The 230,686-nt window shown below is 43.8% G+C and carries 211 protein-coding genes and 3 pseudogenes (1 of these 214 cut by a window edge); 118 read left to right on the forward strand and 96 right to left on the reverse strand.

Annotated elements, in window-relative coordinates; translation table 11 throughout:
• Positions 1–211: 211 nt before the first annotated feature.
• Positions 212–355, reverse strand: a complete 144-nt coding sequence (locus MMA19_RS11610) for a hypothetical protein (RefSeq protein ID WP_006070328.1) — start codon at positions 353–355, stop codon at positions 212–214.
• 255 nt (positions 356–610) lie between these two features.
• On the opposite strand from MMA19_RS11610, the gene MMA19_RS11615 reads away from it, so the two are divergent.
• Complete coding sequence (locus tag MMA19_RS11615) at positions 611–1,267, forward strand: cupin domain-containing protein (protein WP_006070329.1); 657 nt, start codon at positions 611–613, stop codon at positions 1,265–1,267.
• Positions 1,268–1,312: 45 nt separating this feature from the next.
• Here the strand turns inward: MMA19_RS11615 and MMA19_RS11620 are convergent, their stop codons facing one another.
• A complete protein-coding gene (locus MMA19_RS11620; RefSeq protein WP_062456181.1) occupies positions 1,313–2,032 on the reverse strand; it encodes an SDR family oxidoreductase in 720 nt (239 codons plus the stop codon).
• 233 nt (positions 2,033–2,265) lie between these two features.
• On the opposite strand from MMA19_RS11620, the gene MMA19_RS11625 reads away from it, so the two are divergent.
• Positions 2,266–2,769 (forward strand): L,D-transpeptidase family protein, encoded by a 504-nt coding sequence (locus MMA19_RS11625; RefSeq protein ID WP_006070331.1) that lies wholly within the window; start codon positions 2,266–2,268, stop codon positions 2,767–2,769.
• An 87-nt stretch (positions 2,770–2,856) separates the two neighbouring features.
• On the opposite strand, the gene MMA19_RS11630 is transcribed toward MMA19_RS11625, so the two are convergent.
• On the reverse strand, positions 2,857–3,000 hold the full coding sequence (locus MMA19_RS11630; protein ID WP_240206272.1) for a hypothetical protein: 144 nt from the start codon (positions 2,998–3,000) through the stop codon (positions 2,857–2,859).
• Positions 3,001–3,182: 182 nt separating this feature from the next.
• On the opposite strand from MMA19_RS11630, the gene MMA19_RS11635 reads away from it, so the two are divergent.
• Positions 3,183–4,961 (forward strand): SgrR family transcriptional regulator, encoded by a 1,779-nt coding sequence (locus tag MMA19_RS11635; RefSeq protein WP_240206273.1) that lies wholly within the window; start codon positions 3,183–3,185, stop codon positions 4,959–4,961.
• Here the strand turns inward: MMA19_RS11635 and MMA19_RS11640 are convergent.
• Both MMA19_RS11640 and MMA19_RS11645 read right to left on the reverse strand, forming a co-directional pair.
• Positions 4,931–5,557: a hypothetical protein gene (locus MMA19_RS11640; RefSeq protein WP_240206274.1), complete on the reverse strand. Its 627-nt coding sequence runs from the start codon at positions 5,555–5,557 to the stop codon at positions 4,931–4,933. The genes MMA19_RS11635 and MMA19_RS11640 overlap by 31 nt on opposite strands.
• 98 nt (positions 5,558–5,655) lie before the next feature.
• Positions 5,656–6,531 carry a DMT family transporter gene (locus MMA19_RS11645; protein WP_240206275.1) on the reverse strand — a complete coding sequence of 292 codons (876 nt, stop codon included), beginning with the start codon at positions 6,529–6,531 and terminating at the stop codon, positions 5,656–5,658.
• 226 nt (positions 6,532–6,757) lie between these two features.
• Between MMA19_RS11645 and MMA19_RS11650 the strand changes: the two genes are divergently transcribed.
• Together MMA19_RS11650 and MMA19_RS11655 are read left to right on the forward strand one after the other, a co-directional pair.
• Positions 6,758–7,243: a GNAT family N-acetyltransferase gene (locus MMA19_RS11650; RefSeq protein ID WP_240206276.1), complete on the forward strand. Its 486-nt coding sequence runs from the start codon at positions 6,758–6,760 to the stop codon at positions 7,241–7,243.
• Between the two features lie 20 nt (positions 7,244–7,263).
• Positions 7,264–8,148 (forward strand): LysR family transcriptional regulator, encoded by an 885-nt coding sequence (locus MMA19_RS11655; protein ID WP_240206277.1) that lies wholly within the window; start codon positions 7,264–7,266, stop codon positions 8,146–8,148.
• Between the two features lie 25 nt (positions 8,149–8,173).
• On the opposite strand, the gene MMA19_RS11660 is transcribed toward MMA19_RS11655, so the two are convergent.
• Positions 8,174–8,650, reverse strand: a complete 477-nt coding sequence (locus MMA19_RS11660) for an SRPBCC domain-containing protein (protein WP_031493465.1) — start codon at positions 8,648–8,650, stop codon at positions 8,174–8,176.
• A gap of 280 nt (positions 8,651–8,930) precedes the next feature.
• Between MMA19_RS11660 and MMA19_RS11665 the strand changes: the two genes are divergently transcribed.
• Both MMA19_RS11665 and MMA19_RS11670 read left to right on the forward strand, forming a co-directional pair.
• The gene (locus MMA19_RS11665) at positions 8,931–9,809 is read left to right on the forward strand and encodes an NAD(P)-dependent oxidoreductase (RefSeq protein ID WP_240206278.1); all 879 of its coding nucleotides are present in this window, start codon (positions 8,931–8,933) and stop codon (positions 9,807–9,809) included.
• Between the two features lie 201 nt (positions 9,810–10,010).
• Entirely contained in the window at positions 10,011–11,033 is a 1,023-nt protein-coding gene (locus MMA19_RS11670) for an MBL fold metallo-hydrolase (protein ID WP_240206279.1), read from the forward strand.
• A 50-nt stretch (positions 11,034–11,083) separates the two neighbouring features.
• Here MMA19_RS11670 and MMA19_RS11675 read toward each other — a convergent pair whose 3' ends face one another.
• Entirely contained in the window at positions 11,084–11,740 is a 657-nt protein-coding gene (locus MMA19_RS11675) for an HAD family phosphatase (protein WP_240206280.1), read from the reverse strand.
• A 469-nt stretch (positions 11,741–12,209) separates the two neighbouring features.
• Here MMA19_RS11675 and MMA19_RS11680 point away from each other — a divergent pair, with 469 nt between their 5' ends.
• The 7 genes from MMA19_RS11680 (at position 12,210) to MMA19_RS11710 (ending at position 23,809) form a co-directional block, all read left to right on the forward strand.
• On the forward strand, positions 12,210–14,102 hold the full coding sequence (locus MMA19_RS11680) for a PTS mannitol transporter subunit IICBA (protein ID WP_006070342.1): 1,893 nt from the start codon (positions 12,210–12,212) through the stop codon (positions 14,100–14,102).
• Between the two features lie 131 nt (positions 14,103–14,233).
• A complete protein-coding gene (locus tag MMA19_RS11685; RefSeq protein WP_198559213.1) occupies positions 14,234–15,382 on the forward strand; it encodes a mannitol-1-phosphate 5-dehydrogenase in 1,149 nt (382 codons plus the stop codon).
• Positions 15,383–15,432: 50 nt separating this feature from the next.
• Positions 15,433–15,966 carry an MltR family transcriptional regulator gene (locus MMA19_RS11690; protein WP_240206281.1) on the forward strand — a complete coding sequence of 178 codons (534 nt, stop codon included), beginning with the start codon at positions 15,433–15,435 and terminating at the stop codon, positions 15,964–15,966.
• Positions 15,967–16,236: 270 nt separating this feature from the next.
• Positions 16,237–17,004: a DeoR family transcriptional regulator gene (locus MMA19_RS11695; protein WP_006070345.1), complete on the forward strand. Its 768-nt coding sequence runs from the start codon at positions 16,237–16,239 to the stop codon at positions 17,002–17,004.
• 73 nt (positions 17,005–17,077) lie between these two features.
• On the forward strand, positions 17,078–18,910 hold the full coding sequence (glmS, locus tag MMA19_RS11700; RefSeq protein ID WP_240206282.1) for a glutamine--fructose-6-phosphate transaminase (isomerizing): 1,833 nt from the start codon (positions 17,078–17,080) through the stop codon (positions 18,908–18,910).
• A 446-nt stretch (positions 18,911–19,356) separates the two neighbouring features.
• Positions 19,357–21,714, forward strand: a complete 2,358-nt coding sequence (locus tag MMA19_RS11705; protein ID WP_240206283.1) for an AAA family ATPase — start codon at positions 19,357–19,359, stop codon at positions 21,712–21,714.
• Positions 21,701–23,809: a UvrD-helicase domain-containing protein gene (locus MMA19_RS11710; RefSeq protein WP_240206284.1), complete on the forward strand. Its 2,109-nt coding sequence runs from the start codon at positions 21,701–21,703 to the stop codon at positions 23,807–23,809. The genes MMA19_RS11705 and MMA19_RS11710 overlap by 14 nt, the downstream gene beginning before the upstream one ends.
• 487 nt (positions 23,810–24,296) lie before the next feature.
• Here MMA19_RS11710 and MMA19_RS11715 read toward each other — a convergent pair whose 3' ends face one another.
• On the reverse strand, positions 24,297–25,850 hold the full coding sequence (locus MMA19_RS11715; RefSeq protein ID WP_240206285.1) for an alpha-glucoside-specific PTS transporter subunit IIBC: 1,554 nt from the start codon (positions 25,848–25,850) through the stop codon (positions 24,297–24,299).
• Between the two features lie 57 nt (positions 25,851–25,907).
• Positions 25,908–27,236 carry a 6-phospho-alpha-glucosidase gene (locus MMA19_RS11720; protein WP_038227418.1) on the reverse strand — a complete coding sequence of 443 codons (1,329 nt, stop codon included), beginning with the start codon at positions 27,234–27,236 and terminating at the stop codon, positions 25,908–25,910.
• Between the two features lie 184 nt (positions 27,237–27,420).
• Between MMA19_RS11720 and MMA19_RS11725 the strand changes: the two genes are divergently transcribed.
• Both MMA19_RS11725 and MMA19_RS11730 read left to right on the forward strand, forming a co-directional pair.
• A complete protein-coding gene (locus MMA19_RS11725) occupies positions 27,421–28,128 on the forward strand; it encodes a GntR family transcriptional regulator (RefSeq protein ID WP_038227417.1) in 708 nt (235 codons plus the stop codon).
• 163 nt (positions 28,129–28,291) lie between these two features.
• Positions 28,292–29,551, forward strand: a complete 1,260-nt coding sequence (locus MMA19_RS11730; protein WP_236109330.1) for an amidohydrolase family protein — start codon at positions 28,292–28,294, stop codon at positions 29,549–29,551.
• 106 nt (positions 29,552–29,657) lie between these two features.
• Here MMA19_RS11730 and ykgO read toward each other — a convergent pair whose 3' ends face one another.
• Both ykgO and MMA19_RS11740 read right to left on the reverse strand, forming a co-directional pair.
• Positions 29,658–29,801, reverse strand: a complete 144-nt coding sequence (gene ykgO, locus MMA19_RS11735) for a type B 50S ribosomal protein L36 (RefSeq protein WP_006070348.1) — start codon at positions 29,799–29,801, stop codon at positions 29,658–29,660.
• Positions 29,802–29,810: 9 nt separating this feature from the next.
• Positions 29,811–30,068 (reverse strand): type B 50S ribosomal protein L31, encoded by a 258-nt coding sequence (locus MMA19_RS11740; protein ID WP_038227414.1) that lies wholly within the window; start codon positions 30,066–30,068, stop codon positions 29,811–29,813.
• 179 nt (positions 30,069–30,247) lie between these two features.
• Between MMA19_RS11740 and MMA19_RS11745 the strand changes: the two genes are divergently transcribed.
• Together MMA19_RS11745 and MMA19_RS11750 are read left to right on the forward strand one after the other, a co-directional pair.
• Entirely contained in the window at positions 30,248–30,691 is a 444-nt protein-coding gene (locus MMA19_RS11745; RefSeq protein WP_006070350.1) for a DUF2753 family protein, read from the forward strand.
• A gap of 234 nt (positions 30,692–30,925) precedes the next feature.
• Complete coding sequence (locus MMA19_RS11750; protein WP_006070351.1) at positions 30,926–31,216, forward strand: hypothetical protein; 291 nt, start codon at positions 30,926–30,928, stop codon at positions 31,214–31,216.
• An 81-nt stretch (positions 31,217–31,297) separates the two neighbouring features.
• On the opposite strand, the gene MMA19_RS11755 is transcribed toward MMA19_RS11750, so the two are convergent.
• Both MMA19_RS11755 and MMA19_RS11760 read right to left on the reverse strand, forming a co-directional pair.
• Positions 31,298–31,864: a hypothetical protein gene (locus tag MMA19_RS11755; protein ID WP_240206286.1), complete on the reverse strand. Its 567-nt coding sequence runs from the start codon at positions 31,862–31,864 to the stop codon at positions 31,298–31,300.
• A gap of 139 nt (positions 31,865–32,003) precedes the next feature.
• Entirely contained in the window at positions 32,004–33,602 is a 1,599-nt protein-coding gene (locus tag MMA19_RS11760) for an isocitrate lyase (protein ID WP_006070353.1), read from the reverse strand.
• A gap of 173 nt (positions 33,603–33,775) precedes the next feature.
• Between MMA19_RS11760 and MMA19_RS11765 the strand changes: the two genes are divergently transcribed.
• The 4 genes from MMA19_RS11765 to MMA19_RS11780 all read left to right on the forward strand — a co-directional run bounded on the left by MMA19_RS11765 (position 33,776) and on the right by MMA19_RS11780 (position 40,094).
• Positions 33,776–34,729, forward strand: coding sequence for a LysR family transcriptional regulator (locus MMA19_RS11765; RefSeq protein ID WP_240206287.1), 954 nt, complete (start codon positions 33,776–33,778; stop codon positions 34,727–34,729).
• Between the two features lie 113 nt (positions 34,730–34,842).
• Entirely contained in the window at positions 34,843–37,029 is a 2,187-nt protein-coding gene (locus MMA19_RS11770) for a malate synthase G (protein WP_240206288.1), read from the forward strand.
• Between the two features lie 519 nt (positions 37,030–37,548).
• Positions 37,549–39,003 carry a DUF1254 domain-containing protein gene (locus MMA19_RS11775; protein ID WP_240206289.1) on the forward strand — a complete coding sequence of 485 codons (1,455 nt, stop codon included), beginning with the start codon at positions 37,549–37,551 and terminating at the stop codon, positions 39,001–39,003.
• A gap of 155 nt (positions 39,004–39,158) precedes the next feature.
• Positions 39,159–40,094 carry a LysR family transcriptional regulator gene (locus tag MMA19_RS11780; protein WP_240206290.1) on the forward strand — a complete coding sequence of 312 codons (936 nt, stop codon included), beginning with the start codon at positions 39,159–39,161 and terminating at the stop codon, positions 40,092–40,094.
• A gap of 260 nt (positions 40,095–40,354) precedes the next feature.
• On the opposite strand, the gene recQ is transcribed toward MMA19_RS11780, so the two are convergent.
• From recQ to MMA19_RS11795, 3 genes are all read right to left on the reverse strand, one after another.
• The gene (recQ, locus tag MMA19_RS11785) at positions 40,355–42,487 is read right to left on the reverse strand and encodes a DNA helicase RecQ (protein WP_240206291.1); all 2,133 of its coding nucleotides are present in this window, start codon (positions 42,485–42,487) and stop codon (positions 40,355–40,357) included.
• A gap of 332 nt (positions 42,488–42,819) precedes the next feature.
• Positions 42,820–43,620, reverse strand: coding sequence for a glucosamine-6-phosphate deaminase (nagB, locus tag MMA19_RS11790; RefSeq protein ID WP_031493925.1), 801 nt, complete (start codon positions 43,618–43,620; stop codon positions 42,820–42,822).
• Positions 43,621–43,890: 270 nt separating this feature from the next.
• Positions 43,891–44,313 carry an organic hydroperoxide resistance protein gene (locus tag MMA19_RS11795; protein WP_031493924.1) on the reverse strand — a complete coding sequence of 141 codons (423 nt, stop codon included), beginning with the start codon at positions 44,311–44,313 and terminating at the stop codon, positions 43,891–43,893.
• Positions 44,314–44,418: 105 nt separating this feature from the next.
• On the opposite strand from MMA19_RS11795, the gene MMA19_RS11800 reads away from it, so the two are divergent.
• From MMA19_RS11800 to MMA19_RS11810, 3 genes are all read left to right on the forward strand, one after another.
• The gene (locus MMA19_RS11800; protein ID WP_239921482.1) at positions 44,419–44,874 is read left to right on the forward strand and encodes a MarR family transcriptional regulator; all 456 of its coding nucleotides are present in this window, start codon (positions 44,419–44,421) and stop codon (positions 44,872–44,874) included.
• A gap of 6 nt (positions 44,875–44,880) precedes the next feature.
• Positions 44,881–45,795: a LysR family transcriptional regulator gene (locus MMA19_RS11805; RefSeq protein ID WP_062456139.1), complete on the forward strand. Its 915-nt coding sequence runs from the start codon at positions 44,881–44,883 to the stop codon at positions 45,793–45,795.
• 229 nt (positions 45,796–46,024) lie between these two features.
• Positions 46,025–46,942, forward strand: a complete 918-nt coding sequence (locus MMA19_RS11810) for a DMT family transporter (RefSeq protein WP_240206292.1) — start codon at positions 46,025–46,027, stop codon at positions 46,940–46,942.
• A 61-nt stretch (positions 46,943–47,003) separates the two neighbouring features.
• Here MMA19_RS11810 and MMA19_RS11815 read toward each other — a convergent pair whose 3' ends face one another.
• Entirely contained in the window at positions 47,004–48,140 is a 1,137-nt protein-coding gene (locus tag MMA19_RS11815) for a glyceraldehyde-3-phosphate dehydrogenase (protein ID WP_240206293.1), read from the reverse strand.
• Between the two features lie 387 nt (positions 48,141–48,527).
• Between MMA19_RS11815 and rarD the strand changes: the two genes are divergently transcribed.
• A complete protein-coding gene (rarD, locus tag MMA19_RS11820; RefSeq protein ID WP_006070363.1) occupies positions 48,528–49,454 on the forward strand; it encodes an EamA family transporter RarD in 927 nt (308 codons plus the stop codon).
• A gap of 34 nt (positions 49,455–49,488) precedes the next feature.
• Positions 49,489–50,028 (forward strand): RNA polymerase sigma factor SigZ, encoded by a 540-nt coding sequence (gene sigZ / locus MMA19_RS11825; protein ID WP_240206433.1) that lies wholly within the window; start codon positions 49,489–49,491, stop codon positions 50,026–50,028.
• A 71-nt stretch (positions 50,029–50,099) separates the two neighbouring features.
• Here the strand turns inward: sigZ (MMA19_RS11825) and MMA19_RS11830 are convergent, their stop codons facing one another.
• The 4 genes and pseudogenes from MMA19_RS11830 to MMA19_RS11845 form a co-directional block, all read right to left on the reverse strand.
• Positions 50,100–50,408: a DUF6482 family protein gene (locus MMA19_RS11830; RefSeq protein ID WP_038227394.1), complete on the reverse strand. Its 309-nt coding sequence runs from the start codon at positions 50,406–50,408 to the stop codon at positions 50,100–50,102.
• 197 nt (positions 50,409–50,605) lie between these two features.
• Positions 50,606–51,754, reverse strand: a pseudogene (locus tag MMA19_RS11835) (iron-containing alcohol dehydrogenase).
• Positions 51,755–51,972: 218 nt separating this feature from the next.
• Positions 51,973–52,311, reverse strand: a complete 339-nt coding sequence (locus MMA19_RS11840; protein ID WP_240206294.1) for a hypothetical protein — start codon at positions 52,309–52,311, stop codon at positions 51,973–51,975.
• 95 nt (positions 52,312–52,406) lie between these two features.
• Positions 52,407–52,946 carry an NUDIX hydrolase gene (locus MMA19_RS11845; RefSeq protein WP_240206295.1) on the reverse strand — a complete coding sequence of 180 codons (540 nt, stop codon included), beginning with the start codon at positions 52,944–52,946 and terminating at the stop codon, positions 52,407–52,409.
• Positions 52,947–53,084: 138 nt separating this feature from the next.
• Here MMA19_RS11845 and MMA19_RS11850 point away from each other — a divergent pair, with 138 nt between their 5' ends.
• On the forward strand, positions 53,085–54,719 hold the full coding sequence (locus tag MMA19_RS11850) for a mechanosensitive ion channel family protein (protein WP_240206296.1): 1,635 nt from the start codon (positions 53,085–53,087) through the stop codon (positions 54,717–54,719).
• Between the two features lie 149 nt (positions 54,720–54,868).
• Positions 54,869–55,729, forward strand: coding sequence for an SMP-30/gluconolactonase/LRE family protein (locus tag MMA19_RS11855; protein WP_216610642.1), 861 nt, complete (start codon positions 54,869–54,871; stop codon positions 55,727–55,729).
• Positions 55,730–55,785: 56 nt separating this feature from the next.
• On the opposite strand, the gene MMA19_RS11860 is transcribed toward MMA19_RS11855, so the two are convergent.
• The 3 genes from MMA19_RS11860 to MMA19_RS11870 form a co-directional block, all read right to left on the reverse strand.
• Positions 55,786–56,037, reverse strand: a complete 252-nt coding sequence (locus tag MMA19_RS11860) for a hypothetical protein (RefSeq protein WP_062456117.1) — start codon at positions 56,035–56,037, stop codon at positions 55,786–55,788.
• A gap of 298 nt (positions 56,038–56,335) precedes the next feature.
• The gene (locus MMA19_RS11865; RefSeq protein WP_171392650.1) at positions 56,336–57,067 is read right to left on the reverse strand and encodes a carbonic anhydrase family protein; all 732 of its coding nucleotides are present in this window, start codon (positions 57,065–57,067) and stop codon (positions 56,336–56,338) included.
• A gap of 124 nt (positions 57,068–57,191) precedes the next feature.
• Complete coding sequence (locus tag MMA19_RS11870) at positions 57,192–58,382, reverse strand: MFS transporter (RefSeq protein ID WP_240206297.1); 1,191 nt, start codon at positions 58,380–58,382, stop codon at positions 57,192–57,194.
• Positions 58,383–58,499: 117 nt separating this feature from the next.
• Here MMA19_RS11870 and MMA19_RS11875 point away from each other — a divergent pair, with 117 nt between their 5' ends.
• From MMA19_RS11875 to MMA19_RS11910, 8 genes are all read left to right on the forward strand, one after another.
• Positions 58,500–59,267 (forward strand): ATP-binding cassette domain-containing protein, encoded by a 768-nt coding sequence (locus tag MMA19_RS11875; protein ID WP_088877980.1) that lies wholly within the window; start codon positions 58,500–58,502, stop codon positions 59,265–59,267.
• Between the two features lie 63 nt (positions 59,268–59,330).
• Positions 59,331–60,215, forward strand: a complete 885-nt coding sequence (locus tag MMA19_RS11880; RefSeq protein ID WP_240206434.1) for an iron-siderophore ABC transporter substrate-binding protein — start codon at positions 59,331–59,333, stop codon at positions 60,213–60,215.
• A gap of 11 nt (positions 60,216–60,226) precedes the next feature.
• A complete protein-coding gene (fhuB, locus tag MMA19_RS11885; protein ID WP_107306047.1) occupies positions 60,227–62,218 on the forward strand; it encodes a Fe(3+)-hydroxamate ABC transporter permease FhuB in 1,992 nt (663 codons plus the stop codon).
• A gap of 270 nt (positions 62,219–62,488) precedes the next feature.
• Entirely contained in the window at positions 62,489–64,231 is a 1,743-nt protein-coding gene (locus MMA19_RS11890; RefSeq protein ID WP_240206298.1) for an IucA/IucC family protein, read from the forward strand.
• A 15-nt stretch (positions 64,232–64,246) separates the two neighbouring features.
• Positions 64,247–65,092, forward strand: a complete 846-nt coding sequence (locus MMA19_RS11895; RefSeq protein WP_240206299.1) for a GNAT family N-acetyltransferase — start codon at positions 64,247–64,249, stop codon at positions 65,090–65,092.
• A 3-nt stretch (positions 65,093–65,095) separates the two neighbouring features.
• Entirely contained in the window at positions 65,096–66,874 is a 1,779-nt protein-coding gene (locus MMA19_RS11900) for an IucA/IucC family protein (protein ID WP_240206300.1), read from the forward strand.
• Positions 66,875–66,885: 11 nt separating this feature from the next.
• On the forward strand, positions 66,886–68,223 hold the full coding sequence (locus MMA19_RS11905; RefSeq protein WP_240206301.1) for a SidA/IucD/PvdA family monooxygenase: 1,338 nt from the start codon (positions 66,886–66,888) through the stop codon (positions 68,221–68,223).
• Between the two features lie 185 nt (positions 68,224–68,408).
• Positions 68,409–70,544: a TonB-dependent receptor gene (locus tag MMA19_RS11910; protein WP_038227377.1), complete on the forward strand. Its 2,136-nt coding sequence runs from the start codon at positions 68,409–68,411 to the stop codon at positions 70,542–70,544.
• A 64-nt stretch (positions 70,545–70,608) separates the two neighbouring features.
• Here MMA19_RS11910 and MMA19_RS11915 read toward each other — a convergent pair whose 3' ends face one another.
• Positions 70,609–70,854: a hypothetical protein gene (locus tag MMA19_RS11915; RefSeq protein ID WP_006070382.1), complete on the reverse strand. Its 246-nt coding sequence runs from the start codon at positions 70,852–70,854 to the stop codon at positions 70,609–70,611.
• 83 nt (positions 70,855–70,937) lie between these two features.
• On the opposite strand from MMA19_RS11915, the gene pcp reads away from it, so the two are divergent.
• Positions 70,938–71,576: a pyroglutamyl-peptidase I gene (gene pcp / locus MMA19_RS11920; RefSeq protein WP_240206302.1), complete on the forward strand. Its 639-nt coding sequence runs from the start codon at positions 70,938–70,940 to the stop codon at positions 71,574–71,576.
• Positions 71,577–71,637: 61 nt separating this feature from the next.
• Here pcp and MMA19_RS11925 read toward each other — a convergent pair whose 3' ends face one another.
• Positions 71,638–72,135, reverse strand: coding sequence for a GNAT family N-acetyltransferase (locus MMA19_RS11925; protein ID WP_038227375.1), 498 nt, complete (start codon positions 72,133–72,135; stop codon positions 71,638–71,640).
• A gap of 88 nt (positions 72,136–72,223) precedes the next feature.
• Entirely contained in the window at positions 72,224–73,228 is a 1,005-nt protein-coding gene (locus tag MMA19_RS11930; protein ID WP_240206303.1) for an endonuclease/exonuclease/phosphatase family protein, read from the reverse strand.
• A gap of 68 nt (positions 73,229–73,296) precedes the next feature.
• Between MMA19_RS11930 and MMA19_RS11935 the strand changes: the two genes are divergently transcribed.
• Positions 73,297–74,484: an MFS transporter gene (locus MMA19_RS11935; RefSeq protein ID WP_006070386.1), complete on the forward strand. Its 1,188-nt coding sequence runs from the start codon at positions 73,297–73,299 to the stop codon at positions 74,482–74,484.
• A gap of 117 nt (positions 74,485–74,601) precedes the next feature.
• Here MMA19_RS11935 and MMA19_RS11940 read toward each other — a convergent pair whose 3' ends face one another.
• The gene (locus MMA19_RS11940; protein ID WP_006070388.1) at positions 74,602–76,077 is read right to left on the reverse strand and encodes a Na+/H+ antiporter NhaC family protein; all 1,476 of its coding nucleotides are present in this window, start codon (positions 76,075–76,077) and stop codon (positions 74,602–74,604) included.
• A gap of 17 nt (positions 76,078–76,094) precedes the next feature.
• Entirely contained in the window at positions 76,095–77,441 is a 1,347-nt protein-coding gene (locus MMA19_RS11945) for a glutamine synthetase family protein (RefSeq protein ID WP_088877990.1), read from the reverse strand.
• 347 nt (positions 77,442–77,788) lie between these two features.
• On the opposite strand from MMA19_RS11945, the gene MMA19_RS11950 reads away from it, so the two are divergent.
• From MMA19_RS11950 to MMA19_RS11995, 10 genes are all read left to right on the forward strand, one after another.
• Positions 77,789–78,535 carry a gamma-glutamyl-gamma-aminobutyrate hydrolase family protein gene (locus tag MMA19_RS11950; protein ID WP_088877991.1) on the forward strand — a complete coding sequence of 249 codons (747 nt, stop codon included), beginning with the start codon at positions 77,789–77,791 and terminating at the stop codon, positions 78,533–78,535.
• 16 nt (positions 78,536–78,551) lie between these two features.
• On the forward strand, positions 78,552–79,109 hold the full coding sequence (gene puuR, locus MMA19_RS11955; RefSeq protein ID WP_006070391.1) for an HTH-type transcriptional regulator PuuR: 558 nt from the start codon (positions 78,552–78,554) through the stop codon (positions 79,107–79,109).
• A 26-nt stretch (positions 79,110–79,135) separates the two neighbouring features.
• Complete coding sequence (locus tag MMA19_RS11960) at positions 79,136–80,620, forward strand: aldehyde dehydrogenase (RefSeq protein ID WP_240206304.1); 1,485 nt, start codon at positions 79,136–79,138, stop codon at positions 80,618–80,620.
• A 31-nt stretch (positions 80,621–80,651) separates the two neighbouring features.
• Positions 80,652–81,929, forward strand: a complete 1,278-nt coding sequence (locus MMA19_RS11965) for an FAD-binding oxidoreductase (RefSeq protein WP_240206305.1) — start codon at positions 80,652–80,654, stop codon at positions 81,927–81,929.
• Positions 81,930–82,007: 78 nt separating this feature from the next.
• Positions 82,008–82,874 carry an N-carbamoylputrescine amidase gene (gene aguB, locus MMA19_RS11970; protein ID WP_031493990.1) on the forward strand — a complete coding sequence of 289 codons (867 nt, stop codon included), beginning with the start codon at positions 82,008–82,010 and terminating at the stop codon, positions 82,872–82,874.
• Between the two features lie 11 nt (positions 82,875–82,885).
• Positions 82,886–83,968 carry an agmatine deiminase gene (aguA, locus tag MMA19_RS11975; protein WP_240206306.1) on the forward strand — a complete coding sequence of 361 codons (1,083 nt, stop codon included), beginning with the start codon at positions 82,886–82,888 and terminating at the stop codon, positions 83,966–83,968.
• A gap of 66 nt (positions 83,969–84,034) precedes the next feature.
• Positions 84,035–85,462 carry an NAD-dependent succinate-semialdehyde dehydrogenase gene (locus MMA19_RS11980; protein WP_240206307.1) on the forward strand — a complete coding sequence of 476 codons (1,428 nt, stop codon included), beginning with the start codon at positions 84,035–84,037 and terminating at the stop codon, positions 85,460–85,462.
• Positions 85,463–85,494: 32 nt separating this feature from the next.
• Positions 85,495–86,769 carry a 4-aminobutyrate--2-oxoglutarate transaminase gene (gene gabT, locus MMA19_RS11985; RefSeq protein WP_006070397.1) on the forward strand — a complete coding sequence of 425 codons (1,275 nt, stop codon included), beginning with the start codon at positions 85,495–85,497 and terminating at the stop codon, positions 86,767–86,769.
• 390 nt (positions 86,770–87,159) lie between these two features.
• On the forward strand, positions 87,160–88,350 hold the full coding sequence (manA, locus tag MMA19_RS11990; RefSeq protein ID WP_240206308.1) for a mannose-6-phosphate isomerase, class I: 1,191 nt from the start codon (positions 87,160–87,162) through the stop codon (positions 88,348–88,350).
• A 173-nt stretch (positions 88,351–88,523) separates the two neighbouring features.
• Positions 88,524–89,063 carry a GNAT family N-acetyltransferase gene (locus MMA19_RS11995; RefSeq protein WP_006070399.1) on the forward strand — a complete coding sequence of 180 codons (540 nt, stop codon included), beginning with the start codon at positions 88,524–88,526 and terminating at the stop codon, positions 89,061–89,063.
• 76 nt (positions 89,064–89,139) lie between these two features.
• Here the strand turns inward: MMA19_RS11995 and MMA19_RS12000 are convergent, their stop codons facing one another.
• The gene (locus MMA19_RS12000; protein ID WP_240206309.1) at positions 89,140–90,060 is read right to left on the reverse strand and encodes an aminoimidazole riboside kinase; all 921 of its coding nucleotides are present in this window, start codon (positions 90,058–90,060) and stop codon (positions 89,140–89,142) included.
• Between the two features lie 165 nt (positions 90,061–90,225).
• Between MMA19_RS12000 and MMA19_RS12005 the strand changes: the two genes are divergently transcribed.
• From MMA19_RS12005 to MMA19_RS12020, 4 genes are all read left to right on the forward strand, one after another.
• On the forward strand, positions 90,226–91,233 hold the full coding sequence (locus MMA19_RS12005) for a LacI family DNA-binding transcriptional regulator (protein WP_038227360.1): 1,008 nt from the start codon (positions 90,226–90,228) through the stop codon (positions 91,231–91,233).
• A gap of 6 nt (positions 91,234–91,239) precedes the next feature.
• Positions 91,240–91,956 (forward strand): GntR family transcriptional regulator, encoded by a 717-nt coding sequence (locus MMA19_RS12010; RefSeq protein ID WP_096442154.1) that lies wholly within the window; start codon positions 91,240–91,242, stop codon positions 91,954–91,956.
• Between the two features lie 199 nt (positions 91,957–92,155).
• Positions 92,156–93,517 (forward strand): PTS transporter subunit EIIC, encoded by a 1,362-nt coding sequence (locus MMA19_RS12015; RefSeq protein WP_006070403.1) that lies wholly within the window; start codon positions 92,156–92,158, stop codon positions 93,515–93,517.
• An 80-nt stretch (positions 93,518–93,597) separates the two neighbouring features.
• On the forward strand, positions 93,598–95,025 hold the full coding sequence (locus tag MMA19_RS12020; protein ID WP_240206310.1) for a sucrose-6-phosphate hydrolase: 1,428 nt from the start codon (positions 93,598–93,600) through the stop codon (positions 95,023–95,025).
• A gap of 62 nt (positions 95,026–95,087) precedes the next feature.
• Here the strand turns inward: MMA19_RS12020 and MMA19_RS12025 are convergent, their stop codons facing one another.
• On the reverse strand, positions 95,088–95,270 hold the full coding sequence (locus tag MMA19_RS12025; RefSeq protein WP_038227355.1) for a hypothetical protein: 183 nt from the start codon (positions 95,268–95,270) through the stop codon (positions 95,088–95,090).
• A gap of 612 nt (positions 95,271–95,882) precedes the next feature.
• Between MMA19_RS12025 and MMA19_RS12030 the strand changes: the two genes are divergently transcribed.
• Positions 95,883–96,983: a carbohydrate porin gene (locus tag MMA19_RS12030; protein WP_240206311.1), complete on the forward strand. Its 1,101-nt coding sequence runs from the start codon at positions 95,883–95,885 to the stop codon at positions 96,981–96,983.
• Positions 96,984–97,438: 455 nt separating this feature from the next.
• Here the strand turns inward: MMA19_RS12030 and MMA19_RS12035 are convergent, their stop codons facing one another.
• Complete coding sequence (locus tag MMA19_RS12035; protein ID WP_240206312.1) at positions 97,439–98,809, reverse strand: YjiH family protein; 1,371 nt, start codon at positions 98,807–98,809, stop codon at positions 97,439–97,441.
• A gap of 236 nt (positions 98,810–99,045) precedes the next feature.
• Between MMA19_RS12035 and MMA19_RS12040 the strand changes: the two genes are divergently transcribed.
• The 7 genes from MMA19_RS12040 to sigZ (MMA19_RS12070) all read left to right on the forward strand — a co-directional run bounded on the left by MMA19_RS12040 (position 99,046) and on the right by sigZ (MMA19_RS12070) (position 105,258).
• Positions 99,046–99,735, forward strand: coding sequence for a hypothetical protein (locus MMA19_RS12040; RefSeq protein ID WP_240206313.1), 690 nt, complete (start codon positions 99,046–99,048; stop codon positions 99,733–99,735).
• A 123-nt stretch (positions 99,736–99,858) separates the two neighbouring features.
• Positions 99,859–100,167, forward strand: a complete 309-nt coding sequence (locus MMA19_RS12045) for an isoamylase early set domain-containing protein (RefSeq protein WP_107306030.1) — start codon at positions 99,859–99,861, stop codon at positions 100,165–100,167.
• A gap of 138 nt (positions 100,168–100,305) precedes the next feature.
• The gene (locus MMA19_RS12050) at positions 100,306–101,622 is read left to right on the forward strand and encodes a peptidoglycan DD-metalloendopeptidase family protein (protein WP_240206314.1); all 1,317 of its coding nucleotides are present in this window, start codon (positions 100,306–100,308) and stop codon (positions 101,620–101,622) included.
• Positions 101,623–101,649: 27 nt separating this feature from the next.
• Positions 101,650–102,000: a hypothetical protein gene (locus MMA19_RS12055; RefSeq protein WP_240206315.1), complete on the forward strand. Its 351-nt coding sequence runs from the start codon at positions 101,650–101,652 to the stop codon at positions 101,998–102,000.
• 125 nt (positions 102,001–102,125) lie between these two features.
• Complete coding sequence (locus MMA19_RS12060) at positions 102,126–103,487, forward strand: DUF1800 domain-containing protein (RefSeq protein ID WP_240206316.1); 1,362 nt, start codon at positions 102,126–102,128, stop codon at positions 103,485–103,487.
• A 6-nt stretch (positions 103,488–103,493) separates the two neighbouring features.
• Positions 103,494–104,627: a DUF1501 domain-containing protein gene (locus tag MMA19_RS12065; protein WP_240206317.1), complete on the forward strand. Its 1,134-nt coding sequence runs from the start codon at positions 103,494–103,496 to the stop codon at positions 104,625–104,627.
• 94 nt (positions 104,628–104,721) lie between these two features.
• Positions 104,722–105,258, forward strand: a complete 537-nt coding sequence (gene sigZ / locus MMA19_RS12070; protein WP_198559185.1) for an RNA polymerase sigma factor SigZ — start codon at positions 104,722–104,724, stop codon at positions 105,256–105,258.
• A gap of 31 nt (positions 105,259–105,289) precedes the next feature.
• On the opposite strand, the gene MMA19_RS12075 is transcribed toward sigZ (MMA19_RS12070), so the two are convergent.
• Positions 105,290–106,462, reverse strand: coding sequence for a PatB family C-S lyase (locus MMA19_RS12075; protein ID WP_240206318.1), 1,173 nt, complete (start codon positions 106,460–106,462; stop codon positions 105,290–105,292).
• Between the two features lie 316 nt (positions 106,463–106,778).
• Here MMA19_RS12075 and MMA19_RS12080 point away from each other — a divergent pair, with 316 nt between their 5' ends.
• Positions 106,779–108,371: an ATP-binding cassette domain-containing protein gene (locus MMA19_RS12080; RefSeq protein WP_240206319.1), complete on the forward strand. Its 1,593-nt coding sequence runs from the start codon at positions 106,779–106,781 to the stop codon at positions 108,369–108,371.
• A 33-nt stretch (positions 108,372–108,404) separates the two neighbouring features.
• On the opposite strand, the gene MMA19_RS12085 is transcribed toward MMA19_RS12080, so the two are convergent.
• From MMA19_RS12085 to MMA19_RS12095, 3 genes are all read right to left on the reverse strand, one after another.
• Positions 108,405–108,734, reverse strand: coding sequence for a hypothetical protein (locus MMA19_RS12085; protein WP_240206320.1), 330 nt, complete (start codon positions 108,732–108,734; stop codon positions 108,405–108,407).
• A 139-nt stretch (positions 108,735–108,873) separates the two neighbouring features.
• Positions 108,874–110,034, reverse strand: a complete 1,161-nt coding sequence (locus MMA19_RS12090) for an MFS transporter (RefSeq protein WP_006070420.1) — start codon at positions 110,032–110,034, stop codon at positions 108,874–108,876.
• A gap of 306 nt (positions 110,035–110,340) precedes the next feature.
• On the reverse strand, positions 110,341–111,105 hold the full coding sequence (locus tag MMA19_RS12095) for a helix-turn-helix transcriptional regulator (protein ID WP_031493562.1): 765 nt from the start codon (positions 111,103–111,105) through the stop codon (positions 110,341–110,343).
• 97 nt (positions 111,106–111,202) lie between these two features.
• On the opposite strand from MMA19_RS12095, the gene MMA19_RS12100 reads away from it, so the two are divergent.
• Positions 111,203–112,360, forward strand: coding sequence for a multidrug effflux MFS transporter (locus MMA19_RS12100; RefSeq protein ID WP_240206321.1), 1,158 nt, complete (start codon positions 111,203–111,205; stop codon positions 112,358–112,360).
• Here the strand turns inward: MMA19_RS12100 and MMA19_RS12105 are convergent.
• A complete protein-coding gene (locus tag MMA19_RS12105) occupies positions 112,357–113,229 on the reverse strand; it encodes a LysR family transcriptional regulator (protein WP_240206322.1) in 873 nt (290 codons plus the stop codon). The two genes, MMA19_RS12100 and MMA19_RS12105, sit on opposite strands and share 4 nt — an antisense overlap.
• Before the next feature lie 101 nt (positions 113,230–113,330).
• On the opposite strand from MMA19_RS12105, the gene MMA19_RS12110 reads away from it, so the two are divergent.
• On the forward strand, positions 113,331–114,296 hold the full coding sequence (locus MMA19_RS12110) for a nitrilase family protein (protein ID WP_107306020.1): 966 nt from the start codon (positions 113,331–113,333) through the stop codon (positions 114,294–114,296).
• Between the two features lie 102 nt (positions 114,297–114,398).
• The gene (locus tag MMA19_RS12115) at positions 114,399–114,728 is read left to right on the forward strand and encodes a 2Fe-2S iron-sulfur cluster-binding protein (RefSeq protein ID WP_240206323.1); all 330 of its coding nucleotides are present in this window, start codon (positions 114,399–114,401) and stop codon (positions 114,726–114,728) included.
• Positions 114,729–114,751: 23 nt separating this feature from the next.
• Here MMA19_RS12115 and MMA19_RS12120 read toward each other — a convergent pair whose 3' ends face one another.
• Together MMA19_RS12120 and MMA19_RS12125 are read right to left on the reverse strand one after the other, a co-directional pair.
• Positions 114,752–115,663, reverse strand: a complete 912-nt coding sequence (locus MMA19_RS12120; protein WP_006070427.1) for a DUF808 domain-containing protein — start codon at positions 115,661–115,663, stop codon at positions 114,752–114,754.
• Between the two features lie 107 nt (positions 115,664–115,770).
• On the reverse strand, positions 115,771–116,487 hold the full coding sequence (locus tag MMA19_RS12125) for a GntR family transcriptional regulator (RefSeq protein WP_006070428.1): 717 nt from the start codon (positions 116,485–116,487) through the stop codon (positions 115,771–115,773).
• A gap of 304 nt (positions 116,488–116,791) precedes the next feature.
• Here MMA19_RS12125 and MMA19_RS12130 point away from each other — a divergent pair, with 304 nt between their 5' ends.
• The 5 genes from MMA19_RS12130 (at position 116,792) to MMA19_RS12150 (ending at position 121,372) form a co-directional block, all read left to right on the forward strand.
• Positions 116,792–117,712, forward strand: a complete 921-nt coding sequence (locus MMA19_RS12130; protein WP_006070429.1) for an ABC transporter substrate-binding protein — start codon at positions 116,792–116,794, stop codon at positions 117,710–117,712.
• 84 nt (positions 117,713–117,796) lie between these two features.
• Positions 117,797–118,756 (forward strand): iron chelate uptake ABC transporter family permease subunit, encoded by a 960-nt coding sequence (locus MMA19_RS12135; protein WP_240206324.1) that lies wholly within the window; start codon positions 117,797–117,799, stop codon positions 118,754–118,756.
• On the forward strand, positions 118,749–119,699 hold the full coding sequence (locus MMA19_RS12140; RefSeq protein ID WP_038227327.1) for an iron chelate uptake ABC transporter family permease subunit: 951 nt from the start codon (positions 118,749–118,751) through the stop codon (positions 119,697–119,699). The genes MMA19_RS12135 and MMA19_RS12140 overlap by 8 nt, the downstream gene beginning before the upstream one ends.
• 10 nt (positions 119,700–119,709) lie before the next feature.
• Positions 119,710–120,471, forward strand: coding sequence for an ATP-binding cassette domain-containing protein (locus tag MMA19_RS12145; RefSeq protein WP_062456003.1), 762 nt, complete (start codon positions 119,710–119,712; stop codon positions 120,469–120,471).
• A gap of 217 nt (positions 120,472–120,688) precedes the next feature.
• Positions 120,689–121,372 carry a DUF1868 domain-containing protein gene (locus MMA19_RS12150; RefSeq protein ID WP_124941433.1) on the forward strand — a complete coding sequence of 228 codons (684 nt, stop codon included), beginning with the start codon at positions 120,689–120,691 and terminating at the stop codon, positions 121,370–121,372.
• Between the two features lie 60 nt (positions 121,373–121,432).
• Here the strand turns inward: MMA19_RS12150 and MMA19_RS12155 are convergent, their stop codons facing one another.
• From MMA19_RS12155 to MMA19_RS12195, 9 genes are all read right to left on the reverse strand, one after another.
• Entirely contained in the window at positions 121,433–122,770 is a 1,338-nt protein-coding gene (locus MMA19_RS12155; RefSeq protein WP_240206325.1) for a glycosyltransferase family 4 protein, read from the reverse strand.
• Entirely contained in the window at positions 122,767–124,368 is a 1,602-nt protein-coding gene (locus tag MMA19_RS12160) for a hypothetical protein (protein ID WP_240206326.1), read from the reverse strand. The genes MMA19_RS12155 and MMA19_RS12160 overlap by 4 nt, the downstream gene beginning before the upstream one ends.
• A gap of 30 nt (positions 124,369–124,398) precedes the next feature.
• On the reverse strand, positions 124,399–125,499 hold the full coding sequence (locus MMA19_RS12165; RefSeq protein WP_124941431.1) for an ROK family transcriptional regulator: 1,101 nt from the start codon (positions 125,497–125,499) through the stop codon (positions 124,399–124,401).
• A gap of 78 nt (positions 125,500–125,577) precedes the next feature.
• Positions 125,578–126,693 carry an extracellular solute-binding protein gene (locus MMA19_RS12170; protein ID WP_006070807.1) on the reverse strand — a complete coding sequence of 372 codons (1,116 nt, stop codon included), beginning with the start codon at positions 126,691–126,693 and terminating at the stop codon, positions 125,578–125,580.
• A 39-nt stretch (positions 126,694–126,732) separates the two neighbouring features.
• A complete protein-coding gene (locus tag MMA19_RS12175; RefSeq protein WP_006070810.1) occupies positions 126,733–127,617 on the reverse strand; it encodes an ABC transporter permease in 885 nt (294 codons plus the stop codon).
• Positions 127,617–128,483 (reverse strand): ABC transporter permease, encoded by an 867-nt coding sequence (locus tag MMA19_RS12180; RefSeq protein ID WP_038227318.1) that lies wholly within the window; start codon positions 128,481–128,483, stop codon positions 127,617–127,619. Before MMA19_RS12180 ends, MMA19_RS12175 begins: the two co-directional genes overlap by 1 nt.
• Entirely contained in the window at positions 128,476–129,546 is a 1,071-nt protein-coding gene (locus MMA19_RS12185) for an ABC transporter ATP-binding protein (RefSeq protein ID WP_006070814.1), read from the reverse strand. The genes MMA19_RS12180 and MMA19_RS12185 overlap by 8 nt, the downstream gene beginning before the upstream one ends.
• 263 nt (positions 129,547–129,809) lie before the next feature.
• Positions 129,810–131,171, reverse strand: a complete 1,362-nt coding sequence (gene cpsG, locus MMA19_RS12190; RefSeq protein WP_198559175.1) for a phosphomannomutase CpsG — start codon at positions 131,169–131,171, stop codon at positions 129,810–129,812.
• 9 nt (positions 131,172–131,180) lie between these two features.
• Positions 131,181–132,521 carry a glycosyltransferase family 4 protein gene (locus MMA19_RS12195; protein WP_240206327.1) on the reverse strand — a complete coding sequence of 447 codons (1,341 nt, stop codon included), beginning with the start codon at positions 132,519–132,521 and terminating at the stop codon, positions 131,181–131,183.
• A 282-nt stretch (positions 132,522–132,803) separates the two neighbouring features.
• Here MMA19_RS12195 and MMA19_RS12200 point away from each other — a divergent pair, with 282 nt between their 5' ends.
• From MMA19_RS12200 to MMA19_RS12245, 10 genes are all read left to right on the forward strand, one after another.
• Positions 132,804–134,501, forward strand: a complete 1,698-nt coding sequence (locus MMA19_RS12200) for an alpha-amylase family glycosyl hydrolase (RefSeq protein ID WP_240206328.1) — start codon at positions 132,804–132,806, stop codon at positions 134,499–134,501.
• 66 nt (positions 134,502–134,567) lie between these two features.
• A complete protein-coding gene (locus MMA19_RS12205) occupies positions 134,568–135,917 on the forward strand; it encodes an extracellular solute-binding protein (protein ID WP_006070820.1) in 1,350 nt (449 codons plus the stop codon).
• Positions 135,918–136,020: 103 nt separating this feature from the next.
• Positions 136,021–136,884, forward strand: coding sequence for a sugar ABC transporter permease (locus MMA19_RS12210; RefSeq protein WP_006070822.1), 864 nt, complete (start codon positions 136,021–136,023; stop codon positions 136,882–136,884).
• 6 nt (positions 136,885–136,890) lie between these two features.
• A complete protein-coding gene (locus tag MMA19_RS12215; RefSeq protein ID WP_006070823.1) occupies positions 136,891–137,853 on the forward strand; it encodes a carbohydrate ABC transporter permease in 963 nt (320 codons plus the stop codon).
• 5 nt (positions 137,854–137,858) lie between these two features.
• On the forward strand, positions 137,859–138,956 hold the full coding sequence (gene ugpC, locus MMA19_RS12220; RefSeq protein ID WP_006070825.1) for a sn-glycerol-3-phosphate ABC transporter ATP-binding protein UgpC: 1,098 nt from the start codon (positions 137,859–137,861) through the stop codon (positions 138,954–138,956).
• A gap of 39 nt (positions 138,957–138,995) precedes the next feature.
• The gene (locus tag MMA19_RS12225) at positions 138,996–140,846 is read left to right on the forward strand and encodes a hypothetical protein (protein ID WP_240206329.1); all 1,851 of its coding nucleotides are present in this window, start codon (positions 138,996–138,998) and stop codon (positions 140,844–140,846) included.
• Between the two features lie 7 nt (positions 140,847–140,853).
• Positions 140,854–141,873 (forward strand): LacI family DNA-binding transcriptional regulator, encoded by a 1,020-nt coding sequence (locus tag MMA19_RS12230; RefSeq protein WP_240206330.1) that lies wholly within the window; start codon positions 140,854–140,856, stop codon positions 141,871–141,873.
• 171 nt (positions 141,874–142,044) lie between these two features.
• Positions 142,045–142,401, forward strand: a complete 357-nt coding sequence (locus tag MMA19_RS12235) for a hypothetical protein (RefSeq protein ID WP_006070829.1) — start codon at positions 142,045–142,047, stop codon at positions 142,399–142,401.
• Between the two features lie 3 nt (positions 142,402–142,404).
• Positions 142,405–142,755, forward strand: a complete 351-nt coding sequence (locus tag MMA19_RS12240) for a GlpM family protein (protein WP_006070831.1) — start codon at positions 142,405–142,407, stop codon at positions 142,753–142,755.
• A gap of 100 nt (positions 142,756–142,855) precedes the next feature.
• Positions 142,856–143,548, forward strand: a complete 693-nt coding sequence (locus MMA19_RS12245) for a DNA alkylation repair protein (RefSeq protein ID WP_240206331.1) — start codon at positions 142,856–142,858, stop codon at positions 143,546–143,548.
• Between the two features lie 24 nt (positions 143,549–143,572).
• On the opposite strand, the gene MMA19_RS12250 is transcribed toward MMA19_RS12245, so the two are convergent.
• The 6 genes from MMA19_RS12250 to phnW form a co-directional block, all read right to left on the reverse strand.
• The gene (locus MMA19_RS12250) at positions 143,573–144,157 is read right to left on the reverse strand and encodes a GNAT family protein (protein ID WP_240206332.1); all 585 of its coding nucleotides are present in this window, start codon (positions 144,155–144,157) and stop codon (positions 143,573–143,575) included.
• A gap of 69 nt (positions 144,158–144,226) precedes the next feature.
• Positions 144,227–145,066 (reverse strand): AraC family transcriptional regulator, encoded by an 840-nt coding sequence (locus MMA19_RS12255; RefSeq protein WP_240206333.1) that lies wholly within the window; start codon positions 145,064–145,066, stop codon positions 144,227–144,229.
• A 588-nt stretch (positions 145,067–145,654) separates the two neighbouring features.
• On the reverse strand, positions 145,655–147,163 hold the full coding sequence (locus MMA19_RS12260; protein WP_062455953.1) for a DUF3360 domain-containing protein: 1,509 nt from the start codon (positions 147,161–147,163) through the stop codon (positions 145,655–145,657).
• A 441-nt stretch (positions 147,164–147,604) separates the two neighbouring features.
• A complete protein-coding gene (gene phnX / locus MMA19_RS12265) occupies positions 147,605–148,423 on the reverse strand; it encodes a phosphonoacetaldehyde hydrolase (protein WP_038226168.1) in 819 nt (272 codons plus the stop codon).
• Positions 148,416–149,789: an aspartate aminotransferase family protein gene (locus MMA19_RS12270; RefSeq protein WP_240206334.1), complete on the reverse strand. Its 1,374-nt coding sequence runs from the start codon at positions 149,787–149,789 to the stop codon at positions 148,416–148,418. Before MMA19_RS12270 ends, phnX begins: the two co-directional genes overlap by 8 nt.
• Positions 149,789–150,892 (reverse strand): 2-aminoethylphosphonate--pyruvate transaminase, encoded by a 1,104-nt coding sequence (gene phnW, locus MMA19_RS12275; RefSeq protein ID WP_240206335.1) that lies wholly within the window; start codon positions 150,890–150,892, stop codon positions 149,789–149,791. The genes MMA19_RS12270 and phnW overlap by 1 nt, the downstream gene beginning before the upstream one ends.
• A gap of 221 nt (positions 150,893–151,113) precedes the next feature.
• On the opposite strand from phnW, the gene MMA19_RS12280 reads away from it, so the two are divergent.
• The 7 genes from MMA19_RS12280 (at position 151,114) to MMA19_RS12310 (ending at position 157,912) form a co-directional block, all read left to right on the forward strand.
• Positions 151,114–152,124 carry a putative 2-aminoethylphosphonate ABC transporter substrate-binding protein gene (locus tag MMA19_RS12280; RefSeq protein WP_240206336.1) on the forward strand — a complete coding sequence of 337 codons (1,011 nt, stop codon included), beginning with the start codon at positions 151,114–151,116 and terminating at the stop codon, positions 152,122–152,124.
• A 201-nt stretch (positions 152,125–152,325) separates the two neighbouring features.
• The gene (locus tag MMA19_RS12285) at positions 152,326–153,432 is read left to right on the forward strand and encodes a putative 2-aminoethylphosphonate ABC transporter ATP-binding protein (protein WP_006069274.1); all 1,107 of its coding nucleotides are present in this window, start codon (positions 152,326–152,328) and stop codon (positions 153,430–153,432) included.
• A 45-nt stretch (positions 153,433–153,477) separates the two neighbouring features.
• Positions 153,478–155,181 (forward strand): putative 2-aminoethylphosphonate ABC transporter permease subunit, encoded by a 1,704-nt coding sequence (locus tag MMA19_RS12290; protein WP_124942233.1) that lies wholly within the window; start codon positions 153,478–153,480, stop codon positions 155,179–155,181.
• A gap of 27 nt (positions 155,182–155,208) precedes the next feature.
• A complete protein-coding gene (gene phnR, locus MMA19_RS12295) occupies positions 155,209–155,913 on the forward strand; it encodes a phosphonate utilization transcriptional regulator PhnR (protein ID WP_006069272.1) in 705 nt (234 codons plus the stop codon).
• A gap of 65 nt (positions 155,914–155,978) precedes the next feature.
• The gene (locus MMA19_RS12300; RefSeq protein ID WP_171388860.1) at positions 155,979–156,878 is read left to right on the forward strand and encodes a multidrug transporter; all 900 of its coding nucleotides are present in this window, start codon (positions 155,979–155,981) and stop codon (positions 156,876–156,878) included.
• 80 nt (positions 156,879–156,958) lie between these two features.
• The gene (locus MMA19_RS12305) at positions 156,959–157,477 is read left to right on the forward strand and encodes a GNAT family N-acetyltransferase (protein WP_031493167.1); all 519 of its coding nucleotides are present in this window, start codon (positions 156,959–156,961) and stop codon (positions 157,475–157,477) included.
• 126 nt (positions 157,478–157,603) lie between these two features.
• Entirely contained in the window at positions 157,604–157,912 is a 309-nt protein-coding gene (locus tag MMA19_RS12310) for a hypothetical protein (protein WP_240206337.1), read from the forward strand.
• Positions 157,913–157,977: 65 nt separating this feature from the next.
• Here the strand turns inward: MMA19_RS12310 and MMA19_RS12315 are convergent, their stop codons facing one another.
• Entirely contained in the window at positions 157,978–158,859 is an 882-nt protein-coding gene (locus MMA19_RS12315) for a DoxX family protein (RefSeq protein WP_240206338.1), read from the reverse strand.
• Between the two features lie 164 nt (positions 158,860–159,023).
• Positions 159,024–160,199 carry an MFS transporter gene (locus MMA19_RS12320; protein WP_006069267.1) on the reverse strand — a complete coding sequence of 392 codons (1,176 nt, stop codon included), beginning with the start codon at positions 160,197–160,199 and terminating at the stop codon, positions 159,024–159,026.
• Between the two features lie 375 nt (positions 160,200–160,574).
• Between MMA19_RS12320 and cfa the strand changes: the two genes are divergently transcribed.
• Together cfa and MMA19_RS12330 are read left to right on the forward strand one after the other, a co-directional pair.
• The gene (gene cfa / locus MMA19_RS12325) at positions 160,575–161,723 is read left to right on the forward strand and encodes a cyclopropane fatty acyl phospholipid synthase (protein WP_031494225.1); all 1,149 of its coding nucleotides are present in this window, start codon (positions 160,575–160,577) and stop codon (positions 161,721–161,723) included.
• Positions 161,724–161,904: 181 nt separating this feature from the next.
• The gene (locus MMA19_RS12330) at positions 161,905–162,390 is read left to right on the forward strand and encodes a MarR family transcriptional regulator (protein ID WP_231892903.1); all 486 of its coding nucleotides are present in this window, start codon (positions 161,905–161,907) and stop codon (positions 162,388–162,390) included.
• A 201-nt stretch (positions 162,391–162,591) separates the two neighbouring features.
• Here MMA19_RS12330 and MMA19_RS12335 read toward each other — a convergent pair whose 3' ends face one another.
• Positions 162,592–162,792 carry a hypothetical protein gene (locus MMA19_RS12335; RefSeq protein ID WP_006069264.1) on the reverse strand — a complete coding sequence of 67 codons (201 nt, stop codon included), beginning with the start codon at positions 162,790–162,792 and terminating at the stop codon, positions 162,592–162,594.
• A gap of 163 nt (positions 162,793–162,955) precedes the next feature.
• Here MMA19_RS12335 and MMA19_RS12340 point away from each other — a divergent pair, with 163 nt between their 5' ends.
• From MMA19_RS12340 to MMA19_RS12350, 3 genes are all read left to right on the forward strand, one after another.
• Complete coding sequence (locus tag MMA19_RS12340) at positions 162,956–163,849, forward strand: DMT family transporter (RefSeq protein ID WP_239913709.1); 894 nt, start codon at positions 162,956–162,958, stop codon at positions 163,847–163,849.
• Between the two features lie 123 nt (positions 163,850–163,972).
• Positions 163,973–164,752 (forward strand): glycine betaine ABC transporter substrate-binding protein, encoded by a 780-nt coding sequence (locus MMA19_RS12345; protein ID WP_198558659.1) that lies wholly within the window; start codon positions 163,973–163,975, stop codon positions 164,750–164,752.
• Positions 164,753–165,149: 397 nt separating this feature from the next.
• Positions 165,150–166,589, forward strand: coding sequence for a catalase (locus MMA19_RS12350; RefSeq protein ID WP_240206339.1), 1,440 nt, complete (start codon positions 165,150–165,152; stop codon positions 166,587–166,589).
• Between the two features lie 62 nt (positions 166,590–166,651).
• Here the strand turns inward: MMA19_RS12350 and MMA19_RS12355 are convergent, their stop codons facing one another.
• From MMA19_RS12355 to MMA19_RS12365, 3 genes are all read right to left on the reverse strand, one after another.
• The gene (locus MMA19_RS12355; RefSeq protein ID WP_240206340.1) at positions 166,652–168,862 is read right to left on the reverse strand and encodes a hypothetical protein; all 2,211 of its coding nucleotides are present in this window, start codon (positions 168,860–168,862) and stop codon (positions 166,652–166,654) included.
• A 99-nt stretch (positions 168,863–168,961) separates the two neighbouring features.
• Positions 168,962–170,389 (reverse strand): melibiose:sodium transporter MelB, encoded by a 1,428-nt coding sequence (gene melB, locus MMA19_RS12360; protein ID WP_062455911.1) that lies wholly within the window; start codon positions 170,387–170,389, stop codon positions 168,962–168,964.
• Between the two features lie 70 nt (positions 170,390–170,459).
• On the reverse strand, positions 170,460–171,812 hold the full coding sequence (locus tag MMA19_RS12365) for an alpha-glucosidase/alpha-galactosidase (RefSeq protein ID WP_240206341.1): 1,353 nt from the start codon (positions 171,810–171,812) through the stop codon (positions 170,460–170,462).
• 327 nt (positions 171,813–172,139) lie between these two features.
• Here MMA19_RS12365 and melR point away from each other — a divergent pair, with 327 nt between their 5' ends.
• The 3 genes from melR (at position 172,140) to MMA19_RS12380 (ending at position 174,052) form a co-directional block, all read left to right on the forward strand.
• Entirely contained in the window at positions 172,140–173,144 is a 1,005-nt protein-coding gene (gene melR / locus MMA19_RS12370; protein ID WP_038226208.1) for a transcriptional regulator MelR, read from the forward strand.
• A gap of 188 nt (positions 173,145–173,332) precedes the next feature.
• Complete coding sequence (locus tag MMA19_RS12375) at positions 173,333–173,488, forward strand: DUF5993 family protein (protein ID WP_006069256.1); 156 nt, start codon at positions 173,333–173,335, stop codon at positions 173,486–173,488.
• Positions 173,489–173,503: 15 nt separating this feature from the next.
• Positions 173,504–174,052, forward strand: a complete 549-nt coding sequence (locus tag MMA19_RS12380; RefSeq protein ID WP_240206342.1) for a disulfide bond formation protein B — start codon at positions 173,504–173,506, stop codon at positions 174,050–174,052.
• 58 nt (positions 174,053–174,110) lie between these two features.
• Here MMA19_RS12380 and MMA19_RS12385 read toward each other — a convergent pair whose 3' ends face one another.
• The 5 genes from MMA19_RS12385 to MMA19_RS12405 form a co-directional block, all read right to left on the reverse strand.
• Complete coding sequence (locus MMA19_RS12385; protein WP_240206343.1) at positions 174,111–175,511, reverse strand: amidohydrolase; 1,401 nt, start codon at positions 175,509–175,511, stop codon at positions 174,111–174,113.
• Positions 175,512–175,623: 112 nt separating this feature from the next.
• The gene (locus MMA19_RS12390; protein ID WP_240206344.1) at positions 175,624–176,568 is read right to left on the reverse strand and encodes an FAD:protein FMN transferase; all 945 of its coding nucleotides are present in this window, start codon (positions 176,566–176,568) and stop codon (positions 175,624–175,626) included.
• Positions 176,569–176,621: 53 nt separating this feature from the next.
• Positions 176,622–179,642 (reverse strand): flavocytochrome c, encoded by a 3,021-nt coding sequence (locus MMA19_RS12395; RefSeq protein WP_240206345.1) that lies wholly within the window; start codon positions 179,640–179,642, stop codon positions 176,622–176,624.
• Positions 179,643–180,280: 638 nt separating this feature from the next.
• Positions 180,281–180,562, reverse strand: a complete 282-nt coding sequence (locus tag MMA19_RS12400) for a hypothetical protein (protein ID WP_006069251.1) — start codon at positions 180,560–180,562, stop codon at positions 180,281–180,283.
• A gap of 185 nt (positions 180,563–180,747) precedes the next feature.
• Positions 180,748–181,839 carry an alkene reductase gene (locus MMA19_RS12405; RefSeq protein ID WP_171388848.1) on the reverse strand — a complete coding sequence of 364 codons (1,092 nt, stop codon included), beginning with the start codon at positions 181,837–181,839 and terminating at the stop codon, positions 180,748–180,750.
• 194 nt (positions 181,840–182,033) lie between these two features.
• Here MMA19_RS12405 and MMA19_RS12410 point away from each other — a divergent pair, with 194 nt between their 5' ends.
• The 4 genes from MMA19_RS12410 to MMA19_RS12425 all read left to right on the forward strand — a co-directional run bounded on the left by MMA19_RS12410 (position 182,034) and on the right by MMA19_RS12425 (position 187,120).
• A complete protein-coding gene (locus tag MMA19_RS12410; protein ID WP_038226232.1) occupies positions 182,034–182,522 on the forward strand; it encodes a hypothetical protein in 489 nt (162 codons plus the stop codon).
• 22 nt (positions 182,523–182,544) lie between these two features.
• A complete protein-coding gene (locus MMA19_RS12415; protein WP_240206346.1) occupies positions 182,545–184,161 on the forward strand; it encodes an ABC transporter ATP-binding protein in 1,617 nt (538 codons plus the stop codon).
• A gap of 194 nt (positions 184,162–184,355) precedes the next feature.
• Complete coding sequence (locus tag MMA19_RS12420; RefSeq protein ID WP_240206347.1) at positions 184,356–186,050, forward strand: phospho-sugar mutase; 1,695 nt, start codon at positions 184,356–184,358, stop codon at positions 186,048–186,050.
• 197 nt (positions 186,051–186,247) lie between these two features.
• Positions 186,248–187,120, forward strand: coding sequence for an aspartoacylase (locus tag MMA19_RS12425; RefSeq protein ID WP_240206348.1), 873 nt, complete (start codon positions 186,248–186,250; stop codon positions 187,118–187,120).
• A gap of 131 nt (positions 187,121–187,251) precedes the next feature.
• On the opposite strand, the gene MMA19_RS12430 is transcribed toward MMA19_RS12425, so the two are convergent.
• The 9 genes from MMA19_RS12430 to MMA19_RS12470 form a co-directional block, all read right to left on the reverse strand.
• Positions 187,252–188,400, reverse strand: a complete 1,149-nt coding sequence (locus MMA19_RS12430; protein ID WP_236110066.1) for a nickel/cobalt transporter — start codon at positions 188,398–188,400, stop codon at positions 187,252–187,254.
• Entirely contained in the window at positions 188,397–189,026 is a 630-nt protein-coding gene (locus tag MMA19_RS12435; RefSeq protein WP_107306067.1) for a DUF1007 family protein, read from the reverse strand. The genes MMA19_RS12430 and MMA19_RS12435 overlap by 4 nt, the downstream gene beginning before the upstream one ends.
• Positions 189,027–189,083: 57 nt before the next feature.
• Positions 189,084–190,088 carry a GTP-binding protein gene (locus MMA19_RS12440; RefSeq protein WP_240206349.1) on the reverse strand — a complete coding sequence of 335 codons (1,005 nt, stop codon included), beginning with the start codon at positions 190,086–190,088 and terminating at the stop codon, positions 189,084–189,086.
• Positions 190,078–190,638 (reverse strand): carbonate dehydratase, encoded by a 561-nt coding sequence (locus MMA19_RS12445; RefSeq protein ID WP_240206350.1) that lies wholly within the window; start codon positions 190,636–190,638, stop codon positions 190,078–190,080. Before MMA19_RS12445 ends, MMA19_RS12440 begins: the two co-directional genes overlap by 11 nt.
• 63 nt (positions 190,639–190,701) lie before the next feature.
• Positions 190,702–192,036, reverse strand: coding sequence for a dihydroorotase (locus tag MMA19_RS12450; RefSeq protein WP_240206351.1), 1,335 nt, complete (start codon positions 192,034–192,036; stop codon positions 190,702–190,704).
• 48 nt (positions 192,037–192,084) lie between these two features.
• The gene (locus MMA19_RS12455) at positions 192,085–192,543 is read right to left on the reverse strand and encodes a transcriptional repressor (RefSeq protein ID WP_031493159.1); all 459 of its coding nucleotides are present in this window, start codon (positions 192,541–192,543) and stop codon (positions 192,085–192,087) included.
• A 5-nt stretch (positions 192,544–192,548) separates the two neighbouring features.
• Positions 192,549–193,217 (reverse strand): DUF1826 domain-containing protein, encoded by a 669-nt coding sequence (locus MMA19_RS12460; protein ID WP_107305993.1) that lies wholly within the window; start codon positions 193,215–193,217, stop codon positions 192,549–192,551.
• Positions 193,218–193,223: 6 nt separating this feature from the next.
• Positions 193,224–194,033 carry a metal ABC transporter permease gene (locus MMA19_RS12465; protein ID WP_107305992.1) on the reverse strand — a complete coding sequence of 270 codons (810 nt, stop codon included), beginning with the start codon at positions 194,031–194,033 and terminating at the stop codon, positions 193,224–193,226.
• Complete coding sequence (locus MMA19_RS12470) at positions 194,023–194,754, reverse strand: ATP-binding cassette domain-containing protein (RefSeq protein WP_240206352.1); 732 nt, start codon at positions 194,752–194,754, stop codon at positions 194,023–194,025. The genes MMA19_RS12465 and MMA19_RS12470 overlap by 11 nt, the downstream gene beginning before the upstream one ends.
• A gap of 148 nt (positions 194,755–194,902) precedes the next feature.
• Between MMA19_RS12470 and MMA19_RS12475 the strand changes: the two genes are divergently transcribed.
• Positions 194,903–195,886 carry a zinc ABC transporter substrate-binding protein gene (locus MMA19_RS12475; RefSeq protein WP_240206353.1) on the forward strand — a complete coding sequence of 328 codons (984 nt, stop codon included), beginning with the start codon at positions 194,903–194,905 and terminating at the stop codon, positions 195,884–195,886.
• 65 nt (positions 195,887–195,951) lie between these two features.
• Here the strand turns inward: MMA19_RS12475 and MMA19_RS12480 are convergent, their stop codons facing one another.
• Entirely contained in the window at positions 195,952–196,464 is a 513-nt protein-coding gene (locus tag MMA19_RS12480; protein ID WP_240206354.1) for an N-acetyltransferase, read from the reverse strand.
• Between the two features lie 262 nt (positions 196,465–196,726).
• Positions 196,727–197,761, reverse strand: a complete 1,035-nt coding sequence (locus MMA19_RS12485) for a DUF1214 domain-containing protein (protein WP_239913697.1) — start codon at positions 197,759–197,761, stop codon at positions 196,727–196,729.
• 165 nt (positions 197,762–197,926) lie between these two features.
• Here MMA19_RS12485 and MMA19_RS12490 point away from each other — a divergent pair, with 165 nt between their 5' ends.
• Entirely contained in the window at positions 197,927–198,856 is a 930-nt protein-coding gene (locus MMA19_RS12490; RefSeq protein ID WP_240206355.1) for a LysR family transcriptional regulator, read from the forward strand.
• A gap of 152 nt (positions 198,857–199,008) precedes the next feature.
• On the opposite strand, the gene MMA19_RS12495 is transcribed toward MMA19_RS12490, so the two are convergent.
• From MMA19_RS12495 to MMA19_RS12515, 5 genes are all read right to left on the reverse strand, one after another.
• Entirely contained in the window at positions 199,009–199,458 is a 450-nt protein-coding gene (locus MMA19_RS12495; RefSeq protein WP_236110071.1) for a PTS sugar transporter subunit IIA, read from the reverse strand.
• The gene (locus MMA19_RS12500; RefSeq protein ID WP_006069231.1) at positions 199,455–200,711 is read right to left on the reverse strand and encodes a PTS ascorbate transporter subunit IIC; all 1,257 of its coding nucleotides are present in this window, start codon (positions 200,709–200,711) and stop codon (positions 199,455–199,457) included. The genes MMA19_RS12495 and MMA19_RS12500 overlap by 4 nt, the downstream gene beginning before the upstream one ends.
• Before the next feature lie 12 nt (positions 200,712–200,723).
• Positions 200,724–200,993 (reverse strand): PTS sugar transporter subunit IIB, encoded by a 270-nt coding sequence (locus MMA19_RS12505; protein WP_006069230.1) that lies wholly within the window; start codon positions 200,991–200,993, stop codon positions 200,724–200,726.
• A gap of 296 nt (positions 200,994–201,289) precedes the next feature.
• On the reverse strand, positions 201,290–201,775 hold the full coding sequence (locus MMA19_RS12510; RefSeq protein WP_038221557.1) for a hypothetical protein: 486 nt from the start codon (positions 201,773–201,775) through the stop codon (positions 201,290–201,292).
• A 157-nt stretch (positions 201,776–201,932) separates the two neighbouring features.
• Positions 201,933–202,145: a hypothetical protein gene (locus tag MMA19_RS12515; RefSeq protein WP_006069228.1), complete on the reverse strand. Its 213-nt coding sequence runs from the start codon at positions 202,143–202,145 to the stop codon at positions 201,933–201,935.
• A 241-nt stretch (positions 202,146–202,386) separates the two neighbouring features.
• On the opposite strand from MMA19_RS12515, the gene MMA19_RS12520 reads away from it, so the two are divergent.
• The 3 genes from MMA19_RS12520 to MMA19_RS12530 all read left to right on the forward strand — a co-directional run bounded on the left by MMA19_RS12520 (position 202,387) and on the right by MMA19_RS12530 (position 204,476).
• Positions 202,387–203,217, forward strand: a complete 831-nt coding sequence (locus MMA19_RS12520; protein WP_240206356.1) for a hypothetical protein — start codon at positions 202,387–202,389, stop codon at positions 203,215–203,217.
• Positions 203,218–203,388: 171 nt separating this feature from the next.
• Positions 203,389–204,018 (forward strand): 3TM-type holin, encoded by a 630-nt coding sequence (locus MMA19_RS12525; RefSeq protein ID WP_038226262.1) that lies wholly within the window; start codon positions 203,389–203,391, stop codon positions 204,016–204,018.
• The gene (locus MMA19_RS12530; protein ID WP_240206357.1) at positions 204,012–204,476 is read left to right on the forward strand and encodes an N-acetylmuramoyl-L-alanine amidase; all 465 of its coding nucleotides are present in this window, start codon (positions 204,012–204,014) and stop codon (positions 204,474–204,476) included. Before MMA19_RS12525 ends, MMA19_RS12530 begins: the two co-directional genes overlap by 7 nt.
• Before the next feature lie 22 nt (positions 204,477–204,498).
• Here the strand turns inward: MMA19_RS12530 and MMA19_RS12535 are convergent, their stop codons facing one another.
• From MMA19_RS12535 to MMA19_RS12560, 6 genes are all read right to left on the reverse strand, one after another.
• Positions 204,499–205,485, reverse strand: a complete 987-nt coding sequence (locus MMA19_RS12535) for a helix-turn-helix domain-containing protein (protein ID WP_240206358.1) — start codon at positions 205,483–205,485, stop codon at positions 204,499–204,501.
• Positions 205,486–205,594: 109 nt separating this feature from the next.
• Positions 205,595–206,617, reverse strand: a complete 1,023-nt coding sequence (locus MMA19_RS12540; RefSeq protein ID WP_236110076.1) for a DUF1254 domain-containing protein — start codon at positions 206,615–206,617, stop codon at positions 205,595–205,597.
• A 152-nt stretch (positions 206,618–206,769) separates the two neighbouring features.
• Positions 206,770–207,723: a LysR family transcriptional regulator gene (locus MMA19_RS12545; protein WP_240206359.1), complete on the reverse strand. Its 954-nt coding sequence runs from the start codon at positions 207,721–207,723 to the stop codon at positions 206,770–206,772.
• A 71-nt stretch (positions 207,724–207,794) separates the two neighbouring features.
• Positions 207,795–208,535, reverse strand: coding sequence for a DNA-binding transcriptional regulator YciT (locus MMA19_RS12550; RefSeq protein WP_240206360.1), 741 nt, complete (start codon positions 208,533–208,535; stop codon positions 207,795–207,797).
• 95 nt (positions 208,536–208,630) lie between these two features.
• The gene (locus tag MMA19_RS12555; RefSeq protein ID WP_346657539.1) at positions 208,631–211,054 is read right to left on the reverse strand and encodes a formate C-acetyltransferase/glycerol dehydratase family glycyl radical enzyme; all 2,424 of its coding nucleotides are present in this window, start codon (positions 211,052–211,054) and stop codon (positions 208,631–208,633) included.
• A gap of 5 nt (positions 211,055–211,059) precedes the next feature.
• Entirely contained in the window at positions 211,060–211,959 is a 900-nt protein-coding gene (locus MMA19_RS12560) for a glycyl-radical enzyme activating protein (RefSeq protein ID WP_124941793.1), read from the reverse strand.
• 163 nt (positions 211,960–212,122) lie between these two features.
• Between MMA19_RS12560 and MMA19_RS12565 the strand changes: the two genes are divergently transcribed.
• The gene (locus MMA19_RS12565) at positions 212,123–212,797 is read left to right on the forward strand and encodes a fructose-6-phosphate aldolase (RefSeq protein ID WP_198558681.1); all 675 of its coding nucleotides are present in this window, start codon (positions 212,123–212,125) and stop codon (positions 212,795–212,797) included.
• An 85-nt stretch (positions 212,798–212,882) separates the two neighbouring features.
• Here the strand turns inward: MMA19_RS12565 and tatA are convergent.
• Positions 212,883–213,017, reverse strand: a pseudogene (tatA, locus tag MMA19_RS12570) (twin-arginine translocase TatA/TatE family subunit); the annotation flags it as partial.
• Positions 213,018–213,060: 43 nt separating this feature from the next.
• Complete coding sequence (locus tag MMA19_RS12575) at positions 213,061–214,215, reverse strand: arginine deiminase-related protein (RefSeq protein ID WP_240206362.1); 1,155 nt, start codon at positions 214,213–214,215, stop codon at positions 213,061–213,063.
• Positions 214,216–214,343: 128 nt separating this feature from the next.
• Between MMA19_RS12575 and MMA19_RS12580 the strand changes: the two genes are divergently transcribed.
• Positions 214,344–215,228, forward strand: coding sequence for a LysR family transcriptional regulator (locus MMA19_RS12580; RefSeq protein WP_006069215.1), 885 nt, complete (start codon positions 214,344–214,346; stop codon positions 215,226–215,228).
• Positions 215,229–215,277: 49 nt separating this feature from the next.
• Here the strand turns inward: MMA19_RS12580 and MMA19_RS12585 are convergent, their stop codons facing one another.
• Positions 215,278–215,808, reverse strand: a complete 531-nt coding sequence (locus tag MMA19_RS12585; protein ID WP_240206363.1) for a dihydrofolate reductase family protein — start codon at positions 215,806–215,808, stop codon at positions 215,278–215,280.
• An 87-nt stretch (positions 215,809–215,895) separates the two neighbouring features.
• Here MMA19_RS12585 and MMA19_RS12590 point away from each other — a divergent pair, with 87 nt between their 5' ends.
• The 7 genes from MMA19_RS12590 (at position 215,896) to MMA19_RS12620 (ending at position 221,544) form a co-directional block, all read left to right on the forward strand.
• Positions 215,896–216,465 (forward strand): TetR/AcrR family transcriptional regulator, encoded by a 570-nt coding sequence (locus MMA19_RS12590; RefSeq protein WP_240206364.1) that lies wholly within the window; start codon positions 215,896–215,898, stop codon positions 216,463–216,465.
• Between the two features lie 41 nt (positions 216,466–216,506).
• Positions 216,507–217,733 (forward strand): L-2-hydroxyglutarate oxidase, encoded by a 1,227-nt coding sequence (lhgO, locus tag MMA19_RS12595; protein WP_240206365.1) that lies wholly within the window; start codon positions 216,507–216,509, stop codon positions 217,731–217,733.
• Between the two features lie 66 nt (positions 217,734–217,799).
• Positions 217,800–218,255, forward strand: a complete 456-nt coding sequence (locus MMA19_RS12600; RefSeq protein ID WP_124941800.1) for a GNAT family N-acetyltransferase — start codon at positions 217,800–217,802, stop codon at positions 218,253–218,255.
• A gap of 4 nt (positions 218,256–218,259) precedes the next feature.
• Positions 218,260–218,679 carry an N-acetyltransferase gene (locus MMA19_RS12605; RefSeq protein WP_038226292.1) on the forward strand — a complete coding sequence of 140 codons (420 nt, stop codon included), beginning with the start codon at positions 218,260–218,262 and terminating at the stop codon, positions 218,677–218,679.
• A 67-nt stretch (positions 218,680–218,746) separates the two neighbouring features.
• Complete coding sequence (locus MMA19_RS12610) at positions 218,747–219,910, forward strand: MalY/PatB family protein (RefSeq protein ID WP_124941801.1); 1,164 nt, start codon at positions 218,747–218,749, stop codon at positions 219,908–219,910.
• A gap of 155 nt (positions 219,911–220,065) precedes the next feature.
• The gene (locus MMA19_RS12615; RefSeq protein ID WP_031494544.1) at positions 220,066–221,217 is read left to right on the forward strand and encodes an arginase family protein; all 1,152 of its coding nucleotides are present in this window, start codon (positions 220,066–220,068) and stop codon (positions 221,215–221,217) included.
• A gap of 174 nt (positions 221,218–221,391) precedes the next feature.
• Entirely contained in the window at positions 221,392–221,544 is a 153-nt protein-coding gene (locus MMA19_RS12620) for a hypothetical protein (RefSeq protein WP_006069207.1), read from the forward strand.
• A 62-nt stretch (positions 221,545–221,606) separates the two neighbouring features.
• On the opposite strand, the gene MMA19_RS12625 is transcribed toward MMA19_RS12620, so the two are convergent.
• On the reverse strand, positions 221,607–223,139 hold the full coding sequence (locus MMA19_RS12625) for a phospholipase D family protein (protein ID WP_198558685.1): 1,533 nt from the start codon (positions 223,137–223,139) through the stop codon (positions 221,607–221,609).
• A 206-nt stretch (positions 223,140–223,345) separates the two neighbouring features.
• Between MMA19_RS12625 and yddG the strand changes: the two genes are divergently transcribed.
• The gene (gene yddG / locus MMA19_RS12630) at positions 223,346–224,260 is read left to right on the forward strand and encodes an aromatic amino acid DMT transporter YddG (RefSeq protein WP_240206366.1); all 915 of its coding nucleotides are present in this window, start codon (positions 223,346–223,348) and stop codon (positions 224,258–224,260) included.
• A gap of 76 nt (positions 224,261–224,336) precedes the next feature.
• Here yddG and MMA19_RS12635 read toward each other — a convergent pair.
• Both MMA19_RS12635 and MMA19_RS12640 read right to left on the reverse strand, forming a co-directional pair.
• Positions 224,337–224,963: pseudogene (locus MMA19_RS12635) on the reverse strand (cation transporter); the annotation flags it as partial.
• Positions 224,964–225,140: 177 nt separating this feature from the next.
• A complete protein-coding gene (locus MMA19_RS12640; RefSeq protein ID WP_038221630.1) occupies positions 225,141–226,019 on the reverse strand; it encodes a LysR family transcriptional regulator in 879 nt (292 codons plus the stop codon).
• 180 nt (positions 226,020–226,199) lie between these two features.
• On the opposite strand from MMA19_RS12640, the gene MMA19_RS12645 reads away from it, so the two are divergent.
• The 3 genes from MMA19_RS12645 (at position 226,200) to MMA19_RS12655 (ending at position 228,264) form a co-directional block, all read left to right on the forward strand.
• Positions 226,200–226,781 carry a methyltransferase domain-containing protein gene (locus MMA19_RS12645; protein ID WP_006069202.1) on the forward strand — a complete coding sequence of 194 codons (582 nt, stop codon included), beginning with the start codon at positions 226,200–226,202 and terminating at the stop codon, positions 226,779–226,781.
• Between the two features lie 98 nt (positions 226,782–226,879).
• A complete protein-coding gene (locus tag MMA19_RS12650) occupies positions 226,880–227,599 on the forward strand; it encodes a lipid-binding SYLF domain-containing protein (RefSeq protein WP_062455814.1) in 720 nt (239 codons plus the stop codon).
• A gap of 89 nt (positions 227,600–227,688) precedes the next feature.
• On the forward strand, positions 227,689–228,264 hold the full coding sequence (locus MMA19_RS12655; RefSeq protein WP_240206367.1) for a hypothetical protein: 576 nt from the start codon (positions 227,689–227,691) through the stop codon (positions 228,262–228,264).
• A 74-nt stretch (positions 228,265–228,338) separates the two neighbouring features.
• Here the strand turns inward: MMA19_RS12655 and MMA19_RS12660 are convergent, their stop codons facing one another.
• The gene (locus MMA19_RS12660) at positions 228,339–228,827 is read right to left on the reverse strand and encodes a fasciclin domain-containing protein (protein WP_240206368.1); all 489 of its coding nucleotides are present in this window, start codon (positions 228,825–228,827) and stop codon (positions 228,339–228,341) included.
• A gap of 167 nt (positions 228,828–228,994) precedes the next feature.
• On the opposite strand from MMA19_RS12660, the gene MMA19_RS12665 reads away from it, so the two are divergent.
• Positions 228,995–229,924, forward strand: coding sequence for an SRPBCC family protein (locus tag MMA19_RS12665; protein WP_240206369.1), 930 nt, complete (start codon positions 228,995–228,997; stop codon positions 229,922–229,924).
• 28 nt (positions 229,925–229,952) lie between these two features.
• Here the strand turns inward: MMA19_RS12665 and MMA19_RS12670 are convergent, their stop codons facing one another.
• A complete protein-coding gene (locus MMA19_RS12670) occupies positions 229,953–230,480 on the reverse strand; it encodes a GNAT family N-acetyltransferase (RefSeq protein WP_162174938.1) in 528 nt (175 codons plus the stop codon).
• A gap of 8 nt (positions 230,481–230,488) precedes the next feature.
• Positions 230,489–230,686: the 3' portion of a hypothetical protein gene (locus tag MMA19_RS12675; protein ID WP_240206370.1), read on the reverse strand. It continues 711 nt past the right edge of the window; 198 of the gene's 909 nt are visible here — the last part of the coding sequence; its start codon lies off the right edge, out of view — the gene reads right to left on this strand; the stop codon is at positions 230,489–230,491.

Consider the following 230,686-nt stretch of genomic DNA (forward strand, 5'->3'; position numbering starts at 1 on the left):
AGCGGTGCTGCTATTGTATACAATTGTCATCGCGCAGACACGCTAAAAGTAACAAAATATTTAAAATAGATGATGTTAAGAATTATTATATGAAGTGATATAGATAATAAAAAAGGGAGCAGTAATGCTCCCTGAAATATTAAGCAACTAAAAGAAGTTAAAAATGAATGCCGCTAATATTCCCTCATTCCTTGCGAAGTATTATTATGTCCTATTCAGAGCTTTCTAACCCAGTGCAGAGCAGTAATTCTGTCGCTAAAGCACCAGTACTGAAAGTAATACCAGCTACAAGTAGTACAATGGCATATTTGCTTGCTATGATGCAGAGGCCAATGGTATTAATTATCTTCTCCATATCGCTTCTCCTTTGAAACGTGAACAGTATTTATCTGCTATTTATTTTATGTCATTGGTAGAATATTAATTGCGACGTCAAGCTATATATTGAACTTTATCTTTGAACTAATTGTATAAAAAGCGAGTAGGTCATAAATTTACAACTGCTTACAATGACAAGTCTGGGAATGTAATTTGATATATTGAAATGTTTGTACGTGTTTTGAAACAAATATCTTATAATTAAATCATCAATCAACAAGGGATACGTTGTATGTTGAATATGGATTTCTCCCAAAGAGTTGTTATCGATACATTGACTATGGAATGGATCGCTTCTCCCGCAAATGGTGTTAACCGGAAGCCTTTAGAACGAGAAGCCGCTGAGTCAGGTCATGTTACTAGCATCGTTGAATACCTCCCAGGAACTCGGTTTAGTCAACACTCGCATCCACTGGGTGAAGAGATATTGGTATTAGAAGGTGTGTTTTCTGATGAAACGGGAGATTACCCAGCAGGCACATACCTTCGAAACCCTCCGGGTAGTTCACACGCGCCATTTAGTAAGCAAGGGTGTGTCATCTTGGTGAAACTCAATCAGTTTGATGAGAATGATCTCAAGTCTGTTAGAGTTGATACGACCCAAGCAGAATGGCTACCGGGGATAGGTCAAATGGAAATTCTGCCTCTGCACTCCTTCAATCAGGAGAATGTTGTGCTATTGCGTTGGAATGGTCCGGATAACTACCATCCACATGGTCATTTTGGTGGTGAAGAATTGTTCGTTATAGAAGGGACCTTGATAGACGAGCACGGAGAGTACCCCAAAGGAACATGGACGCGAAGCCCTCACGAAAGCCAACATACACCTTATGTAAAACAACCGACAACTATTTGGTTTAAGACCGGCCATTTACCAATCAAAAAATAAGGCGACAATAGATTGCCGCCTTACGCTTTTCAACAGCAAGTCTTATTAAGGCTGTTGACGTGTTGGTGCTAATACGATTTCACGAATACAGACGTTTTGAGGTTGTGAGTAAGCAAACTCAACCGCACGAGCCACATCATCTGCAGCTAACACGCCACCCATCACTTCTTTCCACTCATCGTAGCCGTCTTTAATTTCTTGAGAAGTAGTATGTGAAAGAAGCTCAGTTTCTACAGCGCCGGGTGCAATAGTAACAACACGTACGTCTGATTCTGCTACTTCTTCACGTACGTTTTCTGATATTGCGTGAACGGCAAATTTAGTACCACAATAAGCAGCGTGATTGCCGAACGTCTTGCGACCTGCAATGGAACTGATGTTGATAATAGTGCCAGAGTTACGAGCTTTCATTGGTGCTAGCACCGCTTGCATGCCGTTTAGTAGACCTAGTACATTAACGTCAAACATGGTTTTCCACTCTGCAGAGTCTTGCGTATCGATCTGGCCAAGTAGCATCATGCCGGCATTGTTGATAAGAGCATCGGCAGGACCAAACTGCGCTTCAGCTTTAGCGATTGCAGCTTCAAACGTAGCTTTGTCAGTGATGTCGACTTTTTCACACAGTGTGTTAGGAAGTTGCAGTGCTTCAAGTTTTTCTACACGACGAGCCAAAAGCAATAGTGGGTGACCAGCGTCACTTAAACGACGAGCAATCGCTTCACCAATACCAGAACTCGCACCTGTAATTACAATCAGCTTTTTCATTTGTTCACCCTCTAAGTGTTATTTGTGATTAGACTTCTTTTTCGAAGATGTGTGTATTGTAGTAGATGAATTATTGTTGATATATGGGGATTTAATTGAAACTGTGTTGTCATATAGCAACAATGAAAACTAACCTTCTGTTCCTATACTAAAAAAGATATGCACCTAAACACCTCGTTGGATCGTGTGTCAGAAAGGGTTAAAATTCCTGTCAGTTGTTAGGGGACGAACTGATGTATAAGTGGTTATTAGTTGTATTGGTTATAGTGGGGCTGCCATTTCGATCTTTTGGTCTGGAGATCTCTCCAGATGTCAAAATTGATAGAGTAGAGGTAAAGAAATCAGCAAGGCGAATGTACTTGATGGATGGCGATACTGTTATCCGTGAATATAGGATCGCGCTTGGTAAGAATCCGAGAGGACATAAAATCCAAGAGGGTGATAATCGAACGCCGGAAGGAAAGTACTATCTCGATTTTGTTATGGACGATTCCGCTTTTTATCGCTCTATGCACATTAGTTATCCTAACCTAAGAGACAAAAATCGTGCAAAGAGTTTGGGTGTCGCGCCTGGCGGCAACATTAAAATTCATGGGTTGAAGAACAACAATACTAAGCCACCTCAATTCGTACAAAGTTTTGATTGGACTAATGGTTGTATTGCCATTACTAACGATGAGATGGATGAGCTTGTTTCTTTAGTGAAAATAGGCACGCCTATTTATATTCGATGGTAATGAAGTTAGTCGGAATAGCGACAGCAAGCTTATGATTGCGGGGGTGGAGCATAAACATAATGGATCTTACCGTCGCTAAATTCTTGGTTACATGTAGTTGCAGGTTTGGGCCAGTCGAATCAACGTTTCTGATTTGAATTTGGATTTACTGCCGGCAAGTTGAGCCAAGTAGTAGTCTCGCAATGGACGTTTTGTATCTTGTTTTGCTTTAGGCTTAGTGTGTTTCATCATGTTTCTCCAGCCTGAGTTTGCTTCAGAATCTGAACTCATTGTCGGTTAAAATGCGGCAGTTAAAAACAGAGTTATTTTTGTCTCAAATGTTCCTTATAAGTAAAGCTTTGGCGATTAATCTATGAATGCGGGTTTAAATTGCTAAAATAAGGAACATTACTAAGACGAATTGGTACCTGTTTTTGGAAAGTATTAACCTTTACCGTTACTTTAAGCGCCTAGAGGCTTTTGAAGTCGGTCATCAGCATGCAGTGACACTTTCTGACGTCGCAGAGCGTTTCTTTTCTAGCCCAAGGCACACGCGTTCGATCCTAAAACACCTAAGCCAAGCGGAATGGATTACTTGGGTGCCCAGAGCGGGCCGAAACCAGCGCTCTACACTCATTCGATTATTGTCTGAAGGGGAGGTTAAACGTCGTATTGCTTCTCAATGGGTTAAAGAGGGTAAGTATGATCGGGCTCTGGAATTTTTAGATAATGATCAAGTGGCGTTTGGTCAACTGCTACAACAAACCTCAGGTGCAAAAATCACTGAAGGACGTGTCAATGTCCAACTGACCTATAACCGGCCATTAACTCGATTAGTTCCTCATATTCCACATCGAAATAGCGAACGATTCTTGAATCGCCAGCTCTATAGTTGTCTGGTTTCAATGGATAAAGCTGGCGAGCTCAAACCAGATGTGGCGCATCATTGGGAAGTGGACCCGTCGTTTCAAGCTTGGACGTTCTACATACGACCTTCCGTGTTTTTTGACAACGGTGACCAGATTGATGCTAAGACGATTAAAAGCTTATTGTTGCAACTTCAGCAACATCGCTACTATGCGAATGAACTCGACCATTTGGAATCCATAGACGTTAAGCCCCCCTATGTGATGACCATCAATCTTAGCCGTCCTGACAGAGGGTTTGCCGCGCTGCTCACCGATCTTAAGTATTCGATACAGCCGCCAGAGCAATTGGCACAAAATGATCGAAACATAGTCGGTAGTGGTGTCTTTTCACTTAATAACCATTCAGAACAAGTACTCTCCCTCGTTGCTAATGAACAGTATTTTGGGCTAAGAGCCTTAACCGATAACGTTACGATTTGGTCTTTGGATGGCAGTATAGAGAAAGTGACTGAACGTGATGCAGCATGTGCGCACCGTGTTTCACCCACCATTAAGCGTATCGAGCCCTCATCTAGGTCGACTATATCCCATCCCGCCATCGACTTTGATCAGAATGAATTGCTCAGTGCCACATCACGAGCAAGAATTGAAGATGGTTGCCTGTTTCTCCTCTTTAATCAGCATGGTAGAGCACTTACTTATCCTCAACGACGTTGGTTTAGTGAAACCTTATGCGGTGAAAATGTTTGGCACCAGTTAACGCTGGATCAGCGTACCTTCGGTGCGGAAATAGCGAGTAATTTCTTTCCTTTCTGGCACAACGTTAAGCGAATTCATACCGCTCAGCCCGTTGACCTACCTGAAACTATTCAGATAGCTTTCTATGCTCATCCCGGTGTTTTACGAAGCGCTGATGCCGCGAAGAAAATTCTTGAGCGACAAGGGGTGAAAGTACAACTCAATTTGTACAAGTTTCATGAGTTTATTGAAAAAGCTATGGCAGAAGGGTTTGAAGAAGAGCTTATTATGAGCAGCTTAAACTTAGATGATAATAGGCAGGTATCGGCTTTATTGTTTTTCCTTAGTGACCCCGTACTTCATTCTGCAATTGGTAAACAAGCCAGTGATTGCCTTATTTCGGAGATTGACAAGATTAGGGCGAGTTCAAAGCCAAGTGATTATTTAAAACAGTTAGAACAGCTAGGTTCGCTTTTGATACATGAAGGGTTAGCCAGCCCAATGTTTCATCATCGTCAAACATTGAGCTTTCATGGCATCTTGAAAGGTGTGGAAATCACGACTTGGGGCTGGCCTCAATTACGTGATGTTTGGTCTGTAGATTGAACCTCGTGCGCTGCTAAGCGTTCGGTTAGCACCTTTTGATTGGCTGTGGTCGTTTCTAACGATTCTGCCGTTTGATGGATCGCACTGGCCATTTTGGACACGTTTCGTGTGGCGTGAATAATGGTGCCTTGCATTGGACGAAGAATTAACCAGTACGCTGCAATCAAAGCTAGAACAATGGCGAAGACAAGTAGAGCAAGCAATAACAACACATTAAATCGAACGTCGTAGGCAAATTTTTTGGTGCTATTGGCGATGGAGTTTTGTGATTGTTCTAAAGCGCCCGGTAAGGCAATAAGTGATTGTTTGGACATCTCAGTGAGTTCGTTGATGTTATCCATGGTATCAACGAGCACTTGTCGTTGTTCCTCATTCAAGCTTTCATTTTTTGACAGTAAAGTTAACGACGTCGCCAAATTATCGATGGCAACTGCAGAGCGTTCAATGGACTGTTCGATTCCCTTGAGATCTAGCATCATTTTAATATTGACTAATGGCTCGTCTATCTCGCTCGGCTCTGTAGTTTCTGAGGTCGCGGCAAAGACGCTTTGCAATGGTAATAGAAGGGTCAGGGCGATAGTTAATAACGTTTTCATGGGTATCCCAAGCAGAATAAGTGACTATTTTAATGCTACTAACTTAGTTCAACTTTAAGGTAGATACCAATTAACGTTTTGTATCCTATCTGTATTTTCTATTTACGTTGCAACTTAAACCAAGACACTAAACCTATTCCGCCCAATATAAGAAAGGTTGATAGGAGCGACATGGCAGACACGGTTTCACCGATAAATAGCCAACCAAGAGCCATAGCAATAACAGGGACTGTTAGCTGCAGTAATGACGCATCAAGCACATCGATCTTCGGAAGCAGTGAATACCATAAAAAGTAACCCACAGCAGAGGCGAGCGAACCCGATAACACGGCGTAAAGAGCACCGGATGCATTGAATAGAATCGACTCTGAGCTAACAAATAGGCTCAAAATAAAATAGAGAATCATGAATCCACTGGCCACGAGAAAACCTTGTTTAGTGGCTAAGATAGGAGATGGGACGCTTTTCCCTAATATTGTGAAGATACTCCAGCAAACCCCAGATAAGACCATCAGCACAGTGCCGACAACAGAAGGTTGAGATGCGGACGGTAATAGTAATGAAGCAAAACCGGTTAACGCGATGGCAATAGCCACCATCTCTAACTTGGATATTTCATGGCCACTGATTCGGTGATAAGCGATCAGCGCCAATTGTACGGTGCCAAACAAGATTAAGGCGCCAGTCCCAGTATCAAGCGTGATGTAAGCAAAAGAAAATAGCAATGCATAGCCAAAAAGTGACAAGCCTAGGGAGAATGATTGACATTGACTGAGCTTAAGTGAGCTTTGGTTTTGTCGTTGGTCGTCCAATAGATAGCTAAGGGCAACCAAGGTGACGGCTCCACTGACTAAGCGAATTAAAGTAAACCCTACTGGATCGATGACCTCGGTTCCCAAAGCGAATCGACAGAATAGAGAGTTAAGCGCAAATGCCGTCATGGCGGTGAGCGCCAAAGAGAAGTTTTTGTTCATCGGGCTTCAATCAGTTACAACCGAGTCATTATCCTAACGGTCAGACTCCTTTCACGGAATAACCAATAACTTATATATTATGTTTTTCACTTCCATCTAATAAGAGTTACTCTGCATAATTGTATAACTATCACTTTTTATCATGATTAACTAAACTAAATATCACTTTTATAGAGCTTTAAAGCGGCATACAGTGAAAAGGCATTTAATAGAAGTAGAGAACATTATGAAAGTCGAAATAGTAAATGCGATGCCAAAGTACGATGAGGCGTTGTGTGCTGTGATTCAGTCCGTGGGAGCCGAGTTTGGCGCAGTGGGCGAAGGGTTTGGTCCTTCGGATCCAGAAGTGTTAGCAATGAGCGAAAACTACAGTGAAGCAAATCGCAGTTTGTATCTTGTTGCGTTAGTGGATGGCAAGGTAGTTGGAGGTTGCGGATTAGCACCATTTGGTGATCATCAAGACGTATGCGAGCTAAAGAAACTTTTCTTACTACCTGAAACTCGCGGGCTTGGATTAGGTAAGGAGTTAGTGCAGCAATGTTTAGCGTTCGCGACTGAACAAGGCTACGCATCTTGCTACTTGGACACACTCACTTCCATGTCGGCAGCAGTGAGATTGTACGAGAACTTTGGTTTCACACATTTAAACGCACCCTATGAAGGTACGCTGCATAACGGTTGCGATGTTTGGATGCTTAAGTCTCTACCGTAAAAAAGGAAATCGCGTTACGGATGATAGGACACAACTACAAGTTATTGCGACCACTGCAAGCTCTACTTGAAACACGTAGCCTCACTGAAGCTGCAGAACGGTTGCGAATAACTCAGTCGGCGATGAGTAGAAATCTCACTCAACTAAGAGCGGAGTTTTCTGACCCTCTGTTAATTCGAGAGGGAAAAACATTCGTGCTCACGGCGCGTGGGGAGTCGCTTAAACGAGCGCTACCTCATGTTCTTAGCGCCATTGAAAGCTTATATTCAGACAGTTCGATTGAGCCCAGTGAAATAAAGCGCACCTATCGAATAGCGTATTCAAGTTTTAGTTCATTATCGCTGGTAAAAGACTTGAGTTTGGCGTTGATGAGTCAAGCGCCGAATGCCTCCTTCAGTATGGAATTGTGGCAACATCGGGATATTGATGAGTTGTCCACGGAGGATGTCGATATACTGATCACCCCAGCACACCGGATCCCGGACAACATCTATGGGAAGCGCATTGCTGACAACGACTATGTTGTTGTTAGGTCTAAAGAACACCACAAGTCTCAACAGACGCTTTGTCTTGAGCGATATCTTGAGTCTCGGCATGTCTTACTGCATTTGGTGGCGAATATTGATCTTGAGGTGAACGAGTTTTTTGCCAACTTATCGGTAAAAAGAAATGTAGCGTTAACGTTGTCGAGCGCTCGCGAAGCTCTGGACGTTGTACGAGAAAGTGATTTATTGGTAACGCTGCCTAAGTATCTTGTAGAAAGATTGCCAGACAAATCCGACTTTGACATTCACCCGCTGCCATTTTCATTGCCGTCACACTGTTACTATTTACTGTGGCATGCTAAATGGCAAAATGATGTGGCTCACCGTTGGTTACGCGACACAGTGTTTTCGCTGTTGTAGACGCTGCCTGTCTTCTGTGATTTGGTTATCCTTTTGCTTGCTCACATAGTAGATGCAACCATTGTTGGTGATGAGCCGCCACTTGTTTGGTCACGAATCTACCGGTTAGCCAACGGAGTCCACCTCGCTGAGTTGATTCAGTGACAATGCGGCAACCGTTGTCGCAAGGACTTAATAGCCAAGCGTGGTACATATCAACGCCTCCACATTTCCCTTTCCAGGCAATACGCTCGTGAGGGATATATTCCACTACCGTACATTCAAAGCTCATGGTCTTGGTGATCCAGTTGAACATCGTTCCTTTGTGAAGCTCACGCGTGTCACCTTTTGTTATCTGAACCGCAGTTTTTCTATGGTGCCAATTAGGCCAACAAGGCGCTTGAACGATACAAGCCCATATCCGTTCACATTCTGAAGGTACGACAATCTCTTCCTTAACGTGTACGGATGAGTTTTTAGGATGGTAATAGTCAGGCCAATGAATCTCTGTTAACTCGCTCATGCCTATCTGTTTTCCCGTGTTAATGAGCCTTTGTTAACTATAGTCACGATATACAGGCCGTCATAGAAATTGGCTAACGTTGAACGGAGTCTTCATAAAGATTCTGTTATCAGAACGTAATGAAAAACTGCTTTTGTATGATTATATGCCCAATTTTCGAGTGGTAGATCTCATTATCTAGCATTGATCACAAAATCTCACCGGAGATTGATTGCTTAACCCAAACAGAGCATATATGATTAACTCAAATAGTCATACAATAGTATTTTAGGAGTCACACATGACAAAACCAGTCATTGGTTTCATCGGCCTAGGCCTTATGGGCGGTAACATGGTTGAGAACCTTCAAAACCGTGGTTACGAGCTAAACGTAATGGACCTAAACAAAGACGCTGTTGCAGCTTGTGTAGCTCGTGGCGCTAAAGAAGCAACAACGGCAAAAGAGCTGGCTGAAAACAGCGACATTGTAATGCTGTGTCTAACCACTTCTGTAGTAGTAGAGAAAGTCGTTTATGGTGACGAAGGCATCCTAGCTGGTATTAAAGAAGGTTCAACACTTATCGACTTTGGTACCTCTATCCCTGCTTCCACTCGCAAGATTGGCGAAGAGCTTGCAGCTCGCGGCGCTGGTATGATCGATGCGCCACTGGGTCGTACTCCTGCTCACGCGAAAGATGGTTTACTAAACATCATGGCTGCCGGTGATATTGACACATTTAATAAGGTAAAGCCTGTTCTTGATGAACAAGGCGAAAACGTATTCCACCTTGGTGCGTTAGGCTCCGGTCACGTGACTAAACTAGTGAATAACTTTATGGGTATGACCACTGTAGCAACGATGTCGCAGGCGTTCGCTGTTGCGAAACTAGCCGGTGTTGATGGCCAACAGCTATTCGACATTATGTCAGCAGGCCCATCTAATTCTCCATTTATGCAGTTCTGTAAGCTCTACGCCGTAGATGGCGAAGAGAAATTGGGTTTCTCCATTGCTAATGCAAACAAAGATCTAGGCTACTTCCTAGAAATGGTATCTGACCTAGGTACTGAGTCTTTGATTGCTGAAGGGACTTCTAAGAGTCTACAAGCAGCGGTTGACGCAGGTCTAGCTCAAAACGACGTGCCAGTAATCTTCGACTACTTTACTCAACTTAAGAAGTAACGGTTTGCGACTAAGTTAATTGAGCCCCGCTATCAAGCGGGGCTTTGTCATTCTTACTTGGGAAATAATACAGACTCCACCTCTAGCAATTGTTTCAGTTTGGTCAATTTAACGACATATAATGTTCGTGTATTTTGCATCTCGATGTCATTTTGGCAGGCAACACTGAATGAACATAATCAGCTACAAGGAAAGTCATGTATGCCAGTGTTGTTATCTCGCAGTGTAAAAGCGCTGCCATTTACCCGCAAAGATAAGCTTCAACCATTCACCAATACCGAACTCATCTACAATCCCTCTTTCAAAGATACGCTAGCGACACTGCGTTCATATTTAAATGTGGATAAGCTAATCTACTCTCAGGTTCCTAGCATTCCGGTTGAAACGATTAGACGTGACAGTATTGAGTCAGATACAGGCGATTGTGTATTTCGCTTAGGGCACTCTGCGGTGTTAATGAAAATAGACGGTAAAGTGTTGCTCACTGATCCTGTATTCAGCGACAGAGCATCGCCTTTGTCTTGGGTTGGTCCCAAGCGTTTTCACCCCTTACCTATCTCTTTAGAAGATCTTCCTCGCATCGATATCTGTTTAATCAGTCATGATCATTATGATCACCTTGATAAACAAACCATTAAACAACTTCATGAACGAGTTGATCAATTTCTTGTACCGAAGCGTGTCGGACACTATTTACTTGGCTGGGGGGTGGCGCGAAATAAAATCCAAGAATTGGATTGGTGGCAGTCGGAGAGAATTGGGACATTGACGTTTGTTTTCACTCCAACTCAACATTTCTCTGGTCGTTCCTACAAAGAGCGTGATTTGTCGTTGTGGGGAAGCTGGGTGATACAGGGTAGTGAATCAAATATTTACTTTAGTGGTGACTCTGGTTATTTCAGTGGTTTTCGCGATATTGGTGAACGTTATGGTCCCTTTGATTTAACGTTGATGGAAACGGGGGCTTATGATGATAGGTGGGCCGGTATTCACATGCTTCCAGAGCAAAGTGTTCAAGCGCATATCGATGTAAAAGGGAGTGTCATGTTGCCCATTCATAACAGCACGTTCGACCTCTCTTTCCATGCTTGGAATGAGCCGTTAAAACGCCTAGTTCGAGAAGCTAGTGAACGCAATGTAAATGTCGTATGTCCGAAAATTGGAGAAAAGGTACTCATACGAGAGTTGAGTGCAACTGAGAATCAACAGGTTTGGTGGGATTAACCAATGGTATCTAGGTTGACACCATTGGTTTGCGTAATCACCGACGTTGTTTAAGAACTCGTTTGGCTACGAATGAGGTCGGTGACCTGTTCCAATGACTCGAATAAATAGTCAGCTATTTCAGCGATGTCTTTTTGGGGTGGTATGATGTCTGGAATCATCGCTGCCTGGCATCCAGCATCTTTTCCTGCGCGCATGCCATTATTCGAATCTTCCAGTACCAAGCATTCACTTGGAATCAGGTTAAGGCGTTGGCATGCCATGATGTAGCAATCTGGCCTAGGTTTACCATTTTGTACATCTTCTGCGGTAATTATGGTATCGAATTGCTCAAGGTAGTCTGAGTTTTGAAAGTTATGTTTTACTTCAGGCAAATGGGAGGAGGTGACGAGTGCAGTGATAAGATTGAGTTCCTTAGCTGTTTTGAAAAGCTGGTGGAACCCATGTTTGTATTCTATTCCTTGTTCTCTTGTTTCATGAAAATGTTGGTCGCGAATGACCTTGTATGCGGCTAAGTCAAATCCTTCACCAAAGTGCTCACACAACATTCGTTCACAGTCAGGGTCTTGCACGCCAATAAAACCTTGATAGTAGTCGTCGGTTAATTCATACCCCATCTGGGTAGCCGCGTATTGCCAACTCTTTTTGTAGACCGTTTCCGTATCGAATATCAATCCGTCCATATCAAATAAAAGTGCGGAGATCATTTAGGTAATCCTCTTAGGTTTCACGTTTTGTTTTTATAGCGCTACTTTGTCAGAGATTAAATGAAAGTCAAAAAACACATCTGTAATAAAATTACATTATGGCGATTTTCGACTATTTGTTGAGCTATATTGGTCGGCTTTAAGTAGGGTTAGATGAGCATTCTGAGTGGTAATTTAATCAAAGTGTGACTTGAGTCTCTAATTATTTTATGTGTCACGGGTTAATAAATGTGATGTTGATCAACAATAAATGAGATTTATTATCAATAAAGCTGCTGTGTAATTTATCAACGCTGCAATTACGTGATCTAAATCACTTGTTATTGTTGTTTGTGGTTTTTGTGTAGTGATTTGGATCACAAAAATGCCGTCATGCTGACTTTTGGAAATCTTGTGTTACTTTTTAATGGACTTTTGAATAACAACTTTTGGTCCAGGGACTACTTTTTCTGATAACGAGGATGACCTTATGCTATCTCCTGAAGCGAAAATCAAAGTACAGAACTTTGGTCGTTTCCTCTCCAACATGGTGATGCCAAACATTGGCGCATTCATCGCTTGGGGTTTGATTACGGCACTATTTATTCCAACCGGATGGATTCCAAACGAAACTTTGGGTTCGATGGTCGGTCCGATGATTACTTACCTTTTACCGCTATTGATTGGTTATACCGGCGGTAAAATGGTTGCTGGCGACCGAGGTGCGGTTGTTGGTGCTATCACAACAATGGGTGTGATTGTTGGTACAGATATCCCAATGTTTATGGGTGCAATGATTGTAGGTCCACTTGGCGGTCTAGCGATTAAGAAATTTGACCAAGCAGTTGAAGGTAAAGTTAAGAGTGGCTTTGAGATGTTGGTTAACAACTTCTCGGCTGGTATCGTTGGTATGCTTTGTGCCATCCTTGCTTTCCTAGTTATTGGCCCAGCAGTTAAGGTACTCTCTACTGCACTTGCTGCGGGTGTAGGCGTAATGGTTAACGCAGGTCTTCTGCCTCTAACCTCTATCTTTGTTGAACCTGCGAAGATCCTGTTCCTAAACAACGCGATCAACCACGGTATCTTCTCGCCACTTGGTATCCAACAAGCCGAAGAAATGGGTCAATCAATCTTCTTCCTGATTGAAGCGAACCCAGGTCCAGGTCTAGGTCTACTACTTGCTTACATGTTCTTTGGACGCGGTAATGCTAAAGAGTCAGCACCAGGTGCGGCGATCATCCACTTCTTTGGTGGTATCCACGAAATCTATTTCCCATACGTGCTAATGAACCCACGTCTGATCATCGCAGTGATTGCTGGTGGTATGACGGGTGTGTTCACACTAACGATGTTCGACGCAGGCCTAGTATCTCCAGCGTCTCCAGGTTCAATCTTTGCTGTACTTCTGATGACTCCTAAGTCTTCATTTGTTGGCGTGATTCTATCTGTAATTGCCTCAGCAACAGTGACATTCTTCATCGCATCGCTACTTATGAAAACATCTAAACAAGATGACGAAGAAGAATCTCTAGAAAAAGCTGCAAGCCAAATGGCAAGCATGAAAGCGTCTTCAAAAGGTCAAACTGGTGCAGCTCTAGACTTAGCAAAAGTTCGCAAAATCATCGTAGCGTGTGACGCGGGTATGGGTTCAAGTGCGATGGGCGCAAGCATGCTTCGTAAGAAGGTAGATGCTGCTAACTTAGACATTTCGGTAACTAACTTAGCGATCAACAGCCTACCGGATGACGCTGATATCGTCATTACTCATAAAGATCTGACTGACCGTGCACGTAAACATGCCGCAAACTCACATCACATTTCTCTAAGCAACTTCCTAGATGGTGCTTTGTATGATGGTCTGGTTTCTGACCTTGTGAATGCACAACAAGCGGGTGCTGAGCCAAAAAAGCCTGAAGCACCAGCAGACACTAGCTCAAGCGAAGAAGGAACGCTTAAGCTTTCGAATGAAAATATCTTCTTAGGTATGGAAGCAAAAACCAAAGAAGAAGTTATCAAGTTTGCTGGTGAGCAACTCGTAAAACTTGGTTATGTAGAACCGCAGTATGTTGAAGGCATGTTGGCTCGCGAAGAGTTGGTTTCTACGTACCTTGGTGAGTCGATTGCAGTACCTCACGGCACTATTGAAGCAAAACAGTTCGTCAACAAAACCGGTATCGTGTTCTGCCAATTCCCTGAAGGTGTTCAATGGGGTGAGGACGAAGATGATGTTGCGAAGATGGTCATTGGTATCGCAGCGCAAGGTGATGAACATATTCAAGTTATCACAGCGATTACGAATTCACTTGATGACGACGAAGCTGTTGAATGTTTGAAGTCTACCACTGACGTTGAGGATGTACTTCGCATCCTAAGTGGTAAGTAGCATAAATGGTGATGATCACCATGGCTTTAAGTCATAGCTCCTAAGTGAAACGAGACCAACGCTCCCCCTGTTGGTCTCATTTTTGATTTTGTTTTTTTCTTTTTTTAATGAGTTATTTAGGAAGACGTCTTATGAAAGCACTACATTTTGGCGCAGGTAATATCGGTCGTGGCTTTATTGGTAAACTATTGGCAGATGCGGGTATTCACGTAACATTTGCCGATGTAAACGAAACAGTGGTTAATGCCCTAATCGAACGTCAATCCTACCCAGTAAAAATCGTTGGCGAAGATTGTATTGTAGAGCAAGTTAACAATGTGACTGCCGTAAACTCAACGAGCACAGACATCATTGAGCTCATCGCGACTGTTGATATGGTAACAACCGCTGTTGGCCCTACGGTTTTAAAAATTATCTCTAAATCTGTTGCTCAAGGTATCGAAAAACGTCTAGAAAGTGGCAATACTGCACCTCTTAATATTATCGCATGTGAGAACATGGTTCGTGGCACTAGCCAGCTCAAAGAGATGGTGTTTGAGCATCTATCAGCAGATGCCAAAGCGTTTGCGCAAGAGCACATTGGCTTTGTAGATTCTGCGGTAGACCGTATCGTTCCTCCTGCTGAGGAAGGCGAAACCGATCCTCTGGCAGTAACTGTAGAAACGTTCAGCGAATGGATTGTTGATGAAACTCAGTTTGTTGGCGACATCCCTGCTATTAAAGGCATGGAATGCACGGACAACCTAATGGCGTTCGTAGAGCGTAAACTGTTTACATTGAATACTGGCCATCTAATTACGGCTTACTTGGGTGTGCTTGCAGGCCATGAGACAATTAAAGATTCTATTGAAGACCCTGCGATCTTTGCAGATGTTCAAGCAGCTATGCAGGAAAGTGGTGAAGTATTAATTCGTCGTTACGGCTTTGATGCAGAAGCGCACGCGGCGTACATTCAAAAAATACTTAACCGTTTTGCCAACCCATACCTACGTGATGAAGTAGATCGTGTTGGTCGTCAACCAATTCGTAAGCTAAGCCCACAAGATCGTTTGATCAAACCACTAAACGGTACGATTGAATACGGTTTACCTAACTCTCACTTAATCAAAGGTATTGCGGCAGCATTTCTTTATAAGAATGACGATGATCCACAAGCAGTAGAGCTTCAAGCTATGTTTGCTGAACAAGGCTTTGCTAAAACACTCGCTCATTATTCAGAGCTGAATGTTGATTCAGAAGTTGTTACACTAGCGCACGAAGCGTATCTAGCGCTCAAATGATTCAAGCTGTTGGTGCCACGCAAGTGGCACCCTTTGTATTAAGAGATGTTATGCCACTGCACCCACCTAATGAAACTGAACTTTTAGAGGCGCTGTCTGAAGCGAAAGACGCGAGTGAGTGCCTTATGGCGGCTTATGATGCGATTGATGATACGTTAGATACGCTGATCAATAGTATTTTTCATAAAGACGACTATGCAGTGAAGTACGTGGTGGATCCTCTTCTGACCAACGATGGTCCGCTAGGGGATATTCTCGTTCGGGCTAAGCTACTTTTAGGTCTAGGTGTTATCTCCAAGGAAGTATTCGATGATATCGATATCTTCGTAACACTGCGTGAATGGACCAAGCATCAAGAAAATGATGTGAGCTTTACCGAAAGAGACGTGTTGTTTGAGTTGAACAAAATCAGTGCTATCCAAAAAATGATGCCGATCGAATACGATGAAAGCATGACAGGTGGCCTAGATGCGGTGATGCTGGAAATGTTTTTAGAACGCCACTATCAACGCGTTAAATCCACCATTATTCTGGCGATTACCGAGTTGGTTGAAACACTGTGTCGAGATAACCCACTGGTTTAAATAGTGACGAACTTCGGCACTATCCTGTGCCGAAGTTATATTTTTATTTCTATCTCTCCTTCTTTTCTTCTTAGTTTATTCTCAATTTTCCCTCGGCTTTTTTTCAAAATACTACCCATTCTTCGTGATATTATCTTTCGAAACGAAAGTTTTGTGTGTGTTTTTTCATCAGGTGAACCTTGTCTTAGATTTAATACAGCGGATTTCTTGCGTGATAACTTACGTTGTGAAATAATTTTGCTATCAGTTAAGTTTTGAATCGAAATTAAAATGCGAAAGCGAAATACTCAAGTCAGACGTCATTCCATTGCTCAACTTGTTAAAGAGCGTGGAGAGGTGAGCGTAGAAGAGCTATCCGCTCTATTCGACACCTCTGAAGTGACGATTCGTAAAGATCTTACTTCTTTAGAAAAGAACGGCCAGTTACTAAGACGCTATGGTGGTGCTGTAGCACTACCTCAAGAAGCCGTAGATGAGGTGCTGAATGAGTCGAGTTTGACGTCCGCCTCGAAAGAGAGCATCGCAGAGGCAGCAGTTGGTCTAATCAATGATCATTATCGAATTGTTATCGATTGTGGTAGCACAACAGGCGCTTTGGTCTCAAGGCTTGGCAGTAAGAAAGGACTAGTGGTAATGACAAACTCGTTGTCACTCGCGAATGCAATCAATGACTTGGAAAATGAACCAACGCTATTAATGACAGGCGGTACTTGGGATAGTCATTCAGAATCATTTCAAGGGCAGGTTGCTGAGTCGGTACTTCGTTCTTACGACTTTGACCAGTTATTTATCGGTGCCGATGGTGTCGATTTAGCGCGCGGCACCACCACATTTAATGAACTAATCGGTCTTAGTAATGTTATGGCAGAAGTCGCACGCGAAGTCGTGGTAATGATTGAATCCGAGAAAATAGGCCGAAAAATTCCTAATCTAGAATTAGCGTGGGATGCCATTGATGTCGTCGTTACAGACAAAGGTTTAACTAACGAGCAGAAAGCTCAAATTGAATCGAACGGCGTAAAGGTGATTTGCGCTTAACAAAATTACTCCCTCCATCATTGATTTGCTTGCACTCAGAGAGGGAGACAGAAATAAGAAACGGAGAATTGATATGTGTGGAATCGTAGGTGCGGTAGCACAACGAGACGTAGCGGAAATTTTGGTAGAGGGTTTACGCCGTCTGGAGTACCGTGGATATGATTCAGCGGGTGTAGCCGTTGTTGATGCAGATTCAGAACTGAAACGCGTTCGTCGTTTAGGTAAAGTTCAAGAGCTCGCGGATGCGGTTGACTCTCAGGATGTGACTGGTGGTACAGGTATTGCTCATACTCGCTGGGCAACACACGGCGAGCCTTCAGAGGCGAACGCTCATCCACACGTATCTGGTGATATTGCTGTGGTTCACAATGGCATCATTGAGAACCATGAAGAGCTACGTGCAACGCTTCAAGAGCGTGGCTATGTATTCCAATCTCAAACCGATACGGAAGTTATCGCACACTTAGTTGAATGGGAACTGCGTACTTCTGCAACCCTAGTGGAAGCACTGCGAAAAACGGCGGCTCAACTTGACGGTGCTTACGGTACGGTTGTGGTTGACCGTAAAGACCCAAGCCGCATTGTGGCAGCTCGCTCTGGTAGTCCAATCGTTATTGGTTTTGGTGTTGGTGAGAATTTCTTGGCTTCAGACCAATTGGCTCTATTGAGTGTGACACGCCGTTTTATGTATCTTGAAGAAGGCGATGTGGCAGAAATTACTCGTCGCGAGGTTACTGTTATCGATGTAGACGGCAACCCAGTTGAGCGTGAAATCACTGAGTCTAATGCGGAACATGATGCTGGCGACAAAGGTCAATACCGTCACTTTATGCAAAAAGAGATCTTCGAGCAGCCTCGTGCGTTGATCAACACTATGGAAGGTCGTATTACCGACAAAGCGGTAGTCACTGAAGCAATTGGTGTTAACGCGGTAGATATTCTTAAGAAGGTCGACCACGTTCAAATCATCGCTTGTGGTACGTCTTATAACTCAGGTATGGCAGCTCGCTATTGGTTTGAGTCGATCGCAGGCGTAAGCTGTGATGTCGAAATCGCTTCTGAGTTCCGCTACCGTGATTTTGTGGTTCGTCCAAACAGCTTGTTAGTGACATTGTCTCAGTCTGGTGAGACGGCTGATACTTTGGCTGCTCTTCGTTTAGCGAAAGAAAAAGGCTACATGTCGGCAATGACTATCTGTAATGTTGCTGGTTCATCGTTGGTTCGTGAGTCTGACTTTGCCTTTATGACTCGTGCAGGGACTGAGATTGGTGTGGCATCGACGAAAGCCTTTACGACTCAACTAGCAGCAATGTTAATGATGGTAGTGTCTATCGCTCGTTTGCAAGGTCGTATGACTGAAGAACGCGAAGCTGAAATCGTAAAATCTCTACATGAACTTCCTGCAAACATTGAAAAAGCGTTAGCGTTCGACAAAGAAATCGAGGCATTAGCAACTGACTTTGCAGATAAGCATCACACACTATTCCTTGGCCGTGGTGAGTACTACCCAATTGCTATGGAAGCGTCGCTGAAACTCAAAGAGATCTCATACATTCACGCAGAAGCTTATGCAGCAGGTGAACTGAAACACGGTCCTCTAGCACTTATTGATGCAGACATGCCAGTGGTAGTTGTTGCGCCAACTAACGACCTTTTAGAAAAGCTGAAATCGAACATTGAAGAAGTACGTGCGCGTGGCGGTTTACTGTATGTATTTGCTGATGAGAAAGCAGGCTTTGAAGGTGATGAGAACATGAAGATCATCCAAATGCCACACGTCGATGACATCATCGCACCAATCTACTACACCGTACCAATGCAGCTACTGTCTTACCATGTTGCATTAATCAAAGGTACTGATGTGGACCAGCCACGTAACTTAGCGAAAGCGGTAACGGTTGAGTAAGAGCAATTAAAAGATCGACAAAGAGCTGTCGGTGGACAATAAAGATCGAAACTCGACAATAATGATTAGAACTACGACAATAAAGTGCGAAACTTTTCGATGCTTTTTGTCGTAGTTTGCCTTCTTCCCTGAGAAGGTTTTGCCCCTTCTCGTGTCAATAACCTAAATCCAAATCCGGTCATTCCTGCGAAGGCAGGAATCTACTGACAGCCCCCGCTGAATCATATGGTCCACTCCGCAAACTGAGTGACGAGGCTAGCTTATTTTTGCCCCTTTATGCGTTAGATCTTTAACTCATTCACATGTTCTTTATGTACGTTTGCCCAGCTAAACCTAATCCATTTTCATGGAGACCACATACTGCTAGAATGGAATACCGTTATGCATTTAGCCTCACATAGTTTGGTTCTTCTGGGGGGCGTCAACCATTATTGGAAGTAAATATCGTGCATTTAGAAAGTCTAACCATAAAGAATTACCGAAAATTTCGTTCTACAGATAACACAGTATGCTTTGTTAAGCCTGAAGTTATAGATATGAGTTCTGAAGGAAATCAATCAAGGTCAGTGATTGCTCCTTCAACAACCTTAATTATCGGTAAGAATAATGCAGGTAAAACTACCGTCGTCAATGCCTTAAAGATGCTATGCAATAATGAACAACCCTCGGCATCAGACTTTAACCTTTCCTACTTAAATGACGTGTTCAACCAGTACAAACAAGCTTTTGAAGCGGATAATGCTACAAAATTTAAAGGATTAGAAACGCCAAACTTAGAATTCACCTTGAAGGTTAAAGTGGACTTTAATGATGAAGACCTAATGACTCATCTTGCACCTTTTATCTCAATTAGTGAAAAAGGTGATGGTGAGCCTGTTAGCGTTTGCATCATAGTTAAGGTAGTACTTAGCGAGGAATCTACATTTAAAGAAGAAGCAAGTAAGATTTTTAATACTAGTCACTTAGAAGATGAAACTAGTCATTGGTTTGAGAAGTTTTACGCATTGCTTTCAAAAGAGACTAGTGTTATTCAAACAGAGGGGAACCTTTATCAAATTGCATTCATAGATTCTCTTGGAGACACAACAGAGAAATTTTCCCTTAAAAAACTGATTAATATTAAAGAAATCAAAGCCAATCGCCACCTTAAAGAGGATGTACTAAGCAGCGTCTTTAACAAAATAGTTGCCTTTCAGTTCTCTCATGATAATAGCTCTCGCTCTGCTTTAGAAAAAAGCATAGAGTCGATAAATACACTGATATCTGGAGATGTGAGCTCTAAAAGTAAAAATATTTCTCAAGTCTTGGGAAAGGTAGAAAGCTCAAACAAGGTTGATCTTAGTCTATCGGGCAATGTTACTTACGATGCCGTAATGAAAGGGCTAATTAAATACAACTTTATGGATGGCAAAGATTATATCCCTGAAGATCAGTTTGGATTAGGCTATATAAATCTACTAAACATTATTGGTGAAATCATCCACTTTGTAGATAGTTATGAAGACAAAAGCCACTTTAGTCACATTAATTTACTCTTCATTGAAGAGCCAGAAGCGTTTATGCACCCTCAGATGCAAGAGTTCTTTATTAAGCGTATTGATAATGCGGTAATAAAAGCATTAGATATCGCAAATTCCGCCTCAAAAGGTAAAAAAACACTACAGTGTCAGATAGCGATAACAACTCACTCTTCTCATATTGTTAACAGTAAGATTCATAGCAGTAATACTTTCAATAATCTTAATTATTTAACTTCAATCAATAAATGTACAAAAGTCGTTAATCTGACAGATGATGCGGTGGTTTCTAGTGAAGATAGTGATGCCAATGAAAAGCTTAACTTCTTAAAGAAGCATATAAAGTACAAAGTTTCTGAGTTATTCTTCTCTGACGCTATCATATTTGTTGAAGGAGTTACAGAAGAAACCTTACTAAATTACCATTTGGAAAACCACTCAATTCTAAGTAATTACTATATTTCTGTTTTTAATATAAATGGTGCTCATGGGAAATTGTATCTACCATTGGCGAAAAAACTAAGTATTCCTAGTTTGATTGTGACGGACTTAGATATCAAACGGGAAAAGTGTGAGAAGAACGAAAAGCATGAGAAATATGATAAATGTAATCGATGTGGACATGGAATATATTCTAATGGCACGCTAACTAATAGCTATGGTACCCGCTGCGATAGAAAGCCTGAAAATATCAAGCCAACTTACACACAAATTACTAGTCTTGATGGCCGTATAACAACCAACTCAACGATTAAACTCATAAATAAAGAGTTTGCAGGAAAGTCTGATAGTGAAAAAGAAATTCTTAATGATATAAAGTTCGTTGATAATAATAATATTTATGTGGTATTTCAAAAAGATCCTATTGAGGGGCAGTATGCAACTAGCCTAGAAGAAGCACTCATTTTAACGAATTATAAAAACGATATTATTAATGATGTGATAAAAGACTGTAGGCCAAAAATCTATAATCAAATTCTAAAGTCTGACGACAGTCGTAAAGACTTACGAGAAAACTTAATCCATAACTCATACAAACTACAGAAGAAATTATCGGACAGTAAAAGTGATTTCTCTAATAAGTTAATTTTCAGAATTATATCTTCAGAAAATAGTGATGATTTGCCTAATTTACCAAACTACCTAGAAGATGGTTTAGAGTGGCTTGTAAGAAATCTTCAAGTAAATGATATGCTTTCCTTAAATCAAGTGGAAGCAGGGGGTGATATGGAAGCTGAAAATATGAGATTAGATGATGCGGAGGTCATAACCGATGATGCCAAATGAGATTATGGAAATTGATACTCAGAAAAGCATCTATAAATATATCGATGGCTTTAATAGCTTTCGTTTCAATGCAGGTGCTGGTGCGGGTAAAACCTATGCACTGATAGAAACATTAAAATACGTTACCATCAATAAGATTTCAGCTACCCAAAGTCCGCAAAAAGTGGTCTGTATCACTTATACCAATGTTGCGGTTAATGAGATTAAGAGTCGACTTGGAAATACAGAGGTGGTACATGTTTCAACTATTCACGAAAGGTTATGGGAATTAATAAAAAGAGCTCAGCCTCAGCTTTTGAAATGTCATAAAGAAAAAATAGAGGAGGTTATAAATAAAAACATCCAAGAGCTATATAGTTCTAAGAAAGCAAAGTTCTTTAACGCCCTTGATATGTTAAAGCAACAAGAGTTTATTGATTTTGCCATACAAACTAAAGAACTTTTCTATCAGTCAAATAAATTAGCGGCTACTCCTTTTAAAGAGGCTTATATAAATAATACTGAAATAAAAAAGCCAGATTTTCTTAATGAATGCCTAAGTAATGTTGTAAACTTTAAATATGTTGTTGGGCTGGTGTATAAGAATTATAGCCTTGATAAATGTTTGAAAGAAATTGGTGATGGAAAAGAAGAGCGTGTTAATTATGATAGCAAGGTAAATACAGATAGGTTGCATCGTATGAAGTTTAGTCATGATACTCTACTTGAGTATGGACTGAAACTCGTTGAAACATATCCTACTCTATGTCGCATTATTATTGATAGTTACCCTTATTTCTTTATTGATGAGTATCAGGATACACATAGAAACGTGATTAAGTTCGTCAAAACCATTCATGACTATGCGATTAAAAACAATAAAGAATGGATGGTTGGTTACTTCGGTGATACTGCACAGTGTATCTATGAGGACGGGGTTGGGAAAAATATCACAGCGCTTCATGATGGTCTCTATGATGTCAAAAAGATATTTAATCGTCGCTCACACCAGCAAGTTATTGATGTGGCTAATAAAATTCGTAATGACGAAATAATTCAAAAGCCTATCTTTGATGACAGAAATGATGGTTCTGTACGCTTTTATTATAATAACTCTGAGGATAAGTTAGGGACAGCAAAGCAATTTATTGCTGAATATAAAAGTGATTTAGCTAAAGCTAGTAAGGAAGAAGGCTATACAGCTGCCGATGATGCTAAGATCCATTGCCTAGTCTTAACGAACCGACTCATGGCAAGCTTTAATGGATTTGAGAGAGTGTATGATGTGTATAGCAAGTCAACTATTTACTATAATGACTTAAATACCCAAGTTTTATCTCATCAATTAGAGAAGCTTAATCCAACGGTCTTGACTATCTACCATCTTATTAAGCTTTATCAAGATATACAGCAGGGAGAGGTTTCTTACTATGATATTTTTGGTGCATCAAGTAAGAATCTTTCCTTTTCAAAGGCGAGCTTGGTTATTCGTGAATTAAACAATGAAAGCATTGAATCATTCAGAGATTGGGTTGATCTAGTCATTGAGCTACTTGGAAAAGTCGAATCTAAAGATGCACTAGGTAAAGCTCTGATTAATAGAGTTAATTATGAGAATGATAACGTTGCTTCTGCTGATGCATTTCGTTCAACATTGTTAGGAAGTATTAACGTTCTAATGAATGAAGGTTCAGATGATGACAAAGCTAAAGAGAAAGTGGATAGCGTTTTAGATTTACAAATTACATCATTAATAAATTGGGTTAACTTTATTGATGGTATCGAAGTCGATGATATTACCTATCATACTTATCATGGCACTAAGGGAGAAGAGTATAAGAATGTTGCCATCATCCTAGAGCATAGCTTTGGTAAAAAGAATAAAGATAAATTTAAAAACTATTTTAATGCTGTGCAACAGGATGCAATAAAAAAAGAACATTTATTCCCTGATTCCGTGACTGAAGAAAATCATATTAAGACACAAAATTTGCTCTATGTTGCTTGCTCGAGAGCGATAAAAAATCTCAGAGTGCTCTACTTGGATGATATATCGGACATTGAGAGTGGTATTAACACTATCTTTGGTGAAAGCAAACCTTGGCCAGAGGTCTAATTCTTAGTCAGGCATGATTATTTAATAATAAATAGTCATGTCGGGTTACTTGTACTTCAAGGTGTTAGAGTTGTCTTTCTCATATAACTAAAACCATCCAGTTTTTTACTTGAGTAATACTCAATAGAGGAACTTCCTTATTGAGTTTTTTTCCTGATTCAGCTTAGTTATTGGGGGCGGGTCAAAGCGACTTTCCATACCTGTAGTTATTAATGATTTACTAATTTAGTAAAGTCACTGACAAACTTTTGTCCAAAAGTGAGTTTCAAACTTTGTTGTCACAATCTGTTTGGATAGCAACGATGATGGAGTCAAAGTTTCGATCTTTGTTGTCACTTCTTGGCTGTTACATCAGGTAGTAATCAGCCCTGTTTAGGAGAAAAGTTTTTATCTTTTTTGTATCTTAAGAAAATTAATTGTTATGTCCTCAAAATAAAAGCCTCCGTATAAACAGAGGCTTAGTAGAAGTACAAAAATAGTAGGGAAGTTAGGCTTGAATGAGTTGGCTCATCTCTTCTCTAACTTGTGGTACAGTCAAGCCAACAATAATTTGGAAACTCTCTCCATTACGAACCACGTTAACAGCACCTTGTTGTTGGAAATAGGATGTTGGTTGAACCAACTGAGCGTTTTTGACTTTCACACGTAGTCGTGTAGCACAGTTAGTTAGTAACTCGATATTGTCGCGCCCACCTAAGCCTTCAATGAATGCATTGGCTTGGCCGTCTTCGCTACCGTTTACAGTATTTCCTTTTTGTGATGCACGATACTCTGCCTTAGACACAAATTTCACTTCCGCATCATCGCGCCCAGGAGTCATTAAGTTGTACTTCAGAATAATTGCACGGAAGCTGAAGAAATATATAGCCGTGAAGGTGAGACCTAGTGCTATCTGAATCACATACGTACCCATGTGGTTTGCACCTAATGGCAGCCAGTTCTGGAAAACAAAGTCGATTAATCCAGTTTGGAAGTTACCCGAGACACCGAGCATAAAGGCAAGCGTCGCCATTGTTGCTGAAAGTAGTGCATGTAAAACAAATAAAGCAGGCGCAATAAATAGGAATGTGAACTCAATAGGTTCGGTAATCCCTGTCAGAATTGCGGTAATGGCTGCACCTAGAACAAGTCCTAGTACCATCTTCTTCTTTTCTGGTTTCGCGGTTGAGTAAAGGGCTAGTGCGATACCTGTACATCCAAACACTTTGCCCATACCAGTTAACATGAGGCCGCCCTGAGGGAATTGTTCAGTTAAGGGGGCGCTGCTTTCTGCAAATTGTTGAATGTGCTGAATCCAGTAAGCAACAGTACCGCCGTCAACCGCGACTGGACCATAGAATACAGGACCATAAACAAAGTGATGCAAACCAGTAGGGATCAATAGACGCTCAAGAAGAGTAAATGCCCAAACACCGAACGAACCTGAGTTGACTAAGAACGTTTGTAGACCATTGATACCACCTTGGATAGTTGGCCATACAAAGCATGTGATAACAGCAAGTGCAACCATCATAGGGAAGCTAATAATAACCACTAATGGGGTGCCATTGAACACAGAAGCCCAGTCCGGTAGTTTACGGTCAAAGTATTTGTTATGAACCCAAACCGATACACTCGCGATAACGATAGCACCTAAAAGGTTGGTATCCAGTGTTAAGATACCGCCAATTTCAGTTAGACCACGCTCACCAGCAACATAATTGACGCCAAGATCAGCCCCCCAAAATTGTAATATTCCACCAATAACGTAGTTAAACGTGATGTAAGAGACGAGGGTGGCAAGTACCGCACGACCTGACGCTGATTTTGCTAGCGCGATGGGTAAGCCAACTGCAAAAATAAGAGACATATTTTTGAAAACAGCTAATGACGCTTGTAGCAAAATGGTGGAAACACTGTGCCATGTTGAACCAGGAACTGCCCAAGGGAACAGATCTTGGTTTAGGAGCATAACGGTAAATCCAAGCAGCATACCTGCCGCAGGGAATAGCAAAACAGGGACAAACATGGCTGCCCCAAATCTTTGTATCATGTCTTTCATAGTGACCTCAAAGGTACCTCTAAACAGGAGTTCCTTCCTGCTTAGAGGTGGTTCAAGTTATTGGGAAAATTGTGGCAAATAGTTTTTATTTTCTTCTAGAAGATCGTTAACGATAGCTTTAGCTTTAGGGACATTAATAACGGTACGGTTGAGGGTTAATGCATTGATTAACTTCTGTCTATTACCTTCATACCATGCATCTACGACTAATTTTTCGTATCCTAACTGACTTTCAATCATGGCCTTCTGGAATGTTGGAATGGTGCCAACTGCAAACGCTTTAGGGCCGTCATTAGTTAGGGCACAAGGCACCTCAACCATGGCATCATCCTGAAGATTTGAAATCGCACCATTGTTTGGCACGATGACCAAATAAGTGTCGCCCATGTTGTATGCTAGGGATGCTGCTACTCGAACCATATAGCGCCCATGAATGTCAGCGTGTAAGGTCTCATTAGCGGTTGTCCCAGCATCAATAATGCGTTGGTTTAACTCAAACACTCTCTTTTCACGACCGTTGATCACTTGGCGTGCTCGAGTGTTGTTGATCTGCTCTTTTGCGACCATTTTTTCTGGATACAAGTAGTATTGGAGATAGGTATTCGGCAGATACTCTGGGTTATCCTCAAGCATCGTTTTCATATTTTGGAATGTAGCTTGCCATGACGGATCATCAGCAATTTCAGGATCAACGGCACTAATTCCTTGGTGTAGGATAATGTTCTTGATTTCATCCGTCAGATCTTGGCCTTGTTTATTTTTGATCTTGGTAAACCAACCATAGTGGTTTAGGCCAAAGTACTCAGGTACTAGATCCCAGAACTCACAACCTAATAGGTTTGCGTAACTCACCATGATAGCGGCTGGCATATCGCAAATATTCAGGATGCGCTTATCATCTGGGAATTCACGGTTAAGTGCTTCTGCAACAATCGCTGCTGGATTGGTGTAATTAAGGATCCATGCTTCTTTTGAGTACGAGCGGATATCGTTAACCAACTCAATCATGTCACCAATAGAACGAAGGCCGTAAGCCATACCGCCAGCACCACATGTCTCTTGACCGACACAGCCGTGAGTGAGCGGAATTTGCTCATCTCGTTCGCGCCCTTCTAAGCCGCCAGTACGAATCTGAATAAAGAAGAAGTCTGAGTTTGAGAATGCGACACTTTTATCTGTTGTGTAAATGAATTCTTCAACTTCCGGATAGTGCTCTTTAAATAGAATCTCTGTCGCTTTGGCATTTGATTCTTGGCGCTCAGCATCAATGTCATAAAAAACAACACGCTTTAAAGGAAAGGTATCTTTTTCTGCAATTAGGCTGTTCATCATACCCAGCGTGTAGGTACTGCCTGCGCCAACAACGGTTAGGTTTTGCTTGTTCATTGAAATGTCCTGATGTTTAACTTGATGGCACAAAAGTATCTTAAAAGTATTATATTGAGCAATACATATAAGATACTTTGAGTGTAAATTATAATATCCTTCACAATAATCGAGCTTAAAAGTATTTTAAATGTATCGTCGATCACAGTTTACTTTTATCATGCATGGAGATTAAGGAGATGAGATGAGTAAACCTAGATACTTGCAGATAGCTGATACTTTGATTGAAAAGATCAGTAATGGTGAACTGTCAGCAGGCTCTATCTTGCCAACTGAAGGCGAGCTGCAAAAAGAGTTTGATGTAAGCCGAGTGACTATTCGTAAAGCAATGCAACTACTGGTGGATAAAGATTTATTGTTTCGCCAAAGGGGCAGCGGTACTTATGTTAAAGCACCTAAGGCGCAACATAATGCTCTACAGTTGAGCGGCTTCGTAGAAGAGGTTTCAGCACAAGGCAAGACGCCAAGCTCGAAGATAATTACGTTTGAACTTATTGAATGCAATGAGCTAGTGGCAGATAAGCTTAACGTTTCAATTGGAGAAGAGGTGTATTCAATCCGCCGTTTACGAATGATAGATGATGAGCCTGAAGTGCTAGAACACACGTATTTACCCGTTTCTCTATTTCCCGATCTTAGTATTAAAGCTATGCGCAGCTCCAAATACGACTACATAGAAAAGACGAAAGGACTAAAAATCAAACTTTCTCGTCAATCGATCAAGCCCGAAATATTGAATAAAAAAACCGCTGACGAACTCAATATGGATATGGCCGATCCGGTTATTCGCGTCGATTCTGTTGGTGAGCTAGAAAGTGGTATCGTGTTTGAGTATACGGTGCACTATTTTAGAGTAAATCAATACAGCTTTGACTATATAGCCTATCGGTAACTTAAGAAGCAAATTGCGTGGCAGTATTATCAAGGGTGAAACCCTTTAGGTATATTTGGCCTGCCTAAATAATCAACAGTTATGTCGCCAAATGGCAATTCACTAACCTTTGCTTTGTCTATGATGCCTCCATCAACTTAATAGTGTTCTAGAGGAAGCCATCATGAAAAAAGTGATTATCAATACAAATGTATTTAACGGTGTCGATGACAAGCTGATAGAAAATGTATCGATTCTCATTGAAGACAATTTGATAGTAGAGATTGGTGATATTGATCTTTCAGTTGCTGATGAAGTTATTGATGCGAAGGGTGGCACAGTTATGCCTGGTCTGATTGATGCCCATGTACATATTACTCTCTCTGCACCGTTTAATGTTATTGATACCATGACACGTGAGGAAGTGGCGATTCGTTCGGCCAAGATTTCCGAAGAGATGCTAATGCGTGGGTTCACCACCATTCGTGACGTGGCTGGTAATACGCTTGGACTCAAAACCAGTATCGATAATGGTTACGCATTAGGACCTCGCATTTTGCCGTCTATGGCGGCTATTTCTCAAACGAGTGGTCATTCTGACTACCGCCAAAACCGAGCTCAAGAACGCAAAGGTGACCACGAAGATTCACCGATGATGAAACTGGGAGCGATGAAAGTCGCGGATGGTCGTGCTGAAGTATTAAAAGCAGTACGCGAGCAGTTGTTTATGGGCGCCTCTCAAATCAAGATTATGGCCGGTGGTGGTGCTTCCTCAACATTCGATCCACTAGATACATTGCAGTACACGTTGGATGAAATGAAAGCGGCTGTTGAGGCGGCCTCTGATTATGGAACCTACGTAGCGGCGCATATTCATACCGCAGATGCGATGCGCCGAGCTGCTGAAGCGGGAGTCATGTCTTTTGAACATGCTACAATCATGGATGACGATATCGCACAAACTATCAAAGAAAAGGGGATTTGGGTTATCCCGTCATACTTCACGTCGTCCTTAATTGCAGAGCGAAAAATACCGCTGCCAAATGAAGAAACTTATCGCAAAACTGAGCGAGTTGGTAAAGCTATGTTTTACTCCGCTGAGCTTATTAAGAAATACGACATCCAAAACTTGGCATTCGGTACTGATTGTGTGGGTGAGAAAGATGTGCACGCGACTCAACTTAATGAGTTGGCGGCTATCGAGCAAACCTTCGATACGATAACTGCGCTGCGTATGGCAACTTCAAACTGTGGGCGCTTGTTTGAGATGTCAACGTACCAGCACCCATACCCGCAAGGGAAACTGGGTCAGATTGTTGAAGGAGCTTACGCGGATCTATTGATTATCGATGGTAACCCGCTCAATGGCGTAGATTGTGTTATGAATTGCGATAGACAAAAAATCATCATGAAGGATGGTGTCGTTTACAAAAACACTCTTTAGCCTCATGAAAGCGGCACTTTCTTCAATGTAAAAGAACGAGCAAATATACAAAAAAGGGCAGTGAAGTCATCATTCATTGCCCTTTTTTATTACCGATAACTTGCAGTCAGGCTTTCTTCTTCACTTTTCCTTGAACCGCTTTAAATCTTGGGTTGGATTTGCATATTACATAAATGCGGCCGCGGCGCTTAACGACTTGGCAATCATGGTGGCGCTGTTTAGCACTTTTGAGTGAGCTAAGTACCTTCATTTGTGTTCCTTACTTGTTGGTAGCGACATGGCCGAAGCGGCGATTGAAATTAGCCACTCGTCCTTCTTTATGAATAACTCTTTGTTTTCCTGTGTAATAAGGATGTGACTCCGATGACACTTCAATAGTCATATACGGATAGGTTTTACCATCCTTCCACTCGATAGTTCGGTCTGTTTCCAGCGTTGAGCCAACGATAAAGTACTTGTCTACGCTCGTATCGTGAAAAACAACCTGACGATAATTTGGATGAATATTCGGTTTCATAATGCCTCCAATTGTTATGTTATAACATTGCAAATGATAATCGTTATCGAATGAAGAATGCAACAGAAATTTCAATGGTGGTTTGTGTGATGACTAATCCATAACAAAGTTACGGTTGATATTTAAATGATAATCAATATCATCTAGTTTCTTGGTATGGAGAGTTGAAGGTTAGAGCGATGGATATGAAAAAATGGGAAAGACATACACTGTTAGCCGACGAAGCGGAGAAACAAGGGGAGTTGATGGCAGCGGTCGCCCATTACCAAATCGCGCTGTCTGAATCACAGCAGATGAAATTTGATACATCAGACCTTGAAGAGTTGGAAGATCTACTGGCGGTTAAAGTAATGTCCTGCCATAACCTTGCTGACTTTTGGCGTGCACAAGGAGACAGTGAATATGAACTGAAGTACTTACAACTAGCTTCAGAAGAAGTGATGACCTTGTTACCTCAATGTCCGCGTACTAGTTGTGATCGTTTTATCTCTTCGCTGGGGTGTTGCAAGTCTGCATTGGTCGAATTTCTAAAACGCCATCCGAATCCAAAGGTTGCAAATCATATAGCTGACATGCAAACGACAAATGATTGTGAGTTGATTGTGAAGTTTAAAATTCATTGATCGGCTTAAGTTGTCTCTCCTATATGCAATTCTCTTTTAATCTTTGACTACATATGAGATGTGATGATAGTTCGTTGTTCTCAATGCAAAGAAACAACGACTTATGAAAATGTATCAGTTTGCCTGATGGTACGTGTTTTTTATTGGTCAAAAAAACACCTTATAGTATTCGACATGAGCAGAGTAAAGGAGTATTCGGCTATTCGCTAACGATTAACGTCAAGGGGAATTACCATGAGCAAACTTACTCAAATCATATTGGCTTCGGTCCTTCTTTCACTTTCATCATTCTCATTTGCTAACGAGCAAACGCCGCGACATGGTGAGTATGTTGGTGAAGCGGAAGTATTGGTTAGGAATGTGGTCAGCACAAAAGTAAAAACCTGCCTTTATAAAGGCAGTACCGAAGAGCCCGTAGAGCTTAAATGGGGCAAAACGTTGACCTGTCCAGACTCGATAACCATCAATGGCAATGTGATTCATGAAGGTGATGGGCTTAATACATCAGGCCACAAGCGAATGTAAGGCGAAATCTATGTTCGTTAAATGAAAGAAACCGAGATTTGATATCTCGGTTTCGAAATCTTGGGGGAAAACTAGCAGACGTTATGTTTCAGAAACAACGCTAACACAAGCAAGGCTGACGTCTTGATCGATATAGGCCATGCCGAGCTTATTTAAGTAATCCATTCTATCCGCGGTTCGCAGGTCAATATCGGGACCTTCAATATTGTTGCTTTGATAAATCTGCGCTAAGTGCGCCATAAACCGCTCACCTACGCTCATCATTAGTAGGCTCATCGCCCCCACATCGGGCTTTACTTTGGCACGTTGTTTTTCTGATAAATTCACCGCAAGGACAATAGGTTCTTCTTCACCTTCAAAACGAACGCTGCGGTCTCGAACGGTTTGCTGCGCCCAATAATAAGCCAATTCTTTACTTTGAGTCAGAAAAACAGGCTCGACAGATTCGGTGTAATGGTTTCCTATCGTTGCCATGGTCTTTTTCGCGGCTTGGTTAAGAGCTTTGTCGCCGGAGCGCTTAAGCCCTTGCCCTTGGATAGAGCTCAGGAGCGCCGATGAGGTGCCGTGGTACCAAACATCACTGGTTTCAAAGCCATCTTGTGATAGTAACTCTTTAGCATCTTGGAGATAGGAAGGAACTGTAGTCATAGGCATTCTCAACAAACATGAATGAATTTAGTCTAACAGAAGTGGAGAGTGAGACTGCGTCTTGGGGCGCAATTCTCACTCTCTAGGTGTGTTATCAATTTACTCTCATAAGTGTGTAGAGAGCAAATCGCCACCTTAATTAGTCGAACTGGTGAGAAGTATTCAGTTCACCGGCTGCTTTCAACGCATTTTCACCTGCAAAGTATTCTTTGTGGTCATCACCTATGTCTGAGCCAGACATGTTTTGGTGTTTCACACAGGCAATACCTTGACGGATTTCTTTACGTTGAACATTGGCTACGTAGCCCAACATGCCTTGCTCGCCGAAGTACTCTTTCGCTAGGTTGTCAGTTGACAATGCAGCAGTGTGGTATGTTGGTAGCGTGATTAGGTGGTGGAAGATCCCCGCTTCACGAGAGGCATCCGCTTGGAAAGTGCGAATCTTTTCATCAGCACGCTTAGACAGTTCAGTTTCGTCGTACTCAGCGCTCATTAGGTTAGCGCGCTCGTATGCTGATACATCTTCCCCTGCTTCAACCATTGCATCATAAGCTTGCTGACGGAAGTTAAGTGTCCAGTTGAATGATGGTGAGTTGTTATAAACTAGCTTAGCGTTCGGGTGAACTTCACGTACGCCGTCCATCATCTCTTTGATTTGACCAATATGTGGTTTCTCAGTTTCAATCCACAGTAGGTCGGCACCAGCATTAATCGCCTCGATACAGTCAAATACGCAACGGTCTTCACCAGTGCCTTGACGGAATTGATATAGACCTGAAGGTAGACGCTTAGGACGTACCAGCTTACCTTCACGGTTGAAACAAACGTCGCCTTGCTTCATATCTGCTACATCGATCTCTTCCACGTCTAGGTAAGAGTTGTAGATGTCGCCTTGGTCGCCTGGCTCTTTAACTACTGCGATTTCTTTTGTTAGGCCAGCACCTTGTGAATCAGTACGTGCAACGATAACACCGTTATCGATACCTAGCTCAAGGAAGGCGTAACGTAGCGCACGAAGTTTGGCATGGAAATCAGCGTGAGGTACCGTTACTTTACCGTCTTGGTGACCACATTGTTTCTCATCCGCTACTTGGTTTTCGATTTGAAGACAACAAGCACCAGCTTCGATCATCTGTTTCGCCATTAGGTAAGTCGCTTCTGCGTTACCAAAGCCAGCATCGATATCCGCGATGATAGGTACAACGTGTGTTACGTGATTATCGATTTGGTCTTGAATAGAATCTTGTAGATCCACATCACCCGCTTCACGAGCAGCATCTAGAGCACGGAATAAACCACCCAGCTCACGAGCATCGGCTTGACGTAGGAAGGTGTATAGCTCTTCTACTAAACCAGCAACCGATGTTTTCTCATGCATTGATTGGTCAGGCAGTGGACCAAACTCTGAACGAAGTGCTGCAACCATCCAACCTGAAAGATAAAGGTAGCGACGGTCGGTTTTACCACCGAAGTGCTTTTTAATAGAAATCAGTTTTTGTTGACCGATGAAACCATGCCAGCAACCCAATGATTGAGTGTACTTAGAGCTATCTTCATCGTAGGCCGCCATATCAGCACGCATAATATCTGCTGTGTATTGCGCGATATCTAGACCTGTTTTGAATTTGTTTTGAGCACGCATGCGAGCAGCAGATTCTGGATTAATAGCATCCCATGGAGCACCAGCAGCGCGTTTTGCAACTTCTATCATTTCGATATCTTGAGTGATTTGCGACATAACTATTCCTTAGTTTCACGTTGGATATTATTGGCCAAATGGCTTAGTCATCTTTCTCTGAGGGCTTCATGTTTCAGATGGGACGACCCGTTTAATTTGTTGTTATGGACAAATCGTAGCCGCATGTGTGATAATTTTGTTAATTTATAGTTATTATATTCGGTATTTTTTATATGAATATTGCTCGTATAGACCTTAATTTACTTGTGTATTTAGACATGTTGCTACGGGAAAGAAATGTCACCAGAGCAGCAAATCAGTTGGGTATTACCCAACCCGCAATGAGTAATGGTTTACGCCGATTACGTGATCAGTTTGAAGATCCGTTGTTGGTTAGAACGAGCGAGGGAATGATACCGACAGAGCGTGCGCAAAAGCTGCAACCAGTGATTCGTAATATCTTGGCAAACGTTGAAAAGACACTACAGCCGACCACTGAATTCCATGCCGATGACAGTGAGCGGGTGTTTCGCATAATGGCTAGTGACTATGCGGAGTCCACCATTATTCAACCTTTGCTTAAGCGGCTAAGTGAAATAGCGCCGAAAATCCGTCTAGATATCATGACGCCTAGTGATGTTAGTTACCAAGATGTAGAGCAAGGAACGGTGGATATCATCATCAACCGCTTTGATGATATTCCTCAGTCATTCCACCAAATGAGCTTATGGCATGACGGATTCTCATGCTTATTCAGTTGCGATAACCCGATTGCAGATAATTTTGACTTGTTGTCGTATTTGAAAGCGCAACACATTTGGGTAAGTAAAACCGGGATGGGGACTGGGGTTGGGATTAATCCAAGTGAGGCGCAAAAGCTCGGTTGGATTGATGAAGCGCTGATGCGTATTGGTAAGACCCGCAACATTACGGTGTTCACTCGACACTATTTGTCGGCCATCCTATTTGCCCAGCAGAAAAACTTGATCCTTACCATTCCAACCAAAGCGGCGCAGCTTCAGCGTCATAATCCTAAGCTTCTGATAAAGCCAGCACCATTTGCGATTGAGCCTTTTGAAGTGAAGATGGCATGGAGCCCACTTTTGCAAAGTAATCCGGATCACCAATGGATGAGACGCTTGATTAAGAGTGTGGCAAACGAGTTAGAAAGTGGTGTAACAGAGTAGTGAAATTGGGTATTTATTATGTGAATGTTCACTATAAATGGCATAAATTAGCTAAATTTTTGTCTGTTACGTAAATTTATTGAATAGTCATCGATTAATTCGAGAGAGATTTTATGAGCAATCGTATTCAACAGGGAAGCTTGAACATTGATAGCACCCTCTACCAATTAGTTAATGAACAGGTGATGCCAGGCACTGGCATTAATGCTGACGACTTTTGGCAATCTTTTGAGTCCATTCTTAAAGACTTAGCGCCTAAAAACCGTGCTCTATTAATTAAGCGTGATGATCTACAGCATCAGATTGACGCTTGGCACCAAGAGCGATCTGGGCATGCAATAGATGCTGCGGAATACAAACAGTTCCTACAAGAGATTGGTTATCTAGTACCAGAAGGCGATGATTTCCAAGTCACCACTGCCAATGTTGAACCTGAGATTGCAACGCAAGCAGGTCCTCAGTTGGTTGTTCCTATTATGAATGCTCGCTTTGCCTTGAATGCTGCTAATGCTCGTTGGGGAAGTCTTTACGACGCGCTTTATGGAACAGACGTCATCAGTGAAAATGATGGTGCAGAGAAAGGTGGAAGCTTTAATCCGGTTCGTGGAGCAAAAGTGGTGGCTTATGCCCGAGAGTTTCTTGATGAAGCAGCACCGCTAAATGGTGTCTCTCATAAAGACGTGACTAAATACAGTATCAGCAACGTCAGTATCGGCAACACGTTAACCGCAACGTTGGAAAACGGTGAGGAAGTTACGTTGATCGACAGTGATCAGTTCATTGGATACCAAGGGGATGCAAGCGCACCATCTTGCATCTTGTTGAAGCATAATAATCTGCATATTGAGATTCAAATCGATCCGACAGCTCCTATTGGAAGTGTTGATGCCGCGGGTATCAAAGACGTGCTGGTGGAAGCGGCACTGACTACGATTATGGATTGCGAAGATTCAGTAGCTGCAGTGGATGGTGAAGACAAAGCGCTTGCCTATCGAAACTGGTTAGGGCTGATGAAAGGCGACCTACAAGAGTCGCTTGAGAAAAATGGTAAAACCATTGTTCGTAGTCTCAATCCCGACCGTCACTATACTAGCGTGTCAGGCGGAGAAATTTCGCTCAAAGGCCGCAGTATGTTGTTTATACGAAATGTGGGCCACTTAATGACGAACCCGGCTATTATTGATGCACAAGGTAATGAAGTGCCTGAAGGTATCATGGATGGCATGATTACATCGTTAATTGCAATGCATGACTTGAAAGGCAACAGCCAGTATCAAAACTCAACCGCTAACAGCATTAATATCGTCAAGCCTAAGATGCACGGCCCTGAAGAAGTAGCATTTACCAATGAACTGTTTGGTCGTATTGAAGATGCCCTAGGTTTAGAGAGATACACCATCAAAGTTGGCATTATGGATGAAGAGCGCCGTACGTCGGTTAACTTAAAAGAGTGTATCCGCGGGGCGAAAGATCGTGTGGTGTTTATTAACACTGGGTTCTTAGACCGAACTGGTGATGAGATTCATACCAGTATGGAAGCTGGCCCCTTCGCTCCTAAAGCACAGCTGAAGAGTATGACTTGGATTGGTGCATACGAAGATCAAAACGTCGACCTTGGTCTTGCCTGTGGATTGCAAGGTAAAGCACAGATCGGTAAAGGGATGTGGCCTGAGCCCGATAATATGGCCAAGATGATGGAAGCTAAAATTAGTCACCCACAAGCTGGTGCTAATACCGCTTGGGTTCCATCACCAACAGCGGCAACACTCCATGCGCTGCACTACCATAAAGTGAGTGTGCCTAGCCGCCAAAAAGAATTACGCGAGCGAGTTCGAGCGAATGTGGACGACATCTTGACGATTCCGTTGCTAGGCAATCAAAAGTTGACGGCGAAAGATATCCAAAGCGAGTTAGATAACAATACGCAAGGTATCTTAGGTTATGTTGTACGCTGGATTGACCAAGGTGTTGGCTGTTCTAAGGTACCGGATATCAACGATATTGGCCTGATGGAAGACAGAGCGACACTACGTATCTCTAGTCAACATATCGCTAACTGGCTGCGTCACGGCATTTGTAATGAGGCGCAAGTTATGAAAACCATGAAGCGTATGGCTGCAGTTGTTGATGAGCAAAATGCAGGTGACCCTAACTACAAAAATATGGCGCCTGATTTTGAAAGTAGCATTGCGTTTTCAGCCGCATGCCAGCTTGTATTTGAAGGCTGTGCACAACCTAATGGTTACACGGAGCCTGTTCTTCATGCGATGCGCTTGAAGCTAAAAGCAACCCAACACTAAACAATCAACTATAAAAAATACACCCCCAATTAAACCGAGCCCAAGGTGCCGCGCTTTAGAGCGCGGTTTTTTTTATTTTGCGACTAAGTCTTCTTAATGTTGGGGTGTTTTTTATAACTATTTGGAATTTATATTTATTTAAGTAATCAGTGCTTGAGTCTGCAAGGGAGGACTGAACTCACGCAAGGTTCTTATATCGATAGTGCTTTCTGTGCTCCTAGAATCTAACAAGGACGATGTTGCTAAACTCATTTTCGCCCCTTTCGACATTACTTACCAATAAGTGACCAAGTCTAAATTCTGTCATTGCAGGTTGTTTTGTCAGATAAGAATAGCTTATTGGAATAATAGGTTTCCCCCCTTAGGCTAACGAACATTAGGTTTATCATTTCACCTTTACAAAGGGATTAACTGATATTCTTCGTTGGAATACCTATCGGAATTTCATTCAGTATTTAAATGTCAACTAATCTCTATCATAAGCCTCAAGACTAATTTTATAATTCATTTGAGGCTTTTATGAACAAAACAGTGCTTTGTTTCGTGTTATGTGCAGCGACTGCAGTAACACCTCTCTCCTATTCTTTTGCTAACACAGAGATCCTTTCGCCTAATCAAGCATCTTCCTTTGCTGAACAAAGGTTTGAACGCAGAGCGCTTGAAGCTGGTACCTGGTTCATTCCACAAGTTCTTTACGAAACGATGGCATCTGAAACCATTGGTAAGTTTGGTGGTGACCGTAACAACACGGTGTATTTTTTTAAACGCCCTGTGACTTGGCATACTCAGATGATGACTGGCAATAATAATACACCGTATGTCCACACCTATCATAGTATTGAACATGGTCCGGTAGTCATCGAGATTCCGGCTGCAACTGAAGATAATGCCTTCTTTGGCACATTACTCGACTCTTGGCATAAACCTCTAATTGACTTAGGTCCCGATGGCGCTGACCAGGGCAAAGGAGGGAAGTACTTAATCGTTCCACATGGTTATCAGGGTGATACAGAAGGCTACATTGTCGTGGAACAAGAAACTTTTCAAGGCTATACCGCCATACGATCGATGACTAAAACGACTTCAAATGAAGATATGAAAAGCCATGTCGATTACGTGAAAAGTGGCATAAAAATATACCCACTGGGTTCAAGTAACACTCAAACAGTATTCAAAGCAATGGATAGTGTCATCGTAGATACACATCTCCAATGGCAAGATCACTTCAAAACCTCATTTTGGGAGCGAGCACATCAAGCACTTCAAAACGAAGTTATTAAGCATGATGAGAAAGCAATGTACGGAATGTTGCGTTATCTTGGCTTAGAAAAAGGACAAGATTTCGCACCATCTCCAGAGCAGCAAGTAATGTTAAATCAGGCAATCGCGAACCTTCACGCAGAAATGAAAGATAACTTCACACATTACGCGCCCAAATTGTGGGGTGAACAATCGCAGTGGACGATTCCTGTAAACAGAGAAATGATGCTAACCAATGCAACATACACCACTGCTTATTGGCACGACTATGCAGGCCGAGGAACGACATTCGCTTATTACATAGCTCCGCCTAAGTCTTTGGCGGAATCTCGGTCGACAACCTATATCAAAGGTGTTCTCGATGCTGAAGGGAACCCAATGTATGGTGATTACGATTACACGATACATGTTCCCGTTGATGTACCAGCGGAACGCTTTTGGTCATTTCTCACTTACTCTATGGAAACAGGAAGCTTCATCTACGGAGCTGACCGTTTGGGTTGGGCATCCAATGAGCCAGAGATGACATTCAACCAAGATGGAAGTACTGATATCTACTGGTCTTCGAAGTGTGAATACAGAGACTACACCAATTGCATGCCAACCACTAAAGGCGAACAGTTCTTTACTCTATTTAGGCTTTACGGCCCTCAAGCCGACTTCTTCAATGGTAACTTTATGCTGGGCGATATTCAACGTATTGATTCCGAATAAAAGCTACGTGACGCTCCATTAAATCTCAAAGCCATCTCTCTTTATGATTGATGGCTTTTTCTTTTATGTATATGGTAGTAGTCAGCAAGGCACTGAATAAAGCCTCTTTTACTCTCTATTTAGGGACTTGATAGCATTAAGGATAGCTTGAGGTTATGGTACAGATTAAGAGTCGCTCAATATCTACTTTAAGCTTGAATAGCTTGCATCTACTTCAAGTTCTTGGGCAAGAAAAAAGTACTGCTAAAGCTGCAGAAAAACTCTTTGTTACCCAATCTGCAGTGAGTAAGTCTCTTAAGAAAATTCGCGAGCAGCTGCAAGATGAACTTTTCATACGTCATCCTCATGGTCTCACTCCCACACCATATTGCGAAAGAATACTGCTTCGCATTCCCGATTTATACACAAGTTTTGAAGAGGCGCTGGAAATAGAGCAAGGTTTCTCGCCGCAGGAATACTCTGGGACCATTCGTATTGGGATTAGTCCTGTTCTTTATCAACCTATCGTGACCACACTTTTTGAACTGTTACACGAGCAAGCACCAAATGCACAACTCCATTTCGAAAACTGGTCATGGGATACCGACAGTAAATTGAAACACCGTCAGTTAGACTTAGGAATCAACTTTTCTCCCATTGATATTTCAAAAGGGATCCATCAGAAACAAATAGGCCAATCAGATTTTAAAATCTGTTGCCGAAAAGATCATCCTATAGTGGAACAGGGGGCATCTGTCGCCACAATTGCATCTTATCCTCTTACCTTAATGATCTTACCGCATCAATACACGGCCAAACACTACCTTGAGCAATACTTGTCAGAACATGGCTTCGAAGTAAATGTGTTGACTAAGGTCGATCAGATGAATATTTGTTTCGAAATTCTTAAGAAAACGGATAGCATTATGGCCGTTAGCGAACTTGCAGCGAACTCGGTTCCCCAAGAGCTAGTTCTAGTCACTCCTATGCAAGACGTTGAAGTCCCTTTATTAACGATTGCTGCATACAGTTCTAGTGCGAAAAATAACGCTTTCCATCGTTGGCTAATCCAAACTTCAAAGCAATGTATTCAAAGCTTGAAAACAAAGTGATCTTGAATTTCCATTACTCCCTAACTTCCCACTGTGGACATAGGAAAAATGACAGATAAAAAAACACCGAGAACATAGTCTCGGTGTGAAAGATAGTAATAGTAAACTCGGGAGGGCTGAGTCTCCCAATACAAAAATCTTAAGGATCGTTGGCTACATAATGATGTAGAAACAGTTTGATCATATATTCACCACTCCGATTGGAACATTAGACTAAAGTGGTAAAGCGAATAGCAAACTTGAAAACTGATTTTTCATTTTTATTTCACAGAATTTTTTGCGTTTGATGAGATTTTTGCTACGACGCACTTCAAAACCGCATAGTCGTAGTTCTGCTCTAGGTGCTCATAGAGCGGCTTGAGTTTGAAATCTTGTAATGTATTTAAGCTAATTGCCGCTGTTGTGATGGTATCAAACTCTGCCTCACTAATATCGACGACCTGTTCGAGTTGGCAGGCATTGATTTCTATTGCTTTGGCTAAATGGGCCAATACCGTTGCTGGTTTTATATTACGCTCAGTCGCAATCTGTTCAGGCGCCAATCCTTGTTGAAGTCGTGTTAGTGACTCAAGCTCAGTCTCATTTAAGACGATTTCTTGCTCTGTTTTGGGTTCGATAGCATCAATAAAGCGCTGACCATATTTGCTGATTTTAGTCTCGCCAAACCCTGAGATTTGATGCAGCTCGTCAAGTTGTTGAGGTCTCTCAATCGATAGCGCTTCTAGTGTCGCGTCGCTACAAATGATATAGGCCGGAACTTGTTGCTCTGTCGCTAAGGATGAGCGCACCTGTTTTAATACATCAAACTGTTTGATGTCTCCTGTTGAAAGTCCAGTACGGCGACCTTTAGTACTAGAGCGAGCTTTTGAATTAGAACTACGAAGCTTTCGTAATTGGATGGGGGCTTCACCTTTTAAGTATGGTCGACAATGTTCGGTCAAGCGGAGACTGCCATGGTCGCCATGTACCTCTAGCAGGTTCATTGCAAGCAATTGACGAAATACGCCTTGCCATTGTTTCGCATTTAATTCGGTGCCGATACCGAACGTAGAGACGTTATGGTGCTGGTTCTGTTCAATTCTTTGGTCTGACTTGCCAAGTAGAATATTAATTAAATAGCTAGCACCAAAGCGTTGCTCGGTACGAAACACGGTAGAAAGTGCTTTTTGTGTAGCTTCTAGTCCATCCCAAGTCTCGGGTGGTGTAAGGCAGTTATCACAGTTACCGCATGGCTGTTCCAGTGATTCTCCAAAATAAGCCAAGAGTGCTTGGCGGCGACAAGTGGCAAGGTCGCAGTAGCCTAGCAGTGCATTGAGTTTTTGAATGGAAGTAAATTTGAATTGCTCCGAAGCGTCGGAGTTTTGCACCATTTGGCGTTGTAATACCATATCTTGCATGCCAAATGCCATCCAGGCATTGGCTGGCTGACCATCACGTCCGGCACGTCCTGTTTCTTGATAATAGGCTTCGATACTCTTCGGCAGACTTAAGTGTCCAACAAAACGTACATTAGGCTTATCAATCCCCATACCAAACGCAATCGTGGCAACTATGATGATGCCATCTTCTCGTAAAAACCTTTGTTGATTCAACGCTCGCTGATCCGCAGACATACCCGCATGATAAGGGAGGGCAACTTTACCTAACTCATTGAGCCATTGAGCTGTTTCTTCCACCTTTTTTCGGGACAGGCAATAGATAATACCTGCATCTTCTGGATGATGAGCTTGGATAAATGACCAGAGTTCTTGCTTGGCATTACTAAGGTCTGAGACGTGGTATTGAATGTTTGGTCTATCAAAACTGTGAACAAAGACTTCGGCGTTCTTTAAGGCCAGCTGTTCGATAATTTCTTGCTGTGTCCGACTATCCGCAGTCGCGGTAAGTGCTATTCGTGGAACAGAAGGAAAGCGCTGCTTTAGGACATCTAGCTTTTGGTATTCAGGACGAAAGTCGTGTCCCCATTGGCTAACGCAGTGTGCTTCATCAATGGCAAATAATGATAAATGGCACTGCTCTAGCAGACTAAGCGTTCGCTCCAGCATCAGTCGTTCTGGAGCTACATACAAAATATCGATATCGCCAGATCTTAGCTGTTGTTCGACAATCTGCTGATCATAGGGCGTTAAAGTTGAGTTTAAATATGCAGCTTTTACACCTATCTGATGAAGGGCATCGACTTGGTCTTGCATCAAAGCAATGAGTGGTGACACAACAATCCCAACCCCTTGCCGCAAAATGGCAGGGATCTGATAACAGATCGATTTACCGCCTCCAGTAGGCATTAAGGTCAGTACATCGTTTCCTGATATAAGAGTGTTGATGATGGACTCTTGCTGATGACGGAACTCATCATAACCAAAAAGGGATTTGAGTAATTGTTGTGGAGTCATTGGTTTGGCTATATTCGGATAGGTCGACACAGTTTCTCAATCGTGACGATAGTTTTCAAGCGCAGTCTGTTGTCACTTGAGGTTACTCGGGTTAACTCAATGAAAGGATGCAATAAAAGTTGTAGTCGATGGTTTAGAAATCAAAAAAACGGATTAAGTAGGAAAGAAGGGGAAGGAGAGATAGTCGGGCTTAGCTTGACATATAAGCCCGACTTATACGGAGCTTTGGAATACGTTAGCACTCCATTGCTAGTCACTTTTTGTTGCAAGTGACGTCTTTTTAGAACAAAGGGTAACAAAAAAGTTCCATTACCCTTATTCAAAAAGTTGGTTTATAGACCTTTGATGTTCTCAACTTCAAGTTCGTTGAAGTAGCGAACAGTCTTCACTTTAAGCTCTTGCTGAGCTGCATCGTCAGCAACGATGATCGCTTTGCGGTGCATTTGAAGTGCTGTCACTGTCCACATGTGATTTACAGAACCTTCAACTGCCATTTGTAGAGCAAGTGCTTTGTTGTGACCTAGAGTTAGGATCATTACTTCTTCTGCATCTAGAAGAGTCGCCACACCGATAGTTAGTGCGTACTTAGGTACTTGATTGATATCGTTATCGAAGAAACGAGAGTTAGCGATACGAGTATCTTCTGTCAGAGTTTTGATACGAGTACGAGATGCTAGAGAAGAACCTGGCTCATTGAATGCGATATGACCATCAATACCCACACCACCCATGAATAGGTTGATCTTGCCGTATGAACGAATCTTTTCTTCGTACGCAGCACAGTGAGCATCGATGTCATCAGCAAGACCGTCAAGAAGGTTGATGTTCTCTTCTTGGATGTCTACATGATTGAAGAAGTTGTTGTACATGAACGAACGGTAAGATTCTGGGTGCTCAGGGTCGATACCAACGTACTCATCCATGTTGAAAGTAACAACGTTTTTGAAGCTTACTTCACCAGCGTTGTATAGTGCGATCAGCTCTTTGTATGTAGAAAGAGGTGTTCCACCAGTTGGCAAACCTAGAACAAATGGTTTTTCAGCAGTTGGTTGGAATGCATTGATACGCTCTGCGATATGGCGTGCTGCCCACTTACCTACTTGTTCTGCGTTTTGTAATGGAATAAGTCTCATGTTGATCCCCTAATAATAGAATTTAGTTTGTTCTGAAACATTAATTCGCATTATAAAATAAGTTTTTCGAGTCGGCTATTACTTTTCTGTGAATTTTGCGATTTTTCTTGATCGGGATCGCTTTTCATTAGCTTTATGTCGACAAAATCGACAAAGTGAAAGGGATGAAAGTTAAAAATTTCGATAGGTAAATAAAGTGGTTACGACGCGTAAGCTAGGTCATTTTTGAGGTGAAAAGCTAAGAGGGCGCGATGCACCCTCTAGAATTCTTTAGATAGCTTGACCGTTTGCAGTAACTGCAACATCGACATTGCCTCGTAGAGCGTTTGAATATGGGCATACTTGGTGTGCAACACGAACCAGTTCAATAGCAGCGGCATCTTCCATATCTAATGTCACATCAAGCGCAACATCCAAAACAAATCCGCCTTGTTCGTTTGCTTTTAATGCAACCGTTGCTTTTGTCGGCGCCGCTTTTAGGCCAAGCTTCTGCTGCTGAGCAACATGAAGGATTGCGTTCGAAAAACACGCTGAATAACCAGCAGCAAAAAGCTGTTCTGGGTTAGTCGCCGTTCCCGTGCCGCCAAGTGCTTTAGGATATGACAACGCAAGATCTAATAGACCGTCATCTGTAGTCACTTGTCCGTTACGTCCAGCAAGAGCGGTAGCAGAAGTTGTATAAAGTGCAGACATGATTCATTCCTTATGTATTAATAATGATTGCGTGTAATTAGATTGTGCACAAATCATATTGCCAAATAAGAGTGATTGCAAGTATATTGTGCGCAATATAAATAAATGGTTTGGAAAGATATGAAGTTCGACCAACTAGAGTCATTAGATATCGATAAGCAAGTTTGCTTTGCACTTTACAGCGCTAGTAATGCGCTGACGCGAGCTTATCGACCAATTTTGGAACAGATTGACCTGACATATCTGCAATACATGACCATGCTTGTATTGTGGAAGAAAGCCCCGATGAACGTTAAAGACATTGGTGCAGACTTGAAGTTGGATTCTGGAACGCTCACTCCTTTACTTAAAAGACTTGAACAGAAAGGGCTTGTGGAGAGAAAACGCAGTGAAACAGACGAGCGTGCGAGAATGATTACTGTCACAGAACAGGGCTTTGCTCTGCGTGAAAAAGCCATGTCAGTCCCCAACTCCATTGCATGTAAGGCTCAATTGGAACTGGAAGACGCGCTGACATTAAAACGAATCTGTGAACAATTGACCAATAACCTAATGGATTAGTACTTGATGGATATCGAAGGATTATCAAAAGTAGGCTTTAAGCACCTTCTGGCGCTTCATGTCATGCTTGACACAAGCAGTGTCACCAAATCAGCAGAAGTACTGTCGGTTACGCCATCCAGTGTGAGCAAAACCATCACTCAGTTACGTGAAATATTAGACGATGAATTGTTTTACCGTGATGGTTCTCAACTCACGCCAACCCCTTATGCCGTAAAAATCGCGCCATTGATTCACTCTATGCTGGCAAGTATGAACGGCTTATTGAACCAAACACGATTTGAACCAAACTCATTTGAAGGTCGGTTCAGCCTATCGATGAGAGAAAGCACTTTTGAGTTGTTTGCGCATTCCTTGGCGCGGCTTACCATAGAGTGCACGCCAAAGGCCAAACTCCAAATCATGACAAAGGCTCGATTTGGCTTCGACGCTTTGCACAGTGGCCAAGTAGATTTCATTATTCTCCCTCACGATGTGAGCCAAGCCCCAACCAATACCAAAGAGTTGATTTGGGAAGTGATTCTGGAAGATGAATTGGTTTGCCTAATGTCTTCTGAAAACCCGTTAGCAGGACGTGAACTGACAATTGATGATTATCTAAATAGTCAGCATATCGGTATTTCAGATGCCGAACTCAATCGCCCTTATTTTGAGCAGACTCTACGCCAGAAATATCGCGCTAGAGATGTAAAAGTGAATGTTTCAGACTTTGGTGCGGCAGCTGTACTGTGTCATCAATCCAATTTGCTGTTTACTTGCTCTAAAAAATGGGCCGATATTGCGCTTCAAGCAAAAGGATTGGTAGCAAAACCCCTGCCTTTTGAATACGGTAAGGTGGCATACAGTTTGGTGTGGAACCGAGCTAGCATTAACGATCATGCCATCGCATGGCTATGTAATTATCTTCGAAATCTCGCTTAAACCTTAGCTGCTTGTTTATGAAAACCGTATTGGCAGTTGCATATTGATAGGTGATGAAATAGTCTGTTATTTCATCACTAAGGAAATTCATATGTTTGCACAGTCTAACTACCTCTGGCTTCTACTCGATATACCAGTAGCTCGGTAGGTTTTTCTGTGCCTGGCTACGAGTAAAGCGTAGCCAGTCCACACCGCTTATTCTCGTAGCCTTTATTGAAAGGGAGTAAGAATGAGCAACGCGATAGAATCATCCCAAACGTCATCGAAGCCTCAATATGTTAAAGGGTTAGTGTTCGCTTTATCTGGAGCGGCGCTTTTCTCACTCAAGCCGATATTGATTAAAATCGCTTTTCAATATGGTGGCGATGCTACAACCATCATGTCGTTACGCGCATTTAGCTCGCTGCCTTTTTATTTATTGGTGCTTTGTGTTCTTTGTCGTTCAGCGGAAAGGCGCCAGCACGTTAGACGTCATGGGTGGCAAGCTGCATTAGTAGGCGTTTTAGGTTACTACGTTGCCAGTTATCTAGATATAGCCGCATTGGAGTACATCAGTGCTCAACTCGAACGGTTACTTATATTCCTATTCCCCAGCTTCGTGGTGCTATTTTCTTGGGTATTTTTGGGACAAGCGCCATCCAAGCTTGTGCTTAAAGCCGTTGGTATAGGGTATTTAGGTATTGGTTTTATTATCGCTCACGACTTACAGTCTTTTGGCGGAGAAGTGTGGAAGGGGAGTGGCTTGGCTATAGCATCGGCCATCGTGTTTGCTGCTTACTTAATGTTAAGTAAAAACATCATAAGTAAGATGGGAAGCGAGCTGTTTACCAGTATTGGCATGGGTAGCGCCGGATTAGCGATCCTAGTGCATTTGTTCTTATCAGGGATTAGTCCGAGTGACTGGTCGTTTCCTCTAATTTTGCTGGGTATTATATTAGGAATCTTCTGCACAGTGCTTCCCTCTTACCTTATCGCAGCTGGAATGGCACGACTAACCGCGACCGAATTGAGTGTCACGTCAAATATAGGCCCCGGCATTACGGCATTAGCGGCGGTGCTTGTTCTAGGTGAGGCATTTACTGTCTATCACGCCGTTGGGTTATGCTTAGTATTGTACTCGGTATACAGTATGAAACAGGCAAACTAAGATATCACTGTGGCTAGATTGGTTACCCAACTAGCCACATTAAACATAGCGGAGGAAAGGTTTATTTCCATGCGCTACCGAATTGAATATAGGTTGTCCACTCTTCAGGTCCTTTTGCGATGTCGATACCCATACGCAAACCAAGCTGACGGGCAAGCAAGTATCGAAAACCGGCACCTTGGGTATAATATACTTTGCTTCTAGAGATGCTTTCATCATGATTGAATGCAGTACCTGCACCAGCAAATCCAAGAATCGTCCAGCGATTATCAATGTCATAGCTCAGTTCGATTTCACCCAAGGCCGTATTGTCGCCACGATAACGCATGGCTGCTATGCCTCTCATTTCAATAAATGGTTTGGCGTACACTTCTGCTCGTGGGTCAACGTTGTCCGAAATAGATTTCACATCTGCGCGCAGCCCTAGCCCCCATTTTGATGAAAGTCTCGAGTAGTTGAGGAAATAAGCATTGTATTTTTGGTAGTCGAATTGACCCCCGAAGGCTTTTCTATGGTAATCCAGTTTGATACCCGCTTTAGTCCCTTCTCTTGGGGAGAACTGGTTGTTACGACTATCGTACATCGCTCGAATGCCCACTCGTCCATCTCTAGAGTTTAATGCTAACTCATTCAATTGGTCGAAGGTCGATGTCGAAGACATATAGCTGTAAGCGCCACCAAGGAAGAAGTTTGACTCTCCTAGTCGAAAATCAATCTCCTGAAAGAAATACAGCCCTCTTAAACTTAGATCGAGAGGGGTATCTTGTTCGTACATTTTCAAGTTGAACTGTGCGCCAAACAAACCGCCAAGATAACGGATTTTATCGTTGCGCCAGTTGCCAGAATGAAAACCACCATAAAGATGGGAGCCGTTGCTTGTTCCAAGTGCCATCAACCCAGAAGTGCTGGCTGGAATATCTTCAACTTTTTCACCGGCCAAGCGTTTCGCTTTACGTTCGTCTGATTCGTGGAAGAAAAGCAACGCTGCACCACCGCCGACGCCAACTGCTGGGTCAGTGACTGTAAGGGGAACTGGCAAAAAACCAGCTGCGTTATCCAAGATAAATTGGCTGCCATCCAGTCTGCCGTCCGTAGGGTCGATAAAACTGTCCATCATTCCCGCACTGGTGTTTTTTGAAATGAAAATAAGTGGTAGTGACAGTAAAGCGAATAGGTGGGTTCTATTAGGTATTTGCATGTGTTGTTACTTAGTTAGGCCTATTAGGTGAAGTTGACTCCCTATTTTTCCTTTATTTTATAAAGGATTCTGGTCTTCCTAAGTCAGAACTGTGTAGTTTAACGACGAATGGACAAATACTCCAAGTGCCACCTATTCGAATGCTTTATAAGTATTAGTTGGACATTAGTGGGTTTACTCTAGTGGTCTTAAAACTGTGCTCTAACTGAATCAATAAATTCTAGTGTGCTGAGTAGAGCAAGAAAGGGATCAAAAGATACAGAGTAGTGATAATTATCACAGCAAACAGTGCATAAAAAGTGAATCAGACATCGAAAAATCCTATATAAAATAGGCTCAAAATGCGGTAATGTCCGCGTGTTATTCCTAACAAATAAAAAGCGTCCAATGATTAATAAGTTCTTAAGCTTGTCCGATACAGCGAAAGGGATTAGCGCGTCGATTTTAGCCTCATGCTTGTTTGGCTTATTGCCTCTCTATGTTCAATTTCAGCCCGAGTTAGAAGCATTTAATGTTGCGGGAGGCGAAGGGCATTGGATCGCGGCACAGCGTATTATCTGGAGCGTGCTTGTTGTGCTCTTGTTTCTTACGCTGAGCCGAAGAATTGGTATGCTTTTTAGCGCGCTAAAACAAGTCAACCGCTGGCATCGGTATTTGTTCTCTGCGTTACTCGTTGGACCGCAATACTGGATTTTTGTTTGGGCACCTTTATATGGGGAGACCTTGTCAGTCGCCTTAGGCTACTTCTCTCTACCTTTAGTGCTGGTGGTGGTTGGGCGATTTGTTTATGGCGATAGACTGACACCGCTACAAACTCTGGCTTGCTGTGTGGCTGGTGCCGGGGTGATATACGCTTATATGATGGCTGAAGGGTTATCGTGGATCGTGTTATTGATTGCGCTTGGCTATCCAGTTTATTTTGTCCATAGGCGGACTTTGGGTGTCAAAAGCGATGTTGGTTTTGCGCTCGATAATTTATTCCTGTTGCCATTTGCGTTAGGGGCCACACTCTATCTTCAACCATGGAGTTATATCCAGCAATTGGATGCATCGGTTTGGATTTACTATGTTGGCTTGGCGGTAGCTGGCTCAGTTCCTATGTTGCTCTTTTTGTTTGCGTCACAGTCTTTATCTATGTCGCTCTTTGGCTTGTTAGGGTATGTTGAACCTGTTTTAGTATTCTGTGTAGGACTACTGTTAGGGGAGCGTGTGGCTGCGAGTGACATGCCGACGTATTTATTGGTGATGGTTGCTTTACTAATATTAGCCATAGATGGATTAAAACGCGCCCGTTCTCACGGCGCCGTGAAATAATCAGTTTACCAAGTATTAGCATAGAGAATTGATGATGTTAGAAAAGATTTGGTCAGAATATCAATCGGGCTTGCGAAACTTCTTGAGAAGTAAGATTTCCAACGAATCGGATGCGGAAGATGTGCTGCAGGAAATTTTGATAAAAACCTATCAGAATCTCGACAAGCTACAGAACCCAGACAGCATCAAATCTTGGCTATTCCAAATCGCTAATCGTTCCGTAATCGATTTTTATCGAGCAAATGGTAAAGCTTCTTTGGCAGAGGGAGAAACCTTGTGGTACGAAAGCTCAGAAGAAGATGCCAAGCAACAACTCGCGAGTTGTATTCAGCCACTGATGAGCTCATTGTCTGATTCTTCGGCCGAGCTTTTACAGTCGATAGATATCGATGGTAAGTCGCAGAAAGAAGTTGCTGAGCATCTAGGTGTTAGTTACTCAACACTGAAGTCGCGAGTGCAAAAAAGTCGTACAGAATTGAAAGCTGTTTATGAGCAATGTTGCCGTTTCTCCTTCGACTCGCAAGGTGCTGTCATGGATTACGAAGCGAAAAAATCGAAATGTGATAAGTGTTAAGCGTTCAGCCTTGGTTGAATTCTGTGCAGTACTGGTTATGGGGCACTGCACACTATCTTAATCGCGAGATGTTACATTACCGAGCTAAAACTTCCCAAGGGCACTTCTAAAGTGTTTTCACCGACTCTGATCGGACTTCCAATCATTTCGTCATACGCATTATCTTGTCTTAGAACGACTTCCTTTGCCTCAATGTTATGGCATAATCTGCGCATATCAACGATGTTGTGACTGCGTATCAGCCGCCCATCTTCTTCTGTAATGTAGTGTTCGTCACCATCAATAATCACCGATGCTTGATAAAGCGACATTTCAAGTGAGTGTATGACCAACTTATCAAACTGAGCAAACTGTTCTAAAGCGCTTAATTTTGTGTTCATGCTAACTCCTCCTTGCTAGACAAATTTCTTACGATGTCAGTCGTCAAATTGTTCAAATAATGTTCGGTCAGGCTTTGGGGCCGGGAGGTTGAGAAGGCGTTTTTTAACGGTTTTTAGTTCGATTTACAATGTAAATGCAAGGTATAGCTGAGGTGCTATGCCTATTACATTTAGGGATTGTGACTACTTCAATTTAACTACCAAGCCGCTTGGAATATTTCCGCGATTTCTTGTTTAGTTGCCTGACGAGGATTGGTTAAACAGCAAACATCATTCAGTGTACTTTCTGATAGTTTATCAATATCACCTTGGTTAACACCTAATTCTGCTAACGTCGCAGGAATGTTTACCTTTCTTGCAAGCTCATTCATCGCTTCAATTGCCAGCTGAGAAGCTTCTTCTGTTGTTAATCCATGAACCTCTTTGCCCATTGCTTGCGCAATATCGACGAATTTTTCAGGGTTAGCCGTGAGATTAAAACGTTGTACATGAGGAAGGAGTACAGCATTACAAATACCATGTGGAAGGTGATAAGTTGCGCCTAACTGATGAGCCATCGCATGTACGTAGCCAAGAAGCGCGTTGTTAAATGCCATACCTGCCATAAACTGAGCGTAAGCCATTTACTCCCGAGCTTCGAGGTTACTTCCGTTGCTGACACACGTTGGCAAATGTTTAGTAATTAGCTCAATTGCTTTTAATGCAACCGTGTCTGTGATCGGGTTCGCGGCAACTGAGACATAAGCTTCAATAGCATGAGTAAGTGCATCCATGCCTGTTGCAGCAGTCAGTGAGCTCGGCATGGCAAGCATTAACTGAGGGTCGTTTACTGAAATCAATGGGGTTACCTTTTGGTCAACGATCGCCATTTTGATTTGTCTGCTTTCGTCCGTGATGACGCTGAACATCGTCATCTCAGAAGCGGTGCCAGCTGTGGTATTAATCGCAACTAAGGGGAAGGGTGATTTACTCGCTTTGTTGATCCCTTCATAGTCGGTGATTTTTCCGCCATTAGTTGCGACTAAGGCGATGCCTTTTGCACAGTCATGAGGTGAGCCACCACCAACAGAGATAATAAGATCACAATCATTGTCTACTAACGTAGAGAAACCTTGTTCTACATTGTCGATGGTAGGGTTAGGCTGTGTTCCATCGTAAATAGCAAAAGATATGCCTTTGGCGGCGAGTTGCTCAGTAATCGTTGCCACGAGGCCAATTTGAGTTAAAACGGCATCCGTCACTATCAGCGCTTTGCTAAAGCCTTGTTGGTGAATGGTATCTACGGCTTGAGATAAACAACCACTGCCTAATAAATTGGTAGAGGGAAGGATAATAGAACTGCTCATTTGAATGCTCCTTGCTATTCGCCATGATGTATATGATAGCGAGAAGCTAACATGGGCAAGAGCAAGTTCTTATGATGTAAATCAATGGGTTAGTATGAGATAGATTTAGTGTAAATTATGTACTAACCCTTTTAAAACAATTGGTTAAGCGGTTTTTGTGGAGTGGCCTATCACTATTTGTGGTATTGAGTACCCTGAACTATTAGTAATACGGATGGTTAAATGTGACCGAGTTCACCAAGTGTTACTTTAGATAATGCACGATCAGCTTCGAGAGTGTGGGCAATTAACTTTCGTGCGTCATCAAGTTCAAAGCCTTGATCTAATGATCTATCTGCTTCTTTAGTGACCATTTTTAGGATCTCGATAGAGGAAGAAATATCGTCAATTGACCCTTTTAGCTCGCTCAGTATCTGAAGACTAAAAAGTTGCTCTGTGAGCTTTCTAATCGCAGATTCAAGATCATAGGCGTCCTCTCTCAAATACATTGTAGTTTTGTATGTTTCTAGTCGCCGAAGTGTGTCGATTAAGCACTCTTGAAGAGTTAACTGATCCATAGCCATTCCTCAATCAGGGTCGTATTCTTCCAGCTTGGGATATAATTACCGAATATCGAACTTTATAAGTACTTTTGTGACTAGTTTCCGATTTTTTAAGGAATCAAGCCTTTCATTTTGGTCAGTCCCCATGCGCCCGTGGTAACGATATCTTGGATTTCGCCTTCGATGACCATAGTTTCAAACTCTTTGATCGTGAAGGCCTGAGTGATGAGATCTTCTTCTTCACTATCAAGGCGCTGTTGCTTTTGAGTCAGTTCAGTAGCGAGGTAAACGTGGCAGGTTTGATTGAGGAAACCGTACGCGATGAGTTGTTTGCCTACATATGTCATATTTTGTGCTTCAAGTCCGGTTTCTTCTAATAACTCACCCTTGGCGAGATCCAGATGATCTGCATCGGGATTCGACTCCCAAGCACCCTGAGGAAGCTCCCAGAAGCGAGCACCCACCGAATATCGGAACTGTTGAACTAAGTGAATGTTCTGGCCGTCAAGGGCAATAATAACCGCGCAGTCGGGTTTATCTACTACACCATAGATTCCTTCTTTGCCACTGGGGCGTTCTATTCTATCTTCGCGAACGGTCATCCAATTGTTTTTATATGCGACTTTTGAATCTAGTGTTTTTATGGTCATGCAATTCTGGCCCTTAAATTGTTCTAGGAGAGATAAATCACATTACTTCGAACTCTTATAATTTCAATAAGAAAAAACGAGAATTCAAAGAATTAGATCCTATTCTTATAGAAAATCATACTGTTAATGGATGACCAAATGAAACACTGGCTAATAGTATTCTTGAGTTATTGTGTCGTCATGACTTCTTGGGCAGAGAGTGCTTTTCCTTTAGCCCCCCCGGATACCAGTACGCCTAAAGCAACTTATGAAAGTTACCTTAAGCGGGTAACTGAGGCGAATTTGGCTCTGGGAGAGGTTTATGGTGATATTGCCAATGTAAGTGTGGAGCAAAAGCAGAATATCTACGCGCTGTTCGACAAAGCCTCACAAACTTTTGATCTTTCCGCTATTTCCGATCTTAATCGTCATAGAGTTGCGATGGAATCGGTAATGTTAATGAAAGAGGTTCTGGATCGTATACCGAGCTTTGACCCGGCAATGATACCCGACTCTAAAGACGTTCAAAGTTGGACGATTCCGGATACTAATATACAAATAGTAAAGCAAGAATCTGGTAATTATCTCTTCTCTAGACAGACTGTGGCGAATCTTCATGATTACTACTCATTAGTGAAGCACTTACCCTCGAAGTTAGATTCTACGCCTGACTATTATCAATATTATTCATTGAGTGCAGGACGATTGATTCCGCCAACGTGGTTTTCACTTATTGACTCGCTGCCTCCTTCGATGATGTCTGAAATCGCCGATCAAGCGGTATGGCAATGGGTTGCGTTCCTATTATTAACCGCTCTTCTTACAGGTTACGCGTATTTGGTCTATCGACAGGTGCACCATGCGCTGTTGAAGCCCTCTTTGATGGCATTGGGATTGTTTGGCTATACATGGATTGCTGATTATCAGCTCAATCTAACGGGTGGTCTGATGAACCTTCTCAACGTGGCAGGGGAGTTATTATTCTGGCCTTTGATTGCACAAGTCGCATACATCGTCGCATCCTCAAGCTGTAAAGTATTATTCGCTGGTAATGGCCAGGTTAGTGGCTTGAAGAAGAGTTTGAGTCAAATCACGGGAACCATTCTTGGTACCTTATGTGGGGTAGCAATTCTTGGGTTCGGTTTACATCGTTTGGGTGTCCCAGTGTATGGGATTGTGACCGGGCTAAGTCTAGGTGGTATGGCAATTGCTCTGGCGATAAAACCTACGATGGAAAACCTTATAGGCGGGGTCATTCTATTTATGGACAAGTCTTTGTCTGTTGGCGACTTCTGTAAAGTAGGTAGTGTTTCTGGAGTAGTCGAGCAAATTGGTGTTCGTTCTACATTGATTCGAGCTAAAGACCGAACGCAAGTCACTATCGCTAACGGCGATCTAGTGAAAATGCAAATCATCAATTTCAGTCGCAGGGACCGTTATCCACTTTTGGTGACTCTCAATCTTCGCTATGAAACTCCAATGGAAACGATGGTGAGCTTGACTCGCGATATCCGTTCAATGTTGGAAGCACATGAGTTGATTTTGGCATCACCACTCAGAGTACATTTTTCTTCGTTCAGCGATTACAGTCTGGATATTGATATATTCGCCCATATTGATACCCAAGAGCGGGAAGCATTCTTGACCATTCAGCAAGAATTACTGATGAAGATAAATCAGATTGTTGTTGAGCATGAAGCCAAATTTGCCTTGCCATCGAATACCACGTATCTAAAATCCGACTTCCAGCTTAACAATCCCAATCAGCTCAAAGTAGCGGGCGATAGAGACTGAATGCTCCACTGATTATTCAATAGGGGCGATTCCCCGTCCCTTGCTTACATAATTTGTCCTTCAAATTGTTAATCAGCGCTAGCACCCTAGCGCTGATTTTGTTACAACAGTGCCAGAAAATTACCAACCTTAATTGATACAAAAAGGACATGAACGTGGCACAACCTATTCAGTTTGAAAAGTTCGTCGATCTAGATTTTGATTTGGCGGAATGTCCACGCTGGGACTGGCGTAATGAATCTTGGATGTGGGTCAACATCTGTGACGGAGAGCTTTGGCGCCAAAAAGACGGTGTGAACGAAAAACTTGAGTTTGGCGAACCTATTGGGTGTTTCGCTATGCATGGTGAACAAGGGTTCATCGTAGCGCTTAAGTCAGGTATGTATCACATTAGCAATTGGGGTGCAGAAAAAACGTCTTTGGCACCGTTAGTCTCTGAGTTTCCACGCATGCGTTACAACGATGGTCGCACTGCACCTGGTGGACGCTTTGTTGCTGGTACGCGTAATGGCGCCAAGGTTGGTGACCAAGGGCAATTCCATCAGTTACATCTTGATGGCACGATTGAAGCGCTACCAATGTTCGCCTGGACATGTAATGGCCTAGCGTTTTCACCAGATGGTCAATGGTTGTACTGGGCAGATACAGGTTCAAGTAAAGTGTATAAGCACAGCTACGACGCTGAAACAGGTCAATATGGTGAGCAACTAGTGCATTGTGACCTTACTGAACACAATGGTCGTCCTGATGGTGCAAGTGTAGATGCTGAAGGGAACTACTGGGTAGCAATGTATGCAGGTCAATCTGTGGTTAAAATCTCACCTGATGGCGACGTTATTGACGTGATTGCTGTGCCATCAGAAAACCCTACAATGGTCGGTTTTGGTGGTGAAGAGTTAACGGATCTTATTGTGACTTCTGCAGAAGGCAGTAATGAGAAAGGCAAGCTTCTGATTGCTAAAAACGTAGCACAAGGCCTAAAAGAAACACTAGCAGCAGTGGCGGTATAAGCTCGCTACGGCGCGTACCCAATGTAGTCATAGCGGTGCATCTGAGTGCACCGCTGTCAACAACTCATCGACATCTGCTGTTGGCGATACACAGCTCGATTCATGTCACTTAAGTCATCTTCTGTAATATACTTTTTGGCGACCACGTTGCCTGACACCACCAGGTGAGAAATGTAATCTCTGCAACTCGTTGTGGGCATATTGCTCCACATGAAGTCTGCTTTGGTGGTATCACTAAAGCCGATATTAAGCACGATAAACCGCTGCTTATTCCTCATATCGTATACGTTGATCTCACACTGTTGCATACTGCACCCCCTTGTTTTGCCCACCGCTATTCAAGGCTAACCTACTATTCTCAGTAAGGAATGCTTTTGAACATCGTGTTATTCAAAATCTCATCATTGCAACATATTCTAAATTTTGTTTAACAGTTAAGTTACACGCTATGCGTACGGTAAACTTTGAAGCAGTTCAAAGAGTTAATTTTCGAAAGGTTGGGATTCGTATTTCTGGAAGGTTGATCAAAAAAAATTACCACTAATGTAATGATTTTGTTAATTAAAATGAGGGTGCAGAGAGCACCCTTGTCAATTTAGAGCTGAGTTACTTTAGAATCAGGCGGGCGTTATGTGGCTGTATAGGACGTGCATTATTCCCCATAGTGTCAGATAAGTTATCCAGAGGTGCTTGTTCAATAAATTGTGGGTCAGTTAAGACAATCCAACGTACTCCTTCGCTACATGGTGGAGTGGTTAGTGAACCGTTGTAACGATAATAGCTGTGAACTCTTGGAAGCATTGATTCAAGTTTTACATCTGATTCCACTTTTATTGACTGGCCATTTGCTGGCAGTGTATTCAGAAGAGCCGAAAGGGCAGAGTCTTCTCGTTTCCCTATGTCGTACATAACGGCAACAACCGCGAGTTCACCATTATCATTGGCGTGGACGAAATGCGCTTCAAGCGGGGCGTGTTTACCGTTAATGGTATTCTCAGACGGAGTATGAAAGTGGAACTGTTTTAACGTGAACGTTTGTTGGTCCAGTTTCAAGGTGTTGTTACCCGTGACATTGATTTGAATGGTATGCCCATTATTAACAACGTTGCCAATGCTACCTGAATAGTCAAACTCAAGTGGCGTCATCTCTGCTGCGGTAAGCGATTGTGTTTCTATATCGATGGGGCTTTGATTTTTACCTTGGCTGCATGTGCTACTGAATGAGCCCCAGTGTGCAGGGCCGTTATCTGAATCGTATCCCCAACTTTGCGCGACTACCGCTTGAGAGAATGGCAGCAGTGATGTGAGAGTTAGAGCGAGTGTTATCTTATTTTTCATCTGATGATTATCCTTGTCTGACGTAGAGAGTATGAATACTCTGGCGCTAGAATAATGGATAATTTCAAAATGCAATTATTTGCATATTTAGTTTGCGATTCTGCTCCAATCTTAACCAAAAAGTCTATGTCTTGAGCTGTCGAAATGTAAGTAAAATCATCAAACCAGCAAGCAAGATGCTAAACCCTATTGGAGCAACGTCTAAGTAGGCGCTCAATGACATGATAAGGCCTGCCAATCCAAACCCGATAGTGTGTCCTGTTGCAATAAGCCCACTGATCTGTCCCTGATTTTCACTATGATGTTGCATTGCTTTTGCTGTGTAGGCTGGAGCCATTACAGCATTACCTGAAGAAAGAACGATGATAGCAACTAGGTACGTGGTAATGCTAGGTACCAGAAACAGTCCGTAGCCAATGAGTGTGAGAGTGGCACCCAGAGTCAGCATCTGATTGACTGAGAACAGCTTTTTCTTTACGACAAATACCTGCGTCAATAACGTTGCCACTGCACTGGTTGTCAGCAAATAGCCAACCCAATCTGACCATTGTTCGGGTGTTAATTCAGGTATGCTTTGCAGCAACGGCGTTAACGAGTAATGCAGTACGCCAACGGCTGCACAGAGACAAAGCCCAATGGTGATATAACTTTTAATACTACCTAGAAGCGCACGACTTTTTATCTTCTTGGGGCTTACTGTCGATGGTATGGAAGGTTGCAATAGACACAGTGTCACCAGAAATAACGCGGAGGAACCGACGAAAGCGAAAGGAAGTAGCGGATTTAACTTAACTAAGGCAACGGATAGCAATGGCCCACCAATTCGGCCAACGCTAAGTGCGGCGCTGACAGAGGTAATTGCGCTCAAGCGATTTTCTTTCCCAACAGTTTGTATTGCCCAGAGTTGACTGGCTGGCACTAATCCCGACACTGTCAAACCATAGATTATTCTCAATGTACCCAATAACAAAATACTTGTCGCCGTTGAAATCCAGCTCTGTTCTAGGGCATGGATGATCAGGGCAAAACCGATAAAGGTAACAGCAAGGCCCAACAATCCTATAGAGACCACTTTTCTAGGCCCAGACTTATCACTCTGCTTTCCCCAGTATGGAGCGCTAGGTAGAAATAGAACACTTCCAATGGCAATTAGTATCGACCATGTGCCCAAGTCAATATCTGTGGTCATTACCAGTATCGGTAGTGAAACAAGTAGCGCATTTTGTCCAAAGCCGATCAGCGAAGCGAATGCGCCAATTAGCCACAGATTGCGGGTCGGACGTTGTTTCGCTGGAATGGTGTGAGTGTCGAGCATAGCAATGAGGTTTTATAGAGTGGTGACAGAACACTCTAAAGTAATTACAATGCGCATACAAATCTTTCTCATTTGCAATTATATTAATTGCTTTAATAATAAGATGCTCAATTTATTATGTTTTCATTAAAGCAAGCAAGCTTCCAAATAGGCTCACTTGAAATCCTAGTCCCTTTTGATTTGGACTTTGTTGCTGGGGAAGTCACCTCGCTGCTAGGTCATAATGGTAGTGGTAAATCAAGCTTGATTAAAATGCTTAGCCGCCAGAATCAAACTGCATCAGGAGAGGTGACCCTAGAAGGCAAAATCATTGATGATTACTCACCAAAAGAGTTTGCTAAGAAAGTGGCTTACCTTCCTCAACATCCACCTATCACCGATGGTGTGACAGTTCGTGAACTAGTGATGTTTGGCCGTTATCCCTGGAAAGGCGTGTTAGGCAGATATAACGCTGAAGATTATCAGATTGTCGAAGATGCCATTAAACGTGTTGGCTTGCAGCCGTTCGCTGAACGTTTCGTGAGTACGTTATCCGGAGGTGAGAGGCAGCGTGCTTGGGTTGCTATGCTTTTGGCTCAACAAAGCGAATGTATCTTGCTTGATGAACCAACCTCCGCACTCGATGTTACCCATCAATATGAGTTACTAAAACTGATTCGAGAATTAAACCAGAGCCTAGGTCTGACGGTGATTATGGTAATCCATGACGTCAATATGGCTGCGAGGTTTAGTGATCGTCTGGTGGCTCTTAAACGAGGACGAATTGTTGTAGATGGCTCGCCAGAAGCGGTGATGAATGAAACATCACTATCAGAAATCTACGGAATGCCTCTCTCTACCTTTACTGACCCACAAACTCAGAACGTCATCAGCTACGTTCGTTAACCCAATCAAGGAAAGCTCGCTGTGTTAAATCGAACTCAATCAAAAGTCATCATTACTACGCTCATGGCATTTATGCTGAGTGTGGTGTCAACGTTGTCTATGGCAAAAACAGTTCAGCATGAATTGGGAACCGTGACATTCCAGCAAACTCCGAAGCGTGTCGTGGTGCTTGATTGGGCGTTAGCTGAGTCGGTGCTAGCGCTTGGTGTGCAGCCGCTTGCTGCGGCTGACGTCAAAGGTTATCAAGATTGGGTAGGGTCGCCGGCATTACCCTCAGACACGATCGATGTCGGTTCACGCCGTGAACCAAACTTAGAACTTATCGCTAGCTTAAAACCTGACCTTATTCTGATGAGTGGTCATTTAGCGCCTGCTTATGAAAAACTGAACGCTATTGCACCAACCATTGCGATGAGTATTTACAACGACAAGCAACAACCTTACGAGAATGCTAAATCATTAGTGACTATGTTGGGAGAGGTATTTAATAAACAAGAACAAGCCAAATCAGTGATTGCGCAGACAGAGAAAAAGCTGGCAGATAATGGCGCTAAGGTCGCGCAGTTGAATAACGGTAAACCATTCCTAATGGTGCGCTTTATTGGCGATAAACATGTTCGAGTCCACAGTACAGGTTCTCTGATGAATGACACTATCTCGGCTATGTCGCTTAAAAATAGCTGGAATGGTCCAACTAACAGTTGGGGATTTTCTTCTGCAAGTGTTGAACAGCTTGCCAAGTATCAAGACAGTAACGTACTTATTTTTGGTCCGCTTACCCAGCAAGAGCAAACGCAACTTAACGCGTCTCCACTTTGGGGAGCCATGGCATTTTCACGAGAACATCGCGTGAAAATTATTCCTAAAGTATGGACATTTGGCAGTTTGATAGCGATGCAGAGACTCAGTGATGAAGTCGTCAATCAAGTCTCAACACTTGGTCATTAACAGGTTTGCAGATGCAGTTAACAGCAACACAGCGCACTTCCTATAACATTAAAGCTCTTGTTTTAGTGCTCCTTGGATTAGTGGCGTTGACCTGGCTAGTAGATAACGCGCTACCCTACCAATTATCGGCGACAGAGTGGCAGACCTACTTTTTCCATCGAGATGATAGTGACTACCGTCAACTGATCCTCCATTTTACCTTTTTCCCTCGCTTATCGATGGCGCTGCTATGTGGCGCCGCGTTGGCGATTGCGGGATGCTTAATGCAGCATCTTTTGCAAAATCCGTTGGCCTCTCCAACAACACTTGGCGTGGCTGCTGGAGCAGAACTTGGCATGACGACCAGTCTGCTGTTTGGCATTGCTGGTGGCAGTATTATTCAGTACTCCTTTGCTTTTGGTGGCGGTATGGTTGCCGCCGCGTTAGTGTTCTTGTTGACCGCTAAAAAAGGGTTCGCTCCTTTGCAAATGGTGCTGGCTGGTATGGTGGTGACTTTGTTTTTGGGGGCGACCAACATGATGTTGGTTATGCTTAATGAGCAGCAGCTAACTAGTCTGTTTGTTTGGGGAGCTGGTGCGCTCGCCCAGCAAGGTTGGGACAATAGCATCACAATTTTAACTGTGTTGAGTGTGATTCTAGTGGTGGTCATGGCAATGCTACGGCCGCTTTCTGCCATAGAACTAGGTAGTGAAGTTGCTGAGTCGGCTGGCGTGAATGTCGCTAGAGTTCGAGCCATCGGCCTGACGCTTGCGGTTATCGTGACATCGGTTGTTGTGGCGACAGTGGGAGTGATTGGCTTTGTTGGTCTTGTCGCTCCCACTATTGCCAAAATGCTTGGTGCTAGACGGTTCGTGCATCGAGTGTTTGTTAGCGGTGGTGTTGGCGCATTACTGCTGTTAACCGCTGATCTGATCATTCAGCCATTCTCAGGTGTCTCAAGTGAACTATTGCCAACCGGCGCGATGACTGCATTGTTTGGGGCACCATGCCTTCTTTGGTTACTGACTAAACACAAATTTGCTTCCAGTTTTAAGGCAGAAGAAGTTGCCAGCAAAGCTTACAATCCAAAACCTTTTGTTCTAGTTTCTTTGATTCTTGCTGCGATATTACTCACGATAGCAAGCTGTGCGCTGTTCTTGGGGCGAACTCATTTAGGTTGGAGTGTTACAGCGGACCTTAATATTCTCAACCTTCGTCTTCCTCGTGTTTTAGGCGCAATATTTGCGGGCTGTGGACTGGCTTTAGCGGGGACCATGGTACAGCGAATCACAGTTAACCCAATGGCGAGCCCAGAGGTAATGGGTATTAGCTCTGGTGCAGCATTGGCTTTGGTACTTTGCGCGTGGTTTGGCTTCACACCAACAAGAGGCGAACAAATCCTTTATGGAGGAGTGGGTGCGGCACTAGTGATGATGGTGATCTTGCAGTTTAGTAAACGCTCGAACTATGCCCCATCGCAGTTACTTCTCACGGGTATTGCTGTGAGCGCGGCGCTAGATGCTATCCTTCGAGTGGCGTTGTCATCTGGTCAAGATAATGTACAAGCACTATTAACCTGGTTGTCGGGCTCAACTTATTTGGCGAGTTACAGTGATGTGTCGGCATTGGCTATTGGCGTTGTGGTATTGGGAGGCGGGACGTTTATCGCGAGTCGTTGGTTGGATATTCTAAATCTAGGGCAGGTATCTGCTGTCTCGGTTGGAGTGAATACCAAGCGCACTCGATTGTTCTTGCTAGTGATGGCGTCTCTGCTGACGGCTCTGTCGACACTGGTTATTGGTCCACTCAGTTTTGTCGGACTGCTTGCCCCTCACATCGCTCGTGCATTAGGCCAATATAAAGCGAAGAACCAACTTATCGTTGCTTGTTTTGTAGGGGCGATATTGATGGTATCTGCTGACTGGCTTGGTCGAACTCTTTGGTTTCCATGGCAATTTCCTGCGGGTTTAATGGCTTCTGTTGTTGGTGGTGGTTACTTCCTCCTTCTACTACGAAAGGCTTAAAAATACGCAGTAAAATGTGACTGGTATCATAAAAATGGCACATTTTAGTGCCATTTTTCATTTCTGCTTTCTGATGATTCTATCATCCTGTTCCACGTCATTTCCCCGATCTTATCTGCACACTTGTTTCTTTTCACGTTCGTCCCTTGTTGGGTGATGGCTATTTCTCTGTTTGATGCTATTTCGGTAAAGATTCAATATATTGATGTTGATTGTGATAATCATTAGCATTCGCATTTGATTGTCAGGGTTACGGAAGAGGTAAGAAAAATGACAACCCATCATGCCCATTTTACTGATGTGGCGGCGAACTGTTTTTGGAATGGACTGTATCGTGAGTCTGCTCTAGTTGAGATTGTGAGTAAGGAAGGTACCAAGTACCTTTGCGCTCCAATTCGAGACGGCAAGTTAATTATTGTTGAGGTATTGAGTGAGTCTAGCACCGGTATTAACCGTTATTCACCATCAATTGAGCTGCGCAATTCACTTGGTGATTACGCAGAGACATTAAGCTTCCAGCAGGCCTGTGAACTCATCATTGCCAATGACGATATTGTTGGTAGCATCGACGCTACGCAGCGCAAGCAATTCCTTGGAGCTGTATCGGAAAGTCATCGCAATACCTGGGTGGCACTTGAGCAGTATGGTCAAAGTCTAGGGGATCAGCAAACATCGTTTGAGGAATCTGAGCAGAGTTTGTATGTCGGGCATTCGTTGCACCCAGCGCCGAAAAGTCGCTCCAATCTTAGCCTTGAAATCAGTAAACAATTATCTCCAGAGTTAAAAGCCAATTTTGCTTTACGTTGGTTTGCAGTGCGCAATGAGTATGTATTTGGTGGTTCGGCAACGGGTAGTGATTGGCGAGAGTATGTTAAGCAGCTTCAGGTGAGCGAAACGACATTACCCGACACCGCCAAACCGTATTTAAATAGTACCGGTTGGCAGGTTCTCCCGATGCATCCTTGGCAAGCGACACAGCTATTAGCGCTGCCTCAAGTTCAGGAACTGACAAACTCAGGAAAGCTAATTGATCTTGGATTAGGACACTCTACATGGTTTGCAACGTCATCCACTCGCGCTATTTATAATCCGACCGCACCATTTATGCTCAAGTTCTCGCTGACTGTGAAATTGACCAATTCGATTCGCTTGTTATCTGAGAAGGAAGTGAAGAGAGGGACGGCACTTGCAGATATTTGCCAATCACTCTCTGAAGATGCGAGGAAATATTTTGCCAATGGATTGTCTATCATCCACGAGCCCAGTTACTTTGGTTTAAAGGACAACAAGGGTGAGGTTATCGATGAATCATTGGCGACCGTGCGCGATAACCCGTTTGTGGTTGATGACCAACAGCCGATGAAATCTCATGGCGTGCTTGCGACCCTTTGCCAGCAGACTCCTTACAAGCAAAGCGGCTATGCATTGTCCAACGAACTTCTCATGTTGGCGCACCGAAATCAAGCAGATGCCGAAACTCTGGCAACGCAATGGTTTGAAGCGTTTTGTGACAATGTTGTAGTACCGATTTTCGAGTTGCAAAGCCAGTTAGGCATTGTGCTACTCGCTCATCAACAGAATATCGTTGTAGAGCTAGAGCAAGGTATGCCAACCAAAGGTTACTTTAGAGACTGCCAAGGTGTCGGGTTTACCAAACTCGCATTTGAGCACTTCCCACAACTGGGGAGCCCTGAGACGACAGAGAACTATTGGGATAGAGCAAAAGTAAACCGCTATTTCCCCTACTATCTGATTTTGAATTCATGTTACGGCGTCATAGCAAGCTTATCGCCATTAGTTGAAGAAGCGATTCTATTTGACCTGTTGAAGCAGCGTTTAACTCAACTATACCAATCTGCCCCAGCCGATACAGACTGCCTGCATTATGTGCTCAACTCTGACTCATTGTGCTGCAAAGGCAACTTCTATTGTTACCTCCAGGGTTTCAACGAGAACTCTATTCCCGATCCTTCGGTTATCTATTTTGAACTTCCTAACTATTTATCACGTTGATTAAAGGATTACGTCGTGAATACAGAACAACTTGTGCGTGACGTTGAGACGCAGTTTACTCATCACCCCAACTTAGGGGCAGTTTCGCTAACAGAACAAGAATGCCAGCTTTTAGGTTTTCCTATGCAGTGGTTAGATAAAACGGGAATTGATAGAGCTTGTTTCTTCCAAATTAACCACACCGGCCTTTGCCATCAGCCTTCTGATCGTTTTCCTTATAGTAAGCAGCAAGACGACCCTACGAGAGGCTATTTGGCTACACGTCCACCTAAGCCCGAAGGTGAAGTTTACCGTCGATTTGATGTGGCGTTAGAGAAAGTCATATCGTTTCGAACGTTTGATTTCGACAAAGATCTAGCTCGCTTTACCCAATGGATGAACAACCCTCGAGTCGCTGAATTCTGGGAGCAAGCTTGGACGGAAGACAAGCTCAAAGAGTTTGTTGAAAACCGATTCTCTGATGGTTTTACTTTGCCCTTGATTGGCGAAATTGACGGCCAACCATTTGGCTATTTTGAAGTGTATTGGGCCGCCCAAGATAGGTTAGCGCCTTATTATGATTTTCAGGAGTTTGATCGAGGAATCCATCTGCTTGTTGGTGACGAAAATTATCGAGGCAAGCAGTACTTCGATGCATGGTTGCGTGCTTTGTGCCATTACGTTTTCTTAGACGATGTTCGAACGCAACGTATTGTCATGGAACCTAGGTTCGACAATGTGAAGCTGTTCAAACGTCTTGCGAGCAGTGCGTTCGAAAAGCAGTTTGAGTTCAACTTTCCACACAAACGTTCGGCATTAATGATGATGAAACGAGAATTGTTTTTCAATCTCGCTTGGTCGATGGATAGTGAGAGGACATAAGGTATGGACGCTAGTCAGACTATTTCTCAGTATTGGTCGCACGCCAATCGGAATTTGGTGGCAAAAATCATCAGTGAGTTTCACTACGAGGGGGCGTTTGAAATAGGCGAGACCTCAGATTCAAACCTCTGTGCCGCTCGTATCGGCAATGCGCAGTATCATTTTCAGGGGCGTAAGCAGATATGGGGCAGCTATCGCATTGATGCCGACTCATTAGTGCGTGTTTGTGAAGAGCAAAATAAGACCGCTGTCGAGGCAAACTTACTATTGGCTGACCTCAAGCTTCATCTCTCAATGAGTGATCATCGAGTCGCTGAGCACGTCGAAGATATGAACGCCACGCTGTATTCCGATTGCTTGATGATGGCTGAGAATGCAAAGCGAACTGCGAGTGACATGTGTTCGATGAGCCTAATTGAACAGCAGGCGGCGATTGCAGGGCACCCTAAGTTCGCCTTCAACAAAGGAAGAAGAGGCTGGGGTGTGAGTGATTTAGAACATTACGCACCAGAATTTAGTGGTCACTTCCAGCTCGTTTGGTTGGCGATTCGTCGCACTAGTTTACAAGTTGGTATTGCCAACAATTTAAACTGGAATCACGATCTTGTAGCAAACATGCTATCTCCATCTGAAATGGTTCTATTTGAGAACAAACTTGCTGCCGATTCGCTGGCTCCAGAAGATTATCTGTTGATACCTGTTCACCCATGGCAATGGGAGAATAAGTTGGCGATGGCCTACATTAAAGAGATAAGTGATAAGACACTGGTTTATCTTGGCGGAGCTGGTAAGCAGGTCTCGCCGCAGTTATCCATTCGCACTTTGAGTGTCATTGATGATTCGAGCGGTATTCCAGCGTTTGATATCAAACTTCCTCTTACTATTATGAATACCTCGTGTTACCGAGGCATTCCAAGTCGATATATCCAAGCGGGACCTTATGCTTCGAGCTGGATAAAACAGAAATGCGAAACAGATGCTGAACTGCAACAGCTAGGCACTCAAGCGTTGGAAGAGCCAGCAAGTGCGTATTTAGCGTCCACTGCCTATTCACAGTTACAAGACGCTCCCTATCGATTTCACGAGTTACTCGGCGTTATTTGGCGAGAGTCGGCGGAGAGTAAACTAGAGCAAGGTGAACGTGCCTATCTGATGGCATTGCTGTTTGAGATGGACAGTCATGGTCAACCTATGGTGTTAGAACTGATCAAGCAGTCTGGTCTGACGGCGACACTATGGCTGGAAAAACTGTTTACCGCGGTTGTGGTTCCTTACTATCACTTGTTGGTGAAGTATGGAATATCGCTCATCGCTCATGGGCAAAACGTGACAGTAGTCTGTCGTGACGGCATTCCTGAGCGAATTCTATTAAAAGATTTTCAAGGTGATATGCGATTAGTTCAAACGGACATTCCTGAACTAGATGCACTGCCAGATATCGTCAAGCAAGTCACTACACGCCTACCGGAAGAGCTGATTATTCATGATCTGCAAACCGGTCATTTCGTTACAGTACTTAGATTTTTATCTCCGCTGCTTGAGAAAATTGAGGTGACAGAGCTGGAGTTTTACTCCGTATTAGCGAGAACCATCCGACAATATCAAGGCCGACATCCAGAGCTTGCTTCACGTTATGAAGCACTGAACCTATTCAAACCACAGATCCTAAAACTGGGCCTCAATCTGTCTAAATTCAGACACGATACCGACAACAGTAGCGACCGTATGCTTCCGGATATGGATCTTTATATGGACAACCCACTTTATTTTTCAGAGCGATAAGGACGACTACTATGGCAAATTCAAAGCAACACGAAATATACGATCTTGTAGGGATAGGCGCAGGTCCTTTCAATTTGAGCATTGCTGCGCTGTCTAATGAAGTTAATACACTAAAAACCTTATTCTTAGAGGCACGAAGTGAGTTTTCATGGCATCCGGGTTTATTACTGGATGGTGCTAATATGCAAACTCATTTCTTAAAAGATCTTGTTAGCGCTGTTTGTCCGACGAGTGAATATTCATTCTTAAATTACCTCGTATCTAATAAAAAGTATTATCGTTTTTTGAGTACAGAACAGAGTTGTATTAGTCGACAAGAATTTTCTGATTACCTTTCTTGGGCAAGTAAAAATATGCCTAACGTTGTGTTTGATAGTGCGGTACAGAATATTGAGAAGCACGATGGCTTATATCATATTCACACTAAAGATTCGGTTTATCGTGCCCGACATATTTGTCTTGGAACAGGCAAAACGCCGTATTTCCCCGAATGCACTAAGCCTTCTCTAGGTGCCAATGTATTTCATGCTGCCGAAATTGGTCTGCGAGAGCGGAACTTAACAGGAAGAAGAGTCACCATTATTGGAGGAGGCCAGTCTGGTGCTGATATATTCCTAAATGTTTTAAGGGAGAAATGGGGTAAACCAAGTCATTTAAACTGGGTGACAAGAAGAGCGAACTATCAACCTTTAGATGAAGCTGCCTTTACCAATGAATACTTTACCCCGGAATACGTTGATACGTTTATTGGATTAAACGACAAGGTAAAACAACGTGAAATCGCCCATCAAAAACTTACTTCTGACGGTGTTACTCAGAAATGCCTATTGGAGATATATCAAGAGTTATATCAACGATTTGACGTTATGAAAGAAGAGCGTTGGATAGAGCTTCTCCCGCATCGCACTCTGACGGCACTGGAAGAAACATCACAAGGGCTGAAGCTAAACTACGCTAACGCCATCACTGAAATAGACGAAGAAGACAATGCCGACGTAGTCATTCTAGCAACGGGGTATCAAGGGCAGTTACCTTCCTGTGCTAAAGCACTTGAAAGTAGTTTTAAGCGTGACCAAAACAGACAGATTCGACTCAATGGAGCATTTTCTATTGAAATGAGTGACAGCGATGAAATAGGTAATGTATTTGTGGTGAATGCAGGTTTACATTCACACGGAATTGCTGAGCCACAATTAAGTTTGGCAGCATGGCGTGCGGCGAAAATAATAAATCAAGTTGCGGGCCAAGTAGCTTTTGATATCGAGGCCGTTAATGGTCTTATGAATTGGGGAAACATTAAGATGGAGCGTTGTGAAGAACGGGCATTAAAAGAATTAGCCACTTCTTAAATAACAAAAACATCAACTATATAACAGGGTTATTAACGACTAATTATTGCAAAACGTGACAAATTAATAATAGAAATAGTAATAATTATCATTTATCATTCGTTTCGCTTGTGGGACGGACGTGCTACACAAGAAGCGCTGCCGATAATTAGAGTTAATAACCAAAAATGTAAAAGAGTCATAAAATGAAAATCAGCTCAAGGAAGTTCCCCCTTAACGCCATTTTGGCGACCATGATAGTGTCAGGTGTTTCAGCTTCAGCAGTGGCGGAAACTGAATCGTCAAATACCGCTACGAATACCGATGAAAAAATGGTGGTGGTAGCGAGCCGCACTCCAAAAAGTATTAGTGAAATTCCAGGTACGGTTTGGTATGTAGGTGCAGAGGAAATTGAAGAACAATATCGCGCAGGTAAGAGTTTGGATGAAATTCTTGCGGCAACTGTGCCTTCACTAGATGTAAGTAGTGGTGGTCGAACGCACTCTGGTCAAAACCTACGTGGTCGAAGCATCATGGTAATGATTGATGGTGTGTCACTGCAGTCTGTTCGTTCTATTAGTCGTCAGTTAGACTCCATTGACCCGTTTAATATTGAACGTATTGAAGTGCTATCAGGTGCGACGTCGGTATATGGCGCTGGTTCGAGTGGTGGTGTCATTAATATTGTGACGAAAAAAGCACAAAGCAACGATCTTCAATTTGAATCATTTGTCGGGGGTACATCAGGCTTTAACTCTAGTGAAGACGGTGATTATAAGCTCGCTCAGTCTGTTTCTGGTGGTAGCGACAAAGTGCGTGGTCGTGCATCGGTTGCTTACACCAAGACACAAGCTTACTACGATGCGAATGGTAAAATGGTGACGCCAGATATCACTCAAGGCTCGACTCAGTTCAACGAGACAGTCGACTTATTGGGTAATATGCAAATTAGCCTTACTGATACTCAAGACCTTAACCTATTAGCTCAGTACTACAATAGTCAACAAGATTCGCCTTACGGTTTGTACTTTGAACAGGACAACAATGGCGTCTATAAGTTTGTTGATGTTCGCAAAGGCTATGAAGCTGATCGTCAGCAAGGTACTGAGCGCTATATGCTAAGTGCACAATACACCAATCAAAGCTTCCTTAATCATTTGCTCATTGCTGAGCTATCGTATCGTAAGGAAGATCATACGTTCTCACCATACACCCAAGATGGTGGAACATCACTTAAGCTAAGTTCATCTAACCAAAATACCGATATCTTCGCGCTAAAAACGGCGTTAAGTAAATCGTTTGATAAGCTGCAATTAACTTATGGTGTTGATGGATTTATTGACCGATTCTCAAGCGATCAGGCACTTTATAACCAAACCATCACGGAAAATACCGGTGGCTTGGTTAACAAAATTGATTCTATTCAAGGACGTTATCCAGGGATTGATACTTATGCCTTAGCGGGTTTTGTTCAAGCTGAATACGCACTGACTACTGACTGGATGCTCCAAGGTGGCTATCGTTATCAGTACATGAACACCAAAGTAGATGACTTTAAGAAAAATGCCAGTACAGCGCTCGTTCCGGGTGGTGAAACGGACTACTCTGCGAATTTGTTCAACTTGGGCACTATTTACCATCTTGATCAAACCTCGCAAGTTTGGGCTAACTTCTCTCAGGGCTTTGATTTAGCAAACCCAGCGAAGTACTACGGCAAAGATCCGTCGGTCAATGTTAACGATACTAAACTAGATGGTATTCGTACCAATAGCTACGAAGTGGGTTATCGTAGCGATTGGGATAAAGTGTCACTGCAAACAGCGGCATACTACTCATACTCTGATGGTTCGGTTGAATACTCGGCTGATCAAAGTATTAAAGGTATATCCAACCCAATCCGCATTTACGGTGCAGAAGCTCAATTAACGTACTGGGCGACCAACAATCTTCAATTGGGTGCAACAGGTCATTATGTAGTTTCTGAAGAAGATACGGCGACTGGTTGGGAAGCATATGATGCAAGGAAGGCCAGTGTTCCAAAAGCAAGTGCTTGGCTAGGCTGGTATGAAGACAACTACAACGTGAAGCTGCAAAGTCTATCATCGTTTGACTACAAGGATGCGGATGATCGTAAACTAGAAGGTTTTACCGTTGTTGACCTAATGGGTAGCTACAAGCTGCCAGTGGGTAGCCTTGGGTTTGGTATTAAGAACCTGTTCAATGCTGACTACCAAACTACTTGGAGCCAGCGTGCAACTTACTGGTATAGAGGTACTCCAGCACTATATGACTACAAAGGTCGCGGACGTACGTTTACTTTGAACTATCAAGTGAAGTACTAATTGTTGTGATAAATAAAAGGTCTAGCACAGTCTAGACCTTTTTACTTTCAATCTGTCGGCGATGTTAGTTACGCTTTGGACCAGTTCTCACCAAGTCTTTGCCGTTTTCATATACATCTTGAGAGACCCAACGCCCTAGCAGAAGCTCGTGTTTGTCGCTTAATACCGCCACAAATGGACGACCGTCAGAATTAGAGGTTGCTAACGCGATGCCAGCAACATCTTTTAGTCCCAATGCACCACTTTCTACTTGAATGAGAAAGTTCTCTAGCTGCTCAAGCGTTTCAATTACATCATTTTCAATATTCATCAGATTCTATCTCTTGCAGATAATGACTGGTGGCGTACTCTACCTAAGTTAAACCAAGAAACCAATAATAGGCTGGGTAGTAAATGAAAAAAGTGTTGATAGCGGGCTTTGATGTGTTTGGAGACAACACGATTAATCCTGCGTTGGAAGCGATCAAGCAACTATCCAATCAGCAGCTCAAGGGTGCAAAAATACAGGTATGCAAAGTACCTGTCACACAATATGAATCTATCGACACAGTGATTGCCGCTATTGAGACTCACCAACCCGATGTAGTTCTAACGGTTGGGTTAGGTGCAGGACGAGCTGCGATTACACCTGAACGAGTTGCAATTAATGTCGATGATTTCCGTATCGCTGATAATAATGGTAATCAACCGATTGATGTTCCTATTGTGAACGATGGGCCCGATGCGTATTTCAGCACGCTGCCTATTAAGGCGATAACACTAAAACTCCAACAACAGGGTATTCCTTGTCAGGTATCCAATACGGCGGGGACGTTTGTGTGCAATCACCTATTTTACGGTGTGCAACATTACTTGCGGGGTAGTGGTATTAAACATGGTTTCATTCACGTTCCATTGTTACCTGAGCAAGATATTGACGGCAGTCAGCCCACTATGTCGTTGGATAAGATTGTTGAGGGGCTGAGACTTGCGGCTCAGGTTGCGATTAATTGTGAGAAAGACAGTAAAGTGGGAGCAGGACAGATTTGCTGACAGAAGAGTAACGAGCGAATACCAAGAACACGGTGACTTCGTGTTCTTGGTAAAATTGACACTACAATTGATCTTTCAGTCGAGCCATATAATACGTCGAGATAAATTCACCGTCTCGAAAGACTGAGCACAGCGCCTCACCTTCAATCTCAAAACCGAATTTAGAGTAGAGGGCGATAGCTGCTTTATTATCGGCGTTTACTTCGATCTGTACCCTTTGAACATTGAGCCAATTATCTGTTAGGTCTAACACGGTTTCCACCAATCGACTACCAATGCCTAAACCATGGTATTCATCATGAACTCCAATTCCAAAGCTTGCACAGTGTGCCGTTCTTGGGCGCTGAGAGTGTTCCAGTCCAATATTACCGACAATTTTGCCGTCTAATTCGGCTACGTAGCTATACACTCCGGCAGGCATATTACTTAGCCTTTCTTGCCACATTGCGACCGAAGGTAAGGGCAGTTGTAGGGTTTCTCGTTGTGCTTTTGGTTGCGAATAGAGCTGACTCAGACCCTCTGCGTCTCGTAGTTCTGTTGGTCGAATAATAACGTTCATGTCAGCCTCCTCGCTTGTGATGTTGTTAACCCCTATAACTAATTGAATTTTTTATCATAAGCAAGCGCTTTATCTTATTGGATTGAGATTAGGCACGTGTTTCAAACGAGACAGAAACCAAAGCATGGTCGGTACTAAGATCATCAATGCCAAATATGGGGTCAATAATATGCTTGTTAGTGAGCTGATACTCAGTCACCTCAAACATTGAGCGTTCATAGTTAGGGCAAAACTCACTGGATAGAAGAATATGGTCTAATCTACTGCCAGATTCACCATAGTAATGAGTGATAGGTGGCTTAATCTCATCCTCCGGACGAACCGGCTTACCTTTAGGCACTAAATCCCAACTGTCGTGAAAATGATAAGCTTTGATGTCTGCGCGGGTATCTTTCCTTCGATGACGGTATTGGCTTCGAAAGGGTTCGAACTCGTTACTGCCAATATTGTTGTTGAAATCGCCAAGCAGTAAAAAAGGTCGTTGGTAGCGTTGTTTATTTTGCACTATTGCTTGGTGCAACGCGCCTGCCTCTTGAATTCGCATCAGCGATGAAAGTGTCTGACCTTGCGTTTCAACGAGCCAAGCATCGACAGTAGACTTATCGTCTAGATTCTCGTCAGGAAGCGTTGGTCTTTTTGACTTGAGATGAACATTGTACATGTCCAATTCCCCTAACCCCTCAATATTCAAGGAAATATGTAATGCTGGACGGCTGAACTCGCCTTCAAAGGGCGCAAGGGAGGTGAGATTTGAATGGCGGACGATTGGGTAACGAGAGGCAAAAGCTAAAGCAGGGTGAGAATATATATATCCGGATTCTAACCGTGGCTCAGTATTGTAAGTAAAATAACCATAACCCAATGATTTAACTAAAGCCCGCAACGCTTCTACTGAAAACACTTCCTGAAAAGCAATGACATCGGAGTTGAGTTCGCTCAGCGTTTGCTTTAGCCACAGTGTTTTTTGTTGCCATTGTTTTGCCGTGTAGATGTTCTCCATCTCATAATAGGCAAACGGTGGCTCAACAAAATTACATAAGTTGCAGGTGGTGACTTTTAATTTATTTATCTGTGTCAACGTATTAGACTCCACTAAAACTCATGTCTAATCGTGAGCATACATTTCCCAAATTAAAAATAACAGCTCCTTAGGAATTGATAATGTCTTCAACGCAAAGCGCTAGCGGATGGCGAACCCCAAAAAACTTTCTCATCATTATCTCGATTATAGTGCCAATTGCGTTTTCGAGTTGGATGGCATTGCTGAACAACTTCGTGATTGAGAAAGCTAATTTTGATGGTTCCGATATTGGTCTATTGCAAAGCGTTCGTGAGATTCCTGGATTTCTAGCCTTCACTACCGTCTTTGTTTTACTGTTCATTCGAGAACAGAAGTTCATGATTGTTTCTTTGTTACTGCTGACCTTTGGCACGGCGATTACGGGTATGTTTCCCTCGGTTGCCGGTTTGCTAATTACGACATTAATTATGTCGACGGGATTTCACTACTTTGAAACATTAAAGCAATCCCTATCACTGCAATGGTTAAGCAAAGAAGAGGCGCCTGAAGTGCTGGGCAAACTCATCTCTGTAGGAGCATTAGCTTCGCTCTTGACCTATGGCGCACTATGGGTGATGGTTGAGGTGTTCAAGCTAGACTACGTATGGGTTTATGGAATCAGTGGCGGTATTGGTTTTGTCTTAGTGTTGTTTATTGCCTTGGCTTTCCCACAATTCAAAACCGAAACCCCTCAGACTAAAAAGCTGGTGCTGCGTAAGCGTTACTGGCTGTATTACGCCCTTACGTTTATGAGTGGAGCAAGAAGGCAGATCTTTACCGTCTTTGCCGGTTTCTTAATGGTGGAAAAGTTTGGTTATAGCGTCTCTGATATCACACTCCTTTTCTTGATTAACTACTTGTTTAACTTCCTATTTGCTAAAAAAATCGGTCGGTTTATTGGTGTTGTTGGTGAACGTAAGGCTCTCATGTTTGAGTATGTTGGGCTGATCTTTGTTTTTGTGGGTTATGGACTGGTTCAAACGGCAGAATGGGCCGCGGCGCTTTACGTTATTGACCATCTTTTCTTTGCGCTTGCGTTAGCTATCAAAACCTATTTCCAAAAAATCGCAGACCCAGCGGATATGGCGTCTACAGCGGGAGTATCCTTTACCATTAACCATATTGCAGCTGTTGTCATTCCTGTTACCTTTGGATTCATTTGGCTGATTTCACCTTCAAGTGTGTTCTATATTGGCGCAGGAATGGCCGCGATTTCACTATTGTTGTCACTTAACATTCCTCGAAAGCCTGAAGAAGGCAATGAGGTAAGAGTACTTAACTGGAATTAGGTTCATGCCGAACCGATCCTAGAAACAAAAAAGGTTCATCGCGGATAAGCGGGAATTTCAAGCAAAAAAAAGGGATACCCGCTGAGTAGGTATCCCTTTGGCATTCTTAGATCGCTGTTATGCAACGACTATGAAGAATAGGGTGGTCGCGACAATACCAATTAACGCATATGGGAACTGCGTTACGGCATGTTGCATTGATGTACATCCGGATCCTTGAGCCGATAGCACCGTGGAGTCACTGAAGAAACATGAGTGACTACCTGCTGCTGATGCTGACAGCATAGCGGCGATGGTTAAGTGCAGTGGAACACCAATTTGCTCCGCGAGAGGAAGAATAATTGGCATTGCGACCGCAAAGGTCCCCCAGGATGATGCTGATGCAAAGACAAGGCCGCCTGTTACTAGGAAGATCAGGGCTGGGAAGTACTGTGCTGACAAGTATGGGCTTACAGTCTCAATTACGTACTGTGTTAGCCCCAATGAGTCGTTAACACTCTTAAGCATAAAGCCGCCAATCACTGTAGCTAGAGGCAGTAACATGACCTTAATGCCATCGTACACTGCATCGAACAGTTCATTCATGGTGACTAGTTTTTGAATGCCGTAGAAACAGATAGTAAAGATAATGGCAACAAACACACCTGCTAATAGGTCAATACCGAAGTACCAAGAGGCTCCGACCAGAACAACCATTGGCAATAGGAAGTTAATTAGTCCCATAGTCGGGTTTGAGTGTGCTTTGATGTCAGCACCAAAGTCGATATCTGTTGCGCCATCTGGTTTAACTTGACCGTTGCGAGCGCGCTCTTCTGCTTTTTTCATTGCGCCTAGGTCTGGCATTTTGCCAATAGCTACGAAGAAAACAATCGCCAACGTTACCCAGCCATAAGCCATATACGGAATGGCTTGAATGTACGCAGCAATACCTTGTCCCGGTTCAGCAACTTCATTGGCTTCCAATAGAGAACTGAAGAAGATAGCCCAAGTAGAAATTGGGACCAGAATACAGATAGGTGCTGCCGTTGAGTCAACAAGATAAGCGAGCTTCTCGCGTGAAACCTGATAGCCATCAGTAATTTTCTTCATTGATGACGAAATCGCAATGGCGTTCAAGTAGTCATCAATGAAAATCAGAATACCTAGAAAAAATGTCATCAATAGCGATTGATTGCGGCTCTTAACTTTGTTCACCAGCATGTCACTGAAGCTAAGGATACTGCCACCTTTTTCTAGAATCGCAATCAGGCCACCCATTAGACCGCAGACGAGAATGATCCATGCGATGGTTTCATTCATCATCACATCCATCGAAATGCCAACGATCTGTTCTACTGCTTGAGTAGGGTCAAGTAGTAACACTCCGGCAATTGTGCCGCTGAATAGCGCTTCAACGGTGCGGTGTGTAGTTAATGCAAATACGAGTACTAACGATGTCGGTAACAGTGCCAACCAGCCGTAGCTTTCGCCTTCGACATGATTGAGTCCAATCGAGGTGAAGGTTATAAACAGGAAGACTATTGTAAGGCTAACCGCCAAATGTTTACTGCTTATTTTGAGCGGCGCCTCCAGCGCCTTTGTCTGCGTAGTCATAAAACTCATTCCTTTCGTTATGCAGAGTGAAGCATCCAATCAATTTCTAACGGTGTAATAATGCGTTCGAATTCGGCCAGTTCACTTCGTTTGCAAGCGAGATACATATCAATAAAGTCTTGAGAGAAAAAGGCACCTAATTCACTGGCTTCAAGCTGTGTCAGTGCATCAGACATACGCGTTGGTAGGTCTACGGCGTTTTCACTAAGAGCTGATGGACATTGTTCTTGGGTATAGTTATCACTCGCTAATACGGCTGAGAGTACTACTGCAGCGAGAATGTATGGATTGACATCCGCACCTGCGATGCGATGTTCAATACGACGGTTTTTACCATCGCTAATTGGAACGCGAAGGGCTACGCCTCGGTGGTTCTCACCCCAATCCGCTTTTGTTGGTACGTAAGCACCAGGCACAAAACGGCGGTAAGAGTTCACGTTAGGACATAGGAGGGCCATCGCATCCGAAATCTGCGATAACATTGCAGCCATAGTTTGGTAGAACAGTGGGCTTGCAGAGTCATCGTCTTTATTGGTAAACAGGTTATCGCCTTGCTCATCGATAAGGCTGATGTGCATGTGCTGTCCATTTCCTGCTTCTTCAAGGAAAGGTTTTGCCATGAACGTGGCATCAAAACCGTGTTTGTGGGCGATTTGTTTAATAAGACGCTTAGAGAAAATGATTTCGTCACATACGCGAAGTACGTCTTGTGAGTGATTAAAGTTAATTTCAAACTGACCCGGTGCAGATTCTGATAGCGCACCGGCCGTATTTAAACCTTGATCAGCAGCTGCAGCGTTAAGCTCAGCTAGGAAGTCAGCATAATCATCAAGCCCATCGACATCATAAACTTCGGTATCTCTTTCTCGTCGGTTCTTCGTCGGATTAATAGCGGTTTGCAGTTCACCATTTTCACCGCGTTCCTTATCAATGAGGTAAAACTCGAGCTCTAAAGCAACAACTGGAAACATGCCTTTTGAATGCAAAGTATTCAACATACGGTCGATGATGTTGCGGATAAACAAACGGTGAGGGGTTTTTCCGTCATCTTCCATCATGCTGAGTAGCAGTTGTCCGGTACCTTCCTTTGCCGTTGGTAGCAAAGTGCCAGCGACAGGAAAGCAAAGGTTATCAGGTTCGCCAAGATCTTCACCTAATCCTGCTGATTCAACAACAGCACCTTTGGTATCGAGCGTAATAGTAGAAAGAGGAAGAGCAACACCTTTCACTAACTTGTCTAAGGAATCTACTGGTATGCGTTTACCGCGTGGTGTTGCGTTGACGTCCGTGAAAATGAGGTCAACGTACTTAATTTCTGGCCAACTTTGTCGAAAATTTTTAACTTCCTGTAAATAGGTATCCATCTTTACTACTCCTAGTGGCCCCACTCTTTGATGAAAAATTAGCTTAGTGTTTAACAAAAAGAACACAAAAGCCATGTCTTAAATGGGGTTTTTGGCTGTTTTATAAACTTATGTAATTGTTTTTATTGTGATTTGTTTAATTTGGTGATCATTTCGACCTTGTTAAACGTTAACTAATTTGTAACAGTTGATCGCCTTTTGCTCAATATATCGAGCGAAATTAGTGCTTTTTTTGAACAAAATAGAGATCAAAGTCACGATTTGGAACCTATTTTGAACACTTGTGTTGATAATTTTGTACATGGGTTGTACGGTTTTTGTTAAATAAATCGAACGTGAGTGTGACAATGTCTGAGATAAGAAAACCAATAATAGGACTCGTAAGCTGTAAGAAAGAGCTCGCTGGATATCAGATACAGGCATTGAATGAGTTCTACCTTCAAGCCGTGAAAGACTTCGGTGGTACACCCATCATTCTTCCATCTGTGATAGAAGATAATGAGTTAGATAGAGTGTTGGCGGTTTGTGATGGACTGTTATTCCCTGGTAGTCATTCCAATGTGGCGCCTCATCGATACAACGGTTCACATGAAGAACTAAAGAAAGATGAAGCGCGAGATGAATTAGCTATTCAGCTTATACGCCGTGCTATAGATATGAACATTCCGTGCCTTGGTATTTGTCGTGGATTCCAAGAGATGAACGTGGCGTTAGGGGGAAGCCTAAACCCTGCGGTTCACGAAGCAGGTTTCGATGACCATCGCGAAAGCGAATCAAAAGATTTTAATGAGAAGTATGCACCCGCTCATCCTGTTTATGTTGAAAGTGACGGTATCTTTCAACAATGGTTAGTTAAAGCAGAGTGGAATCAAACGGAGAAGTTTGAAGTAAATACGCTTCATAATCAGGGAGTTGAGAAGCTGGCTACAACATTAAAAGTAGAAGCTAAAGCGCCTGATGGTCTTGTAGAAGCTTTTAGTCTGCCTGGTCAAAAATATTTTGTTGGCGTGCAGTGGCACCCAGAATGGCAAGCAAAACACAATCATTTCTCACAAATTTTATTTAAAGAATTTATTATGTCAGCTTCACAGTAATTTAGAGGCTGAATGCATGGATAACCACCAGATTGGTAAAAATATCGCTCAACTAAGAAAAGAGCGAGGACTTTCACAACGAGAACTGGCAGAAAAAGCGGGCATCACCCACAGCGCTATTTCTTCAATCGAGAATGCCAAAGTGAGTCCTTCGGTGAGTTCTCTGCAAAAAATAGTGAACGTTTTTTCGTTGTCTCTTTCAGAGTTTTTTACTCTTGAGCAACAAGAAAATAAAGAGATTAAGGTCGTGGTTAAACCAGAAGACCTCATTGAAATTGGCAGTGAAAATGTCTCAATGAAGTTGGTTAACAATGGCAGCAATAAACAAGAAATCGGCTTTCTTATTGAAGAATATGGGCCTAACAGTACAACGGGCGCATCCAATATCAAGCATGAAGGTGAAGAAGTCGGCACCGTATTAAGTGGTGAAGTTGAACTTGAATATAACGGGGAGACCTACCTAATAAAGGCAGGGGAGTCTTACGTTATTGATACAACGATTCCACATAAATTTACTAATCACTCCGATAAGGCTTGCAGAATGATAAGTGCACACACGCCAAAAGCATTCTAGCGCCTTGAGGTAACCAAGGAGAGCGTATGAAAACGCAGCAACAATGGATTGAACAACGAAATGCTCTAAATATCGAGCAAAGAGCGTTTCTAAATGGTGAGTATACCGCAGCAGCAGATGGCAAGACGCTAGAGGTCGTAAACCCAGCTACCGATGAAATCATTGCTAATATTGCACGTTGCCAAACTGCCGATGTTGATTGTGCTGTAGATTACGCAAGACAAGCATTTAAACAAGGTGAGTGGAGTCAAATTGCTCCAGCGGCGCGTAAAGACGTACTGTTGAAGTTTGCTGCTCTTATTGATGAAAATGTTGAAGAATTAGCGCTATTAGAAACACTTGATACTGGTAAGCCGATTGCACACAGTGTATCGACGGATATTCCCGGCGCAGCGAAATCTATTCGCTGGTATGCGGAAGCCATCGACAAAGTTTATGGTGAAGTTGCACCTACAGAAAAAGATGTTCACGCCTTTATCTCTCATCAAGCGATCGGTGTTGTCGCTGCTGTTGTTCCGTGGAACTTCCCGCTATGGATTGGTTGTTGGAAGTTAGGTCCAGCCTTGGCTGCGGGTAACAGTGTCATCCTAAAACCATCAGAAAAGTCTTCATTATCGGCAATCTTCTTAGGCAAACTGGCGAATCAAGCAGGTATTCCAGCGGGTGCATTTCAAGTTATTACTGGTTATGGCCATGAAGCGGGAGAAGCGTTGGCACGTCACGAAGATGTAGATTGTATCGCTTTTACAGGCTCAACTCGTGTGGCTGGTCATCTTATGATTGCCTCCGGTGAAACTAACCTAAAACGTGTCTGGGCTGAGGCTGGTGGTAAGAACGCAAATATAGTCTTTGATGATTATGCCGATCTTGACCGCGCAGCTGCAGAAACAGCCGCAGGTTGTTTCTATAACCAAGGTGAAGTATGCGTAGCAGCAACACGCCTTTTGGTTCACGAAAGCATTAAAGATTTATTTATCGATAAAGTGATTAGCGCAGCTCAGGGTTTCATACCTAAAGATCCAATGGATCCCACGTCTTCTATGGGGGCGCTTATCGACCGTGAACACAAAGAAAAAGTGCTCGATTACGTTAAGTTAGGTCAAGATGCAGGGGCTACGCTGCGCTGTGGTGGTGACGCAGGCGGTAAAGGCGCCTTTGTTGAACCAGTGATTCTCGATAATGTGGACAACAGTATGCGTGTGGCTCAAGAAGAGATCTTTGGCCCAGTGTTATGCGTCATTCCATTTAAAACAGAGCAAGAAGCTATCGCTATTGCTAATGACTCCAAATATGGCTTAGGCGCTGCACTTTGGAGTGACAATATTAATCGCGTACATCGAGTCGCAAAGCAGTTAGAAGCTGGCTCTGTGTGGGTGAACAACTACAACGAGGGCGATATGACCGTCCCATTTGGTGGATTCAAAATGAGTGGTAATGGACGTGACAAGTCGATTCATGCCATCGAAAAATTCACTGAAACCAAGACGACATGGATTCGTCTCCAACCTTAAGCCTGAAGCTGTAATCGAAAGGAATATAACCATGAACAAACATACTGATTCATATTATGCTCACTCAATCCCGAATGTAAGTGAGTACCCACAACTGCAAGACAATATTGAGTGTGATGTGTGTGTCGTAGGCGCGGGTTTCTCGGGTCTTTCCTCAGCTCTTCATTTAGCAGAAAAAGGCTTTAAGGTTGTAGTGCTGGAGAATGCGAAAGTAGGGTTCGGCGCGACAGGTCGCAATGGCGGCCAGATTGTTAACAGTTATAGCCGCGACGTAGACGTTATTGAGAGTCGCTATGGTGAAAAGCAAGCTAAGGCACTGTGTGACATGATTTTTGAAGGTGGTGATATCATTCGCGGCCTTATCGACAAACATAACATTGATTGTGATTTCAAGCAGGGGGGAATGTTTACTGCTCTGAATAATAAGCAATTAAAAGGTCTAGAAGAGCACAAAAAGCACTGGGAACGTTATGGTAACGATCAGCTTCGTATGATGGATGCGAGCGAAGTGGAAGCCGCAGTAGGTACCACAGCTTATAAAGGCGCTCTACTGGATATGCGTGGTGGCCATATTCACCCACTCAAACTGGCGTTGGGCGAAGCAGCAGCTGTAATGGCACTTGGCGGACAAATTTTCGAACAGTCCGGTGTGACTCGCCTGGAAAAAGGCGCCAATCCTGTTGCTCATACAGAAAAAGGCAGCGTAAAAGCGAAATACATCGTTCTTGCAGGCAATGCTTACCTTGGTGGGCTTGCTCCAAACATCAGCAATAAAGCGATCCCGTGTGGTACTCAGGTCGTAGCCACTGAGCCTCTTTCCGAGGCGCAACTTAAAGAGATCTTGCCATCAGATTACTGTGTTGAAGACTGCAATTATCTATTGGACTACTTCCGTCTTAGCGCGGACAAGCGCTTACTATTTGGTGGCGGTGTAGTTTACGGTGCTCGTGACCCAGAAAATATCGAAGGCATCATTCGTCCTAAGATGGAGAAGATCTTCCCACAATTAAAAGGTATCGGTATTGATTATAAGTGGACGGGTAACTTCCTACTGACTTATTCCCGCATGCCGCAATTTGGTGCTTTTGCAGACAACATTTATTACCTACAGGGCTACAGTGGTCACGGTGTTACTTGTACTCACCTTGCTGGCAAACTGTTGGCTGAAGCACTAACCGGACACGCAGAACGTTTTGACGCGTTCGCTGATTTAACCCACATCGCGTTCCCTGGCGGTCGTCATTTTGCTATCCCGATGACAGCGATGGGGGCAGCTTATTACAACTTACGCGACAAACTAGCAATCTAATTCAGAAAATAACAAGAAGTGCCTGCTATGACAGGCACTCAGTCAGCCTCAAACAAAGAATAGATAAAGGAAGATCCGATGAGTAGAGTAGTTAAATTTGCTGCGATGCAGTTAACCAAAACTTGGGATTTAGAAGCGAATCTAGAAAAAATCAAAGGTGCGATTCGCGAAGCTGCGGCAAATGGTGCGAATGTTGTACTACCTCAAGAGCTCATGGCAGCGCCTTACTTTTGTAAGAAGCAAGAAGCCAAGTATTTTGAACTTGCTGAAGAAACGGATAATTCTCGTCTGATCAAAGAGCTTAGCGCGCTAGCTAAAGAACTGAATGTGGTTATACCTGTGAGCTATTTTGAGAAAGCGGGAAACACCTTTTTCAACTCTTTAGTGATGATCGATGCAGATGGTACGGTACTAGAAAACTACCGCAAATCCCATATTCCAGATGGTCCTGGCTATAGCGAGAAATACTATTTCAGCCCTGGTGATACAGGATTTAAAGTATGGAAAACCAAGTTCGGTACTTTCGGTGCAGGTATTTGTTGGGATCAATGGTTCCCTGAGCTGGCACGTTGCTTAGTGCTTAACGGTGCAGAAGCTATTTTCTACCCAACAGCAATTGGTTCAGAGCCACAAGACCTATCTCTGGATTCACGTGACCATTGGCAGCGTACTATGCAAGGCCACTCGGCTGCCAACCTTGTACCTGTTATCGCGTCTAACCGTGTAGGGGTAGAAGTGGATGATGGCATTGAAACTACCTTCTATGGTTCATCATTCATCACTGATCATACTGGCGGTAAGCTGGCAGAAGCTCCAAGAGAAGGTGAAACTATCATCTACGCGGAAATTGACCTACAGGCTACTGCGCAAGCGCGTCACGCGTGGGGATTGTTCCGTGACCGTCGTCCGGACTTATATCAAGACATAATGAGCTTAGCTAAGTAACGAGGTGGACGATGAAACTCGATACGACCCCAAAGCAAGACGGTTTCTATTTTCCTGCTGAATATGAACCAGTAAGAGAGGTCTGGTTGGCATGGCCTGAGCGTCGTGATAATTGGCGCGCTAGTGCAAAACCTGCGCAACAAACCTTTGCCAACGTGGCGAATGCGATTGCGGACGTAGTGTGTGTTTCTGTTGCAGTAAGCTCTTCGCAATATGAAACCGCAAGAAGCATGCTGCACTCGTCCGTCAAACTGGTTGAAATGGCATTCAACGATTCTTGGATGCGCGATATCGGTCCTACTGTTGTAGTGAATTCATCGGGAAAGAGACGCGGCGTCAGTTGGAAGTTCAATGCTTGGGGGGGCGAGTTTAACGGCCTTTACGAAGACTGGAGTGATGACGATAAAGTTGCCGCATCCGTCTGTGATGTGTTGGGAATCGATCATTATCGCGCTCCATTTGTCCTGGAGGGTGGCGCGATTCATACCGATGGCGAAGGCACGTTATACACAACTGAAGAATGCTTATTGAGTCCGGGACGTAACCCAGAACTAAGTAAACAACAGATAGAAGCGCTACTAGCCGAGTATCTTGGTATCGAAAAGGTCGTCTGGCTTCCAAATGGTTTGTTTAATGATGAAACGGATGGGCATGTCGACAACTTACTTCACGTTGTCGCTCCAGCAAAAGTGGTACTCAGTTGGACGGATGATCCCTTCGATCCGCAATTTAAGTTATCACGTGAAGCGCATGCGGCGCTTAGTGCACAAACCGATGCACAAGGTCGAGCCATTGAGATTGTCAAAATCCCAGTTCCGGGTCCTCTTTACTATTCGCAAGAAGAAGCGAATGGAATTGAATCAAGCGATGGTATGAATCGTCACGAAGGGGAGCGACTGAGTGCTTCCTATGCTAACTTTCTGATGGTGAACGGACATATCTTTTTGCCATTACTTGATGACCAATATGACGATATTGCTATCGAGATTTTGACAAAAGCGCTTCCCGATTATGAGATTGTTGGCATACCAACACGAGAAGTTTTACTAGGCGGTGGCAATATTCACTGCATTACCCAGCAGATTCCCGCTTAGGATTCATCTGCTTTTTATCCACAGCATTCCTAGTGAAAGCTAGGAGTAGGAACAAAAGGAATCACCATGCAGCAAATAAATAATAAGAGCTTACTCTCCTTTATGGTAACGGCAGCGGACAACGCTGTAGCCGTGACAAACCCAGCAACAGGCGAACTTGTGGGTCATGCTCCTATTTCATCTGAACCTGAGCTGATGGATGCTATTGAGCGAGCTCATGTGGCGCAGAAAGAGTGGGCCAAAGTGCCGGCTAAGTCGCGCGCAGTATTATTAAACCGCTGGTATCAATTAATTCTTGAGAACAAAGACGACCTTGCTCGTATCATGACTGTTGAACAGGGTAAGCCATTGGCAGAAGCTGCGGGTGAGGTTTTGTATGGTGCCAGCTTTATTGAATGGTTTGCTGAAGAAGCCAAACGCACCTACGGTGACTCCATTCCTGGACCAACGGTAGACAAGCGCTTGGTAACCATCAAGCAACCTATTGGTGTCGCATGTGCGATTACGCCATGGAACTTCCCTATCGCTATGATCACACGTAAAGCAGGTCCTGCATTGGCTGCCGGTTGTAGTTTCGTCGTTAAGCCATCGGATTCAACACCGCTGTCTGCATTTGCAATTGTGGAACTCGCGTACCAAGCGGGCATTCCGAAAGACGCGCTGCAAGTGGTTCTAGGTGAAAGTTCACGCAAAATCGGTGCGATCTTCACTTCTCACCCACTGATTCGCAAGCTGTCTTTCACTGGTTCTACTCAAGTGGGCAGTGTGTTAATGCAACAAGCCGCAAAAGACATCAAACGCACGTCAATGGAACTGGGTGGTAATGCGCCATTCATCGTCTTCGATGATGCTGATATTGATGCAGCCGTGCAGGGAGCTATGGCCTCTAAGTTCCGTAATGCGGGTCAAACTTGCGTCTGTGCGAACCGATTCTATGTGCATAGTAAAGTGTACGATGAGTTCGTAACGAAATTTGATGCAGCAGTACAGCAGCTAAAAGTCGGAAACGGCTTAGATGAAGGTGTCAACATTGGACCAGTTATCAATGAAAGTGCAAAACAGGGCATTCAAGCACTGATTGACCGTGCGGTAGAGCAAGGTGCAGTGCCTGTCACCCCTCTTAAACAACTTGACGGTTTGTTTATGCAGCCAGTCGTCCTCAAAGACGTGAAACACAGCATGGATATCGTTCAAGAAGAGATATTTGGTCCGGTGGCTCCGGTAATTCGTTTTGATACGGATGAAGAACTTATCGAAATGGCGAACGACACGATTTACGGTTTGGCGTCGTACTTCTACAGCCAGAACATCCACCGTGTTTGGAAAGTAGCAGAAGCACTGGAATACGGCATGGTGGGCATTAATGAAGGTATTATCTCGACAGAAGTAGCGCCGTTTGGCGGTGTGAAGCAGTCGGGTATTGGACGTGAAGGTGCGAAGCAGGGCATCGACGAATATATGGATGTGAAATACCTGTGCTTTGGTGGCAACTAAACGTCTAGCGGTAACAAATAAAGGATTAAACAATGAAAAACCAACAACTACACGAAAGAAGAAGCAAAGTTATCGCTCAGGGTATGGGCGCGCTGTACCCTCTTTATGTTGAGAAGGCTGACAACGCTCATGTATGGGATGTCGATGGTAACAAATACATTGATTTTGCAGCGGGCATCGCGGTGACAAATACTGGGCACTCAAACTCGCGCATCACTGACGCTGTAAAAGCCCAGATCGACAACTTCTCTCATACTTGCGCTATGGTGACACCGTATGAATCTTTTGTTGAGCTGGCAGAAAAGCTGACTGACATTGCTCCGGGCGACTCGGAAAAGAAAGCTATTTTCCTAACTACGGGTGCCGAAGCGGTTGAAAACGCGGTGAAAGTAGCACGTGCTCATACTGGGCGTAGCGGCGTCATTGCCTTTAAAGGTGGTTTTCACGGTCGTACCAATATGACCATGGGATTGACTGGAAAAATCGCACCATACAAAGCGGGCTTCGGTCCTTTCCCGAACGAAATCTACCATGCACCTTATCCAAATGCGTTCCACGGCATCAGCACAGAAGATAGCTTACAGGCATTACAAGATTTGTTTGCTTGCGATATTGAACCTAGTCGCGTTGCTGCGATCATTTTTGAGCCTGTACAGGGCGAGGGTGGTTTTTACCAAGCGCCAGCGGAATTTGCTCAGGCACTACGCAGCCTTTGTGACCAGCACGGTATTATGCTAATAGCTGATGAAATCCAAACAGGCTTTGCCCGCACCGGTAAAATGTTCGCAACGGAGTATCTGGATATTGAACCAGATATGATGACGATGGCGAAAGGCATTGCTGGTGGTTTTCCAATCTCTGCTGTTGTAGGTAAAGCGGAAGTTATGGATTCTGCGTTACCAGGTGGTTTAGGCGGTACTTATGCTGGTTCTCCATTAGGCTGTGTTGCCGGTTTGGAAGTGCTTAAGATAATTGAAGAAGAGCAGCTATGCGCTAAAGCCCAAGGTATTGGTGAAGTGGTTAATGCACGTATGGCTGAGCTTCAAAAAACGGTGCCTGCGATTGGTGAGATTCGCACCATTGGTGCAATGATGGCGATTGAGTTTACCGATCCACAATCGGGGCAACCACTTCAAGATGTTACCAAAGCGGTGATTAGCAAAGCACAAGAAAATGGTTTAATTCTGTTGTCTTGTGGCGTTAAAGCCAATGTTATTCGCTTGCTCCCGCCACTAACGATTGAATCAGATGTATTGGCAGAAGGTTTAGACAAACTGGAAGCCATCATCGCAGAAGTAGCGAAATAGAACGACGTTACGTAGGATAATATAAGCCCCCTCGATTCGAGCCCGAGGGGGCTTTTTTAATGTTCATGGCAATTTGTCTAGGAGTGATAAACCAAATTGTATCTTGGGTCTATCACAGTTTTTGTCTGTTCCCTTCAGCGGTTAATACTCTCTAACCGCTTAAGCAATGAAATAAAATGTATTGATTACAGCGGGTTAATGGATTGGTTTCTTCCCGAAGATACCATTTCTGCGTTGAATATCTTTTTTCAATCTCTTACTTAAAAACTATACAGTTTTACTCTAAAGTCTGCTAATTTGTGCTGACAAAATGAGAGTGATCAAAATCTCGACACCATGATTAAGATACATTGCTGCTCAGAAGAATTTAATAATCGCTTGGACTGAAAAATGAAACATCAACATTTCTTACCTATGCAGAACGTAATCCAAGATTATGCTTGGGGTAGCGTGACGTCTATTAACACTCTGTTTGGCATTGCCAACCCAGATAACAAACCACAAGCTGAGATCTGGATGGGTGCACACCCAGGCGGCTGCTCTGAAGTGGTCACCGCAGATAAGACTTTGCGTCTGGATCAGTTTGTTTCTGATAACCTAAATGATGTTTTGAGTGAAGCCATTAGCCAGAAATTTGGTGAGCTGCCTTACCTGTTCAAAGTCCTTGCAGCAGCGAGCGCTTTGTCTATTCAGGTTCACCCGAGCAAAGCTCAAGCAGAACAAGGGTTTGCCAAAGAAGAAGCCGCTGGTATCGCCCGTAACGCAGCAAACCGCAATTATAAAGATCCAAACCATAAACCAGAGTTGGTTTACGCATTGACACGTTACCAAGCAATGAATGGCTTCCGCTCTTATGAAGAGATCTTAAACAACTTCGAACAGCTTAATATTGAGGAGTTAGCGCCTCTTATTAATGCTTATAAAGCATCTCTGGACGCAACAGGTCTTGAGGCGTTGTTTGTTAGTATGCTGAAGCTTGACGGCCAAGCAAAAGATACGGCATTGAATAAGTTGCTTGCTTTCGCTGAGACCAAACAAGGCGACGAAACCTTTGAACTCATCTTATGGCTAAAAGATCTCTACCCTGGTGATATCGGTCTTTTCTCGCCATTATTCTTACACGTATTGACGCTTGAGCCGGGCGAAGCGATGTTCCTTCACGCTTGTACTCCACACGCATACTGTCGTGGTACTGGACTTGAAATTATGGCGAGTTCAGACAACGTACTTCGTGCAGGCCTAACGCCAAAACACATTGATGTTGAAGAGCTGGCTTCTTGTACCATTTTTGAACCTAAACTGCGTGAGGAGTTGTTAACTCAACCAGAAATGGATAATGGTGCAGAGCACTATCCAATTCCGGTAGAAGACTTTAAATTTAGCGTCTACGTTGACCAGCAAGACCGATTTGTCAACGTCACAACACCAGAGATTCTATTTGCATTGGATGAGCCAATCGTATTGACGCATCTAGATGGCGAAACCATTACGGTTGAACGCGGTCATTCAGTGTTCATCCCTGCTTCTGCGGGTAACTACAGCGTGACTTGTGCTGGCAAGTTCGCAAGAGCCTATTGCTAGCGTAATATGCTGCCAGTAGGGCAGTAATCCTACTTATAAAGGGAGATCGTGAAAGATCTCCCTTTTTTTGTGCAACTTGCCTATTACTTATGCAGCATGGATTGCATTTTAGTTGCAGATAATTAGTATGTAATGAAAGGATATGTAAAAACTTAAGCAGTAGGTACTATAAAATGGAATTTAGAGTAGCAGAATATTCTGACTACCAAAGTGTGGCGGAACTACACGCGGTAAGTTGGCAAAAAGCCTATAAAGGTATCATGCGTCAGTCGTATTTAGACGAGTCGGTTCTTGAAGACAAGCAACTGATTTGGCAAACCCGACTATTAAACCCTCCTTTCAGCCAACATGTCATTATTGCCGAGCACCAAGGCGAATTAGCGGGTTTTATCTGCCTGTTTGGTAATCACAATGTCGAGTTCGGTACTATCATTGATAACCTTCACGTTAGGGCAAGTGCGCAAGGCAAAGGTGTGGCGAAGAAACTGATTGCGTTGGCGATGGAATGGGCAAGTAAGTACTATCCGGACAATGGTGTGTTTTTGGAAGTACTGGCGGATAATTCGAACGCCATTAAGTTCTATGAATCCATAGGTGCGAACAGAGCGATGAAACAGCGTGGCGAATCGCCATGTGGGCGCCACGTCGATGAGTTTATCTATGTATGGAAAAATCCAGAAGCGTTGATGGAACAGTGTGTTGTGTCGGTGTAGTTTGCCTTTTCAAACAATAGAACTAATAAAACGCCTAACATGAATCATGTTAGGCGTTTTTGTGTTGTGTCAGGAGCTACTTGATGTATTCCAAAAGTGCTTTTTCATTAGGCAGTGCGGTCATTGCGCCTTTTTGCGTGGTTGCCAATGCCCCACAACCGTTAGCCCATCGTACAGCGTCATGAATAGTTTCATCATTTACCCAGCTTTCTGTTTTCGACAGGCGAGTTAGCAGACCACCAACAAAGGCATCGCCTGCACCTGTCGTATCGACGGGTTTTACTGGAGTGCCAGCAATCAACTCTTGTTGTGCGCCACGAATAACCAGTGCTCCTTTCGCTCCTTGAGTAATCAAGACCAATGTATTGCTAAAGGATTCAAGTGCTTCAATACCTGCTTCTAAGGTGTTGGTGTCTGTGAGGAACATGAGTTCGTCATCTGAAAACTTAACTACATCGGCCAGCGCAATAGCTTCTCGGCAAACAGGTTTGATTAAGTTTTGAACGCCCCAGACCTCATCACGTAAGTTGGGGTCGAAGCTAACAAAGCCTCCAGCAGCCTTAATTTGTTTCATTGCGTCAATCGTAGAACTGCGGCTAGGTTCATTGGCAAGGGCGATTGAACAAACGTGCAGCCACTCGCCTTTTTCGAAAGCAGGAATGTCACTTTTTTGCATAAACTGGTCGGCACTAGGCTTAACCATAAAGGTAAAGCTGCGCTCACCGCTGTCATCTAAGTCAACAATAACGGTAGAAGTGCGCTGTTGCTCATCAAGCAGCATATAGTTGGTATCGACGTTTTCGTCGCTCAAAGTCTGCTTCATGAAGCGACCTAGCGGGTCTTGTCCGACGCGACCGAAAAATCCAGTGTTACCACCTAAACGTGCGATAGCTACAGCTACGTTTGCAGGCGCACCACCTGGACATTTCAAATAGGTAGTTGCCGTATCTGGTATTAAATCTACGACAGCATCTCCGGTTACCCACACTTTGCTCATGAGAAAAATCCTGTATTAACTAAGTTGTTTTTAGTTTACTAAATCGATTTAGCAAAGAAAATGTGTTTTAATAGACCTCTAATAGATTGAAAATGAATTTGTGATCTCACACACGATCTTTTAGGAAAACAAGATCAAACTGACCGAGTGGATGAGTAGGAAGGAATGAGCAAAAAATTAAAACTTGCTGACATAGCAAAACTCGCTGGTGTATCGAAATCAACGGTGAGTTTTGTATTGAATGGGCATGCAGAAAAGCATCGAATCACGAAAGAAACCGTGGAGAGAGTACTGCATGTTGTGCAAGAGAATAACTATTCGCCTAGTGTTTATGCCCGAGCGCTAAAATCGAAAAAGAGCTCTACTTTTGGACTTGTGATCCCCGACCTACTCAACCTTGGTTTTGCGTCTATTGCCAAAGAATTAGAACGTCTCTGCTTAGCATCAGGCTATCAGTTATTACTGGCTTCAACCGATGATGACCCTGAAACAGAAATGCGCGCAGTAGACAATCTAATATCACGTCAAGTCGACGGCATCATGATTGCGTCTTGTCTCACCAGTGATGCTTTCTATAGTGGATTACCTGACGATCTTCCGCTTGTTTTCTTTGACCGTTCGTTCGAATCTTCAGATTTTAATATGGTGACCACTGACGCTTACGATGCAACGAGACTGTTATTAACGGAACATACGAAAAACGTGGCAGAGTGTGTTTTTATTGGTGGACAATTAGAACTTTCACCAAGTAAAGAACGCTATCAAGGTTATGTAGATGCGTTAGCTACAAACCAAATTCCGTTGAATCAGAGCTTAGTGTTCAATCGTGATTATCAGCCTTCAAGTGGTTACGACATGATGGCTGCGTGTGTTGATGAACTTGGTCGATTGCCACACTGTTTATTTACGGCATCTTATTCATTGTTAGAAGGGGTGCTGCGCTATCTTAACGAACATGATCTGTTTGCAACAGCAACCAATGCTCGGATGCGAATTGCTACGTTTGATAATTACGCCATATTGGACTGCTTACCGTTACCAATAAACTCTATAGAGCAAAATTGTGTCGAATTAGCGTCGGAGATTTTTGACTGTCTACAAAAGACCTTGTCTAATTCTCAATATCAAAGCAAGATTAGTGTTAAAGCGCACCTTCATCAGCGGAGTTACTAACCGGACATGGAATCAAAATCTCTACAGCCTTTATATATTCAAGTGGCCGATACGCTAAAACAGCGGATTGATGAAGGGCTATATCCGCAAGGCTCGAAGTTGCCTTCCGAGAGTCAGTTAGTAGAGAGTTTAGGTGTAAGTCGTGTCACGGTCAGAAAGGCGTTAGGTCAACTTGCCGATATTGGCTATACCACCTCCGAAAAAGGTAAAGGTACTTTTGTTGCTCATCAAAAACTTAAGCATGATTTCTTAGGGATGGCGGGCTTTGCTCAAGAGTTGCAGGGAGCGGGGCTTGAGGCTCACAACCAAGTGATTCACTTTGAGAAGGTGGAAGCAGATGAATCATTAGCCTCCAAGCTGTCTATAACAGTGGGCGATCTCGTCTATCATTGCGGTCGACTGCGCGTTGTAAATCAACAGGTTGTTTCTTACGAAGATTTCTATATACCATGGGCGTTACTTCCAGATTTAGATGCCCAGTCTCTTTCGGGCTCCAAATTTGCTTATCTTAAGCAACGTGATATTGAAATGGTGAAAACACAACAAAAGATAAAACCAGCGTTGCCAAGCCTATTCATTCAAAAGCAGCTGTCTGTAGATAAGTTAGAGCCGATACTGATCAATGAATCGATCAATTTTCGCACTGAATCTCAGCCTTATGAGTACTCCATTGTCTATTATAAGTCCAGTGTCTATGACTTTGAGATAACTGCCAGACTTTAATAATCTTATCAATTAGTTACCAAGCCACCTCTTAATGAGGTGGTTTTCTTGTATCTGAGCTAACTATTATTGAATGTGATGATAAGCACGTTTCTAAAGTTCAAAAGCACAAATAGATACAACTTGTATTTATCCTGTATTACATTAATACATGTTGAATACAGGTTGTTATCTTGTGCTCTTGGGAGAGAACGAAAAAATGGCAAGAAATGCTCAAATCGTTGCAACAGAAGTGATGGCGCTGCTTGGTGGAGAAACCAATATCGAGCAGTTGACACATTGTGCAACGCGATTGCGGGTCGTGACGAAAGACGACTCTAAAGTCGATGCGGAAAAACTAGGCGAAACAGAAGGCGTTCACGGTTACTTTTTTAAAAATGGCCAACACCAAGTCATACTAGGTACGGGCTTTGTTGGTAAGGTGTTTGCGGTATTAACAGGCAATGGTGATGTTGAAACCAGTGCCGCACCGAAAAAAGAGCAAGCGGGTAGTGCTTTCCAACGAGTGACTCGTACGTTTTCAGATATCTTTGTTGCCATTATTCCTGCGCTAGTTGCGACGGGTTTATTGATGGGATTGCGCGGACTGATCGTTAATGGCTTTGGGGTGGAATTGTCACCTCAATTGACGACGCTGTCTCAAGTGCTTACTGATACCGCGTTTATCTTTATTCCAGTCTTAGTGACATGGTCAGCGATGAGAGTGTTCGGTGGCAATCCAGTACTCGGTATTGTACTCGGATTGATGCTGGTTGCTCCTCAATTAGCAAGCAAATGGGATGTCGCTTTTGGTAATGCAGAAGCACTGATGATTCCATTCTTCGGCTTTAATATTGCCGTCACTGGCTTGCAAAGTTCTATCTTACCTGCCGTGTTTATGGGTTGGTTTGCTGCAACTGTTGAGAAAACATCACGCAAGTACGTGCCGGAGGTGTTGGATCTTATCCTTACTCCATTCATTACACTGTTGGTGTCGCTGATTGCAGGATTAGTTTTCGTTGGACCATTACTATTAGGTATCGAAAAGCTAATTACCGATGTAGTGGTGTATTTTTTACAAATTCCATACGGTATTGGCGGTTTGATTTACGGTGGCGCGATTCAGTTCATGGCCGTTACGGGTATGCACCATACTATCGTCCCAATTACCATTGCCATGGTGACAGAAACTGGTTTTGACTATATCAACCCACTGGGTACCGCTGCGATTGCAGGTCAATTTGGTGCGGCGATTGCGGTGATGACTATGCAAACCAGCAAGGTGAAAAAGTCAGGCATGTTTGGGGCAGCGCTACCTGCGTTATTTGGTATTACTGAACCGGCAATGTTTGCAGTGACCTTACCTCGCGTTAAGCCATTCCTTTATGGATGCGTTGGCGGTGCAATCGGTGGCTGCCTAGGTGCTATCGCAGGAATTGGTTCAGCGGGTACGGGGGCGACGATGCTTCCTGGAATGCTGCTGTACCTCGGTGGTGGTCTTGGTATGTATATCGTGGTCATGTTGGTTGCTGCTTTGGTAGCTTTTGTCATGACTAAGTTGTTCTACAAAGAACCTCAATAAGTTATTTCCTTTTTATCCCTTCATGGACGCGACTAGGTGACATGAAGGGATTTTGCGTTTTAAAGCTACAGTGAGTCGTTATGGATTTTTCTAATCGTCAAAACCGCTTCGTGCGGCTAGACGAAGTGTCAGCAGAGTATCTGGAACATATTGAGTCATTGACTCAAAATGACCCCTATTATCCGAGTTACCATATAGCACCCAAACATGGGTTGGCTAATGACCCAAATGGGCTTAGTTACTTTAATGGTGAACATCATATTTTCTATCAATGGTTTCCATTAGGGCCCGTTCATGGACTTAAGCACTGGTATCACGTATCAACGAAGGATTTCGTGCACTTCAAAGATAGAGGAGTCGCACTGTATCCTGATCAGGATTACGACCAACACGGGTGTCATACTGGTGTGGCAGTCGTTGAGGGTGAGCAGCTTAACCTACTGTATACCGGACATTTGGTATGCGAACCAGAAAGCGGTCACCCGACTCAAGTTCTCGCAGTGATGGATAAAGAAGGGAAGATAGAGAAGAAAGGAGTCGTTGTTGACTACAACTCTCAACACTACACACATAACATGCGTGACCCTGTCACAATGAAGAGAGAAGATGACTATTATATGTTGATTGGTGCTGAGAGCCATCAACAGCAAGGTAAGTTGGCGCTTTATCACGGGAGACAAATCGATGCCTACCAATACAAGGGGAATGTTGATATAGGCATTGGTGAGTTTGGTTATATGTGGGAGTGCCCTAACTACTATGAGGAGGCTGGTAGTGGCGTCTTTATTTTCTCTCCTCAAGGCGTCACTTCTGATAGTAAGTACGATTTTAATAATGTGTTTTCTGTGGTCTATATCGTTGGTAAACCGTTAGATACTGAGAATCTTAAGTTCGAACATCAGGGCTACTTTGAACTCGATAAAGGCTTTGATTTCTATGCCCCTCAAACTTATTTAGACAACAAAGGACGCCGCATTCTGATTGGTTGGTTAGGTAATTCGAAAAGCGAGTATCCAACGGATAAGAATTACTGGGCGCATATGCTGACATTGCCAAGAGAGATAAGCATAGAAGGTAATAAACTGCGCCAAACACCGCTCGTGGAACTTACTGACTTGCGCGAAAGTAGTGAAGTATTAAGGCCACAACATGAACTAATTAGTCGAGCTTTTGAACTTGAAGTGAGTGTGGAGCAAGACTTCGTTATAGAGTTTGCTAATCAGAGTGGCGACAAAATGACGTTTTCTGGCAATGAAACGGAGTGGTGCTTAGACAGGACACATGTGACGGAAACACATGCTGAGCAGTTTGGCACAGTTCGATACGCTCTGCGGCAAAGTAATGACAGCCTAGTGCGTGTGTTTGTCGACCATTCCAGTATTGAAATATTCTGTGACTTCGGAGAGACGGTATTCACATCACGTATTTTCGTTAGCGATTTGAACCAACTTCATTTGTCCAAAGCAACCGGACAGATACATTACTTAAGTGGTATTCATTACGAATAGATGAAAACAAAAACGACCAGCCTAGGCTGGTCGTTTTTGTTAGGTATGGTCATTCGTCTAGATTAGCGGTAGCTTCGCTTGGATGTGCTTAGTTCCATAATCATGGCTAATTCTTCTTCCGTAACCAAATCGCTGGGCTGTTGGCGTGTTGATAAACGCTCAACAAATCGCTTCACGTCGCGAAGCTGCTCAGTATTTAAATGATGCATAGCGTCGACAATGTCTTTTTCTAGCGCATGGTTCATATCAGCATCACTCCTTTGTTTTTCCTTATCTCTAACTTAGACCATATGAGTCTAATAGCAAGGCTTTTTATGCATATTGTTACACTTGATATCTATAACACTGCATGGATAACGAGAACTAGATTAATAGAAAGGCAATACAAATAGTGTGGAAAAAATAAACATGAGCATTAGAGGTGATATAGAAAATACATTCACACCATTGTTACATTTTGGAAACTGATAATTAATAATTTAAATAGTAGTTAAGAATTACTATGTGTGTGAGCAAGATCACTGAAAGTAATTTATCTGCCAAAAAGTTCCCCTAAATTACCTCAATAAATGTTTTTAAAGCTAAATGTATATTTATTTATATATAAGTCATTGATAAATAAGATTATATGCATTTTTATAAAAACGTGATTTAGATAGGCATTTTCAAATTCTTAGGATTGCTGCATGTCGGGATATTAGTGAAAATTTGTCTCGTTCATTCGGTACATGATTTTCAAACTTTTGAGTGATGTGACTGGTGAATGAGTTTTCAAAGTTTAACGACGCTTATTCACGACAACTCAATAGCTTTTAAAAAATAACAAAAATAGTTAATTACAATCCTTGGGGTTAATAATGAAAAATACTTTCAAACTATCGCTAGCTGCAGTACTTGTTTCTTCTGCAATGGCGGCAAACGCTGGTATCTCTATCGCTGATAGCGAGACAGGCAACTTCTCAATTGGTGGTGATGTTGAATTCGATTTCAACTTCCAAGATTTAGAAGGTGAGAACAGCAATAACTTCAACCAAACTGGTCGTATCCTTCTTGAATTTGCTGGCGAGCGTTACACTGAAACTGGTCATGTGTTCCAAGTGAATGTTCAACCTCTAATGCAAAGCGATGGTACAGTTGCACTGGATGACGCATGGTTTGCATTCGGTAAGCAAGATGGCTGGAACTTACGTATGGGTCGTTTTGAAGCGTTCGATATGTTCCCTGTAGGTCAAGATACGTTCTTAGAGTATTCAGGTGATACTTCTAACGAACTAGTTTCTGATGCAGCTCCTTATGTATACCAAATGAAAGAAGCTCGTGGTCGTGGTTCTGACGGCCAGATCATGTATAGCCAAACTTTCAACAACCTGTACCTAGAACTAGGTTCGATGATCGGTGACCGCTCTGATCTATTCTCAGGCACAGATTATCACGGTGCAACTATAGACCGCGATAACACTAAGGACTCTGTACTTCTGCGTCCAGTAGTTGGCTACCAAGCAGGTAACTTCGGTATCGCAGCGTCTCTTGAGACAAACCTTGTTAAAGATGCGGTTGTTACTACTGACGGCGTAGATATCTCTGACCGTATGGGTTACGGTGTGACTGCTAACTACACAACAGCAGACTGGAACTTGATTGCTAACTTTGCATACATGGATGCGGTTGATGAGAATAACATGACTGTTGGTGTGAACGCATTGTACAAAGGCTTTGGTCTAGGTTATATCCACGCAAATAACGACTATGAGCGTAAAGAAATCGCAACTTCTGCAGATGGTAAAGCGAAAGTAGATACTGTATATGCTTCTTACGAGTTTGCTGATGTGCTTCAAGTTGAAGATTTCTCAATCTATCTTGGTGCATACTACACGACTATCGATGACCAAACTGATATCAAAACATTCGAAGAAGAATCAGACAAAGGTGTTCGTGTACGCTTCAAGTACTTCTTCTAAGCGCTTAGCCGTATAGAACAGAAACACTGCCTTATATAAACGGAGCCCATCGGCTCCGTTTTCTTGTTTAAACTACTAGCTTCAATCGTCGTACAACTGCCTGAGATTACGCCGAAACACTCCGCCTGCATCTTGTCTTCGGTGAACGCTTACCATGTCCCACCGTTACCATGATGTTCTCATTGATTTCCTCATAACTTATCTCTTCAAAAAGCCTCTACGTTACGCGATGTTGGCTCGTATCGAATGGCAGTAGGAATCGTCTAACAATCAAAGACAACACTACTGTGTTGCCATATGGGGGCTAAAATTAGCGAGTTTGTTATTGACTACAACAGCTAGTTAGGGGAAGGGTAGAATTATGGTCGATACGATGTCTTGAATGGAAAAGCAAAAGATGAGTCATACAAAAAAGGCCCACTTAAGTGAGCCTTTTAACTGAGCAATATGTTTTACTAGAAAATCAAATGCGCGACACCGGCGATAACAGGTAACGTAATCAAAGTACGCAGGATGAAGATAGCAAACAGTTCGAAGATGTTTACTGGGATACGGCTACCAAGTAGTAGAGCACCCACTTCAGACATATAGATAAGCTGAGTAACGGACATTGCAGCGATAACAAAACGTGTCATTTCACTATTGATTGATGCTGCTAGGATTGACGGAATAAACATGTCTGCAAAGCCAACAACCATAGTCTTGGATGCCGCAACTGCTTCAGGCACACCCAGTAATTCTAGGTAAGGAATAAACGGCGTACCGAGCGTTTCAAACACTGAAGTATATTCAGCGATAACAAGCGCGACTGTACCTAGCCCCATAACCACAGGAAGAACCCCAAACACCATATCTACGGCATTCTTAATACCTTCGCCAAATACCGATTTTGCAGAGGTGACAGTGCCTGCTCGTTTAAGTGCTAAATCAAGACCCCAAGAGAAAGTAGAATGGCCTTCAGGAATCACTTCAGCATCTTTAGCTGGTTTAGTACCGTCAATGAACACGTCTTTTTTGTTACGTAGTGGCGGCAAACGAGGAATGATAATCGCTGCAACAACACCGGCTAAACAGATAGCGCCATAAAACGGTAAAAACAGATGCTCAAGCTCAACCTGAGCGATAACCACTAAGCTGAACGTAATTGATACTGCTGAGAAAGTAGTACCAATCACCGCTGCTTCGCGCATGGTGTAGAATTTGTTTTCGTACTGCTTGCTCGTTAGAAGAATACCAACACTACCGTCACCTAACCAAGATGCCATACAGTCGATAGCGCCACGACCTGGTAGGTTGAATACAGGGCGCATGATTTTACTTAGTAACGCACCAAATAGTTCTAACAAACCAAAGTTAAGTAAAAGAGGTAGCAATAAACCTGCAAAGATAAATACAGCAAATAGAGTAGGCAGCAGACCTTCGAGTACTAGGCCACCGGTATTTTCTTCCCAAATCGCTTGAGGACCAACTTGGAAGTACGTCATTACTACCGCTAAGCCACCGATCAAACGAACTGCCAACCACATTGGGCTTGGATTAAATAGACCGTTTAAAAATTCATTGTTATTAATGAATGCAGGCTTAGCAATGCGGGTGATGGCTGACGCGATAGCCATAAATGCGATGATAGCTGTAACTAGAGGTACGATGAAATCGCCAACCGCCGCTTGTAGTGATTTAGCTAAGACAGCGACAGGTATAGTTAAACCGCCGTCAAAGGTGATTGGAGCCATGAACAGGAACAGGCCAATTAAAGACGGGATGAAGAACATCCAGAAGTTGCCTTTCTTTCCAGACTCAGGAACAGATTGAGCGCTATTTTGCATTTTTCTCTCGTGTTACAACTAGTTAATAATGGACAATTCCATTGCCTATTTATTCACTAAACATCCATATTTGCTCATTGCGCGCAAGATTACTGCTTTTTATCAATCAAGGCAATACTATTCATCAACAAAGACTAAATATTCACAATTTAGTACTGATGTCGCAAATGATATGCAAAACAATGTTCGGTGCTAAGGTTGTGTAGATCTGTCTAAGTATAGTGGGTTGTTACTCTTTGAGCTTAGTAATCGAAAGCGCTACACTGAACGAAGAACTTAACTTATTGAGAATCATCACAATGCCTCGCAAGAAACTTCCAGTGCCACTGATTTTACTGATTCCACTTTGTCTTCTCGTCGTTGTCATTGTGGCTGGAGTCTATCGATTTTCGATGAGTGATGAGGAGATACTGGCCAAATTCCCATCTCATCAAGCAGAAAAGGCCGATGTCGTCGTAGAGACTATTCTAGGCGTTAAAGTGGCAAATCCATGGACAATTCAGGTACCAGAAACCAGTGCGTTCTCTCTACTCACTGACATCGATATTGATAAACAAGTGGCTGCAGGTAGTTATGATGATGGTATGGAGCGTGGCAACGTATACCTACTGTATCAATTTAAGCAACTCATGTTTGAAAACAATAAGCTTCATTTCGCTGTTGTACCATTTGCCGTGAGTAACCAAGGCTCGGGAGTCTTCTATTACCTTGGCTTGTTTAATTGGGACGAATCAAGGCAGCGAGTAATTCTTACAGACGCTAAACTAGCTGGGGATCGAGTGGACATTGAATCTTTAGACTTATCTGGACAGGTTGCAACATTAATGTTCAAAAGCCATGGCCCTGAACAGTCAATGACAGACACGCCGACAAAGGAAAATTCACTGGTTTGCATACTGAAAAATGGCAAATTGACAGGATGTTAATTGGAATTTGTTTCCACTCGTAAATGATATGCATCTTTGTCACTTATTATGTTGAGAATGTGAGCTTGATTACATAATATGACACTTTGATGTTGTTATTTTTTAGACAAACGGAGCTTGCAAATGATCAATAAGCGTTTTTTTAAAACTAAAGATGAAGTAGAAGTCACGTTCGAACTGGATGCGACCAATATTGAAAGTGCGGTACTAGTAGCAGAATTTCACGATTGGCAACCTATGCCAATGAAGAAAGTTGCGAAAACCAAATCTTTCAAATATAAAACTCGTTTACCAAAAAACGCGGAGTTTCAGTTCCGCTACCTTGTGAATGAGAACGACTGGGTTAATGATGCTGAAGCGGATAACTATGTACCAAATGGCTTCGGCGCCGACAACTGTATTATAAAAACAGAACAGGCATGTGAAGCCTGATTCTCAGTAATGCTGATTTTGTAGAAAGCGAAGCGACAAGCTTCGCTTTTTTACATTCTCATCACAGGTTTTACCTTAATTTTCCCCTCAATCGGATGCAATTCGCCGAAGAAACGATTAACCTGTTGGCTCTTTTTAATGGAATGCATTGGAACCATTGTGCAATCGAATCAATCTATAGACGACGTATGCGCGGCAAAGACGCCGTCACGAAAACTAAAACGTGGCCTCGCTTTTACTGTGCCTCTTATCGCGGCGTTTCTGTTTCTTCATAGTCTGCCTAGCTCAAACCTCAACGGAACGGTAGAGCTAGACCTTAATGATTCACCTATCGCCAAAGCCATTACTCCTGAGCCAACCAAAGCTGAACTACCACCTAAATTCGCCTATACCGTAAAGTCAGGTGACAGCTTGAGCCAAATTTTCGACCAACTTGGTTTTCCTTACTCAGACATGATGTCAGTAATGGAAACCGATTTGGATTACTTAGTGCTCGACACGTTGCGTCCCGGTGACAAGATGCGATTTTGGCAAGATGAAGCCACTGGCGCACTCGGTCAATTGGAAGTTCAACGTAGTGTGGCCGAGAAAGCCGTTTATACTCGGCTAGACGACGGTAGCTTTGAATTTAAGGATGTCTCTATTCCCGGCGTGTGGGAAAGCGTGGCTTTGGTCGGTGAAATTCACGGCAGCTTCTCTTCTTCAGCGAACAAATTGGGTTTAAACCCTCGTGAGATTGACCAAGTTGTTACACTGCTTAAAGACAAACTGAGTTTCACTCGCGACCTTCGTGCTGGTGACCGTTTTGAAGTTGTTAAAAACAGCCAGTTTGTTGATGGTACCGCGACAGGTAACTCTGAAATACAAGCGATTAAGATCTTTAATCGTGGCACGATGTACTCAGCTTACCTTCATACTAATGGCCAGTACTATGATGCCAAAGGTGACAGTTTACAGCGTGCATTTATGCGCTATCCGGTGAAAAATCATCGAATTACCTCAGGCTTTAACCCTAATCGTCGTCATCCTGTAACAGGCAGGATTGCACCGCATAACGGTACTGATTTCGGTGTTCGTACTGGTACTAATGTTTATACCACTGGTGATGGCGTTGTTGCTATGGTGCGCAACCACCCATATGCAGGTAAGTATATCGTTATCGACCATGGTGGTCCGTACAAGACTCGTTATCTTCATTTAAGTAAGATTCTAGTGAAGAAAGGGCAAAAAGTGACTCGTGGTACTCGTATAGGCTTGTCTGGAGCGACTGGGCGAGTGACTGGGCCTCACTTGCATTACGAATTGATTTCTCGTGGGCGACCAGTTAATGCTATGCGAGCGAACATTCCTATGGCAGACTCTGTGCCCAAGAACGAGCTCAAGCAGTTTATTGCTCGTCGCGATGAGTTAGACTCTATGCTTGAGAAACAAGAAACTAAACTGGCGAGCTTGTAGTTCGCTAGGTTAATAACGGTATTGATAATGCAACAACTAGAATTTCAACTACTTGTCATGCAGCTTTGCGAGTTCAAAACGCTCCCAGATGCATTGAATAAGCTTAAAAGCGTCGAGAACCAAGAGATTGTCGAGACAGCAAACAGTTTAAGCGGTCAATTTGCATTAGCGGATGTCGATGGTGAACAGCGTATTTATCATGTATTCACCGATATCGATGATAACGGTGACGAGCAAGAATACGTAGAGCACATTATGAACGAAGGTGACGATATCATTAAGTTTGTCGCTTGGTTCTTCGACGCTATGTTCGAAATGAAGCAAAGTGACACGTATAAGGCGGCAGGTAAGACTTACAAGCAACCTAAACGTTCTTAATCCTATCCGGATAAAGTCAAAACGGCGCTCAAATGAGCGCCGTTTGTTATTTTATCGTCAGGGCAGGTGTGCAATTTTTGCTTAGTGTGTAATGCTTTAGGTATCGCATACTTACAGAGGTTGCCATGGAGAACAAGGACACTGCTCAATACATTGTTTCGCAGCGATTTGGTTTTGGGCCAAGAGTTGGTGATGCTAAGCTTGAACCCAGTTTAAATGAGCAACTCAAAGCTCAGGCTTATACTCATAAGGCGATTTCATCGCTTCCATCTACCGATGAAATGTTGGCACATTTTGGTGACCTGAATCGAAGACGAAAGGCAGCAAAAAGCGCAGAAGAGAAAAAACAGTTTACCAAAACCAATAACGCGTTTTTTCAAGAAAACTTTCGCAATCTTGTTCATGCGAGAAACATACAAACCCTATACACTCCACTAAGCTTTCAAGAACGTTTAATCCAATTTTGGAGCAACCATTTTGCGATCTCCGCGGATACACGTAGAGTCCGTCCAATTGCTTCTGGTGTTGAGAATGAAGTAATCAGAGAGCTTTGGTCTATCGATTTTCCGAGTATGCTGGTAGGCGTGATTCAACACCCCTGTATGCTGATCTTCCTTGATAACCACCAGTCAGTTGGGCCTAATTCCAAAGCAGGGCAAAAGCGCAATAAAGGACTCAATGAAAACTTAGCTCGAGAGATTTTAGAGTTGCATACTTTAGGCGTGGATGGTGGCTATACACAAAACGATGTTGTTGAGCTCGCGCAGGGTATCACTGGTTGGACGGTGAGCTTTAAACCGGACAGTCCAGGTTATCGCTTTTCATCGACCATGCATGAACCTGGTGCGATTAACGTATTGGGTAAAGTGTACGATCAGCAAGGTGAAGAACAGGGCATGAGCTGTCTTCGCGATCTTGCAAATCATGAAAATACCGCAAGACATCTATGTGGCAAATTGGTCGAGCATTTCTACGGTGTAGGACACTCTTCATTGGTAGATAAACTCACCAAAGTCTGGATAGATAACGAAGGCATGTTAATTCCGGTATATCTGACATTGATTAATAGCAGCCTCAAAAATAAGGATGAGCGCCTGCGTTTTCGTACACCTCAGGAATGGTATTTTGCCGTGCTCCGCAGCGCCGATTTTGAACCCAACCAGAAGCAGATGCATTCAATGTTGAGACAATTAGGGCAAGAACCGTTTATGTCAGGGTCGCCCGCAGGATGGTCTGATAACGATGCTGATTATAATAGCTCGGCCGCATTGACTCAGCGTTGGCAAGTCGCCAACCAAGTGGCTAAGCTTTTGATTACCCAGATTGAGCGCAGTAAACAGAACCCGGATGACAGGGTGACACAGATTGCACAACGCCTTTATGGTAATGAAGTCGATGAACACCTACTGACTGCGTTAGAAAAGGCACAAGATGCCAGTTCCAAGTTTGTTACGCTTTGGATGAGCCCACAGTTTCAATATAGGTAAACGGTTATGACGACACGACGACATTTTTTGAAAGGCGTAGGAGCGGCGTCTCTGGTTACCTTGCTACCCAATTTCTCCTTTGCGTCAACGCAAAGCCCAAATGTACTGATTTGGATAACACTTCGCGGCGCGATGGATGGCCTCAACGTGGTAGTACCAAGTTTTGATGAGCATTATCAAAAATTGCGGCCAACAATAGCACTCACCAAAGATCAGCTTAACCCGTTAGATAAAGGGTTTGGCTTACATCCAGCATTAAAAAGTGTTCATCAGATGTATCAAGACAAGCAAGCCATGTTTGTTCATGCTTGTGCCACTGGATATCGAAGTCGTTCTCACTTTGATGGTCAGAAGATTCTAGAAAATGGCTCCACGGATCCATTTGATCCTGTGGGGTGGTTGAATCGCTTTTTGTCGACACAACAGAACAACCAAGCGATTGCTATTGATGCCGGGCTACCATTGATTGCTCAAGGTGATGTCAAAGTCAGCAGTTGGTTTCCTCATAAGCTAAAAGCTAAAGAAGAACAAGCCAAGTTACTTGCCGAAATGTTCCAATCTGATGCCAAACTCTCTGCAAACTTTGAAGAAGCAATGAAGTTAGAGTCAATGTCCATGGGCGGCAATCAAAATAAACAATTTACCAACTTAGCCAAGCAGGCTGGCAAGTTTGTGAGCTCGCCCAATGGGCCTAATATCGTAGTGCTAGAGCTGGGCGGATGGGACACACACTCGTCGCAAGGGGCGGACAAAGGAAGACTTGCCAATCAGCTCAATAAGTTTGATCAAGGTATGGCAGCGTTAAAATCCGCATTAGGCGAAAAATGGCAGTCTACTGTGGTCATTGCAGCAAGTGAGTTTGGACGAACTGCCGCCGAGAATGGGACCAAAGGGACCGATCACGGCACAGGCAATGCGATGTTGGTAATGGGAGGAGCAGTACAACGCTCTAGGGTTTTATCCGATTGGCCAGGATTAGCTAGCAATCAGCTCTATCAGGGGCGTGACTTACAACCAACGTTGGATGTTCGTGCAGTCATCAAAGGTGTATTAGAGCAGCATATGGGGGCGGATCAAACGACGCTCAACAACACTTTCCCAGAGACGCAAGATATTCAGCCTATTCGTGTTTTATCATGACCTTAATGCATCGGCAGAAAAGTTGCGTCTTTTATGGGGTTGCTTCGTCTTAAAGAGATTAACTAAGGCAATGTGGGGTTAGGAGCCTGGGTTTATGCTTGCAGAATGGCAAAATCACAAAACAAAACTAAGAAATTACATCGCGAAACAAGTGGATGATGAGCATTTTATTGACGACATTTTGCAGGATGTTTACATCAAAGCGAGTGATAATTTACATCAGCTCAAGTCCCAAGGAAGTTTGAGTAGCTGGCTATTTCGCATTGCCCATAATACGATTATGGATCACTACCGTCAGCGTCGTGATTTCGACCAATTACCGCAAGATCTTGTTCATGAAGAGCCGGATACGGCAGAGCAGGCTCATCAAGAGGTGGCACAATGTTTAAGACCGCTCATAGATGAATTACCAGAGCAGTATCGCACACCTTTAATACTGGCAGAACTTGAGGGAATATCTCAAAAAGAGATAGCGGAGCGAATGGGGATATCGTTATCTGGTGCTAAGAGTCGAATTCAACGAAGCCGAATCAAGCTGAGGGAGCATATCATGCGATGTTGTGATATCGAAATCGGTCACGGCGGTGTGACCGATTATGCTCCAAAGGAAGCGTGGTTAAATCGGCAGTGAATCTCCCCTTAGCCATTAAGGGGAGTGGGATTTAGAGAGATTTAATTGCGGTGTGCAACCTAGCAAATGACGCTTGGATCTGTGCTCTGTCCACTGCGATATTCATGCGATAGTAATTAGGGTTGGTTTCGCCAAACCATGCACCCGGAGTCAGCCCCATTTTTGCCTCGTTAACTAGCAAAGACTTCAGCGCATCCGGCGCTAGTTGTAACTTGGAAAAATCGAACCAGATTTGGTTGGTACCCTCAGGTTTATACATGGTGATTTCTGGCAAAGATGAGGCAACAAACTCGGCGATCCAATGAACAGTGGTTTGAGTGTATTGCAAGTAGCCTTCAAACCATTCTCTACCTTTCTCGTAAGCAGCGATGGTGGCATAAGTTGTTAGCGCATTCCCATGGTCGATAGCCAATGAACTCACGGTTGATTTGATTTGTTGATACAAAGTGTCGTTATCGGTATATATATATCCGTTCGCTATGCTGTTAAGTCCAAAGTTTTTAGCGGGTGAGCCGATAATGGAGATCGCTTTTTCGTATCCCAAAGAGACAATTGATGTGAATGTATGAGCGTCGAAAACGATATCGGCATGGATTTCGTCACTAACGATAATCACATCGTAACGGCGGGCAATATCGACCATCGTTTGAAGTTCAGAGCGAGTCCAAACACGACCAACAGGGTTATGAGGGTTACACAAAAGAACCATTTTGGCATTGCCCTGTTTGAGTTGCTGCTCAAAATCGTCAAAGTCGATGGTGTAGTGTCCATCTTCGATCTTGAGAGAATTACCTGCAACCACTCTGCCTGCCGATTCAATCAATCTGCGGAACTGATGATAAACCGGTGTTTGAATCAATACGCCGTCGCCTTGCTGGGTAAATTGGCGAATCAACAGGGCAATAGCACTCAAGACGCCCGGTACTTGCACGAAGTGATTTGGGTCTAATGACAGGTTATGTGCTGTTTCATTCCAGCGCGCAATGGCTGAAAAAACTCGAGAAGAGTCGAACTCGTAAGCGTAAACTTCGCGATCAACAAGACGTTGTAATTCCTGCGTAATTGGATTTGCAATGGGAAAGTCCATATCAGCGACCCAATAGGGTACGACATCGTTTGTTCCGTAAAACTGGTTCAACATGGCAGAATCATGTTTGATAACGTTGTTCTGCGTAGCGGACGTTGATGAGGTTACTTTAAACATAGGTTTCTCTTATCATAAATAAGTGGTCATTAAATTAGACGGTGCTAATTCAAAAAAGACGCAGAGAATTTTGCTTTTTTGAGCAGAACAGTAGTTTTCTCATGCCGCTTGAGTTATAAATTCACTATCACTTTCCTAGGAGTACACGCCTACATGAACAACTAACTCAATTTCGATCGTTTTATACAAGTAACTTTTGAAATCGCAGAGTTAGTGGGCGTTGGCTCGTTCTATCTACACATCTCTATCATCAGCATATAGCTGACTTGAAATAGTACTATCTGCCAAGCGTCACATGCTCTGTAAAGGAGGATGTATGACTGCATTTCATGCAATTTCAATCTCAAAGCAGTTTCCTGATGGAGACCGACTATTTTCATCGATTAGCTTCTCAACTGAAGAAGGCATCACAGCGTTAGTAGGAAAAAATGGCAGTGGCAAGAGTCATTTGGCGCAGATCCTCGCTAAATTAACCCCACCGTCTGAAGGGCGAGTGGAGTGGGAGAACCAGATCAGATCTGTTGGCTTCTATAACCAATTAGAAAGTGAATCAGACTTGTCTCAAAGTATTGCTCAACTATTAGGTGTGGAAAAAAAGTTGCTCGCCCTTGAGTACATTCAGCAAGGTGATAGCTCTTGTCATTGGTTTGACATGATTGCCGATGATGAATGGGATCTTGCTGAACAATTAGCAAGGCTACTCACGCAACTGCGTTTGCCTACCGATCTCAATATCAAACTGGCGCAATTAAGTGGTGGGCAACGTGCTGTATTAAGGCTTTATGTACTACTGCAGCAAGATTATGACGCATTCGTTCTTGATGAGCCTACTAACCATTTAGATTCTGAGCATGTTGATTGGTTAGTGAAGCAATTGAAAACAATAGACAGACCGGTGCTGGTGGTAAGCCACAATATTGCGTTCCTCAATCACGTTGACAAAATACTCGAACTGAACTCGTTAGGTATTACCTGTTATGGAGGCAACTACCAAACATTCGTAGCTCAAAAAAATGAGTATCTGCAAGCGTTGCAGGACAAAGCAAAATCACTGATTAAGGAGAGAAAGGTAAAAGCAGAGAAAGCGCACCAACGGCTAATCACAGCTCAAAAGCTCGCGACAAGGGGTAAAGCGCAAAGGACGAGTGGTAGCCAGCCAAAAATACTGATGGATGGTAAAAAGCAAGGCGCACAGAATGCTAACGCCGCGATTGCCGCTCAAAGTGAACGCCAGTTCGCGGTTTTGGACCAAAAACTTCAGCAAGTGAAGGATCAAATAGAACAGGATAAACCGCAGAAATGGTACACCGGAGTGGTTCAAACGCAGGGTAAGACAGCCATCGCGTTTGACGCATTTCAGCATGCTAATGTGCTTGGTGTACCGATTCGTGCGACGGTACTTACCAGCGAGCATGCGTGGCTAAAAGGTCGTAATGGCTCGGGTAAGTCGACCATTTTAAAGCGAGTACTCGCTGTTAGCCAAAACTCAAGTGATGTGACTGATGGGCTTCGAGTCAATACGCAGTGTTTTTACTTAGATCAACACTTTTCTATACTTAACGGTGATTTAGCGCTGATTGACGCTGTGTGTGAAGGGTGTGATGAGATGACAATTCCTGTTGCTCGTACTCTATTAGCTGGCATCGGTTTTAGGCGAGACAAAGTCTATGACAAAGTCGAGCAACTCAGTGGTGGCGAGAAAATGAAGCTAGCCATGTTGATTGCTTCGCACCAAAAACAGGTAGCTACCCTGTTATTGGATGAACCGGATAATCACTTGGATCTCGAAGCAAAACAACAGTTGATTGTTGCTATTAACGGATACGCAGGGACTGTGTTAGTTGTCAGTCATGATATGGGATTCATAGAGCAGTTAAGGATAGACAAAGTCATTGCCCTAACTGACTGACGAAAAAGAGAGGCTCAATCGAGCCTCTCTTTTTTAGTTGTAACCTTGATTGTCGAGCACCCTAACGAGTCCTTTCACACAGCGATAGATGACCCAAACGGATGTCCCAACAAGTATTAAGTAACCAATGCCAAACAGCGGCATGGAGAAGATACCCACGATCGTCAAAATAATGGAGACCCGAAATGTCTGTACTGCGTTTTCGAGGTGATCAGCCAACGGACTACCTGCTGAGGAACTGCGCTTAAGCATGGCCCAGATACCGCCAACGAGATAGAAAATGCCAGTGAAACTTCCTAAAAGTAAACAGGCGTAAGCGACAATGGCGTTAGTTTTAGTTTGTTGGTCTTGTTCGGATAGCATAATCGTTTCCCTGTAATGACTTGATTTAACTATAGTACTTAAAACATGAACCAGAGATGAAACTGAAGGTTTCAAAGTAACAAAGCGGCCTTGAAAGCCGCTTTGTTGTTTACGCTGTACGTGAACTTAAAGTGTGATGTTACTCGCCAGCCACCAAGTGTTTCTTGGTACGAATACTGGCAATGAACATATAGATAGCGGTTGCCATCATGGTTGCAAGTAAATAAGCCATCAAACCTTGCGTACCGTCCATAAACCAATCCGCAAGTACCGGACCAGCGACTGAGCCGATGCTGTAGCAAAACAGCATAACTTGCGTTGCAGAGACAATAAAACTCTCGTCCAATTTGTCACAGCCTAAGTTAATAGCAATCGGGTACAGGGCGAACGTCGCCATCCCAATTAAGAATAAGCTGATCGCCAGTACACTCAGATCATCGCTGAGAATAACTAGGCCGACACCAAATACACCCAATAAACAGAACATGCCCATTAGAGGAGTGCGACCCGCTATTTTAAGTAGTGGAGGTACTAGTGTTTGTACTGCCATACCGCCAAGGATCACTAAGGCCATTAATGCACTTAAACTGCTTTGTGACACGTCGCGGTGCGTTAACTCTACAGGCATCAGACCATAGATAGATCCAAGGGTTAAGCCTGAAACAATACAGCCGATGATTGCAGCATGGTTCAGTTTTGCAATTTGTTTGAACGATAGTGTCGCCGAGTGAGCACTCTGTGGTTGCTGTGTTGGAACGAACATCAGAACCAGAATAGCTGCGCTTAGCATAGAGAGAATCGCCACAAATGGCAGACTACCCTGAACACCGATAAAACCAATCCCAAGCTGACCTAGTGCAGAGCCGCCATAGAGCGAACCCATGTAGAGGCCAAGACGTTTGGCACGGCTTGATTCATCACCTACAAGTAGCCATGACTCAACGATAACGAAGACACCCGCGACAGCAATACCTGCGACAAAGCGTGCAATCAGCCAAGCCCATGCGACAGGCATCAGTGGCAACGCAACGATCGTAGCGATAAATAGCGCTAGACAGGCAATAAATGCGACACGGTGACCGATATGCTTTACCGCCGGTTCAATAACAACAGCACCAACTAAAAGACCCGCGTAGAACACACTTGCTAGCCAACTTGCGTTGCTTGCATCAATACCGTATTCACCCAGCATAAGCGGGATTAAGCTCATCAAATAACCTGATGCGACGGCATAAAGTGATAGCGCAATAACAGGTACTTTAAAGCCAGTTTTTACTGCGAAATCAGGTGTGTTTTCCACTAGCAGAGCCTCCTAAATAGTCGTTGGAAAATCGAAACAGAATTGAGAAATTGATTAGGTTTTCGCCGCGACTATGAGGCTTGAAAGAGGAGGAGTAAAACTAAAAAAAATGACCATAACGACAACAAATATTTATCGATATATTGGCATTAGTTATCGTTGAAGCGAAGTATAAATGTAGCTAATGTTTAATAAGCTAACGTACTGTTTTTATTAAGTAGTATAGGAAAAATCTCATTGTGAATGTTTGGCGGAAATATCAGTGCTTTATCAAAAAATCAAATCATGGAATATTATTTTCCGACACTAAAAGAGTTGTTTGGGGGTGATCCCCATATGTTGTTTAAAGAAAGCGATAAAAGCACTGTCACTTGAAAATTCCAAAGTATAAGAAACATCTAGAACACTTTGCCCCAGTGCCAATAGCTCTGTGGCTCGCTGCAACCGCCATTGTTGTCGCCAAGCTTGAAAGCTCATACCGGTTTCTTTAGCGAAAATTCGACTGACGGTTTTGCTGCTGGCCCCCACATGACGGGAAAATTCCTCTAGTGAAGGGAGGCTTTGCTCTCCGGTCAAAAAATGATTCAAGATGCCCGTGACTCTCGGATCGCTGGGGATAGGTAAGAGGTGCACCTCTGCTAACGCTAATTGAAACTCTTCCCAAAACAGCGCTGTGGTGTTGCGGGTTTGTTCGATACTAATGTCCCAAGACCAAAAGCTCATTCTATCAATCAAGGCTTTCAACAGCTCGTTTACGGTAAGGTACTGTATGGTGTCTGGGGCACTAATAAACAGGTTGGTATCAAAGTATAGCGAGCGATACTCGACGACATTATTCATGCTCGCTCGATGTTCTGTGTTTGGTGGTATCCAAGCGGCTTGAGTTGGCGGCAAAACCGAACGACATCCTTGAAGTTCGATAGTCATGCAACCTTGAGGTGCGTAGAGCAGTTGTCCTTTCTGATGCTGGTGCATGCCTGAATCATGTTTGCCCACTCTTGCTGCAATACCAATAACAGGTGCACTCAATGCGTCAGCATCGAAACGTGTCTGGTGATCAATTAGCGCCATTTGTCTTATTTTCGATGTTTTTTGTTCTTATGATGATATTAGTACAAAACCCATTAAGGCTAAACTCCTCACCATCAAATTAAGAGGAGGAATCACAATGATTCAACAAACGAAATATGGGGAAACAGCGAAACCCCCTTTGTGGTTAATGGTACTACTTATTATGTTTCCTCAAATTGTTGAAACTATCTACAGCCCGGCGCTAGGAGATATTGGGCAACATTTTGGGGTGAGTGATAGTCTTGCGGCAGCAACCATTGCAACGTATTTTTATGCATTTGCGATAGGAGTCGTGGCTTGGGGTATTCTGTCTGATGTATTAGGACGTCGAGCAAGTATGCTATTGGGTTTAGCAACCTACGCTATCGGTGTTTTTACGGCCGTATTTGTGACATCGTTCGAGATGCTGTTGGTCGCTCGTGCTATTAGTGCTTTTGGCGCAGCAGCAGGCTCAGTGGTCACACAAACCATGCTGCGTGATAAATTCTCCGGTGAGGAATTAGGGAAAGTATTTTCTTTAATGGGGATGGGCATCGCCATTAGTCCTGTTGTTGGCATGTTCGTAGGCGGACAGCTCACCCAGTTAGGCGGACACACCTACGTATTTTGGGCGCTATGCCTACTGGCAGTGATACTGCTTGGTAAAAGTGCGTTACGATTGCCAGAAACAGGCTGCCAAGAGTCGCGCAAAACGTCCTTAACCCAGACGGCTAAACAGATGCTGCTTGATAAACATATCTGGGTGTCGGCACTATTGGTCGCTGGTTTTAATATCGTAGTATTCAACTATTACCAGATTGGCCCGTTTTTATTTCGTGAACTGGGTTTTGACGCTCAACAGTTCGGATACTCAGGTGTGGTATTGGCGCTTGGAACGTTTTTAGGCAGCTCTATAAACAAACGGCTTCTTACCAAAGGTAAAACCTCGGCATCGTTAATCAAATTGGCTGTTACTTTATCTGCCCTGGGCTCTTTAGGTGTTTACATGACGCAAGACAGCCTATGGTTCTTACTGCCTATGATGGTCGTGGTTATGGTGTTTGGTGTTGGTATTCCTAACGTACTAAGTCAAGCGTTAGTGAACTACAAACAATCGGTTGGTAGTGCGAGTGCGATTTTAGGTCTGCTGTACTACATAATGATTGCTGTTGGATTATCGGCATCAAGTGCAGTGGCTAACCTAGGGTTATCACTCGTTGCGGTCTCAATGCTTATGATCGTCACTCTATGCTTCAAAGTCCATCGTCAACTTTAATCTAGAATAAGGCCGTTTTCTTTCAACATATCGAGAAAGCGGTCTTTTACCGGATTGATAACATCGGGGTTCCAAATAACGCCAATATCCCAATGATTATCTGTCGAGGGGATCGGGAGGAAACGTATCGTGTCATCAACCAATGAGCGTGCACTTTCTGGAACAATGACAAATCCTATATTGGCTTTAACCAATGACAGCAAGGTCAAGATATCATCGGCAAATTGGCTTGGTGTGAACTGCCAATTTAGCTCCGCAGCAACCTTTGAGATCTGTTGGTGTAACCCCATTCCTCGCTCTGGTCTCAATGCTAAGTAGGGAAGAGAAGTAAGTATAGACGTCAGTGAAGACTCACTATGGCTGCGGTTGACCGCTACGCAAAGTCGATCACTGGAGAGTGTGATTGAAGATAGACTGCTTTCACATGGGAGGCGTGAGTAGGCGATATGCAACTCGCCTGACAGGAGTTGCTCTGTCTGTGTCTGAGATGGGAGATCGTTAAGCGTGACATGGACATCGCTGAAACGCTGCTTGAACTCGGAGATATGTCGAGGTGCAATGTCAAAACTCGAAATACCGAAGCCAACATTAAGATAACCGGATTGCCCAGCTGCAACTTGGTTGGATAACTGATCAAACTTCTCAGCGCTCGCAATGACGCGCTTCGCTTCGGGGAGCAGGCACTCTCCAACAATGGATAATTTCGTCCCGCCTCGATTACGGTCAAATAAGGTCGCGCCAATATCACTCTCTAGCCGATATATTTTTTTCGTCAATGCTGACTGAGTGATAAACAGTGCCTCAGCAGCACTGCGATAGGTATCGCTGCGAGCCAAGGTCACGAACGCTTTTAGAAGGTCGATATTCATGATTCCAAATGGTAATCAATTTGTGATTTAAATTCATTATACGGAATCAACAGTATTTTTTACACTGTGACTTCACTGTTAAGCTCTCATAAGGAGAAAGTATGAAGTCGGTAAAAGTAGCCTCAGTTCAGTTCAATCATAAGTCGGGAGATAAATCTGCCAATTTAGCGATAATAGAGCAATTTGTGACTCGAGCCGCTGCTAACAAGGTAGATATCATCAGCTTTCCCGAAATGTGCGTTACTGGTTACTGGCATGTTTCAGCGCTTACTCGTGATGAGATTTCTGAACTCTCAGAACCTGTGCCATCGGGCGACACGAGCCAAGCACTGTTGGCACTCTCACAACGTCATAATATGAGTATTGGCGCGGGGCTGATTGAAGAGGGTGAATGCGGTCAGTTATACAACACCTACGTGTTTGTGATGCCGAACGGTGTGGTTCAAAAGCACAGAAAGCTGCATACATTTGTCAGCCCCCATATGAGTAGTGGCGATGAGTATACGGTGTTTGACACCCCTCACGGCTGTAAGGTTGGAATCCTGATTTGTTGGGATAACAACTTGGTTGAAAACGTGAGAATCACGGCGTTAAAAGGAGCGGATATCTTAATTGCGCCCCATCAAACAGGCGGTTGCGACTCTCGAAGCCCAAATGCTATGGGGCTGATTGATCCTCAGCTTTGGCATAATCGACATCAAGATCCACAGACTATCTACAATGAAATGCAAGGTAGGAAAGGCCGTGCTTGGCTAATGCGCTGGTTGCCTGCTAGAGCTCATGATAATGGACTATTTGTAGTATTTAGTAATGGGGTTGGTGTGGACATGAATGAAGTGCGCACGGGACACGCGATGATTCTTAACCCTTATGGTGAAGTGATTACTGAGTCAAAGAGTCTTGATGACGACATGGTTGTCGCTGTACTGGACGGTCAGGAGTTAGAAATGTGTACTGGCCGTCGCTGGATTCGCGGTCGCAGGCCAGAGCTATACCAAGAGCTAACCGAAAAGCAGGGAAATGAGCTCGACCCTTATCATGCGAGATTCTCGCGAGATAAGATCTGAACTTGTTCTAAACACTAAATTGAATAATATTTCGAGAATTGGTCGTCTTTTTTGATTTTGCTTCGTCTTATTAAGAGAGTTAAAACAGAACAGTTGAGAAATATGTTTCAGATTAAACCTGCCACCTTGACTATTGATGGTCAAACGACAGTTATTGGTGCTTCAGAAAAGAACTTAGTCGAATTAGCGAGCAGATTAGGGGTAAGGATCCCCGCTCCATGTTTGAAAAATAAACGCAAGCATGGTTGCTGTAAAGCGTGTTTGGTTGAAGTGGATGGCCAGCAAACTTATGCTTGTTCAAGTAAGCCTAAGTCGAATACAGAAGTGATAGTTAAGCGTCGAGACCTCGACCAAATCCGAAAAGTGTCGCTGCAAAATTTCAAGCAGCAAGTGAAGTCGGGTGATACGTCATCATGCGGTTGTAGCTGTTAGTCAGCTACAACCTCAGTCAATTGTTAAGAAGCGGCGGCTTTAAGTTTGCCGATTACGCTAAATACAGCCACAACAATGAGGCCTGCGATGATACCGATAACGCCGTTGAGCAGAGCTGGGATAATGGCTTGAGCAACGGATAGGTTGGGAATATCCATGATGATAGGTTCAATAAGATGGTGAATGGCGGGTACGTTATGGACAACAATACCGCCGCCCACTAAGAACATAGCCGCAGTACCAACGATAGTGAGCGTGCGCATCAGTTTAGGGGCAAAGGCAATCAATCCTCTACCAATGCTGGATAATAGTCCTTTTCCTTGAGACTTTCGTTCTAAGTAAAAACCTAAATCGTCGAGTTTAACAATACCCGCAACCAGTCCATATACTCCAATAGTCATTACAACGGCAATCAGACTAACCACCATGATTTGGATACTGGTGGACTGTCCTTGGACCGTCCCTAAAGCAATAACAATAATCTCCGCCGATAGGATAAAGTCAGTGCGAATCGCGCCGGCAATTTTCTTTTTCTCGTATTCCTCAACGGAGTCACCACCAAGATCCGGTGTGGTTTGATCATCAGTGTGTTCTTTGCTGTGGAACAGCTTTTCCAGAATCTTCTCAGCACCTTCGTAGCAGAGAAACAGTCCCCCAAGCAGCAATAATGGATTGATCAGCCAAGGAGCAATAAAACTGATAATGAGCGCGGCGGGTACAAGAATGCATTTGTTCTTAAAGGATCCTTTCGCGACGGACCACACAACAGGGATTTCACGTTCGGCGGAAACGCCAGAAACTTGATGGGCATTAAGGGCGAGATCGTCACCCAATACCCCAGCGGTTTTCTTTGCTGCTACTTTTGAGAGCAGCGCAACATCGTCCAATACCGCAGTAATATCATCGAGAAGAGTTAATAGACTCAAACCAGCCATAAGCGTTACCTGTTTGCGAAAAAGTCGTCATGCCTGTAAGCAAATGTAACACTAATTAGGACTTTAACAAGCTAGCAAGCAAATGTCGGTGTTCAACCAGATAAGTCTTACAGTTTCACAAAGTTAGTGGCGAACTTGTAACCTTCCCATCGATGCTTCACATTGGAGTACTCGAAAATTTCGCCATTATCGAGGTAAACAATCTGTTCTACATTGACTAAAGGTTCGCCTAGTTTTATGTCTAACTCAGTGGCATAAAACTCATTCGCTTTGACGACCGTGATTTCCATCGTTGAACTGTGGATCTTGAGACCTAGTGTGTCTGTGATATAGCTATAAATAGAATCTTGGGCATGTTCACGCTTTAAACCTTGAATGACATTAATAGGCATATAAGTCTCCTCAACCGCACCCGGTATGTCATCAATGATGCGTACCCGCGTTGTTTTGTACAACATATCTTCAATGTCGCAGTTCAATCTCTCTGCTAAGAAGGTGTCTGCAGGGACGACGGAGAACTCCAGTACTTTTGTGGTTAGGGTTTGACCACTGTCTTGCACATTGGCTTTGGTGCCGTAAAGATGCTTATAACCGGAGTTACCAAGAGGACGTTTCACATACGAGCCAGACCCTCGTTTTCTCACCACTAAACCGTCGGTGACAAGAATATCGAGTGCTTTCTTTATGGTGAGCTCGCTGCATCCGAATTCTACTGCTAACTCACTACCACCAGGTAATTTTTGGTTAGTTGTGTACTGTCCAGAGAGAATCCTCTCCTTGATCGCCTGATAGATATCAGAATACTTAGCTTTGGTGGTGGACATAGTGAATAGATTCTCGCAACATGATAAACAATCTTCATACTAAGCCAAAAAAACCACCAGTTAAAACAATATGGTTATTTTTATTAAATTATATTGTTATTGATCGAGTTTTCTTCTTGCCTCTTATTTGTTTGTCTTTCCGCCAATGATTATCACTGGTTACACCATTGAGCTAAAAATCCGTATTTCTTTGCGTTATAACAATAAAAATGCAATTAGCTATGAAAATGATATTGATTCCCATTTGATCGTAAGTGATAATGATTCTGTTTAATATAACCATAAAATATATAAGGAAAACGGAATGAGTCAGTCTATGAGTTTCATCAAGCGTGTCGCGCTGACACTAACGGCCAGCTTCGCCATGGTTGCGAACGCAAGTGCAGTAACTATTCAGCACTTCAAAGGCACAGCAGAGTTTGATGAAACCCCTAAGCGAGTAGTGGTGTTAGGTAATGGTAGCTTAGATGTTCTAGACCGTTTAGGTGTACAACCAGTTGGTGCTCCACATTCATTGCTTCCAGACTATTTAGCGCAGTACAAAGCGTCGACGGGGAATACAGGTTCAGTAAGCGAGCCTGATTTTGAAGCTATCTTCACGTTGAAACCTGATGTGATTATCGCTGAAAACCGCATGCTTCGCGTTTACGATGACTTAAATAAAATTGCGCCAACAGTGATGTTTTATGTTGATAACGGTGAGTATTGGCAAGATACGCAAGCAAACTGGCGTATGCTTGGCAAACTGTTTGATAAAGAAGCGGAAGCAGAAAAGCTAATCGCAGAGACTCAAGCTCAATTTGATAAAGCAGCTGAGGCGGTTTCCAAGCAAGATTTGGACGCACTTATGTTGATGAACAATGGCAACAACGTGGCGATGTTCAACAAAGGTAGCCGTTTTTCTATCGTATTTGATGATTTTGGTTTTGGTGAATCGACTAGTCAAAATGTTGCGCCGATCCAAGGGTCTCACGGTAACTTGATCTCATTTGAATATGTGGCTGATGCAAAGCCTGAAGTTATTTTCATTTTAGACCGTGAACAAGCCATTGGTCGCAGTGTGGGTAAGGCGAAAGAGTTATTTAACAACCCTCTAGTGAACTCAACGCCTGCGGCGCAAAATAAAAAAATCGTCTATATCAATCCAAATGCTTGGTATATCTCAGGTGGTGGTGTAACCGCTACACAGACCATGATTGCTGATATCGATAAAGCTCTGAACTAATTAAAGTATTCAAAAAGTCTCTCTTAGTTCTCTAGGAGAGACTTTTCTAATTCTTGTTGTTAATTACTGGCCATCACATTCTCAATGACCATCCATAAATACATTCTTGCATGCACATTACTGGTCGCATTAGCGGTTAGTTCCCTCGTACTCGGTGCTGCTCACGTGTCCATTGCGGACTTGTTCCGTGGCGATGAACATGCTTATTCCATCTATGTTGTCAGTCGAGTTCCGCGACTACTAGCAATAATTCTGGCTGGTGCTGGTCTTAGCGTTGCGGGTCTTATCATGCAACAGATCGTGCAAAACCGCTTCGCTTCTCCATCAACGACAGGCACTATCGATTGCGCTCTTTTAGGCTACGTTGCTGGGCTTATCTTTTTGGGTGGTGCCAGTCAGTGGATGCATCTTGGTGTTATCTTCTTTTTTGCCGTTGCAGGCACATTGATCTTTGTGAAATTCTTGCAACGATTGCAATTCAAGAATGCGGTTCTTGTACCTCTTATCGGTATTATGTATGGCAATGTGATATCCGCACTGACAACCTTTATTGCCTATAAGCACGACCTAGTGCAGACCATGTCTTCTTGGACGGTGGCTAACTTTGCGAGTGTGCTGCAAGGGAATTACGAAATCCTGTATCTTGCGGTTCCAGCATGCGTACTTGCGTATTTATATGCACGTCAGTTTAGCGCGGCTAGTGTCGGTGAGAGCTTCGCTAAGAATATAGGTCTCGATTACCAAAAAATCGTTTTCATTGGCGTTATTTTGGTGGCGGTGAGCTCATCAACAGTGGTAATGATTGTTGGTGTGATTCCATTCTTAGGGCTGATCGTACCGAACATTGTCTCTCTATTAATGGGGGACAATATGAAGCGCATTCTACCTTGGACGGCGTATTGGGGCGTTATTCTGGTTCTCGCCTGTGACATCTTAGGTCGCTTAATTATTTTCCCTTACGAAATGCCAATCTCGATGATCATCAGTATTTTCGGTGGTGCTGTGTTTATTTATCTGGTGTTGAGAGATAAAGCCAATGCGTGATTCGTTGAAAGTAACTCTACTTATCGCAGGTTGTTTGGCGATCATTGCGTGGTTTATTGGACAGGGGTTGACAGCGGATAACTACCAGTTTTTCTTGTCTCGTCGTATTCCTAAAGTATTGGCCATTATTCTGGCGGCCGTTGCGATTTCAGCATCGTCTTTGGTATTCCAAACCATTACCAATAACCGCATTTTAACGCCATCCATACTCGGGTTTGATAGCTTGTATCTTATGGTACAGGTGCTAATGGTGGTAATTCTAGGCAGTACAAGCTTTTGGGTTATCCATGCGATGAGCAACTTTATGTTGTCCACTGCAGTGATGATTGGTTTTTCACTGTTGTTGTTCCATTTCTATTTCAAACGCCAGGATAGCAATGTGTTTACCTTATTGCTCATTGGTATTGTCTGCGGAAGTTTGTTCAGCAGCGTCACAGGTTTCTTGACGATGTTGGTTGATCCAAATGAGTTTGCTTCCATCCAGAGTTCTATGTTCGCGAGCTTTAATAACGTCAACGCTAAGCTGGTGTACTGGAGTTTGATTCCACTGTCTCTCTGTTTGGCGATTCTGTTCTACTATGCTCCGAAATTGGATGTGTTGTGGTTAGGCATTGATAATGCGACCAGTTTGGGTGTTAACACCAAACAGCTTACTCAGCGGATTATGATCTTGATTACTATTATGATCGCGATTTCAACGGCGCTGGTGGGGCCTGTCCTGTTCTTCGGACTTATTACAGTGAGTCTGACCCGAGAAATGTTCAATCACTATCAGCATCGCTTTCTTATTATCGCGAGCAGTTTACTCGCGGTATTACTGTTAGTTAGCGGTCAATGGTTCGTAGAAAAAGTTCTCGCATTCGAAACCACGATCAGCGTGATTATTAACCTCGTAGGTGGTTCTTACTTCCTGTTCTTACTACTAAGAAACAGAATTAATTAAGGGTAATGAAGTGATTAAGTTAACAGGTCTAAGTAAAAAGTACGGGAAGACATTTGTTGTTAAGGATGCCGATGCACTATTTCCTAAAGGTGAAGTGACGTCAATTATTGGTCCAAATGGTGCCGGTAAAAGTACTCTATTGTCTATGGCAAGTCGCCTCACGGAGAGTGATGCGGGTGAAGTTGTGATTGGAAACAAGTTGCTCGCTCAGTGGGACACCAAAGAACTGGCTAAACACTTAGCGGTACTGCGCCAATCAAACAACATCAACATGCGCTTCACGATCCGAGAGTTGGTCTCTTTTGGTCGCTTTCCACATTCTCAAGGTCGACTAACCGATGAAGATAATAAAATTATCGATAAAGCACTAGGGCATCTAGGTATTGAAGAGATCCAAAATAAATACCTCGACCAACTCAGTGGCGGTCAGCGTCAAATGGCGTTTATCGCTATGGTTGTCGCTCAGGACACAGACTACGTGTTCCTTGATGAACCGTTAAACAATTTAGATATTAAACACTCTGTAGAGATCATGCATACGCTGCGCAGACTGGCTCATGAGTTCAACAAAGCTGTAGTTATTGTGATTCATGATATCAACTTTGCATCCTGTTACTCGGACAACATTGTGGCGATGAAAAAAGGGCAGGTGGTTAAATCGGGTAAAGTCGAAGAAGTAGTGCAGCAAGGGATTATGGAATCCATCTACGAGATCCCATTTGATATCCGTGACGTAGATGGTCGTCGAGTGTGTTTGTACTTCAATAGTTGATCGAGCACGATGTAAAGTCTTACCGTGTTAACGAAATACAAGAATTCAAAGCGTCCCATTTGGGGCGCTTTTTTAGTATTCACAATATGGACTGCCTAGTGCATTGACGCGGAATTATGCAGCGCTCACAAAATTACCACGATGATAGTAATTAAATTAACTAGGTTAATTTAATTACTATAGAATGTGTCAATAGAAACAATTTGGAGAGAACCCTATGAATTATGCTCCGTCTGTCGGTGTCAAATTTAATGAGGACGGCACCGTTCGCCGATTCCCCGGCAACACCTTCCTTTGTCACGTTGATAAAACCAGCCCGGTATACCAAGAAGTGTTATGGGCACAGCAGCAGTTAAAAGCGATGAAGTGCGCAACTAACTATGCCTTCTTGCCAGAAGCTAGTATGCATATGACGGTTATTGAAGGTCTGTGCGATCAGATTCGAGAGACGACACACTGGAGCTCAAAGTTGGCCGAAGATGTGAATATTGAATCGGCAACAGAAAGTTTCCAAGCTTGGTTACAAGAGGCTGCTGCGACACCTAACTTCCAAATGAAGTTTGATTACGTGTACAACAGTCGCGCGGGCGGAACCGTATTAAGGCTTAAGCCTGCGAACGACGAAACTAAGTCTGCACTTAAAGTATGTCGTGATAATTTGAGTGAACTGACGGGTATTCGTCACCCAACGCATGATGAGTACCACTTCCATATTACGCTAAGTTACAAGGTTATTAATCTTGACGAAAAGCAACAAGCCGAATTGGAGCAAACTTGCCAGCGTATTGAAGAAAGGCTCAATCACTCTTTTGGAGTGCTTACTCATGGCGCGGTGGAGTTCTGTGTCTTTGAGGACATGTTTGAGTTCAAACCAGTAAAACTGTTGTCGTTGAAAAAGTAACTTACTGACATATAATAAAAAACGGAGTCTATCGACTCCGTTTTTTCATCCCACCTTAACTCAATTAAAGACCTTGCCTAGAATTTCGCCAAGTGCTCGATAAGACAAATGCGTTTGCCCAATGACAAAGTTGTCATTCATCGCTTTCTGGCGGTACTCAGCATCAAATAGATATTGTTTGGTTTGCTCAGCAGCCAGTGACAATTGTTCATCAGATATCGTGGCTAAGCCTTGTGAATCCCACGAATGGTTCTCTCCAAGATCGATGATATTGAAGTTGAACTGCGCAATATCGGTTTCATAAACAGGATAGCGATAAACGACTTGTGGTACTTTAGCCACTAACCCTTCTAAGAACTGATTACCCCAACCTTCAAGCCAGCTCGGGTAGGTAACAATATCCGCATGAACATAAGCGTCCCAGAGGGAATAGCATTTTTCGCCATTTATTTCACAACGACTGTGTTCGATATAATCATTGATAAACAGCATCTGCACATTGTTTTGATCTGCTTTTTGCTTCAGCTTATCAAAGTACTCTTGTTCTTCGTTCATACCTGCTAGAACAAGGATAATTCGACTCTCTTTAGTGATGGTTTTGCCGTTGTAAAGTGCTTGTCCAACCCAGTTTGGCAGTTGCTGATTGAGCTTCGCAATAAGGTCAATCGCCAGTTCAATACCTTTGCGTGCAACGATTCGAGTGGCTTGTAGAAAGACGATGTCGTTATCGGTTAGTCCGATTTTCTGTTTCAAGTCTCGGTTATAGTCGTCAAGGCACCAATGACTGTTGTCGAAATCAAACACATTGGGGACGACGGTGGCATGCTTGCCAGTTTTGTTCTTGAGTGACTCAAAAGCAATCTGATTGATTACGCAGTGTTGGTCGGCGTCGCGACGTGGAGGAAAGTATTCGTCTAATATGTCTTGGATTTCTGGGTACACGGGTTTAGCGAATTTCTCGCGTTCCCAGTGGAAATCGTGATGGTGATTGACGACTTTAACATGAGTGTTGCGAATGGCTTTCTCCAATCCAATTGCGGCAGCGAGGCTGTGCCCGACTGCGAAGATATTATTAGGAACGATAATATCTATTTCAAGGTCTCGAATGATAGCCGTTACTGCGTGCTCAATATCATCAGCTTGAGTGTGGATGGCAGTGAGTAGGTCATCTGAGCTAGTGAAAAACTTAGGCTCAATAAAAGCGTCGTGAGTAATTTTAGCGTTCAATTCATCTTCATAACGAAGTGCTTCGACACAAGAAGCATTAACATTTCCAGCACTGCCTGCCAGATAGAAAACCTGGTGACCCTGCTGCTCTAATGCCCACTTCCATTTATCCATTTCTAGCGAAACACCGTCGGTTTCGCCAACACGATAGTGCGTTAGTAGTATTCTCATGCGTTATTGAGTTCCAAGATGACCGTTGAATACAAGTTGAGGCCTTGAGGATCGTTTCCTGGAGCGTTCCTACCTCCGGCCGCAACGCGGTTAAGTAAATCCATTGTTGGTGCTTCAGTGGTGCTTGTTTTTGCGGCGTATACCTTCATCGCTGAGCCACCGTCGATGGAAATCGCGTTAATGACAGATTCACCATCGAAGAAGTCGATATCGGGTTGTGATAAACGCTGAACAAGGTTGGCAACGTCAACAATGTTGGCGCCAATACTCATCTCGTGTCGACCATCAAACAGCAGGTAACCGATGTGGTTTTCAGTTTCGATAAATAGACCAGAAGGTTCTCGGATGAGCGCATCAAAATTGTTGGTTTCTTTTCCTGAACGCGATAGAGGAGAATCGGTGTTGGCGACAGCATCTAGTGCGGCTTCTGCTTGCATTGCGGATACTGTAGGACCAGTTGGAACCAACGATTGTCCGTTAATAACAGAAGGAACTAGACCACCTAAAATCTGTTTATAGTCGCAAAGGTCAATCTCGTTTGCGACAGGGATAACCTTAACCGCTTGTCCGACTTGAGGTGTCTCAGAGAACAGCGATTCAAAATATCCCTCCTCAATGGATATTAGCGTTCCGAAAGAAGGAAGAGGGCATGTGCCATTCCATATCGCGACAACCTCTTCGAATGGCTTAACGCCGTCGCCTTGATTAGCTAGAAACAGGTTCACTCTTCCTTCTAATTCAAGCATTGGAGAGAACTCAACTAGGTCGCCTTGGTGCTTCATCGGAAACTTCACATTAAACAGAGCGACATCGTGCTGTGAAAGTGACTCTAGCGACGGGTTAAAGCAATCAACATCAAAGTTTGTTCCGCCAATAGTGACGTTAAATTGGCGAAAAGTCAGAGATGGAACGATCTGCACATTGCCTGCACGATCTATGGCAACAGCTGCATCATGGGCGCTTGGGAAACCGGCAGTTTCAACCTTGCCATTTTCATCTGAGAAATAGTAGAAACCTAGGTATGACAGCACTTCTGGCAGTTGATGGTCTGGGTTTGGAAAGCGGCGTCTGTGTGACCAAATATGGTCTCCGATATTAAGCTCTTTAGTCATAAAGTAGCCAAGGTTACCAATCAACCCATCCAGATTGTTTTCTGATTCAAGTCGATCTCTCAGGTCCTCTAGCTTATTGCCCTTGAAGTGATAGCCAATGCGCGCTTTATCGATGTCTGCTTGTGGTGCTAACACTATAGAAACGGATGTAGAACACAGTGAACGAGGCTCGCTAATTAGCTCGTAATCCGAGGCGCTAGGAAGTTGCGCAGCGTCAAGCTGCGGCATTGCAAAATGCGCTCTTTTTACCTTTAAAGATGGCTTTTCAAGTTTCAACTGTTGGTATCGTTGTGCCAGTCCTTGTTCAAAGGCGGGCTCAACACAACCATGTAAAGGGTTGCCTTTCGGGCCATGTTTAATTTCGTAGCCAGGCACCACTGATGGGTTGAAGTAACGATTTGGCTCGATATCAATAGGCTCCCAACATTGGGAATTCATGCTTGTGACGTTGTTAGAGACTCGCTCTGGAAAACATTTGGTGTTCATGGTTGTTGTTCTTATTTCGTGCTAGTTGTTTTAGTAAGCGAGGTTGTATAGAGGTAGCATAGCCGCACCTGTGGCTGCAATTTTGTCACCGGAAATGGCCGCCGGAACAATGTTAGGCATGGCTTCATCAGGTTCGAGATACTGTTGAATGGATGCAATGGCAGCAAGGTGTAGTTCTTCGACTAATTGTGGTGGTAACAAACCGCCAATGATGATCTCGTTTGGATCGCAAATAGAGCGAATAGCTTGCAGCGCAGACGTTAGTTGCAACTGAGCATTACTTTTCCATTCGACCACTTTTTCCGGTTTCTTTTCTAACAAAGTCGCAAGCGTATCGGCTCGGTGAGCGCTAGGCTCCGATAGCCCTAGTTTTTCATACAGACAAGACAGAGAAGGACGATTGTCACGCTCAGGAAACAGCTTACCAATGCGACCCGCATTGCCTCGTGCACCGCGATATACTTCGCCTTCAAAGAAGTGACCGCCACCAATACCATAACCAAGATATAGATAGAAAAAGTTCGCACCAGTACTTCGGCGGGAGCGCACAGATTCACCCAATGCTGCGGCTATACCGTCGTTCTCAATCCAGCATGGCAAATTGAATTTAGCTTCTACCGCGGCTTTGATGTCGATTTGCTCCCAGGCTTTTAAGTGAGGAGGCATGGTGAGGGTGTTAGACTCTTTGTTGAAGTTGCAACTGGTCGTAACGCCAACTCCAATTAGCTTAGAAAACTCGCTACCAAAGGCAACAGAAGTGACATCGATAAGACTAGATAGTTCTTCAAGTGCGCTTTGAGGGTCTGAATAGATGCCTTGAATGGCTTTAGAGAAAATAGCTTCTCCTTCAAGGTCTACCAATTCAATGCTGATTTTTTCCAGCTCTATGTTTACCCCTAAGCTATAGGCTGCTTGAGGGTTAATACCTAGCTCAATACCAGGTTGACCTCTGCCCCCCTGTTGCTTACCAGTGACGACAATAAGACCTTCATCAAGCATCTTCTTGGTGATCTTTGTAATGGCCGCAGGCGTTAAACCACTGGTCTCAGCAAGGGCTGCTCGTGTGGTTGGTGCTTGTTGACGGATCAATGCAAGAATTGAACGCTGTGTGTCTGTTCCGAAATCTATCAATGGTGTTTCCTTAACTGAAAATCTCTTTCTATTTGATTTGAAAGCTAAATAGGCCCGGCCAAAGACCGGGCAAAAATGTTACATAAGTACGTTTTGAACAAATGCTTTCTTGGCTTCCGTTGCGTACTCTGATGTAAAGAACTCAGAGCTGTACTTACGCTGTGCGTTGTCGATAAGTGCGTTGGAGTCATCAGCATCTGGGTGCTGCGGTGCTGCACCAAACGTTGCGTTTAAGCCCGTTTGTGCTTGTGCCGACGTAATCCAGTGGATGAATACCGCAGCCGCTGCTTTGTTCTTAGCATTTTTCGGCATTAGGATGATGTTACCGCCACCTGGCATACCAAACTCTGGAATATAGAACTTGATACGTTTAGTGATCGCCCCTTTTTTCTGTAGACCTGCTAGATGATCTTCCCAAGCTGGTGCCATAGAGATTTCGCCATCATTGATGCGCGTTAAGCTGTCCGCATTTGAAGCGGTAATAACGATGTTGTCTTGATTACCTTCAAACCACTCCCACGTTTTTGACCAAGTAGGAATTACAGACTTGTCCATTTCATTTTGGAAGTAGACATCGTTGTTGCCTGATGCGTAGTAAATTGCACGTTGAATGAAGGCATTACCTGCACCGCCTTTGTTTGGATCGTTCACACCAAACTGTTGTTTGTGTTCTTTGATCCAAGTTGTCAGGTCATCAAAAGACTGAGGCAGGTTGTTTTCATCGACTCGAGTTGGGTCATAAGCAAAACCTGTTTGGTTGCCCCAGAACGCATAGGCATAACCTTGAGTGTCGACGCCAACAAGATTAGTTCTTAACTTTTCGCTACCCGGAATAATATCGGTCAGTGGACCATAAACGACGTTGCTTTGCAGTAGCATCGGCAGTTTCACAGTATCGAGTGCCATCACATCGATGCTGCCTTGGTCGCGGCGTGCTTCAGCAAGTAGCTTATTGCGGTTACCTGATTCATTACCTTCTGGCACGCGAACTTTAATGCCGTACTCTTTCTCAAATTCTTTAAAGAATTTTCTGAATTCAGGCTGTAGATACCAGATGTAAGCGTTCACCATTTTTTCTTGTTTCGCTTGCTCGACAATTTCATCCCATGTCATGTCGTTTAGGTCATAAGCCAATGCATTGGTAGAAAGACCTGCAAGTGCAGTCATGGCTGCGGTTAGAACTAATTTTTTCATAAATCCATTCTCTTAATATCTTTATAGTTGTAGGTACAGTTAGGCTTTACCGGTAGAGTCCGCCAGATAGTTGCCTTTAAGCAAACGCTCGATAATGAGCATCAAAATTACGTTTGGAATCACAAGGATGAGTGATACCACCGCCGCGTTTGGACGGATGAAAGAGTAACCTAAGTAGGAATACAGGATGGTCGGTACGGTGACATAATCCGGTGATCCAAGAACAAAGGCGATGTTGAATTCTTCAATACTGATCACCAGACAGAAGATCAACGATGCCAATAAGCCAGGTTTTAGCATTGGCAGATACGCGTGTTTAAATGTTGTCCAAGGGCTGCCACCTAAGTCACGGCTTGCCTCAATAAGATCTTGAGGAACGCTTTTGAAACTGGCTGACAAAATACGGATAGCATAAGGCAAAGCCAGTACCGTATGGCCAATCACAATGCCAAGGTAGGCGTTAGACAAATTAAGGTTGATCAGCATCGAGCTAAAGAAGACACCGATGATCATACCCGGCATAACAAGCGGTAGAAGTGTGACAACTTCGGCCACTTTCTTGCCCGGAAAATCCTTGCGGCCTAGTGCGTAAGCCGTTGGAAGTGCGAGCAATACTGTCAAAAGAGCGACTGCTGGAGCAATCGAGTAACTGTTAGTTAGTGCTTCCACTAGACCTGAGTTTTCCCACATGTCTGTCCAACGTCCGAATGACATCACCGGTGGAAGAACATCTGGATAGCTCCATGGGTGTTCCGGGTCTACGAGTGACCAGATGAGCGCCATAATAAATGGCACACCTAACCAGAAGAAGTTGACCGCAAGAAACAGTCCAATAGCGATTTTGTTGATCAGTTTGCCATTTGCCGTTCTGATTTTCGGCAGCTTACGGCGTGGTGCTTTTGCTGTTGAAGCGAGTGCAGTCATTATTTCAGCTTCCCTTTCTTAGTGGCTAGTGGGGCAGTCAGTAGAGAGATAGCCAGTGAGGCGATCACAGCGGTCACCATGATGATGACGGCCACAACAGCACCTTTGTTCCATTCCATAAACTCTGTAGAGGTAATGTGCATTAGCATAGATAGCGAGTAGGTATTCTTAGGACCCGCAATCGAGTAGAACGAGTAGTCACCTAGAGCACCGATGAAAATTAGAATCAAAGAGACTTGCAGGGCTGGTATAGATAGTGGGAACACGATGCCAGTGAAGCGACGCCATGCGTTTGCGCCAAGATCTGAGGCGGCATCGAGAACATCATTTCGAATCGAGTTCACCGCACCCGCAAGTAGAATCATTGCAAACGGCAGCTGTTTCCAGATTTGAAGAATAATAACTCCCCAACCGAAGTTGTCGTTTTGCATACGAATCGGTTTTTCAGTAATGCCAAGCCACATCAAGCCTTGGTTAACCACACCATGGTACGAAATCACGTTAACCAACAAGAAAGCGGCAACCAAGCCTGGAATGAACATAGGAGCGCGCAATAGACCTGTAATCGTGGTTGAACCGGTAAAGGGCTTACGTAGCCAGAGCACAAGCGGGTAGGCCAGAGACACCGCGCCAAGAGCGCCAATGACTGATACTTTAATAGAGTAAATCAGTGACTTGTGAAGTGTTGGGTCAGCAAGTGCATCACGCCAAAATTCAGTGGAGAAGCCACTCTCTCCCATCATGTTATGAAAACCAAAGCTCTGGGCAACCACCATGTAAAACGTTGAACCCATCAAAAGTAAGATGGTGCCTACGCCAGGCAATAGCATGAGCCAGGTTTTCCAGTGGGTGCGTAGACTAGTCATGCGGCACCTCTTCAAGGAACCTAATGCCAGTCTTAGGCAAACTGAATGTTAACTGGTTATCTTGGAACTTAGGCTGTTTTGGTAATTGAATACGCATTTCTAGTGGAACTTCATTAAGTGATTCCACTAGAAGGTCGGTGACATTACCCATGAAAGCCATTTGATTGACGCGCACTTGGAAGCGGTTGATATCGCTATCTTCAGCTAAGCGAGCGTCTTCTGGTCGCCAACAAACAAAAATATTGTCTGACTTTGGTGGTTCATCAGATTCAACGATGAAATCACCAATTTCTGTTGTGACCGAGTAAGTGTTGGCTTGCTCTGTCTTGTTTACTTGTGCAGGTAGAATGTTAGCGGCACCAATAAAGTCAGCAACAAAGCGGTTTGCTGGACGATAGTAGATGTCTTCCGGGGTACCAATTTGTTCGATACGGCCACGATTAAGCACAACGATCTTGTCTGACATGGCTAGTGCTTCTGCCTGATCGTGTGTCACGTAGATAGCAGTAAGATTGTAGCGTTTTTGAAGTTCGCGGATCTCAAAACGAACCGACTCTCTTAATTTCGCATCTAGGTTAGATAATGGCTCGTCGAATAAGATTACAGCAGGTCGAGTCACCATCGCGCGAGCAAGTGCGACGCGTTGTTGTTGTCCACCTGACAATTCGCTTGGCATTTTATGAGAATGTTCACCCAGATCGACCTGTGCGACGGCTTCTTGAACGCGCTCAATCTGTTCTGCTTTTGCTACGCCTTTTTGGTTCAAACCGAAGGCAATGTTGTGCTCAACGCTCAAGTGAGGGAAAAGCGCGTAAGATTGAAAACACATAGAGGTATTGCGCTTTTCTGGAGAAACATTAGTGATGTTTTCATCGCCAATTAGAATCTCACCAGAATCGGGAGTGTGGAAACCACCGATCATTTTTAACAACGTTGTTTTGCCGCAGCCAGAAGGCCCAAGAAGAGTAACCATCTCTCCCTCTTCCGCCACAAAGCTAATGTCTTTAGATGCGACAAAATCATCAAAATTTTTACAGATATTTTTTAGTTCTAATCGGGACATTGAGTTGCATTCCGTTTCAGTAGAAGTTTGCACAGATTTGGAGTCTAGCGCTTCATTATTGCAATTATATTAACTAAGTTAATTTAATTGATCTGTGAAAGTGGTCACGCGATAAGCGTTATTGACGGATTTACTGATGAAAAAGGTTGAATAGTGTGATCTAACGCATATAAATAGTCGGCTTATATTAATCTAGTTAATTTAATTGAGATTTTTTTGAGGAAGAGAAAAGAGAGAGGGAGTGGTCACTCCCTCTCTGAAGGCTAGCTAAGCAGATCGAGAATCTGCTGAGTTTTTGAGGACATTAATTCGGTATTGTGTCGTGACTCTACGTTCAGTCGCACCACTGGTTCAGTATTAGAGGTACGTAAGTTGAATCGCCAGTCATTAAACTCCATGCTGAGACCATCGGTATAATCGACAACAAGGGCATCGTGTTCAAAAGTTTGTTGAACGCGCTTGATGGCAGCTTTTGGATCTTGCAGTTTGGCGTTGATTTCGCCCGAAGATGGGAACGCGACAATACGATCGGCAACCAACTTAGAGAGCGGCTGCTGCTTCACACAAAGAAGCTCACTGACAAGCAGCCAAGGAATCATTCCACTGTCACAGTAGGCAAAGTCTTTGAAGTAATGGTGCGCACTCATTTCGCCGCCATACACTGCATCTTCCAAACGCATACGCTCTTTGATGAAAGCATGTCCCGTTTTAGACATTATCGGAGTACCGCGATTCTCTGTGACGATGTCGATGGTATTCCAAGTTAAACGAGGATCGTGGATGATACGAGCATTTGGATTCTTCTGCAAGAACGCTTCTGCTAATAGACCCACAATGTAGTAGCCCTCAATGAACTCACCTTGCTCGTCAAACAAGAAGCAACGGTCAAAGTCACCATCCCATGCAATACCCATATCAGCACCGTGTTTTACAACTGCTTCAGAAGTGGCGGCACGGTTTTCCGGTAGTAGTGGATTAGGAATACCATTTGGGAAACTAGAGTCAGGTTGGTGATGAACTTTGATAAATTCGATGGCAATGCCCAACTTGGCGAATTTTGCTTCCAGATCGTCAATAACATGACCTGCAGCACCATTGCCTGAATTTACTACCAGCTTAAGTGGCTTGATGTTGTTCGGCGTAATGTAGCTAAGCAAATGCTCGGTGTATTCATCAAGGTTAGACAGTTTTTTGTATTGTCCAACTTGAGCAATTGACTCAAAGTCATTTTGTTCAGCGAGCTGTTTAATGTCGTTCAAACCAGTATCACCACTGATTGGCTTACCGTTATCTCGAACCAGTTTCATCCCATTGTAGTTAATAGGATTGTGGCTTGCGGTGACTTCGATTCCGCCATCTACGTCCAGTGACTGGGTCGCAAAGTAAATCTCTTCTGTACCTGTCATACCGATATCAACAACATCGGAACCTGCATCCATAATGCCACGCGCCAAGGCAAGTTTAAGACTTTCTGATGTCTCACGAACATCGCCACCCACAACTACGGTTTTAGGTTTTAGAAATTGCGAATATGCTCTGCCAATGCGGTAGGCAATATCCTCGTTGAGTTCGTCTCCCAACTTGCCGCGAATGTCATAAGCTTTAAAACAGCTAAGTGCTTTCATGACTAGACCTTATCCTTGAAAAATGTCCGAAAGCATCGCTTTTAATGCGCCATAAGACAAGTGCTTTTCGCCAATGTCATAGTTTTGTTGCATACCGGATGATCTCAATTCAGCATCAAACAGATACTCAAGTGTTGAATTGACGGCGCCGTTTAACGTTTCTGGAGCGATGACAGCGAGTCCAGATTCATCCACTTGATGGTCATTGCCAAGGTCGATAATGTTAAATTGGTAATCGGCGATATCTAAGTCAAATACAGGATAGCGATACACTACCATAGGGACTTTAGCGACAAGTCCTTCTAGAAATTGATTTCCCCAACCTTCTAGCAAACTAGGGTAGGTGATGATGTCTGCGTGTGAGTAGACGTCCCACAAAGAATAGACTTTTTGCCCTTCTTTCTCACCGCGAGAATGACCTACCCAATCATTGATAAACAGTAATTCCACGTTGCAGGCCTTGGCTTTATTCTTCAATAAGTCAAGATAACTGTCTTCTTCACACATTCCTGCAAACATAAGGATTAAGCGACTGTCTACACTAAATATTTCTCCGTTATAGAGCGTTTTTCCAACGAGCTCTTCACGCTGTCTGCTCATTGCATCAATCAAGTCGATTGCCAGTTCGATGCCTTTTCTTGCAACAATACGTGTTGCTTGCAGAAACAGGATATCATTTGCGCCGACACCGAATCGTGCTCGCAGATCTTGATTGTATTCATCAACTTTCCAATCACTGCCCTGAAAATCGAACACATTAGGCACCACCGTAGATTCGATGTCGCGGCGTTTTTGAAGTTCTGTTTGCGCGATACGGTTGATCACACAGTGCTCAACCAGTGGGTGTTTAGGAGGAAAGAGGGTGTTGAGCAGTTGCTGAATGCCTGGAGACGTTGGGTTTGAGTATTTAACACGTTCCCAATGAAAATCATGATGATGGCAAATAACACGAGTCTGCGTGGCTTCGACCGCTTTCATAATACCGAGTGCGGCTGGTAGGTGATAGCCAAGTGACAGCATGTTATTTGGGACAATAATGTCAATATCTCGTTGGTCGATAACCTTGATGATACCTGCGGCAATGTCATTGGCTCGATGTTCAATGGCGTCTAACAAAACCGATTCTGATGCGTAATCATCGCGGCTCACATAAGCGTTGTGAATGATTTTGTCGTTGAATGGCTCTAAATAATGTAACTCTGGCACGAGATCAGCGTCTGTACTGCCTGAACTCCCTGCTAGATAGAAAACCTTATGGCCCAAGCTCTCCAGAGCCCATTTCCATTTGTCCATCTCAAGAGATACGCCATCAGTTTCGCCTACACGAAAGTGTGTAAGGAGGATATTCATGTTTCACTTTCCCTATAATTTCTGAATGTGGTTGGACGTAATTTAGAGGATTATATAAACGGATATAATGATAGTTTTACAAATTAGTGATCGAATTCACGATAACCCAAAACCGGTTTTGGTTATCTGAAAAAATGAGACTTGGCTCAATTAATAATCAACAAAGCCTGTTTAGACTAGGTACAAGTCGCATTTATCAAGTGGTTAAATTAAAAGCCACTATTTTTTGGAAAAGTATCAAAACCGGTTTTGGTTGTTTGATTTGTAATAATGGATATCAACATGGCTCAGGAACAGACGGCTAACTCTCAAGTTAAAAAAGACCTGCAACAAATCTTGGCAGGTGTGTATTCGCCAGCTCAACTTAATGAACTCATCCCCAACCTTCTCAATGTTATTGCGAATCAGCCTGAGTATGTGGGCAAAAAGCAATGGGTAGATCAAAACGACATCATGCTGATTACGTATGGTGATTCAATCAAAAAACAAGGAGAAGCACCTCTTCATACCCTAAGAGAGTTTTTAAACGATAATGCTGCGGATGTGCTCTCTGCGGTGCATATTCTCCCGTGTTATCCCTATACCTCAGACGACGGATTTTCTGTCGTTGATTATTGGAAAATCAACCCAGAATTGGGTGATTGGCAAGATGTTCAATCATTGTCGAACAACTATGACCTAATGTTTGATGGGGTGATCAACCATATTTCAAAATCCAGTGATTGGTTTCAAGGGTATTTAAAAGGGGAAACGCAGTATCGAGAGTTTTTCACCGAAGCTAATCCAAACCGAGACTACAGTTCAGTTACACGCCCTAGAGCATTACCATTACTGACGACTTTTGAAACCGCAAACGGTACAAAACATATCTGGACTACGTTCAGCGAAGATCAAATTGACCTTAATTTCCGTTGTCCTGAAGTGTTTCAGAAAATTGCCGAGCTACTGCTGTTTTATGCTCAGCAAGGAGCCTCTTTTATTCGCCTTGATGCGATTGGATTTATGTGGAAAGAGTTGGATACCCCTTGTATTCATCAGCCCCAAACTCATGCCATTGTTCAGGCGCTGCGAGCATTAATGAGTGCCGTGGCTCCTCACGTTAAATTGATCACTGAAACCAATGTACCGCATAACGACAATATTAGTTATTTCGGCAATGGTGAGAATGAAGCTCATTTGGTGTACCAGTTCCCGCTACCGCCATTAACACTGCATACATTGCAAACTGGTAACAGTGAAAAGATTGTTGAATGGATGTCGAGCTTAGAGCCGTGTTCGGAACAGACCACATTCTTCAACTTTTTAGCCTCTCATGATGGCATTGGTGTGCGTCCTGTAGAAGGTATCTTAAACAAAGAGCAAGTCGACCATTTACTATCGGTAGTGCAGACCAATGGTGGCCGCGTTTCATACAAAGATAACGGTGACGGTACACAAAGCCCTTATGAGCTGAATATCAACTATTTCGATGCCATCCGTGATGCGAATTCGGATGACCAAACTAACCTAGATCGCTTTATGGCGGCCCAGTCCATTCTCATTTCGATGGCGGGGGTTCCTGGAATATATGTACACAGTCTATTGGGGTCGGGAAACGATATAGAAGGATTGGAACGCCTAGGGTATAACCGCGCGATTAACCGTGAAAAGCTCGAACGTACTGAAGTGGAAACTGAGTTGGCTAATCCAGAATCTCGTCGTGCCCAAGTGCTATCTCGCTTTAAACATATTCTGGGTATTCGTAAGCAACAGAGAGCATTTGCTCCTAGCGCAAGTCAGCGTGTAGTGGCAACCAGTGAGCAATTGGTCACTTTTGTGCGTGATGAGCAAGTATTGGTGGCTATTAATATTTCAAATCAAGCGGTTGAGCTAGATACCAATGCAGTGCTTAAAGGAGTCTCTCACGATTTGATTTCTGGTAACGACTTAAGTGGTGTTGTTACTGTACAACCATATCAAGTGATGTGGTTAGCTAAGTAGAAAATAGAGCCAGCCTAGCTGGCGACTCATAAATTACATGAATCCTAAATCGTAAAGGATATAACGATGAAACTAAAAACTCTGACCCTTGGACTTGCTGTAGCTGGTTTAGGCTTATCCAGCCTTGCACAAGCGACTACAGTTGAGTATTGGACAACACAAACCCAATCAGACCGCCTTCAGACGATAGAAGTGATGGCTGATGTGTTCGAAGCATTGAACCCAGGTATCGATGTAAAAGTAGTGGCAGTAGATGAAAATGACATGCCAAAGCAGATTGCTGCAGCAGCCGCATCGAATACGCTCCCAGATATGATTGAAGTAGGCTCTAACCTGTCATTAGCGTTTGCTGAGCAAGGCATTGTTGATTTAGACGCCACGACCGCAACCATAGAAGCAGTAGGTAAAGACCGTTTTTATAAAGGTTCATTGAAGTTGGTAGAAGACCCAGACAACAATAAATTTGTTGCTCTACCATATCGTGGTTGGGTTCAAGGTATTTGGTATCGTGCTGACTGGTTTGAGGAAGCGGGTTTAGAGCCACCGACAACATGGGAAAACATTCAAAAAGCGGCGAAGTACTTTAATAAGCCTCAGGAAAACCAATACGGCATCTTAATTGGCACTAAAGCGGATAGCTATGCTGAGCAAGTTTATACGCAGTTTGCCCTATCAAACGATGCAGGTCAGTTTGATAAAGACGGCAACCTAATATTCAACTCTGAAGCGCAAAAAGAAGTTTTAGACTTTTATAAAGATCTTTCAAAGTACACACCTCCGGGTCCACAAACATGGCGCGCACGTGACTACTATTTGCAAGGCAAGCTAGCGATGTTCTTCTACTCCACGTATATCATGGATGACATTGCACTCGCCGAAGCTGCGGCAAGTTCATTGAGTAACGAGAACTTCAAAGATCTTAAAGGCGCGACATTTGATCCTAATCTAGCGAAGAACACGCGTTTAGCTCCAGCAATCACTCATACTTCAGCTTCTACATTTGGTACCTTGGTTGGTTTCTCTATCATGAAGAACGACAACAAGGATGAAGTGGAAGCGACTAAAGCGTTCATTGAATACATGAACGAGAAAGATCAGGTTGTTGCATACTCTCATATGGCACCTGGTGGCCACCTTCCTATGCTTCGAGACATCGCTGAAACTGATGAATTCCTTAATGATCCAAAAGGCATTTTTGCTAACTATGGTAAAGAGTCCATTAAGGAGATCATTGCCGGTTTTGAGAACATCAAGAACTTCTCCATTGTGGACGGTAAGGCGTTCCCTGAATCTGGTGAAATCTTCTCGAAACAAATCATTCCACGCATGATCTATAGCTCTGTGATTGAAGGACAAGACACGCAAAAATCGTTGGATTGGGCTGAAAACGAGATGCAGCAGCTTATCAAAAACTAACTCTGCATAGCGAAAGACGTCGCTGGCTAACCAGCGGCGCACCTTCACTAAGAACCTTTACGGGGCAGCATGGTGCGCTGCCTCAGATTAACAAGGAATTACCATGACACCATTAGAGAGAGCAGAAGCGCGGTTCGGGTGGAAGCTTGTCGCTCCGACCATTGGCATTATTGGGCTTTTGATACTCTATCCAATCGTTTTTAATGTTTACCTAAGCTTCTTTGATGTAAAGCTGAACGGTGACAAAACTTTTGTCGGGATTGCCAACTACGCTCGCTTACTGGCAAATCCAGACTATTACTCATCAATTGCAACAACCGGTATTTACCTATTTGGCACTGTTGCTGGCACTACGTTGTTAGGACTCGCAGTCGCATTATTGATGCGTAATCCGTTCCGAGGTCGTGGCCTAGTGAGTGCCGCTATCCTTATGCCATATTTTGCGCCGGTTATTTCCGTTGTGTTTGGTTGGCAATTTCTTTTTGACCCTGTCAACGGTGTCTTTAACTGGTTAATGGTTGATGTACTGCATATCTGGAATCAACGAACCAACCTCATTGGTGAGCCGGGTTCGGCTGTTTGGGTCGTTATTATCTTTGATGTTTGGAAGCATTTCCCAATTGCATATCTATTGATCCTATCCAAGTTGACGTCGATTCCTAAAGATCAATACGAAGCGGCGGCGATTGACGGTTATGGACCAATTGGACGTTTCTTCCATGTGACGCTGCCAGAGATTTATTTCGTATTGGCAACGGTAGTGATTCTACGTTTGATTTGGAACCTGAACCGCTTTGAAGACGTGTTCCTTTTAGCGCCCAATGTTCAAACTCTTCCAGTATTTACGTACTACCAAGCCTTCACCGGGGTCATTGATCAAGGGCTTGCTGCTGCAACCTCCGTGATTCAGTTCAGCGTCTTGTGTGTGCTGATTTGGTTCTATGTTAAGAAAATTCTTAAGTGGTAATTCATTATGTTAGGAAAACCAACAATTAAAGGACGTATTGGATTTGCGTTAGCAATTTTCTTACTGGTGAGCTTCTGCTTACTTCCATTTGCGCAAATTCTGTCGACTTCACTAAAACATCAGTTTGACTGGGGCAACCCGTCATTGATTCCGCAGGTCGTTAATCTCGACGCCTATAAGGAATTATTAGGTTTAACTGAGCAAAAACAGGTAGAGATACCGGCAGCAATACAAAAGATTCTTGAGAACCCTAAGCTGCCTCAAGATAAGAAAGACGCCATTATGGCGAAATACGCCAGTAACTCTGATGTGTTTCCCTTTGGCCGGTTTATGCTGAATAGTTTCGCCATATCTGCGGGAGCGGCTACGGTGTCACTCATATTCGCAGTCATGGGGGCTTATTCCATTTCGCGCCTGCGATTTACTGGGCAGGTAATTGTTCAGCGCTCGGTGCTCTTCGTTTATATGGTGGGCGGCGTACTGTTGATGGTACCGCTGTATCAAATGGCGGTAAACGTCGGGTTAGCGACCAGTATGTGGGGTAGTCTGTTCTGTCTCTTCGCCATCTATATTGTGCAAACATTGCCAGTCGCGCTGTATATGCTGGGTAACTACTTCCGCACGATTCCTTTTGCGTTAGAAGAGGCGGCGATGATGGATGGTTACTCACGCAAAGAAGCAATATGGAAGGTGGTATTGCCGCTATCGGTACCTATGCTCGCAACCGTATTTATGTACTGCTTTATTATCGGCTGGAATGAATACCTGTTTGCGTCTGTATTCTTAAAACAATTCAAAGAGTTCTACACATTGCCACTCGCGCTACAAGAGCTATTTGTATCGAAAAATGCGATTTGGGATCGAATCATGGCAGCGTCCATGTTAACTCTGGCTCCAGTCGTAGTGTGTTTCTTGTTTGCTATGCGTCATATGGATGGTGGCAAAACTGATGGTGGTGTGAAAGGTTAATAATTATGGCTTCTATTTCATTAAAAAATATTGTTAAAAACTACGGTGACACCAAGGTTGTAAAAAACATCAGTCTTGATATCGAAGATGGCGAATTTGTGGTGCTAGTTGGCCCATCGGGTTGTGGTAAATCGACGACGTTACGCATGATTGCAGGCCTTGAACAGGCGACATCAGGTGAGATCTCCATTGGTGACCGAGTGGTTAACGATGTCGAACCACAACATCGTAATATCGCAATGGTGTTCCAAAACTACGCACTGTATCCGCACAAAACCGTTGAAGAGAACATCGTGTTTGCTCTACGCCGCTTAAAGATGGAAGAGTCGGAGATCCAGCGCCGGTTGGAAGATGTTGCCAAAATGCTCAAGCTGGAAGATTATCTCAAGAGAAAGCCTGCTGATCTTTCTGGTGGCCAGCGCCAACGTGTTGCTATGGGTCGTGCAATTGTACGTGATGCTGACTGTTTCTTGTTTGATGAACCTTTGTCAAATCTGGACGCCAAACTGCGTAACCACATGCGCACCGAGATTGCGCAAATCCATAACCGATTTGGCCGCACCAGTGTTTATGTTACTCACGACCAAGTCGAGGCAATGACGCTAGCGGATAAAGTGGTGGTATTGCGCGATGGTATTATTGAGCAAGTTGGCTCTCCGATGGAGATCTTCCTCAATCCAGTCAATATTTTCGTTGCGACCTTTATTGGCTCTCCGTCAATGAACATCATGGACGGTACGCTCTACAACGAGTATCTGGAACTAGGGGGATATCAACTGCCTAGAAACCTGCTGACCGGAGTTCATTTTGATGAGTCTGTACCGGCGGAAGGACTTGCCGTAAAAGTGGGCATTCGTCCAGACTTTTTTAATGACAAGGAGTTCTTTGGAGAGAGTGAAACAACCTTTAACTTCGATAACATCAACATCGACCTAGTTGAACCGATGGGATTTGATAAAGAAGTGTTGTTTAAGTTGGGAGAAGAGAACGTGAAAGCACGCTTGGACCTTCGTTCAGAAGTAACACGCGGCCAAAAAATGGACTTGCTCGTCGACTTATCTCGTGTCCTTCTGTTTGATGTGAAAACAGAGCAACGCCTTTAATTGCTAATCCCCTTCATAGGTTTGTGAAGGGGATTTTTTATGGATGCCAATATGTCTCTATTGCCGAAAATTTGTGAATATCTCAACGTAAACAATCAGTTTTCCCTATTAAAAGGCTCTGATCTTTCAAGTCAGCTTTGTCACGCGTGGTTTATTAGCCAGCAGTCTGAGCATGTTGAATATCAGGTCGCCTGTGAACTTCTTACCATAAATAAACACCATCCTGTCTTGGAGTTTTTAGATGCGTTTGTACCGGACGCTGAAGCCGAGCTTTCACATAACTATGATGAGTTACCCGAAGGCGATAATCCTCTGTGGCAACTATTCAGCCCCGAAGCTATAGTGGCTAAATCGACACCCGAAAAGGTAAGAGAGGATATTCACCGCAATCGAACTCTGCATAATATGACCAAGTCGTCACAGGCGATTACAGATGTCGCTGAACAGGTCTTGTTCACGAGCAATGTGTTATTGGGTGTGCCACTCCGAGGGGATGATGTTAGCCACTTAACTTTGGGGGAGTGCTTCCATCAAACCTTACAGCAGGCTCAAAACCAGCAGCAACAGTATTGGTACGATCATCCAATTCCTGTTGGTATCTCTGCCGAAGAGAATGAGATCCTTTACGGTTTAAAGCACCTTGATAAAGCGTTGTCTGGGGAAGTAGACCGAGGCAACCTTGCACCAGACGCTAAGGCAACTATCGTGCTGTCATGCTCGGTGACACACCCTGCGCTGGCCGACATTGCGAAGCAGTATGTCGAGTTTGAGATCAACACGCACCTTAACCTCAAACACCTCAATGTAGCCGTTTTTGGTGAAAGTGAATGTCTTGAGGTGCTGCGTCATGCATTTCCAGAGGCGAGTGATGATCTTAAAGGTGTATTTGGAGTAAACGGGGCATATGGAAGACACTATAGCTTCCTTAAAGCTGTTGCGCCTTTGTGGCAAAAAGCAGTGAACCCAGAGCTCAAAGCCACATTCAAAATTGACCTTGACCAAGTGTTCGACCAAACCATGCTCATCAACGAAACGGGCAAATCTGCGTTTGAACACTTTTTGGATTCTAATTGGGGTGCTAGCGCTGTTGATAACAATGGTCACAAAGTCAAACTGGGCATGATTGCTGGTGGACTGGTCAATGAAAGCGATGCTCACGTGGGTCTGTTTACCCCTGATGTGACGCTGCCGACGGGCAGTGATTATGCCATGTTTGAGCAGCTGTTCTGTGCTCGTTGGGGGCAGGCTCTATCCACTCAAGAAGAAGTCATCAGCCAGAGATATGACATCCAGCGTGTGCACGTCACAGGTGGAACCAATGGAATCTTGATTGACGCGCTGTATGAGTTCCAACCTTATACGCCAACGTTTATCCATCGAGCTGAAGATCAGGCATTTATATTGTCAGCCTTAGCTAACCCAATCGATGATCATTACCTTGCGTACAGTCATCAACCTGGGTTGATTATGCGTCACGATAAAGAAGCGTTTGCGGGGCGAGTCATGGAAGTATCGGAGGCTGGAAAGGTGCTCGGTGATATTGAACGAGTGCTGCTGTTTAGTGGCTACGCTAAACAGCATCCATTAGGAATTGAAGCGCTAAAGGAAAAACTGTATCCCTTTACCGGTACGTTTGTCTCGAAAACACCAATCGCACTTGCACTGTTGAGGTTTATGTTAGAAGGTTGCTATCGAAACAAAGATTACTTAGATGATGGTGCACACCGCTTGGTTAACTGCTTGAATTATTGTAAAAATGATTTAGAGAATGAGGTCATCTCCAATCAAAAAGGTTGGCAAGAATACTATTCACAATTGAAGGACGGAGTGTTGACGCCACAAGCGGTTACCTCTATCGGTCGTTGTCAGCTATTGGTCAGTGAGTGCTAAGGATATTATGTCGATAAAAAAACTAGCAGAACATTTAGGGCTCTCTAAATCTACCGTTTCGCGGGCGTTAAATGGATACAACGATGTAAACACAGAGACTCGACAAAAGGTTTTGGCTGCGGCAAAAGAGATAGGCTATAAACCTAACCCAACAGCGAAGCGTCTCGCATCTGGTAAATCAAGAAACGTTGGTATCATTCTACCGGCTAACTCGCGGATGTTCGTTTCACCCGCCTTCTCAAAAGTATTGGCGGGAGCTTCAGCATTTCTTGCTCGTCATGATTACCAACTGATCGTAACAACGATTGCTGATTGCCAAGATGAGAATAAGGTCTACTCAGATTTCATTGAAAGTGGCCTGATCGATGGGCTTTTTATTGTTCGTACACGCAGCAATGATGAACGTATTGCCATGCTAAAACAGAAGCAGTTTCCTTATATCTGTCATGGTTACGATATCGGCTTTGAGGAAGATTGCTTTGTCGACGTTGACAATGAACATGCCTTTTATCAAATGACAAAACGTCAGCTAGAGCATGGACATACGCGTATTGCTTTCCTAGACGCGCCTATTGAATTGACGCTCTCTCAAGCTCGTAAGCGAGGGTATGTTAAGGCTATGGAAGAGGCCGGTCTATGTGCAGATGACCGTTTATTGCTCAACGGTGAACTGAACGAAGAAGACGCGATCAAGATGGCAAAAGAGGTATTGTCATTAGCTCATCGCCCAACGGCGATCTTGTGTGCTGATGACACCATGGCGTTAGGTACTATAGCTGCTTGTGAGGAGCTTGGTTATCAGCCTGGTGTCGATATTGCGATTGCCGGCTATGGTGACTATGAGCACAGTCGTTACAGTAAACCTTCCATCACAACCTTGCATTACGATACGCATAGTGTGGGCGAAGAAATGGCCAAACTGATGCTTAATCGTTTGGAGAACAAGGGTTTTGAGATTCAAAACTGGTTCGAAGCGGAAATTGTGTCTCGTCAATCTGACAAAATCACAAACAAGTCATTAACCTAATCCAAACTGGGCAGCCTACAGCTTAAACAATGGTAGGCTGCCTCATTAATGCTACGATTGTTTGCATGTTTTACCATCGGTTGAGAATTCACCTCTACCTATTCCTCGCTAGTCTTTACCATCCGCTCTAACCTGATGCTTGTTATGACCGACAATCATGGATCGCAAGCAATGAACTTAATCGTCAACGTGCACAAAGGTGTTCGCAAACTCGGCTTTGAGTGGGCTACTCGTCAAGCATGGAAGTGTGGAATGAAAGCCAACTTGGTGAATCGAGTGATTGGTGTTGCTCGTGGGCAAGTGGTGTGCGTGATAGATGGCGCACGAGCCGAACTCTCTACCGAGTTGAATAACCCTCACCACCATGAAGAGAAGCAAGGGCGATATGTGTTTGTTGGTGGAGTAGTGTGGGAGCCAAACGACCTGCTAGCTCCAGCTTTCCCGGAATTTATGTTTATGCATGTTCGCAACTTAGGCAGTAAGCATAAATACATGACCGACGACGAGCTATTCTTCAATTTGGCTTAACCAATGATCGCTTTGTTTATTAAGTGCTTGATTGGATCTCTAGCGGTTTTGCTTATTGCGATTCTTTCGAAAAGTAAAAGTTTCTATATCGCTGGGTTAGTGCCACTATTTCCTAGCTTTGCGCTTATCGCTCATTACATCGTGGGTACTGAGCGCAATATGGAAGCGCTTCGTATGACGGCACTGTTTGGAATCTATTCATTACTCCCGTATGCCGCCTATCTATTGGCTGTGTACTATTTCAGCTACTTCTTAACTCTAAGTGGGACCTTAGTTTCCGCTGTTATGGTATGGGTTCTTTTCGCAACCATTTTATTGGGAGTGTGGAACAGAACCATGGTGATTGCGACTTAATTCAGGTGGTCTTTAGTCATAGGGGTAGTGTACGCTTTAGACAGCTTTTTTCCTCAGATTGGTAGATGGTTGAATAATTCGTAGGAGGAGTGTTGAAGATATGCACCCATGGAATCAAACAGTAAAAGCAGTATTAGAACCATTGGCAAACGCTGAAAACGCCAGCTTTATGAAAGCCTACATGCGTGACCAGTATACCTTCTACGGTATTCAGTCTACGCCGCGAAGAGCAGCTTTAAAGACGTTATTTACCAAGAGCCAACTTCCTTCTTTGGATGAGCTTTCAGGTGTGATTGATGAGCTATGGTTGCAGCCCGAGCGAGAGTTCCAAATGGTCGCAGTTGACTTGCTTATCAAACTCAAAACTCAATTACCGTTAGCGATGTTAAAGGACTTAGAGCACTGGTTAACCACGAAATCATGGTGGGACACTGTCGATATGCTAGCAACACATATTTTGGCGAGTTATTTTGTTCGCTTTCCCGAAGAAACTGCGCAAGTCATATGGAATTGGCGGCAGTCGGAAAATATCTGGTTGCGACGTTCAACGCTCCTCTATCAGTTAAAATTCAAGCAAAACACCGATAGAGCTTTGCTTTTTGAATTGATCCGAGAAAACCAATCAGATAAAGAGTTCTTCATCCAAAAGGCAATAGGTTGGGCATTACGAGAATATTCAAAAACCGATGCAGAATCTGTCGTGCGATTTATAGAAACAGAACGAATTGAAGGGATAGCGAAGCGAGAAGGGCTGAAGTGGTTAAAGAGTAAGCAGATTATTCGAACACTTTAACCACTCCATATGCTACAGAAAGGTTTAGGTACGTTTTAAGTACTGTTGTTTCGTCATGCCATAAAACAACTTAGAGTCAAAACCTTGCGTGGTTTTGTAGTAATCAGCATGCTTGCCCTCTCTGACATAGCCACATTTTTCTAGCGTTTTATATGAGCCAACATTTGAACCATAACAGTCGGCACAGACTTTATGACTGCCTAGTTCATTGAATGCCAAAACCGTCATTAGTTGGCATGCACGGGTAGCAATACCCTGTCCCCAAGCGAGCCTTGGAAGCTGATAACCTACCTCGTGGTTACCCTCTAAGAACATAACTTGGGTGATGGCAGTCATCCCCATGTATTGCCCTTGATGGTCTCGAATGACAAACGTTGGGTTATCGGGCCAGCGCTGCTCTTCGAGTGCTTTTTCAGTATCTTCAACAATGGGAGCAAAAAATCCCTGGTATAAGGCTTGGTCTGCAGGGGCAAAAAATAGGTATTGATTTACTTCTTCGTCATCAAACATCTTGAAGATATCGACGAGATCCTTTTGTTGGATCAATTGTATAGATAGCGTTTCATTAAATGGTACTGACTCGCCGTGTTTTAATTTTGAATATGACATTGTTTACCTCGTTATTTGCGGGCCATGTTAATGAACTCTTCCAAAGATGAATTGTACTTTTGCGACAAACTACGTCTCAAAGTCACCATAGATGTCTATAGTAAGGTCGCGTTGACTCAGGTAGCGATTAGGTGTTCGTTTGATCTGCTGTTTGAGTTGTTTTATGAGGTGCGATTGGTCGCTAAAACCAAATCGTTGAGAGAATGCAGCCCAATCCACAGGCCCTGGTTCTTGGTATAATGCGAGCACCATCTGTTCCAGCTTTAACATTGATTGGTATTTCTTAATACTGAGCCCCATAACTTGGCGAAAGTGCCGCTCAAGCGTGCGCCGAGTGCTATTGCAATCTTGCGCCAGTTGTTCGACATTTAGCTCGCTGGCTTCATCACTACTTAGTTGGTTAGCGACAACGGAGAGAGCCTTAGAAACTAATGAATGGGCTTTGTCTTGTTGATAGCTTAATCCTAAACATTCAAGCTGCTTTTCTATGCAACCGACGACTTCTTGTTGAGATATACAGTCGAGTAACGAAGCCTGAAATGACTTGTCAAAGCATAAGGCTAACCAATCGTACCAGCCACATTGATTTAGTATTTCAGAGGATTGTGGATTGAGTAAATAAAGTGCGTCAGGTTGAAAGGTGATGCCAATGCGCCTTAAAGGAGCAACATCATCCATTAGCAACAAGTGTTCGGAGGCCGAGAGTAAATGACTGCCTTGCCCACTCATTACCTGTTCGCCATTGTCATAATGGTAACGCTGCTCCGGTGGCGTAAATAGCAGGTGAGCCCTCGGGTTCGGGATCAATTGTGGAGGCGAACTAATTACCTCGTTAGGTTTAACCTCTAGATACCAAACTTGATGAATTAACCATTCGTACCCTTCAAGGGACTGCTTCCAAGTGATCATTGATACCGTATTGTTGATTTAGGGGCTTTGGGTTAATTGTAATTTAATTTGTGGGGAGCTGGTATGGGTATGTGTTGTAGTGCTGCGAGTGGCACTCTCATTAGTGATAAAGGTTGCTAATATTTCAGTAGGCTGGCTCAAGCTTATTTTTGGACAGAAATGCTCTACATCCCTTCATTTCTAACACGCCCCCTATAGCCGTCATCCTCACGAAAGTGAGGACCTCCTACCGCGTGTAGGTGACTGAAAATTGGTGACTAAGTCACGTAATTCGGCTGCGGGACGCGCTGAATGAGATCCCCTTTTTCAAGGGGATGACTGTAATTTTTGGGGATGCTGTGAACACGAAAAAGGGGCAAAAATAAGTTAGCCTCGTCACTCAGTTTGTGGAGGGGGCCATATGATTCAGTGAGCGCTGTCAGTAGATTCCTGCCTTCGCAGGAATGACCGTATTTGGACTTGGATATTTGATGGCAAGTAGCATCGAAAAGGGAATAAACGGTTTAGAACCACTGAACTAAACCGTTTCTATCAGGTTAGAAAAAGTACCTTCAAACTATTCTCCCGTATAGAGAGCTTATCTAAAGGTTAACGAAAGCTTGGGATAATCGCAGGTATCCCTGGTAGAAGACCAACCAACGCCATCACACTACTTAGCACAATAAACATAACTCCAGGTAGCACCCAACGGCTCATTTTACTTAGCTCACCGCTACGTTCTTTACAGCCGACTAAGCCTAAGTTATCTAACAGCATGGTCAGAGACCAGCCAAATGCTGGGTTAACTAGTGCGGAAGAAAATACAACGATAGCCGCCGATTGCGTGGTTTTCCCTTCACGAGTCATTTCCATCCCTGCTTCTAGCAGTGGAACAAACACTCCAACAACTAACGCAACGCAAAGTACAGGTTGCCATATAGCTAAATCCATAGGGTAGCCCCAAACTGCCGCTATGATGCAGAACAGTGCTGTCAGCAAGGCGCCGGCAGGAATAGGGCGTTTAGCTATAGCGGCCGGCACGATATAAGTGCCCCATGAAGAAGTAAAATTAGTACCACCGAGCAGAGAGCCGAATGTTTGACGAATTGAAGCCGTGGTCATGGTATCGTCAATGTTCATATGGACTTTTTCTGTACGATCTGGATAGCTGATTTTTTGAAACACTTGATGCCCTAAAAAATCTGGCGACCACATGGCCACTGCTAAAATAGCAAAGGGCAGTACCACCATGAAATGTTCAATTGTGGGTAAGCCGAGCATCCAGCCAGTATCCTCTCCCCACCAATACATAGGGTTCATATTGGGTAACCCTGGCTCGGTTTGAAAAGAAAACGGGGCACCCATGGCAAAAGCTAACGAACCACCTAACAAGCAACTAAGAGGAACGGCTAGCCAACGCTTACGAAAATGTTCCAATAAAGCATACAAAATAATAGTGCAGAAGATCACGACAAACGCAATATGACTCATGCCTATTCCCTCAGCCCAAGCAAACAGTTTTTTAACTTGAGAAACGGTTCCAACAAAGCCAAGGTAGAGTAATAAACCGCCACACACACCTTTACTCGTGAGACTTGCCAACATACTGCCGCCTTTACTGATGGCTAAGATTAAGCCAAAAGCGCCAATCAGCAACCCAAAAGCCATAGGGTGCCCGCCTGCTGCGACGACAATAGGAATTAAAGGGATTAGTGGGCCGTGTGTGCCTGCGAGATTAGCAGTCGGTAATAAGAATCCTGAGAAAAGAATAATGAAAACAGATGCAATGAGTAATTCATAACGAACATTTTCCAAAACAAAGCCTTCATTTAGCCCAAGCGCTCCAGCAAAAGTGGCTGCAATGGCGCCCACCATAACTACTTTACCAATCGTCGCCGCCATAGCTGGGATGGTGTCTTCGAGCTCAAATCGATAATCCTTAAACGGCAGATTGGCGCGCCAGCGTTTGGGTGCCATGATTTGTAATTCATGCTCTAAATATTGTTCTCGGGTATCAAATTTCGATCTTGGTTTATGTTGTTGTTCATAAGTTAGTTCATCCTCGTTGACCTGAGGCTTATCTACTCGTATATGCACGGACTCTATAGTACTGCTCATTTTGATTCCTTTCGCTCACACTCTAAGGTGTGTTTTTCCAACCAACGTTATTTATTCACTGTACGAAGACTACGCGAGTAGTTGTCTACATATTTTCTACGACAAAGACTCGAGAACTCTTTTTGTGACGCCTGAAAATCAGTTGTTAGTACCTTATACCAATCGAAAAAAAACAAATAGTCTCAGACAGTTAGACATTAGTCGTAGAGTGCGGTTGCTAGTATTAGGTTTGTTGTGGAATTCGATAGGGTCGAATCAGTAACTTACGATCAGAACGATTACTTCAGTTGAACAACGCAATCCCACGTCGAAATATCGTTACAAAACATCGCACTGCGAACAGAACGCAAAAAACCGCAGCTAGGCTGCGGGTTTTTGCGTTCAAATGCTCGATAAGCCAAAGGAGCTTAGAGCGCTTCTTGTACTGTCGAAGTGTCCTCGTTAAGGACGTTCGCCAGCAGCAAGACGTTTTTCGATATCCGCTACGACGTCTGGGAGGTCGGCGATGGTATCGATGAGGTAGTGCGGTGATGCTTTGCCAAGTTTCGTGCGAGCGCGCTCACGAGCTGCATTAAGAGTGGCGTGATCCGCTGATTGGTATTCGTCAAACGTTAAGCCTGCTTCGTTGCCTGATAGCAGCAGGCCAACGGTCCACATTCCCGCATTATGACCTTCTTCGATGCCCGGCGCAGCGTCATCGACTTTCACACAAGCGCCAACACAGCCAACACCAAGCTCAATAACGTTTTTCAGTGCCATAAATGGTGCAGGGCGACCACCTTGAGGAAGATCATCTGTGGCAACCACATAATCCGGCTTGTAGCCATAGTCCGCAGCGACAGGAATAAGTGCATCCATGACCTCTCTCGGGTAACCAGAGCAAGAGCCAATCTTGATTCCTTTATCTTTAAATGAATTCACCACCTCAACGGCATTAAGAATCGGCTCGGCATGATCGGCGACTTTGGCTTTTTGCAAAGGCATGAAAGCAGCGTAAATAGCGTCTACATCTGAATCACTCATCTCTTTGCCGAATTGCGCAACCCAGCGCACTTTTACTTCTGGTAATTGGCCGACCGCTTTAATGTGGTCCCATTTACCAATGCCCATAGGCTCACGAGCTTCGGCAAGCGTAATATCGAAGTCGAAACCTTGTTTAAATGCTTCCACGAAAATACTCGTTGGTGCAAATGAACCAAAGTCCACGATAGTTCCTGCCCAGTCGAATACAATGGCTTGAATTGGAGATGAATTAGACATAGTTGAAATCCTTACATACTTTAGTGATTGCTTGCTCGAAAATATCGAGTGCGGTCGTCAGCTCTTCACGAGTAATAACGAGGGGGGGACTAAGCTGAATAACGTTGCCTTGCGACACCTTAAAACTCAGTCCGTGGTTCAGACATTGGTAAAGAACTTGTTCTGCCTCATCGAATGCGCGTGCTTTAGTGACATGACTCTTCACTAATTCCACACCCCAGAGTAGACCAATACCGCGTACGTCACCAATGACTGGATACTGTTGCTTCATCGTTTCTAGGCGAGCTTTGACATACTCACTGTCACGACGTGTTTTTTCTAAAAGATTCTCTTGTTCAATGGCTTCCATGGTAGCCAGTGCCGCCGCGCAGCCAAGCGCACTCTTTTCGTGGGTATAGTGACCCAGAGAAATCTCTGCAGCGGTGTTGTATTTTTCTCTGGTTACCATGGCGGCGATAGGCACCAAACCACCACCGAAACCTTTACCAATGCATAAAATATCCGGTTCGATATCAAAGGCTTGATAGGTGAACCACTCACCGCTTCGACCCATACCGTTTGGGATGTCGTCGATAATCAACAGCACATTATGCTTGTCACATATTTCGCGTACGCGTTGCCAGTAGGCTTTACTTGGCACTTGAACATCGGTATTGCGAACACCTTCAGCAACAAAGGCACCTATGCCGCCTTCTTTCTCGATAACGTATTCTAGATAATCTGCATAATGTACATCGCTGCCATCTTGAGAAGGCAAGGCACCTCGGTAGGACACTGCGGGTGGAATACGCTCAACACCTGCCATCAAAGGCCCCATACCTTCACGAAAGCAGGCTTCACCTCCGACAGAAATGGCGTCCAGTGACGCACCATGGAAAGAATCCCATAATGAAACTACTTTGTGGCTGCCGGTAATGTAGCGTGCTAACTTAAGTGCCATGCCAACAACGGAAGTGCCTCCAGGCGCAAATAACACACGGCTCAAATCTCCACCGCAAATTTGCGTTAGTTTTTCTGCACATTGCACCGCCGTTTCGTTGGTAAAGCGACGTGGCGAAAACGGTAACGAGTGCATCTGCTCGGTCACTCGTTTAATCACATGAGGATGACCATAGCCGAGTTGGTGAACATTGTTGCCATGAAAATCCATATAGCGCTTACCGCGGGTATCTTGAATGTAGATACCTTCAGCTGCTTCTAAAGAATCCAAGCAAGGCGTGGACATTGATTGATGCAGAAACACATCCGAGTCACGTTTAAGCAGTGCTTGAGTCGCTTGGTCTTGAATGTTCTGATTCCACTCGTGGCGAGCGGGCGTATTATTCACGTCCCCCTCGCTGCGTAAATGGGTCGCTTGCTCTGGCATTATGCTACCTCCCAGTACATTGCCTTTTTGATGGCAATGATAAGGCGCTCAATATCTTCAGGGTGTACGTCGCCAATGTTACCGATACGGAAACAGTCCGCGTTGGAAACTTTGCCTGGGTAAATTACAAACCCTTGCTGTTTTAGACGGTCGTAGAACTCTTTGAACTGATAATCACTGTGCTCTGGCGAGTAGAATGAAGTGATAATCGGTGAGTGCAAATCGTCGTTAAGAAGTGTGCGAAAGCCTAGCGAACGCATGCCTTCAACCAGCTTTTTCTGATTGGTAAAGTAACGTTGATGACGAGCGGGAATCCCACCTTCTTGTTCCAGTTCAATTAATGCTTGATAGAAGGCTCGCACAGTATGAGTTGGCGAAGTGAAGCGCCACTTGCCGTGGTTAACTTCCATACATTGCCATTGGTCATAAAGATCGAGACTGAGAGAGCGGGCCTGACCTTTACATTGCTCAAGCTCTGTTTGTTTGGCAATAACAAACCCAAAGCCAGGAACACCTTGGATGCATTTGTTGGCAGAGCTGATCATAAAGTCGATACCCAACTCACCAATATCCATTGGAATACCACCAAAGCTCGACATCGCGTCTAGAATGACCACTTTGCTATGTTGTTTTGCCAACGATGCAATTTGCTTAATAGGGTTCAGCATGCCTGTCGTAGTTTCGCAATGTACGATGGCAACGTGAGTAATCGTGTCATCTTGCTTGAGCAGCGTATCAATAGCATCAATATTTGGTTGGTTAACCTCGCCAGGAGCAACTACTTGGGTTGCGATATTAAGATAGCTTGCGATCTGGGCGATACGCGCACCGTACGCGCCATTGTCGATGACAAGCAACTTTCCGTCTTTACTGACGGCACTGCTAATAGTTGCCTCTACCGATGCGGTACCACTACCTTGCATTAAAACGCTGGTATAACCGTGATGGGAAGTCGCTAACTTGGTCAGCTTGGCACGAATGACTTCGACGACATCTTTATTGTATTCATCGTCCCACGTACACCAGTCTTTAAGCATCGCTTGACGTACCGTTTCTGATGTAGACAAAGGACCTGGAGTTAACAGCAAATAATCGTTCTTCATGTTATTTCTCTATTTGGACTATACCAATTTGTTTTGGTTAATCTAACAGCGATAATTAGGGGAAGTAAACGGCACAACTTAAGGTTTCATAAAACTTTCACACTCGCTCTTCTTGCCAATCAAAGTTTCTTCAAACTGCCATTATTCGTTCATTTAATCGTCATAATCGGAATTTAACGTTTAATGCACAAACTGGTACAGACCAAATATAACTGGAGAGAATGATGAAAAACCGTTTGATCAAGGGAACACTAGCGACACTGGTTTCTCTACTAGCGACAAATGCACTAGCAGCAACAGAAGTCACGGTGTATACCGCTTTCGAAACTGACATTCTGGCGAAATATAAGAATGCGTTTGAGAAAGAAAATCCTGATGTAAAAATCAAATGGGTTCGAGATTCAACGGGCATCATGACGGCCAAACTTCTTGCTGAAAAAAACAATCCGCATGCCGAAGTTGTGTGGGGATTAGCAGGCTCTTCTATGGCATTGCTTAAAGAAGAGGGGATTCTTAAGCCTTATACTCCAAAAGGTGCAGATGAGCTAAATGCCAGTTTGAATGACCCACAATCTAATCAAGCTTGGTTTGGCAATGATGCATTTTTCAATGCTGTGTGTTTTAACGAAGCGGTGGCACAGCGACTCAACCTACCTAAGCCACAGTCATGGGAAGATTTAACCAAACCAGAGTACAAAGGTCATATTGCCATGCCTAATCCTGCTTCATCAGGAACAGGTTATATGCAAGTCTCAGCTTGGCTACAAAACATGGGTGAGGACCAAGCATGGGATTACATGAAAAAACTCGATAACAACATGGCACATTACACGCATTCTGGTTCAAAGCCTTGTGTTCAAGCTGCGATGGGTGAGGTGGCAATCGGTATTTCGATGGCTGTGCGTGGTGCGAAGCTCAAGAATCAAGGCGCGCCTCTCGCGGTTATCACACCTGAAGGCATTGGTTGGGAATCAGAGGCTGTGGGTTTGGTGAAAGAGTCTGAGGCGGCGAAGCGTGTTGTTGACTGGTCAGTGTCAAAAGCGGCGAACGAACTCTACGTTGAATCCTACCCAGTGGTTGCTCATAAAGACGTGAAAGCAGTGGTCTCGAACTACCCTGAAGTTGAAGGTGCGATGGCTGAGATGGATTTTGCGAAAATGGGTGCCGATCGTGCTGAGATCTTAAAAACATGGTCGAAAAAGTTTGATGGAAAGTCAGAGCCTAAATCCTAATTTTAAAGAAATAAAATAACTGGGAATTGGTAGATTATAAGCTATTGAGGGAGATTGTTATTGATCTTCCTCTTGTCATTTCTGCTCTCCAATCACACCAGAAAAGCCAATCATTAAACTGCAATCAACCTGCTACAAAACTGTCATCCCAATGAAATATACCAGATTTAAATTTGGTATATACCATTTGGAGAGTAAACGATGTCAGTATCCAAACCTTATCTAGAAATCAACAATGTGGTGAAGCAATTTGGTCAGTTCACGGCATTAAAGCACATTTCCTTGTCCATTAATAAAGGCGAGTTCGTCTGTTTCCTCGGCCCTTCTGGCTGCGGTAAAACGACGTTGCTCCGCGCTATTGCGGGTTTGGATCTTCCAACCTCAGGAGAAATCCATCAAGCGGATGAGGCGATTACGTTTTTACCACCAGAGAAGCGTGATTTTGGCATTGTGTTCCAGTCATACGCGTTGTTTCCAAATCTGACGGTACAAGAGAACATTGCTATCGGTCTTAAGAACCAAGGGATGTCGAACAAAGAGGCGCTTGAAAAAGTAGAGCACTGGTTAGAAATGATCGGCTTGCCAACCTCGGGAGAGAAGTTTCCTAACCAACTATCAGGTGGTCAACAACAGCGTGTGGCTCTGGCTCGTGCATTGGCGTTGTCTCCGGGTCTGCTGCTTCTGGATGAGCCGCTCTCTGCATTGGATGCGAAAGTGCGTACTCACCTGCGAGATGAAATTTGTCAGATGCAACGCAAACTTGGTATCACCACCATTATGGTGACTCATGACCAAGAAGAGGCGCTATCTATGGCTGACCGCATTGTGGTGATGAACCACGGTGTGATTGAGCAGGTTGGAACGCCACAAGAGGTGTATGAGCAACCTGCGACTCGATTTGTCGCTGATTTTGTTGGCAGTATGAATTTTATCGAAGCATCGGTGCCATCTGCTAACACTATGCGCGTGGCTGAGTCGATGCTGCGTTTGCCTGCGTTAGACAATATGACTCTAAAGCATGGCGATATATTTGATTTAGCCGTGCGACCGGAGAGTCTCCACTTTGTCGAGCACGCTTCGAACGCTATTCCTGTCAGAGTGTTATCCAAGGAATTTCAAGGGTCTTACTATCGCGTCGAAGTGGCAATGCAACATGCACCAATGGCCAACGCTCTATATGTGGACGTACCCGTGAAACAGGCGAATGAACTTAATCTGCGCCGTAATGATATTCGCTATGTTGCGTTTTCTGAAAGTGGTTTGCTGGGCTATCCATCGCTAAGTGCAACCTTAGAGTCGGCGGCTTAAGGGACAGACATGCAAGCATCTTCAACCTTGACGACAGGCGGGTCTATGAAACAACGAATTGCACAGTTGGCAACGCAAAAAGCGAGCTCAACAATGAGCAAAGACAATATTGTTTTGTTTGGTCTTCTGACGTTCCTTTTTGTGGCGATGACACTGTTTATCTTGATGCCTCTTTGGGCCATGATGAAAAAGAGTGTCCAAAACAGCGACGGTGAGTTTGTTGGTCTCCAAAACTTTGCCACCTATTTTGCTACCGACAGTTTATGGTATTCACTAAGCAATACCTTTACCCTTGGTCTGATTGTGACCGTTGTAGTGGGCGTTTTGGCGTTTGGGTATGCGTTCGCATTAACGCGCTCTTGCATGCCCTTTAAAGGCGTGTTTCAACTGATGGGCACGGCTCCAATATTAGCGCCTTCTCTGCTGCCTGCTATCAGTTTGATTTTTCTGTTTGGTAATCAGGGCGTCGCAAAAGAGTTGCTGCATGGGCATTCAGTCTATGGCTTGGTTGGCATTTCTCTAGGCTTGATATTTTGGACATTCCCTCACGCCTTGATGATTCTCAACACCTCTTTACGCACCTCAGATGCTAGGCTTTACGAAGCGGCTCGAGCTCTTAAAACCTCTCCGTTCAAGACCTTCTTTATGGTGACGTTACCTGCTGCAAAGTACGGTTTGATCAGTACGTTAATCGTCGTTTTTACGCTGGTCGTGTGTGACTTTGGTGTGCCTAAGGTCATTGGTGGCAGTTACAACGTTCTGGCTACGGATATATTTAAGCAAGTTGTGGGGCAGCAAAACTTCTCCATGGGGGCGGTTACCAGTATCTTACTTCTGCTTCCTGCGGTATTGGCCTTTGCGGTTGATCGCTGGGTACAAAAAAAGCAAAAGAGCATGTTGGACAGTCGTTCTGTGCCTTATCAACCATCCCCTAATAAACTGCGAGATTCGGTGTGCTTCGTTTATTGCCTGGTTATTTCCCTCGCGGTTCTAGCGGTACTTGGTATGGCGGTTTATGGCTCGCTCGTGACGTTTTGGCCTTGGAACAAGGCGCTGACGCTAAATAACTATAACTTTGCTGAGATGAGCACCTATGGGTGGAGTCCGTACTTTAATTCACTGAAACTGGCGGCGTGGACGGCGATTATAGGTTCTGTAGTTATCTTTGTCGGTGCTTACTGTATTGAAAAAGGTCGTGCCTTTGCTCCCGTTCGTCAAGCGATGCAAATGATGAGTGTGATTCCCATGGCGGTACCTGGACTCGTACTCGGCTTGGGATATATCTTCTATTTTAACGATGCCAACAACCCGTTGGGTGTGATGTACGGTACGATGGCGTTTCTGGTGATTAATACCATTGTCCATTATTACACGGTTGGACACATGACAGCTTTGACAGCTCTGAAGCAGTTACCGGCAGAGATTGAAGCCACCGCTGCTTCGGTTAAACTCCCACAATATAAGCTGTTTTTCAAAGTTTCGCTGCCTTGCTGTTTACCAGCGGTATTAGATATAGCGATATATTTATTTATCAATGCTTTAACAACCACATCGGCAGTAGTATTCTTGTATTCAACCAACACCATTCCGGCATCAGTAGCGGTGCTGAATATGGACGATGCCGGGCAGACGGGCAGTGCTGCGGCAATGGCTGTGATGATCATGCTATCGGCAGCGGTGGCAAAACTCACCCATATGTTTGTTGGAAAGTTGTTTGAAGGTCGAACTCAAGCGTGGCGCAAGCGCTAATAACAATGATTGAATTAAGGATGCGGTGTGCAATACGTAAAAATTAAAGACGCTATCGTTGAGCAAATAGACTCAGGAATGCTTACACCAAGACAAAAATTGCCAGCAGAAAGAAAGTTAGCAGAGTCTTTTGACACGACTCGTGTAACGCTGCGTGAAGCGTTGTCACTACTTGAGTCGGAAGGTCGTATTTATCGCGAAGATAGGCGTGGCTGGTTTATCTCACCAGAACCACTGCGTTATGATCCTACTCAAACATTGAACTTTACCAATATGGCGAAAAGTCAAAATCGAACGCCAAAAACCGAGCTGTTGTCAGCCAAAGCGATGTTAGCCACCAAGCAAGCAGCAGAGCTTTTACATTTGCCGCCGTTCTCCGATATTTATCGAGTAGACCGCGTTCGTTATTTAGAAGATCGCCCAGTCGTGTTCGTGACAAACTTTATTCGGACGGAACCATTTGCGAACTTGTTAGAGTTTGATATGGAAAACTCCTCTTTGACGGATATCTATCGCGACGAGTATGGCGTGACCTACAGTAAGGTGAAATACCGAGTCAGCACTACTTCGCTTCTAGGTGACATCGCGCAAGCATTACGTGCGACGTCTGGCACTCCGGCTATGATGGTTGAGCGCATCAATTACAACCAACACGGTGAGTTGATTGATTGCGATATTGAGTACTGGCGACACGATGCCATCAATATAGAATCTATTGCTCAGCTCGATTGATATCCTTCTGCTCACCCCTCTTGGCGTCTCGAGAGGGGTGACTTTCATGTTTGTTGGTGCCCACTTTGACTCTCTACGCCGCTCTTCTTGTTATTTTTTCTGCACTGCTCCACGCGGGGTGGAATATTCTTGGAAAATCGAATACTGGCTCTGGGTATTCGTTTACTTTAGGCGCGTCTATTGCTCCACTTATTTTACTATCGCCGTATATAATCTGGTGCATTTCGGTGATTGGTTTTGACAGTCTTGACGGTTACTTTTGGCTTCTGGTCACGCTAAGTGGAATCGGGCAGGCTATCTACCTAATTGGTTTAATCAAGGCTTATGATGCCGGTGACATTGGTGTGATTTATCCTATCGCGCGAGCCTTACCAGTTCTGATGGTTGGGATTGGGACTGTATTCATAGGCCAATCGTTGTCCCCCAATGCGTGGATAGGTTTTGTGGTCTTAACATTAGGTTGTTTGTTGATCCCAATGCGACACATCAAAGACTTAAGACTTGGCTCTTATTTAAATTTAGGTGTGTTCTGGTCATGTATTGCCGCAATCGGCACAACTATTTACTCCATCATCGACAAGCAGGCACTAACATGGCTACAGCTTGAAACTAGCGGACTAACCAAAGTTCAAGTAGCTATTTTCTACCTAGGTGTGCAGTTTGCTGCGATTGCGTTTGTTTTGGTAGCTTGGTTATTAGCGACTAATAAACGCAGTGAGTTAGCGCTAACTTGGCAGCATCGCTATCGTTCGTCTATCGCTGGGATTATGATGGGACTGACCTATGGCATTGTGCTGTATGCAATGACTATGGTCGATAACGTTAGTTATGTGGTTGCTATGCGTCAGGTGAGTATCGTCTTTGGGCTCCTGATGGGCATCTGGTTTCTCAATGAGAAATGGCTGTATACTCGAGGTATTGGGGTTACGCTAGTACTGGTTGGGCTGGTGGTTGCTTTGACTTAATGAAGTTGATGCTGAGGTTATCGAATCAGATGGCGACTTACCGACGAGACTTCCTACTATTGAATGAGTTTGGAGATACCATGACTTTTGAAACACTGCTTGATACAGCTCGAATTCAACTTGATCACATTACCAGTAATGATGCAGGCTTCTTTGTTAAGTTGATGAACAGTGAAGGATGGCTCAAAAACATAGGTGATCGCAATGTTCGTACGTCAGATCAAGCTCAAGAGTATCTAACCAACGGTTTCATCAAAGCCTATCAAGAATTGGGCTTTGGGTATTACGTTGTGCGCCTCAAATCATGTTCAACACCGATAGGAATCTGTGGTTTCTTAAAGAAACCTGACCTGAGTTACCCAGATTTCGGCTACGCGTTCTTGCCCAGCTATCAAGGTAAAGGGTATGCGCATGAGGCTTGTAGCGAATTACTGACTTTTGCCATTGATGCTTTCCAACTTCCAGTGATTGACGCGGTATCACTGCCACAAAATGCACCCAGCATACGATTACTCGAAAAACTGGGATTTCAGTACATCGGCTTACATCAAACTAATAGCGACAGCCCACTTTCTTTATATCGCCTGAGCATAAAGTGATTATGATCGACAGTATTGAAAGTCCCCGAAAGACTCAACTTGATCCAATACATGTTATCTACCGGTCAGATAGTGTAGACTCGGCGTTCGAGCTAAGCATCTGATAAAAATGGAATTGAGTAGTACATGCAGTTGGAACAAATTGAAGAAATTATCGAATTCACGGATACGGATCACCTTAGTCAGGCAATGGAAGTGTTCAATGAACAAGGATTAGTCAGTCAGGCATTATTGCCCTTTCTTAATGTAGTATTCGATAAAGCGCCAGAGAAACTTTGCCATAAGCTATCCCGTATCGGTTTCAAAGGCCAACCAGCTATCATTTCAACATCAAGCGCTTGTGATTCTGCTGTAACTCAGTTTTTTATCTTTAACGCGAGTATTCTCAGTGTGTCGGATGTTCTCAATCAGATAGAAAAACCTACGGTGAAGTAGCTATATGCGATTGAAAGCGGGCAATGAGGATTGCCCGCTTTTTTAGTTACTCAGTTTGGTATAGGTTAAACCAAATATTCCGGCAAACTAATGGAGTTTTGCCCCAGCTTTTTTCTAAGCAAGTAATCAACAGACAATTTCCCTCCGCCTGCTAACATGAATATCCCAGAGACGAACATCCACATTGCAGGGAACTCCCAGCCACCCGTGGGTAGTACCCATACATACCCCACTGAATAGTGGCCGCCCAAGCCTACAGATACAAATAAATAGACTGCCGAACCAAACCCTGCGAGGCGTGTGAACAGGCCAAAGGACAGCATAATCGCCAAGGATATCTCAATGATTCCTGCAAGAATGACAAAGGCCTGAGGGAAGGGGAGGCCAATGCTGCCAAAGTAATCGGTAAATACGGCAAATGGATTACCTCCGACTAACAAGTGACCAGTGAAATGGGCAATAAACATGAGTCCTACATATATTCTTACTAATGTCATGCCCCACGCGTAGTGGTCTGGTTTTCCTATTGTCGATTGAGTTAGCGACAGTCTGGTTCTCCAAGGGAGGGCGATAAGTTGTAGGGCCAATAAGACGAACAACAGGGTGCTGGTTAGCTCAATGCTTGGGATACCTGGGCCTGTCTCTGCCACCATCAGAGGATCAAGTGACGACAATGTTGAAATATCGATTGATTCAAGGTGAATGGTTGAAAATATTCTTCCTAAAGTGAGCTGTGCAAACAAAGCACCTATCAAACCAAAAAAGTTAACCTGTCCTTTGTTATAGGTTTTAAGTAAGGACGCGATAAGAACGGCAATAAATAGGCCTGTGGAAGTAGAGACCCAACTACCTAGTCCGTTGTCCACAACGGCTTTGACAGAGAGTATTACCGTGAAAGTGGCGGCAATGAGGGTGAGTAGTCGTAATATCTTATCAAAAGTGTTCATCTTTTTCTCCTCAAAGCAAAGCCAATAAAGGCGATGTTGATTTTGCTGAATATCGAATTTGGCTTTTTCAGAATGGTACCGAGCTTGTCGGACTGCTAATGCGTATGCCGTGGCGCATTAACACGCCACGGCAAGGTTGGTAAGGCAAGGGGGAGAAAGGCCTATTACGCTTCTACTGGTTGTGCTTGTTTCTCGTTGCGGTTCGCTTTAAGAATCAATAACACACCGATGATTGGAACGATAACACCCACGTAAGGAATCATTTCTGCACCAAGCTGACCATCAAGAACCATACCTCCAAGGAAACCACCGAACGCATTAGCAACATTAAACGCTGAGATATTTGCTGTTGCTGCCAGCTCTTGTCCGTCACCACCATTGTTCATTACACGCAATTGCATAGATGGAACGTTAGCGAATGATGCGATGCCGAAAATAAATGATGCGGCGACGAATAGGATTTTGTTGTCGGTAAACACACCGACAAGTACTAGAGAAGCAATCATTGCAATGGCCCAAAATAGAGAAGATTTGTTTAAATCTTTGTCTGATGAGTGACCACCAAGCGTATTACCAATGATTAAGCCAAGACCTACAATGACCAGAATCCATGTCACAGCACTTTCACCGTAACCAGCAACATGCATAGCGATAGGAGCAATGTAACCGTAAAGTGTCATGAAGCCAGTCCAAACTACAGCGGTAATCGCTAGGCTAATAAGAAGCTTTGGATTTTTGAACGCAGCAAGTTGTGCTTTAACATTTTTCGCTTCGCCGTGACCTGTTGAATGGATAGCGGCAAGAATGGCGAATAGAGCTACGACACCGAATGCAGCGACCACAATAAATGTCGTGTGCCAGCCGAATTCAACACCGATCCAAGTACCACCGGGAACGCCTAGTACATTCGCTAGAGTTAGGCCTGCAAACATTTGTCCTACAGCGCGACCAGCCATTTTCTCAGACACGAGGTTTGTCGCTACAACGGCACCAATACCATAGAAAGGCCCTTGTACTAAGCCACTAATAATGCGACTGATGAACAAGATGTCATAACTTGGTGAAAAGGCTGACATGAGGTTACCGACTATAAATAATGCCATTAATCCGATAAGAACCATTTTCTTATTAAAGCGTGCGAGATAAATGGTTAAGATTGGTCCTCCAATCACAATGGCAAGTGCGTATGCACTGATTAAATAACCTGCCTGACCCTCAGTAATCGACAGCGATGTGGCAACTTGCGGCAAAATACCTGCGATAATGAATTCTGCAGTGCCGATAGCGAAGGCGGCGAGTGTTAGTATCCAGACTTGAAATGGCATCTTCTCTTTGTTCATGGTTTTTCTCCTCTAAAACGGTTTGGGATGAGTCACGCTGAGTTGTAAGGTGGCTCGTCTCTCAAGTGATGGTGAGAGTATATTTATTCATTTTAGTTTTTAGAATTACCCAAAAAATGAAATCATTATTCGTAAATATTGAACAATCTAATCAAATCTCTTTGTTTGGCAGCAGAACGGTTAAGAGTATGGGTAGCGGTAGGGCATTCCACTCACGTTGATCCGAGCTGTGTTGAGCGTCTTAGTCACAACACTCCAACTGTCGCCAAAAAAAAACACTCTTCTGAAGTGATAAATGTTTAAATAAATTATGTTTACGTAAATATATATTGGGAATAATGTGAAGCTTCAAGGTGATTCTTTTGGAGTTAACACATGAAGGGTAATGAATACGCAATTTTCGAAAGTATGTTGAGTTCCGCGGACATCAAGATTAATGGCTCTAGACCATGGGATATTCAGGTCAATGATGTTGCCATGTTTGATCGAATATTAGCCGATGGTTCGCTTGGTTTGGGTGAATCCTATATGGAAAAGATGTGGGAATGTAAGGACATCGCAGAATTGGTAAACAGGATCTTAGCGTTCGAGCTCGACAAGCACTTAGATTTAAGGACCAAAATGATACTTGGTGCCAAAATTGGTAAAGACAAAATCAAAAAGTTTTTTAACCCTCAAGGCACGACAATTTCCAAGCACAACGTCTCATTTCATTACGATATCGGTAACGACTTATACCGTGCTATGCTCGATAAACGTATGACGTATACCTGTGGATATTGGAAAAATGCAGATAACCTAGATGACGCTCAAGAGGCCAAGTTGGATCTAATTTGTAGAAAACTAGGCTTAAAACCAGGTATGCGGGTTTTGGACATCGGCTGTGGTTGGGGGAGTTTGATGATCTATGCCGCCGAAAAATACGGTGTAGTTTGTGATGGTTTAACGTTATCTGAAGAACAAGCAAAGCTAGGTACTCAGATGGTGGAGGAAAAACAACTTCCCGTTAATTTCATTCTTCGAGATTACCGACTCTATGAACCGGAAACGAAATACGATCGCGTTGTTTCTGTGGGTATGTTAGAGCACGTTGGTTCATCGAATTATCGAGACTTTTTCACATGTGCAGATAACTTTTTGAATCAAGATGGGGTCTTTTTACTTCACTCTATTGGTACGTTTGAATCGACAGAAACCAATGATCCGTGGATCCATAAATACATTTTCCCTAATGGTGAAATTCCTTCTTTAGCTCAGTTAGCGACGGCGATGGAGCCAGAGTTCAATATGGAAGACCTGCATAATATTGGAGAGGATTATGATCATACGCTTTGTGCATGGTATCGTAATTTTGACAAGGCTTGGCAGCAAGGTGACCTCAACTACAATGAGAGGTTTTACCGTATGTGGAAGTACTATCTATTGAGTTGTGCTGGTGCATTTCGTTGTCGAGAACTGAGCGTGTGGCAGATGGTACTGACAAAAGTTGGAACGCCAAAACCAGCTAGCGCTCGTTCTGAATAACCTTTCTATTGAGTAAACCGACACCAAGGTGTCGGTTTTGTGATTAATGATGTTTGGCGGACTCTAGGTATTTTATCGTCAATGGAATGCTGGTGGACTAGCGGATGTTAAAGCGAAAAACGGCGAAATATGCTAGGGTAATGCTCTATAACCATCGTCAATATTAACCGAGGTTAATCGTTTGATTAATAGAGAAAAAGAAGAATCTATCGTAAGTCAGTGGATGAGTGCGGACGCTGGTCTATCTGAATCGTCCGTTAGGTTAGTGACACAATTTGTTTTAGCTTCGAATCAGTTTACTCATGTTCGTTGTGAGTTTTGCAAGCAATATGGATTAAATACGTCTGAATTCGATGTCATCGCAACACTTTATCGAGCGGGTGACGTTTATGAAGTGACAGCGAAAGAACTGAAAGAGCAGACCTTGCTTCCTTCGTCGGGCGCGTTATCAAATCGAATTGATCGCCTGGAAGCGAAAGGTTTGGTTCAGAGAAGACATGATACGATTGATAAGCGCAGCGTAAAAATATCTCTCACTGAAGACGGAGTGGAGTTAGTCCGTCAAATGTATCCAAAGTTCTTCGAGCAAATGTCCAGTCAGTTTTCATCCCTAGAGCCAAGTGAGATAGAAACACTAATGGTATTGATGAGTAAGATGGGAGCCTGAATATAGGTATCGCCTTAGACTGGATACCACGCAACGGGTATCTGCGATGGCTCTTATAAGTATATGCACTTTCATGACTTAAAAAACTGTCTTGCCTGATTTAAGGCCACCATTTCATGTGTCAAGCTTCTGATATGAAATGGGGCCTTAGTCTTATCTAAAAATAATCTCAGCGGAGATTCATAATCTTGTCTATTCATACTATTTGAGTTGATTACCCATATGGGACTGACGGTATTGGTGTCTTGCAATGCTGAGTTTTACGCCGTAATACATAATTTTGCTGATCGAACTGATTACATGGAAAACCAGCACAAGTAGTGAGACTACTTCAATTGCCAAAAAAATAGTCTTAGTGACCCCGACGCTCGCGCCTTTTTTGAATATGGATAGTGCTTTCATAGTAACTCCTAACTCTTACTGACCTTATGTGGCTCATTCGAACCTGATTAATAACACGGCACACGTTAACCCCGCATACCCCATTTGATGACTTGAAGGCACTTTACTATCTATTTTTGTTTATATAAAGTATGTTTAATTAAACATAAATGAGAGTCGTAGTATGAAAATCTTTCTAGCCATGTTGGCTCCGCTGTTGTGGGGGACCACTTATGCCGTAGTGGCTTCTGAATTTGTCGGTTGGTCACCATTTGCGCTGGCGGTGTGGCGAGCATTACCAGCGGGCATAATACTGCTGTTACTTAAACCAACCTTACCAAAGGCGTCAGAACTGCCTGCATTGCTACTGATAGGGTTTCTCAATATCGCTTTGTTCTTTGGTTTGCTCTTTGCTGCAGCGATGCAGCTTCCTAGCACTTTGGTGGGCGTTGGAATGGTCGCATTGCCTGTGATTGGTTTGGCTATAATGGGTATCTTCCATCAAGTAAAACCGTCTCTGATTCAATTGCTATCAGCCTTAATTCTTATTGCCTGTGCAACGTATTTGTTCTTTTCGAGTACCGTTCCTGTCAATGTGAGTTCGGTGGTGCTACTTATTGGTGCGATGACGGCACTGATAGGCGGTAGCGTAGTAGCAAAGCACGTCATGAAAAAGATCCATTGGTGGAAGCTACTCACATGGAAACTGATTTTTGGAGGCTTGCTGTTGATCCCCATGGCATATTGGGAAATGGTATGGAGCGGTAGGTCATTTGTCGCAGCTATCCCGGTTGGTAGTGAGCAGTGGGCCGCGATGTTCTGGTTGACGATAGGACTCACTTCTTTGGCGTATGGTGCTTACATTTATACAATTCCGATGATATCTACTAATGAATTGAGTTTTTTTGGAACCTTCAATCCTATATTGGCGATGGTTCTCGGAGCGACAATAATGGGAGATTCATTTAGTCAAGTTCAAATATCAGTGATGGCTTTAATGGTTCTAAGCAACCTAATGGCACAGTTTTTCGAATATAAGAAAAAGCTACCAACCGAACAAACCATAATTGATTACTAATCTTCCATCTCTTCAAATTCCATTTTAATAGGGATTTAATCGGCGTGTATTGAATGTTATTGAAAGAAAATATTCGCTAACAAGTCAGAACTTTTAATATAAATAAATTTATACGGTGAAATAATGAATAAAAAAATAAACTTAGGCGTAACAGATTTATCATTCCATAGAATTACCGCCTCTCTTATATCTCATGTGCTTACCGACATGGGATTTGAGGTAAATCGAATCTACTCTCCGCACCAAGAAAATTTCGCAAAGCTTAAGTCTGGTGAGGTTGATATTCTAACCTCTGCTTGGCTGCCTTCTAGCCATGGAATCTACAAACAGGATGTTGAACAAAAACGTCCCGTGATTGAGTTGGGTTTGCACTATGAACCTTATGCGCATTGGGGAGTGCCAAGTTATGTTCCTGAAGAAGCAGTTCGGGAAGTGAAGGATTTGCTCAAGCAAGATGTACTGGGCAAAATGCAAAAGGATATTCAGGGCATCAATCCTGGAGCCGGCATTACCAGATTTTCAATTAAAATGATGGAAGAGTATGGATTGAGTGAAGCTGGGTACGAATTTCACACTGGGACTGAGGAAGACTGCTTTACTACCTTTGAGCAACGAGTCGCCAACAATGAGTGGTTCGTTGTGCCACTATGGAAACCGCAGTTCCTGCATTTCAAGTACGACATTCGAGAGATAAAAGACCCTAAAGGTTTGCTCGGTATTGTTGACCGTGCTGTACTACTCGTTCCTGAAGACGTAGCAGATAGGTTTACAGCAGCACAAATCAATCAGCTAGATGATTTGAAGTTTTCTAACGAGATTATTGCAGAGCTAGACTACAAAGTGAGTAGGGAAGGTTTGGATATTGATATTGTGACTAAGCATTGGTTGGAAAATAATCGATAAATAACTTTGTCGTAATTGCTGATAAAAATCACTCTTTATGAGTGATTTTTTTAACTTTGTAAGAAAATTTCCAATAAGAGAGCTTGCAAGAAATTTTCAAAAACTTATTCCATGTGATGGGAATTATTATATAGACTCATCCATTTAGTTTGCTTCTTTGTATTATTCGCCTGTGCAAAAAAGAGAATTCGCTTTTTTAGATATTATGTTATTCATTATAGAGCGTATCCTACTCTGTGTTTACTACTACAAAATGCAAATAAAACCTCTTGCTACCTGTCGATAACGCCTTTTGGTCCACTTTGGGCGTCTTAAATAAAAGGCAATTACTGTTCTTGTATTTAATTTGAGTGGTAGTAAGAGGTTACCTACTCGCGAAGTAATGGAAGGATAAGCAATGACTAAAAAACTAACCACTGCAACGGGTTGCCCTGTTGCTCATAATAATCACGCGCTAACAGCTGGTGAGCGCGGTCCAATGCTTCTTCAAGACACTTGGTATTTGGAAAAACTCTCCCATTTCAATAGGGAAGTAATACCAGAAAGGCGTATGCATGCTAAGGGTTCTGGCGCATATGGTACTTTCAAAGTGACTCAGGACATCACTAAGTTCACAAGAGCCGCGATGTTTTCTGAAGTAGGTAAAACAACCGAGATGTTTGCTCGGTTTACTACCGTTGCAGGAGAACGTGGTGCTGCCGATGCTGAACGTGATATTCGCGGGTTCGCACTCAAGTTTTATACCGAACAAGGAAACTGGGACTTAGTGGGTAACAATACACCGGTATTTTTCCTCGCCGATCCTCTGAAGTTTCCAGATTTAAACCGAGTGGTGAAACGCGATCCGAAAACGAATATGCATAACGCCGAGAGCAACTGGGATTTTTGGACCTCTCTACCGGAAGCACTACATCAAGTCACTTACGTTATGGGAGATCGTGGGATACCTGCGAGCTATCGCCATATGCACGGTTTTGGCTCACATACATTTAGTATGATTAACTCTGATAATGAGCGCTTTTGGGTTAAGTTTCACTTCAAAACCCAGCAAGGTATTAAGAACCTGACTGACGAACAAGCTGCAGTTATCGTTGGAGCAGACAGAGAGAGCCACCAAAGAGATCTATTCGATGCGATTGAGCGTGGTGACTTCCCGAAATGGACCTTGTTCATTCAAGTAATGTCTGAGGAAGAAGCTGAATCGGTGGACTTTAACCCGTTTGATTTAACCAAAGTATGGACTCACGCTGATTACCCACTGATAGAAGTTGGTGAATTCGAGCTAAACCGTAACCCTGAGAATTTCTTTGCTGAAGTTGAACAGTCGGCTTTCAACCCGGCCGCTGTTGTACCTGGTATTGGTTACTCTCCAGACAAAATGCTTCAAGGTCGACTCTTTGCTTATCGTGACGCACAAAACTACCGTCTTGGAGTGAATCATCATCAAATCCCAGTCAATGCACCGCGTTGTCCTGTGCACTCCTCTCATCGTGATGGGTTGATGCGAGTGGATGCTAACTCGGGCGCAACAATAGGTTATGAACCGAATCAATACGGAGAATGGGCGGAGCAACTAGACTATTCAGAGCCACCTTTGAAAATCTCTGGGGACGCAGACCATTACAATCATCGAAACAATGTTGACCAATTCCAGCAGGCTGGCGATTTGTTCCGCTTAATGTCTGAGGATGAGCAACAACGTCTGTTCGCAAATACGGCACGTGCTATGTCGGGAGTGAGTGAAGCAGTTAAGTTGCGTCACGTGTACAACGCCTCTCAAGCGGATACGGCTTATGGAGAAGGGTTGGCGCGCATATTGGGGTTGAGTAACAACTAGCAATGACATCAAGGCTCCACGGCATGAATCCGAGGAGCCTTGTTCTATGAACGAGCAGAGCGCTACCTGTGAACAGTGCTTGTGTCTCCCGCTGCTACAGAGACCAGTACATAGCTGACTTGCTGACCATTAACTTGTTTGTGCTGACTGCGAACGGTTTGTCCATCGACAACTAAACTTGGATAATTACCATAGAACCACACCTCCCAATCTAGGTTATGATTTGAGTCGTTAGTCAGTGTGGACTTACTTAAACCATCGTGTCGGACAGTAAGCTCATGTTCTCCCATTGGAAGTTGTGTTACTTCCAGCCAACCAATGTCTGGAGTGAGATGGGAAGCGGTGACCACTTTGTGGTTCGCTGCATCAGGTTTAATGCCCATCAAGCCTTCGATTGTGTTGGAGATAAAGGTAAACGAGATTTCAGGGTAATCACCGTTGGTACCTTGAGTTGGACGTTCATGTGGCTCATCTTTGATATCCATGATGTATTGCATCCACTTCCATGCCTCCTCATTACGATTGTACGGGAAGTAGGTTTCTGGAATGTAAGTGTAGGCCTCAATATTATTTGGAGCTTCTGGAGTCGAACCGATGCCATCTCCTAAGTTTTTGGCGATAAAGTCAAGATAACGATTATTACGCTCCCCAGGTTCGGTAATTCGCTTCATTGGCATAAACCAACTGTTTTCCTTACCAAAATCATTCATTCTAAAGCCATCTCTTTGAACGATATTGACGTAGTTGTCGAGTGGTTTATCAGGGTCGGCGATACTCCATTCCTCGTTAAAGTACGTTTTGAGTTGCTGGGCTTTCTCACGCCAAACAGCAGCTTCACTATACTCTTCACGAGCTTCTAACATAGCGGAGTAAGCCACTGTTGCTTGGTATTGTGAGCCAATACCATCTCCGGCTTCAATTGGAAACTCGCCGCGCTCGTTGTAGGTTGCTGACCCCTCAAAAATCCCACCGTAACCTTCTGCGATTCCGTTTGGATCTTGGTCGTCGTGTAATTCGATATAGTCTGTGAGCACTTTAGTGTAAAAGCGCCATAGGTCCTCATCTTCGATGTAGCGATTATCACCAGTCCACTGATACTGCTGCCATGCTTTTTCGACGAACTCAAACTGAGCCGGAACCTCGCGGACAAACCAACTATCATCTTTGTAATCAATAGTATGAGGCGTGCCATCGAAGTTCACAGCCCACAAGGTGTACCACTTTCTGGATTCTGTTGAGTGTTTGGCAAAGGTCTTAAACATGGAAAAGTTTTCGATATCCAATCCAGCGATCTTTGCTCCGCTCGCCTGATGCAAAAAATCGCGAGAATAGAAGGCTGTTCTATCAAAATACCCCGCCCAATAGGATGGGATGTAATCCGCGGTGCCATCTCCATCGTTGTTGAATTCGTCACGGTTGACCAGATCATGCTGGCCAGTCATAACGAAGCGACGGGTTTTATCGATAGCCCAATCGAACGACTCTTGGAGCTTTTGGTTGTAAGAGGTGACAACAACTTGTTTCTCTTTTTCGATCGCTTTGATTGTCCAGCGTTGCTTATTACCTTTTAGATCGGTTACGACAGCACGAACAGGCTGAGTAAAGTCAACCGTGTCTCCGTTTTCTAATGAGACATTGCTGGTGGATGAAACGAGAATATTATCAATGGTGATACGGGTTAAGTCGGTACCATAAGGGACGTAAAACTCAATCTGTTTAGACTTCTTATTAAGGTTTGTTGCGCCCACTTGCTCTAGAGCGGAGAACTGGATGATCTGATTGAAGTTCAGCTTTTTGTTCTTGTCACTCTTAGTCAAAGAAACACTGTCGACACTAACACCACCACGTTTAGAACCCGAGAACCAGACCTTTAATTGTTCACCTTGCTCCAAAGGAATGTGCTTGAGCTTGTTACGTTTGTATTTTTTGCTCTGTTTAGCTTTATCTCGTACCAAGATTTCATCGTACAGGTTGGTAATAGCAAGAGTGGCGTCTTGTCCTGGACTGATGATAAACGCAGATAAATCATAATAGCCACTTTCAGGAATCGTGATTTCTTGGCTTATGTGGTGGTTTCGACCTTGGGCAATACGGCCTCGGTATTCACCTTCATGAGTTTGGTCGTTTTTGATATTGGCAAACCAATAGCTCCAGCCTAGTCCTTTGTTTTCAAATGTTGGGTTCACAATAAGGTTGTCGTTCTGTTGTGCAATTGCCGCACCAGATAGTGTGAGGGCAAAAGTGATTGCGGATGCAAGGACTTTAAGTTTCATACTGTTCTCTTTATTGGAAATGGAAAATCTAGCCGATGTTTGACGATTGTTAGTGAACCCATGCAGACCGGACTTCTGCATGGGTTTTATTGTACTGGGTTAAAGAGCTTGTGCTGGCTCAGCAGGTTTAGTCGATTGACCTTTTTCGGAACCATCATTGGTAATGTGATCGTATTTCTCTGTGAGATGGTCTTGAATTTGTTGGTGATAGGCTCCGTTCAACTTGTAGAAGCGGAAATAGACCACCAATGCAATTGCAAAGAAGAACGCAGGTAAACCAACCATGATGCATTGCATGCCAAAGACAGTGTCAGCACTTTGTTCTACGTTTGGCACGTAATCGACAGCAGTGAGCGCGATACCGATGAAGAATGCGGCGAATGCTGAACCTGCTTTTACCACTAATGTCTGTACCGAGTAGGCGATACTCTCACAGCGAGAGCCTAGCTTGTACTCACCGTAATCGACAGTGTCTGCCACCATGATGACATTCAGAACCCAGAACAAAGCAGTACCGATTTGGAGTAGGACACCAGCCGTTGAAATCAATAGAATGCTCTGTTTGTCGTACATGCCTACATAAATAAGTACCGCGCTACCTAAAATCGGGAAGCTAGAAGCACAAGCCCAAAGAACACGACGTGAGAACATTTGTGCTAATTTCGGGAACAGTACTAAGGTAATGAGGTTCGCAATCCCCGCATAAGCCATGTAATAAGGGAATAGAGCTTCGTTGCCGACCACGTAGGTAAAGTAATAAACCGCGAACGCTGTAATGATGTTTGTCGCTAGGTTGTAGGATAGCGCCATACATAACACGCTCGTTAACTGATCATTTTTGTAGATGAGTTTAAGAAGCTGTTTTAACGATACTTTTTCTTCCTGTTGTGTTTCATCCAAATTAGCGGTCGAGTAGCGCTCTTTGACGTTACGAAGAGTGATGTAAGTTGAGACAAGGAAACAAGCGATTAAGAGTAACGTAAAGATTTGGAAGCCAAAACCTTTGTCATCACCACCTACATAGTTCACAAACGGCATAGCAATGGCAGCAGTGACTATCCATGCAAGACTTGCAAAGAATCGAGGATAAGGAACAAGCTCTTCGCGCTCACGTTTGTCTAAGGTTAGAGTTGGTACTAGAGACCAGAACGGGATGTCCATTAAGGTGTAAGTCATACCCCATAAAATGTAGGTGACAGCGGCATAAGCAATCAGCCAAGGGCCGTCAATATAGTGTGCACTGAACAGCATCAGAAGAACTACAGAGTTGGCAAGTGTGCCAATCAAAATCCAAGGCTTGAATTTACCCCAGCGACTACGGGTATTGTTAACGATCCAGCCCATTATCGGGTCGTTGACCGCATCCCAAATACGTGCCACGAGGAAGATGGTACCCACCGCCGCAGCGGAAATGCCTACCACATCGGTGTAGTAGAACATTAAATACATATAGACGATGGTAATTGCGAAGTCCTTGCCAAATGCGCCGAAGCCATAGCTCAGCTTGGTATTCATTGAGATACTCATTTGTTACTCCTTACGCCTTCCCATAGAGAAGGCGTTAAATATTCACGTTATTGTTTTTATTGGTATTGATTTACTGATTTACCCACTCAGGCAGCCAGCCTTCATGAGCGTCGATGAGGTCATCAACCAGTGCATAAATTTCCTCTAACCCAAGTACGGCAGCGGTATGAGGGTCAAGCATGGCTGCGTGATAGATGCGCTCGCGGTTTTCGGTGAGAATCGCTTCAGTTAACAGTGTTTGAACATTAATGTTGGTTTGCATCAACGCGGCTAAATGATTTGGTAATCGACCCGCCTTGATTGGTTGAACACCGTTGGCGTCAACTAAGCAGGCGACTTCTACACAGCAACCCTGAGGTAAGTTGTCGATCAATGCTTCGTTCTTGACGTTGCCGTAGATGACGCTTGGAGTTCCTGTCCAAATTGAGTTCATGATAGTACTGGCGTATTCATGTGATTCTTGAACCGTAATTTGGTCGGCGTTTTTGAATTCTTGAAGGTCTTTTTTCCAGTCTGCAATTTGTTCTACACAGCGTTTCGGATATTCATCTAGTGGCACTTTATAACGTTCTATCAAATCAGGGCGATTTGGTTTGATAAAATATGGCGTGTATTCAGAAAAATGTTCTGAAGATTCAGTGACAAAGTAGCCAAGCTTTTTGAACATCTCATAGCGTACGAGGTTGGTACAGCGGCCATTGTGGTGAAGACCTGGCTTAGGCGCTTTACCACTTTCAAAAGCTTCGAGAAGATCAGGGTAGATATCAACATACTCGCCTTGCTCATTTTTCTTCTCTAGTGTGAGGTAATAAGCCATGTGGTTGATACCTGCACAGGTATAGCGAAGGTCAGCATAATCAAGGTCCAAATCACGAGCTATCTCTTCAGCCGTGCCTTGCACCGAATGGCAAAGACCCACTTGCTTAATATGCGGATACTTTTCATACATTGCCCAAGTGTTCATCGCCATTGGGTTGACGTAGTTAAGCATGGTGGCGTTTGGACAAACTTCTGTCATGTCTTCACACACACTCCATAAATGAGGAATAGTGCGCAGCGAGCGCATGATTCCACCAGGGCCTAAAGTATCAGCGATGGTTTGCTCTAAACCATGACGTTTACACACTTCAAAGTCTGTCACCGTACATGGCTCATAACCGCCAATTTGGAATGCGATAACCACAAAGTCAGCATCTTTGAGTGCTTCTTTTTGGTCTAGATGACAAGTGATGGTACCGGTCGCACCAGAGGACTCCATAAGTTTGCTCACGACAAGGTGAGATTCTTCTAAACGCAGTTCATCAATATCCATCAGCGCAATCTGCGCTTGTTTTAATGCGGGCTTGTGGAAAACGTCACCAAGGATGTTCTTAACAAAAATGGTGGAGCCAGCACCGATGAATGTGATTTTGGGGCTTTTCATAGTCGAATCCTTTATCTCTCAAAGTTCTGTTTCGATGAAGCTAAGGTACACCTGTGGCAAGAGTAGATTCGTCTCAGATATAACAATGAGTATCCTGTTTTCTCATATTTCTAATGAGCCAAATAAAAATCTTAGGAAATGGGACAATATTGTCATTTTTGCGGATAAAGATTGTGAAAATACTAGCGAATTTCATGTAACGCACTGACTTTAATCACATAACTTGAATCTTACTTATTGGGGTAGTTTGGCTATATGATCTTGTTCAGAGTTTTAAATTGCACGATTTGCTAAAACAGGTTTGTACGATTTCCTAAGGAGTGATAGATGAAACAATATGACCCAGATGCGCTGAAAGTTGTCACCCAAGACAAATACTCATCAGAAACGGTATCGGTCAGCCCGCTGTCGCTTTATTCGTCGTATGAGAAAATTGATATTGAATTGAGACCGCCACATTCGATGCCGGGATACCATTGGCATGGCCAAATTGAAGTTAATATTCCGTTCGGTGATGATGTGGAGTACATCATTAACGGCAGCCCCATTGTTGTAAAAAGCGGTGCGATTGGATTGTTCTGGGCATCGGTGCCACATCGCTTGACTGACCCGGGTCACAGCCACAATATGGGAATCATAAATATTCCTATCCATCACTTTATGTCTTGGACATTGAGCCGAGATCTCGTCAATCAAATCACTCACGGTAGTGTAATTCAATCCAACTCATGTTCGCTGATTAGTGAGTTTGAAATTGCCCGTTGGGCAGAAGAAATGAACCATCCATCGGAAAGCCGCCAGCAGCTTGCTGTGGATGAAATTGGCTTGATGTTAAAGCGGATTTGCCTTGATGGTTGGCAGCAATTACTTATTAATAAGCAGGACAAGTCAACACCAAAAGGGGTGTCTAAACACTCTCAGTTTTACGTCAGTCAGATGTTGGAATACATAGCAACGCACCACAATCAACCTCTGACGATCAAAGATATCGCTGAACACATTGGTTTGCATACCAACTACGCAATGAACGTGTTCCAACGCACCATGCAGATGACCATTAAGCAGTACATCACCGCCATGCGCATTAACCATGCCCGAGCCTTGCTTAGTGATACAGACCGAACCATATTAGATATCTCACTTACCGTCGGCTTTAACTCAAGTAGCCGCTTTTACGAGACATTCCAAACCTATATCGGAGTCACGCCCACACAATATCGCAAGCTGTCGAGAGAAGACCACCGTTGGAGCAGTCACGGTACTAGTCCATTATATGATCTTGAGAAAGGAGCCTGCGATGGGAAAAGACCGCTGACGGTATTGGGGAGCTAGTATGATAGCTTTTTCCATGTTTTAACAAGGGCGCGAAATAGCCTAATAAAGAGCATTCAATTGATTTGTACAATCTAAGTCTGCAGATTTCCCACACCTCATTTTTTGCAACCTATGCAACTCTTTCTATACTTAAACTCATGTTATCGGAAGGATAATACTCTATAAAACAATAAGGTAAGTCGCTTATGATGAGTTTAATTTTCTTATTGCTTTTGATCGCCATGGTTAGCGCGTTCATTGGTAAGAAAGAGGTGGGTTACGCATTTTTCGGAGTCTCAGTTGTGCTGGGTCTATATTGGTTTCATCACCATGCAACCGATACGTTATCGATCTTGTTATAGCGGAGGTGACTACTTATGAATCAGAAGCACATCACTTTGCTGAATACTCTAGGATTACTTGGAATTACCTTTGTTTTGCTCATGGGATCAGTTTTACAGGTGGCGTGGAATGAACTGCCATGCCCACTTTGCTTATTGCAACGGATTGGTTTTGTAATGGTCATGTTTGGATTCCTGCTCAATATTGTGTATGGCACGGAGCAGCGTCACTATGGTGTCATTTTAGTGGGGGCTCTATTTGGTGCGGCAACAGCACTTAGGCAGGTTTCACTGCATGTGATTCCGGGAACCCCGGGTTTTGGTAGCCCGATTTTGGGAATGCACTATTACACGTGGGCTTTTGTGATTTTTGCTATGACTATCGCGGGAGTTGCATTGTTATTGGTACTTTGGAATAAAGACTGGAGTGATGACCAATACCAAATGAGCATGTTTGGTCGAGTCGTCTGTATTTTGGCTATCGTGGCGGTAGCTATTAATGTGTTGTCGACCTTTATTGAATGTGGTCCGTATCAATGTCCGGATAATCCGGTTAGTTATTGGTTGCTCGATAGCTTCAGTTAACTTCCAAATAAAAACGCTTGGCTAACACCAAGCGTTTTTCTAACGGTGAATTAGATATCTACTGAACTATTTCGCCAGCTTCAACGACGGTCTTGCGAACCACTTCCGTGAACGCTAATGCTTCCTCTCGAATCTTATCTTCATCTACGGTTAGCATGTCGCGGTCTTTCATTATGATTTTACCATCGACGATAGTGTGTTTAACGTTAGCGGAGTTCGCTGAGTAAACTAACGCCGAATAAGGGTTGTAAACCGGAACCATGTTTGGTGCTTTGGTATCAATGACGATGATATCTGCCAACTTGCCAGCCTCTAGTGAGCCAATTTTATCTTCCATGTGCAGTGCACGTGCGGCGCCCATGGTCGCCATGTCGATAACTTTGATTGGAGGCATCGCTGCTCGGTCTTTGTTGACTAGCTTGTGGACCTTAGCCACTTGATTGAACTCGTCAATAGTACTTAGTGTGTTACCAGACATCGGGCCATCAGTACCTAAGCCAATACGTACACCTTGGTCATACATTTTGAGCGCCGGAGATACACCTTTCGCCGATTTGATATTTGCACTCATATTGTGTGCCACACCCATATCAGACTCTTTCACCAACTTGATGTCTTCGTCATCGACCAAAATCATGTGAGCACCAACAAGGTTTTTATTGAGCGCGCCGATACTGTGCATATACTGAACGGGAGACATGCCATTGGAACGTTCTGCGATCTTCTCTTGTTCTCGATGAGATTCAGCAAGATGGATCATGACGGGCACGTCGTGCTCCAGTGATAGCTTAGCAATTTTCTGTAGTGTTTCTGTCGTATTGGTATAAGGACCATGAGGGGCAAACGCTGGGGTAATACGAGGGTGGTCTTTATACTCTTCAATAAAGTTCAAAGCGTATTTGATGCCTTCATCAGCATTGGCAGCATCTGCTACTGGGAATTTAATCACGGTTTCGCCCAACACTGCACGCATACCGATTTCATCAACGGTTTTTGCCACTTCATCTTCAAAGTAGTACATATCAGCGTACGTGGTAACACCACCTTTCACCATCTCAACGTTACCAAGGTTTGCCCCGATACGAACCATATCACGAGACACCAATTTAGCTTCAAGCGGGAAAATATAACGGTGTAAGCGATCTGGCACATCATCGGCAAGAGAGCGGAACACGGTCATTGATACATGAGTATGGGTGTTGATTAGTCCGGGCATCACGATATCACCATCAACATCAAGTGTTTGTTTGGCTTTATATTGTTCAGCTAGCGCTTCGTCGCCTACGGCGACAATCTTGTTGTCATCGATAACCACAGTGCCGTTTTGGTACACGGTCTTCTCTTGGTTCATTGTAAGCACGAGAGCGTCGGTGATCATCAGATCGACTTTTTGGGCAGCATGTGAAAAAGTACTTAAGCCAGCGATCGTCGTGGCGAGTAACGTTTGCTTGATATTCATAGTAGCTCTTAATTATTGTTTTTAATTAGCGCGAATAATAGTGAGTTCTAGATGAATTGCAAACGTTTGCTGGAGTGAGGTTGCGCAGGGTGAATGAGTTGGGCTAATAGTCTCACTTTTCGAGAATCGTATGGCCGTTGTCGACAAGTCCGTGAGTGATATGTACGTGACCTTGATTGGAAATGACGATGGCTTCAACGTGCTGTTGTTGATTCAAGTAAGCTAATGCGTCGTCAACCGAATTCAGGAAACCTGCCGTGCTCCATATTTCACCATCGACAGACAACTTGGAAATTATCGTTACGCTCGCGATATCAGTCACGATGGGCTTGCCGCTCTGTGCATCGAGTAAATGATGATATCGTACCCCGTTGTGTTCAAAGAAGCGTTCATTGATGCCAGATGTGACGACGGACTTGTCGTTAAGTGGTACGATTCGGCAAACTTGGCCCCTTGGGCGAAATGGGTCCTGAATTCCGACCGTCCATGCTTTTGCTTTGCTATTAGGCGCATGCCCTATGGTTAAGACGTTCCCTCCCAAGCTGATATAACCGGACTCTACCTCTTGGCTAATTAAATACTGCTTTATCCTGTCAGCAAAATAGCCTTTGGCGATGGCGCCTAAATCAATCTGCATACCTACTTTGGTTAAGAATACCGTTTGGTAGACGTCATCAAACACAATGTGTGAGGGATTTACAAGTTCGAGCTTTGATGCAAGCTCAGAATTGGAGGGTAGGGTCGCGTCCTTAAAACCAATACGCCACGTTTTGATTAACGGCCCAATGGCGATGTTAAAAGGATTGGCGTTATCAAGGCTCACTGCGGTGGCAGTTTTCAACAGTTCGTATAAATCAGCTTTGACACGCACCGGGCGTATACCTGCATTGTGATTGACGTTCATCAGCTCCGAATGAGACTGATTCACGGTAAAGCGCTGGGCGAATTCTTGGAGTTGGAGATAACAGTCCTTTAGCAATTGCCCGCCATTGTGATGATGAATAACAAGATCAATGAAGGTCCCCATCATTTGAAAGCGAGTTTTATAGCTAGGCATAATGTGTCTCCGAACAGGAATAAAAATAGGGAAGCCGGAGGCTTCCCTTTTGTTTACGAGTTTCTCATAGAGACGTTTTGACCTGCGATTCGGCCGTAAGTGAATATATCAATTAAGGCGTTACCGCCGAGGCGGTTACCAGCGTGAATGCCACCCGTTACTTCACCTGCGGCATATAGCCCAGGAATTGGCGCTCCCTGTTTATTTAACACACGAGCGTCAGTGTCGATCTTGAGACCGCCCATCGTATGGTGTACAGATGGTTTTCTAGGCGTCGCGTAGAAAGGCGCCTGCTCGACCTTAAGACCAAGTGCACCTTTTTGGAACTCTGGGTCACGTCCATTATCAACGTAGGAGTTATACAAGCGAATGGTTTCGCTAAGTTCGGCAGTCGGAACATTGATCTTCTGTGCTAACTCTTCAATTGTGTCAGCTTTAATGATAATACCTTCTTCAATTTCTCGTTCGATAGTCTCGTCGGTTGTGTTTGCCGCTGTTTTACGAATCTCTTTATCCGCAATCATGTAAATCACACCGCCATTATCGAAGAATGAGTTAGACAGCACATCACGGCTTTCACATTCGTTGACAAAGCGCTTGCCCTGTTGATTAACAAAGACAAAGTTTTCTGGTGGAACAATCAAGCCTGTAAGCAATGCACCTGACTTAGGGTCGCCAATTGGCATCAGCTGGATATACTCCATACCGACTAATTCTGCTCCAGCGTTTTCACCAATGGCAATACCATCACCCACAAGCGCTGGAGAGTTAGTTGTCTTGATGTCATCGGCGATTTCGTTCCAGTAGTTATTGTATTTCTGAAGCATTTTAGTGTTGGCACCAAATCCGCCAGATGCCATTACTACACCTTGCTTCGTGGTTAGTTTGTATTTCGTGCCGTTTGAATGAGTGGCATTAATACCCACGACTTGACCGTTCTCAATAATCAGATCGTCTGCACGTGTATCCGTGATAATACGGCCACCTTGAGCGACAATGTGCTTTTGCAGCTTTTCAACAAACTCAACACCTTTAGGGCGATTTGGTTTGTGGGCGCGACGCCATAGCGCACCAACAGCAATGTCGACCATACCACGGTTAAAATCGATGCCTTTCTCTGTTAGCCAGTCGATCGATTCCATCGCTCGGCTAGTCAGTGTATGTACAAGATCGTATTGGCCGTAGGTTGACTCACCATCTAAGTTAGTGCGTTTGCCGCCAAGATAAGTCTGAATCAAATGCAGTTCTGTTGAGTCGAACAGATAGTGGTTACCAGCGTCTACATCTAAGAAATAGTTTGCTAACTGATCTTTCAACATGCGGAAGTCAGCAAGATATTCTGGCGCAATCTCAGACTCTGGTGTGTTAGCAAGTGCTTTTAGATAGTCTGCTTCCCCGGCAAGAGCTGGGAATGCTTTTTGCCATTTTGGCTCTGCGGCGTTAACCCAACCACCAGTGCGAACGGTGTTACCACCGATCGCTGGGAACTTCTCAAGTACTATCACTGATTGATGATTATCTAATGCGGTAAGCGCTGCGCTCAAACCTGCGCCACCACCACCGACTACCACCACATCTACGGTGTCTTCGATGACTTCTGTTGACCACTCAACTGCTTCGCGTGCTTTACAACGTAGTGCCTCTGAATTACCCCCTGCGAGATCCACGGCATTGGACACACCATCAAGAACAGCTTGGCTACTGACAGTAGCGCCGGAGATAACATCGATATTCAGTGTTTGACCATCGAGTATTTGCTGAGGAATACGTTCAAAAGCCGGGTTGGCGATACCGTCTGACTCTTTTGAGGAATCCACGGCGATATCAAGAATTCTATCTTCAGAGAAACTGACCGTGACTGGAAGTTGACCGTTATGGCCATAACCATACGCTGTGTATTCGCCGGGCTCGAACTTAATCTCGACGCTTTGAAGCTCTTTGATACGTTGGTGTTTCAATGCTTCGGCTGCGCTGTCGATGATCATGTAATCCATGATCTCCCACAATGGTGTTGGGATCATTAATGCTTGTTGTTGAGCGATATCAGCAAATTCAGCGCAGACTTCGTCATTGATTGCTTTCTTTGCCCATGTTGGTTCGACAAGGAAACCTTTACCAATACTAACCATGTCATAACCATACTCAAGCGCAGTATCCGCATCTTGACGCTGAGCAATGCCACCGACACCGATAACTGGGACTTTAGCAACATCTTCAGACTTCAACGCATGGAATTTGCGGATAAGCGGTTCTTTGTCTTCTGGATTAACAATAGAGTTTCGAGCGTAGTTACCCATTGAAAAATGGAAGTAATCAATGCCGCTTTGAGCGAGTTTATCAAGAAGGAACATGGTCTCTTCAAAACGGATTCCCGGCTCTTCAATCTCTTCAGGAGAAAAACGGTAGCCAATAATGAACCCAGGCATTTGGTGAGATGTGGCTACCTGTTTCGCCTTCTCTAAAATAGCGAGCGGGAATGTGGTGCGTTTCTCAATATCACCACCCCACTTATCAGTGCGTCGGTTGGAATGTGGAGAGAAGAATTGTTGGATAAGGTAAGTGTTGGCGCCATGGATTTCAACGCCATCAAAGCCGGCAAGAATGGCACGATTAACTGCGTCACCAAAATGGTCGATCATGCCAACAATTTGCTCTTCGGTCATCTCGAGTGGGGTCTCTGCGTTATCGCGCAGAGCGGCAACAGGACTGGCAGAGATCGGTTGGTGGCCGCCATTGAATTCACCATTTGCCATGCGTCCAGCATGATAAATTTGTAAAATAGCCTTCGAACCTTTAGCTTTAATTGCCGTTGCCAATTTTTCGAGGCCAGCAATTTTACTGTCGTGGTTGATACCCAGAGCCCCAGGGAATGCACGGCCGTAATTTTCGACAAATGCGCTTTCCACGATAATAGCCCCTGCATCTCCAGAACGAGAGGCATAGTAATCCACCATTTCTTGAGTCACTCCACCATCAAAAAATGCAGATTGAATGGTCATTGGTGCCATGACAATGCGGTTTTTAAGCGTGGCCTTGGACAGCCCAAGCGTTATCTCTTCGATTAACTTTGTCATTGGTTAATATTCCTTATACTGATTAATTCTTATATGAAAAACTCCTCAAGAGCCGAATGCATTGCTCAAAGTATTTTTCATATAAGAAAAACATCATCAGATGACTTTCCCTCAAAAATACTATGGATAATTTTTATAAGTAAAATGAAAGGTTTGCATTCAATATATGTTTATTGTGCATATGTTTAAGAATTGTTTATGTATTATATGCATTAAATGTATTTGTTACGACAAGCGCTGGCTCTGTTTTTGGTAGGGGCGGATAACTATATAAATCTTTTAATAACAATCGTTTATTTTTATTTATTAGTTAAGCTGACCGAGTCTAACAACGTAATAGCCCTATTTTCACCGCAGTTTGAACGGGTAATGCTTTCAGCTTTGTGACAGAGACAAAGAGCAACTGGTGACATTAATGTAACTTTTTAAGCTTTGGATATTGGTGCTTAGCTGAAAATAAGATTCCACCACCGGGCATCATTCGTAAGACGAGTTAATGGTGTTGAGGGCGGTAGTTAACAGCGAAAGATAGTGACAAGAAACGTCTAATTGCTCAGTGAAGTACGTAACTGAATACGTCTACTGCGGTTGAATAAGGGTAATGGTCAGGATGAATTGAAGATTACCCTTAAAGCGTATTAGTGTGGAAGTTGCTCGCTTTTACTCTTCATCAGCAAATATTGCTCAACGGCGGTGACCGTCTCTGCACGGTTGATGTGTCTTGCTATGAAGTAGGGTGGAATAAAGAAAACGATGAGGTAGAACGATTCGTGGAAGAAGTCAGAGGCGAGAATCGTTTCGTGGTTTACGTATGCAAACAATGCAAGTAGGCAAAGTAAAACGCACAATCCTGCAAGCACAGTGCAGACGATTAATAGTAATCCCAGAAAATCCCTTACAAACATTTTTGAAGCCGTCATGTTTTTCACTCCTGAAATATGAACGTTCCTAAAATACTCCTAATGATGCATATATTTTTGAGCAAGGTCATATTTTGTGCAAATGAAGGGTTTTGACGGGTTAATATATGATTAAAAAGAAGAAAAGCAGGATTGATGTAGGAATTTGGTGACAAAAAAGCCCGCACAAAAGGCGGGCCTGAGCGTTATGGCATTGTTGGATAATCGGTATAACCTTTGTCATTGCCACCAAACAGAGTAGCGCCATCGAGTTCCGCTAGTGGTTTGTCGTGTTGTAAGCGAGAGACCAAGTCTGGGTTAGACACAAACGGGCGACCAAAGGCGACGATATCGGCGTAGTTTTTAGCTAGCACGGCCTCTGCATTTTGCTGAGTGTAACCGCCGGCAACAATGATGCAGTTGTCGAAACGTTTGCGAAGCTCGATACGAAATGCTTCAGGAATTTCAGGCGCGTCATCCCAATCCGCTTCAGATAAATGTAAGTAAGCGATATCACGTTGTTGTAATTCTGTCGCTGCGTCAAGAATGGTCGGTACGATGTCTGGGCAATTCATATCTTTAAAAGTTATAAATGGTGCTAATCGGACGCCGACTTTGTGGGCACCTATCGCGCTGACAACCGCATCCACAACCTCAAGTAAGAAACGAATACGATTCTCGCGTGTACCGCCATACTCATCGGTACGTTTATTGGAGTTGGTGCGAAGGAACTGGTCGATAAGGTAGCCATTGCCACCGTGAATTTCGACACCATCAAACCCGGCCTCTACAGCACGCTTTGCAGCGGTGGCAAAATCGTTAACCACACGCTGAATGTCGTCTTTGGTCATTTCGCGTGGCTCGACACAATCTATCATGTTGCCATTGCCGTTTTCGTCTGCAATCCATACTTGAGTTTCTACTGGTGCTAGAGCAGAGGGGGCCATTGGCTTTTCACCGTTTTGGAACGTCGGGTGGGACACTCGGCCCACATGCCAAAGTTGGCAGAACATTTTTGAGCCTTCACTGTGCACAGCTTGCGTCACTTTGCTCCAGCCAGCCACCTGTTCATCGGTATAAACACCTGGAGTGAAAGAGTAACCTTGAGAGTCATCGGAAATCTGCGTCGCTTCGGAAATGATCAATCCAGCGGTGGCTCTTTGTTGGTAGTAGGTGGCCATCATATCATTAGGAATATTGCCCGGCTGACTAGTGCGTGCTCGAGTCATTGGTGCCATCGCGATACGATTTTGAAGTCCTAGACCTTTAATCTCTGTTTGCTCAAATAACTTGCTCATGTTGAATGTCCTGAGTGGCTGATGTTTATTGTCTGCTCATTGTATTCATTTAATTAAATTTGATAATTGGCTTTATTTTGAATTTAGTATTCATTAATTTCGAATAGTGAAGTCATTAGTCAAATGATAATTACTTGCATTCGCATTTGGTTTGAATTTTAATAGGCAACTATCGTTTTAAAAAGGCTCACCCAATGGAAATTCAACAGTGCTGGTCTCGTTTTGTAAATGCAGAGAAATTACTAAAACAAGGCAGTTGGCCTGAGGCAAAACACTTGTTTTCACAAGTGTTAGATAGCTTACCTTCGCATGTCTATCATGCACTTGAATGTAAACAAACTCGCCCATGTCAGTTCGTTTTCTTGGTGACAGGATTACGAGACGCGTCTATCTATCAATCAAGTATCCTCAATAGTATTGGTGAGCCACAGCAAGCGTTTGAGACACTCAATCGCTGTTATGCATTACTGCAATTTTTGTCACTAGAGCAAACTCAACTTATCAAGATCGTTTATGCGGCGATTGAAGAGAGTACGGATCTTGTGCTCAGCCATATGGAAGCCTTCTGCGCTTCTCAACACAGTGCTGAGTGGACTCAAAAATTCAATGAGCTTAGCCGATCGCATCATAGTATTGCGGTCTTGAATCCACACACCAACCCGACACCAAACTCACATTACTAATTCGAATGAGCAAGGAAGCATTATGTCTCAAGACCCTATTCTAACTGTCCGCGATCTTTCCGTAAGCTTTACCACCAATGACGGTATTGTTGATGCAGTGAAACAAGTCAACTTCGATCTTTTTGCGGGTGAAACATTAGCTATTGTGGGTGAATCAGGAAGCGGTAAATCTGTATCAACCAACGCGCTGATGCAGATTTTGCCTAACAATGCGATTATTCACACGGACTCAAACATCGCATTTAACGGCCACTCGCTACTGAAAATGGATGATAAGGCGATGCAAAAGATTCGTGGTGACCGTATCGGAATGATCTTCCAAGAACCAATGACCTCACTTAACCCTTATATGAAGGTGGGCATTCAAGTCGCTGAAGCATTGATGTGCCATAGAAAGGTGAGTGGTCAACAAGCTAAGAAACGCGTTTTGGAGCTGTTTGATTTGGTGCATTTGCCAGAACCAGAAACGGCTTACTTTAAGTACCCTCACGAGTTTTCTGGTGGCCAGCTGCAACGCATTATGATTTCTATGGCCTTGATTAATGAGCCTGACATTTTGATCGCTGATGAACCAACCACTGCACTCGATGTAACGGTTCAAGCTGAAGTACTTAATCTCATCAAAGAAATCCAAGCCAAGCTTGGAACAGCGATTCTGTTTATTACTCATGACTTGGGTGTGGTCAAACACTTGGCAGACCGAGTGATAGTGATGTGTAAGGGGGATATTGTCGAACAAGGCGAATGCCAAGCGCTGTTTTCATCACCCCAGCACGATTACACCAAGATGCTACTCGATTCTGTACCTAAGGGACAAAAAGAGGAAGTAGAAGAAACCGCCGCTACTTTGCTAGAAGCTGACGATATTCGAGTGAAATTCTTGATTAAATCGAGCTTTATACAACAGCGTAATCAGTATTTTGAAGCGGTTAAAGGGATTTCGTTGCAGCTCAAGCAGGGTGAAACCTTGGGTATTGTAGGGGAGTCAGGGTCGGGTAAATCGACTTTAGGACGTGCACTGATCGGGTTGCTACCATGCACTGGGACTGTGAAGTTCAAAGGTCAAGACGTGGACAAACTGACGGCTAAAGCTCGATTTGCCCTTAAAAAAGACATTCAAATGGTGTTTCAAGATCCCTATGGGTCGCTCTCGCCACGAATGACCGTAGGCGACATCATTACAGAAGGTCTTACGGTTCATCATCCCAATTTGTCAAAAGCCGAACGCATGCAGCGTGCACGGACTGCCTTAGAAGAAGTTAGGCTTGACCCTCACAGTATCAACCGTTATCCCCACGAGTTTTCAGGCGGGCAGCGACAACGTATTGCTATTGCCCGAGCACTCATTCTTGAGCCATCATTTATCTTGCTTGATGAACCTACTTCTGCATTGGATCGCTCGGTACAGCTTACCGTTATAGACCTTCTTAAAGACATTCAGAAGAAACATAACATCGGTTTCTTGTTCATCAGCCATGATTTGAGCGTGGTTAAAGCGCTATCTGACCGCGTTCTGGTAATGCAAAAGGGTGAGATTATGGAGCAAGGCACCACTGATGAAATCTTCTATCATCCAAAGAGCGACTATACCCAGAAGTTGATTGATGCGTCGTTCGATTTAGACCCTGAAGAGGCATAGTCACCCTGTCCATTGGTAGGTAAGTGTTGGTTTACCTATCATTACTGTTCTAGCTTGTTATCAAATTGGAGTTCATTTTATCGGTTGCTCTCTCTTTAATGATATTGAGAGTCATTTACTATTATTAAATAGACAAATGAGAACCTGAAAGATATCCCTCTCCATCAGGTTGCCTCAATTAAGGAAACATCACTATGACTGAACAAATTTCTCAATGGTTAGCACGCGATCCTGATCCAATCACTAAACACGAATTGCAGCAGCTGGTGGACTCGAACGATGAACGAGAGTTGAAAGATCGATTCAGCTCTCGCCTTGCATTCGGTACCGCTGGCTTACGCGGTAAAGTGGGGGCTGGACCAAATCGTATGAATCGTTTAGTCATTCAAGAAACTGCGACTGGGTTAGGTCATTATCTTCTCGAACAAGTTAGCGAGGCTTCATCGCGAGGTGTAGTGATCGGTTATGATGGCCGCCCTGACTCCAAGCAGTTTGCGCACGATACCGCGTCCGTTCTAACAGCGCTCGGTATCAAGGTGTATCTGACCTATAAAGTTGCAGCAACGCCTATCGTTGCCTTTGGTGTTCGTGAATTGAATGCAGCAGCAGCCGTTGTAGTGACGGCGAGTCATAATCCACCAGAATACAATGGATTTAAAGTCTATTGGGAAAACGGGGCGCAGATTATTCCTCCACATGACTCTGGTATTGCGGCACAGATTGACGATGCTGCGACTCAACCTCTAACGTTGTTACCCTTAGACCAAGCGAAACAACAGGGGTTATTGATTTGGTTAGAAGAGGATTACTATCAAACCTATCGTAAGGCCATAAACCAAAGTGAACTTCTAACACCGGATAGCAATACGGATATTTCCATTGTTTATACTGCGATGCATGGTGTCGGTGCTGACATGGCAGAAACACTGTTAGCAGACGCAGGCTTTAACCAAGTGGCGAGTGTAACTGAGCAGCGAGAACCGGACGGTACGTTCCCAACCGTTAACTTCCCAAATCCAGAAGAAGCTGGAGCAATGGATATGGTGATGGCGCTCGGCAAGTCTGTAGGTGCAGATATTGCCTGTGCCAACGATCCAGATGCTGATCGTTTTGCAGTTGCAGTTAAACGTCCTGATGGTGAGTACCAAATGCTGACGGGAGATCAAGTAGGGTCACTATTTGGCGATTACTTGTTGTCGGGTCAACCTAATGCGCTGGTGGGGAATACCATAGTTTCGTCGCGCCTACTAAGAAGTATTGCCAAGGCGCATGGTGCTGAGTATTACCAAACATTGACGGGATTTAAATGGCTAACCAACGTCGCAATGATTCAAGAGAGCGTGGACCATCCCTTCCTGTTCGCTTATGAAGAGGCATTAGGGTATACGGTTGGCAATAAAGTGTGGGATAAAGATGGACTCTCTGCACTTGTGGCGTTTTCACAGTTAACCGGTAAGCTCAAAGCGCAAGAAAAAACGCTGTGGGATAAGCTTGAAGAGCTTTATCGTCAACATGGCTTCTACTTTAATGCCCAGCGCAGTATTGCGTTAGATCCTAAGTCGCCACCTATTGGTGAGAAGCTTCGTCGCAACCCACCGACAGAGATTGCAGGCAAGCGCATTGAAGTGATTGAAGACCTAAATACATCCGTTCGACAATTCGCCGACGGAACGACAGAAACCATCGATTTACCCGCAAGTGATGTGCTGATTTATTTGCTTGAGGATCAATCGCGAGTCATTGTGCGTCCATCTGGCACTGAGCCTAAGCTTAAATGCTATTATGAGGTCATCAGCGATTTTCCACCAGAGATGGACTACGCTCAAGCGAATCAATCGGCTGAAGCCAAAATGTTAGCATTAATTGAAGCGCATCAACGGAGTCTATAACTCAGAAAAAATGCAGTAGAAGAGAGCGGCATGTCAGCCGCTCTTTTGTGTTTTTGACCTATCTAAACCTAGTCTTTTTTATATTTCTATTGATATGTTATAACATGTCAATTATTCCTGACTTACCTTTACACACTTAGTAGGCAATCGGCCCTAGTTTAGGAATGTTATTAATTTTAATTGGAGGTATTAGATAAATGGATAAACTCAAGCAGGTCCTGATTGTGGCTGGGACCCATGGCAATGAACTTTCTGGGATTTATCTACATAAGTTAATTAAAGAAGGTCTTTATGCCGTTGATCGCTCGACGTTTTCTGCCTCTTCCATCATTGCTAACCCTGAGGCTCAAAAACAGAACATTAGATATATTGATTCTGACTTAAATCGTGAATTCTCCGCATCTAATAAGGTTGAGAGTTCGAATTCGCACGAATCGAAAGTCGCCAATCAGTTTATTGAACATCACGCAAACACAAGTGATCAACTGATCATTGATCTGCATAACACCACAAGTAATATGGGGGCGACCTTGATTCTACTTGCGGATAGCCCGTTTTATCGAATGATGGGCGCGTATGTGAAGCAACGTCTACCTAAGGCAAATATCTTATTTGAAAGCAGGAAATCTTGGAGTGATCAGCCCTATCTTTGCACTGCTAGTGAATATGGCGTCATGATAGAGGTCGGGAGTCAAGCTCATAGCTCGCTAAAATACAGTACGTTAGAGCTTATGAAAGCGATGTGTTCTGTGGTTTTGGATTACATAGAAAAGCACAACCTGAAGCAACTTGGTGAGCTGAATGATTATGACGCTTTTTACTATACCGAAGAGGTCAAAGCACCAGTCGGAAACGACGGTATGCGTGAAGCGGTCGTACATCCCACTTTATGTGGGCGAGATTTTGAAGTTCTAAGGAAGGGAGAGCCTTTGTTGGCCACTCTCAGTGGTCACGATGTTTATTGGGAGAGCGACAATGAGGTGTACCCGCACTTTATAAATGAGAGCGCCTACAGTGACTCGAATATCGTGATGGCTTTGGCTGAGAAACACAAGGTTTCAGTTCGATAGGACGAGCTTCTACTTAATATAGCGACTATTGTAATGACCATAAACCCGCTGAGATATGTTCTGGATAGGCAATACAGGTGGCATACCATAGTAAACAAGCTCTAAATAGTTTCTATTTAGAGCTTTCTAGATCAGCTCGACAAGACAGGGGACATTCCGTAATCCTGCCCGCCCATGAAAAGTAAGCCAATGATCATCAGTATAACGCCACCAACAAGCTTGAGATAACTGCCAGTTAGCTTCCAGTTAACGGAGTGCTCACTGTTTGCCACCACTAGATACCGCTTAAGTATATGTTTGCCGGACAGAGTCATTAGTGCAATCAGTGACGTTGTTAAAGCCGTTCCTAGTCCCATCAGAATCGCACTGATTACCCCCATCCAATATAGACCAACAACGTTTGCGAAAAGCAGGACCATAATGGCGCCACTGCAGGGTCTAACACCTATGGATGCAACAATGCCTAAGTATTCTTTCCATGTTGAAGCTTCGTTGATCATCTGTGCACTAACAACATGCTGATGCCCACACCCGCAGTTATCGCCATGGGAATGGTGATGTTGAATACCTGTTGCTTTGGCCACTATAGGTGAGGGCTTGATAGCGTAGGTGGCAGGATTTACCTCAAGCTTTGTTTTCTGTTTCGTGTTTAGAGAAGAGAGTGGAGCTAGACTACGGATCTTGAGGTTGTGAGAACGCAAGAGCTTAAAAATCTGCGCTGCGGCCTTCCAGCAAATAATGCCTCCCAATAAAGCAACGAGCGCAAAGCTAATTGAAACAAAAATCATGGCATCACGGTTGACGGCCTGCATTGAGGCATTGAAACCCCAAATGAGGACGCTCACGAGTACAATAGCAACGAGTGCCTGACACAACGCAGAAATAACGGTTAAAACTAAGCTAGTTTTAACTTTGGTTGGGTGGGTCGCCAGATAAGTGGTCACGATGACTTTACCGTGACCTGGACCAATGGAATGGAGCATTCCATAAAGAAAACTGGCGCCAATCAAGTAGCCACCAGCGATCAAAGGTTGTGTTTGAGCATCGTATAGCAAATCGGCAAGTTGTGCGTTCACCTCACGCTGCCATTGAATGCTCATCACGACCAGTGACGGCCATGCTTGCCATAACAGATATAAGCTTACAACCAGTAGTATAGAGACGACTATCGCTACAAAGATACGTCGATAATGTAAGTGTGCTTCTTTGGTGTGGTTGAGTGTTACATTGTTCTTGTTTTGCTTCATAACGTTTGATTCAATTTGCTTTGAGTTTGTCATTGCGAGTCGGAAACATTGGCACAATGGATACTTGCAGTTTGTGTAAAGAGGTGACCCAATGTGTTATCCGGATCCGCGTCAGCAGGGAGAGACATGGCATAACTCATTTGCTCTGGAGTCGGGTTTGGCTCAATGATGTTGACCTGACATTGGCGGGCTAGCTCTGGTGACAGGACGACATCATTAGTGGATCGCCAAGCCATATCAACATAATAACTCGGCTCATATATTAATAGCTTTAATGAATCGCGAGTAACAGGCAGCGGTTTGGTAAAGGGAATCTCAAAGCTGAGCACCAATTTTGCTTTATCACGGGTCATCTTTGCATTGCGTGCTAGTCCGTACTTTACTGTTTTCTCACCATCGTAAAAGTGAGTAAAGTAATGTTCATCTTTCATATTGTTGAGGACTGACATCGACAAATTATGCAACGTTTCCTGCTCTTTATCGGGAGAAACATCTTCTCCATCAAGCATATAGATAGAGGTTATTGCGTCGAAAGACCACTCCATACTTAAGCTTGTGATGATACCGTCTTGGCCATTGATATGTGTTTTCATTTCAATCCAAGAATGAGGATGAGCCGCAGCAGCGTTAACGAATAACGCTGCGACTAAACCTACCAATAAATACTTGCTCTTTTGGCGGGCTCTATTTTTTAGTTCATAAATCGTCAAAGATGATTACTCCTGCAAACAGCTTAAGAGCTGTTCTTCAAACGTATCATCAATAGTATCTGAAATTAGTTCGATTCGGCTTTCAAAATAATCGTCGAGGACGACTTCTGTTAAACCATCTGACGTTAAGTTGTAACCGAATATTCCATCTTCGGTAATAAATACTGCTTTCATGCGCTCAACGTCTAATTCAACCAATAATAAAATGAGTTTCTGTCGGTTAAATACTTTATCGGGACTAAAACGCCACCCCACGCTTTGAAAGCCTTCCCCCTCATTTTCTGCTTTAAGAAAACCACTCTCTGGGAGGTCTTGCTCAGACACTAGCGGCTTGCTTTGGGAATGATGATGGTGGTGATGAGGTGGGTGTTGATGAATGCTTGTCTCCCCTTCAAACTCCGATAGGGGGATGGCACCGTGTTCGGCAAAGACCACCTTTGTATTTGGTCGGCCTATTTTCGCTACGTAGGTTGTCAATTTTTCAGAATCGCCTTGCTGGTAGAGATCGAACTTGTTACCCACGATAGTGTCAGCTATCGATATTTGCTGGTTGAAAGTGTCATGTTGAGTATAGCGAGAGTCGGACAACCGACGAGCATCGACAAGCGTGACTGTTTTTTGTAATGAAAGCACTTGGCGATAGTGTTCGGTTGAAAGGACTTCTAACACCTCTTTAGGGTGACCAAGTCCAGTAGGTTCTATCAAAAGACGATCGGGTCTTGCTTCCGACAATAACTGGTTTAATGCAATTTGCATGGGTAACCCGGCTGCGCAGCACATACATCCCCCCGGGACTTCACGAATGAAGACTTGCTGTTTATCTTTGTGTTGTCCTTGTACCAGACTACCGTCGATACCAATTTCTCCGAACTCGTTAACTAATATAGCCCAACGCTCATTTTCGGGCTTATCCTTCATCAGACTAAGAATTGCCGATGTTTTTCCAACACCGAGAAAACCAGTAATGATGTTAGTTGGAACGCCAGTTATAGGCTGATTGTCAGAGTTCATTAGCGATTCTCCTATAGCCTTGAACAAGCGTATGGTTAGCTGAAACCACCGACTCGGAAAAGGCTGAATATTCAGGTGGTACTTTAGAAATGCTGTTTAAATCAAAATCTGCACCAATATTGGTCATAGGTGGGACATGAAAGTGTTGAGGGAGGTCAAGCCCATCAATCACACAGTTATGACGTACCACGCATCCTTCCCCTATGACAGCATTAAACACAACGGAATTAAAGCCGATAAATACATCATTGCCGACCTCACACGGTCCGTGAACAATAGAGCGGTGCGCAATTGAGGTTCGCTCACCGATGATTACCGAAGCTCCAGCTTTGGAATGAATAACGACACCGTCTTGAATATTGGTGTCTCTTCTGATGACTATCGCTTCCATATCGCCCTGTTCGTTGGTTTCATCAGCACGGATAACGGCATAAGGACCAATAAAAACATTGTCTTCGATAATAACTTTGCCACAGATAATTGCAGTGGGGTCGATGAAAGCCGTTTCAGAGACTTGCGGCATATGACCATTGGGATTTCTTCTTAGCATAGTGTTCTTTGTTCAATAGTGAGTGAAAATTGCGCTGTATCGCATGATTAAAAGTCGTCTGAGCTATTTATTGAACACCAATCTCATTGCTCCCACGGGCTGCTCAACCACTTTTTGATTGGCGTAGACGAGATTGCCATTTACCCAAGTCTTGTTGATTTGCGCAGAGAAAGAGTGTCCATTAAATGGCGACCAACCACAGTGGTACAGGCTATTGTCGTTAGTAACGAGGGTCGTCGTATCTGGGTCGATGAGAACCAAATCGGCATAGTAACCTTCGCGAACGAATCCGCGCTGCTGAACACCATAACGGACCGCTGGGTTATGGGCCGTTTTCTCAACCAGTTGCGTCATAGTCATATGACCCTGATGCACTTGATCGAGTAAGCTGAGTAGGGCGTGCTGAACCAAAGGCAGTCCAGCTGGGGCTTCCTCGTACGGTACATGTTTTTCTGCCCAAGTGTGCGGTGCATGATCGGTAGCGATAATATCGATTTTTCCTGTATTCAGAGCTTGAAGCAGGGCATCACGGTCATTTGGGTATTTGATAGCAGGATTACATTTAATTTGATTACCAAGGCGCTCATAGTCTTTGTTGCTAAACCAAAGGTGATGAACACACGCTTCGGCGGTGATATGTTTTTTATTAATTGAACCAGACTCAAACAAAGACAGTTCTTTTGCGGTAGTGATATGCAGGACGTGCAACTGACTTTGATACTTCTTTGCCAGTTCGACGGCGTAGGATGAGGAAGCAAAACACGCTTCTTCATCGCGGAGTATAGGGTGATCGTCGATGGTCAATGGTGACTTGTCTTGTGCTAATTTCTGTAGGTTTTGCTTTATTACAGCACCGCTCTCACAGTGAGTGACGATGAGCACTGGTGAGTCGCGAAAAATAGCCTCTAATGCGGCTGGATCTTCAACTAATAGATTGCCAGTTGAAGCACCCATAAAGACCTTCACGCCACAATGTTTTTGAGGATCAAGCCGCTTTATCTGCTCAAGATTGTCTTCGGTGGCACCCAAGTAAAATGAGTAGTTGGCGAAAGAGGTTTGCTCTGCAATGCTAAATTTGTGCTCTAATGCTTCAATGGTTGTTGTGGCTGGATTGACATTTGGCATCTCCATATAGCTGGTGATGCCACCCGCTACGGCCGCTCGGGATTCACTTGCAATAGTCCCTTTATGGGTAAGACCTGGTTCGCGAAAGTGGACTTGATCATCAATCATCCCTGGAATGATGTAGCCACCTTGGGCATCGACAATGGTGTCACCTGGTTTACTGCTAATGTTGGATGCAATCATCTCGATTCGCTGACCAACAATTCTAATATCCGTCTCAATGATGCTTCCTTCATTGACTAAGCGAGCGTTCTTGATAAGCGTGGCAGACATGGGAATTAGGGACTCCTTTGGGTGAAATAGGCTATTAAATGGTGGTGATTAGTCGTTTCTCGCACATTCGTCGCACACGCCGCTGATCTCAAATTGTGGACTTAGCACGGTAAAGCCTTCCTTTTTGGCGTGTGACTGGAGGCCGGATACCACATTAGGATCAATGATTTGTTCACTGATCTTGTTGCATTGAGAACAGATAAGGAACTGAGGAACGCCGTGCTCATGTTCGCAAAGAATGTGAGAGCAAAAGATGTATTTGTTAGAAACATTGAGCTTATGAGCAAAGTGCTCGCTCTCAAGAAACTCCAAAATACGATAGACCGACATGGCTTGAATATTCTGGTCAAAATGTGTCTTACAATAATCAACTAAGTCATAGGCGGATAACGCTTTATCAGCATGGACTAGTGCTTTTAGGACCAATTTACGTTTAGATGTCAGTTGTTTACCGCGAATCTTACAGCGCTTTTCGGCATGCTCAATAATGTCGTTAATGTCACCCATAATCGCTATACCATATCTAATGTGAGTAACAGCCTTCGTTCATTTGGCAGAACCTCAGGTGAGCGATGAACCAGCCCCAACGCTTCGTTACCTTCCCATCCACTGCCTTTTAACAACGCAACGTCACCAGAAGACAGTTGATTGATACTAGCTTCATTAGGATAAATACCAGACAGATGATCGGGCTTACCATGACTTCCTGCACCGAGTTTACGGCGGTCAACGTCGTTATTACTTAGCCATTGGGTCGCACTGCCAAGATAAGTCGTCACGAGTCGACAGGGGACATGATCGACATGAAATTTAGGACACATGGGTTTATCTAAACGAGTCAGACGCAAGCCCGCCTCCTTTAAATCGAATAGACAACAGAACATATCAACGATAAGCGCAATGTCTTCGCCTAAAGCCTCTGCGCAATCATGACTAGCCAGCTTCTCCTTTACCCAATGTGCTGTGTTGCTGGGTGTGACAGTTTGCACTAGCGCTAAAGATGTCTGCTCTTGAAGCAGCAACTCTATACTTTGTGTCATTTCTGTTGAGAGTGAGCGATGCCAAACCGCGATGTTGTGTTCTGGCTGATAAATTCCCGTCAGAGCGCTAGGTTGTAGGCTCAGTGGCAGTGGAGGGGATATTCCCAGATCTGTGGCTGTATTGGTTAAGTAGTTATGCATAAGTGCTTAGCCTCCATTCTCTTGACGTTTGACGGTAGCTTTCCAAACCAAGCTTGAAACAAGAAATAGCCCAGCGGCGACACAAACGATCGTTGGGCCGGTAGGCGTATCCATTAGATAAGAAGTGCGCAGACCTACAATGCTGGAACTGCTTCCAATAACCGCCGCCAATACGACCATGATTTCGGGGGTGCGGCTAAATGGGCGGGCGGTGGCAGCAGGAATGATCAGCATGGCAACAATCAGCAAGACACCCACCACTTTAATGGCGACTGCAACGACGACAGCGAGTGCGATTGTGAGAATCAGTTGCTCCCTTTTGGGAGAATAGCCACTTGCTAACGCGAGATCTTTGTTTAAGGTGGAGAGCAGTAATCCAGACCAACGAAAGCCAATCAGTCCAACAACCAGTAACGTACCCAGCCAAATCACCAATAAATCGGTTTTGCTTACTGCCAGAATATCGCCGAATAAATAGGCCATCAGATCAAGGCGAATCCCGGATAAAAATGAGACAGCAACCAGACCGATTGCCAATGCCGAATGAGCCATGACGCCGAGTAAGGTATCCATGGCGTAACCTCTGCCGCTGAAGGTGGAGACGGTTATGGCCATCAGAAGCGCAATAATCAGCACGCCTGGAAAAATAGGCAGCGAAAATGCTAGTGACAACGCAACGCCCAGCATAGAGGCATGAGCGGTAGCATCACCAAAATAGGCCATGCGACGCCAGACAATAAAACAGCCCAATGGCGCGGCGGCTAATGTAACGCCAATTCCTGCTAAGGCCGCTCGCCAGAGAAAATCATCCAACATTGAGTCTTCCTTCTTGGAGAGCGATTGGGGAAGAGTGGTGTCGATAGACACCTAACACGTCTTCATCATCCAAACCGAATAGTGCTTTGTACTCTGGTGATGCACTGACCTTCTCTGGAACACCTTCACAGCACACATGCCCGTTTAAACAGATCACTCGATCTGTTCTTCGCATAACAACGTGAAGATCGTGACTGACCATGATGACAGCACATCTTGTTTGTTTGCGGATCGCGTCGATTTGTTGGTAGAAATCGACAGTACCTCGCTGGTCAAGTCCTTGAGTGGCCTCGTCGAGTAACAGTAGGGACGGTTGCTCCAGAAGTGCTCGAGCCAGTAGGACGCGTTGTAGTTGCCCGCCTGATAGCGACCGAAGTTGCTGTGTTTCTAAGTTAGCAACACCAGCTTGCTCCAAGGCTTGTTTTATCCTTGATTTGGAATGACGCAGAGGAAGCGTTAGAAAGCGATATACCGTCATAGGTAGGGTTTCATCAATATGTAAACGCTGGGGCACGTAGCCGATCTTCAAACTCTCACTGCGCTCGATGTGACCGCTAATTGGGAAGATTGCGCCTATCAAGGTCTTCAATAGTGTGGATTTACCTGACCCATTGGGGCCGACAATCGTGACTATTTCCCCCTGACTCACCGAGATATTTATGTTGTCCAATATTAAATGGCTACCAAATTTAACTGACAACCCGTGGGATGAAATCAACATTCACCTTCTCTCAACTTACTAAGTAACGACGATTTGCAAACCTGTGCATAGAGAAAAGATGCTTGCAAGACGTCTGGAATAAAAGTTATGTTATAACATAACAATTGTAGTTGCCAATCTTATATCTTAAAAAAACAGGGAGAAGAAAATGTTTAAAAAAGCCTTATCAGGCATGGTGGTTGGTTTGGTCGTAGCTTCAAACACTTACGCTAAGGTACCTAATGTGGCAGTGGATATTGCTCCATTGCATTCGTTAGTGTCTCAGGTGATGGATGGCGTTGGTGAGCCTGACTTATTGATTCGTCCCGAGTCATCACCTCATGAATACCATTTGCGTCCATCAGAGGCTAAAGCTCTCTCAGAAGCGAACGTTGTATTTTGGGTTGGCGAGGGGTTGACCCCATGGCTCGAAAAACCATTATCCAGCTTAGCTGGATCAGCAAAGAAAGTTGAGATGATGGAAGTGGATGGCACAACCTTGTATGACTTCCGTGAGGGTGCCACATTTGAGGCGCATGAACACCATGGAGATGAGGCTCATCATGATGAACATGAACATCACGATGCTGACCACCATGATAAACACCAAGAAGAGCATCATGAGCACCATCATGAAGGCCATGACCCACACGTATGGTTAGATCCTCAAAATGCCGAGGTTTGGGTTAAAGTCATCGCTAAAACACTCTCTGAAGCTGATAGTGAGCATGCATCGATTTATCAGCAGAACGCAAAAGCGACGATTTCTCGCTTACAACAACTGACTTCTGAGATAAAACAGCAAACCCAGAATCTGGGCGGTATTAAATTCATTGTTTTCCACGATGCCTATCAGTATTTCGAACAACGTTTTGGAGTGTTAGCGTCAGGGGCAATATCAGTATCGGACGCGTCGAAGCCAAGTCCTGCGCGTATTACTCAAATTCGCAACACGGTAAAAGAGCTCGGAGTGACTTGTGTGTTTACGGAACCTCAGTTTAATCCGCAACTGGTAAATTCAGTGTTTGAAAACTCTACTGTTACTACCATCGGTGTGATGGATCCTATCGGTGCTGATATCGCAGTAGGTAAAGACCAATATAGTCAGCTGTTGCTGGCGATGCTAGGTAGCCTTCAACAGTGCCAACAGTAAACTCACAATAGTGAATAACCTCTCTGCATTGTGATATGCAGAGAGGTTTATCTGTTTGTTATGCCTTATGCCGTTTCAAAGAACGCCTTGTGATAGGTTACTTCACCTTTAGGGATAGTATTCCCAAATCCTTTCACCAAGAAGTATTCTGCTGGGACATCTGCAAACGTTAGGTTTGGATGAGATTCGAAACCAAAGCGTCCGTAATAACTTGCGTCTCCAAGTAACACAATGCCTTGATAACCGAGTTGTTTGATTTGAGCTTCCCCTTCTCGAATCAGCGCTCCGCCTATGCCTTTGCCTTGATGCTCTGGAATGACAGATACAGGACCCAATCCAACCCAAGTTGAAGCTTCACCATCTATTAGGATTGGTGAAAACGCAATATGACCGATAACCTCGTTATTGGCTTCGCACACAAGAGAAACAGTAAGTGCGTTGTCACGACGAAGTCCGTCGACAATGAGATGTTCTGTTGGTTTCGCACCTGGTTCGTGATGTGGGTGGTTCTCAAATGCTTGATATGTTATTGAGTGGATCTGTTTAGTATCTTCGTGAGTTTCTGTTCTGATTTTCATGCAATTACCTGCTATTTGGCCACGCTTGTTTAAGCATCAAGCCGCTGTTCTTAGCTTATGTGATGTCGTCACTATAAAGTGTGAAGTTATAGACAGGTCAACGACAATTTCTAAAATTCTTATTCGATTGGGAAAGGGGGGAATAACGACGAGTTCTACGAAGGCTCTATTTGTAGATAGATACCTTTTTAGAGAGATACCTCGCTAAGGCAAAGTGCATCTGACTTAGCGAGGTTGCATGACGAATGTTATCTAGCTTGACTTAAATTGCTTTCAGGTCGGGCAGAGTATACGCCCCAATATGCTCCATACTTGGTAAGTAGATTCGCATGTTGATGGAAATATTGTCCGTCGGAATATGAAGTAGGTTATCTACATCGCCACATGATCTGGTCTCGGTGTTGCCGTAATACACCGTAAACGATCCATCTTGATTAAACGCCATGTCCTCATTTGAAAGAATGGAATAGTCATCTGTTGCGATATATTGTTTATCGTCGTAGATGGTGATTGAGAAAAATCCGAGCTCCTCATCTTCCATTTTTGGTTTTGGGTAATTAGCAACGTAGCAGGCGTCTTTATCCAAGTTATATTCGGCCACCTTATAACTTGCGTGCGCATCAGGCAGTAGACCTGTTGAGATGGCAACACCGCGATTTCGTGCATCCTGATCTATCGTGATACCTGCCTGGAGATCTGCCATAGCATTGGCTATACCCTGTGACTGAGCGATGGATACCCATTTATGATGTATAGGTTTAAATGTGTCCATATCCCAAGCGGTGACTTTATATGGTGTTGGTTCAAAAGCTCTGTCTACATACTCAAAGTGCAGTTGATCTTGGAAATCATTTACTTTTTCGATATCTGATGCTTGGGAGGCATTCACTTGGGTACGTGCATAAAACGCAATGTAGTCACTGGTGTCTGTGGCTTTAATAATGTGCTCACCTGACCCGTAGAAGACATAGGCGGTGTCATGATTGTGATTCATGACGTGCAGAGAGACATAACGTCCATCAAATTCTGGAATCGTAACCTTTATGTCAGAGCGGGCATCTGCAATAACGAATGAATATAGCGTGTCTCGATTCATCATCGGTGCAGGTTGCTCATCTAGTGCAATGGGTGCTCTATGATGATGCCAATCTTGAAGAGCACCGTTACCCGCTTCAACATTCATTGCCATATCAAACATGGCAGTTGAGTAATTCTCTTCCGTGACGGTTACTAATTCCGAAGCGAAAACGGTTGATGAGGTCAGTGATAATAAGGTTGCTAAAAGAGTCTTTTTCATGCTTGGCCTGTGTTGGTCTGCGCGTTGCTCCAAATGGGTTGGAGTGTGGTTTTAAAAGTGTCCTTCGATCTTGTTAATTCATCCTGATGACAAATAATTTACCAAGGTGACATGATTAGATATATTTAATATTAATTAGCATCATCTTTAGATTTATTTAACACTATGAGTAATATTCTGACGAACTTAGATTTAAACCTCTTAAAGGCGTTTGTGATTACCTATAAAGAGCGCAACTTAAAACGTGCTGCAGAGCGGCTGTTTATCACGGCTCCAGCGGTAAGTGTCAAACTCAATAAGTTGAAACAAGAGCTTGGAGGAGAGTTGTTTATTAAAGTACCTACCGGCTTTGAACCTACGGCTTTGGCGGATCATCTCTACGAAAGAGTCGAGCCGTTGTTGAATCAACTCTATTCCGATATTGGTAGTTTAAAAGGGTTTGAGCCAGCTAAGCTGAGTGGAAGAGTGAATATAGATTTAGGGCAACACTTTATCAGTTGGTTTGCACCCAAGCTTTTTTCTTTGGTTAAATCCAGCGCCCATCAAGCGAGCATGACTTTCAATGGTTTTTCAGAAAATACTATAAGTAACCTCAGGCATGGGGATGTAGATATAGGTATTGAGTATGCGAGGGTCGATATTCCAAAAGACATTATGGAACTCCCACTCAAGATCAAACCTTTGGTAATAGCTGTTAGAAAAGATCACCCTATCACGAGCAAGACGGCGAGAGTTGAGGAGTTGGCGGGTTACGGCTGTGCAATGATAGAACTGAATCTAGATGAAGGTGGTAAACGCTGGCATTTTATCCACGAAGCGGAGCGCCAGTGTGGAGTGAAATTGGAGCCTGAGTTTACCTCGAGTTCACTTGAAGCTGTCGTAGAAACGCTCTGTCACTCCAATATGTTCTGTCCGGCATCCAAACACATTGTAGAGCAGTATTCAGACAAGCTAAAAAGTATAGAATTTGTTGAAATGCTAGATTTGGTTAATTATCCCGTTAGCCTCTATCTTCATAGAAGGAATAGACATTCTCCGAAACATCAATGGCTAATAGACCAAATACAATTGGGATTCTCTACGTTTAATGTGTGAAAAGCGCACATTATCTTCCCAGTAGGCGCTCATATTGCTGACAATCTTCAGTCTAGAACCAGAACTGAATGTACAAAAAAAGACCTATATGAATAGGTCTTTTCAATCTAGCTACTTTATTTAATAGCATGCTTAACGCAACTTTTAAACCCTTAGTACTTTTTAAGAATTTCCACGATAGCGGCTTCATTATCCGCGGCGATGATGGCGTCCACGTCTTCATCGTTTTGGAACAGTTCTGCCAATGCCATGATAGTTTGGATATGGCTATCAGAATCCATCGCTGCCAATGTGACCGAGAAGTAGACGTCGCCGTTATCTTCTGATTCTAAGTCAACACCATTCTTAAATACCGTGATTTGAAGCGCTTGCTCATTCACGCCGTCTTCTGGACGAGCATGTGGCATGGCGATTTTTGGAGCTAGTACATAGTAAGCACCAATTTCTTTGTGCTTAACCTTAATTGCTTCCAAATAACGTGGCTCGACCTTACCTTGTTCAATCAGCTTTGAACATGTGATATCTAACGCCGCGTCTACGCTTAAGCTCGTTTCGTGAGAGATAACGATGCCGTTATCTCCAATTAGATTCATGATGCTCATGATACAATCCAACCTAGAATCAGACCAACTACACCGAAGTCGAAGTCAGCGAACGTCGTTGCTTCAAGACCTAGGCCGCCTAGTACTGGCAGTAGTAACATTGGTAGGAACGAGATACATAGACCTTGAGTGAATGCACCTAGTACTGCACCGCGAAGACCACCTGTTGCGTTACCATAAACACCTGCCGCACCACCTACGAAGAAGTGAGGAACAACACCTGCTACGATAATGGTCCAGTCAAACATGCCTTGGATACCCATTGCTACAAGACCTGCTGAGAATGAAGATAGGAAACCAATCAGTACAGCGTTAGGAGCAACTGGGAATACCATAGGACAGTCTAGTGCTGGTTTTGCACCTGGTACAAGTTTGTCCGAGATACCCTTAAATGCCGGTACAATTTCAGCAATCAGCATCTTCACGCCTTGTAGTACGATGTACACGCCACCAGCGAAAGTCAGAGATTGCATGAAGGTGAATACTACCCAGTTTTGACCACCTGAAACACCTTCTACAAACTCACCGCCTGCAAAGATAGATGCGATCATAAAGAACACAGCCATAGTTGTAGCAACAGCGACAGGCGTATCACGCAAGAACATAAGGCTCTTTGGAACATTAATGTGCTCAGTTGATTTTTCTGGGTTACCAAATTTGCTACCGATGAAGCCAGCAACGATGTAAGACAGTGTTGAGAAGTGACCCATTGCTAATTGATCGGTACCCATAACTTTCTCAGTATATTTCTGAGCTAGAGCCGGCATAATGACCATTAGAGAACCAACAATTATTGCACCCATCGCAACTAGAGTCGCACCTGTAATACCTGCTGTTGACAGAATAACTGCAACTAGCATAGACATAAACATAGTGTGGTGACCAGTTAGGAAAATATATTTTAGCGGTGTGAAACGAGCCAAAAGAATATTAACGATAAATGCGAAGAACATAATTAGTGCCATTTCATAACCGAATGCTTCTTGTGCTAGAGCAACAATTGCTTCGTTATTTGGAATAACACCACTTACACCAAATGCTTCTGTAAATACAGTGGAGAAGTTATTTAGTGCGCCAACTAAAGCGCCAGCACCAAAACCTAAAATTAGGAAACCCATTACGGTTTTAATAGTGCCTTTTAGAATAGTTGAAACATCAGCTTTCTGTGCAATAAGGCCAATGAAAGCTATTAAACCAACCATGATTGCGGGCTCTTTTAATAAGCCCAGCATAAACTCGAAGAAGTTAGCCATTATACTTTTTCCTTAGATGAATTTTTTCAATTGCTCTTCAATTGAAGCTTTGTCAAAAATATTCGCTAGGCTAACAATATTCTCTTTACCAGCATCTGCTAATTGCGTTGCAACATCAGTAGCTGCTACCCAAATATCAGCATTGCTTGATGCTGCTGATGATAGATCTTCATGATCAACTTCTGCATCTAGACCAATTTTCCCTGCTACTTCTTTAACTGCCATTTCCATCATTAATGAAGTACCAAGACCGTTTCCGCATACAACCATTATCTTTTTCATATCGTCATTCTCTGTAGAGTTATTGAGAAGGAGGCCGTTCACCTCTCTATTGGATTGAGTGCATCATAACGAAAAACAGGAGGGTTGCCATGGATCCAAATCACAAAATCAAGTTGACCTTATGATCTGGATCACAGTATTGGTGGGGTAATATCGATTAAAACTTGAGCGCTAATACTTAAGGGTTATTTGTGGATTTAATAGGATGGTAGCGATGAAACATCACAAGAGAAATAATGTGATCTGTGTATATGAATAGATTTTCACTTGTTTATAATTGGTAGGGGACGATGTTATTACTTACCATAATCAGTGAGCATTTTCTTAAGGAGCTTATTAACGTCCTTGGTCTTTTTATTTCTTTTTGTAAGAGCACTTAATGAGGTTGGTAGCTGCGGTTTATCGGAATCTTCGACTGTATCTTCGGCTTTATCTCTCAATTTCTGTACAGCAGGTAAAAGCATGCGAACTTCATCACCGAGTTCATTTTCCAATACGACAATGTTATCTGACTCAACTTGAATAATAGTTAACAAACCATGGTTTGGTGATTGAATAGTTTCACCAACCATTGATGATTGAACTGGAACAGAACGGTCGGTAAGTTGACCACTTCGAAGTTTAGCGGCTGTAATTGAACGTATATTACCGGTATTTTCAAACGCAACAATGACGGTATGTGTATTGTAGTATTCCACAACAGTAACATAACCATGCTTTTTAGTTTCAAATCTCGCACCTATTTGCATATCTAATGGTGCGTCCATTTTTTTTATTAACATTTAGTTTCCAGTGTACAAACTTTTTAATTTCACTTAGCTAAGTATACACCCTAGATTTTTCAATATAAATATTTGTATTAGGCTAGTCACCATATTAGTTTAGGTGTTGGGCAACATAAGGACTTAAAGGCAACCATGAAATGCCGCCTTAGATCCTCTAGCGATCTTCTGTTGACTGTTTTTCCTTCAAGGCGTTAGCTGCGTAGCGAACTGCGAACACACACAAAAGCATCATAATAAAAGGAATGGACGCCAAGGAGATTTCTAGCCAAGGGAAGTCGGTGAAGTATTTTGAAAGTAACAAGTGGGAAATGATGTTCAGTAAAGCAATCACTATTGCCACCACGAGTAGTTTCATCTCTTTGTTCATCCGATTTTCCTGCTGAGAATGATAGTTTAGGAGAGGCGCTATGGTTTCAAGCATGAGGGCGTTATTGTGCCACAAGGAGGACAGCGTTTATCGTGTTCATGATCTCGTATTCTCAAATTGTAGTAACCACATTTAATCATCAAGTGAGAGTGGTTAACGTTCCCCAACGTAGGCATTTAGTTCGTTCGATTAGCTATGTTAGACTCGCCACGAAAGGGCGGAGTTTAGAAAGGAAGATAGGTTGAAATCTGGTTTAATATCATTTCTTGCATTTGTGCCAGTGTTAAGTCAAGCAAGTACCTTGTGTCACCAAGAAGAAAATTGGTTAGCGGGATGCGAGCTTCGTAACGATAAGGTTGTTAGTTTCTGTACTGATAAAGCAGGGTTAACGACATACCGTTACGGTAAACCTAACAACATTGAGTTGACTATAAAGGAACGCCAGCCAGGGACAATGAAGACACTGAGTGAAGGGTATTCACGAGGAGCTGCTTCGGAGTATCAAGCTCAAAATGGCCGTTATACCTACACTTATACTGATGGGCTTTATGGAAGCAACGACGCAACCTATCTCTTAATGGAGCTCAATCATAGAGGATTTGAAATCGCTGGATTAACTGAAACCACGCTGTCTCATCATACCGTAGACAAATCGCTTACCGTTTCTCACGATTCTAAGGGCGCACTGGCCAACATCAAATGCGATGACGACAGTCATTTTTATGGAGAGCCCGTTGGACGAAGTGAATACATTCATATCCTCCGAAATGTAACGGATAAATATCGCTTACCATTGGCGGACTTGCCTTCTCAATGTCAGTCTGATGCCGCACCTTGTGTAAAACTGTATGAGGACTTCAATCGAGATTTCATTTTTGTGCAGTTCCAATCTATCGATCAAAGTAGTTTTGTGAATGACAAAGCGTATTTAATCAAAATGGCAACGGGAGATATTAGTCAGGTCACAATGCAAACTCTGTCATCGTCAGATGAGACTCAGATGAAACCGCTGCTTTATCTTACTGTCGATGCAAAACAGTTGGTGGTTAGCCTAGAAAGCGAAGTACGTTAGTAACTCTTCAGCGCTACTCAACTAATTGTCCCTAGTCCTAGGTAACATTTCATCCTCACACGTGAATACGGTCGAAAAATCTCATACTTCACGCGACGTCAGTGTTCTAGTTGTCATTATAATTTCGCTACCCAACGTTTTGATGTGTAAAGGAATAAGGAGAACTTGAACATGTGGAGTCAGATCTGGGGATTTGTGACTAGTAATGCAGCTTCGATAGTTGAGCAGGTAGAATCTGCCGTAGATGATTACTTCTATACGGATGAAGAAAAGAGCAGAGACAGCGTCTCAGCACAGAAAAATCGCACAAAGTTTAAAGCACAAATGGCGGCGATTACTTCACAGTTAGCACAAAATGAACAGCGCTTTAAAGTTCAACTAGAACAGCTAATCGCAGAGCGCGAAAAACAAATCCACGATACCTACCAACGAGAAATCAGTGCCTCGAAAGATGTCATTGTCGCCGAGCTTCACCAATCCGATCTTTACACTAAGCGAGCAAGGCCAACAGTGATTTATGCGGGGCTTTTGTTTGTGTTTCTAGAACTGCTTGGGTTGAGAGTAGCGTTACTTTCCCACCTTGAAGCGAGCTCGGCCGTTATTGAAAGCTCTACGGCAATATTATCGGCATTTCTGTATATGTGGGGAACAGTAGCAGGTGCCTACGCATTAGGGAGAAGTGCCGAAAAACGCGGCATCTCTAATTCGGTTACGCGATTGGTAACCGGTGCTTCAAAAGCACAAAGTGACAACTCCGCTAAAACCCTTGAACAGAGAGTGAAGGAGCAAATTACGTGGTAACCATAGTGTTGCATTGTTCTGATTCTCATTTTGGTAATGCTGCGCTCATTGCGAAATGGCATCTGGCGAGAGGCTGGCAAGGGATTGGATATCATTACGTGATTTTGAATGGCTGGCTGAGCGCCAGATCTTATCATCCTTGCTATAACGGTCACATTGAAACTGGACGAGCGTTGAATAGCGATTCCTTGGTCTCTCCTTTTGAAGTAGGTGCTCATGTGAAAGGGCACAACGCTCAATCTGTTGGGATATGCTTGATTGGTCGCTCTGGTGTGTTTACCGATGAACAGTTGAACGCAGCATTGTCGATTGTCTATCAACTGGAGAGACAGTTTGGAGAGATAAGAATTGTTCAACATAGTGAGCTTGATGGAAACAAACCAGAGTGTGCGGGTTTAGATATGGTTCGTTTCCAAGCTAATCTGCGCTGTTACAGACTATTAATTGAGGTGTGTTGAGAGCGGATAAAGTGGTCACCACCTAAAGCGGACGAATAGCGATGCGCGATGGTGAGATGCCCGTCAGTCGCTTAAAAGCGCGCGAAAACTGAGATATGCTTGAGAAGCCCATATTAACTGCTACGCGCGATACTGTTTCACCGCGTTGCAGTTGTTCCATAGCTATGTCTAAAATTAGGTTGTCTCTTAGTTGTCGAAAAGTGATACCTTGCTCCTTAAGTCGACGTTGAAGTGTGCGTTTACTAACATTGATCACTTGAGCGGCTCGCTCTAGGTCAAACTTAATTTCTAATACATACGGACGAAGCGCGCTGTATATATGACTGATGGCGTTGTAATAAATCCCGTTGTTTTCCTCTTCTTCTTTACGAAACCCCACCTCACTTTTCGTCACTGTGATAGTTGACTGCGCCAATGAATGTTCAATGACCACGCCACAAACAGTGCGAGCTTGAACAAACTGAATTGTTGCTGGAAAACACTGGATAATGTCGTCATGACACAATGACTGTAAGTGCACTTGCGTTGGTATCCAATCTGTTTTGGTTAACGCTTGAATGGTTTCTATCATTGCCCAAAGACTAAACACTTCGGACCAGACAAAAGTGGTATCTTCAGTATTTACTGCTTTGTAGCGAGAAAATAGAAAATGATCGCCAAATAGTTTCAACTCAATGTCCGATTGAGGTAACTGAACTTGAAGTGCTTGAATGACCTGTTTCAGTGCGTCTTCGAGAGTGGTTTCTGAACTTACGTTACATAGCAATTGTGGGACAATATGTTCTCGTAATGCAATACGCACTACTTGTGTGCCAGATTCAGGACCCAGTTGATCATACGTAAGTTGAACCAGACGAAAGACGGCTTGCAAAGGAAGAAATGTGGGTTCCGCTTGTTCATATTCGGTCGGTAGACCAGCCGAAGATACGAACTCGTGAACATCAACACCGCTGCGGCGCAATTGAGATAAAATACTCGTGGCATAGTCGCTATAAACAACGGGAATCATAAACTCTCCTTCATGGTGGTTAGAATTCGATTAAGACGCAGCAAATAAAGTCGATGGATAGAATGAGATGCGCTAGGAGCGCATCATCAGTTGAGAAATCGAGTTAAGGTCATGACTTAACTACGGTTTTCTCTGGTGTGATTTTCCCATCCAGTACTTTTTGGTTCACGCCGTAATAGCGAACGGTAAAAGAGAAGTTTTGGCCGTTGGTGTCAATGTTGTTGATTGCCTCTTGCCCACAGTTGAAAGAGACAGTGACGGAGCCATTCGCATTTTTCTGCCAGTTATTTGATGACACATGATTGGCACCATCGATCAGGTAGCGGTTTTCGTCATATGGCGTAACGGATGTAAAGTACTTGGAGTCAGGACTCTCGAATGTTGTTGTCTGGCACTGATTCGCCTTTAACATGACCGAGTTAGTATAAAGGTTCGCGACGTTGACCTCAGGCGAAGAGCCTCCCCAGCCGTTGGCATTTTCTAGGTTCCACTGATGAAGATCGGTAATGTCAGACGATGAGCGTGGAAAAGTGTAAGCGAAGACTTTGCCCTGAGTTTCAGCGGTTAACTTTGAAGTCCATGCCTCTACTTCGTCGAAGTCGTAGTTTTTGACTTGATAAGTACCAAATTTCAACTGGTCAGTCGTAATTCTGTCCTGAGCAGCTCTCGCTGCATCGAGGCCTTTCTCAGTACCAGTGCGGTAAATCAGAAAGGCATAGTCTGTTTCTACTTTGGTTGTGTAAGAACCTTCACCCACGACGTAATGTTCCCCATGGCCACCCTCATTGACTACTTGAACGGCCATATAGACATCGCTTTGCGGGATATCGAATGAGACAAAGCCATTCTGCGCTTCAACAATGGCTACAGAGTAAAGCGTGTCATCATTCATTTGCACTGTAGGGGCGGCTTTACCACGTGGTGGTAGGTTTCGCATATGAGTGATGTGTTGGTTAGCTCCGAGCGCTGCCCAATTGCGATAGTTGCGTGCTGTCTCTGCAAACGCGTAGTTTTGCTCGGTTACTTTGATGAATTCGTTGCTGTCATTATTAGTAGTGGTGGTTCCACAGGCGCTGAGCACAAAGCTTAAGCTGATGACAGAAGTGGCGAGTAACGTTTTCTTGAGTATCATAACTATCTCCGAGGGTAGTAATTAACCAAAGTGACGATTAACTCAACCTTGTATTTAATCGCGTTCTTGAATGAGGTTAAGACTATGTAGAGATAGGTATTATTACCAATGATACCTTTTTATTTCAGATATGCATGAAGCGTATATCTTGATTAACTACCTGATACCGATATCTTTTCTGCCAGCGTTTCCAACATCAATGTTTTAAACCACTTATGAGCGGGACTGCTCAAGGTGCGGCGATGTTCAATCAAATAGATACTGACTAAATACGGCTTGTCATTAAACGGCTTGATGATCTTGAGGTTGGAGCTTTTCTCAAACGTTTGGGCCAGTGCGTGGCTCGAAATCATTAATCTATCGGTGTCTTCAAGTGATTCCATCAATGTGGCGAGTTGTCCTGATTTTAAAGCGATGGTTCTTGATAGTCCTTGATTGGCAAGCTCTATATCAATCGGGTTGAGATAATGCTGAGTAGAGCGCACGTCTAGAGATAGGTCGACAAATTGATACTCTAAGCAATCTTTGATGCTTATAGTCTGTTTATCCAGCAATGGGTGGCTATTCGAACCATAGATAACAGGGTAAGTGCTTCCAATCTTTTCACAGTGGTACTCCTCACTTTGTATCACTTCTTCAACGTGAATTGAAAAATCCACTTGCCCGTCTTTTAAGAGCTGAGTAGGGTCGAGAGACGAGGGGTATTCTTCAAGGGATGCGTTAGGGGCGACTTCTTTAATTGCTTTGGCTAAAGGAGCAGTGAGAAAGCGGCTCATTAACGGTGGTACAGAAATTCTAAAGGCGCGTTCACATTGACTGGGCGAGAAGTTCAGTCCATTAAGTAAGGCATCAATGGATAGCAGGATTCGATCGAGTTCAGGCTCTAGTTCAAGGGTTTTAGTTGTGGGTTGCAGACCATTGGATTCGCGGTAAAACAAAGGATCGTCAAAAAGCGCTCTCAACCGGGAAAGGGTACGACTCATCGCTGGTTGGGAGAGGTAGAGCTTTTCAGCCGCTCGTGACACATTGCGCTCTTTTATCAGTACGCTAAGTGATACCAGCAAATTTAAGTCTATTCTTGATAGTTCCTGCTCAAGAGTCTTCATATCTTCCTTGCTCACTATTTATTACACAAAAGCATATCAGTATTAATACTATTGCCTTTGAATTAATATCGCTAGCCGATAATGACCTCGACGTGCTGGGAGCGCAAATGTTTAACCATGTTTTCTGGTACTGCGTCATCAGTCAACAAAATGGAGATTTCGCTGGTGTCGCCAATCGACGACGGAAAGATCTGCCCGAACTTGCTGGAATCGGTTAAGACGATATTGCGGCGTTTCTTCTGGATGATGGTATCGGCAATGTCTGCACGCATCATATCGCGACTAGTGAAGCCGGTATCAATATCAAAGCCATCGATACCTAAAAACGCAGTACTAAAATGAATGTTCTCAATGCAAAGCTTGGTTAGTGGCCCAACTAAACTTTCGCCTTGATGTTGGTAAACACCGCCCAGCAAAATGATGTTGGCTGAGGTATGACGAACGAGATGCGCAATGTAGGCCGAAGGAGTGATGATGGTGACATCACCTCTTTCTGCTAGTGTACGAGCAAGTAACGCATTGGCACTGCCGCCTTCGATAAGCACCGTTTCATTAGCGGCAACAAGATCAGCAGCCTTGTTGGCAAGCTGCTGTTTTATATCGAAATGCACTTCAAGGCGCGAGTCGATGTCATCACTTTGCAAGGAAACAGCGGCACCATGAACTCGTTTTAAGTAGCCGTTTTGCTCTAGATAGTTTAGGTCTTGACGTATGGTTACACCGGAAACACCAGTGAGCTCAGAGAGGTCGGTGACTTGCACTCGTGTTCTGTCGTTCACTAAGTTTAAGATTTCAGACTGTCTGGAATTCATTTAGGCTCCGGGTGTTTGCATGCATCAATTAAGAAGAGGGCCAGTATAGCCCTCTTTCGTTTCAATTTCATTTGAAAGTCATTATTTGAAACTTGTTATAAGTCGTGCTCTGTACGTGCGATGATGTCATCCTGCGCGTCTGGAGACAATGCAGTAAAGAACGCTGAGTATCCTGCAACGCGAACCACGAGATCGCGATACTGTTCAGGATTACGTTTGGCTGCCAATAAGGTGTCTCTCGATACGATATTGTATTGAACGTGCCACCCCTTATGATGATTGAAGAAAGTTCGAATCAACATGGATAGCTTCAGTTTGTCGCTTTCCGACTGCACAGCAGCAGGAGAAAGTTTCTGATTCAACAACACGCCTCCAAGAATCTGATTTGCTTGGATTTTGGCCACTGAGTTGTATACAGCCGTTGGTCCCAAACGATCTGAGCCAGACGAAGGGCTTGCTCCTTCAGCAAGTGGAGTTGACGCTTTTCTGCCATCAGGCGTTGCCATCGTCGAGGCTCCGAATGGCACGTTAGCAGAGATACTAGAGGTCCCCGCATAGTACCCACCACCAATCGGGCCTCGTCCATGTCGGGTATTAACGAATTGTTTAAGCTCATCAATGTAAACTTGATACGCTTGCGCTAGTAGATGGTCAACAGCGTCATCGTCGTTGCCATATTTAGGCGCAAAGTTAATCAGCTGGTGGCGCAACTGTTCTTGTTGTGAACCTTCAAAGTTCTCCGCCAGCGCTTTCGCCAATTCCGGCTGGCTGATCTGCTTTTCATCGAACACCAGATGCTTGATGGCTGCCAAGCTATTGCCTAAGTTTGCGATACCTACTTGTAATCCGGATATCCAATCATACTTCGCACCGCCTTCCTTGACGGTTTTGCCACTTGGTAAGCAATTATCAACCAACGAGGAGCAAAAGATATCGTGCGCCTGCTGCTCTAGCACAGAGTCGACAACGGTATCAATTTCAATCGACTTTCTGGTGTAGTAGCGGATTTGATCTGCCCAGCTGTGCATCACTTCATCCATACTAGCGAAATTGTTTTTCTCTAGTGATTTACTGTGAGGTAAGAAGCACTCTCCAGACGTGGCGTCGACACCTTCATTTAACGCGGCCAATAGGATTCGAGCAAAGTTAATAAAGCTCATACCGGTGCAGCGATAACCCCACTTACCAGGGACCGCGGTTTCAATACAACCAATCGACGCATAGTTGTAGGCATCTTCTCGCTCGACCCCTAGTTTTATAAACTCAGGAATAACGATTTCATCGTTGTTAAACGCTGGCATACCAAAGCCACACTTAATGACTTCGATACAACCCATTAAGAACTCTTGATTCAGGCCTTCGTGATAGCGAACACTCAAGTTAGGCTGCGTGGAGCGGAGTTGACCACATGACTCAAGAATTGCCCAAGAGAGTGGGTTGACCGCATCCATTGGCACTCCATTCTCATCAAGCTTTTGACCGCCAATACACACATTTTGATAAAGGGGAGAACCTGCTGAGGCTTTAGAATGAGCCCCTGAGCGTATTTTGTTTACTTCCAACAGCTTTAACCAACAGCTTTGCAGTAGCTCTGTGGCCAAGCTAGGTTGTAAGGAGCCATTGTTGATATCGGTGATGTAGAAATCATTGAGATATTGGTCCATACGACCAAATGACACCGAGTGACCGTTTGATTCGATTTGCAGCATCAATTGCACAAAGTAGCAGAGCTGTAATGCTTGCCAGAAGTTGCAAGGTGGATGATAAGCAATGTGTTCACAGTTTGCGGCAATGGTTTCAAGCTCTAGTTTGCGTTGAGTATCCGACTCCTGTTGCGCCATGTTCAATGCCAACTCCGAGAAACGCAAAATGTGTTGCTGAATTGCACGTAACACAATATCGACCGACTTATAAAACTGCTCTTTCTTAAGTCCTTCATAAGTGGAAATATCGTTATTTAAACGATGATCGTCCACCTCGGTAATGAGCCCATCTAAACCAATGGCGAGGATCTTTTCGTTATCGACCGCCAAGTGAGCGTCACCGGATGTCATATTACCTTCGGCTTTGATAATGGTCGTTGCCAAGATGGCTTGCTGCTCATCGGTGAATAGACCATAGCAACGATCCTGTACCGTTTTACCTCGCCAATATGGGGTAAGGGCGTGGATAATGTCTTTGTCTTGCTCTGTGACAGCAAAGCCTGCTCCTGGTCGGTCAGCAAGCTCATCAATCTCTGCTTCAACCCAACGTACGGTGTACTCAGGGAAGATTGGCGCCGCGCGCAGTTTGCTGGCTTGGTTACCCACAATTAGCTCATTATTATCGATCCAGATTGTACGTGTCGCTAAATGTTCTTCCAGTGCTAGTGCACGTTGGACGATAACAGGCTTGTCTTCATTCTGCTGGTAGACTTTGGTGTATGCTTGCGCACGCTCGGTACAAATAGGTGGCGTAATAATATTAACCAGAGCTTTCTTATGTTCTTGAATACGCTTAGGTAAGTAATTGAGTTCCATAGTCATTAGCCTCTTACAATCACGTTGATACGTGGATACTGCTTGGCGTACTGTTGCGCGTATTCAAGCAGCTCGGGGTTGTTGAGTGGTTTGTCGGAGCATAAATAGGGCATGTCCAACAAACGGTATTTATTGATGCCTAGTGTGTGATAGGGCAGCAGGTGTAGTTCGGTGCAGTTTTCGATATCAGCTGCGAAATCAATAATGTCTTCGAGCTCTTCGGGAGAGTCATTAAAGTCTGGGATTACGGGTACACGAATGATGATTCGTTTTGCAATAGGCGCTAGTTTGTGGAAGTTGCTCTTAATACGTTTCAGCGAACCCTGTGCCCAGTCCAAGAATTTTGTTTCATTGGTGTGTTTAAGATCGGTTAGCCAGCAATCAATATAGGGCGCTGCTTGTTCAATGTTTTTCCACGGTACATGCATACACGTTTCTACAGCCGTATTTACGCCTTCAGCTTGGAGTTGCTTGGCTAAGGATGCCACTAAATCCGACTGCATCAATGGTTCGCCACCAGAGAAAGTCACCCCGCCACTACTTTGATCATAAAACGGCTTATCCTTCATTAAGGTATCGAACAGCATTTTTTGTTGAGCATCTTCTCCACACACGGTTAACGCTTGTGTCGGGCACACATTTCGCAAAGCAATGATTTGTGAATCATCAAGGGTATCTCTGTTTATCTTGATGCCTTCTGGTGTAGCTTCAATTGAAGGGCAAGCGTCCGAGCAGCGATGACAGTCACTTAAACAGCTGCGTTTATCGAATAGCACAGAATGCTTAGCACTGCGACTTTCTGGGTTTTGGCACCAGGGGCAAGCCAAGCTACATCCTTTGAGAAACAGTAGGCTTCGAATACCATCACCATCATGAGTAGAGAATCTTTGGATATTAAAATACATGTGCCATCCAATCTTTCATTTTAAGAAGTTGTATACTTTCATTAAATGAAACTTTAACTCTTCATATGAAGATTGTCTTGATCAAAATCAAGATCCATCAAATTGGCAAGATCTATATTGTTGGTAACTTGATAATGTTCAAATAAAGGTTTGAGAATAGAAGATGATTGAACTCTATTTAGATACGGCGGATGTCAGCGAGACCGCACGTTTTAACCAATGTTTCCCGTTAAAGGGAGTGACCACCAACCCGACGATTGTCGCTAAATCTAAGGTGGGGCTCACGACGACACTTGCTAATATGACAGAAGTATTGGGTGATACGGCGCGTTTTCACGCTCAAGTGGTGAGTAAAGATCCTCATTCAATGTTAGCGGAAGCAAAGAAGCTAAGTGAACTTCCTTACGATATGGTGATAAAAGTTCCCGCTACGGAGGCAGGGTTAGCTGCTATTAAGTTAATGAAACAAGAGGGTATTCAGGTTCTAGCTACAGCAATATACACAGTGCAGCAAGGATTCATGGCTGCATTGTGTGGCGCCGATTATCTTGCGCCTTACGTTAACCGTATTGATGCTATGAATGGTGATGGCGTTGCAGTGGTTCGTGACCTTCAATTGCTGATCGAAAAACATGGACTTTCAACAAAAATCCTCGCTGCAAGCTTCAAGAATGTCCAGCAGGCGATGGATGTGATGAAGTTGGGAATTGGTGCAATTACTTTACCAGTTGATGTGGCGGCGCAAATGTTCTCGCATCCAGCCATTGAACCAGCAGTAGCACAGTTTGATAAAGATTGGTTGGAAGTGTTTAGTGACAAGCTTTCATTTGAAAGCTAGTAAAGCCAATTAGCCCTCCATGGCTAAGTGCTGTGTCAGACCAGCGGAGTCGCGGTTAATCTAGATTATGATCACTAGTACGACTTTCGCTTAGTGCTTTCTTAAAGTCTTTAATTGAGCTCCCTACATCGCTGCCAATCGTACTCAGCTTTCTGGTTCCAAATAATATCGCGATAATTAAGGCTATTATCGCGAGCTGCCAAACACTAATTCCACCCATGATAGTCTCCCGTGTTCATATTGGTGAGATACCTGAAATGCGTTTAAACAGACTCACGGTATATAGGCTGGCTTGCACAGCGTAGCGCACCACCAAGCATTGAGGGCATATCAAATTCGACCTCGATGACATTGTGTCCGTGCTTGCGAACTTCATTGATTACACGTTGATGTGCTTTGTCCATAATGCACGTATCTGGGCTAATAGGCAGCCCATTGGCCGCTAACCAACGGGCTTCTTTCTCATTAACATCAATAAAGGTGTAGTGAGCCAAGCTTTCAGGCAAATCGGATTTAATCCAATCTCGACAAATCAATGCTAGGTTAGGACTTAGTAATGATAGTGCGCAATCGAGGTGTAACGCTTTCTCATCAAGCATTAAAGGCGTGATCGTGTATTCGTCACCGTACATTGATTCGAGCCATTCATAGCCATTCATGTTGGAGCCTTCACCAATGCCAAGATAGATGTTTTTTCCGTCTACAAAGAAATCACCGCCATCTAGGCAAATGTTTTCCGAGTTTGCTCGTTCATTAGCAATGGCATCGTTGGTAAAAATATCCAGTCCTGCCTGTGGTGCAGAGAGGTATTTACATTGTTTTTGTTTCATGAGGTTGGAATAAAATCCGGTGAACGCATATTGCTGCTTGCGCTTAAAACTCATACGAAGGGAACTGACGATGACGTTGTTGCCAACTGTACAAAATACATCTCTAGGCCATATTTGATCGATTGTGCTGTCAATATAATGCGCATTTTTGCCTTCAATGGCCTTTGGCCTAATAACTTTCACTCCTTGTTGTTCTAGTGCTGAAACAAATCCTTCAACTTGGCTGACGAGTTTCTCATAGCCTTCAACACCGTATACATCTCCCCATGTTGAATTTGGGTTCTCTTTTAGGAATGTCACTGTTTCTGGTTTAAGCCAAGGCATATTTCTTTCGTAGCCATCGCTATAGTTAAAGTATTTATCATCAAACTTCGGGGTGCGTCCGACGATCACCTCTTTTAGCCTGCCATATTCGCTTGTCACATGAATACGCTTCGCGGTGTCTGCAAGGCTTGTACTTTTTGTAGCAACGGTATCGGTCTTTAACGCATTTGCTAACGCCTTAGGTGCGACAACAGCGGCGCCTGTGACAGCGGCGGCTGCGCCAGTGAGTGAAAAGAACTTTCTGCGAGTCATTGAAGTTGTCATTGGTTTGCTCCTGTTGGTTTAGATGGAGCTACAATACTTATGAAATAGTGAAAGGTTAAATAAGTTAGTTTAAATAAAATTTAAAGATGGTAGGGTGAAAACGGACATTTATATTAGGGAGCGAACGGATGTTAAGTACTGAACAGTTGTTTATCTTTAAGACTGCAGCCGAGCAAGGTTCCTTTTCCGCAGCGGCAAGATTACTCAACAAAACGCCTGCGGCTATCAGCATTTCGATATCAAACCTTGAAATCCAATTAGGTATCGATCTCTTTGATCGTTCGACTAAGTATCCCCGGTTGACCTCAGCAGGAGAAAGGCTTTACCAGCAATGCACTTTACTAGTTAGACATATCGAGCGAATTGAGAGTGCGGCCACTAGCTATGCTCAGCAAGTGGAAGACAAAGTGACAATTGGTATAGATAGATTAATACCTAGCTGCATGATTGAGTCTGGCCTGCAAAAACTAGCAAGCGATTTTCCAAATACCGCTATCCATATTGTGAGAGATACTAATGCCAACTTACAATCCCGAATTGAGCTTCATGAACTGGACCTCGTTTTGCAATGCGCGACGGCAGCTGAACCAAAATCATTGGAGTTTTTTGATATCGCACTCATGGAAATGTGCTGTGTTTGTGCGCCGGATAGCGATTTAGCGGATACTGCAATCGTCGATAACGAGGCTCTATTAACCCGTCGTCAGATTTGTTGTGAAAGCATGATTGAAAACCCTTCACTATCACTTCAAGGACGCTTATCTCCTGAAATCTGGGTGATGACGGATCAGGAGGATGTATTGAATATGGTGGAACAAGGTTTAGGCTGGGCATTTGTTCCCAAGGTTCTAGCAAAGCAACGACAAGAGGTTGGATCCTTGCTCATTATTAATCCAGAGTTTTCCTGTACCGAGATTCTGTGCCGAATTGATCTTTGGTGCGCACCAAGTAAGAACCAGGGGCGAGTCGTAAAACAGCTCGTTGGCCAAATCAAACAGATAGCGAATTTTTGACGTGGTTAATGGTACCAGAGCATCATCACTCTGGCACCTGTGGTCATTCTTAAGCCTTAACGTATCGATTCTTAACAATACAATCAGCGTAACGTTCTGCTGAGACATTTTGGAACTTCAATGGTTTATCGAGCTCGCCAAACAATGGAATGCCGCCGCCAAGCAGAACGGGAATGGTGGTGATTATCATCTCATCAATTAGATCTTCCGCTAAGAAACTCTGAATCGTCTTACCGCCATCAATGTAGAGGTTTTTGTAGCCTTTCGAGTTCAAGTCACTAACGATGTCGCTTAGCTTACCTTTCACCAAAAAGACTTTGTCTTCATAGCCTTCAGGCACTTTAGTAAGTGTATTACTTAACACAAATACTGGCTTAGAGTAGGGCCACTTAATACCAAAACTCAGAACGATTTCTAGAGTGTTTCTGCCCATGACGAGCCCATCAACTCGGTCCATAAACTCCGCAAAACCAAAATCTGAGCCCTCAGGGTTTGGCACATCATGTAGCCAATCGAGACCGTTATTTTTGTCTGCGATATAGCCGTCTAGACTGGTTCCGATGTATACGATATTTGCCATTGTTGAGACTCCGCTATTTGATATTAAAGGTCATTTTGCTATAATTCTACAGTGTAGAAATTAATATTAGTTTAGCTAGGATCTTTTATGACTGTCAAGGCCAAAAAAAGGGGACGTCCAACTAAAGGTAATGTCACGCTGAGCAAAGAAGTGATAGTGGAAAACGCAAAGCGCTTGATGCAAATGGATGGAAAGATCCCAAGTATCAGAAGGCTAGCTACTGAGCTGAATATAGATGCGATGGCCATCTACTATTACTTCAAAAACAAGGATGAGTTGCTAGAAGCTGTAGCAGTATCTTTGGTTGAGGGGATATATCTGCCGGAGGAAGGACGAGAATGGCAACAGGAGTTACAGCAACTGGGTTGGAGTTATCTTGATCTATTGGGACAATATCCGGGCTTGCTAGAAACACTGTTCAAGATGAAAACAGCAGGACCCGCTAATGTATTTATCAGTCGGTTCAATCAAGTTATTGAGGAACTTGATCTATCTACGACAGAGAAACAAAACGCAGTGAGTCTGCTTGCGGATTATTTGCATGGGTTCGCATTCTCTATGCAGTTTTCCGAGATTGACCAGCAAGCGAAATACGACATTTATCAGGGGTCAATAACGCTGTATTTAAAAGCTGTGACACCTTCACTTTCCTCCTAGCAGCCAGCGGAGTAAGGTAGTCAATATCGAGTTTCACAAGGATGAGAGACATGTACGACTTTATTGTGGTTGGTGGTGGCATTGTAGGTGTATCAACCGCATGGCAGCTTAAGCAGCGTTATCCCGACAGTTCTGTTCTGGTTGTGGAAAAAGAATCGCATGTGGCGCAGCATCAAACCGGACACAATAGCGGCGTTGTTCACGCAGGTGTTTACTATCAACCCGGCAGTTTAAAAGCGGATTTCTGTAAGCGTGGTCTTAAAGCGACGATAGAATTTTGTCATCAACACCAAATACCCGTTGAAAACTGTGGCAAGCTACTTGTTGCGACCTCTGAGCTAGAAATGCAACGGATGCAGTGTTTGTATCAACGCTGCCTACAAAATGGAATTGAGGTCGAGCTTATCGATCAAAAGCAGTTAGCAGCGTTAGAGCCCAATATATCGGGATTGGGAGCTATTCGAGTGACCGAAACTAGCATTGTTGATTATCGAAAGGTTACCGAAGTGATGGCACAGCAATTTTCGCTATTAGGTGGTGTAGTGCAGCTATCAACGTCTGTAAAAGCGATGCAGGAGTATGACGACCATGTGACGTTAACCTGCTTGCAAAACGGCCTTTTGAACACTCTTAAATGTCGACAACTAGTGGTTTGCGCAGGTTTAATGGCGGATCGAATGGCCACTATGATAGGTATTAAAACCGACTTCCAAATCATTCCTTATCGCGGTGAATACTATCGGCTTGCTGATAAGCATCGTGATGTTGTTAACCACCTTATCTATCCTATTCCCGATCCCGAGCTACCTTTTTTAGGTGTTCACTTAACAAAAATGATCGATGGCTCTATTACTGTTGGCCCTAATGCAGTGCAAGGTTGGAAACGAGAAGGTTACGGCTCATTTAACATTAGTTGGCGTGACTGTTGGCAAATGCTGACATTTTCAGGTTACTGGAAAGTTACGTTGCAGCATTTAACTACTGGGTTATATGAGTTCAAAAATTCCATTTGGAAGCCCGGATACTTAGGGTTAGTGCACAAGTACTGCCCGTCGATTGTCTTGGATGATCTTAAACCTTACCCCGCCGGAATTCGTGCACAGGCCGTCAAAGCAGATGGGTCGTTAGTGCACGACTTTTTATTTGCTCAAACTTCTAGAAGCTTGCATGTCTGTAACGCACCTTCTCCGGCAGCGACATCCGCCATACCGATTGGAGAGTATATTTGTGACAAGGTAGCGCAGCAACTTGTTGATTTTAAGCTGTAAAGCTTTAGTCATGAATGGTCTGCATACTTAACGATACCTTTCTCAATTTGAATAAGTGAACGTGTTATGACCATAGAAATCCGTATTGCCCACTCTGATGATCTGCCTTCAATCCTGCCTTTGTTTTGGGATGATAAGCCTGAATTAAAGCAAGCTTGCGATGAGCAAATTACTGACGATATGTATCGGATATTTGACCATTTTGCGACATCTAAGGATCATTTCCTGTATGTCGCTACTATTGATGACAACGTCGTTGGGACGTTGCAACTGAGTTTTATTCCTCAATTTACCTATAACGGCGAAATACGAGCTAATATTGAAGGCGTGTTTGTCGCAAATCATGCTCAAGGAAAAGGCGTAGGGGCTACTTTGGTTGAGTTTGCTATTGAGCAATCTAGATATCAAGGGTGCAAGATAGTTCAACTTGTTAGCAATCAAGTTCGTGAACGTGCCCATCAGTTTTATGAGCGTCTTGGTTTCGAGAAAAGTCACTACGGATTCAAATACTATATGGAATAGGTCAATGATCAGAGAGTTTAGCGAAGAAGATTTAGACAGTGTGTTAAAGATTTGGCTCAGCGCGTCAGTAGAAGCGCATGATTTTGTTGAGCCGCTATTCTGGCACCAACGTGTAGACGATATGCGTAACAAATACCTTCCGAACTCAGATACCTTTGTATATGAGCGAGCCGGACGGGTTTTGGGGTTTTATTCTTTGGTAAATTCTAATTTAGCGGCCTTGTTTGTTGACCCGCAAGCACAAGGCGACGGCATTGGGATGCGTTTAATAACGGATGCCAGAGAGAAAAGCCAGGCGTTATCCCTGTCGGTGTATAAACACAACTGTCGTGCAATAGGCTTTTATCATCGTTGTGGTTTTAGCATTGTTGATGAAAGCCTTGACCCCCACACAGGTCACATTCAATTGACAATGTCGGGCTAACTGTCTGGTTCCCTGAATATCAACGAGTTAAACTGTTTCTCCAACGAAATGGACGGTGAAATAAGCAATGTTTAACTTCGATGAGATTGTAGAGCGTAGAGGTACCCATTCGGCCAAATGGGATGAGATGGAGAGTAGTTTTGGTGTTTCTCCTGATGAAGGGTTACCCATGTGGGTCGCTGACATGGATTTTAAAGCACCGCCTGCCGTCAATCAGGTTTTAATGGAAGCCGCGGATAACGGGGTTAATGGTTACTATGGTGATGACCATCGCTATAGAAATGCCGTTATTACTTGGATGAGTAAACGACACCAATGGAGTGTTCAGCCCGAGTGGATAGTAACCTGTGCAGGATTGGTACAAGGTACGGCACTCTGCGTTCAGGCGTATAGTAAGCCTGGCGATGGCGTTATTTTGTTTACTCCTGTCTACCATGCTTTTTCGCGCGTTATCAATGCCAATCAACGAGTTGTGGTAGAGAGTCCGCTAGTACAGGAAGACGGTCACTACAAAATGGATCTACCAGCTTTAGCGGCTAATCTTAATGGCCGAGAAAAGATGGTGATCTTGTGTTCCCCTCATAATCCCGGCGGCCGTGTTTGGAGTGCGGATGAAATTCGTGAGGTGGCCGAGTTTTGTGCTCAGCATGACTTGATATTAGTAGTGGATGAAATTCATCATGATCTGGTTTTCCCTCCTAATAAGCACATTGTGGCAACACTTGCAGCTCCTAAACATGAACAGAATATGGTTATCCTTGCGGCGACAACTAAGACATTTAACATCGCTTCCGCTTTGACCGGTGCCGCCATCATTCCAAACGAAACGTTACGAGCGCAGTATACGAGTGTTCTTAATGCTGCCGGTGTTGGTCCTAACCGTATCGGTATGCTGATGGCAACGGCCGCTTATGAACAGGGTGAAGCATGGTTGGAAGCGCTGGTGGAATACTTGGATGAAAACCGTCGTCTCTTTGATGAAGCGATTAATGCTATTGATGGATTGCAATCTATGACTTTGCAAGCGACGTATTTATCGTGGGTAGACTTTTCAGGTACAGGTTTAACCCCTGATCAAGTGATTGAAAAAGTCCAGAGCGAGGCAAAAATTGCTGCGAACCATGGTTCGTCATTCGGTACGGGCGGTGAACAGTTTTTGCGATTTAATCTAGCAACACCGAGAGCGCGAGTGGTAGAAGCCATTGAGCGACTACAGCGAGTATTCGCTTAGCCTGATATCACTAAAATGGTGGCGCGACTTACTATTGGTAACCCTGATACCAGACGACGTGTCAGGGTTACTTAAGTAACATACCCCTTGCTACTGGTTTTGCCATAACAGAGTCGCTAAAGTGATGATGTTCAACAGAAATGAGAGGCAATACCATGTCTAATGTTAAGAAGTGGCCAGCAATTGACCCAGAGAAAGTTGCTAAATATAAACATATTTGGGAAAACGTATCGGCAGCAGATAACCTTGATCCTGAAGTAGCGGCTTACTTAGCTCGTGTTAAAGAGCAAGGTGGTGGCAAAGGTATCGAGCAGATGAGTTTCATCAATAAAGATTACCTAGGCTTCTATCAAGCGCCGTTCTCGCAAGATTTGGATAACACAGATGTTGTTATCTATGGAATGGGTATTGAGAAATGCTCTCCAACTGGTTCTTCTCACAAGTTCGCACCACAGCGTCTACGTCACCTGAGTAAAATGGGGATGGGAACGGTTGGTGATAACGGTGAAATTCCATTCGAATGGTGCCGCGTTTCTGACTATGGTAACTGGGACAGCTTAGGTCAATTTGAACTCAAAGCAGAAGTCGAGCAGTTAACCGAGCTTCTACACCACATGGTGGTCGAAAAAGACTGTACTCCACTGATTTTTGGTGGTGACCACACAATCCCATATCCAACGATGCGTGCGCTTGGTGAGAAGTATGGTCCTTTGCGAGTGATTCACTTCGATGCACACTATGACTTGTCGACACGTGCAGACTTTGATTACCCGTACACATCAGGTCACTGGTTACCAAAGCTTTACTCTGAAGGTCTAGCGGACCCAGAGCGCACGGTACAAATTGGTATGCGTGGTCGTCAAACAGCATTAGTAAAAGGTAATCATATTGCATTTGGGACTACAGGTTTCACGACCAATGAAGTTTACGAGCAAGGCGTAGACGCTGTTGCGGATAAGATCATCGAGCTATGTGGTGACGGTGGTCCGGTATACTTTACATTTGATCTTGATGCTCTGGATACTGCATTCTGTCGTTCAAACTCAAGCCCAGATCCGTTCGGCCTTACTCACCTGCAAGTTTACGATATCATTCGTAAAGTAAAGGCATCAGGCAAAGTACGTTTGGTGGGAGCAGATATTGCAGAATACACGCCTGATACAGATCCAACTGACAAAGATGGCATCATTGCTGCTGGTTTTGGTTGGGAACTTCTATGCTGGTTAGCTGAAGAGCGCAAGAAAGAAAACGGTGGTGAGAATCGCCACACAGTTTGGCATCAAGCATTCGGCTCAGTGTCACTGTAATATATTGATTATGAATAGTAAAAACCATCGCTGCAGCGGTGGTTTTTTTATGCCTGCCACAACAAAATAATCTTGTCCAAACGACAAAAAATCAGATTAGTTCAAACGCATCAACTTTGCTTCAATAGCGCCCGAAAGATTGCTGTTAATCTTATTTCCAATTAAGGGTTCAAAATGTTTGCTATTGATGATGTTGTTGTTGCAACAAAAGGTATCGATCTAGGTCAGATGGTTGTTACTGGTTTGAGCAGTGGTGGCTACTACGTTCACGTTAAAGTAGACGGCATGTCTCTAACTTACCCAGCACGTGATCTTAAGAAAGCATAATCACTTTCAAGATTGAGAAAAAAGGTAGCCAAGGCTACCTTTTTTAGTTTTTATCCCATCCATTAGAGCTGCTCTTCAATGGGTAGTATGCCACTGAACCACGCGCCCATTTTGCGCCAGACACTGGCATCAGGCTCAGAGGTGAGTGTTTTACCTGTTGAATGATCTATCCAAACCACATCACCATCCTTGACGGCAATCTCATACGCAGTAGTGGGTATTTCTCGCATAATCTCATCATAGACCTTTTGTGCGTATTCAGGCTGTTCAACAACAACGCCCATTTCCGTATTCAAGTGCGCGGAACGTGGGTCTAAGTTCATTGAGCCTACAAAGATCTTGGTTTTGTCGATAACCATGGCTTTAGTGTGCAGGCTTGAACGGCTGCTCCCTGTCAGGCTCCAATTCTTCTTGATTTCGGCATGGGATTTCACTTCCCATAGTTGCACGCCGCCTTCCACTAAATCTTTACGGTATTTGGCATACCACCCGTGAACGGCAAATACATCATTGGAAGCCAGTGAGTTTGTTATAATGACGACTTCTAGGCCATCCTTGACGGCATTCACCAAGTCTTGGGTACCACGCTCCGTGGGAACGAAGTAGGGTGAAATGAATACTAAAGAGGTTTCCCCTTCATCTAATACGGCGCCTAGGCTATCGATTAGGGTGCTCTGTTTGCTGTCCGGTTTATTAGGCAGATCATATAACAAGTCACTTTCACCCCAATACAAATCAATGGTTCCATTGATGAGATCGGTATAAAGAGGCAGCTTAGCAAAATCATAAATACCGCCTGAGAACTTCGCTTCTAACCCTAGATTTTTAACCCAAGTATCTACATCTGCGTCGGTGTAGTGTTCCATCTGAGGTGTTATCCATTCAATAGGGACGCTGTAATCACTATTCCAATAAAGATCAAATTGGCGATTTACTTGTCGAACCGATTTCCCAACCATAAGTAGATCTAAATCGGCAAACTCGACCGTTGATTCGATGGAGTAGTATTCGTTACCAACGTTTCTTCCACCAACAATGGAAACCACGCCATCTACGGTCAGCGACTTATTGTGCATTCGGTGGTTGAGTCGCTCAAAGTCACTAAGCATTGCGATACCACGAGCGGATCGCAAGTGATGCGGGTTAAACATGCGTACTTCAATATTCGGATGACTGCTGAAGCGCACTAGGTCGCTGTCATCGTACTTTTGCATGTCATCCAGTAACAACCTAACTCTAACGCCACGTTCAGCTGCTTCGAACAGACGCCAAGCAATTAAGTTGCCGGCTTCATCATCACGGAAAATATAATATTGAACATCAATGCTAGATTGCGCGGTTTCAATTATCGCTAGACGAGCAAGCAGTGCATCATGACCTTTGTCTAGTGGATAGAATCCAGTCTCAGTGGTCAAGGAGTGTGAGGCGACTTCTCGTGAGAAATAGTCGTCCAAGCGTGTGGGTGTGTCGTTGATGATTGTGTAGGACGGGGATTTTTCGTACCTCGATGGATCAATGCTTGATGATACACACCCGCTTAAGGCAATAATCAGTAAAACAGAAAACAGGTTTTTTATAGACAAAAAATTGAGCATAGTTAAAGTGTTACTTTAAATTGTGATTTCCTAAAAATGCAGAGCGAGTTTAGCCACTTCCATTGGCAAATGCACTGTATCCTCAGGCTTTTGACTGATATTTTTCACACTTGATCAATCTAAGGTTAATAGAAACCCGCTCAGTTGCATAGCAATTGCTGATATCAGTTTATAGAAAATTAACTGCCATTATTTAAGGAGAGATTATGGCTGGACTTGGTTCAAACAAATACACGCTGTTTGGAGTTGCTGCAATATTATTGTGGAGCACGTTAATGGCATTGACTCGTAATATTGCCGAGTTGTTTGGGCCAATTGGTGGGGCAGCAATGCTGTACACTGTGAGTACCATTTCACTTGCTATGGTGATGGGGGGTCCTAAGTTATCAGACTTCAATCGCAAATATCTGTTACTAGGTGGGGCACTTTTTGTAAGCTACGAAATCTTCTTGGCTCTCGCGCTAGGAATGGCAAATGACCGTCATCAAGCGATGGAAATGGCGGTGATCAACTATCTGTGGCCAGCCCTAACGGTATTGCTTGCCGTTGTATCGACTAAACGCAAAGTCAGTGCTCTGGTGTATCCAAGTGTATTGGTGGCTTTTGTTGGCGTCGCATGGTGTATTTCGGGGGACTCTGGTCTAGCGTTGTCTGTACTTGCAGCAAATATTGCGACGAATCCGATTACCTATTTTATGGCATTTAGTGCGGCGTTTATTTGGGCATTTTACTGTAATATCACTCCGAAAATGAGTAATGGGAAGAATGCCATAGTATTATTTTTCGCCGCGACAGCCATCACCCTGTGGATTCAATATGCATTCAGCTCTGAAAGTGGAATGACATTTACGCTCTCATCTGTATCAACATTATTGATATCAGGTGTAGTCATGGGAGCGGGTTATGCACTGTGGAATCAAGCTATCATTGGCGGAAATATGGTGCTTCTTGCGACCTTCTCTTACTTTACGCCAGTATTTTCGACGATCTTCTCTTCATTCTATTTATCGGTTGCTCTAGGCGCTTCATTTTGGCAAGGCGTGGCATTAGTAACGATAGGGTCACTTGTGTGTTATTGGGCCACCAAAGAGAAGCCAGAGCATGAAAATGCTCCGGCTTAATTAAAGCTATATTGAATTTGAGTTAAGCGTTAGACGTTGATACTTGCTTACTTTGTGGGCTAGAAAGCTGTTCACATGCGTCCTTTAACATGACGGCAGGCACCTTAATAAAATACGCTGAGATCAAAATCATCATCATTGGGTCAGCATAGACGCTGTATGCAGCGAATGGGGATTGCTCTAGTACCCAAGCTGCAATGAAGCCCGTCATTACAGCGACACTTAACATGGTGTCCATTTGCCATTGTTTTGTTTCAGCATCAATAAGGTTTGAGTTAAGTGCTACGTTTTTCTTAGCGATATACCACCATGAAAGCGCACATCCGATAACGTTAAACAGTCCAAATATGGTTGCAATAGAGGTATCTACTGGACGGCCACCACCAAACATTGCTGTTACTGCGGAATACAACGACGCCAATACAATCAGTAGAATTACAGAAGCTTTAATGGCGATCACGGTACCTTCAACTGTCGTGCGGCCGTATTTGGCAAGTGTGCTGTTTGGCTTTTTCAACTGTGTCGCAGCAACCAGCGACAATAAAGTTAACAGTAGGCTGACTAATGAGTACACACCATCAAAAGCGATAACTAATGAGCCCATCACCACACCGACAACAAGTCCTGCGATAGCAAAGCCTGTTGCAATAATGGCTGATACTGTCAGAGTTTTTGACTCATTATGTGGATTATTGGGATACATACGATTTACCTTCTTTAAAATCTGTATCCATTGTTGAGCTAGGCTGGTTATCTTTCAAACAAAAGTTTGCTAAACATGACTTGAAAATCTAATGGTGTGAATTAATTTTATGAAAATCAATATATTAGAACGCTTTTCTGGTGTCAGAAATGTTGACGCTCACTGATGGTACTTGGTTTAGAAAGCAAACAAGTATTCACTGACTTGGTCTGCAAGCCAAATCATCGCGGGGTGTTCGGACATACCTGCTGAAGTGAACATGCAATAATCTTCTTGTGTTAGACCATAAGTGTGTTTGATGACTGAGAGTTCTTGCTCTCTTAGGTGCTGTCTTATCAGCGGCTCTGGCAGTACACCCCAAGCTCCCTCGGACAGGATCGTTTTCAACATAAATTCAAAGCTAGAAAACCCAATGTACTTTAGTGAGAAAGGCAATAGTTCTGGGTTATCGCGATGATTGAGGTAAGCGAGGGAAACCTGCATAGAGTCGCGTAGAACTTCATCAGAGACTCGAGGCAGCTTGGAAAGCTTATTATCCGAACGACATACTGACATCATGCGGATTTTACCCAATGGCTGATAGGCCAAACGAGGGTTTTCAACGCGCTCGAAATCAACACCAAACGCGAAATCTACCTGTTTCTTCTCAACAATGTCGGCTAGGTCTCCTGAAGAAACTAGAACCACATTGAAAGAGATGGCAGGAAACTGCTGATTTAAGTGGATTGAGAAATCACGCCACAAGGTGTCTGGCAGTGAGTCATCATGGGCAATGCGTAACTCGGTGGCAAAATCGCCAGAGACTTGCGCACAGGTTTGACGAATGCGCGCCGAAGTAATCAGTAAATTCTCACAGTCTTTGTAGATCGCTTTACCCGTCTCAGACAAAGAGACGTTGTTGCCCGTACGCACAAATAGTTCGGTATCGAGATCTTTCTCTAGTGCTTTGATTGCCATGCTAAGTTTCGTTCTGTTGCAGTCTAGGACTCTTGCAGCCTCAGAGACTGAACCAGTGTCGGCCACTGCACAAAATGCCTCTATTTGAGAAAGATTTATCGACATAGCGGTGAAACTACCTGTTACTTAACGGAACAAAAATCATAGCATGTGTGCCAAAGAATACGAAGATAACACTAGGAATTGATTGGTGTTCTGGTTTAATCTATGCCTAGTTATTAAGGATTAAAGTTTGGTGCCTGAGATATCGTGGTACTAGTAGAAATAATGGAGTGAACTATGTCTAACGAGTGGGATGAGTACGCCGCGACATGGGAAAACAACGAAGCGACGGCAACCTTTGCACAAGCCTGCTTCAAAGAGTTAACTGAACTCACGTCACTTAAGCGTAAATCGGTATTAGACTTTGGCTGTGGAACGGGTCTTTTAAGCCAATTGATGTCTCCTGAGACGAAAGAGATTGTGGCATTGGATGGCTCTGAAGCGATGATCGAAGAGTTAGACAAAAAAGGCTTGGAAAACGTTGAGCCGGTCGTTGATCTTTTGACTCGCGGTTTGGTTGCTCAGCACCCAGCATTTCGCAATCAGTTTGATCTGGTCGTTGCGTCTTCGGTATGCGGCTTTTTAGATAACCTTCAAGAAACGGTTAATATCATTTATACGCTGCTTGATGAATACGGTTTATTTGTTCATTGGGATTGGGTGGCAGAGACAGACAACCAAGATTATGGTTTGACACTGAAGCGAGCAAAAGACACGTTGCTTAATGCCGGTTTTGATAAAGTTGACGTTACGACACCATTTGAAATCGATACTGGCAAAGGTGTGCGAAAAGTGCTGATGGCAGTCGCTCATAAGTAATTACGTTTAACGTATCTGAATTTTAAATAGGTGATGCCATTGGCGTCACCTTTTTTTTGCTACAATTCGCATCCATATTTCTACTTGGGTTTGCTTATATGTCGTTAACTCATCGCACTCTATCAATGTTACTTTCCTTCGCCCTGTTAGCTTTGGTGCTACCGGCTAGGGCATATGCTATTGAATCATCAGATAACAAATCTTCTCGTCAAGCCCACGCTATCATTGTTGATTCTGCTGAGAAAATTGACCAGTTCGACTCAACATCTCATTGGGACTCGGTTAAAAATCTCACTGGTGTTGCTAAAGCCATCGTGATTTTCCCTTCCGGTGGACAAGGCGGTTTTTTACTAGGCATGCAAAGAGGTCAGGGCATATTAATGACCAGACAAGCACACCATTGGAGTCAGCCTGTTTTTATCAATTTCAACAGCTTTATGTTTGGGCTTTTGGCCGGAGCTCAGTCTCTCAGCGGCGTAGGTGTTGTGCTTTCAAATGATGTGCTGTCCACATTACAGCATCAGCCAGTCAAATTAGGGGGAACGGCAGACCTGACTGTTGGTAAAGGTGTCAGTGGCAAAGTGATTGGTGGAACGAGTGGAATCAGTGCCATGATGGTATCTGAAAACAAAGGGCTTTATTTTGGTGGCAGTATTGATACGTTTCAACTGTCCTTAAATGATGAACTTAACAAGGCCTATTATGGGGAGGGTTTTGATTTAGAGCGCGTACTCTCCAACTTTGACGATAACCAAGGTACGGCACAAAGCCTGAGAAAGCGATTGGAAGGTATCTCGTATCGCGCTGTATTTGAGTAGAAAACTCATCGTTAATGTATGAAAAACGGTGTCATTCTTTATAGAGTCATTTAGTATTGTAACGGAAAGGCTAATAGAAGAGTGACGAGATGACGAAGAAACTATCCCTATTACTGATTGCTGGATTAGCACTTGTTGGTTGTACAACCACTACTATCTCACCGCAACCCAATTTATCCTATGGTATTGCTACCACTGGCGATTTCTCTTTCCTGCCAACACAAGGTGTTGCAACTTACGCGTGGAGACCAGACTCTGCTGTGGCGAGAGTATCGGATAATGTTGATGGCGAAAAGTATCTCAAAGTTATTAAAGATCTTATTGATAAAGAGCTTGCCGACAAGGGTTATGTTCAAGTTTCCTCTTCTCAACGTCCTAATATGTTCATGGATTTCGGAATTGCGACGGAATCTGGTATGAACGATCAAGAGATCTTTGAATCGACCCAAATATCTACCGGTATTAAGGTGCAGGCAAAACCTGGTGAGGAAGGTGAGAAAGGCAGTGTCTACGTCGCTGCTTTTGCCCCAGTTGGCGATTTCCCACGTTGGCGAGTGTTGGCGCAGGGGCCTACTGAGGGGCGCATTGATGACCCAAATCAGCAACATGAAATGGAAAGAATCATTACGTCAATGCTCAATTTAATTCCTTCTAGAGCCAATTAGCGCACTGATTTGTTGAGAGGTAGCCAGAAGTAGGTGGTCGTTGTCTTGGCCACCTACTCAAAATTATCCTGAGTTTATTTCGGCATGATTACCGTATCTATGACGTGAATTACACCATTCTTCGCCAGCACGTCGGTAGCAACAACCGTTGCATTATCTACCATTACTTTACCATCCTTCTTAGTAATCATGATGTCTTGCCCTTGAACGGTAGTTGCCTTGTCGAGCCCCATGACGTCAGCTGCCATTACTTTACCAGGAACGACATGATAAGTGAGTATCGCGACTAACTTGTCTTTGTTTTCTGGCTTTAACAAACCTTCAACCGTACCTGCTGGCAATTTAGCAAAGGCTTCGTCGGTTGGAGCGAAGACAGTGAATGGACCGGGGCCTTTGAGTGTATCGACTAATCCTGCTGCTTGAACCGCAGCAACGAGAGTAGTGAACGAGCCATTTTCAGAGGCGACGTCGACAATGTCCTTTCCATGATGTCCTGCACTAGCCGAAAACGAAAATAGAAGCACAGAAAAAAAGGTGATCACACGAGATATAAGGTGTTTCATAGTAGCGTTCCTTGTTTGTTCATATAGGCAGAGCTCTGTTACGTGTTGAGTTTTCTATCGATCACTAAAACCGTTTCAAGTTTCTGTTAAACCTCTTAATTGCTGAGTTCGCATATTGCATAAATCGTGACTAAACTATTGATAAAAAAGATAGGATCTCCTTAGCCATGTTGAACTACACCGTAGAGAAACGAATCGACATAGAGTCCACCGCAGATCACGTAATTGAGTTTTTAGCGGACTATAGAAATTGGCCTGAATGGTCACCTTGGCTCATTATGGAGCCCGAGTGTAAGTTAGATTATCGAGGAGAGCAGGGAAATATTGGTGACGGGTACAGTTGGCATGGCGACTTAGTGGGCTCAGGCGAAATGACTCTGATGAAGCGAACGTCACATCAATTAGAGATGCATTTACACTTTTTCAAACCGTTCAAATCGGAGGCACACGTTTCGTTTCAAGCTGTCCAAATGGGGGCAAGAAGCGAAGTTCGCTGGACGATGTCAAGTCAAGTACCCTGGTATCTGTTTTTTCTCAAAGGTCTTTTCAAAACCATGATAGGTATGGATTATGATCGAGGCTTGAAAATGCTCAAAGCCAAACTGGAAATCGGGCAAGTCAACTCTGAGCTTTTACTAGTTGGGGAGCGGCAACAAGATAATGTAAATTACATTGGCTTACGTGGGAGTGGGACGATAAACGAAATAGGTCCGATTATGCGAGAGCATATTGAAAAGCTTTCTGTACTCATCGACGAAAAGCAGCTTCCAGCAACCGGCGCACCCTTTAGTTATTATCAAAGTATGAAAATGGAGACTCAGTTTTTTGAATTTATCACCTGCGTCCCAATAGAACGTCAATTGAGCGTCCCAGAACCATTTGTAAGTGGCCAGATAAAGGCTTGTGACACATATGTCGTTAAGCACACTGGAGAGTATCACTTCCTTGGCAATGCGTGGTCGATGGCAATGAACGCTTCACGGCATCATAAAGTCAAAGTGAAGCGTAAGCCATTAGGTATCGAGCGTTACCTCAATAATCCTGAACAAGTAACCGCAAACGAGTTAGTGACAGAGGTTATCTTGTTTAAGCGTTAAGCATAACTATGCCGAGATTTTTCGAGAACTAAAACGCTAAACCTTTGAGTTCAACTTTGAAGTGCGGCCACTTTTTATCTGTAAGTGGGGTGACCATGGCGGAGACTGAAGTTGCACGTGGTGGAATTTCTTCTCCAACTAAGTAAAGGTTAGTGACGCGTTCATAGCCACTAGAGCTATACACTTCATCTCTACCAAATAATACTGAATAGACATAGCCTTGCTGCGCCATCCAGTTATGAGCCTGTTTCAACAACAACTTCACATACCCATGACCTCGATAATCCGGATGCACGCACACCTCAGCAACACCGCCAATCAAGGCTTGCTGTGAGCCTATACGAACTGTTTTCTCATGTACCGCTAGATGAGCAATAATGGCGTCTTCCGATGGTGACTTAATATACCAACGATGTTGTGGCATCTCATTGTAGTAGCGTTGCACCTTAAAACGCTCATCGCTGGGCTTGGTAAAACAGCGACTTAATAAAGCGATCAACTGTTGGTTGATGGTGTCGTCTACGTTGTCATCAAGTATGTATTTAATGTCTGTCACGATACTTCCTAGAGTTTTATACATTTATCTGTTGTTACGCTGTGTGTGCCTTTATCTGGGCCAGAGGCAATGGTGAGTCGACTCAGTATGGTGAAACAGCGCGATTCACTCGAGTCCTTCATTGATTGAATACTAACAACGCCCGAATTACCGGAGGAACGGTTACTCCATGTCTTCGATTTGCCTGATTTTGGATTCTTAACTAA

The organism is Vibrio sp. CyArs1, assembly GCF_022432925.1.
Classification (GTDB): Bacteria; Pseudomonadota; Gammaproteobacteria; order Enterobacterales; family Vibrionaceae; genus Vibrio; species Vibrio mediterranei.

Bases quoted from the DNA above. Each gene is read 5' to 3' on its own strand.
- MMA19_RS12525 (WP_038226262.1), top strand. From the start codon at position 203,389: ATGTGGAGTCAGATCTGGGGATTTGTGACTAGTAATGCAGCTTCGATA.
- MMA19_RS12270 (WP_240206334.1), bottom strand. From the start codon at position 149,789: ATGCCAGAGCAAGCGACCCATTTACGCAGCGAGGGGGACGTGAATAAT.
- MMA19_RS12430 (WP_236110066.1), bottom strand. From the start codon at position 188,400: ATGACAAACTCAAAGCAAATTGAATCAAACGTTATGAAGCAAAACAAG.
- MMA19_RS12645 (WP_006069202.1), top strand. From the start codon at position 226,200: ATGTCTAACGAGTGGGATGAGTACGCCGCGACATGGGAAAACAACGAA.
- MMA19_RS12590 (WP_240206364.1), top strand. From the start codon at position 215,896: ATGACTGTCAAGGCCAAAAAAAGGGGACGTCCAACTAAAGGTAATGTC.
- MMA19_RS12455 (WP_031493159.1), bottom strand. From the start codon at position 192,543: ATGGGTGACATTAACGACATTATTGAGCATGCCGAAAAGCGCTGTAAG.
- MMA19_RS11780 (WP_240206290.1), top strand. From the start codon at position 39,159: ATGGTACAGATTAAGAGTCGCTCAATATCTACTTTAAGCTTGAATAGC.
- MMA19_RS12510 (WP_038221557.1), bottom strand. From the start codon at position 201,775: ATGTTAATAAAAAAAATGGACGCACCATTAGATATGCAAATAGGTGCG.
- MMA19_RS11890 (WP_240206298.1), top strand. From the start codon at position 62,489: ATGACAACCCATCATGCCCATTTTACTGATGTGGCGGCGAACTGTTTT.
- MMA19_RS12605 (WP_038226292.1), top strand. From the start codon at position 218,260: ATGATCAGAGAGTTTAGCGAAGAAGATTTAGACAGTGTGTTAAAGATT.
- MMA19_RS12310 (WP_240206337.1), top strand. From the start codon at position 157,604: ATGCAGTTGGAACAAATTGAAGAAATTATCGAATTCACGGATACGGAT.
- MMA19_RS11650 (WP_240206276.1), top strand. From the start codon at position 6,758: ATGAAAGTCGAAATAGTAAATGCGATGCCAAAGTACGATGAGGCGTTG.
- MMA19_RS11910 (WP_038227377.1), top strand. From the start codon at position 68,409: ATGAAAATCAGCTCAAGGAAGTTCCCCCTTAACGCCATTTTGGCGACC.
- MMA19_RS12610 (WP_124941801.1), top strand. From the start codon at position 218,747: ATGTTTAACTTCGATGAGATTGTAGAGCGTAGAGGTACCCATTCGGCC.
- MMA19_RS12395 (WP_240206345.1), bottom strand. From the start codon at position 179,642: ATGACAAAGTTAATCGAAGAGATAACGCTTGGGCTGTCCAAGGCCACG.
- MMA19_RS12150 (WP_124941433.1), top strand. From the start codon at position 120,689: ATGAATTATGCTCCGTCTGTCGGTGTCAAATTTAATGAGGACGGCACC.
- MMA19_RS11750 (WP_006070351.1), top strand. From the start codon at position 30,926: ATGAGCAAACTTACTCAAATCATATTGGCTTCGGTCCTTCTTTCACTT.
- MMA19_RS11775 (WP_240206289.1), top strand. From the start codon at position 37,549: ATGAACAAAACAGTGCTTTGTTTCGTGTTATGTGCAGCGACTGCAGTA.
- MMA19_RS12450 (WP_240206351.1), bottom strand. From the start codon at position 192,036: ATGTCTGCCACGCTTATCAAGAACGCTCGCTTAGTCAATGAAGGAAGC.
- MMA19_RS12665 (WP_240206369.1), top strand. From the start codon at position 228,995: ATGTTGAACTACACCGTAGAGAAACGAATCGACATAGAGTCCACCGCA.
- MMA19_RS11925 (WP_038227375.1), bottom strand. From the start codon at position 72,135: ATGAACGTTATTATTCGACCAACAGAACTACGAGACGCAGAGGGTCTG.
- MMA19_RS12025 (WP_038227355.1), bottom strand. From the start codon at position 95,270: ATGAACCATGCGCTAGAAAAAGACATTGTCGACGCTATGCATCATTTA.
- MMA19_RS12620 (WP_006069207.1), top strand. From the start codon at position 221,392: ATGTTTGCTATTGATGATGTTGTTGTTGCAACAAAAGGTATCGATCTA.
- lhgO (WP_240206365.1), top strand. From the start codon at position 216,507: ATGAGAGACATGTACGACTTTATTGTGGTTGGTGGTGGCATTGTAGGT.
- MMA19_RS12200 (WP_240206328.1), top strand. From the start codon at position 132,804: ATGGCTCAGGAACAGACGGCTAACTCTCAAGTTAAAAAAGACCTGCAA.
- cpsG (WP_198559175.1), bottom strand. From the start codon at position 131,171: ATGAAAGCACTTAGCTGTTTTAAAGCTTATGACATTCGCGGCAAGTTG.
- MMA19_RS11745 (WP_006070350.1), top strand. From the start codon at position 30,248: ATGGATATGAAAAAATGGGAAAGACATACACTGTTAGCCGACGAAGCG.
- MMA19_RS12625 (WP_198558685.1), bottom strand. From the start codon at position 223,139: ATGCTCAATTTTTTGTCTATAAAAAACCTGTTTTCTGTTTTACTGATT.
- recQ (WP_240206291.1), bottom strand. From the start codon at position 42,487: ATGACTCCACAACAATTACTCAAATCCCTTTTTGGTTATGATGAGTTC.
- MMA19_RS12095 (WP_031493562.1), bottom strand. From the start codon at position 111,105: ATGGCGCTAATTGATCACCAGACACGTTTCGATGCTGACGCATTGAGT.
- MMA19_RS11810 (WP_240206292.1), top strand. From the start codon at position 46,025: ATGAGCAACGCGATAGAATCATCCCAAACGTCATCGAAGCCTCAATAT.
- MMA19_RS12240 (WP_006070831.1), top strand. From the start codon at position 142,405: ATGATCGCTTTGTTTATTAAGTGCTTGATTGGATCTCTAGCGGTTTTG.
- MMA19_RS12655 (WP_240206367.1), top strand. From the start codon at position 227,689: ATGACGAAGAAACTATCCCTATTACTGATTGCTGGATTAGCACTTGTT.
- aguB (WP_031493990.1), top strand. From the start codon at position 82,008: ATGAGTAGAGTAGTTAAATTTGCTGCGATGCAGTTAACCAAAACTTGG.
- MMA19_RS12035 (WP_240206312.1), bottom strand. From the start codon at position 98,809: ATGCAAAATAGCGCTCAATCTGTTCCTGAGTCTGGAAAGAAAGGCAAC.
- MMA19_RS12475 (WP_240206353.1), top strand. From the start codon at position 194,903: ATGTTTAAAAAAGCCTTATCAGGCATGGTGGTTGGTTTGGTCGTAGCT.
- MMA19_RS12550 (WP_240206360.1), bottom strand. From the start codon at position 208,535: ATGAATTCCAGACAGTCTGAAATCTTAAACTTAGTGAACGACAGAACA.
- MMA19_RS12500 (WP_006069231.1), bottom strand. From the start codon at position 200,711: ATGGCTAACTTCTTCGAGTTTATGCTGGGCTTATTAAAAGAGCCCGCA.
- MMA19_RS12650 (WP_062455814.1), top strand. From the start codon at position 226,880: ATGTCGTTAACTCATCGCACTCTATCAATGTTACTTTCCTTCGCCCTG.
- MMA19_RS12405 (WP_171388848.1), bottom strand. From the start codon at position 181,839: ATGAGCAAGTTATTTGAGCAAACAGAGATTAAAGGTCTAGGACTTCAA.
- MMA19_RS12015 (WP_006070403.1), top strand. From the start codon at position 92,156: ATGGCAAGAAATGCTCAAATCGTTGCAACAGAAGTGATGGCGCTGCTT.
- MMA19_RS12340 (WP_239913709.1), top strand. From the start codon at position 162,956: ATGAAAATCTTTCTAGCCATGTTGGCTCCGCTGTTGTGGGGGACCACT.
- MMA19_RS12460 (WP_107305993.1), bottom strand. From the start codon at position 193,217: ATGCATAACTACTTAACCAATACAGCCACAGATCTGGGAATATCCCCT.
- MMA19_RS12285 (WP_006069274.1), top strand. From the start codon at position 152,326: ATGTCAGTATCCAAACCTTATCTAGAAATCAACAATGTGGTGAAGCAA.
- MMA19_RS12580 (WP_006069215.1), top strand. From the start codon at position 214,344: ATGTTAAGTACTGAACAGTTGTTTATCTTTAAGACTGCAGCCGAGCAA.
- MMA19_RS11670 (WP_240206279.1), top strand. From the start codon at position 10,011: ATGCCAGTGTTGTTATCTCGCAGTGTAAAAGCGCTGCCATTTACCCGC.
- MMA19_RS12465 (WP_107305992.1), bottom strand. From the start codon at position 194,033: ATGTTGGATGATTTTCTCTGGCGAGCGGCCTTAGCAGGAATTGGCGTT.
- MMA19_RS11755 (WP_240206286.1), bottom strand. From the start codon at position 31,864: ATGACTACAGTTCCTTCCTATCTCCAAGATGCTAAAGAGTTACTATCA.
- MMA19_RS11855 (WP_216610642.1), top strand. From the start codon at position 54,869: ATGAACGTGGCACAACCTATTCAGTTTGAAAAGTTCGTCGATCTAGAT.
- MMA19_RS12050 (WP_240206314.1), top strand. From the start codon at position 100,306: ATGGAATGCATTGGAACCATTGTGCAATCGAATCAATCTATAGACGAC.
- MMA19_RS12290 (WP_124942233.1), top strand. From the start codon at position 153,478: ATGAAACAACGAATTGCACAGTTGGCAACGCAAAAAGCGAGCTCAACA.
- MMA19_RS11960 (WP_240206304.1), top strand. From the start codon at position 79,136: ATGAAAACGCAGCAACAATGGATTGAACAACGAAATGCTCTAAATATC.
- MMA19_RS11740 (WP_038227414.1), bottom strand. From the start codon at position 30,068: ATGAAACCGAATATTCATCCAAATTATCGTCAGGTTGTTTTTCACGAT.
- MMA19_RS12470 (WP_240206352.1), bottom strand. From the start codon at position 194,754: ATGTTGATTTCATCCCACGGGTTGTCAGTTAAATTTGGTAGCCATTTA.
- MMA19_RS12005 (WP_038227360.1), top strand. From the start codon at position 90,226: ATGAGCAAAAAATTAAAACTTGCTGACATAGCAAAACTCGCTGGTGTA.
- MMA19_RS11905 (WP_240206301.1), top strand. From the start codon at position 66,886: ATGGCAAATTCAAAGCAACACGAAATATACGATCTTGTAGGGATAGGC.
- MMA19_RS12375 (WP_006069256.1), top strand. From the start codon at position 173,333: ATGATGAGTTTAATTTTCTTATTGCTTTTGATCGCCATGGTTAGCGCG.
- MMA19_RS11915 (WP_006070382.1), bottom strand. From the start codon at position 70,854: ATGAATATTGAAAATGATGTAATTGAAACGCTTGAGCAGCTAGAGAAC.
- MMA19_RS11680 (WP_006070342.1), top strand. From the start codon at position 12,210: ATGCTATCTCCTGAAGCGAAAATCAAAGTACAGAACTTTGGTCGTTTC.
- MMA19_RS11725 (WP_038227417.1), top strand. From the start codon at position 27,421: ATGAGTAAACCTAGATACTTGCAGATAGCTGATACTTTGATTGAAAAG.
- MMA19_RS11815 (WP_240206293.1), bottom strand. From the start codon at position 48,140: ATGCAAATACCTAATAGAACCCACCTATTCGCTTTACTGTCACTACCA.
- MMA19_RS11830 (WP_038227394.1), bottom strand. From the start codon at position 50,408: ATGAACACAAAATTAAGCGCTTTAGAACAGTTTGCTCAGTTTGATAAG.
- MMA19_RS11850 (WP_240206296.1), top strand. From the start codon at position 53,085: ATGAAACACTGGCTAATAGTATTCTTGAGTTATTGTGTCGTCATGACT.
- MMA19_RS11865 (WP_171392650.1), bottom strand. From the start codon at position 57,067: ATGAAAAATAAGATAACACTCGCTCTAACTCTCACATCACTGCTGCCA.
- MMA19_RS12215 (WP_006070823.1), top strand. From the start codon at position 136,891: ATGTTAGGAAAACCAACAATTAAAGGACGTATTGGATTTGCGTTAGCA.
- phnW (WP_240206335.1), bottom strand. From the start codon at position 150,892: ATGAAGAACGATTATTTGCTGTTAACTCCAGGTCCTTTGTCTACATCA.
- MMA19_RS12305 (WP_031493167.1), top strand. From the start codon at position 156,959: ATGACTTTTGAAACACTGCTTGATACAGCTCGAATTCAACTTGATCAC.
- MMA19_RS12555 (WP_346657539.1), bottom strand. From the start codon at position 211,054: ATGGAACTCAATTACTTACCTAAGCGTATTCAAGAACATAAGAAAGCT.
- MMA19_RS11765 (WP_240206287.1), top strand. From the start codon at position 33,776: ATGAATATTGCTCGTATAGACCTTAATTTACTTGTGTATTTAGACATG.
- ykgO (WP_006070348.1), bottom strand. From the start codon at position 29,801: ATGAAGGTACTTAGCTCACTCAAAAGTGCTAAACAGCGCCACCATGAT.
- ugpC (WP_006070825.1), top strand. From the start codon at position 137,859: ATGGCTTCTATTTCATTAAAAAATATTGTTAAAAACTACGGTGACACC.
- MMA19_RS12515 (WP_006069228.1), bottom strand. From the start codon at position 202,145: ATGAACAAAGAGATGAAACTACTCGTGGTGGCAATAGTGATTGCTTTA.
- MMA19_RS12565 (WP_198558681.1), top strand. From the start codon at position 212,123: ATGATTGAACTCTATTTAGATACGGCGGATGTCAGCGAGACCGCACGT.
- MMA19_RS11860 (WP_062456117.1), bottom strand. From the start codon at position 56,037: ATGCAACAGTGTGAGATCAACGTATACGATATGAGGAATAAGCAGCGG.
- MMA19_RS12540 (WP_236110076.1), bottom strand. From the start codon at position 206,617: ATGATACTCAAGAAAACGTTACTCGCCACTTCTGTCATCAGCTTAAGC.
- MMA19_RS11770 (WP_240206288.1), top strand. From the start codon at position 34,843: ATGAGCAATCGTATTCAACAGGGAAGCTTGAACATTGATAGCACCCTC.
- MMA19_RS11980 (WP_240206307.1), top strand. From the start codon at position 84,035: ATGCAGCAAATAAATAATAAGAGCTTACTCTCCTTTATGGTAACGGCA.
- MMA19_RS12195 (WP_240206327.1), bottom strand. From the start codon at position 132,521: ATGAATATCCTCCTTACACACTTTCGTGTAGGCGAAACTGATGGCGTA.
- MMA19_RS11675 (WP_240206280.1), bottom strand. From the start codon at position 11,740: ATGATCTCCGCACTTTTATTTGATATGGACGGATTGATATTCGATACG.
- MMA19_RS11685 (WP_198559213.1), top strand. From the start codon at position 14,234: ATGAAAGCACTACATTTTGGCGCAGGTAATATCGGTCGTGGCTTTATT.
- MMA19_RS12205 (WP_006070820.1), top strand. From the start codon at position 134,568: ATGAAACTAAAAACTCTGACCCTTGGACTTGCTGTAGCTGGTTTAGGC.
- MMA19_RS12615 (WP_031494544.1), top strand. From the start codon at position 220,066: ATGTCTAATGTTAAGAAGTGGCCAGCAATTGACCCAGAGAAAGTTGCT.
- MMA19_RS12280 (WP_240206336.1), top strand. From the start codon at position 151,114: ATGATGAAAAACCGTTTGATCAAGGGAACACTAGCGACACTGGTTTCT.
- MMA19_RS12260 (WP_062455953.1), bottom strand. From the start codon at position 147,163: ATGAGCAGTACTATAGAGTCCGTGCATATACGAGTAGATAAGCCTCAG.
- MMA19_RS12210 (WP_006070822.1), top strand. From the start codon at position 136,021: ATGACACCATTAGAGAGAGCAGAAGCGCGGTTCGGGTGGAAGCTTGTC.
- MMA19_RS12415 (WP_240206346.1), top strand. From the start codon at position 182,545: ATGTCTCAAGACCCTATTCTAACTGTCCGCGATCTTTCCGTAAGCTTT.
- MMA19_RS12365 (WP_240206341.1), bottom strand. From the start codon at position 171,812: ATGAAAAGCCCCAAAATCACATTCATCGGTGCTGGCTCCACCATTTTT.
- MMA19_RS12100 (WP_240206321.1), top strand. From the start codon at position 111,203: ATGATTCAACAAACGAAATATGGGGAAACAGCGAAACCCCCTTTGTGG.
- MMA19_RS12255 (WP_240206333.1), bottom strand. From the start codon at position 145,066: ATGATCACTTGGAAGCAGTCCCTTGAAGGGTACGAATGGTTAATTCAT.
- MMA19_RS12535 (WP_240206358.1), bottom strand. From the start codon at position 205,485: ATGATTCCCGTTGTTTATAGCGACTATGCCACGAGTATTTTATCTCAA.
- MMA19_RS12660 (WP_240206368.1), bottom strand. From the start codon at position 228,827: ATGAAACACCTTATATCTCGTGTGATCACCTTTTTTTCTGTGCTTCTA.
- rarD (WP_006070363.1), top strand. From the start codon at position 48,528: ATGATTAATAAGTTCTTAAGCTTGTCCGATACAGCGAAAGGGATTAGC.
- sigZ (WP_240206433.1), top strand. From the start codon at position 49,489: ATGTTAGAAAAGATTTGGTCAGAATATCAATCGGGCTTGCGAAACTTC.
- MMA19_RS11950 (WP_088877991.1), top strand. From the start codon at position 77,789: ATGTCTGAGATAAGAAAACCAATAATAGGACTCGTAAGCTGTAAGAAA.
- MMA19_RS11710 (WP_240206284.1), top strand. From the start codon at position 21,701: ATGATGCCAAATGAGATTATGGAAATTGATACTCAGAAAAGCATCTAT.
- MMA19_RS12545 (WP_240206359.1), bottom strand. From the start codon at position 207,723: ATGAAGACTCTTGAGCAGGAACTATCAAGAATAGACTTAAATTTGCTG.
- MMA19_RS12105 (WP_240206322.1), bottom strand. From the start codon at position 113,229: ATGAATATCGACCTTCTAAAAGCGTTCGTGACCTTGGCTCGCAGCGAT.
- MMA19_RS12080 (WP_240206319.1), top strand. From the start codon at position 106,779: ATGACTGCATTTCATGCAATTTCAATCTCAAAGCAGTTTCCTGATGGA.
- MMA19_RS12425 (WP_240206348.1), top strand. From the start codon at position 186,248: ATGGATAAACTCAAGCAGGTCCTGATTGTGGCTGGGACCCATGGCAAT.
- MMA19_RS11845 (WP_240206295.1), bottom strand. From the start codon at position 52,946: ATGACCATAAAAACACTAGATTCAAAAGTCGCATATAAAAACAATTGG.
- MMA19_RS11795 (WP_031493924.1), bottom strand. From the start codon at position 44,313: ATGTCTGCACTTTATACAACTTCTGCTACCGCTCTTGCTGGACGTAAC.
- MMA19_RS12480 (WP_240206354.1), bottom strand. From the start codon at position 196,464: ATGAAAATCAGAACAGAAACTCACGAAGATACTAAACAGATCCACTCA.
- phnX (WP_038226168.1), bottom strand. From the start codon at position 148,423: ATGTCTAATTCATCTCCAATTCAAGCCATTGTATTCGACTGGGCAGGA.
- MMA19_RS12560 (WP_124941793.1), bottom strand. From the start codon at position 211,959: ATGTATTTTAATATCCAAAGATTCTCTACTCATGATGGTGATGGTATT.
- MMA19_RS12000 (WP_240206309.1), bottom strand. From the start codon at position 90,060: ATGAGCAAAGTGTGGGTAACCGGAGATGCTGTCGTAGATTTAATACCA.
- melR (WP_038226208.1), top strand. From the start codon at position 172,140: ATGAAACAATATGACCCAGATGCGCTGAAAGTTGTCACCCAAGACAAA.
- MMA19_RS11610 (WP_006070328.1), bottom strand. From the start codon at position 355: ATGGAGAAGATAATTAATACCATTGGCCTCTGCATCATAGCAAGCAAA.
- MMA19_RS12055 (WP_240206315.1), top strand. From the start codon at position 101,650: ATGCAACAACTAGAATTTCAACTACTTGTCATGCAGCTTTGCGAGTTC.
- aguA (WP_240206306.1), top strand. From the start codon at position 82,886: ATGAAACTCGATACGACCCCAAAGCAAGACGGTTTCTATTTTCCTGCT.
- MMA19_RS12010 (WP_096442154.1), top strand. From the start codon at position 91,240: ATGGAATCAAAATCTCTACAGCCTTTATATATTCAAGTGGCCGATACG.
- gabT (WP_006070397.1), top strand. From the start codon at position 85,495: ATGAAAAACCAACAACTACACGAAAGAAGAAGCAAAGTTATCGCTCAG.
- MMA19_RS12505 (WP_006069230.1), bottom strand. From the start codon at position 200,993: ATGAAAAAGATAATGGTTGTATGCGGAAACGGTCTTGGTACTTCATTA.
- MMA19_RS12085 (WP_240206320.1), bottom strand. From the start codon at position 108,734: ATGCTATCCGAACAAGACCAACAAACTAAAACTAACGCCATTGTCGCT.
- pcp (WP_240206302.1), top strand. From the start codon at position 70,938: ATGAAAAAAGTGTTGATAGCGGGCTTTGATGTGTTTGGAGACAACACG.
- MMA19_RS11655 (WP_240206277.1), top strand. From the start codon at position 7,264: ATGATAGGACACAACTACAAGTTATTGCGACCACTGCAAGCTCTACTT.
- MMA19_RS12485 (WP_239913697.1), bottom strand. From the start codon at position 197,761: ATGAAAAAGACTCTTTTAGCAACCTTATTATCACTGACCTCATCAACC.
- MMA19_RS12155 (WP_240206325.1), bottom strand. From the start codon at position 122,770: ATGAGAATACTACTAACGCACTATCGTGTTGGCGAAACCGACGGTGTT.
- MMA19_RS12495 (WP_236110071.1), bottom strand. From the start codon at position 199,458: ATGAGCATCATGAATCTAATTGGAGATAACGGCATCGTTATCTCTCAC.
- MMA19_RS11800 (WP_239921482.1), top strand. From the start codon at position 44,419: ATGGTTTGGAAAGATATGAAGTTCGACCAACTAGAGTCATTAGATATC.
- MMA19_RS11690 (WP_240206281.1), top strand. From the start codon at position 15,433: ATGCCACTGCACCCACCTAATGAAACTGAACTTTTAGAGGCGCTGTCT.
- MMA19_RS11965 (WP_240206305.1), top strand. From the start codon at position 80,652: ATGAACAAACATACTGATTCATATTATGCTCACTCAATCCCGAATGTA.
- MMA19_RS12400 (WP_006069251.1), bottom strand. From the start codon at position 180,562: ATGACGGCTTCAAAAATGTTTGTAAGGGATTTTCTGGGATTACTATTA.
- MMA19_RS11660 (WP_031493465.1), bottom strand. From the start codon at position 8,650: ATGAGCGAGTTAACAGAGATTCATTGGCCTGACTATTACCATCCTAAA.
- MMA19_RS12410 (WP_038226232.1), top strand. From the start codon at position 182,034: ATGGAAATTCAACAGTGCTGGTCTCGTTTTGTAAATGCAGAGAAATTA.
- MMA19_RS12345 (WP_198558659.1), top strand. From the start codon at position 163,973: ATGAATAAAAAAATAAACTTAGGCGTAACAGATTTATCATTCCATAGA.
- MMA19_RS11900 (WP_240206300.1), top strand. From the start codon at position 65,096: ATGGACGCTAGTCAGACTATTTCTCAGTATTGGTCGCACGCCAATCGG.
- MMA19_RS12315 (WP_240206338.1), bottom strand. From the start codon at position 158,859: ATGAACACTTTTGATAAGATATTACGACTACTCACCCTCATTGCCGCC.
- MMA19_RS12230 (WP_240206330.1), top strand. From the start codon at position 140,854: ATGTCGATAAAAAAACTAGCAGAACATTTAGGGCTCTCTAAATCTACC.
- fhuB (WP_107306047.1), top strand. From the start codon at position 60,227: ATGCAGTTAACAGCAACACAGCGCACTTCCTATAACATTAAAGCTCTT.
- MMA19_RS12130 (WP_006070429.1), top strand. From the start codon at position 116,792: ATGAGTCAGTCTATGAGTTTCATCAAGCGTGTCGCGCTGACACTAACG.
- MMA19_RS11715 (WP_240206285.1), bottom strand. From the start codon at position 25,850: ATGAAAGACATGATACAAAGATTTGGGGCAGCCATGTTTGTCCCTGTT.
- nagB (WP_031493925.1), bottom strand. From the start codon at position 43,620: ATGAGACTTATTCCATTACAAAACGCAGAACAAGTAGGTAAGTGGGCA.
- manA (WP_240206308.1), top strand. From the start codon at position 87,160: ATGAAACATCAACATTTCTTACCTATGCAGAACGTAATCCAAGATTAT.
- MMA19_RS12120 (WP_006070427.1), bottom strand. From the start codon at position 115,663: ATGGCTGGTTTGAGTCTATTAACTCTTCTCGATGATATTACTGCGGTA.
- MMA19_RS11995 (WP_006070399.1), top strand. From the start codon at position 88,524: ATGGAATTTAGAGTAGCAGAATATTCTGACTACCAAAGTGTGGCGGAA.
- MMA19_RS12225 (WP_240206329.1), top strand. From the start codon at position 138,996: ATGGATGCCAATATGTCTCTATTGCCGAAAATTTGTGAATATCTCAAC.
- MMA19_RS12060 (WP_240206316.1), top strand. From the start codon at position 102,126: ATGGAGAACAAGGACACTGCTCAATACATTGTTTCGCAGCGATTTGGT.
- MMA19_RS12380 (WP_240206342.1), top strand. From the start codon at position 173,504: ATGAATCAGAAGCACATCACTTTGCTGAATACTCTAGGATTACTTGGA.
- MMA19_RS12075 (WP_240206318.1), bottom strand. From the start codon at position 106,462: ATGTTTAAAGTAACCTCATCAACGTCCGCTACGCAGAACAACGTTATC.
- MMA19_RS11840 (WP_240206294.1), bottom strand. From the start codon at position 52,311: ATGGATCAGTTAACTCTTCAAGAGTGCTTAATCGACACACTTCGGCGA.
- MMA19_RS12335 (WP_006069264.1), bottom strand. From the start codon at position 162,792: ATGAAAGCACTATCCATATTCAAAAAAGGCGCGAGCGTCGGGGTCACT.
- MMA19_RS12065 (WP_240206317.1), top strand. From the start codon at position 103,494: ATGACGACACGACGACATTTTTTGAAAGGCGTAGGAGCGGCGTCTCTG.
- MMA19_RS11620 (WP_062456181.1), bottom strand. From the start codon at position 2,032: ATGAAAAAGCTGATTGTAATTACAGGTGCGAGTTCTGGTATTGGTGAA.
- MMA19_RS12250 (WP_240206332.1), bottom strand. From the start codon at position 144,157: ATGTCATATTCAAAATTAAAACACGGCGAGTCAGTACCATTTAATGAA.
- MMA19_RS12585 (WP_240206363.1), bottom strand. From the start codon at position 215,808: ATGGCAAATATCGTATACATCGGAACCAGTCTAGACGGCTATATCGCA.
- MMA19_RS12385 (WP_240206343.1), bottom strand. From the start codon at position 175,511: ATGAATATCAAGCAAACGTTACTCGCCACGACGATCGCTGGCTTAAGT.
- MMA19_RS11940 (WP_006070388.1), bottom strand. From the start codon at position 76,077: ATGACTACGCAGACAAAGGCGCTGGAGGCGCCGCTCAAAATAAGCAGT.
- MMA19_RS12235 (WP_006070829.1), top strand. From the start codon at position 142,045: ATGAACTTAATCGTCAACGTGCACAAAGGTGTTCGCAAACTCGGCTTT.
- MMA19_RS12020 (WP_240206310.1), top strand. From the start codon at position 93,598: ATGGATTTTTCTAATCGTCAAAACCGCTTCGTGCGGCTAGACGAAGTG.
- MMA19_RS12185 (WP_006070814.1), bottom strand. From the start codon at position 129,546: ATGTCCCGATTAGAACTAAAAAATATCTGTAAAAATTTTGATGATTTT.
- MMA19_RS11935 (WP_006070386.1), top strand. From the start codon at position 73,297: ATGTCTTCAACGCAAAGCGCTAGCGGATGGCGAACCCCAAAAAACTTT.
- MMA19_RS11720 (WP_038227418.1), bottom strand. From the start codon at position 27,236: ATGAACAAGCAAAACCTAACCGTTGTTGGCGCAGGCAGTACCTACACG.
- puuR (WP_006070391.1), top strand. From the start codon at position 78,552: ATGGATAACCACCAGATTGGTAAAAATATCGCTCAACTAAGAAAAGAG.
- MMA19_RS11880 (WP_240206434.1), top strand. From the start codon at position 59,331: ATGGCATTTATGCTGAGTGTGGTGTCAACGTTGTCTATGGCAAAAACA.
- cfa (WP_031494225.1), top strand. From the start codon at position 160,575: ATGAAGGGTAATGAATACGCAATTTTCGAAAGTATGTTGAGTTCCGCG.
- MMA19_RS12125 (WP_006070428.1), bottom strand. From the start codon at position 116,487: ATGTCCACCACCAAAGCTAAGTATTCTGATATCTATCAGGCGATCAAG.
- MMA19_RS11695 (WP_006070345.1), top strand. From the start codon at position 16,237: ATGCGAAAGCGAAATACTCAAGTCAGACGTCATTCCATTGCTCAACTT.
- MMA19_RS12320 (WP_006069267.1), bottom strand. From the start codon at position 160,199: ATGAACAAAGAGAAGATGCCATTTCAAGTCTGGATACTAACACTCGCC.
- MMA19_RS12490 (WP_240206355.1), top strand. From the start codon at position 197,927: ATGAGTAATATTCTGACGAACTTAGATTTAAACCTCTTAAAGGCGTTT.
- MMA19_RS12175 (WP_006070810.1), bottom strand. From the start codon at position 127,617: ATGACTGCACTCGCTTCAACAGCAAAAGCACCACGCCGTAAGCTGCCG.
- MMA19_RS12420 (WP_240206347.1), top strand. From the start codon at position 184,356: ATGACTGAACAAATTTCTCAATGGTTAGCACGCGATCCTGATCCAATC.
- MMA19_RS12160 (WP_240206326.1), bottom strand. From the start codon at position 124,368: ATGAACACCAAATGTTTTCCAGAGCGAGTCTCTAACAACGTCACAAGC.
- MMA19_RS11875 (WP_088877980.1), top strand. From the start codon at position 58,500: ATGTTTTCATTAAAGCAAGCAAGCTTCCAAATAGGCTCACTTGAAATC.
- MMA19_RS12575 (WP_240206362.1), bottom strand. From the start codon at position 214,215: ATGACAACTTCAATGACTCGCAGAAAGTTCTTTTCACTCACTGGCGCA.
- MMA19_RS12355 (WP_240206340.1), bottom strand. From the start codon at position 168,862: ATGAAACTTAAAGTCCTTGCATCCGCAATCACTTTTGCCCTCACACTA.
- MMA19_RS12115 (WP_240206323.1), top strand. From the start codon at position 114,399: ATGTTTCAGATTAAACCTGCCACCTTGACTATTGATGGTCAAACGACA.
- glmS (WP_240206282.1), top strand. From the start codon at position 17,078: ATGTGTGGAATCGTAGGTGCGGTAGCACAACGAGACGTAGCGGAAATT.
- MMA19_RS11870 (WP_240206297.1), bottom strand. From the start codon at position 58,382: ATGCTCGACACTCACACCATTCCAGCGAAACAACGTCCGACCCGCAAT.
- MMA19_RS12140 (WP_038227327.1), top strand. From the start codon at position 118,749: ATGCGTGATTCGTTGAAAGTAACTCTACTTATCGCAGGTTGTTTGGCG.
- MMA19_RS12030 (WP_240206311.1), top strand. From the start codon at position 95,883: ATGAAAAATACTTTCAAACTATCGCTAGCTGCAGTACTTGTTTCTTCT.
- melB (WP_062455911.1), bottom strand. From the start codon at position 170,389: ATGAGTATCTCAATGAATACCAAGCTGAGCTATGGCTTCGGCGCATTT.
- MMA19_RS12440 (WP_240206349.1), bottom strand. From the start codon at position 190,088: ATGAACTCTGACAATCAGCCTATAACTGGCGTTCCAACTAACATCATT.
- MMA19_RS12180 (WP_038227318.1), bottom strand. From the start codon at position 128,483: ATGACTAGTCTACGCACCCACTGGAAAACCTGGCTCATGCTATTGCCT.
- MMA19_RS11730 (WP_236109330.1), top strand. From the start codon at position 28,292: ATGAAAAAAGTGATTATCAATACAAATGTATTTAACGGTGTCGATGAC.
- MMA19_RS11805 (WP_062456139.1), top strand. From the start codon at position 44,881: ATGGATATCGAAGGATTATCAAAAGTAGGCTTTAAGCACCTTCTGGCG.
- MMA19_RS12350 (WP_240206339.1), top strand. From the start codon at position 165,150: ATGACTAAAAAACTAACCACTGCAACGGGTTGCCCTGTTGCTCATAAT.
- MMA19_RS12110 (WP_107306020.1), top strand. From the start codon at position 113,331: ATGAAGTCGGTAAAAGTAGCCTCAGTTCAGTTCAATCATAAGTCGGGA.
- MMA19_RS11625 (WP_006070331.1), top strand. From the start codon at position 2,266: ATGTATAAGTGGTTATTAGTTGTATTGGTTATAGTGGGGCTGCCATTT.
- MMA19_RS12600 (WP_124941800.1), top strand. From the start codon at position 217,800: ATGACCATAGAAATCCGTATTGCCCACTCTGATGATCTGCCTTCAATC.
- MMA19_RS11945 (WP_088877990.1), bottom strand. From the start codon at position 77,441: ATGGATACCTATTTACAGGAAGTTAAAAATTTTCGACAAAGTTGGCCA.
- MMA19_RS11640 (WP_240206274.1), bottom strand. From the start codon at position 5,557: ATGAAAACGTTATTAACTATCGCCCTGACCCTTCTATTACCATTGCAA.
- MMA19_RS11665 (WP_240206278.1), top strand. From the start codon at position 8,931: ATGACAAAACCAGTCATTGGTTTCATCGGCCTAGGCCTTATGGGCGGT.
- MMA19_RS12135 (WP_240206324.1), top strand. From the start codon at position 117,797: ATGACCATCCATAAATACATTCTTGCATGCACATTACTGGTCGCATTA.
- MMA19_RS12045 (WP_107306030.1), top strand. From the start codon at position 99,859: ATGATCAATAAGCGTTTTTTTAAAACTAAAGATGAAGTAGAAGTCACG.
- MMA19_RS12170 (WP_006070807.1), bottom strand. From the start codon at position 126,693: ATGAAAAAATTAGTTCTAACCGCAGCCATGACTGCACTTGCAGGTCTT.
- sigZ (WP_198559185.1), top strand. From the start codon at position 104,722: ATGCTTGCAGAATGGCAAAATCACAAAACAAAACTAAGAAATTACATC.
- MMA19_RS11760 (WP_006070353.1), bottom strand. From the start codon at position 33,602: ATGTCGCAAATCACTCAAGATATCGAAATGATAGAAGTTGCAAAACGC.
- MMA19_RS12390 (WP_240206344.1), bottom strand. From the start codon at position 176,568: ATGCCTAGCTATAAAACTCGCTTTCAAATGATGGGGACCTTCATTGAT.
- MMA19_RS11615 (WP_006070329.1), top strand. From the start codon at position 611: ATGTTGAATATGGATTTCTCCCAAAGAGTTGTTATCGATACATTGACT.
- MMA19_RS12245 (WP_240206331.1), top strand. From the start codon at position 142,856: ATGCACCCATGGAATCAAACAGTAAAAGCAGTATTAGAACCATTGGCA.
- MMA19_RS11645 (WP_240206275.1), bottom strand. From the start codon at position 6,531: ATGAACAAAAACTTCTCTTTGGCGCTCACCGCCATGACGGCATTTGCG.
- yddG (WP_240206366.1), top strand. From the start codon at position 223,346: ATGGCTGGACTTGGTTCAAACAAATACACGCTGTTTGGAGTTGCTGCA.
- MMA19_RS11630 (WP_240206272.1), bottom strand. From the start codon at position 3,000: ATGATGAAACACACTAAGCCTAAAGCAAAACAAGATACAAAACGTCCA.
- MMA19_RS12445 (WP_240206350.1), bottom strand. From the start codon at position 190,638: ATGCTAAGAAGAAATCCCAATGGTCATATGCCGCAAGTCTCTGAAACG.